Origin of the sequence: Mesobacillus zeae (genome assembly GCF_003570705.1) — a bacterium.
Taxonomy (GTDB): domain Bacteria; phylum Bacillota; class Bacilli; order Bacillales; family Cytobacillaceae; genus Mesobacillus_C; species Mesobacillus_C zeae.
This window is the reverse complement of record NZ_QWVT01000008.1, coordinates 1-229,825: the sequence shown is the minus strand read 5'-3', so window position 1 is coordinate 229,825 and position 229,825 is coordinate 1. Positions and strand designations below refer to the sequence as shown.

Annotated in this window: 244 protein-coding genes and 5 pseudogenes (1 of these 249 cut by a window edge); 53 read left to right on the top strand and 196 right to left on the bottom strand. The window is 43.6% G+C overall.

What is annotated here, in order from left to right:
- From D1970_RS03600 to D1970_RS03405, 40 genes are all read right to left on the bottom strand, one after another.
- On the bottom strand, window positions 1-841 hold the 5' portion of the coding sequence (locus D1970_RS03600) for an aspartate carbamoyltransferase catalytic subunit (RefSeq protein WP_119111503.1). The gene continues 104 nt to the left of window position 1, outside the view; 841 of the gene's 945 nt are visible here — the first part of the coding sequence; it begins with the start codon at window positions 839-841; the stop codon falls past the left edge of the window.
- 192 nt (window positions 842-1,033) lie between these two features.
- The gene (locus D1970_RS03595; protein ID WP_119111502.1) at window positions 1,034-2,344 is read right to left on the bottom strand and encodes a solute carrier family 23 protein; all 1,311 of its coding nucleotides are present in this window, start codon (window positions 2,342-2,344) and stop codon (window positions 1,034-1,036) included.
- A gap of 136 nt (window positions 2,345-2,480) precedes the next feature.
- Window positions 2,481-3,026: a bifunctional pyr operon transcriptional regulator/uracil phosphoribosyltransferase PyrR gene (gene pyrR, locus D1970_RS03590; protein WP_119111501.1), complete on the bottom strand. Its 546-nt coding sequence runs from the start codon at window positions 3,024-3,026 to the stop codon at window positions 2,481-2,483.
- A gap of 176 nt (window positions 3,027-3,202) precedes the next feature.
- Window positions 3,203-4,114, bottom strand: coding sequence for an RluA family pseudouridine synthase (locus D1970_RS03585; protein WP_119111500.1), 912 nt, complete (start codon window positions 4,112-4,114; stop codon window positions 3,203-3,205).
- Complete coding sequence (lspA, locus tag D1970_RS03580) at window positions 4,089-4,574, bottom strand: signal peptidase II (RefSeq protein WP_119111499.1); 486 nt, start codon at window positions 4,572-4,574, stop codon at window positions 4,089-4,091. The genes D1970_RS03585 and lspA overlap by 26 nt, the downstream gene beginning before the upstream one ends.
- 85 nt (window positions 4,575-4,659) lie before the next feature.
- On the bottom strand, window positions 4,660-4,941 hold the full coding sequence (locus D1970_RS03575; protein ID WP_119111498.1) for a hypothetical protein: 282 nt from the start codon (window positions 4,939-4,941) through the stop codon (window positions 4,660-4,662).
- A gap of 377 nt (window positions 4,942-5,318) precedes the next feature.
- Window positions 5,319-8,084, bottom strand: a complete 2,766-nt coding sequence (gene ileS / locus D1970_RS03570; RefSeq protein WP_119111497.1) for an isoleucine--tRNA ligase — start codon at window positions 8,082-8,084, stop codon at window positions 5,319-5,321.
- A 375-nt stretch (window positions 8,085-8,459) separates the two neighbouring features.
- Window positions 8,460-8,981 carry a DivIVA domain-containing protein gene (locus D1970_RS03565; RefSeq protein WP_119111496.1) on the bottom strand — a complete coding sequence of 174 codons (522 nt, stop codon included), beginning with the start codon at window positions 8,979-8,981 and terminating at the stop codon, window positions 8,460-8,462.
- Window positions 8,982-9,068: 87 nt separating this feature from the next.
- Entirely contained in the window at window positions 9,069-9,842 is a 774-nt protein-coding gene (locus D1970_RS03560; RefSeq protein ID WP_119111495.1) for a YlmH family RNA-binding protein, read from the bottom strand.
- A 95-nt stretch (window positions 9,843-9,937) separates the two neighbouring features.
- On the bottom strand, window positions 9,938-10,198 hold the full coding sequence (locus D1970_RS03555; protein WP_119111494.1) for a YggT family protein: 261 nt from the start codon (window positions 10,196-10,198) through the stop codon (window positions 9,938-9,940).
- A 6-nt stretch (window positions 10,199-10,204) separates the two neighbouring features.
- Complete coding sequence (locus tag D1970_RS03550) at window positions 10,205-10,645, bottom strand: cell division protein SepF (protein ID WP_119111493.1); 441 nt, start codon at window positions 10,643-10,645, stop codon at window positions 10,205-10,207.
- Window positions 10,623-11,333, bottom strand: a complete 711-nt coding sequence (locus D1970_RS03545) for a YggS family pyridoxal phosphate-dependent enzyme (protein ID WP_119111492.1) — start codon at window positions 11,331-11,333, stop codon at window positions 10,623-10,625. The genes D1970_RS03550 and D1970_RS03545 overlap by 23 nt, the downstream gene beginning before the upstream one ends.
- On the bottom strand, window positions 11,334-12,161 hold the full coding sequence (pgeF, locus tag D1970_RS03540; protein WP_119111491.1) for a peptidoglycan editing factor PgeF: 828 nt from the start codon (window positions 12,159-12,161) through the stop codon (window positions 11,334-11,336).
- Window positions 12,162-12,225: 64 nt separating this feature from the next.
- On the bottom strand, window positions 12,226-12,498 hold the full coding sequence (locus tag D1970_RS03535) for a YlmC/YmxH family sporulation protein (protein ID WP_119111490.1): 273 nt from the start codon (window positions 12,496-12,498) through the stop codon (window positions 12,226-12,228).
- A 136-nt stretch (window positions 12,499-12,634) separates the two neighbouring features.
- A complete protein-coding gene (sigG, locus tag D1970_RS03530; protein ID WP_119111489.1) occupies window positions 12,635-13,414 on the bottom strand; it encodes an RNA polymerase sporulation sigma factor SigG in 780 nt (259 codons plus the stop codon).
- A gap of 156 nt (window positions 13,415-13,570) precedes the next feature.
- Window positions 13,571-14,290: an RNA polymerase sporulation sigma factor SigE gene (gene sigE / locus D1970_RS03525; protein WP_119111488.1), complete on the bottom strand. Its 720-nt coding sequence runs from the start codon at window positions 14,288-14,290 to the stop codon at window positions 13,571-13,573.
- Between the two features lie 61 nt (window positions 14,291-14,351).
- A complete protein-coding gene (gene spoIIGA, locus D1970_RS03520; RefSeq protein ID WP_119111711.1) occupies window positions 14,352-15,281 on the bottom strand; it encodes a sigma-E processing peptidase SpoIIGA in 930 nt (309 codons plus the stop codon).
- A 322-nt stretch (window positions 15,282-15,603) separates the two neighbouring features.
- Complete coding sequence (ftsZ, locus tag D1970_RS03515; protein ID WP_119111487.1) at window positions 15,604-16,758, bottom strand: cell division protein FtsZ; 1,155 nt, start codon at window positions 16,756-16,758, stop codon at window positions 15,604-15,606.
- Between the two features lie 41 nt (window positions 16,759-16,799).
- Window positions 16,800-18,083 (bottom strand): cell division protein FtsA, encoded by a 1,284-nt coding sequence (gene ftsA, locus D1970_RS03510; RefSeq protein ID WP_119111486.1) that lies wholly within the window; start codon window positions 18,081-18,083, stop codon window positions 16,800-16,802.
- 131 nt (window positions 18,084-18,214) lie between these two features.
- Window positions 18,215-18,565, bottom strand: coding sequence for a small basic family protein (locus D1970_RS03505; protein WP_119111485.1), 351 nt, complete (start codon window positions 18,563-18,565; stop codon window positions 18,215-18,217).
- Complete coding sequence (locus tag D1970_RS03500; protein WP_119111484.1) at window positions 18,565-19,293, bottom strand: DUF881 domain-containing protein; 729 nt, start codon at window positions 19,291-19,293, stop codon at window positions 18,565-18,567. The genes D1970_RS03505 and D1970_RS03500 overlap by 1 nt, the downstream gene beginning before the upstream one ends.
- 32 nt (window positions 19,294-19,325) lie before the next feature.
- Complete coding sequence (locus D1970_RS03495) at window positions 19,326-20,033, bottom strand: DUF881 domain-containing protein (RefSeq protein WP_119111483.1); 708 nt, start codon at window positions 20,031-20,033, stop codon at window positions 19,326-19,328.
- On the bottom strand, window positions 20,008-20,799 hold the full coding sequence (locus D1970_RS03490) for a cell division protein FtsQ/DivIB (RefSeq protein WP_119111482.1): 792 nt from the start codon (window positions 20,797-20,799) through the stop codon (window positions 20,008-20,010). Before D1970_RS03490 ends, D1970_RS03495 begins: the two co-directional genes overlap by 26 nt.
- 208 nt (window positions 20,800-21,007) lie before the next feature.
- Window positions 21,008-21,913 (bottom strand): UDP-N-acetylmuramate dehydrogenase, encoded by a 906-nt coding sequence (murB, locus tag D1970_RS03485; protein WP_119111481.1) that lies wholly within the window; start codon window positions 21,911-21,913, stop codon window positions 21,008-21,010.
- Window positions 21,914-21,973: 60 nt separating this feature from the next.
- A complete protein-coding gene (gene murG, locus D1970_RS03480; RefSeq protein WP_119111480.1) occupies window positions 21,974-23,065 on the bottom strand; it encodes an undecaprenyldiphospho-muramoylpentapeptide beta-N-acetylglucosaminyltransferase in 1,092 nt (363 codons plus the stop codon).
- A 219-nt stretch (window positions 23,066-23,284) separates the two neighbouring features.
- Window positions 23,285-24,385 carry a stage V sporulation protein E gene (gene spoVE / locus D1970_RS03475; protein WP_119111710.1) on the bottom strand — a complete coding sequence of 367 codons (1,101 nt, stop codon included), beginning with the start codon at window positions 24,383-24,385 and terminating at the stop codon, window positions 23,285-23,287.
- Window positions 24,386-24,480: 95 nt separating this feature from the next.
- The gene (gene murD / locus D1970_RS03470) at window positions 24,481-25,833 is read right to left on the bottom strand and encodes a UDP-N-acetylmuramoyl-L-alanine--D-glutamate ligase (protein ID WP_119111479.1); all 1,353 of its coding nucleotides are present in this window, start codon (window positions 25,831-25,833) and stop codon (window positions 24,481-24,483) included.
- Window positions 25,834-26,808 carry a phospho-N-acetylmuramoyl-pentapeptide-transferase gene (mraY, locus tag D1970_RS03465; protein ID WP_119111478.1) on the bottom strand — a complete coding sequence of 325 codons (975 nt, stop codon included), beginning with the start codon at window positions 26,806-26,808 and terminating at the stop codon, window positions 25,834-25,836.
- A 1-nt stretch (window position 26,809) separates the two neighbouring features.
- On the bottom strand, window positions 26,810-28,282 hold the full coding sequence (locus D1970_RS03460) for a UDP-N-acetylmuramoyl-L-alanyl-D-glutamate--2,6-diaminopimelate ligase (protein WP_119111477.1): 1,473 nt from the start codon (window positions 28,280-28,282) through the stop codon (window positions 26,810-26,812).
- Between the two features lie 284 nt (window positions 28,283-28,566).
- Window positions 28,567-30,486: a stage V sporulation protein D gene (locus D1970_RS03455; protein WP_119111476.1), complete on the bottom strand. Its 1,920-nt coding sequence runs from the start codon at window positions 30,484-30,486 to the stop codon at window positions 28,567-28,569.
- A 146-nt stretch (window positions 30,487-30,632) separates the two neighbouring features.
- Window positions 30,633-32,879 carry a penicillin-binding protein gene (locus D1970_RS03450; RefSeq protein ID WP_119111475.1) on the bottom strand — a complete coding sequence of 749 codons (2,247 nt, stop codon included), beginning with the start codon at window positions 32,877-32,879 and terminating at the stop codon, window positions 30,633-30,635.
- A complete protein-coding gene (gene ftsL, locus D1970_RS03445; protein ID WP_119111474.1) occupies window positions 32,879-33,232 on the bottom strand; it encodes a cell division protein FtsL in 354 nt (117 codons plus the stop codon). The genes D1970_RS03450 and ftsL overlap by 1 nt, the downstream gene beginning before the upstream one ends.
- Window positions 33,233-33,261: 29 nt before the next feature.
- Complete coding sequence (gene rsmH, locus D1970_RS03440; protein WP_119111473.1) at window positions 33,262-34,197, bottom strand: 16S rRNA (cytosine(1402)-N(4))-methyltransferase RsmH; 936 nt, start codon at window positions 34,195-34,197, stop codon at window positions 33,262-33,264.
- Window positions 34,198-34,253: 56 nt separating this feature from the next.
- Window positions 34,254-34,685 carry a division/cell wall cluster transcriptional repressor MraZ gene (gene mraZ, locus D1970_RS03435; protein WP_119111709.1) on the bottom strand — a complete coding sequence of 144 codons (432 nt, stop codon included), beginning with the start codon at window positions 34,683-34,685 and terminating at the stop codon, window positions 34,254-34,256.
- A gap of 166 nt (window positions 34,686-34,851) precedes the next feature.
- Window positions 34,852-36,486, bottom strand: coding sequence for a bacillithiol biosynthesis cysteine-adding enzyme BshC (gene bshC, locus D1970_RS03430; protein WP_119111472.1), 1,635 nt, complete (start codon window positions 36,484-36,486; stop codon window positions 34,852-34,854).
- An 87-nt stretch (window positions 36,487-36,573) separates the two neighbouring features.
- Complete coding sequence (locus D1970_RS03425) at window positions 36,574-36,963, bottom strand: DUF3397 domain-containing protein (RefSeq protein ID WP_119111471.1); 390 nt, start codon at window positions 36,961-36,963, stop codon at window positions 36,574-36,576.
- Window positions 36,960-37,862, bottom strand: coding sequence for a 2-dehydropantoate 2-reductase (locus D1970_RS03420; RefSeq protein ID WP_119111470.1), 903 nt, complete (start codon window positions 37,860-37,862; stop codon window positions 36,960-36,962). The genes D1970_RS03425 and D1970_RS03420 overlap by 4 nt, the downstream gene beginning before the upstream one ends.
- 111 nt (window positions 37,863-37,973) lie before the next feature.
- Window positions 37,974-39,515, bottom strand: a complete 1,542-nt coding sequence (locus D1970_RS03415) for an acyl-CoA carboxylase subunit beta (RefSeq protein WP_119111469.1) — start codon at window positions 39,513-39,515, stop codon at window positions 37,974-37,976.
- A gap of 16 nt (window positions 39,516-39,531) precedes the next feature.
- On the bottom strand, window positions 39,532-39,744 hold the full coding sequence (locus D1970_RS03410; RefSeq protein WP_119111468.1) for a biotin/lipoyl-containing protein: 213 nt from the start codon (window positions 39,742-39,744) through the stop codon (window positions 39,532-39,534).
- A 13-nt stretch (window positions 39,745-39,757) separates the two neighbouring features.
- Window positions 39,758-41,101 carry an acetyl-CoA carboxylase biotin carboxylase subunit gene (locus D1970_RS03405; RefSeq protein WP_119111467.1) on the bottom strand — a complete coding sequence of 448 codons (1,344 nt, stop codon included), beginning with the start codon at window positions 41,099-41,101 and terminating at the stop codon, window positions 39,758-39,760.
- A gap of 202 nt (window positions 41,102-41,303) precedes the next feature.
- Here D1970_RS03405 and D1970_RS03400 point away from each other — a divergent pair, with 202 nt between their 5' ends.
- Entirely contained in the window at window positions 41,304-41,777 is a 474-nt protein-coding gene (locus D1970_RS03400) for an N-acetyltransferase (RefSeq protein WP_119111466.1), read from the top strand.
- A gap of 60 nt (window positions 41,778-41,837) precedes the next feature.
- On the opposite strand, the gene D1970_RS03395 is transcribed toward D1970_RS03400, so the two are convergent.
- From D1970_RS03395 to D1970_RS03380, 4 genes are all read right to left on the bottom strand, one after another.
- Entirely contained in the window at window positions 41,838-42,443 is a 606-nt protein-coding gene (locus tag D1970_RS03395; RefSeq protein WP_119111465.1) for an RsfA family transcriptional regulator, read from the bottom strand.
- Between the two features lie 85 nt (window positions 42,444-42,528).
- Entirely contained in the window at window positions 42,529-43,284 is a 756-nt protein-coding gene (locus D1970_RS03390; protein WP_119111464.1) for an enoyl-CoA hydratase/isomerase family protein, read from the bottom strand.
- A 202-nt stretch (window positions 43,285-43,486) separates the two neighbouring features.
- Window positions 43,487-43,660 (bottom strand): 50S ribosomal protein L32, encoded by a 174-nt coding sequence (rpmF, locus tag D1970_RS03385; protein WP_046522242.1) that lies wholly within the window; start codon window positions 43,658-43,660, stop codon window positions 43,487-43,489.
- A gap of 86 nt (window positions 43,661-43,746) precedes the next feature.
- Complete coding sequence (locus D1970_RS03380) at window positions 43,747-44,268, bottom strand: YceD family protein (RefSeq protein ID WP_119111463.1); 522 nt, start codon at window positions 44,266-44,268, stop codon at window positions 43,747-43,749.
- 163 nt (window positions 44,269-44,431) lie between these two features.
- Between D1970_RS03380 and D1970_RS03375 the strand changes: the two genes are divergently transcribed.
- Window positions 44,432-45,649, top strand: a complete 1,218-nt coding sequence (locus D1970_RS03375) for a nucleotidyltransferase (RefSeq protein ID WP_119111462.1) — start codon at window positions 44,432-44,434, stop codon at window positions 45,647-45,649.
- A 42-nt stretch (window positions 45,650-45,691) separates the two neighbouring features.
- Here D1970_RS03375 and D1970_RS03370 read toward each other — a convergent pair whose 3' ends face one another.
- Together D1970_RS03370 and D1970_RS03365 are read right to left on the bottom strand one after the other, a co-directional pair.
- Entirely contained in the window at window positions 45,692-46,717 is a 1,026-nt protein-coding gene (locus tag D1970_RS03370) for a SepM family pheromone-processing serine protease (protein WP_119111461.1), read from the bottom strand.
- Window positions 46,714-47,505 (bottom strand): patatin-like phospholipase family protein, encoded by a 792-nt coding sequence (locus D1970_RS03365; RefSeq protein ID WP_119111460.1) that lies wholly within the window; start codon window positions 47,503-47,505, stop codon window positions 46,714-46,716. The genes D1970_RS03370 and D1970_RS03365 overlap by 4 nt, the downstream gene beginning before the upstream one ends.
- A 230-nt stretch (window positions 47,506-47,735) precedes the next feature.
- On the opposite strand from D1970_RS03365, the gene spoVV reads away from it, so the two are divergent.
- Window positions 47,736-48,956: a dipicolinic acid transporter SpoVV gene (spoVV, locus tag D1970_RS03360; protein WP_119111459.1), complete on the top strand. Its 1,221-nt coding sequence runs from the start codon at window positions 47,736-47,738 to the stop codon at window positions 48,954-48,956.
- 69 nt (window positions 48,957-49,025) lie between these two features.
- Here spoVV and D1970_RS22750 read toward each other — a convergent pair whose 3' ends face one another.
- The 5 genes from D1970_RS22750 to D1970_RS03335 form a co-directional block, all read right to left on the bottom strand.
- The gene (locus D1970_RS22750) at window positions 49,026-49,265 is read right to left on the bottom strand and encodes an IS3 family transposase (RefSeq protein ID WP_119111458.1); all 240 of its coding nucleotides are present in this window, start codon (window positions 49,263-49,265) and stop codon (window positions 49,026-49,028) included.
- Window positions 49,266-49,343: 78 nt separating this feature from the next.
- The gene (gene coaD, locus D1970_RS03350) at window positions 49,344-49,823 is read right to left on the bottom strand and encodes a pantetheine-phosphate adenylyltransferase (RefSeq protein ID WP_119111457.1); all 480 of its coding nucleotides are present in this window, start codon (window positions 49,821-49,823) and stop codon (window positions 49,344-49,346) included.
- Window position 49,824: 1 nt separating this feature from the next.
- Window positions 49,825-50,397, bottom strand: coding sequence for a 16S rRNA (guanine(966)-N(2))-methyltransferase RsmD (gene rsmD, locus D1970_RS03345; RefSeq protein ID WP_119111456.1), 573 nt, complete (start codon window positions 50,395-50,397; stop codon window positions 49,825-49,827).
- 282 nt (window positions 50,398-50,679) lie between these two features.
- Entirely contained in the window at window positions 50,680-52,137 is a 1,458-nt protein-coding gene (locus D1970_RS03340; RefSeq protein WP_119111455.1) for a hypothetical protein, read from the bottom strand.
- Between the two features lie 49 nt (window positions 52,138-52,186).
- Window positions 52,187-52,462, bottom strand: a complete 276-nt coding sequence (locus tag D1970_RS03335) for a YlbG family protein (protein ID WP_119111454.1) — start codon at window positions 52,460-52,462, stop codon at window positions 52,187-52,189.
- 150 nt (window positions 52,463-52,612) lie between these two features.
- On the opposite strand from D1970_RS03335, the gene D1970_RS03330 reads away from it, so the two are divergent.
- On the top strand, window positions 52,613-52,951 hold the full coding sequence (locus D1970_RS03330; protein ID WP_119111453.1) for a hypothetical protein: 339 nt from the start codon (window positions 52,613-52,615) through the stop codon (window positions 52,949-52,951).
- 49 nt (window positions 52,952-53,000) lie between these two features.
- On the opposite strand, the gene D1970_RS03325 is transcribed toward D1970_RS03330, so the two are convergent.
- From D1970_RS03325 to D1970_RS03315, 3 genes are all read right to left on the bottom strand, one after another.
- Entirely contained in the window at window positions 53,001-53,447 is a 447-nt protein-coding gene (locus D1970_RS03325; RefSeq protein ID WP_119111452.1) for a YlbF/YmcA family competence regulator, read from the bottom strand.
- Between the two features lie 98 nt (window positions 53,448-53,545).
- Entirely contained in the window at window positions 53,546-53,797 is a 252-nt protein-coding gene (locus D1970_RS03320; protein ID WP_119111451.1) for a YlbE-like family protein, read from the bottom strand.
- Window positions 53,798-53,805: 8 nt separating this feature from the next.
- Complete coding sequence (locus D1970_RS03315; RefSeq protein ID WP_119111450.1) at window positions 53,806-54,207, bottom strand: YlbD family protein; 402 nt, start codon at window positions 54,205-54,207, stop codon at window positions 53,806-53,808.
- Between the two features lie 150 nt (window positions 54,208-54,357).
- On the opposite strand from D1970_RS03315, the gene D1970_RS03310 reads away from it, so the two are divergent.
- Entirely contained in the window at window positions 54,358-54,846 is a 489-nt protein-coding gene (locus tag D1970_RS03310; protein ID WP_119111449.1) for a PaaI family thioesterase, read from the top strand.
- Between the two features lie 406 nt (window positions 54,847-55,252).
- Here D1970_RS03310 and D1970_RS03300 read toward each other — a convergent pair whose 3' ends face one another.
- On the bottom strand, window positions 55,253-56,338 hold the full coding sequence (locus D1970_RS03300) for a CAP domain-containing protein (protein WP_259339546.1): 1,086 nt from the start codon (window positions 56,336-56,338) through the stop codon (window positions 55,253-55,255).
- A 124-nt stretch (window positions 56,339-56,462) separates the two neighbouring features.
- Window positions 56,463-56,915 carry a CBS domain-containing protein gene (locus D1970_RS03295; RefSeq protein WP_119111447.1) on the bottom strand — a complete coding sequence of 151 codons (453 nt, stop codon included), beginning with the start codon at window positions 56,913-56,915 and terminating at the stop codon, window positions 56,463-56,465.
- Window positions 56,916-57,153: 238 nt separating this feature from the next.
- On the opposite strand from D1970_RS03295, the gene D1970_RS03290 reads away from it, so the two are divergent.
- Entirely contained in the window at window positions 57,154-57,513 is a 360-nt protein-coding gene (locus D1970_RS03290) for a YugN family protein (RefSeq protein WP_119111446.1), read from the top strand.
- A gap of 114 nt (window positions 57,514-57,627) precedes the next feature.
- Window positions 57,628-58,686 (top strand): sporulation integral membrane protein YtvI, encoded by a 1,059-nt coding sequence (ytvI, locus tag D1970_RS03285; protein WP_119111445.1) that lies wholly within the window; start codon window positions 57,628-57,630, stop codon window positions 58,684-58,686.
- Window positions 58,687-58,805: 119 nt separating this feature from the next.
- On the opposite strand, the gene D1970_RS03280 is transcribed toward ytvI, so the two are convergent.
- The 7 genes from D1970_RS03280 to cyoE all read right to left on the bottom strand — a co-directional run bounded on the left by D1970_RS03280 (window position 58,806) and on the right by cyoE (window position 65,488).
- Entirely contained in the window at window positions 58,806-59,270 is a 465-nt protein-coding gene (locus tag D1970_RS03280; protein ID WP_119111444.1) for a DUF420 domain-containing protein, read from the bottom strand.
- Window positions 59,271-59,418: 148 nt separating this feature from the next.
- Window positions 59,419-60,315, bottom strand: coding sequence for a cytochrome c oxidase assembly factor CtaG (gene ctaG / locus D1970_RS03275; RefSeq protein ID WP_119111443.1), 897 nt, complete (start codon window positions 60,313-60,315; stop codon window positions 59,419-59,421).
- Between the two features lie 184 nt (window positions 60,316-60,499).
- Complete coding sequence (gene ctaF / locus D1970_RS03270; protein WP_119111442.1) at window positions 60,500-60,835, bottom strand: cytochrome c oxidase subunit IVB; 336 nt, start codon at window positions 60,833-60,835, stop codon at window positions 60,500-60,502.
- Between the two features lie 4 nt (window positions 60,836-60,839).
- On the bottom strand, window positions 60,840-61,469 hold the full coding sequence (locus D1970_RS03265; protein ID WP_119111441.1) for a cytochrome (ubi)quinol oxidase subunit III: 630 nt from the start codon (window positions 61,467-61,469) through the stop codon (window positions 60,840-60,842).
- Window positions 61,469-63,337 (bottom strand): cytochrome c oxidase subunit I, encoded by a 1,869-nt coding sequence (gene ctaD, locus D1970_RS03260; RefSeq protein WP_119111440.1) that lies wholly within the window; start codon window positions 63,335-63,337, stop codon window positions 61,469-61,471. Before ctaD ends, D1970_RS03265 begins: the two co-directional genes overlap by 1 nt.
- 30 nt (window positions 63,338-63,367) lie before the next feature.
- On the bottom strand, window positions 63,368-64,435 hold the full coding sequence (gene coxB, locus D1970_RS03255) for a cytochrome c oxidase subunit II (RefSeq protein ID WP_119111707.1): 1,068 nt from the start codon (window positions 64,433-64,435) through the stop codon (window positions 63,368-63,370).
- A gap of 114 nt (window positions 64,436-64,549) precedes the next feature.
- Window positions 64,550-65,488 carry a heme o synthase gene (cyoE, locus tag D1970_RS03250; RefSeq protein WP_119111439.1) on the bottom strand — a complete coding sequence of 313 codons (939 nt, stop codon included), beginning with the start codon at window positions 65,486-65,488 and terminating at the stop codon, window positions 64,550-64,552.
- A gap of 641 nt (window positions 65,489-66,129) precedes the next feature.
- On the opposite strand from cyoE, the gene D1970_RS03245 reads away from it, so the two are divergent.
- On the top strand, window positions 66,130-67,077 hold the full coding sequence (locus tag D1970_RS03245) for a COX15/CtaA family protein (protein ID WP_119111438.1): 948 nt from the start codon (window positions 66,130-66,132) through the stop codon (window positions 67,075-67,077).
- 60 nt (window positions 67,078-67,137) lie between these two features.
- Here the strand turns inward: D1970_RS03245 and D1970_RS03240 are convergent, their stop codons facing one another.
- Window positions 67,138-68,343 carry an FtsW/RodA/SpoVE family cell cycle protein gene (locus D1970_RS03240; RefSeq protein WP_119111437.1) on the bottom strand — a complete coding sequence of 402 codons (1,206 nt, stop codon included), beginning with the start codon at window positions 68,341-68,343 and terminating at the stop codon, window positions 67,138-67,140.
- A 141-nt stretch (window positions 68,344-68,484) separates the two neighbouring features.
- Complete coding sequence (locus D1970_RS03235) at window positions 68,485-68,766, bottom strand: Fpa/YlaN family protein (protein ID WP_119111436.1); 282 nt, start codon at window positions 68,764-68,766, stop codon at window positions 68,485-68,487.
- Window positions 68,767-68,956: 190 nt separating this feature from the next.
- On the opposite strand from D1970_RS03235, the gene D1970_RS03230 reads away from it, so the two are divergent.
- Entirely contained in the window at window positions 68,957-69,454 is a 498-nt protein-coding gene (locus D1970_RS03230; RefSeq protein ID WP_119111435.1) for a peptidyl-prolyl cis-trans isomerase, read from the top strand.
- 54 nt (window positions 69,455-69,508) lie between these two features.
- Here D1970_RS03230 and D1970_RS03225 read toward each other — a convergent pair whose 3' ends face one another.
- Window positions 69,509-70,849: a PhoH family protein gene (locus D1970_RS03225; protein ID WP_119111434.1), complete on the bottom strand. Its 1,341-nt coding sequence runs from the start codon at window positions 70,847-70,849 to the stop codon at window positions 69,509-69,511.
- Window positions 70,850-71,016: 167 nt separating this feature from the next.
- Here D1970_RS03225 and D1970_RS03220 point away from each other — a divergent pair, with 167 nt between their 5' ends.
- Window positions 71,017-71,598, top strand: a complete 582-nt coding sequence (locus tag D1970_RS03220) for a YhcN/YlaJ family sporulation lipoprotein (RefSeq protein ID WP_246370096.1) — start codon at window positions 71,017-71,019, stop codon at window positions 71,596-71,598.
- Between the two features lie 698 nt (window positions 71,599-72,296).
- Here the strand turns inward: D1970_RS03220 and D1970_RS03215 are convergent.
- Window positions 72,297-72,752, bottom strand: coding sequence for a pyridoxamine 5'-phosphate oxidase family protein (locus tag D1970_RS03215; protein WP_119111433.1), 456 nt, complete (start codon window positions 72,750-72,752; stop codon window positions 72,297-72,299).
- Between the two features lie 170 nt (window positions 72,753-72,922).
- Between D1970_RS03215 and D1970_RS03210 the strand changes: the two genes are divergently transcribed.
- A complete protein-coding gene (locus D1970_RS03210; protein ID WP_119111432.1) occupies window positions 72,923-73,123 on the top strand; it encodes a YlaI family protein in 201 nt (66 codons plus the stop codon).
- A 74-nt stretch (window positions 73,124-73,197) separates the two neighbouring features.
- On the opposite strand, the gene D1970_RS03205 is transcribed toward D1970_RS03210, so the two are convergent.
- From D1970_RS03205 to typA, 3 genes are read right to left on the bottom strand one after another with little or no spacing between them, the layout of a single operon-like run.
- Window positions 73,198-73,488 carry a hypothetical protein gene (locus tag D1970_RS03205; protein ID WP_119111431.1) on the bottom strand — a complete coding sequence of 97 codons (291 nt, stop codon included), beginning with the start codon at window positions 73,486-73,488 and terminating at the stop codon, window positions 73,198-73,200.
- 12 nt (window positions 73,489-73,500) lie between these two features.
- On the bottom strand, window positions 73,501-73,815 hold the full coding sequence (locus D1970_RS03200) for a YlaH-like family protein (protein ID WP_119111430.1): 315 nt from the start codon (window positions 73,813-73,815) through the stop codon (window positions 73,501-73,503).
- Window positions 73,816-73,835: 20 nt separating this feature from the next.
- Entirely contained in the window at window positions 73,836-75,671 is a 1,836-nt protein-coding gene (gene typA / locus D1970_RS03195; protein WP_119111429.1) for a translational GTPase TypA, read from the bottom strand.
- Between the two features lie 154 nt (window positions 75,672-75,825).
- On the opposite strand from typA, the gene D1970_RS03190 reads away from it, so the two are divergent.
- Complete coding sequence (locus D1970_RS03190; protein ID WP_119111428.1) at window positions 75,826-76,011, top strand: YlaF family protein; 186 nt, start codon at window positions 75,826-75,828, stop codon at window positions 76,009-76,011.
- Window positions 76,012-76,079: 68 nt separating this feature from the next.
- On the opposite strand, the gene D1970_RS03185 is transcribed toward D1970_RS03190, so the two are convergent.
- Both D1970_RS03185 and D1970_RS03180 read right to left on the bottom strand, forming a co-directional pair.
- Entirely contained in the window at window positions 76,080-76,883 is an 804-nt protein-coding gene (locus D1970_RS03185; RefSeq protein ID WP_119111427.1) for an inositol monophosphatase family protein, read from the bottom strand.
- 227 nt (window positions 76,884-77,110) lie between these two features.
- A complete protein-coding gene (locus tag D1970_RS03180) occupies window positions 77,111-77,305 on the bottom strand; it encodes a YkzI domain-containing protein (RefSeq protein WP_119111426.1) in 195 nt (64 codons plus the stop codon).
- A 162-nt stretch (window positions 77,306-77,467) separates the two neighbouring features.
- Between D1970_RS03180 and D1970_RS03175 the strand changes: the two genes are divergently transcribed.
- Complete coding sequence (locus tag D1970_RS03175) at window positions 77,468-78,088, top strand: DUF1054 domain-containing protein (protein ID WP_119111425.1); 621 nt, start codon at window positions 77,468-77,470, stop codon at window positions 78,086-78,088.
- Between the two features lie 375 nt (window positions 78,089-78,463).
- On the opposite strand, the gene D1970_RS03170 is transcribed toward D1970_RS03175, so the two are convergent.
- Complete coding sequence (locus D1970_RS03170) at window positions 78,464-78,736, bottom strand: UPF0223 family protein (RefSeq protein WP_119111705.1); 273 nt, start codon at window positions 78,734-78,736, stop codon at window positions 78,464-78,466.
- Window positions 78,737-78,809: 73 nt separating this feature from the next.
- On the bottom strand, window positions 78,810-79,769 hold the full coding sequence (locus D1970_RS03165; protein WP_119111424.1) for an NAD(P)H-dependent flavin oxidoreductase: 960 nt from the start codon (window positions 79,767-79,769) through the stop codon (window positions 78,810-78,812).
- Window positions 79,770-79,995: 226 nt separating this feature from the next.
- Between D1970_RS03165 and D1970_RS03160 the strand changes: the two genes are divergently transcribed.
- Window positions 79,996-81,465 (top strand): aminotransferase class I/II-fold pyridoxal phosphate-dependent enzyme, encoded by a 1,470-nt coding sequence (locus D1970_RS03160; RefSeq protein WP_119111423.1) that lies wholly within the window; start codon window positions 79,996-79,998, stop codon window positions 81,463-81,465.
- A gap of 88 nt (window positions 81,466-81,553) precedes the next feature.
- Here the strand turns inward: D1970_RS03160 and D1970_RS03155 are convergent, their stop codons facing one another.
- Both D1970_RS03155 and D1970_RS03150 read right to left on the bottom strand, forming a co-directional pair.
- The gene (locus tag D1970_RS03155; RefSeq protein ID WP_119111422.1) at window positions 81,554-81,679 is read right to left on the bottom strand and encodes a GapA-binding peptide SR1P; all 126 of its coding nucleotides are present in this window, start codon (window positions 81,677-81,679) and stop codon (window positions 81,554-81,556) included.
- A gap of 206 nt (window positions 81,680-81,885) precedes the next feature.
- Window positions 81,886-82,185, bottom strand: a complete 300-nt coding sequence (locus D1970_RS03150) for a DUF3055 domain-containing protein (protein WP_119111421.1) — start codon at window positions 82,183-82,185, stop codon at window positions 81,886-81,888.
- A 157-nt stretch (window positions 82,186-82,342) separates the two neighbouring features.
- On the opposite strand from D1970_RS03150, the gene D1970_RS03145 reads away from it, so the two are divergent.
- Window positions 82,343-82,777: a DUF1885 family protein gene (locus D1970_RS03145; RefSeq protein ID WP_119111420.1), complete on the top strand. Its 435-nt coding sequence runs from the start codon at window positions 82,343-82,345 to the stop codon at window positions 82,775-82,777.
- A gap of 56 nt (window positions 82,778-82,833) precedes the next feature.
- Here the strand turns inward: D1970_RS03145 and D1970_RS03140 are convergent, their stop codons facing one another.
- Complete coding sequence (locus D1970_RS03140) at window positions 82,834-83,079, bottom strand: hypothetical protein (protein WP_119111419.1); 246 nt, start codon at window positions 83,077-83,079, stop codon at window positions 82,834-82,836.
- Window positions 83,080-83,284: 205 nt separating this feature from the next.
- Between D1970_RS03140 and D1970_RS03135 the strand changes: the two genes are divergently transcribed.
- Window positions 83,285-83,680, top strand: coding sequence for a small peptidoglycan-associated lipoprotein (locus D1970_RS03135; protein WP_219915641.1), 396 nt, complete (start codon window positions 83,285-83,287; stop codon window positions 83,678-83,680).
- Window positions 83,681-83,742: 62 nt separating this feature from the next.
- Here the strand turns inward: D1970_RS03135 and lpdA (D1970_RS03130) are convergent, their stop codons facing one another.
- From lpdA (D1970_RS03130) to D1970_RS03110, 5 genes are all read right to left on the bottom strand, one after another.
- A complete protein-coding gene (gene lpdA / locus D1970_RS03130) occupies window positions 83,743-85,152 on the bottom strand; it encodes a dihydrolipoyl dehydrogenase (protein ID WP_119111418.1) in 1,410 nt (469 codons plus the stop codon).
- Between the two features lie 4 nt (window positions 85,153-85,156).
- Complete coding sequence (locus D1970_RS03125; RefSeq protein ID WP_119111417.1) at window positions 85,157-86,527, bottom strand: dihydrolipoamide acetyltransferase family protein; 1,371 nt, start codon at window positions 86,525-86,527, stop codon at window positions 85,157-85,159.
- A 57-nt stretch (window positions 86,528-86,584) separates the two neighbouring features.
- Window positions 86,585-87,562 (bottom strand): alpha-ketoacid dehydrogenase subunit beta, encoded by a 978-nt coding sequence (locus D1970_RS03120; protein WP_119111416.1) that lies wholly within the window; start codon window positions 87,560-87,562, stop codon window positions 86,585-86,587.
- A 3-nt stretch (window positions 87,563-87,565) separates the two neighbouring features.
- On the bottom strand, window positions 87,566-88,681 hold the full coding sequence (gene pdhA / locus D1970_RS03115; RefSeq protein WP_119111415.1) for a pyruvate dehydrogenase (acetyl-transferring) E1 component subunit alpha: 1,116 nt from the start codon (window positions 88,679-88,681) through the stop codon (window positions 87,566-87,568).
- A gap of 441 nt (window positions 88,682-89,122) precedes the next feature.
- Window positions 89,123-89,791: a YkyA family protein gene (locus D1970_RS03110; RefSeq protein WP_119111414.1), complete on the bottom strand. Its 669-nt coding sequence runs from the start codon at window positions 89,789-89,791 to the stop codon at window positions 89,123-89,125.
- Window positions 89,792-90,024: 233 nt separating this feature from the next.
- Between D1970_RS03110 and D1970_RS03105 the strand changes: the two genes are divergently transcribed.
- Window positions 90,025-90,156, top strand: a complete 132-nt coding sequence (locus D1970_RS03105) for a YjcZ family sporulation protein (protein ID WP_119111413.1) — start codon at window positions 90,025-90,027, stop codon at window positions 90,154-90,156.
- A gap of 137 nt (window positions 90,157-90,293) precedes the next feature.
- Entirely contained in the window at window positions 90,294-90,848 is a 555-nt protein-coding gene (gene def, locus D1970_RS03100) for a peptide deformylase (protein ID WP_119111412.1), read from the top strand.
- 410 nt (window positions 90,849-91,258) lie between these two features.
- On the opposite strand, the gene D1970_RS03095 is transcribed toward def, so the two are convergent.
- Window positions 91,259-92,029, bottom strand: coding sequence for a Cof-type HAD-IIB family hydrolase (locus D1970_RS03095; RefSeq protein ID WP_119111411.1), 771 nt, complete (start codon window positions 92,027-92,029; stop codon window positions 91,259-91,261).
- Between the two features lie 472 nt (window positions 92,030-92,501).
- Here D1970_RS03095 and D1970_RS03090 point away from each other — a divergent pair, with 472 nt between their 5' ends.
- The gene (locus tag D1970_RS03090; protein ID WP_119111410.1) at window positions 92,502-92,714 is read left to right on the top strand and encodes a DNA-dependent RNA polymerase subunit epsilon; all 213 of its coding nucleotides are present in this window, start codon (window positions 92,502-92,504) and stop codon (window positions 92,712-92,714) included.
- Window positions 92,715-92,717: 3 nt separating this feature from the next.
- Window positions 92,718-94,385, top strand: a complete 1,668-nt coding sequence (rnjA, locus tag D1970_RS03085; protein WP_119111409.1) for a ribonuclease J1 — start codon at window positions 92,718-92,720, stop codon at window positions 94,383-94,385.
- Window positions 94,386-94,437: 52 nt separating this feature from the next.
- On the opposite strand, the gene D1970_RS03080 is transcribed toward rnjA, so the two are convergent.
- From D1970_RS03080 to D1970_RS03030, 11 genes are all read right to left on the bottom strand, one after another.
- The gene (locus D1970_RS03080; RefSeq protein ID WP_119111408.1) at window positions 94,438-95,094 is read right to left on the bottom strand and encodes a potassium channel family protein; all 657 of its coding nucleotides are present in this window, start codon (window positions 95,092-95,094) and stop codon (window positions 94,438-94,440) included.
- Between the two features lie 64 nt (window positions 95,095-95,158).
- Window positions 95,159-96,172: a cytochrome d ubiquinol oxidase subunit II gene (locus D1970_RS03075; RefSeq protein ID WP_119111407.1), complete on the bottom strand. Its 1,014-nt coding sequence runs from the start codon at window positions 96,170-96,172 to the stop codon at window positions 95,159-95,161.
- A gap of 50 nt (window positions 96,173-96,222) precedes the next feature.
- A complete protein-coding gene (locus D1970_RS03070; protein ID WP_119111406.1) occupies window positions 96,223-97,560 on the bottom strand; it encodes a cytochrome ubiquinol oxidase subunit I in 1,338 nt (445 codons plus the stop codon).
- A gap of 229 nt (window positions 97,561-97,789) precedes the next feature.
- Window positions 97,790-98,245 (bottom strand): TlpA family protein disulfide reductase, encoded by a 456-nt coding sequence (locus D1970_RS03065; RefSeq protein WP_119111405.1) that lies wholly within the window; start codon window positions 98,243-98,245, stop codon window positions 97,790-97,792.
- A gap of 75 nt (window positions 98,246-98,320) precedes the next feature.
- A complete protein-coding gene (locus D1970_RS03060; protein ID WP_119111404.1) occupies window positions 98,321-98,863 on the bottom strand; it encodes a peroxiredoxin in 543 nt (180 codons plus the stop codon).
- A 312-nt stretch (window positions 98,864-99,175) separates the two neighbouring features.
- Entirely contained in the window at window positions 99,176-100,300 is a 1,125-nt protein-coding gene (locus tag D1970_RS03055; protein ID WP_119111403.1) for an N-acetyldiaminopimelate deacetylase, read from the bottom strand.
- Between the two features lie 84 nt (window positions 100,301-100,384).
- Window positions 100,385-101,095 (bottom strand): 2,3,4,5-tetrahydropyridine-2,6-dicarboxylate N-acetyltransferase, encoded by a 711-nt coding sequence (dapD, locus tag D1970_RS03050; RefSeq protein ID WP_119111402.1) that lies wholly within the window; start codon window positions 101,093-101,095, stop codon window positions 100,385-100,387.
- Window positions 101,096-101,173: 78 nt separating this feature from the next.
- Window positions 101,174-102,061 carry a transcriptional regulator CcpC gene (ccpC, locus tag D1970_RS03045; protein ID WP_119111401.1) on the bottom strand — a complete coding sequence of 296 codons (888 nt, stop codon included), beginning with the start codon at window positions 102,059-102,061 and terminating at the stop codon, window positions 101,174-101,176.
- Window positions 102,062-102,110: 49 nt separating this feature from the next.
- Window positions 102,111-103,547 (bottom strand): MDR family MFS transporter, encoded by a 1,437-nt coding sequence (locus D1970_RS03040; RefSeq protein ID WP_119111703.1) that lies wholly within the window; start codon window positions 103,545-103,547, stop codon window positions 102,111-102,113.
- A 147-nt stretch (window positions 103,548-103,694) separates the two neighbouring features.
- Window positions 103,695-104,138 carry a cyclic-di-AMP-binding protein CbpB gene (gene cbpB / locus D1970_RS03035; RefSeq protein ID WP_119111702.1) on the bottom strand — a complete coding sequence of 148 codons (444 nt, stop codon included), beginning with the start codon at window positions 104,136-104,138 and terminating at the stop codon, window positions 103,695-103,697.
- A 131-nt stretch (window positions 104,139-104,269) separates the two neighbouring features.
- Window positions 104,270-104,506: a YkuJ family protein gene (locus tag D1970_RS03030; protein WP_119111400.1), complete on the bottom strand. Its 237-nt coding sequence runs from the start codon at window positions 104,504-104,506 to the stop codon at window positions 104,270-104,272.
- A 279-nt stretch (window positions 104,507-104,785) separates the two neighbouring features.
- Between D1970_RS03030 and D1970_RS03025 the strand changes: the two genes are divergently transcribed.
- Window positions 104,786-105,028: a glutaredoxin family protein gene (locus tag D1970_RS03025; RefSeq protein ID WP_119111399.1), complete on the top strand. Its 243-nt coding sequence runs from the start codon at window positions 104,786-104,788 to the stop codon at window positions 105,026-105,028.
- 44 nt (window positions 105,029-105,072) lie between these two features.
- Here D1970_RS03025 and D1970_RS03020 read toward each other — a convergent pair whose 3' ends face one another.
- The 3 genes from D1970_RS03020 to D1970_RS03010 all read right to left on the bottom strand — a co-directional run bounded on the left by D1970_RS03020 (window position 105,073) and on the right by D1970_RS03010 (window position 107,473).
- The gene (locus D1970_RS03020; RefSeq protein ID WP_119111398.1) at window positions 105,073-105,756 is read right to left on the bottom strand and encodes a DUF3993 domain-containing protein; all 684 of its coding nucleotides are present in this window, start codon (window positions 105,754-105,756) and stop codon (window positions 105,073-105,075) included.
- Between the two features lie 150 nt (window positions 105,757-105,906).
- Window positions 105,907-106,143, bottom strand: coding sequence for a hypothetical protein (locus D1970_RS03015; RefSeq protein WP_119111397.1), 237 nt, complete (start codon window positions 106,141-106,143; stop codon window positions 105,907-105,909).
- Between the two features lie 103 nt (window positions 106,144-106,246).
- Window positions 106,247-107,473: an EAL domain-containing protein gene (locus D1970_RS03010; protein WP_310648609.1), complete on the bottom strand. Its 1,227-nt coding sequence runs from the start codon at window positions 107,471-107,473 to the stop codon at window positions 106,247-106,249.
- Between the two features lie 168 nt (window positions 107,474-107,641).
- Here D1970_RS03010 and D1970_RS03005 point away from each other — a divergent pair, with 168 nt between their 5' ends.
- Window positions 107,642-108,391: a C39 family peptidase gene (locus D1970_RS03005; protein WP_246370098.1), complete on the top strand. Its 750-nt coding sequence runs from the start codon at window positions 107,642-107,644 to the stop codon at window positions 108,389-108,391.
- 31 nt (window positions 108,392-108,422) lie between these two features.
- Here D1970_RS03005 and D1970_RS03000 read toward each other — a convergent pair whose 3' ends face one another.
- Window positions 108,423-108,635 carry a hypothetical protein gene (locus D1970_RS03000; RefSeq protein ID WP_119111396.1) on the bottom strand — a complete coding sequence of 71 codons (213 nt, stop codon included), beginning with the start codon at window positions 108,633-108,635 and terminating at the stop codon, window positions 108,423-108,425.
- A 168-nt stretch (window positions 108,636-108,803) separates the two neighbouring features.
- Between D1970_RS03000 and D1970_RS02995 the strand changes: the two genes are divergently transcribed.
- On the top strand, window positions 108,804-109,694 hold the full coding sequence (locus D1970_RS02995) for a metallophosphoesterase (protein WP_119111395.1): 891 nt from the start codon (window positions 108,804-108,806) through the stop codon (window positions 109,692-109,694).
- Between the two features lie 266 nt (window positions 109,695-109,960).
- Here the strand turns inward: D1970_RS02995 and D1970_RS02990 are convergent, their stop codons facing one another.
- Entirely contained in the window at window positions 109,961-112,063 is a 2,103-nt protein-coding gene (locus tag D1970_RS02990; protein ID WP_181213281.1) for a putative bifunctional diguanylate cyclase/phosphodiesterase, read from the bottom strand.
- A gap of 239 nt (window positions 112,064-112,302) precedes the next feature.
- Between D1970_RS02990 and D1970_RS02985 the strand changes: the two genes are divergently transcribed.
- On the top strand, window positions 112,303-112,788 hold the full coding sequence (locus D1970_RS02985) for a L,D-transpeptidase family protein (protein ID WP_119111394.1): 486 nt from the start codon (window positions 112,303-112,305) through the stop codon (window positions 112,786-112,788).
- A gap of 106 nt (window positions 112,789-112,894) precedes the next feature.
- Complete coding sequence (locus D1970_RS02980) at window positions 112,895-113,359, top strand: YkyB family protein (RefSeq protein ID WP_119111393.1); 465 nt, start codon at window positions 112,895-112,897, stop codon at window positions 113,357-113,359.
- Window positions 113,360-113,431: 72 nt separating this feature from the next.
- Here D1970_RS02980 and D1970_RS02975 read toward each other — a convergent pair whose 3' ends face one another.
- The 4 genes from D1970_RS02975 to D1970_RS22745 form a co-directional block, all read right to left on the bottom strand.
- Entirely contained in the window at window positions 113,432-114,337 is a 906-nt protein-coding gene (locus D1970_RS02975) for a chemotaxis protein (RefSeq protein ID WP_119111392.1), read from the bottom strand.
- Between the two features lie 306 nt (window positions 114,338-114,643).
- Window positions 114,644-115,156 (bottom strand): RDD family protein, encoded by a 513-nt coding sequence (locus D1970_RS02970; protein ID WP_119111391.1) that lies wholly within the window; start codon window positions 115,154-115,156, stop codon window positions 114,644-114,646.
- 114 nt (window positions 115,157-115,270) lie between these two features.
- Complete coding sequence (locus D1970_RS02965; RefSeq protein WP_119111390.1) at window positions 115,271-115,600, bottom strand: RDD family protein; 330 nt, start codon at window positions 115,598-115,600, stop codon at window positions 115,271-115,273.
- 71 nt (window positions 115,601-115,671) lie between these two features.
- Window positions 115,672-115,794 (bottom strand): RDD family protein, encoded by a 123-nt coding sequence (locus D1970_RS22745; RefSeq protein WP_259339545.1) that lies wholly within the window; start codon window positions 115,792-115,794, stop codon window positions 115,672-115,674.
- Between the two features lie 229 nt (window positions 115,795-116,023).
- On the opposite strand from D1970_RS22745, the gene D1970_RS02960 reads away from it, so the two are divergent.
- A complete protein-coding gene (locus D1970_RS02960) occupies window positions 116,024-117,172 on the top strand; it encodes an aminotransferase A (protein WP_119111389.1) in 1,149 nt (382 codons plus the stop codon).
- A gap of 103 nt (window positions 117,173-117,275) precedes the next feature.
- Here D1970_RS02960 and D1970_RS02955 read toward each other — a convergent pair whose 3' ends face one another.
- The 5 genes from D1970_RS02955 to ykzS all read right to left on the bottom strand — a co-directional run bounded on the left by D1970_RS02955 (window position 117,276) and on the right by ykzS (window position 120,880).
- On the bottom strand, window positions 117,276-118,154 hold the full coding sequence (locus D1970_RS02955) for an NAD(P)-dependent oxidoreductase (RefSeq protein ID WP_119111388.1): 879 nt from the start codon (window positions 118,152-118,154) through the stop codon (window positions 117,276-117,278).
- Window positions 118,155-118,401: 247 nt separating this feature from the next.
- A complete protein-coding gene (gene ptsP, locus D1970_RS02950) occupies window positions 118,402-120,117 on the bottom strand; it encodes a phosphoenolpyruvate--protein phosphotransferase (RefSeq protein ID WP_119111387.1) in 1,716 nt (571 codons plus the stop codon).
- On the bottom strand, window positions 120,117-120,383 hold the full coding sequence (locus D1970_RS02945) for a phosphocarrier protein HPr (RefSeq protein WP_119111386.1): 267 nt from the start codon (window positions 120,381-120,383) through the stop codon (window positions 120,117-120,119). The genes ptsP and D1970_RS02945 overlap by 1 nt, the downstream gene beginning before the upstream one ends.
- A gap of 116 nt (window positions 120,384-120,499) precedes the next feature.
- The gene (locus D1970_RS22190) at window positions 120,500-120,655 is read right to left on the bottom strand and encodes a hypothetical protein (RefSeq protein WP_181213282.1); all 156 of its coding nucleotides are present in this window, start codon (window positions 120,653-120,655) and stop codon (window positions 120,500-120,502) included.
- A 30-nt stretch (window positions 120,656-120,685) separates the two neighbouring features.
- A complete protein-coding gene (gene ykzS, locus D1970_RS02940; protein ID WP_119111698.1) occupies window positions 120,686-120,880 on the bottom strand; it encodes a protein YkzS in 195 nt (64 codons plus the stop codon).
- Between the two features lie 316 nt (window positions 120,881-121,196).
- Here ykzS and D1970_RS02935 point away from each other — a divergent pair, with 316 nt between their 5' ends.
- Complete coding sequence (locus D1970_RS02935; protein WP_119111385.1) at window positions 121,197-121,388, top strand: YkvS family protein; 192 nt, start codon at window positions 121,197-121,199, stop codon at window positions 121,386-121,388.
- Window positions 121,389-121,626: 238 nt separating this feature from the next.
- Window positions 121,627-122,238 (top strand): CPBP family intramembrane glutamic endopeptidase, encoded by a 612-nt coding sequence (locus D1970_RS02930; protein ID WP_119111384.1) that lies wholly within the window; start codon window positions 121,627-121,629, stop codon window positions 122,236-122,238.
- Between the two features lie 57 nt (window positions 122,239-122,295).
- Here the strand turns inward: D1970_RS02930 and D1970_RS02925 are convergent, their stop codons facing one another.
- Window positions 122,296-123,351 (bottom strand): YkvI family membrane protein, encoded by a 1,056-nt coding sequence (locus D1970_RS02925; RefSeq protein WP_119111383.1) that lies wholly within the window; start codon window positions 123,349-123,351, stop codon window positions 122,296-122,298.
- A gap of 156 nt (window positions 123,352-123,507) precedes the next feature.
- On the opposite strand from D1970_RS02925, the pseudogene D1970_RS02920 reads away from it, so the two are divergent.
- Window positions 123,508-123,777 (top strand): annotated as a pseudogene (locus D1970_RS02920) (efflux RND transporter permease subunit); the annotation flags it as partial.
- 54 nt (window positions 123,778-123,831) lie between these two features.
- On the opposite strand, the gene D1970_RS02915 reads toward D1970_RS02920, so the two are convergent.
- Window positions 123,832-125,526, bottom strand: coding sequence for a M3 family oligoendopeptidase (locus D1970_RS02915; protein WP_119111381.1), 1,695 nt, complete (start codon window positions 125,524-125,526; stop codon window positions 123,832-123,834).
- A 116-nt stretch (window positions 125,527-125,642) separates the two neighbouring features.
- Window positions 125,643-126,083, bottom strand: a complete 441-nt coding sequence (locus tag D1970_RS02910; RefSeq protein WP_119111380.1) for a MarR family winged helix-turn-helix transcriptional regulator — start codon at window positions 126,081-126,083, stop codon at window positions 125,643-125,645.
- Window positions 126,084-126,358: 275 nt separating this feature from the next.
- Between D1970_RS02910 and D1970_RS02905 the strand changes: the two are divergent.
- From D1970_RS02905 to D1970_RS02895, 4 genes and pseudogenes are all read left to right on the top strand, one after another.
- Window positions 126,359-126,874, top strand: a pseudogene (locus D1970_RS02905) (LemA family protein).
- On the top strand, window positions 126,874-127,059 hold the full coding sequence (locus D1970_RS22740; RefSeq protein ID WP_246370100.1) for a TPM domain-containing protein: 186 nt from the start codon (window positions 126,874-126,876) through the stop codon (window positions 127,057-127,059). The pseudogene D1970_RS02905 and the gene D1970_RS22740 overlap by 1 nt, the downstream one beginning before the upstream one ends.
- A gap of 5 nt (window positions 127,060-127,064) precedes the next feature.
- Window positions 127,065-127,325, top strand: a complete 261-nt coding sequence (locus D1970_RS22735; RefSeq protein ID WP_246370101.1) for a hypothetical protein — start codon at window positions 127,065-127,067, stop codon at window positions 127,323-127,325.
- 91 nt (window positions 127,326-127,416) lie between these two features.
- Window positions 127,417-128,652, top strand: coding sequence for an MFS transporter (locus D1970_RS02895; protein WP_119111379.1), 1,236 nt, complete (start codon window positions 127,417-127,419; stop codon window positions 128,650-128,652).
- A 46-nt stretch (window positions 128,653-128,698) separates the two neighbouring features.
- On the opposite strand, the gene D1970_RS02890 is transcribed toward D1970_RS02895, so the two are convergent.
- A complete protein-coding gene (locus tag D1970_RS02890) occupies window positions 128,699-129,223 on the bottom strand; it encodes a hemerythrin domain-containing protein (protein ID WP_119111378.1) in 525 nt (174 codons plus the stop codon).
- 191 nt (window positions 129,224-129,414) lie between these two features.
- On the opposite strand from D1970_RS02890, the gene D1970_RS02885 reads away from it, so the two are divergent.
- From D1970_RS02885 to D1970_RS22730, 3 genes are all read left to right on the top strand, one after another.
- A complete protein-coding gene (locus tag D1970_RS02885) occupies window positions 129,415-129,744 on the top strand; it encodes a hypothetical protein (protein WP_119111377.1) in 330 nt (109 codons plus the stop codon).
- A gap of 140 nt (window positions 129,745-129,884) precedes the next feature.
- Window positions 129,885-130,223, top strand: a complete 339-nt coding sequence (locus tag D1970_RS02880; RefSeq protein ID WP_259339544.1) for a TspO/MBR family protein — start codon at window positions 129,885-129,887, stop codon at window positions 130,221-130,223.
- A 31-nt stretch (window positions 130,224-130,254) separates the two neighbouring features.
- Window positions 130,255-130,401 carry a tryptophan-rich sensory protein gene (locus D1970_RS22730; RefSeq protein WP_259339543.1) on the top strand — a complete coding sequence of 49 codons (147 nt, stop codon included), beginning with the start codon at window positions 130,255-130,257 and terminating at the stop codon, window positions 130,399-130,401.
- A gap of 52 nt (window positions 130,402-130,453) precedes the next feature.
- On the opposite strand, the gene D1970_RS02875 is transcribed toward D1970_RS22730, so the two are convergent.
- The 9 genes from D1970_RS02875 to D1970_RS02835 form a co-directional block, all read right to left on the bottom strand.
- Window positions 130,454-130,738 carry a ferredoxin family protein gene (locus tag D1970_RS02875; RefSeq protein WP_119111376.1) on the bottom strand — a complete coding sequence of 95 codons (285 nt, stop codon included), beginning with the start codon at window positions 130,736-130,738 and terminating at the stop codon, window positions 130,454-130,456.
- Window positions 130,738-132,033 carry an FAD-dependent oxidoreductase gene (locus D1970_RS02870; protein ID WP_119111375.1) on the bottom strand — a complete coding sequence of 432 codons (1,296 nt, stop codon included), beginning with the start codon at window positions 132,031-132,033 and terminating at the stop codon, window positions 130,738-130,740. Before D1970_RS02870 ends, D1970_RS02875 begins: the two co-directional genes overlap by 1 nt.
- Entirely contained in the window at window positions 132,026-133,051 is a 1,026-nt protein-coding gene (locus D1970_RS02865) for an electron transfer flavoprotein subunit alpha/FixB family protein (RefSeq protein WP_119111374.1), read from the bottom strand. The genes D1970_RS02870 and D1970_RS02865 overlap by 8 nt, the downstream gene beginning before the upstream one ends.
- Before the next feature lie 15 nt (window positions 133,052-133,066).
- A complete protein-coding gene (locus D1970_RS02860; RefSeq protein ID WP_119111373.1) occupies window positions 133,067-133,885 on the bottom strand; it encodes an electron transfer flavoprotein subunit beta/FixA family protein in 819 nt (272 codons plus the stop codon).
- Between the two features lie 201 nt (window positions 133,886-134,086).
- Window positions 134,087-134,335 (bottom strand): Spo0E family sporulation regulatory protein-aspartic acid phosphatase, encoded by a 249-nt coding sequence (locus D1970_RS23255; protein WP_374978532.1) that lies wholly within the window; start codon window positions 134,333-134,335, stop codon window positions 134,087-134,089.
- A 259-nt stretch (window positions 134,336-134,594) separates the two neighbouring features.
- Window positions 134,595-135,266 (bottom strand): methylthioribulose 1-phosphate dehydratase, encoded by a 672-nt coding sequence (locus tag D1970_RS02850; RefSeq protein ID WP_119111372.1) that lies wholly within the window; start codon window positions 135,264-135,266, stop codon window positions 134,595-134,597.
- On the bottom strand, window positions 135,263-135,925 hold the full coding sequence (locus D1970_RS02845) for a 2-hydroxy-3-keto-5-methylthiopentenyl-1-phosphate phosphatase (protein ID WP_119111371.1): 663 nt from the start codon (window positions 135,923-135,925) through the stop codon (window positions 135,263-135,265). The genes D1970_RS02850 and D1970_RS02845 overlap by 4 nt, the downstream gene beginning before the upstream one ends.
- A complete protein-coding gene (locus D1970_RS02840) occupies window positions 135,918-136,547 on the bottom strand; it encodes a hypothetical protein (RefSeq protein ID WP_142920990.1) in 630 nt (209 codons plus the stop codon). Before D1970_RS02840 ends, D1970_RS02845 begins: the two co-directional genes overlap by 8 nt.
- 27 nt (window positions 136,548-136,574) lie before the next feature.
- Window positions 136,575-137,756: a pyridoxal phosphate-dependent aminotransferase gene (locus D1970_RS02835; protein WP_119111369.1), complete on the bottom strand. Its 1,182-nt coding sequence runs from the start codon at window positions 137,754-137,756 to the stop codon at window positions 136,575-136,577.
- Window positions 137,757-137,875: 119 nt separating this feature from the next.
- On the opposite strand from D1970_RS02835, the gene D1970_RS02830 reads away from it, so the two are divergent.
- The gene (locus tag D1970_RS02830) at window positions 137,876-138,661 is read left to right on the top strand and encodes a carbon-nitrogen family hydrolase (RefSeq protein ID WP_119111368.1); all 786 of its coding nucleotides are present in this window, start codon (window positions 137,876-137,878) and stop codon (window positions 138,659-138,661) included.
- 48 nt (window positions 138,662-138,709) lie between these two features.
- Here D1970_RS02830 and D1970_RS02825 read toward each other — a convergent pair whose 3' ends face one another.
- The 4 genes from D1970_RS02825 to D1970_RS02810 form a co-directional block, all read right to left on the bottom strand.
- Window positions 138,710-139,285, bottom strand: a complete 576-nt coding sequence (locus D1970_RS02825) for a DUF2087 domain-containing protein (protein WP_119111367.1) — start codon at window positions 139,283-139,285, stop codon at window positions 138,710-138,712.
- Between the two features lie 121 nt (window positions 139,286-139,406).
- A complete protein-coding gene (locus tag D1970_RS02820; RefSeq protein ID WP_281373506.1) occupies window positions 139,407-139,907 on the bottom strand; it encodes a methylated-DNA--[protein]-cysteine S-methyltransferase in 501 nt (166 codons plus the stop codon).
- A gap of 359 nt (window positions 139,908-140,266) precedes the next feature.
- A complete protein-coding gene (locus tag D1970_RS02815) occupies window positions 140,267-142,561 on the bottom strand; it encodes a thiamine pyrophosphate-dependent enzyme (RefSeq protein WP_119111366.1) in 2,295 nt (764 codons plus the stop codon).
- Window positions 142,561-143,574: a 2-oxoacid:acceptor oxidoreductase family protein gene (locus D1970_RS02810; protein ID WP_119111365.1), complete on the bottom strand. Its 1,014-nt coding sequence runs from the start codon at window positions 143,572-143,574 to the stop codon at window positions 142,561-142,563. Before D1970_RS02810 ends, D1970_RS02815 begins: the two co-directional genes overlap by 1 nt.
- A 316-nt stretch (window positions 143,575-143,890) precedes the next feature.
- Between D1970_RS02810 and D1970_RS02805 the strand changes: the two genes are divergently transcribed.
- Window positions 143,891-144,934, top strand: coding sequence for an acyltransferase family protein (locus D1970_RS02805; RefSeq protein ID WP_119111364.1), 1,044 nt, complete (start codon window positions 143,891-143,893; stop codon window positions 144,932-144,934).
- Window positions 144,935-145,032: 98 nt separating this feature from the next.
- On the top strand, window positions 145,033-146,781 hold the full coding sequence (locus tag D1970_RS02800) for a B12-binding domain-containing radical SAM protein (RefSeq protein ID WP_119111363.1): 1,749 nt from the start codon (window positions 145,033-145,035) through the stop codon (window positions 146,779-146,781).
- Here D1970_RS02800 and D1970_RS22185 read toward each other — a convergent pair.
- The 3 genes from D1970_RS22185 to ykzP all read right to left on the bottom strand — a co-directional run bounded on the left by D1970_RS22185 (window position 146,747) and on the right by ykzP (window position 147,763).
- Window positions 146,747-146,884, bottom strand: coding sequence for a hypothetical protein (locus D1970_RS22185; RefSeq protein ID WP_181213284.1), 138 nt, complete (start codon window positions 146,882-146,884; stop codon window positions 146,747-146,749). The two genes, D1970_RS02800 and D1970_RS22185, sit on opposite strands and share 35 nt — an antisense overlap.
- 563 nt (window positions 146,885-147,447) lie before the next feature.
- Window positions 147,448-147,600 (bottom strand): protein YkzE, encoded by a 153-nt coding sequence (gene ykzE / locus D1970_RS22180; protein WP_181213285.1) that lies wholly within the window; start codon window positions 147,598-147,600, stop codon window positions 147,448-147,450.
- Between the two features lies 1 nt (window position 147,601).
- Window positions 147,602-147,763: a protein YkzP gene (gene ykzP / locus D1970_RS22175; protein ID WP_181213286.1), complete on the bottom strand. Its 162-nt coding sequence runs from the start codon at window positions 147,761-147,763 to the stop codon at window positions 147,602-147,604.
- A gap of 156 nt (window positions 147,764-147,919) precedes the next feature.
- Here ykzP and D1970_RS02795 point away from each other — a divergent pair, with 156 nt between their 5' ends.
- Complete coding sequence (locus D1970_RS02795) at window positions 147,920-148,273, top strand: DUF3905 domain-containing protein (RefSeq protein WP_119111362.1); 354 nt, start codon at window positions 147,920-147,922, stop codon at window positions 148,271-148,273.
- Here the strand turns inward: D1970_RS02795 and D1970_RS02790 are convergent, their stop codons facing one another.
- On the bottom strand, window positions 148,274-149,629 hold the full coding sequence (locus D1970_RS02790; protein WP_119111361.1) for a TrkH family potassium uptake protein: 1,356 nt from the start codon (window positions 149,627-149,629) through the stop codon (window positions 148,274-148,276).
- Between the two features lie 201 nt (window positions 149,630-149,830).
- Here D1970_RS02790 and D1970_RS02785 point away from each other — a divergent pair, with 201 nt between their 5' ends.
- Complete coding sequence (locus D1970_RS02785; RefSeq protein WP_119111360.1) at window positions 149,831-150,031, top strand: alpha/beta-type small acid-soluble spore protein; 201 nt, start codon at window positions 149,831-149,833, stop codon at window positions 150,029-150,031.
- 50 nt (window positions 150,032-150,081) lie between these two features.
- Here the strand turns inward: D1970_RS02785 and D1970_RS02780 are convergent, their stop codons facing one another.
- From D1970_RS02780 to D1970_RS02720, 12 genes and pseudogenes are all read right to left on the bottom strand, one after another.
- Window positions 150,082-151,338: an anti-sigma-I factor RsgI family protein gene (locus D1970_RS02780; RefSeq protein WP_119111359.1), complete on the bottom strand. Its 1,257-nt coding sequence runs from the start codon at window positions 151,336-151,338 to the stop codon at window positions 150,082-150,084.
- Window positions 151,316-152,080 (bottom strand): RNA polymerase sigma factor SigI, encoded by a 765-nt coding sequence (sigI, locus tag D1970_RS02775; RefSeq protein ID WP_119111358.1) that lies wholly within the window; start codon window positions 152,078-152,080, stop codon window positions 151,316-151,318. The genes D1970_RS02780 and sigI overlap by 23 nt, the downstream gene beginning before the upstream one ends.
- A gap of 121 nt (window positions 152,081-152,201) precedes the next feature.
- Window positions 152,202-153,266: a DUF5667 domain-containing protein gene (locus tag D1970_RS02770; RefSeq protein WP_119111357.1), complete on the bottom strand. Its 1,065-nt coding sequence runs from the start codon at window positions 153,264-153,266 to the stop codon at window positions 152,202-152,204.
- A gap of 104 nt (window positions 153,267-153,370) precedes the next feature.
- On the bottom strand, window positions 153,371-154,036 hold the full coding sequence (locus D1970_RS02765; RefSeq protein WP_310648608.1) for a hypothetical protein: 666 nt from the start codon (window positions 154,034-154,036) through the stop codon (window positions 153,371-153,373).
- Window positions 154,033-155,580, bottom strand: a complete 1,548-nt coding sequence (locus D1970_RS02760) for an aldehyde dehydrogenase family protein (RefSeq protein ID WP_119111356.1) — start codon at window positions 155,578-155,580, stop codon at window positions 154,033-154,035. The genes D1970_RS02765 and D1970_RS02760 overlap by 4 nt, the downstream gene beginning before the upstream one ends.
- A 16-nt stretch (window positions 155,581-155,596) precedes the next feature.
- The gene (locus tag D1970_RS02755; protein WP_119111355.1) at window positions 155,597-156,688 is read right to left on the bottom strand and encodes an SDR family oxidoreductase; all 1,092 of its coding nucleotides are present in this window, start codon (window positions 156,686-156,688) and stop codon (window positions 155,597-155,599) included.
- Window positions 156,689-157,039: 351 nt separating this feature from the next.
- Complete coding sequence (locus D1970_RS02750; RefSeq protein WP_119111354.1) at window positions 157,040-160,318, bottom strand: efflux RND transporter permease subunit; 3,279 nt, start codon at window positions 160,316-160,318, stop codon at window positions 157,040-157,042.
- 261 nt (window positions 160,319-160,579) lie between these two features.
- Window positions 160,580-161,965, bottom strand: coding sequence for a Na+/H+ antiporter NhaC (gene nhaC, locus D1970_RS02745; RefSeq protein ID WP_119111353.1), 1,386 nt, complete (start codon window positions 161,963-161,965; stop codon window positions 160,580-160,582).
- Between the two features lie 233 nt (window positions 161,966-162,198).
- Window positions 162,199-163,776: a peptide chain release factor 3 gene (locus D1970_RS02740; RefSeq protein WP_119111352.1), complete on the bottom strand. Its 1,578-nt coding sequence runs from the start codon at window positions 163,774-163,776 to the stop codon at window positions 162,199-162,201.
- A gap of 313 nt (window positions 163,777-164,089) precedes the next feature.
- Window positions 164,090-164,302 (bottom strand): hypothetical protein, encoded by a 213-nt coding sequence (locus D1970_RS02735; RefSeq protein WP_119111351.1) that lies wholly within the window; start codon window positions 164,300-164,302, stop codon window positions 164,090-164,092.
- Between the two features lie 277 nt (window positions 164,303-164,579).
- Window positions 164,580-165,761, bottom strand: a complete 1,182-nt coding sequence (locus D1970_RS02730) for an alanyl-tRNA editing protein (RefSeq protein WP_119111350.1) — start codon at window positions 165,759-165,761, stop codon at window positions 164,580-164,582.
- 216 nt (window positions 165,762-165,977) lie between these two features.
- Window positions 165,978-166,294, bottom strand: a pseudogene (locus tag D1970_RS02720) (YugN family protein).
- 312 nt (window positions 166,295-166,606) lie between these two features.
- On the opposite strand from D1970_RS02720, the gene D1970_RS02715 reads away from it, so the two are divergent.
- A complete protein-coding gene (locus D1970_RS02715; RefSeq protein ID WP_119111347.1) occupies window positions 166,607-167,038 on the top strand; it encodes a YkvA family protein in 432 nt (143 codons plus the stop codon).
- Between the two features lie 124 nt (window positions 167,039-167,162).
- Here D1970_RS02715 and D1970_RS02710 read toward each other — a convergent pair whose 3' ends face one another.
- The 3 genes from D1970_RS02710 to D1970_RS02700 all read right to left on the bottom strand — a co-directional run bounded on the left by D1970_RS02710 (window position 167,163) and on the right by D1970_RS02700 (window position 168,257).
- Window positions 167,163-167,741, bottom strand: coding sequence for an extracellular solute-binding protein (locus D1970_RS02710; protein ID WP_119111346.1), 579 nt, complete (start codon window positions 167,739-167,741; stop codon window positions 167,163-167,165).
- A 146-nt stretch (window positions 167,742-167,887) separates the two neighbouring features.
- Window positions 167,888-168,022: a sporulation protein YjcZ gene (gene yjcZ, locus D1970_RS02705; protein WP_119111345.1), complete on the bottom strand. Its 135-nt coding sequence runs from the start codon at window positions 168,020-168,022 to the stop codon at window positions 167,888-167,890.
- A 130-nt stretch (window positions 168,023-168,152) separates the two neighbouring features.
- On the bottom strand, window positions 168,153-168,257 hold the full coding sequence (locus D1970_RS02700; RefSeq protein ID WP_119111344.1) for a YjcZ family sporulation protein: 105 nt from the start codon (window positions 168,255-168,257) through the stop codon (window positions 168,153-168,155).
- Window positions 168,258-168,456: 199 nt separating this feature from the next.
- Here D1970_RS02700 and D1970_RS02695 point away from each other — a divergent pair, with 199 nt between their 5' ends.
- Window positions 168,457-169,290 carry a glycerophosphodiester phosphodiesterase gene (locus tag D1970_RS02695; protein ID WP_119111343.1) on the top strand — a complete coding sequence of 278 codons (834 nt, stop codon included), beginning with the start codon at window positions 168,457-168,459 and terminating at the stop codon, window positions 169,288-169,290.
- Here D1970_RS02695 and tgl read toward each other — a convergent pair.
- The 3 genes from tgl to D1970_RS02680 all read right to left on the bottom strand — a co-directional run bounded on the left by tgl (window position 169,283) and on the right by D1970_RS02680 (window position 173,596).
- Window positions 169,283-170,020: a spore coat transglutaminase TGL gene (gene tgl / locus D1970_RS02690; protein ID WP_119111342.1), complete on the bottom strand. Its 738-nt coding sequence runs from the start codon at window positions 170,018-170,020 to the stop codon at window positions 169,283-169,285. The genes D1970_RS02695 and tgl overlap by 8 nt on opposite strands.
- A 142-nt stretch (window positions 170,021-170,162) precedes the next feature.
- Window positions 170,163-172,787: a cyanophycin synthetase gene (cphA, locus tag D1970_RS02685; protein WP_119111341.1), complete on the bottom strand. Its 2,625-nt coding sequence runs from the start codon at window positions 172,785-172,787 to the stop codon at window positions 170,163-170,165.
- Window positions 172,784-173,596: a cyanophycinase gene (locus tag D1970_RS02680; protein ID WP_119111340.1), complete on the bottom strand. Its 813-nt coding sequence runs from the start codon at window positions 173,594-173,596 to the stop codon at window positions 172,784-172,786. Before D1970_RS02680 ends, cphA begins: the two co-directional genes overlap by 4 nt.
- A 386-nt stretch (window positions 173,597-173,982) precedes the next feature.
- Here D1970_RS02680 and D1970_RS02670 point away from each other — a divergent pair, with 386 nt between their 5' ends.
- The 3 genes from D1970_RS02670 (at window position 173,983) to D1970_RS02660 (ending at window position 176,210) form a co-directional block, all read left to right on the top strand.
- Window positions 173,983-174,219: a YczO family protein gene (locus D1970_RS02670; protein WP_119111339.1), complete on the top strand. Its 237-nt coding sequence runs from the start codon at window positions 173,983-173,985 to the stop codon at window positions 174,217-174,219.
- 80 nt (window positions 174,220-174,299) lie between these two features.
- Window positions 174,300-174,728, top strand: a complete 429-nt coding sequence (locus tag D1970_RS02665) for a pyridoxamine 5'-phosphate oxidase family protein (protein ID WP_119111338.1) — start codon at window positions 174,300-174,302, stop codon at window positions 174,726-174,728.
- A gap of 252 nt (window positions 174,729-174,980) precedes the next feature.
- On the top strand, window positions 174,981-176,210 hold the full coding sequence (locus D1970_RS02660) for an NAD(P)/FAD-dependent oxidoreductase (protein WP_119111337.1): 1,230 nt from the start codon (window positions 174,981-174,983) through the stop codon (window positions 176,208-176,210).
- Between the two features lie 238 nt (window positions 176,211-176,448).
- Here D1970_RS02660 and D1970_RS02655 read toward each other — a convergent pair whose 3' ends face one another.
- The 3 genes from D1970_RS02655 to D1970_RS02645 form a co-directional block, all read right to left on the bottom strand.
- Complete coding sequence (locus D1970_RS02655; RefSeq protein ID WP_119111336.1) at window positions 176,449-177,018, bottom strand: M15 family metallopeptidase; 570 nt, start codon at window positions 177,016-177,018, stop codon at window positions 176,449-176,451.
- A gap of 308 nt (window positions 177,019-177,326) precedes the next feature.
- Window positions 177,327-177,803 (bottom strand): GDSL-type esterase/lipase family protein, encoded by a 477-nt coding sequence (locus D1970_RS02650; protein ID WP_181213288.1) that lies wholly within the window; start codon window positions 177,801-177,803, stop codon window positions 177,327-177,329.
- A gap of 177 nt (window positions 177,804-177,980) precedes the next feature.
- Window positions 177,981-179,762, bottom strand: a complete 1,782-nt coding sequence (locus D1970_RS02645) for a TIGR04190 family B12-binding domain/radical SAM domain protein (RefSeq protein ID WP_119111334.1) — start codon at window positions 179,760-179,762, stop codon at window positions 177,981-177,983.
- 242 nt (window positions 179,763-180,004) lie between these two features.
- Here D1970_RS02645 and D1970_RS02640 point away from each other — a divergent pair, with 242 nt between their 5' ends.
- Together D1970_RS02640 and D1970_RS02635 are read left to right on the top strand one after the other, a co-directional pair.
- Window positions 180,005-181,258: an ATP-binding protein gene (locus D1970_RS02640; protein ID WP_119111333.1), complete on the top strand. Its 1,254-nt coding sequence runs from the start codon at window positions 180,005-180,007 to the stop codon at window positions 181,256-181,258.
- A gap of 65 nt (window positions 181,259-181,323) precedes the next feature.
- The gene (locus D1970_RS02635) at window positions 181,324-182,235 is read left to right on the top strand and encodes a DMT family transporter (RefSeq protein ID WP_119111332.1); all 912 of its coding nucleotides are present in this window, start codon (window positions 181,324-181,326) and stop codon (window positions 182,233-182,235) included.
- Window positions 182,236-182,272: 37 nt separating this feature from the next.
- On the opposite strand, the gene D1970_RS02630 is transcribed toward D1970_RS02635, so the two are convergent.
- Window positions 182,273-183,733 (bottom strand): alanine/glycine:cation symporter family protein, encoded by a 1,461-nt coding sequence (locus D1970_RS02630; RefSeq protein WP_119111331.1) that lies wholly within the window; start codon window positions 183,731-183,733, stop codon window positions 182,273-182,275.
- A gap of 183 nt (window positions 183,734-183,916) precedes the next feature.
- A complete protein-coding gene (locus tag D1970_RS02625; RefSeq protein WP_119111330.1) occupies window positions 183,917-184,195 on the bottom strand; it encodes a YsnF/AvaK domain-containing protein in 279 nt (92 codons plus the stop codon).
- Window positions 184,196-184,561: 366 nt separating this feature from the next.
- On the opposite strand from D1970_RS02625, the gene D1970_RS02620 reads away from it, so the two are divergent.
- Window positions 184,562-185,446 (top strand): selenium metabolism-associated LysR family transcriptional regulator, encoded by an 885-nt coding sequence (locus D1970_RS02620; protein ID WP_119111329.1) that lies wholly within the window; start codon window positions 184,562-184,564, stop codon window positions 185,444-185,446.
- Window positions 185,447-185,483: 37 nt separating this feature from the next.
- Here D1970_RS02620 and D1970_RS02615 read toward each other — a convergent pair whose 3' ends face one another.
- The 6 genes from D1970_RS02615 to D1970_RS02590 form a co-directional block, all read right to left on the bottom strand.
- Window positions 185,484-185,816 carry a winged helix-turn-helix transcriptional regulator gene (locus D1970_RS02615; protein ID WP_119111328.1) on the bottom strand — a complete coding sequence of 111 codons (333 nt, stop codon included), beginning with the start codon at window positions 185,814-185,816 and terminating at the stop codon, window positions 185,484-185,486.
- A 307-nt stretch (window positions 185,817-186,123) separates the two neighbouring features.
- Window positions 186,124-186,918: a TIGR00266 family protein gene (locus D1970_RS02610; RefSeq protein WP_119111327.1), complete on the bottom strand. Its 795-nt coding sequence runs from the start codon at window positions 186,916-186,918 to the stop codon at window positions 186,124-186,126.
- Between the two features lie 121 nt (window positions 186,919-187,039).
- Window positions 187,040-188,314 carry a dicarboxylate/amino acid:cation symporter gene (locus D1970_RS02605; RefSeq protein ID WP_119111326.1) on the bottom strand — a complete coding sequence of 425 codons (1,275 nt, stop codon included), beginning with the start codon at window positions 188,312-188,314 and terminating at the stop codon, window positions 187,040-187,042.
- Between the two features lie 331 nt (window positions 188,315-188,645).
- Window positions 188,646-189,308: a hypothetical protein gene (locus tag D1970_RS02600; protein ID WP_119111325.1), complete on the bottom strand. Its 663-nt coding sequence runs from the start codon at window positions 189,306-189,308 to the stop codon at window positions 188,646-188,648.
- Window positions 189,309-189,422: 114 nt separating this feature from the next.
- Window positions 189,423-190,127 (bottom strand): pirin family protein, encoded by a 705-nt coding sequence (locus tag D1970_RS02595; RefSeq protein WP_119111324.1) that lies wholly within the window; start codon window positions 190,125-190,127, stop codon window positions 189,423-189,425.
- Between the two features lie 128 nt (window positions 190,128-190,255).
- Complete coding sequence (locus tag D1970_RS02590) at window positions 190,256-191,110, bottom strand: hydrogenase small subunit (protein WP_119111323.1); 855 nt, start codon at window positions 191,108-191,110, stop codon at window positions 190,256-190,258.
- Window positions 191,111-191,389: 279 nt separating this feature from the next.
- On the opposite strand from D1970_RS02590, the gene D1970_RS02585 reads away from it, so the two are divergent.
- Window positions 191,390-191,980 carry a YdhK family protein gene (locus D1970_RS02585; protein WP_119111322.1) on the top strand — a complete coding sequence of 197 codons (591 nt, stop codon included), beginning with the start codon at window positions 191,390-191,392 and terminating at the stop codon, window positions 191,978-191,980.
- Window positions 191,981-192,107: 127 nt separating this feature from the next.
- Here D1970_RS02585 and D1970_RS02580 read toward each other — a convergent pair.
- Together D1970_RS02580 and hutG are read right to left on the bottom strand one after the other, a co-directional pair.
- Window positions 192,108-192,386, bottom strand: a pseudogene (locus D1970_RS02580) (sodium/glutamate symporter); the annotation flags it as partial.
- A 15-nt stretch (window positions 192,387-192,401) separates the two neighbouring features.
- Window positions 192,402-193,373, bottom strand: coding sequence for a formimidoylglutamase (gene hutG / locus D1970_RS02575; RefSeq protein WP_119111321.1), 972 nt, complete (start codon window positions 193,371-193,373; stop codon window positions 192,402-192,404).
- A gap of 133 nt (window positions 193,374-193,506) precedes the next feature.
- Between hutG and D1970_RS02570 the strand changes: the two genes are divergently transcribed.
- A complete protein-coding gene (locus D1970_RS02570) occupies window positions 193,507-194,412 on the top strand; it encodes a LysR family transcriptional regulator (RefSeq protein WP_119111320.1) in 906 nt (301 codons plus the stop codon).
- 77 nt (window positions 194,413-194,489) lie between these two features.
- Here D1970_RS02570 and D1970_RS02565 read toward each other — a convergent pair whose 3' ends face one another.
- From D1970_RS02565 to D1970_RS02490, 16 genes are all read right to left on the bottom strand, one after another.
- Window positions 194,490-194,996, bottom strand: coding sequence for a methyl-accepting chemotaxis protein (locus tag D1970_RS02565; RefSeq protein WP_119111319.1), 507 nt, complete (start codon window positions 194,994-194,996; stop codon window positions 194,490-194,492).
- A 139-nt stretch (window positions 194,997-195,135) separates the two neighbouring features.
- Window positions 195,136-195,336 (bottom strand): 4-oxalocrotonate tautomerase, encoded by a 201-nt coding sequence (locus D1970_RS02560; protein ID WP_119111318.1) that lies wholly within the window; start codon window positions 195,334-195,336, stop codon window positions 195,136-195,138.
- A 27-nt stretch (window positions 195,337-195,363) separates the two neighbouring features.
- Window positions 195,364-196,641: a TRAP transporter large permease gene (locus D1970_RS02555; RefSeq protein WP_181213317.1), complete on the bottom strand. Its 1,278-nt coding sequence runs from the start codon at window positions 196,639-196,641 to the stop codon at window positions 195,364-195,366.
- Window positions 196,641-197,120 (bottom strand): TRAP transporter small permease, encoded by a 480-nt coding sequence (locus D1970_RS02550; protein WP_119111316.1) that lies wholly within the window; start codon window positions 197,118-197,120, stop codon window positions 196,641-196,643. The genes D1970_RS02555 and D1970_RS02550 overlap by 1 nt, the downstream gene beginning before the upstream one ends.
- Before the next feature lie 18 nt (window positions 197,121-197,138).
- Window positions 197,139-198,149 carry a TRAP transporter substrate-binding protein gene (locus tag D1970_RS02545; RefSeq protein WP_119111315.1) on the bottom strand — a complete coding sequence of 337 codons (1,011 nt, stop codon included), beginning with the start codon at window positions 198,147-198,149 and terminating at the stop codon, window positions 197,139-197,141.
- Window positions 198,150-198,239: 90 nt separating this feature from the next.
- Window positions 198,240-199,037 carry a 2-keto-4-pentenoate hydratase gene (locus D1970_RS02540; RefSeq protein WP_119111314.1) on the bottom strand — a complete coding sequence of 266 codons (798 nt, stop codon included), beginning with the start codon at window positions 199,035-199,037 and terminating at the stop codon, window positions 198,240-198,242.
- A 3-nt stretch (window positions 199,038-199,040) separates the two neighbouring features.
- Window positions 199,041-200,069 carry a 4-hydroxy-2-oxovalerate aldolase gene (gene dmpG, locus D1970_RS02535; protein WP_119111694.1) on the bottom strand — a complete coding sequence of 343 codons (1,029 nt, stop codon included), beginning with the start codon at window positions 200,067-200,069 and terminating at the stop codon, window positions 199,041-199,043.
- A gap of 20 nt (window positions 200,070-200,089) precedes the next feature.
- A complete protein-coding gene (locus D1970_RS02530; protein WP_119111313.1) occupies window positions 200,090-200,977 on the bottom strand; it encodes an acetaldehyde dehydrogenase (acetylating) in 888 nt (295 codons plus the stop codon).
- Between the two features lie 11 nt (window positions 200,978-200,988).
- Window positions 200,989-201,768 carry a 2-keto-4-pentenoate hydratase gene (locus tag D1970_RS02525; protein WP_119111312.1) on the bottom strand — a complete coding sequence of 260 codons (780 nt, stop codon included), beginning with the start codon at window positions 201,766-201,768 and terminating at the stop codon, window positions 200,989-200,991.
- 22 nt (window positions 201,769-201,790) lie between these two features.
- On the bottom strand, window positions 201,791-203,254 hold the full coding sequence (locus D1970_RS02520; protein WP_119111311.1) for an aldehyde dehydrogenase: 1,464 nt from the start codon (window positions 203,252-203,254) through the stop codon (window positions 201,791-201,793).
- Between the two features lie 8 nt (window positions 203,255-203,262).
- On the bottom strand, window positions 203,263-203,724 hold the full coding sequence (locus D1970_RS02515; protein WP_119111310.1) for a RidA family protein: 462 nt from the start codon (window positions 203,722-203,724) through the stop codon (window positions 203,263-203,265).
- Between the two features lie 4 nt (window positions 203,725-203,728).
- On the bottom strand, window positions 203,729-204,739 hold the full coding sequence (locus D1970_RS02510; RefSeq protein ID WP_181213289.1) for an amidohydrolase family protein: 1,011 nt from the start codon (window positions 204,737-204,739) through the stop codon (window positions 203,729-203,731).
- The gene (locus D1970_RS02505) at window positions 204,724-205,263 is read right to left on the bottom strand and encodes a 3-hydroxyanthranilate 3,4-dioxygenase (protein WP_119111309.1); all 540 of its coding nucleotides are present in this window, start codon (window positions 205,261-205,263) and stop codon (window positions 204,724-204,726) included. Before D1970_RS02505 ends, D1970_RS02510 begins: the two co-directional genes overlap by 16 nt.
- A 25-nt stretch (window positions 205,264-205,288) precedes the next feature.
- Entirely contained in the window at window positions 205,289-205,852 is a 564-nt protein-coding gene (locus D1970_RS02500) for an NADPH-dependent FMN reductase (RefSeq protein WP_119111692.1), read from the bottom strand.
- A gap of 41 nt (window positions 205,853-205,893) precedes the next feature.
- Window positions 205,894-206,415 carry an FAD synthetase family protein gene (locus tag D1970_RS02495; protein WP_119111308.1) on the bottom strand — a complete coding sequence of 174 codons (522 nt, stop codon included), beginning with the start codon at window positions 206,413-206,415 and terminating at the stop codon, window positions 205,894-205,896.
- Between the two features lie 26 nt (window positions 206,416-206,441).
- Entirely contained in the window at window positions 206,442-207,920 is a 1,479-nt protein-coding gene (locus D1970_RS02490; RefSeq protein WP_119111307.1) for a 4-hydroxyphenylacetate 3-hydroxylase family protein, read from the bottom strand.
- Between the two features lie 290 nt (window positions 207,921-208,210).
- Here D1970_RS02490 and D1970_RS02485 point away from each other — a divergent pair, with 290 nt between their 5' ends.
- Window positions 208,211-208,837: a Crp/Fnr family transcriptional regulator gene (locus D1970_RS02485; RefSeq protein ID WP_246370102.1), complete on the top strand. Its 627-nt coding sequence runs from the start codon at window positions 208,211-208,213 to the stop codon at window positions 208,835-208,837.
- Between the two features lie 78 nt (window positions 208,838-208,915).
- Here the strand turns inward: D1970_RS02485 and D1970_RS02480 are convergent, their stop codons facing one another.
- The 16 genes and pseudogenes from D1970_RS02480 to D1970_RS02405 form a co-directional block, all read right to left on the bottom strand.
- A complete protein-coding gene (locus tag D1970_RS02480; RefSeq protein ID WP_119111306.1) occupies window positions 208,916-209,539 on the bottom strand; it encodes a Crp/Fnr family transcriptional regulator in 624 nt (207 codons plus the stop codon).
- Window positions 209,540-209,684: 145 nt separating this feature from the next.
- Window positions 209,685-210,836 (bottom strand): homogentisate 1,2-dioxygenase, encoded by a 1,152-nt coding sequence (locus D1970_RS02475; protein WP_119111305.1) that lies wholly within the window; start codon window positions 210,834-210,836, stop codon window positions 209,685-209,687.
- On the bottom strand, window positions 210,837-211,772 hold the full coding sequence (locus D1970_RS02470; RefSeq protein WP_119111304.1) for a fumarylacetoacetate hydrolase family protein: 936 nt from the start codon (window positions 211,770-211,772) through the stop codon (window positions 210,837-210,839). It lies immediately after the preceding gene.
- A gap of 9 nt (window positions 211,773-211,781) precedes the next feature.
- Window positions 211,782-212,392: pseudogene (locus tag D1970_RS02465) on the bottom strand (flavin reductase family protein).
- A gap of 3 nt (window positions 212,393-212,395) precedes the next feature.
- On the bottom strand, window positions 212,396-213,487 hold the full coding sequence (gene hisC / locus D1970_RS02460) for a histidinol-phosphate transaminase (protein ID WP_119111303.1): 1,092 nt from the start codon (window positions 213,485-213,487) through the stop codon (window positions 212,396-212,398).
- Between the two features lie 60 nt (window positions 213,488-213,547).
- Complete coding sequence (gene hppD, locus D1970_RS02455; RefSeq protein WP_119111302.1) at window positions 213,548-214,663, bottom strand: 4-hydroxyphenylpyruvate dioxygenase; 1,116 nt, start codon at window positions 214,661-214,663, stop codon at window positions 213,548-213,550.
- 140 nt (window positions 214,664-214,803) lie between these two features.
- Window positions 214,804-216,237, bottom strand: a complete 1,434-nt coding sequence (lpdA, locus tag D1970_RS02450) for a dihydrolipoyl dehydrogenase (protein ID WP_119111301.1) — start codon at window positions 216,235-216,237, stop codon at window positions 214,804-214,806.
- The gene (locus D1970_RS02445; protein WP_119111300.1) at window positions 216,238-217,461 is read right to left on the bottom strand and encodes a dihydrolipoamide acetyltransferase family protein; all 1,224 of its coding nucleotides are present in this window, start codon (window positions 217,459-217,461) and stop codon (window positions 216,238-216,240) included.
- A gap of 10 nt (window positions 217,462-217,471) precedes the next feature.
- Complete coding sequence (locus tag D1970_RS02440; RefSeq protein WP_119111299.1) at window positions 217,472-218,467, bottom strand: alpha-ketoacid dehydrogenase subunit beta; 996 nt, start codon at window positions 218,465-218,467, stop codon at window positions 217,472-217,474.
- Entirely contained in the window at window positions 218,464-219,534 is a 1,071-nt protein-coding gene (gene pdhA, locus D1970_RS02435) for a pyruvate dehydrogenase (acetyl-transferring) E1 component subunit alpha (protein WP_119111298.1), read from the bottom strand. The genes D1970_RS02440 and pdhA (D1970_RS02435) overlap by 4 nt, the downstream gene beginning before the upstream one ends.
- 53 nt (window positions 219,535-219,587) lie before the next feature.
- Window positions 219,588-220,694 (bottom strand): Leu/Phe/Val dehydrogenase, encoded by a 1,107-nt coding sequence (locus D1970_RS02430; RefSeq protein ID WP_119111297.1) that lies wholly within the window; start codon window positions 220,692-220,694, stop codon window positions 219,588-219,590.
- Window positions 220,695-220,755: 61 nt separating this feature from the next.
- A complete protein-coding gene (locus tag D1970_RS02425; RefSeq protein WP_374978531.1) occupies window positions 220,756-221,148 on the bottom strand; it encodes a thioesterase family protein in 393 nt (130 codons plus the stop codon).
- Window positions 221,149-221,705: 557 nt separating this feature from the next.
- Window positions 221,706-222,500 carry an ABC transporter ATP-binding protein gene (locus tag D1970_RS02420; protein ID WP_119111296.1) on the bottom strand — a complete coding sequence of 265 codons (795 nt, stop codon included), beginning with the start codon at window positions 222,498-222,500 and terminating at the stop codon, window positions 221,706-221,708.
- Window positions 222,475-223,506 (bottom strand): ABC transporter permease, encoded by a 1,032-nt coding sequence (locus D1970_RS02415; protein WP_119111295.1) that lies wholly within the window; start codon window positions 223,504-223,506, stop codon window positions 222,475-222,477. The genes D1970_RS02420 and D1970_RS02415 overlap by 26 nt, the downstream gene beginning before the upstream one ends.
- Before the next feature lie 18 nt (window positions 223,507-223,524).
- The gene (locus D1970_RS02410) at window positions 223,525-224,523 is read right to left on the bottom strand and encodes an ABC transporter substrate-binding protein (protein ID WP_119111294.1); all 999 of its coding nucleotides are present in this window, start codon (window positions 224,521-224,523) and stop codon (window positions 223,525-223,527) included.
- Between the two features lie 280 nt (window positions 224,524-224,803).
- Complete coding sequence (locus D1970_RS02405) at window positions 224,804-225,751, bottom strand: NAD(P)H-dependent flavin oxidoreductase (protein ID WP_119111293.1); 948 nt, start codon at window positions 225,749-225,751, stop codon at window positions 224,804-224,806.
- Between the two features lie 74 nt (window positions 225,752-225,825).
- Between D1970_RS02405 and D1970_RS02400 the strand changes: the two genes are divergently transcribed.
- On the top strand, window positions 225,826-226,344 hold the full coding sequence (locus D1970_RS02400; protein ID WP_119111292.1) for a gamma carbonic anhydrase family protein: 519 nt from the start codon (window positions 225,826-225,828) through the stop codon (window positions 226,342-226,344).
- Between the two features lie 47 nt (window positions 226,345-226,391).
- Here D1970_RS02400 and D1970_RS02395 read toward each other — a convergent pair whose 3' ends face one another.
- The 4 genes from D1970_RS02395 to paaX form a co-directional block, all read right to left on the bottom strand.
- The gene (locus D1970_RS02395; protein WP_119111291.1) at window positions 226,392-226,961 is read right to left on the bottom strand and encodes an LVIVD repeat-containing protein; all 570 of its coding nucleotides are present in this window, start codon (window positions 226,959-226,961) and stop codon (window positions 226,392-226,394) included.
- 225 nt (window positions 226,962-227,186) lie between these two features.
- Window positions 227,187-227,483: an LVIVD repeat-containing protein gene (locus tag D1970_RS02385; protein ID WP_119111289.1), complete on the bottom strand. Its 297-nt coding sequence runs from the start codon at window positions 227,481-227,483 to the stop codon at window positions 227,187-227,189.
- Window positions 227,484-228,005: 522 nt separating this feature from the next.
- Window positions 228,006-228,680 (bottom strand): NAD(P)H-dependent oxidoreductase, encoded by a 675-nt coding sequence (locus D1970_RS02375; RefSeq protein WP_119111287.1) that lies wholly within the window; start codon window positions 228,678-228,680, stop codon window positions 228,006-228,008.
- A 113-nt stretch (window positions 228,681-228,793) separates the two neighbouring features.
- Window positions 228,794-229,669, bottom strand: coding sequence for a phenylacetic acid degradation operon negative regulatory protein PaaX (paaX, locus tag D1970_RS02370; protein ID WP_119111286.1), 876 nt, complete (start codon window positions 229,667-229,669; stop codon window positions 228,794-228,796).
- Between the last annotated feature and the right edge of the window lie 156 nt (window positions 229,670-229,825).

Below are 229,825 nucleotides of genomic sequence, written 5' to 3'. Positions count from 1 at the left end.
TTTGCATTTGTTTAAAAATCCTCGAACGTTCTGATTCTACTAGGCAATCCGCAATTTCAACACCACGGTTGATCGGTGCTGGGTGCATGATGATGCTGCCATGCTTCATTCTTGCTTCACGTTCAACTGTAAGTCCGTATTTCAGGTGATAATCTTTCACATTAATCTTTTCTCCGTCTGAATGCCTTTCGTGCTGAATACGCAGCAGCATGACAACGTCAGCTTCGGCAATGGCTTGATCTACAGGGACAAAGCGGCAGCCTTCAGGCATTCTTTCTACATCAAACCACTCTTTAGGTCCCGAGAAGACTACGTTGGCCCCAAGCCTTGAGAGAACATCAGCGTTGGACCTTGCAACCCGGCTATGCAGCGTGTCTCCTATAATCGCGATATTCAGACCTTCGAAGCTTCCAAACTCCTGGCGGATAGTCAGAAGGTCAAGCAATGACTGTGTCGGATGATGTCCGCATCCATCGCCACCATTGAGTACCGGGATTGAAATTCCTTCTGCAAGTTCGTCAAAGTAGTTATCTGCAGTGTGGCGGATGACTACTGCGTTGACACCGATCACTTCCAGCGTCTTGACTGTATCGTATAAAGTTTCACCTTTCAGTACGCTTGAGGTTCCTACTTCAAATGGTATGATATCAAGTCCAAGCCTTCTCTCAGCTGCTTCAAAGCTCGATTTCGTTCTTGTACTTGGTTCAAAGAAAAGGTTCGCAACAAATTTTTGTGTTTCAGGTTTCCATACCATGCCTTCCGCAAACTGCTGGGCCGTTTCGAGAATATTATGTATTTCTTGAAGTGTAAGGTGAGTAGTTGTTAACAAGTCTTTTTTCATGGATAAGCGCCTCCTGAAATGGTTTAAATTTAATTTTAAGTTGTCTTCTATAAATAAAAGCACCCTGGAGAGTTTCCAGGGTGCTTTAGAACAGGGTATGCTTTCGGAGCCGGGATTTAAATCCCGCTCCGCTCGGCCACCCCGGCCAAACCACCCTTTCAGGCCTCTCCGGACCTGGGTTAAAAGGTGAACTTATGCGACATCTTCAGTTTTCTTTTTATGCTCGGGTTCAAACAGGCTGCTATCCTCTTCCTTCCGCCCCGGTAGGATAAGGTTAAGCACTACTCCGCAGATTGCTGCTAGGGCCATCCCTTGGATCTGAAATTCTTCAGATACTTTGATGAAGGCTCCGCCGATCCCCACTACCAGGATGACAGAGGAGATGACCAGGTTTCGTTTATCTCCAAAGTCGATTTTGCTGTCCACCAGCATTCTCAGCCCGGAGGAGGCGATGATTCCGAAAAGCAGGATGGAAACCCCGCCCATAACCGGAGTCGGTATTGAACTGATCAGGCTTGTTATCTTGCCGACGAAGCCGAACAGGATTGCTAACACTGCTGCACCAAAGAGAACGAAGACACTGTATACCCTGGTTATTGCTAGCACGCCGATGTTTTCCCCATAAGTTGTCTTAGGTGGGCCGCCGATCAAGGCTGAAATCATGGTCGCCATCCCGTCTCCTAAGATTGAACGGTGCAGGCCAGGTTCTTTGATGTAATCCTTACCAACCACCTTGCCCAGAACAAGCTGATGGCCGATGTGCTCTGACAGGGTGACAACTGCTACAGGCACCATGAGAAGCATTAGTTTAAGCGAGAATTCAACATCGTAGTCGACAAAGGGCAGGATAAAATCAGGCTTTTCAAACCAGTCAGCCTTCTTCACCGCAGTGAAGTCAACTACACCTACCGCAAGGGCGTAAAGATATCCTATTACAATGCCCGCGAGGATCGGAATAAGGCTTAGCGTTCCTTTTGCATAAATCGAGAAAATGATCGTTGCCGCAAGGGTTACCAACGCGACCGAAAAGTGGAGAAGACTGTATTTGCCGTCAGGGTTGTTCATCGCCATATTGACGGCCGTCCCCGAGAGAGCCAAGCCGATGACGATGATAACTGGGCCTACAACGATTGGAGGCAGAAGTCTCATGATCCATCGGTATCCTGACTTCTTAATGGCAAGTGCGACAATTCCGTATACCATGCCTGCCATAAATGTACCAACCATGGCTGCCCCTGGACCTCCTGCCGCTTTTGCGGCAATGATCGGAGCAATGAAGGCAAAGGACGAGCCGAGATAGGCAGGCACTTGAAACTTGGTGATGATGAGGAATGCAATGGTCCCAAGCCCGCTCGATATCAGGGCGATTGCCGGGCTTAGCCCGACAAGGTACGGCACAAGGATTGTTGCGCCAAACATCGCAAACAGGTGCTGCAGGCTCAGTGTAAGCCATTGTAATGGCTGCGGGACGTCTTTGACATCCAAAACAGGTTTTGAGTTCATGTGTTTATTCCTCCTTAGGGTTATAAAAAAACCTCTTTGCTTTTCACAAAGAGGTCAGGAGAAATTGCCAGCCCGGTTTGGGCTAAAGCAGATTCCCCTTTCCAGCCTCTCTGGACTGTATTTAAAAGGGCCTATTCTATTTTTCGTAGATGGACACGCGATCTTTGCCGTCCACCTCGGCCAATTCCACAACAATTCTTTCTGCACTTGAAGTCGGTATGTTTTTCCCGACAAAGTCTGCACGGATCGGAAGCTCCCTGTGCCCCCTGTCTACAAGCACTGCCAGCTGGATTGCCGCTGGCCTTCCAATATCAATCAGCGCATCCATCGCTGCCCGGACAGTTCTTCCGGTATAGAGGACATCATCGACGAGGATAACTTTTTTATCCGTAATGCTGTACGGTATATCGGAGCCTTTCACTTCTGGTTCATGGTCTTCCGTCTTTATGCTAAGATCATCCCGGTAAAGGGTAATGTCTATTTCGCCAACTTCGATGGATGCTCCCTCAATCTGCTCGATTCTTTCGGCCAGCCGATTGGCGATGTAAATGCCGCGCGTACGGATTCCAACGAGCACACAGTTGTCGATTCCTTTGTTGCGCTCAATAATTTCGTGGGCAACCCTTGTCAATGCCCGGCGAATCGCCTGTTCATCCAGGACTACAGCTTTTTCATGATCCATTCCAGGATTCCCCTCCTTTTAGACCAGATAAAAAACCCTCTCACAATGTCCATAGTGAGAGGGTTCCTGATTATGCTTCGGCCTGACCGCAGCTATCCGTTTCCTTCCCAGTCTCACAGGACTACATTAAAGGACATATTCAACTAAATTCATAATACGACAATTGAAGCAGGTTGTCAATCCTCTTTTCTCAAGCTTTCGAGAAAACGTTCAAAGTCCGCTGGAAGCGGAGCCTCAAACTCAAGGTATTGTTCGGTCCGCGGGTGCGAAAATCCAAGGACGCCTGCATGGAGCGCCTGGCCTCCGAGATCAGGAGTCTTTTTGGGTCCATACTTTGGATCTCCTGCAAGCGGGTAGCCGATGTATTTCATGTGAACACGAATTTGATGCGTCCGCCCCGTTTCGAGTACACATTCAACAAAAGTAAAATCGTTAAACCGCTCAATCACATTGAAGTGTGTGACAGCGTGTTTGCCGTTATCAACCACCGCCATGCTCTGCCTGTCTTTTGTGTCCCGCCCAAGCGGCGCTTCGATAGTGCCATGGTCATGAGGGATGACACCGTGGACAATTGCCTTGTACCGGCGCGTAACGGTCTTGTTGACAAGCTGGTTCACAAGGCTTTCATGAGCCATGTCATTTTTAGCAACCATCAGCAGTCCTGATGTATCCTTATCTATCCGATGAACGATTCCTGGGCGCAGAACTCCATTTATTCCGGACAAGTCGGTGCAGTGCGCCATCAGGCCATTGACAAGCGTTCCGGCTGTATGGCCTGGAGCAGGATGGACAACCATGCCTTTCGGTTTGTTCACTACAAGAACATCACTGTCCTCATAGTAATACTGAAGGTCCATATCTTCAGGAAGAATATTTAATTCTTCCGGTTCAGGCTCCTTAATTTCGATAACATCATTCTTGCTGCATTTATAATTCGACTTAACTGGCTTTCCATTCACTAAAATATGGCCGTCTTTGATCCAATGCTGTACCTGGCTCCTCGACCATTCTTCATTTCGGGAAGAAACTACCTTGTCAATTCTGTCCCCTGTCTGTCCTTCTTCAATGATAATTTCCATTTTCTCCATGTGCGTTTTTTTTCGCCTCTCTCTCTTCCCTGTACATTTCGATTATCAGTACGGCCACGCCAATTACCAGCGCGGAGTCTGCAATATTGAAAATAGGGAAATCATAACTGAAAATGTATGTGTTAATAAAATCAACGACTTCTTTGCGAAATACCCTGTCAATGAAATTCCCAATTGCCCCGCCAAGCATTAAACCAAGCGATATACCGAGAAGCGGTTTTCCTTTTGCTGCCATTTGGATATAGTAAATAAGGGCAACAATCACAATCACAGTAATAATGTAGAAAAACCACATTTGCCCCTCTAAAATTCCCCATGCAGCTCCGCGATTGCGGTGGGAGGTAATATATAGGAAGTCCTTTATTATAGTGATGCTTTCTCCCGCTTCCATGTTTTTGACAATCATCCATTTCGTCAGCTGATCAAGCAAAATAACAATTATCGCGATTATGTAATACACAAAAGTAACCTCCAAGTCCGCTGCAATTGATTACTTTTGCATTTTAGCATAAAAGGGCAGAAAACGGTAGAGATTCTGCGTTATGTCAATACAGCGATTTCCGCAAATATTCTCCCATCCTGTTTAGATCAGATGTGTTTCTTGCGGTCGGAACCATTCCAAGGAGGCCTTCGGGAAGTAATTCCCCGGATAATTCACATTTCCCGAAGTTGCCTGCCTCAAGCTTTTTGATTGCAAGTTCAACGTCATCGTACTCCGCACGGATAAAGGGCAGCACCGGACTTTCTTCCGCACCTTCATGCAGATATGCTGCCAATTCATCCCTTGTCCGACGAAGCTCTTCCTGGATAAAGTAATATCGCTTCATATCGCAGCCTCCGTTCCTGTTTAAAGCTATTATTGCCCAGCGTCAACATCTCACGCTTAAAAACATTTAGCAGGCATCACAAGAATTGACGGAGAAGGTAAATATTGCAGAAAGAAAAGCGGAAGCGCCCCGTTTAGCCCCGTATGGACTGGAGCCACCCCAATCTAGCTGCGGCTCCTTTCCCTCGAGGTCATAAGCTGCACTGCTTTGTGGCAAATTGCGCAACGCCTTACTCGTACATCCTCTGCTTCGTCGAAGAGAGGTGGCGAAGTCCACTAGGGGCTGGGGCGCTGTAGCTTGACAAAGAAAAGTGGAAGCACCAGTCTTTCACGAAAAAAACCCCGAAACGGGGTTTTTTAACAGCACTGGTTTGTTCATTACATTGAATAGTTTTCTTTAACAACCTGTGAACACCTTTTGCAAAGTGTTGGATGCTCTTCTACTTGGCCAACTTCCGGCGTAACAGTCCAGCATCTTTCGCACGTCTCGCCATTTGCCTTTGTTACAACAACAGCGGCATGTTCAAGGCGAATTGCATTTTCAGGAGCTTCATCCATATTTCCCGCCACTTCAAAGCCCGAGACAATAAAGAGTTGCGCAGGGTTTTCGGTAATACTGTTCAGCAGGTCCCGGGTTTTCCCGTTGACGTAAAGTGTTACCTTTGCTGCAAGGGATTTTCCGATGACTTTTTCGTTACGCGCTTCTTCAAGTGCTTTCAGTACATCGTCACGGAGGCTGAGAAACTGGTTCCATTTTTCTTCAAGTGCCTGTGCATTTTCAATTTCCGTGAATTCTGGCATGTCTGTCAGCTGTACGCTGTCTTCATCCATCGAAGGGATGAATGCCCACACCTCATCAGCTGTATGCGGCAGAATCGGCGCAACAAGCTTAACAAGAGTAATGAGGCTTTCATGAAGAACAGTTTGGATAGCACGGCGTTCACTGTTATCCTTTGACTCAATATAAAGAATATCCTTGGCAAAATCCAGATAAAATGCGCTAAGGTCCAGTGTACAGAAGTTATTGACTGCATGGTAAACACTTGCGAATTCGTAATTCTCATAAGCATCACGCACTTGTTTGATCAGTTTATTAAGCTTGACAAGCATAAACTGGTCAACTTCCCTTAAGTCTTTTAACGGCACACTGTTCTCTGCTGGATTAAAGTCGGAAAGGTTTCCTAGCAGGAACCTGAACGTATTTCTGATTTTCCGGTAAACTTCAGCAACCTGTTTTAGGATTGCATCGGATACCCGGACATCTGCTTGATAATCAACAGATGCAACCCACAGGCGCAGAATATCGCCGCCGAGCTGGTTCATTACTTTAGCTGGAATTACAACATTCCCGATGGACTTGCTCATTTTCCGACCTTCTCCATCGAGGACAAATCCATGGCTCAGCACACCTTTATAAGGTGCTTTTCCGGTTACTGCAACAGATGTTGACAGCGATGAGTTAAACCAGCCGCGGTATTGGTCGGAACCTTCAAGGTAAAGGTCTGCAGGACGCTGCAGCTCTTCCCGCTCTACAAGGACAGCCTGGTGGGATGACCCTGAATCGAACCATACATCCATAATATCGGTCTCTTTTGTAAATTCTCCGTTCGGACTGCCTGGATGCTTGAATCCTTCAGGAAGAAGGTCGGCTACATCGCGTTCAAACCAAATATTCGAACCATGTTCCCTAAACAGTTCAGAAATGTGGCTGATTGTCTCGTCCGTAATAATGCTTTCGCCGTTCTCAGCATAAAAGACCGGAATCGGCACGCCCCAGACACGCTGCCTTGAGATACACCAGTCGCCGCGGTCACGCACCATGTTGTACAACCGTGTTTCGCCCCATGCCGGTACCCACTTTGTTTCCTCGACGGCTTTCATTAGGTCCTCCCGGAAATCTTTGATGGAAGCAAACCACTGGGCAGTTGCACGGAAAATCACTGGCTTTTTCGTTCTCCAGTCATGCGGATAAGAATGGGTAATGAATGAAAGCTTAAGAAGCGAGCCATTTTGTTCTAGCTTTTGAGAGATTGGCTTGTTTGCTTCATCGTAAAAAACCCCTTCAAACCCCGGTGCTTCGGAAGTCATGACCCCTTTGTCATCCACCGGGCATAACACTTCAAGACCGTATTTCTGGCCGACGAAAAAGTCGTCTTCACCGTGTCCCGGAGCTGTATGGACACAGCCTGTCCCGGCATCTGTAGTGACATGGGCGCCAAGCATGACAAGGGAATCCCGGCCATACAATGGATGTTCAGCCACCATGTTTTCAAGGTCTTTGCCTTTAACAGTCTGAAGAACTTGATAGCTTTCCCAGCCAATCTCCTGTTTTACAGTTTCAAGAAGATCTTCAGCAACAAGGAATTTTCTTCCGCATGTTTCCACAACTACATAAGACAGGTCAGGATGAACGGAAATGCCAAGGTTTGCCGGAATGGTCCATGGAGTAGTTGTCCAGATGACAATCTCTGTGTCTTCAGGCAATACTCCTTTTCCGTTTTTCACCTTAAAGGCAACATAAATCGATGGAGAACGTTTATCCTTATATTCAATCTCAGCTTCAGCAAGGGCAGACTCGCTTGAAGGAGACCAATAGACAGGCTTAAGACCTTTGTAGATATAGCCTTTTTTCGCCATTTCTCCAAAAACTTTGATTTGCTGCGCTTCATATTCCGGTTTCAGGGTAATATAAGGGTTTTCCCAATCCCCTCGGACACCAAGACGTTTGAACTGTGCGCGCTGGTTCTCGATTTGCTCGTATGCATACTGTTCACAAAGCTTTCTGAACTCAGCAACAGTCATTTCTTTTCTCTTAACACCCTTATTCGTAAGTGCCTGCTCAATCGGAAGGCCATGTGTATCCCAGCCTGGGACATATGGTGCATCGTACCCTGTCATTGATTTATAACGGACAATGAAATCCTTGAGGATTTTATTCAGAGCATGCCCCATATGAATATCGCCATTTGCGTATGGAGGGCCGTCGTGCAGAATGAATAGGGGACGCCCTTTTGTCCTTTGCCGAACCATCTCATAAATATTTGTTTCTTCCCAATTCGCCTGAATATCCGGCTCCCTCTTCGGCAGGTTCCCCCGCATTGGAAACTCAGTGTTTGGCATAAGTAATGTGTCTTTAAAATCCATCTTGCTTCCTCCCTCTAAAAGTCTCTAACATGATTTATGACGATACTGCTGGGCAGCATGGATAAAAACAAAAAAACCTTCCCATCCCAAAAAGGGACGAGAAGGTTTACTCCCGCGGTACCACCCTAAGTAGGCAGGCCTTTGCCGGCTTTGCCCTCTTTAGCATTCTTAACGTGAATGAGCCGCCTGCGCTTAATGGTCCAACCGGACGTTCAGCTTGGAACTAGAGGGTGATATTCCGATTTTCACCTGTACCGGGCTTGCACCATTTCCCGGCTCGCTGCTGCAGGCGATTTAAAATCGTACTGTCCCTGTCATCGTTTCGATCATGTATAGAACTATTTATGAAATTATATTCTAAAATTCCTGCAAGCGTCAAGCCAATGAATCTTCTTCTTCCCTAAGAGCCGATTTAATTTCAGTGGAATCAAGCTGATATTCCAAAAGATGATCCCAGTCATCATTGCTCAGCATATCCAACTGTGCTTCAATCAGCATTTTAAAACGGGTGCGGAAAACCTTAGACTGCTTTTTCAGTTCTTCAATTTCCAGCGCTATCTTCCTTGCCTTGGAAAGAGATTCATTGATAATCCTGTCTGCATTCTTCTCTGCTTCTTTAATGATCAGCTTTGCTTCTTTTTCAGCGTTCCTTCTGACTTCATCGCCAGCTCCCTGCGCTATGACAATGGACTTATTAAGGGTTTCTTCGATAGTGGTAAAGTGGCCAAGCCGCGCATTCATATCGTTGAGCTTTTCCTCGAGTTCCTTTTTGTCTCTTAAAATCAGCTCATAATCCTTGATGACCTGATCCAGAAATTCGTTGACTTCATCCTCATCATATCCTCGGAATCCCTTGTTAAATTCTTTGTTGTGTATATCCAACGGCGTTAAAGGCATGACGCCACCTCCCATTAAGTATCGGCTTTTATGTATAGTCCTTATTCGACAGCAGCATTGAAATTCCTGCTACGTTCTACTATATCCTTATTTTTTCCTTCCGGCAATAACCCGCCATTTATCTTTTTTTGTTTTTCCTTCAACCGTCACAATTTTAGCACGTCCTAGTCCCCTGATGGAAAGCACATCCCCTTCACCACACATAAAGGAGGGATTTTCTACAGCTGCCCAATTTACCTTAGCTTTTCCTTGCTGTATATAAAGCTGCGATTTTTGGCGGGAAATATTGTATAGAGCTGAAACGATTACATCCAGCCTCATAGACGAAATTGTTACTGCAACCTCATGCCAGCGCTCTTCCTGTCCTACTGCTCTGTGTAATGGAATTTCCTTTAAAGAAATCCCTGCACGCCCAATGCTGTCCAGCTGAAGCTTCACATATTCCGCAACCTCAGCTGCAGCTAGAAACTGCACCTGTTCTTCGGCAAGTAGGATGTCGCCGTATTTGCCACGTTTCAGTCCGAGTGACATTAAGCTTCCAAGTACTTGACGATGTTCAATTCTCACAAACTTCTTGGCATACTCAAGTTCAAACAGTGTAATTTGAAATTCATTTTGAGTCGCTTCCATATAGTCCGGATAGATCAATGCACGCTGCCGTTCCGCACCCTCAAATCCTCCGAAAAAATCGCATTTCACTTCAGATTGCATACCAAAAAATGATTTAACAATCTGTTGCTCCCGCGGATCCAGGAAATCGCTAAGCCTTGCAGAATACGAAGTTTCCACATATTCCTTCCAGCCGAAAACCTGGTCGATAAACTCCCTTTCCTCAGGGCGAAAGTGCTGATAGATATTCATCCTGTCATTCTCCTTCGCTCAAATAAAACAAAAAGGACCTTTTTACAGGATCCTTTCTGCAGCTATTCCGTTAAATTATTCCCGCTCGTGGTTTTTTAAAACCAGCTGAACAGTTGGTACAGTCCTTTTGTAGCAAAATTAAGTACCAGGAATGCAACAATTGGAGAAATGTCAATCATCCCCAGAGGCGGTATAATCCTGCGGAACGGGTCAAGATACGGTTCACATATACGGGCCAGAAACTGGCCAATTGCTGTTTCACGCGCATTTGGGAACCAACTCATTAAAATATAGATGATCAGCGTCCACTGATAAATCTCAATCAAATTCACAAGTATTCTTAGCACAAAATCCATGTAACGTTACCACCTCGATTCCTGTATGTCCCTATCCTGCATCAGTTCTGAAATATTGCCTGAAACCTCCACATTGTCAGGAGTGCATAAAAATATATTCATGCCGATTCGCTGGATATCCCCGCTAACTGCATAAACCGTACCGCTGAGGAAATCAACAATCCTCTTAGCCTGATCATGGTCGATCCTTTGCAGGTTAACGACGACAGCCCTGCGGTTTTTCAAATGGTCAGCAATCTCCTGTGCCTCTGCATAAACACGCGGTTCCATCAAAATGACTTTCGAAGCCTTCTGAACACTTTGAAGGCTTACGACATTTTGTTTTTGAGACTGCTGCTGTCTTGCAGGCTTCAGCGGTTCAGCCTCTTCTTCAATCATTTCTTCTTCATTGTAGTCATATTCATCTTCCAGAAAGAAAAATGTCTTAATTTTTGATTTCAGGCTCATTCTCCTGCACCTCCGTTTCATTTCCTACAAGTGCTGTGCCGATCCGGACCATCGTGGCACCTTCTTCAATCGCTATTGTATAGTCGTTTGACATGCCCATGGAAAGTTCAGTGCATGGAGCATGTTCGAGGTTTAAAGAGATGATTTCCTGCTGCAATGACTTCAGACTTCTGAAGCAGCAGCGGAGTATTTCCTCATCATCCGTATTAGGGGCCATTGTCATCAAACCAGCGACTTTAATATTCGGAAGCTGTGCAAGCTGTCGGATAAACCCTTTCACTTCTCCAGGGTCCATTCCATGCTTGGATTCTTCACCGGATACATTTACCTGGACGAAACATGGAATGACTCTTTCCGCCCGCTTGTCGATCTCTTTTGCCAGCGACAGCCTGTCCAAGGAATGGATATATGAAACCTTGTCAACAATGTTCTTTACTTTCCGGCTTTGAAGCGAGCCAATAAAATGCCAAACAGGCTTACTCCCTAGAGTCTCCCACTTTTCAGTTAAACCTTCTGCCCGGTTTTCACCCAAGTGGCAGATACCTGCTTCTATCGCATCGCCCGCCCTCTGGGTGCTTACGTATTTAGTTACAGCGATTATTTTTATATCTTCCGGGTTACGATTTGACCTTTTGCAAGCTTCGTCAATTCCTCCCCGGATTTTATCAAGATTATCAGCTACATTCATTTAAGGTTGATAATCCTCCTTCCAGCCAATAAATGCCATCATTCTGCCCGCAGCGGATTTTTCCTTCCGGTGTGAATAAAAAAGCTCGTTGCTGCAGCTCGTACAGTATTTTGTGACCAGTATATTTTCATCTTTGAGTCCGGCCTTTATGAGGAGCCGCCTGTTCAGTTCCTTTAAATCAAGCGCAAACTGACCTTCACTAATTTGATTATATGTGTTTTTTTCGACACCTTCTAGTATATTTTCTACTAATTTGATAACTCTTTCATCTACAACATAACATTTTTCGCAAATAGAAGGTCCGATAACTGCTAAAACCTCTGCTGGATCCGCTCCTTTGCCTGAAAAAGCAGAGACCATTTCCCCGGCAATATCGCCAACGCTTCCTTTCCATCCAGCATGAGCCACTCCGATAAATCTTTTTTCAGGGCTGACAAAAAACAGCGGGACACAATCAGCAAAACACATTGTCATCAGCACACCGCTTTCATCTGTAAAAAAACCGTCAGTCCCTTTAAAAGATGTAGCATAATTGTCAGCTCCTTTACCGGAGTCGGACCTCGTTACTTTTTTTATTTCAACATCATGTATCTGTTCAGCGCCCACCCATCTGTCAAGTGGAAATCCAAGCACTTCAGAAAGAATTTCCCGGTTCTTTTTAACATTGACATCGTTATCAGCTACATGAAAGCCAAAGTTCAGCCCGGTAACTATGCCGTTGCTGCTCCCACCATCACGCGTTGTGAAGCCTGCTGTAAGATGAGGGAACTTTTCTGTCCATGGTTCAATGGAAAATGCTTCAGGAAAGGTTAACTTAAATGGTTCCATCGCTTACCTCTAATCGTTTTCTACAGTTTAACATAAAGGCATTGCTTATTTACAGGGAAAGCCTTTACTGTTCTTCTTCAGATTCCTTGCTGACACTGATTTCAGTATTGCACCTGACAAGGATGACATCTTCACCAATCTTCAGGATATTCTTCCATGGAATTACCACCTCATCATCACGACCGAAAAAACCGAGAACTTTTCCGTGCCCTCCAATTATGACTGCTTCTATCTTTCCAGTGTTTATACTAATTTCAAAATCCTCTATGTTCCCTAATTTTTTTCCGTCTGAAACATTGACAACGTCCTTTACCTGAAACTCGGAAACCTTTAGCATCGAATGTTCCTCCCGCTGTTTATTATTACAATATATGATGAAGGATGCCTTGTTCATGAGCTTTTTCTTTCAGACTGCAAAAGAAAAGACCGCCTTCATTTAGGCAGTCTTTGTTCCGATTCAGGGAATGGTTATTCTAGGTTTGTATATTTTTGTTCATTTGCTTGATAGCGGCTTTTTCGAGCCTTGATACTTGCGCTTGGGAAATCCCAATCTCATCAGCAACTTCCATCTGGGTTTTCCCCTGAAAGAAACGCTTCCGCAAAATAAGTTTTTCGCGTTCATTCAGGCGGCGCATTCCTTCTTTCAAAGCTATTTCTTCAATCCAGTTGGTATCCTTGTTTCGTTCATCACTTAATTGATCCATCACAAAAATCGGATCGCCTCCGTCATTGTAAATTGGCTCAAAAAGGGAAACAGGATCCTGAATCGCATCAAGCGCAAATACTATTTCTTCATGCGGAACATCAAGCACCCGGGCAATTTCTTCTGCAGTCGGTTCCCTTGATGTCTCACTCATCAGTTTTTCTCTTACCTGCAATGCTTTATAAGCAATATCCCTGAGGGAACGGGATACCCTGATCGGATTGTTGTCCCTCAAATATCTTCGGATTTCCCCAATGATCATCGGTACGGCATACGTCGAGAATCTCACATTCTGGCCGAGGTCAAAATTGTCGATAGATTTCATTAGGCCGATACAGCCAACCTGGAACAGGTCATCTACGAACTCACCTCGGTTGTTAAAGCGTTGGATAACGCTCAGCACCAGCCGGAGATTCCCATTTACAAGCTTTTCCCTTGCTGTAAGTTCACCGTTTTGCATCTGTTTGAAAAGTTCTCTCATCTCTTCATTTTTCAAAACCGGGAGTTTTGAAGTATCAACACCGCAAATTTCTACTTTATTCCGACTCAATCATTTTCCCTCCTTGCAGGAGCTGCTGTACAGAGTTCAGTATCTCCGGAGGAAGGAAAATTATGCACATGGCTGTCCTCAGACAAGACCCCAAAAAGGGAGAATATTACTTTTGATGCGGCTCTAAGGCACTAAAAAATTTTAAAAATTATTCTTTTAGACCATCTTGTTGAATTCTTTTCGAAGCCTTTTTATGATTCTCTTCTCGAGCCGTGAAATGTATGATTGCGAAATTCCGAGCATATCGGCTACATCTTTCTGAGTTTTCTCTTCTCCGCTGCCAAGGCCGAAACGAAGTTCCATTATCTGTTTCTCCCGGTCGGTAAGCTGTTCAAGCGCCTTTAGCAGGAGCTTTTTGTCAACATTTGACTCCAGGTCTTTCGTAATGATATCTTCATCAGTCCCCAGTACATCCGAAAGAAGAAGTTCGTTTCCATCCCAGTCAATATTTAGCGGCTCATCAAAAGAAACTTCTGAGCGAATTTTATTGCTGCGCCTTAAGTACATAAGGATTTCATTTTCAATACACCGCGATGCATATGTAGCAAGCTTGATTTTCTTTTCGGGATTAAAAGTATTGACTGCTTTAATCAAGCCAATTGTTCCAATGGAGATCAAATCCTCAATATTGATCCCTGTATTCTCAAACTTTCTAGCAATATATACGACAAGCCTGAGATTTCGCTCAATAAGTATGCTTCTGGCAGCTTTGTCCCCCTGCGGCAGCTTCTGCAGCAGGATTTCTTCTTCTTCCTTGTTCAGGGGAGGAGGCAGTGCTTCACTCCCTCCAATATAGAATACTTCATCGGTTTTCATTCCAAGCTTTATTAAAGCTTTATACCAGTAATAAGATAAACGAAGCCGCAAATTTTTCATGTTTTGTCCTCCTTCTAAATTATGTTTTTCTGAGTATAGTAATATTAGCAACTCTGGGGCTTCAGCCGGTACTAGCCTTAACTTCAGGTATTCCTGTAAGCATTTTCGGGTGGATAATGCACTGAAAGCGATCATCGGGAGAAAGTTGCTGGAGCGTCAAGGATACCAGCGCCTTTTCCACAAAATAGGTTTCAGGGCCTTTTTTAATTTCAATAAAGTCTGGTTTAATAGCCATTCGCAATTGATGCTCGTGTCCAATGACCTTGTAAGGGATGAGTTTAACATTTCCTTCAAGTTCGGGCGGGATTTCTCCTCCGGTCAAAAGCAAATCCGGTTCTTCAGCAAGTGTTCTGGCAGCCTCGGGAAGTTCGTCCATTATTTCCTTTACGGAGAGGAACATGACTGGAAATCTTGAGAGAGGATCATATACCTGATTCCCACTGTCCACAATCCCCTTCAATACAATCGAGCTTCCGAGAATTCCTATTTTGACTGTCACAAGCTGGCCAAACTGAATGGTGGCCATTTCAATATTTTCGACATTTCGCTTTGAAAAATGCCAGGCGAACGGGAAACCAAGCAGTATAAACAGCCAGCTTACCGGGTCGCCAAATCCTTTTATTTCCGCCAATGCTGCCGAGGATGCCCAATCAGCGTCAAATTGGATAGCATAGTGAATCCCTGTCAGAGCGCCGCCAATCATAAAAGTAGAAAGGTAGAAGACCATCAGACATCGAACGAAGTCACCGAGCCGTTTAAACCCGAAAGCTACCAAAACCATTATGATTGAAAACCCCAGCTTCACTAACGGGTATCCCGCTAATTCCTGAAGAGGAGTAAGAGGCAGCAGAATCAGGATGGATCCAATCAGGCCGCCGCAGCAAACCCGCCAAGCGCGGACACTACGTTTAAGAAGAATTGCTGTCAGGTAGAGAAGCAAAGAGTCAAACATAAGATTAAGTGCCCAGATAATATCCAGGTAGACCGTCAACTTCCTGCCTCCTTTCCCGCTTCCTTCTGTTACGAAAAAGTATATCGTACATCCATCTGGGAAGTGTGTCACTTTATGGACACAAAAGATCGGAATTTTTAATACTTCCATACGGATTTTGTCACATTTTCTTTTGTCATCTTCCCTAAATCCATCCCTCAAGCATTTGCAGCTGAAAAAGAGTGATTGATGATAAACATACGAGAGAAAATGCTCCTATTTTTAGGAACAAAAAAACACAGCCCAGAGGCTGTGGTCAGTTCATAATGGATCAATAAAAAATAAAAAGCACGGCTAAAAAGCCGTGCTTTTCTGGACTATGCTATCTCCTTCGGTTCCTGTTCCTAAGGAAAGTCGGGATATCAAGCGTATCCTCAACATGCTGCGCAGGCTGATTATTACGCTGAGGTTCCTGATGTGTCTGCATTTCTTCACGCTTTTGCTCGCGTTTTGGCTGTGCTGGGGCTTGAGCCTGTTTTGGCTGGCTTCCAAAAACCGGGCGCGATGGTTTTTGCTCTAGATTTTCTTCATTAAATCCTGTCGCAATGACCGTTACAATAATCTCATCCTTCAGGCTTTCATTAATAACGGAACCGAAAATCATGTTCACTTCCTGGTCGGAAGCTGAGGCAACAATATCTGCAGCCTCCTGTACTTCATAAAGGCTCAGGTTCGTGCCCCCTGTGATGTTCATCAGAACTCCTTGTGCACCATCAATCGACGTTTCAAGCAATGGAGAGGAAACAGCTTTTTTAGCCGCTTCTGCTGCCCTGTTTTCCCCTGCTGCAACGCCAATTCCCATCAAGGCAGAGCCTTTGTTTGACATAATGGTCTTAACATCGGCAAAGTCAAGGTTGATCAGGCCCGGAGTTGCAATAAGGTCTGAGATCCCCTGTACACCCTGGCGAAGAACATTATCAGCTTCCCGGAACGCCTCAAGCATCGGTGTACTCTTATCAACGATTTCAAGCAAACGGTCATTCGGTATCACGATAAGGGTATCGACCGCTTCTTTCATAGCACTGATACCGCCAGCAGCCTGGTTGGCCCGCTTGCGTCCCTCAAATGTGAAAGGACGGGTCACAACACCAACCGTCAATGCGCCAAGGTCCCGTGCAATATGTGCAATGACAGGGGCAGCACCTGTTCCGGTTCCTCCGCCCATCCCGGCAGTGACAAATACCATATCTGCACCTTTTAATACTTCTTCAAGCTGCTCTTTACTTTCCTCAGCAGCCTTTTTTCCAACCTCAGGATTGGCTCCTGCTCCCAGACCCCGAGTCAGCTTTGAACCGATTTGCATTTTAACTTCTGCTTTTGACAAGTTTAGTGCCTGAGCATCTGTATTTACTGCAATGAACTCGACTCCCTGTACGCCGTGTTCGATCATTCGGTTAACTGCATTATTTCCGCCGCCGCCGACACCAATTACTTTTATAGTTGCAAGTGATTCTAAATTCGTATCAAACTCCAACATGACATGTCCTCCTAATCCGTCGAAATTCCCGAGCGCACTGTTTATTCAAAAAAGTAGCCAAGAAACTTCTTCATTCTTGATGGTCCTTTATCTTCGTGCTGTTTTTCCGGCTTTGTTTTTGGATGCGGCTGTTTTTGAACGCGTTTTTCCTTATATTCCGGTTCACCAAACGTCGTTTCCATTGTCTTTCCCTGCAGCTTGGCATTTTTATAAGCAAACTTTATCAGCCCGACAGCAGTCGTAAACTGCGTCTCACGGACACCAATATAATCGGGGACCGCTACACGCACCCTGCTTTGGAAAACATCCTGTGCAAGTTCAGGAACCCCTTGCATGTTTGCAACACCGCCCGTGAGGACAAACCCCCCCGGAATGTCGCGAACACCCATGGCTTTTAATTCATCCTGGACAAAATTGAATATTTCTTCAACACGGGCCTCAATCATATCTGCAATTTCCAATTGACTGAATTGCTGCTGCTGGTCAGTGCCGATGATCGGCACGCTGAAAATTTCCTCTTCAGAAGCATGGTCATAAAAAGCATGTCCATGCTTAATTTTGACTTTTTCAGCATCTTCCGTTGTTATACGTAGCCCAATCGATAGATCCTTTGTTATATGTTCTCCGCCAACCGGGATGACAGAAGTATCGGCCAGATGACCGTTCTCGAATACCCCGACAGTGGTCGATCCTCCCCCCATATCAATGAGGACAACACCCATGCTCTTCTCATCTTTTGAAAGCGCGAAAGCTCCTGCTGCAAGCGGCTGGAGAACAATATCCAGTATCTCAAGTCCAGCTCTCTCCACACAGCGGAGCGTGTTATGTAAGATGGTCTTTGAACCTGTAATGATTGTGCCTTCCATTTCCAGCCTGACACCAATCATTCCGCGCGGGTCATTGATTTCATCCAAACCGTCCACAATAAACTGCTTTGGAATCACATCAATGATTTCCCTTTCAGGCGGGATTGAGACGACCTGGGCAGCATCAATTACCCTTGACACATCTTCATTTGTAATTTCACGGTTTTCACTTGCTACAGCTACTACCCCATGGCAAGGCTTAAGCGAGACGTGGTTTCCGCTGATTCCGACAATCACCTGGCGGATCTGCATCCCTATCATTCTCTCAGCCTGTTCCATCGCCTGTTTGATAGAATGAACTGTTTCATCTATATCAACAATGGATCCCTTCCTTAGTCCTTCGGATCTCACATTGCCAACACCAATTATATTTAGGGAGTCATTGACCATTTCCCCAATGATTACTTTTACACTGGATGTACCGATGTCAAGACTGACAAATATATCATTGCTGTTCATTCCCTGGCACCTCCTTTAACAATTCCGATTTCTGCGAACAACAATTCTTACGCCTATTATGCTCGTGTCCAATTACAATATCATTATTCGTCACAATTAAATGATTCCCTTTTTTAAAAAGCAATTTTTTTCTATTTGTCACCATTTGTTGACCATTTTGTTAATAAAATTCTTCTGATAACAGCTATGTTCTGGAACAGCCTTACGCCAAATGCAAAAACTGCGGCTAAATACAAGTCTACACCAAGATGAACCCCCAGAAAAGCTAAACTTGCCGCCAGCAAAATATTAAAAAAGAACCCTGATACAAACACCTTTTCATCGTAAATATTTTGAAGCTGTGCCCGGATTCCCCCGAATAGTGTATCAAGTGCGGCAAGAATGGCAATCGATAAATAATTCGAGTATTCCTCAGGTATTCTTATATCGGTCAACAGTCCGATGATGACCCCGATAATTAGTCCCATCACTGGAAGCCACATTATCCGCCCTCTCCTTTACCCTGCTTGACTGCTTCCATAGATCTGACCCTTATTGAATCAACGTATGCTGGTACTAGTATGTTTTCAGCAGGTCTATGAATGGTAACCCTCAAGTTGTCTATAAAAAAATCCTCCACAGACTTTGAAACCTTCATGCGGTTGTAAAGCTTTTCAGCTGTTTCACCGCTGTCCGCAATAACATTGATTTCGAGCGGGAACTGGTTCAGGCTGCGTCCATTTATTTTTGTTTCCCTGTTGATATCCCTTATAACGGTTGTGTTGATGACTCTTTCTCCGCCAACCGAGATATGTGTTGCCCCGTACATATTCAGTTCATTGATCAGCTTTCTAAGTAAATCCGGTGATAGGTAGGGTTCTGTCGTCGGTCCAATGCCATCGAACGCTGGCGCAAGCACCAGCTTGATTCCAGGACCGGAAATATCCGTAAGCCCCGCTTCTGTTTTTAGCTCGTCCAATGTAGCCCTTAAGACATTCTCTTTACTTTGTTGTTTTTCAGTCTTGTATTTTTCCAGTTTTTCTTCATTTGCCCGGATTTCCCTCAAGAGCTCTGACTGAATCTCCTTTTCTTTCATCAAATCTTCCCGAAGTTCCCAAGTATCCCGGGTGTCCCTGACAACAGGCTCACTTACTGTACGGAATTGTATGGCGACCATCAGACCAAGGATGGCAGCGGTAATGGTAAAGCCTATATTCTTTTTGCCTCCCATCATGCCCACCTGCCCTTTTTTTTGACGTCCATCTATTTTTTTTCCGGAATTGGCTCCATCGTAATATCGTCTTGTTTTTCCAGAGAAAAGATAATCCTGTCATTTACGAGCTGGTCTTTTACTCCACCAGTGATATTCAAAGCTGAATCAAGGACTTTGGCATCGCCGATCGCCGTTATCTCAAATGGAGCTGGATGCTGATAGCCATCAACAGTTATGACAGGACCATCGCATATGATATAAGAATTGTGTGCCAACCGCTGGCCATTGATTGCAACTGCAGAAGCCCCAGCTATATATAGTTCATTCACCACTTTGAAAACGTGATGTTCATGCACAAGATAATTATTTATATTTTCTTCTTTAGGGTCATACTCGCCATCTGATAGCTTAACAGCGACACCTTTGCCCTGCACTTTCACCTTGCCTAGATACATACGGTATTTTTCTGTATCCTCTGCAAGATTGAAAAACACCTGAGCTTCTTTTGCCAAATCCTTTTCCTGTCCGCTGATAACATCCTGCTGTTTGTCAAGCTGCTTTTGAAGGCTGCTGTTTTTTTCTTCCTGTTCAATAAGCTCATTCCTTAGGGAAAGGGTTTGCTCCCACTGCCTGTCCGATATCCGGTGGCCCTGAGTCTCATCCTGTGTGAGCCGAAAAGAAAAGGCAATCATGAAACCAAGAACGAGGCCGACAAGAGAAAGCACTACACGGTTATTGTTGATTAGCTTTTTCTTCATCTGGTTTATCCGCTTTCTCTTTTTTATATGATTTAAAATAGGAACCCACTTCGAGATCAATTACCCCTTTTTCAGAATGGTCCAGCTGAGCGACAATTGCGGGATAATGGGCCATTTTTTCTGTGAATGTCCTAAGTGTCGCATGAACCTCAAACCCGTCATTCATAAAAAGAGTCACTCGGTAAACATCTGATTTTGACGGAGTATAATGAATTTCCGAAATTGAGCCGAGTACTTCCGCAGGAAGGCTTGCAAGGTCCCCTATCATTTTATCGAGCGGCTTCCCTTCCCTGAATCCGATCAGTACTGGCGCATTCATCGGTATTTGGCTTACTTCTTTTTTTTCAATAATCTTTCCGTTGCCCAAGACAGGGTAAAATGCTTTTCCCTTCGAGAGATAAGCCAACTTCTCGTATTCTTCAAGGTGAATGTTAACCTTATTAGGAAAACGCGTCCTTATTTCTGCCTTTTTGATTTCCGGAAGCTTCTCAAGACTGCTCTCCGTTTTGCTTTTATTAATTTTCCAGATATTCGTATCAGTTGTAATGCCGCTCATCTGCTTTATTTCAGCAGCCGAGTAGGACACATTCCCTGATACATTCAGCTGTTTAACTTTGCTTAAAGGCGATTGGAAATAGATGACGCACAAAATCAGCATGAAAAATAGTGATAAAAGCAGAATTAGGCGCCTGTTGGCCTTTTTTCTCCTTTGCTGCTTCAATTGGGGAATTCGCTCTTCAATAGAAACAATTTTTGCTTTGTCCATTTCCAGTCACCTCATTAACATTCACAGCAATAGACGGGCTTTTCTAGAAGTTCCGCCAGGCTGCAATAGAGGCAGACAATGAAGGGCGTCATAAAGGGAGAGGACATGGGAATCATGCCTTTCCCCTATGATAACCCCGTATTTCCGCCGTCTAATCTAATGAAATATTATATCACAGATTGTACGGCTTTCAGATAATTTCCTGAGATTACCGCCCTATTATTTCCACTTCTGTTTCCATCCTGACACCATATGAAGCTAACACCGTATCCTTAACATGCTGGATAAGGGCCAGGACGTCCTCGGCTGTTGCAGCGCCCGCATTTACAATAAAGTTTCCGTGCATTTCGGAGATTTTTGCCCCGCCAATAGAATGGCCTTTCAGCCCAGCCTTCTCAACCAAATTTCCTGCGTAGTCGGGAAGAGGATTCCTAAATATACTTCCCGCGCAAGGGTAATTCCACGGTTGTGTTTCTTTGCGGTAATCTTTATTTCTCTGTATTTCGGCAACAATTTTTTCCTTTTCCCCCTCGCGGAGTTTAAAGACTGCCTGGATGACAATGCCTGGCCGCTCCTTTTGAAGGACGGACGTGCGATAGGAAAATTTCATTTCATCTTTTGAAAGCCACTCTATTTTTCCGTCTTCGAAAAGAATCAATGCCTTTTCAAGAATATTGGAAATATCGGATCCGTGGGCTCCTGCGTTCATAAAGACAGCACCACCGACTGAACCTGGAATGCCGCCGGCAAACTCCATTCCCGACAGCCCCTGTCTGCTGATGCTCATAGCAAGACTTACTAAGGATACTCCTCCATCTGCAGTCACTGTGGTACCTTCCGTCGCCACATGATTCAGTCCCGTTCCAAGCTTAATCACTACCCCTTCTATCCCTTTGTCTGAAACAAGAAGATTGGAGCCGCGTCCTATTGCCGTCCATTTAACACCGGATTCCAGGGTTACTTCCATGGTTTTCTTTAAATTTTCAGCTGAAGAAGGTTCGACCAGAATATCGGCCGGACCTCCAATCTTGATTGTTGTATGATTGGCTAGAGGTTCATTTTCTTTTACAGCGCCAATATTCATTGCTATTAATTTATTTGTAAGTTCCTTCATTAAAATCGTCCTTTCCAGCAAATACCCTTTATCACATTGTATGCAGTTAGTTTTTCCGGGCTACTCTGTAAGCTCTCCCATCAGTTTGTACAATCTGGATGCGGCATCAGGTATGCCCAGTTTTTCGGATGCTGTTTTCATTTCATTAAGCTTGTCCCTATCCAATAGCACGGAATCAATCAGCCCCATAAGCCTTGGTCCGGTCAGTTCCTCTTCAAGAAGTAAAAAAGCGGCGCCATGATCGCTTAACGCCCTCGCATTTTTCTCCTGGTGGTTGTCTGTTACATAGGGACTGGGAATAAGAATGCTTGGAATACCAAGCGAAGTAAGCTCAGCAAGCGTAGTCGCACCGGCCCTTGCAACCGTAAGGTCAATACCAGCAAGAACCTCTGGCATATTATGTATGAAAGGCTGTATAATCACATTTTCGGGATTTCCAATCAGTTCCACTTCTTTTTTCACTTCTTCATAATGGACATCGCCTGTTATATAAAGAACCTGATACGGCTTACCCCCAAGCTCAGTAAGTGACTTCAGGACAGCCTCATTGATTGGCCTAGCACCTCTGCTCCCTCCAAATATCAGAACTGCAGGAACACCAGGTTTTAATCCAACAGATTGCCGGCCTTCCAAACCATCCTGGCCTGTGACTTCCGAAGCACGCGGATTTCCTGTAAAGACCACTTTATCATCCGGGAAAAAATTCCGGGCTTCTTCAAAACAAATTGCCACTTTATCTACATAGCGGCTTAGGAATTTGTTTGTAAGTCCAGGTATGCTGTTCTGCTCGTGAATGATTGTAGGGATTCCAAGCTTTGCAGCCGCATAAACAACCGGACCGCACACATAGCCCCCGGTTCCAATGACAATATCTGCTTTAAATTCCTTCAGCATTCGTTTGCTTGCTGCCACACCTGTTAAGAAGCGCATCACTGTCTTAAAATTTTCAAATGAAAACTTTCTTTTAAACCCGGTAATATGTATCGATTTAAAGGGGATTTTCTCCTTTGGGACAATTTGGCTTTCAAGACCCTTTTCTGTCCCGATATATAAAAATTCAGCTTGTTTGTCTGCTTTCTTTATTTCTCTAATCAAAGCAAGTGCCGGGTATATATGACCTCCGGTTCCCCCGCCGCTAACGACAATTCGCATTTTTCCACCTCAAGCCAGGTATTATAAAAATCAGTACGGCTGCCACAAGCGGCACCACACGATTTTACCCTATTCTACTATATTCTAAACACTGCGGTTGTTTTTAAAAAGATTGTCATGCAAATTTAACATTGGTTTAGTTGTTGAAATCTCCGCATTATATAACAGCGGTTTATGAGTGGCGCCAATTAAAAGAAACCCTGATGGACAGGGTTTTGGTCAGTATCTGGAATATCTGCTGATATTTAACAGGACGCCAACCGCCATAAGCATCAGCGTTAGAGAAGATCCCCCATAGCTCAGGAAAGGCAGCGTAATCCCGGTTACCGGAATCAATCCAGTAACAACACCGATGTTGATCATGACCTGGATGGCTATCATCGCGATAATCCCGCATGCTAAAAGGCTGCCATAGAGGTCAGGCGCACCCAATGCTATCCTGATCCCTCTCCATAGAAGGATGGAAAATAAAAGGAGCACGAACGTTCCTCCTATGAATCCAAGCTCTTCCGCCAGGATTGCAAAGATAAAGTCAGTCTGCGGCTCCGGCAAATAAAATGACTTCTGCCGGCTTTGGCCGAGGCCGAGTCCAAAAAGACCGCCCGGCCCAATTGCCAGAAGTGACTGTATCATCTGGAAACCGCTGCCGAGCGGGTCTGCCCACGGATCAAGGAAAGAAGTAATCCTTTTCATCCTGTAGGGAGCAGAGATAATCAATCCAACGAAGCCTGCTGCACCAATCAATCCCAGTCCGGCAAAGTGACTGATTCTTGCACCGGCAATAAAAATCATGACGACACATGTACCGACCATAACTGTTCCGGTTCCTAGGTCAGGCTGAATCATAATCAATGCGAAGGCAGTAAACACAAGTCCAAGTGATGGCATCAGACCTAGTTTGAACGATGTAATCACCTTTTGTTTCTCTGAAAGGAATTTTGCTAGGAAAGCAATCATCGCTAGCTTCATAAATTCCGAAGGCTGGATTGAAAAGGCTCCGACACCAATCCAGCTTCTTGATCCATTCCTTACATTACCGATACCAGGAATGAGAACAAGCAGCAGCAATACAAAGCAAACAATAAGCAAGACCTTTGCCCATGTCCTCCACGTCCAGTAATCGACATTCATGATGAAAAACATGGCTAAGACTCCAACTACAGCAAATAGCATTTGTCTTTTTGCGAAAAAGAAGGAATCGGTAAACTTGTATTCCGCCCAAACAGCACTTGCGCTATAAACCATAATCAACCCTATGGCAAGCAGTACGAATGTAACAATCAGCAGGATCATATCCGGTGTGGTTTTTTTCGTTGGCAAAGCTATGCACCTCGGCTGCAGTAATTTAGGGCCTGTTCTCCGCATTCTCCCCGCAACAAATGCTGGGGATAAGGACTCCCCCCTGCAGACAACCCCTAATTAAGCATATGCACAGCCTGGATAAACATGTCTCCGCGAACCTCGAATGTTTTGTACTGATCCCAGCTAGCGCAGGCAGGGGAAAGAAGAATGACGTCTCCGGGAGCTGAATACCTGAATGCCTCGGGAACGGCTTTTTCAACATTATCGGCACGCAAAATTGTTTTTATTCCTGCCGCTTTCCCAGCCAGCTCGATTTTTTCCGCAGTTTCCCCGAAGGTAACAAGGACCTTAACACCTTTCATGGAAGATACTAGTTCATCAAAACCATTTCCTCTGTCCAGCCCCCCTGCCAGCAGGAGCACAGGCTGGCTGAATGCAGAAAGTGCTTTTTGGGTAGCGAGAATATTCGTAGCCTTTGAATCATTATAAAATTTTCTGCCTTCAACTTCCGCTACATATTGAAGCCTGTGTTTAACACCTGTAAAGGTTGTTAACACAGAGATGATCGCCTCATTAGATACGCCCGATAGCTTGGAAGCCGCGACTGCAGACAGGATATTTTCAAGGTTATGGCTTCCTGGCAAAGCTATTTCTGCAGTGGGGATAATTTGTTCTCCATTGAAACAAACCCAGCCATTCCGCACACAGGCTCCCCTGGACAATTCACTGTTAACCGAGAACGGAACAGTTTCCGCATTTGATACTTTGGCGATTTCCAGTACTTCCTCTTGATCCGCGTTCGCGATCAAATAATCTCCATCGCCCTGATTTTCGGTGATCCTAGCTTTGGCCTGATGGTAGTCAGTCCTTGTGCCATGATAATCGAGATGGGCTTCATACAGATTTGTGATGATCGCTATTTTCGGTTTAAATGTAGAAACACCCATCAGTTGAAATGAAGATAATTCAATCACAATATTATTCTCTGGTACTGCCTCCTGGGCGACCCCGGATGCAACCATGCCGATGTTTCCTGCAATCAGCGGAAGCTTCCCTCCCGCTGTAAACATCTCGAAAACCAATGTCGTTGTCGTTGTTTTTCCATTAGTCCCGGTAATTGCGATAAAAGGGGCTTCCGAAATTTGATAGGCAAGTTCCACTTCGGTCACAACGGGAATGCCAAGTTCTGCAGCCCTTTCGATCATTGGGTTATGGTAAGGGATGCCAGGATTCTTGACAACAAGTTCAAAACCTTCGTCCATCAATTCGATCGGATGGCTGCCGCAGACAACTTTGATCCCTTGCTCAAGCAGCGACCGGGCTTCCGGATTCTCCGACAAAGGCTTGCTGTCATTGACCGTTACAAAAGCGCCTAGCCTGTGAAGCAGTGCGGCTGCGCTTACACCGCTTTTTGCAAGTCCTAGGACAAGTATTTTTTTATGTTCATAAAGTTTAATTGTTTTCAATTACACCCACACCTCGATATAGATTCCAAGTATCGCGAACAAGAGCCCCACAGTCCAAAAGGTCACTACAACCCGCCACTCTGACCAACCGCTAAGTTCGTAATGATGATGGAGCGGACTCATCCTGAAAATTCTTTTCCCGGTCGTTTTGAAAGAAATGACCTGAAGGATGACAGACAATGTCTCAATAACAAAAATTCCGCCGACGATAACAAGGATGATTTCAAGCTTCGCCAAAATAGCTATTGTTGCGATAGCGCCGCCAAGTGCCAATGACCCGGTATCCCCCATGAATACTTTTGCCGGATGGGCATTAAAGACGAGGAACCCAAGAACAGCGCCTACGACCGCCACGGAAAAAATTGAAAGTTCATACTGTGACTGGCTCCAGGCGAGTACGGCAAACGCTCCGAAAGCAATCGCTGCAGTACCCGAAACAAGGCCGTCTAGGCCATCTGTCAGGTTGACTGCATTGGAGAAACCGACAAGCCAGAAGATAACAATGAAAATGTACATCCATCCCGGATCAAATGACCAGTCCGTCAATGGAATGCTGATTTCCGTTGAAAAATCGCTTTGCTTGAAAATAAAATAAAATACTGCGGATATGACAATTTGTCCGAGAAGCTTCTGCTTTGATGTCAGGCCTAGATTGCGCTTCATAACAACCTTGATAAAATCATCGAGAAACCCGAGCAGGCCAAATCCGAGTGTAACAAACAGCAATAGATATGTTTGAACAGTTGGCGCGGAAAATTTATTTGTCATTACAAGTGTTGTTACTGTAATAGACAGCAGGATCATGATTCCACCCATTGTCGGAGTACCCGTTTTTTTCTGATGCGATTTCGGACCTTCTTCTCTGATGCTTTGCCCAAATTTCAGTCTTCTAAGAAAAGGGATGAAGATAGGGGACATAAGGACAGTCATCAGAAAGCCTAGTAAAATGGTGAAAAAAATTACTTGTTCGAGCATTTTACAGTCCCCCTTTCAGGCTGCGGATTGCTTCAATCGCCACTTCTCTGTCATCAAAAGAGAAGGTTTGACCGCCAACTTGCTGGTAAGTCTCATGCCCTTTGCCAGCAATAAGGATAACATCACCTTTTTCCGCCATCTTAACGGCATGGAAGATCGCTTCTCTGCGGTCGCAGATTTTTGTGTAATTCTGACCCTTTACGCCCGTTTCCATATCCTGCAGGATCATCTCTGGATCCTCACTGCGCGGATTGTCGGATGTAAAAATAGGGTCTGATGCAAGGCTGCACGCTATTTTAGCCATAAGCGGCCGCTTTGTCTTGTCCCTGTCACCACCGCAGCCAACAACAACGTATACTTTTTCCTGGGCAAGCTGTCCAATGGTTTCCAGGACATTTTCAAGGCTGTCAGGTGTATGGGCATAGTCAACTATCACGGAAAAATCCTGTCCTTCATCTACGAGTTCGAACCTGCCACGAACTCCTTTTAAACTTTCAATTGACCTGATGGCTCCTGCAAGCGGGACATTTGACACCACCGCTGCCGCTATGCCAGCAAGGACGTTATATACATTGAATCTTCCCGCCATCTGGATGTTCATTTTATGCACACCGAATGGAGACACTAAATCAAAAGATGTCCCTCCGGCAGTCAGTTCTATATTGGCGGCACGGAAATCCGCCTCATTGTCAATCCCATATGTAAGAACATGTGCTGCTGTCATGTCCAGATATTCTTTGCTTGCAGGGTCATCTGCATTCAGCACCGCATATTTAGGCTGGCTGCAGTCGAATGTATTTCCAAGCCTTGAGAAAAGAAGTCCCTTAGCTTTTTTATATTCTTCCATCGTCTTGTGATAATCGAGATGGTCCTGCGTAAGGTTTGTAAAAACAGCTACGTTAAAATCGGTCCCATGGACCCTTCCATTCACAAGAGCATGTGAAGACACCTCCATCACCGCAGTTCCGACTCCTTCGTCCACCATGTCCTTGAATGTTTTTTGAAGGGTCAGACTTTCGGGTGTTGTGTTTCTCGTCTCGAGTGTTGTGTCGCCAATTTTAGTATACATAGTGCCTATCAAGCCTGTTTTCTGGCCGGCATCGGCGAATATTTTTTCGATTAAATGGCTAGTCGTCGTTTTGCCGTTCGTTCCAGTAATGCCAATCATATGAAGGCGCCGGCTTGGCTGGCCGTAGAAGGCATCAGCAAGAACGGCCATCGCCCTTACAGTATCCTTTACTACGATGACAGGAACATTAAGGTCAAGCTGCCTTTCGGCAAGAACTGCACAGGCTCCATTTTGAACAGCTGATTCAGCAAAATCATGACCGTCGACTGTATAGCCGTTTATACAGATGAAGAGACTGCCTTCCTTAGCTTTCCTATTGTCATTTTCAATCGATGTAATTTCCGGGCTTTCTCCTTTATACTCAAAAAAAGGATGCAAGCAGCCCAGAAGCTGGTGTAGTTTCACAATAATCAAATCCTCTCAAAACAAACATGGCGATTTTTATTTTACAGTATAAGGGCAAATTAAGCTATCATAGAAGGGAAAATCACACTCTCTTTTTAAAGAAAAGCGGAAGCGCCCGTTCAGCGGCGTATGGACTGGAGCTCACCGGCTTGGCTTGAAGTTGACTTATAACACTAAGAACGCGCATATTCTGTTGCAATGTCGGCATTGGGACGTCCTGTTCAAATAGTCCATAAAAAGAAGGGTACCGAAACTAAAGAATTTCGCTACCCTTCCCTATTAACCTATTTTCCACCATCCATGTAAATACGAATCATTGAACCTTCTTTTACTTTTGTTCCAGGAGACGGAGCCTGGTCGATTACTTTTCCGCCTTCTCCACTCACATCCAATCGGAAGTTATCTAGCTGCTGCTGTAGTTCTTTTCTTGTAAGCCCGACAAGATCCGGCACCTTGACCATAGGTGTATCCAGCCATGTCCGCTCTTTTTCAATCTGATTCTTTCTCGGTTCCACATTCAAAGCATGCATGCTATCCTCAATGATATTACCGACAATTGGAGCCGCAACTGTACCACCAAATTGAATGGTCCCTTTTGGGTTATCGACTGCGATATAAACCACGAGCTGAGGGTCATCCGCTGGGGCAAATCCAATGAAGGAAACGATATGGTTGTTTTCAAGATACCTACCATCCTTTGCCTTCTGGGCCGTCCCCGTTTTCCCTCCAACACGGTATGACTCAACAAAAGCATTTTTACCTGTCCCTTGGGCAACCACGCTTTCAAGCGCAGCTCTGACCTTGGCGGATGTTTCTTTTGAGATAACCCTTCTTTTGGCAACCGGGGATTTTTTCATCACAACTTCACCATTTCCAGGATCCGTCAGTTCCTTAGCAATATAGGGAGTATAAAGAATTCCACCATTGACAGCAGCCGAGACTGCAGCCACCTGTTGAATCGGAGTAACAGAAACACCCTGTCCGAAAGCAGTCGTCGCCTGTTCAACAGGTCCAACCTGATTTAGGTTGAAGAGAATACCTCTTCCCTCACCCTGCAAATCAATTCCGGTTTTCTGCCCAAAACCAAAGTCCTTTATATATTTAAATAAAGAATCTTTCCCGAGCCGATTACCCAGCTCGACAAAACCTGGGTTGCAGGAATTTTGCACAACCTCGAGAAAGCTTTGGCTGCCGTGTCCGCCTTTTTTCCAGCAGCGCAGCTTTGCTCCGCCAACCTCTACATGTCCTGGGTCATGAAAGTGATCTTCTTCCAGATTTACTTTTCCTTCTTCAAGTGCAGCGGCAAGTGTAATGATTTTAAAAGTTGACCCAGGTTCATAGGAGCTCCAAACCGGCAGATTGCGGTTGAATACTTCCTGGGGGACATTTCGAAAATTGGCTGGGTCAAAGTGCGGCCTGCTTGCCATTGCCATAATTTCTCCATTATTAGGATTCATTGCAATCGCGATGATTCCGTCAGGATTATATTTAGCCTGTGTGTTATCAAGCTCCCGTTCGATAATTGTTTGAACCTTGCTATCAATTGTCAGCTTAAGATTTAGGCCATTTACCGGAGCTTGATAATCATCAGCCATTTCTTCCATTCTTTGCCCTTTGGCATTGGCGAAAAATTTGACAGACCCTTTCTTGCCGCTAAGCTCCTTGTCATAATAGCTTTCAAGTCCCATCAATCCCTGATTGTCAATGCCCGCAAATCCCAGCACGTGAGAAAGATAGCTTCCGAAAGGATAGTGCCGCTTTGAATCTTCTGCAATATAAACCCCTTTCAGTCCCATAGCCCGGATTTCTTTTGCTTTTTCATGGGAAATCTTTCTTCCTTCATTGATTCTGACGATTGATTGATTTTGGGTGATATACTTATACACTTTCTCTTTTGGAATATTAAGCAAAGCAGCCAGCTTCTCCGCTGTTTCATTTGTGTCCCCTATCTGGCGAGGCACCGCATAGACAGTCGGCGCACTGATATTAGTCGCCAAAGCGACTCCATTGCGGTCAGTTATTTCACCACGCTTCGCTTCAAAGGGAATATTCCTACTCCAGGAATCTTTCGCCCTGTCTGTCAGCAAATTTCCCAGGGCGAACTGAACATAGCCAAGCCTGATATCAATGATGAAGAAGATAAGGATTCCCGCGAGCAAAACAATGGCTAGCCTTTTTCTAACTGTTACATTGGAAACACGCATAATTTGAAATAGCCTCCTTTTACAGACAGCCAGTTTATGCCTGAATATTGTTTTTAGGCCGCTGGCTCGTTCAAATATATGCTTGTACCCAATCATTTATCCCTAGCTCTAACGCTTTTCTATTAATGAAAAAAGAGAAGAGGATGTCAGTCACTGACATCCTCTTCTCTCACTTCCCCCCCAGGAGACTGGTTAGCCCCTTCGGCTTCTTTGCTTTCTTTTTTCTTTGCTTCCTCGTACTGTTCTTCAGGGGTATTTAAATCAACAATAATAAAATTACCTTTTTTCACCGGGGCTCCAGGCTGGATACTTTGCTTTGAAACATAACCTGTACCTGACTTATTCAGGTTCATCCCGCTAATTTGCGAAAACTTCATCGCATCCCTGAGTGACCAGCCTGTCATATCAGGAACCGTCATTTTTCCGTCCGTTTTGATTAAGACTTTTTCCCCTTCGAGCAGAACTGAACCTGGTTCAGGCATTTGTCCGGTGACATTTTTCCCTTCTCCAAGGATGACAGGGATAAGTCCTTGCGCTTTCAATGCTTTAGCAGCTGAATCTGCAGATTCCCCTTCGAATGCTGGGATCTTATCGGATGTTGCTTTTTCCGAAGTGGCAGGCTTGATGTTCAAATACTGCAGGCTGCTCTTCATGACTGTATTAAAAATCTCGGAAACCGGCACAGCACCATTAGTCATTTCGTCAAGTTCAGGCTGCTGTACGGCTACATACATCACAAGCTTGGGGTCATCCTTTGGAGCCATGCCTAAAAAGGAAAAGATATAATTTTCCCGCCCAGTCATATATCTCCCATCAGGACCGGGAATTTGCGATGTTCCCGTTTTCCCTGCTACATTATAGCCCTCAATATTATAGATTCTCCCTGTTCCTTTCTCGGCAGTCACCACGGTTTCAAGAATATCCCGTACTTCCTTCGCTGTTTCTGCAGATATTGGATTTCCAGCGACCTTAGGGTCCGTTCCGCCAACCACTTTATCAGTATTCGACTCGGTGATTTTGTCAATAACCCTTGGTTTCATCATTTTCCCATCGTTTGCTACAGCTGTTGCAGCTTGGACTAGCTGTATAGGAGTGACCGTCGTTCCCTGTCCATACGATGTTGTAATTTTTTCAACCGGCCATTGATATAAAATCTTTCCTTTTGTTTCATTAGGCAAATCAATGCCGGTCTTCTTGTCAAAACCAAAACGATCCAAGTATTCTCTGTATTTATCAAAACCTATCTTTTCACTGACCAGTTTAGCAACTGCAACATTAGAGGACCGCTGGATTCCTTCAAGATAAGAGATTGTCCCCCATCCAGTATAATTATGGTCCCGGATTGCCTGGGATTTTGGGGTAACTTTGTAGGACCCAGACTGGTAAAGTTCATTAGGGTTGAACTTCTTTTCTTCAACTGCTGCTGCCAGAGTGAAAATTTTCATGGTGGAACCAGGCTCTATCGATGTTTCGGTTATCTCATTATGCCAGCTTTTTTCAAGCCCTTCCCTTGTCTTTGGATGAAAGGTAGGCCGCTGGGACATAGCTAGTATATCGCCTGTTTTCGGATCGGCCACAACAGCGATGATTTTTTTGGGGCTGTATTCTTTATCCACTTTTTTCATCGCATCTTCGAGAAATGTCTGGATTTTTTTATCAATAGTTAAATAGACATTGTCTCCGTCTTTGGCGGGCTTAATCTCTTTTTTCGCATTGGGAAGCAAATAACCAAAAAGATCGGTGTCAAATTTAACAGACCCATCCTGACCATTCAGCTTCTCATTCAAGCTTGCTTCAATTCCAAGCTTTCCGGACGATTTTATCTTTCCGTCTTTTCCTTTCTCATTTTCTACATATCCAATGAGATGGGAGGAAAAGACTCCATTTGGATAGAAGCGCTTTTTTTCCCTTTGAAAAGTGATGCCCGGAAGATGCAATTCATCTATTTCCCTTTTAGTCTGATGGGAAATATCCCTGCCCGCCTTTCCAAACTCTACCTGGAAAGATCCTTTTTTCGACAGGCGTTTATATATTTCACTTTCTTCCATATCAATATGCTTTGCCAATTCCCTCGCTGTTTTTTCCGGGTCTATGACATGCTTTGGTTTTTTTGGGTTTTCAGTAACAGATTTATCAAGGATTGCAACAAGTGTATAAGCTGTCGTATCTTCTGCCACCACTTCCCCGTTTCGGTCAAAGATTGATCCGCGGGACGCCTCGATTACATTTTCCTTGGCATACTTTTGTTTCGCCTTTGCAACGAGAGACTGGCCATGCGTCTCTCCTGTTACTTGGAGGGAAACAAACCTAAAAATCAAGATAAAAAAGAGCAGGCTAAATATTACAAATAATATCGCTGCTCCTGCATTCATATTTGGTTGTTTTTTTTGCATTAGTCCTGCACAACCTTGACGTTATTTTCGTTCAAAGTGAGGCCAAGTTCCTTTGCCTTTTCCCAAATTCTTTCGTATCTGCTTAGTTCGTCTACTTGGTTACCCAAATCAATGTTCACTTTTTTCTGCTCATCAATTGTACTTTCAGCCAGCTGGATATCTTTATTGACTTCATAGATAGCCGCCTGCTTGGAGACGATGAATGCGGCACCGAAACAAACCATGATACCGAAAACGAGTGCCAGGATTTTTTCCCCAGGCGTCAGCCAGGCTGTTCCTCTTGCGACATCGGCTTTCGGTGATTGAACCGTTTGCTGCTGCTCATGTTGAAGCTTTCTAGCAAGATTGCTCATCCTTTTCCCTCCTGAAATACATTAATTTTTTATGTTATTTTTTCACAAATTCTCAATTTAGCTGACCTTGCCCGATTGTTAAACTCGATTTCTTCATCGGTAGGCAGAATCGGCTTTCTTGTCACAAGACGAATCTTAGGCTTGAATTCATCAGGTATGACTGGAAGGCCTGGCGGTAGAGGTGGCAGTTCACTCGCTTTCTTGAACGTTACTTTGCAGATTCTGTCCTCAAGAGAGTGGAAGGTTATGACACTGATCCGGCCATTTGTACCAAGCATTTCCATTGCCTGTTCCAATGACTTTTCAAATACTCCTAGTTCATCATTGACAGCAATCCGGATAGCCTGAAAAATCCTTTTGGCAGGATGTCCACCTTTTCTGCGGGCAGGTGCAGGAATCGTATCCTTGATCAACTCCACCAATTCCCCTGTTGTTTCAATCGGTTTGACTTCGCGCAACGCCTCAATTTTCCTGGCGATTTGCTTTGAAAACTTTTCCTCTCCATATTGGAAGAAAATTTTCACAAGCTTTTCATATGGCCAGGAATTAATGACATCATAAGCGGTAGTATCGCCATCCTGGTCCATCCTCATATCAAGCGGTGCATCATGATGGTAACTGAAACCCCGTTCAGGATTGTCCAGCTGCGGTGAAGACACGCCAAGGTCATAAAGAATTCCATCTACTTCATGAATTCCACGGCTTTCCAATTCTTCCTGAAGGTAAAGAAAGTTGCTTTTAATAATCGTTAGTTTGTCCCCAAATCTTGCAAGTTTTTCTTTTGCATTCTCAATTGCAATCTCATCCTGATCGAAGGCATAAAGCTTGCCCTGATCAGAGAGTCTTGAAAGAATGAGTTCACTGTGCCCGGCACCACCGAGAGTACAATCAACATATATGCCATCCGGCTTAATATTAAGTCCGTCCACTGCTTCTTCGAGCAGGACCGTTGTGTGCTTGAACATGTCTTTCCCCTTTCCAAATCGAAACATGGATATATTATATCAGGATAATGTTACCCTTATATATCAAATCCAATCATATTTTCCGCAATTTCAGCAAAAGATTCTTCTGATTCCGCGAAATAGTCTTCCCAGATGGCTTTGCTCCAAATTTCGATCCGGTTGGAAACCCCCAAGATCACACACTCTTTCTCAAGCTTTGCGTATTGCAGCAGCGGAGCCGGGATGTTGATTCGCCCCTGTTTGTCAATTTCACTCTCGGTAGCACCTGAAAAGAAAAAGCGGGTAAAAGCGCGGGCATCCTTTTTCGTCAATGGCAAAGCCTTAAGTTTGTCCTCAATGACTTCCCATTCGGCCAGAGGGTACCCAAACAAACATTGGTCAAGACCACGAGTAATAATAAACAATTCCCCAAGATGCTCGCGCAGCTTTGCAGGAACAATCACCCTGCCTTTATTATCAATGTTGTGATGGTATTCACCCATGAACATGATACCGGCCCCACTTTCTAACTCCAATGTACCACATCCCCCCACTTTCTACCACATCTTTTTAAATATTTCCCTTGCATCCTATTCACATTCTGTCCTGTCGCTATTTGCCGCCGGCTTCATCGCTTTCTCGCAACAAAAAAAAAGACCCATCCCAGGATGGAGTCTACATTTTCACCACTTTATGCGTTCCGTCAAATGTTAGGTTTTGCGCAATTAGTTCAGATACGAAATCCATGCCATAACGGTTAAAATACCAAAACGGATTCCATACCCTTTCCTGCGGTATCCCTAACGGCCTTAGTGCATGGTTGATTTTGGAGAATTTCCTTAAGACAGCATCATTTTTCCGGCAGGCGGACTCCTCTGTTTTTTTCTCCATGAAGTCAATCTGGCCCAGCAAAACATCTTCGTTTTTCTCAAGCAGCGAAAGCAGTGCAGGATAGGATGAAGACATTCTAGTTCTAATCATCCTGTAATTCTCTTCAAGCTGTTCTTTTGTCTTTTCGAATAAGACTTCAAGCTCGCGGTCTTTAATGGAGTCGATATATCGCAGTTCGAACTTTTCCGTTCCCGCAGTCAACACTTCACTCAAATCAAGGCCAAGTTCCTCGATGTCTCTTTCAATCGAACGGTCCAGCAGCGTAATATTCAGTCTTGGGACCAGCGGAGGCATTTTCATACCAAAATGTTCAAACACCAGTTTCAGTTCGGACCAATAAGCAATTTCTCCCGGTCCTCCGATAAAGGCTAGCACTGGAAACAGCCATTCCTGCATCAACGGCCTTGTCACCACATTGTTGCTAAGCTTCTCCGGGTGCTCCGAGGCAATTTCCAGAAGCGCTCCTTCCGTAAAACTAACTTCTCCGTTTTTACCTGTTAAGAGTTTTCCTTCAGGATCGGACTGCAGAAGTATACGTTCATTGTTTATTCGATCATAATAGAAGAGATTAATCGCGTTAGGAGAAATATCCATCGCTTTTTGAAAACCTGCCGCTTCCTTTTCCTTCTGTTGATGCAGGACAGATGCTGTAATAGCCTCATGATTTTTAATCTGCCTGGAAAAGTACTCTTTTTCCAGCTTGCGCAGGCCGCTGTTTCCAGAGTCAATAATAAGGAGCCCGTGGTCCTTAAATATCTCCATAATAACCGAGGCGAAAAAGTCCACAATGGTTTCCGACTTTAACAACTGCTGCTCCGTGAAACTTAATAAGTCCTTTGTATGTTCTGTTTCTCCGTATGTTTCAATAATTCCTTCAACCCAGTTGCGGCATACTTCCTGATCAAGATACAACTCTGATGCCATCTTTTTCTCAAGCTGTTTTTGAGGGAAAACCCGCTTTTCAGGTTTGTTTGTATTCATCACGTATACATGGTTGATTTCCTGGAAATCATGGTCTTCCCCAGCAATCCAGAATACCGGAACCACAGGGACTCCAAGCTCGGCTTCCTTTTGTTCGGCAAGCTTAATGATGGAAATTACTTTATGAAGCGAATATAGAGGACCTGTGAAAAGTCCAGCCTGCTGCCCACCAATAACCGCCACGCTGTTCTTCTGCCTAAGCTTGCGAAGATTGTCCCTGACCTGGTCTGAACTAGGGTAGCGGGACATAAACTCATCTATATGGTCAGCCAGTTCATTCCTGAAAAACTGCCTGGTGCCCAATTCTTTCAAACGTTCAGCGTAGTGGTTTTCCTTTTTATAATCATAATGAAAAAAATCCTGAATAAGAGTGTTTCCTTCAAAGTAGCCTGTCGCAAATCGATTTGGAGCAGGCAGTGTGAGATTTAAAATCTCCATTCATATGTACTTCCTTTCCGGTAAGCGTTTTTGACTCTACATGAGTATAGCATTGTTGCATTTGAAAAGAAAAAAAGTTGCATAATACTATGCTGCCAGCCATGCAATCCGCTGAAACAAACCAAAAAGGATAAGAAAAATATACGCAAATAAAAACAGCAAAAAATTGAATCGCCAAAAGCCCTTGAATATTCTTCTGAACTCGACCTCCTGCCGGTACTTCCAATTCATTAGAACAAACAGGAAACCGATGACCAATAGAGTGAGTACAATCATCCATAAATATGACTTCCCCCAAATGGTCATGATTAAAAAGTGGACGGCCAGAATCAATAAAAATGTGCAGGCATCTATCGCGAGTTTGACAGATTTACGATGGTTTCGGGTTATCTGCTTGCATAAGACAAAAACCAGAAGATAGCCCGCCAGCGGAATAGTAACAAGTACTGCTGCAGTTCCCGAAAGAAAATCCTTCATATACTCGCCCCCCGCTGAAACTCCTTTCCCTTGATATGGCGAAAGTAAGTTCTGATAATAGGAGTATCAATATTTTGTCCTTCAGCCTCTTCTAAAATATATCCAAGAATTCCATCTATTTCCGTCTGCCTTCCAGCTTCAATATCCTTCAGCATAGATGAACTATTTGCCGAGGTTTTTCGGCAAACGGAAACAATATTTGCGAAATGTTTTTCTTTATCCTCAAGCCGGAGTGCCATTGCTACTTCAGAAAAAAGATCCTTAAAGATTTCATAAAAAAACGGATTATCCAGCAACTCGCCATTTCTGACTTGAAAAGCAGCTGTCAAGGGATTGATCACTGCATTCACTACAAGCTTACCAATCAAAACTGAGCGGAAATCGTCAGCCATTTCAACAGGGAAATCGACAAGTTCCATCTCGGTAAAGTGTTTAATCGGCCCTGCCTCACCCTTATAGACAGCCACCCTCGTTACTCCGATTCCGTTATGGGAAACCGAATGATCACCAATAGCCATAGCTCCATGCTCAACAGAACCAATATAAATATTTTTCACAGGAAGCTCCGAAAGCCATTTTACGTGTCCCATGCCATTTTGCAGAAACATCAAAGAAGCATCCCCCGGCATTCTTTCAGCGACTGAATTGAGTACAGATTGAAGCTGATATTGTTTAACTGCAAGGATTGTCAGTTCTTCCCTTCCAGTCCATTTTTCTAATGGGGCAGCATTTACTCCCGCCCGAAAGTCACAACCTTTTTTCAATAGATGGATTCCATTAGCCCTGATTGCCTCTGATTGTCCTTCGGTTCTAGTATAGACGGTGACTCGGTTCTTTCGGCCTAAATAATATGAAAACAGCAAGCCAATCGACCCGCCGCCAATAACTGCGATTTCCATCCTATTCCCCCGATTCCTTCTTTAGTCATATTTTATCAGAAAAACAGGATTGTTTGTAAACTGTCTCATAAAAAAACAGCAGCCGTTACAGGCTGCTGTCTTATGTTGTCCTTACACCGGATAAACGGGATGCTTCCGGTTGCCGAACCCCAATTCCTTCGTTGAGTAAAGGGCAAACCTTTCAATAAGCTCTGCCCGGAGTTCGGATGGAAGCACGATATCATCAACGATTAGCTCGGAAGCCAGACGGTAAATATCAATATGCTCCTTATATTCCTGATGTTTTTCCTGGATGAAGGCTATTTTTTCTTTAGGGTCTTCTATTTCATTGATTTTATTGCTGTAAACTGCATTTACTGCAGCTTCAGGACCCATGACTGCAATTTGGGCAGTCGGGAGAGCGATGCAGCAGTCAGGTTCAAATGCAGGGCCTGCCATCGCATAGAGGCCTGCTCCATATGCTTTCCGCACAATAACAGAAATCTTCGGCACCGTAGCTGAACTCATTGCTGCGATCAGCTTTGCGCCATGCCGAATGATGCCGGCACGCTCCACTTTTGTCCCAATCATAAAACCCGGGACATCAGCAAGAAACAAGAGCGGAATATGGAAAGCATCACAAAGCTGAATGAATTTAGCGGCTTTATCCGCTGAATCAACAAACAGGACTCCACCCTTTACTTTTGGCTGATTGGCAATAATTCCGACAGGCTTTCCGTCCATACGGGCAAGTCCTGTAATCAACTCAGGGGCAAACAACTTCTTGATTTCAAAGAAACTGCCCTCATCAATCAAGGTATCAATGCATTCATACATATCGAATGGAGCATTTTGGTTTAAAGGAATAACGTCGTCTAGCGCCCTGCCCGCAGCGGGAGCAGACGCTTCAACAACAGGCGGCTTTTCCTTGTAGTTTCCAGGGAAAAATTGCAGATATTTTTTTGCTGCCTCTATCGCTTCCTCTTCGCTGTATGCCAGCAAATCCCCACAGCCGCTGACGGAACAATGCATTCTAGCTCCACCCATTTCTTCAAGCGTCACTTTCTCCCCTATCACCTTTTCAGCCATTCTTGGCGAGCCAAGGTACATGGAAGCATTTTGGTCCACCATGATGACAATGTCACAAAACGCAGGAATATATGCACCGCCAGCCGCAGAAGGACCAAACAGAAGGCAAACCTGCGGAATCATTCCCGACAGCTTTACCTGGTTATAAAATATCTTGCCTGCACCACGCCTGTTCGGGAACATTTCCAACTGGTCGGTGATTCTGGCACCTGCTGAATCAACAAGATAAAGAAGCGGCACTTTTAGCTTTTCTGCAGTTTCCTGGATTCTGATGATTTTCTCGACAGTCCTTGCACCCCATGATCCAGCCTTAATTGTGGAGTCGTTCGCCATTACGCAAACCGTCTGTCCTCCAACCTTTCCAATCGCGGTTACAACTCCATCTGCCGGGAGATCTCCCGCCATGAAATTTGCAAATTTCCCGTCTTCTTCGTAGACACCTCCGTCAAACAGCAGTTCCAGCCGATCACGGACAAAGAGTTTGTTTTGGGTTTTAAGCTTTTCATGATACTTCGGATGGCCGCCTGCCTCGATTTTTTCTTTTTTCTCCAGCAAAGCATCTGTTAAAGTTTTAGCTGTTGTCATATTTCCCCTCCTGCTCTTATTCAATTACGATGAGGACATCGCCCTCATTTACAAAATCTCCGATGTTCACCTTAACTTCTCCAACTTTCCCGGACATTGCGCCCTCGACAGGGATTTCCATTTTCATTGATTCAATCATCATGACTTCCTGGCCTTCCGCCACTTCATCCCCTGTACTTACCATGATATTAAGTACCGTTCCTGCCATTGCTGCTGTAATTGTTTTCATATTCCTGCTCCTCCTATTTCGCTGCCTTCTTGACTGAATTTAAATACGATGTCGAATATTTACCCGACAGAAAAGCTTCCTCGTGCAATAGTTCCCTAAAAACCGGGGCGTTGGATTTAAGCCCCTCAATTTTCAGACCTTGAAAAAATTGGCGGGCAGACGCAATGGCTTCATTGCGGTCATCGCCTGAAACAATTATTTTGGCGATCATTGGGTCATAAAAAGGCGTGACAGCATTCCCTTCCCTATAACCAGTGTCAATCCTTACGACATCGTCAGCTTCCCATCTGAACTCTGAAAGGGTTCCAGGTGACGGGAAAAATGAAACTGGATCTTCAGCATAGAGCCGGAATTCCACCGCTGCACCTTTTCGTGTTATCTCTTCCTGTGTTAGCGGAAGTTTATCTCCTTGTGCGACAAGTATTTGCCACTCAACCAGGTCAAGACCTGTAATGACTTCTGTCACCGGATGTTCCACCTGCAGTCTTGTATTCATTTCAAGGAAATAGAAATTTTCTTCTGAATCCACAATGAACTCCACGGTCCCGGCATTTACATAATCCACTGCTTTTGCCGCTGAAAGAGCAGTCCTGTACAGGTTCTCTCTTGCCTCAGCCGACAATGACGGTGAAGGTGCCTCTTCTACCACTTTTTGATGCCTTCTTTGAATAGAGCAGTCCCGTTCAAAAAGGTGGACAGCATTGCCTTCAGAATCTCCGAAGATTTGAACTTCAATATGACGAGCATCAGCAATATACTTTTCGATGAACACATCTTCCGAGCCGAAGTATGCTTTGGCCCGGGCTTTGGTAGACTGGTATTGACTGTTGAGCGCCTGCTCATTTTCACAGCGCACCATGCCAATGCCTCCGCCTCCGCCGCTTGCTTTAAGCATAACAGGGTATCCGATTTCCCCGGCCAGCAAAACAGCTTCCTCAAGGGAGGATACCCCGCCGCCGCTTCCCGGAACTACGGGAACTCCTGCTTTTTCCATTGTTTTTCGTGCAATGATCTTGTCCCCCATCGCTTCAATTGTTTTCGGCGAAGGCCCAATGAAAATCAAGCCATTTTCAATTACTTCCCTGGCAAATCCCGCATTCTCGGATAGAAATCCGTATCCTGGATGGATAGCATCCGCTTTTTCCCTTTTGGCTATTTCAATGAGCATGCTGCTGTTCAAATAGGATTTTTGTACAGGCGGTTCTCCAATCCGGAAAGCTGTATCCGCCTCTTTGACGTAAGGCAGGTCCTTATCAGCATCCGAAAACACGGCAATCGTTTCTATTCCCATGGCCCGGCAAGTCCGGATGATGCGAAGCGCAATTTCTCCCCTGTTGGCAATCAAAATTCTTTGCACGCTTTTTCCCCTTTCTAAAAAAACTATGTTCATATATAAAATTCTACAATATTCTGTATATTTCCTGCAAAAAAATGAAAACGTTTACTATATTTATAGGCAGAATTTTTTGATATAATAAACTTTATAGACAAAAAATAATGCTACCTGCCTTTCTTGCACCTGCTTGAAAGACAGGTGACAGCAGCACAGGGGGATGGACATGGAGCATAAAGTGGAAAAACTTAAAATTAATTACAAAACCCTAGAGGAATTTAAGAAGTTCAAGGAATATGGGCACCAGGAATTATCCATGATTGAGGACTTGGAAGCCAATATTATTGAAAATGATAGCAACTCGCCGTTTTATGGGATTTATTTTGGTGATAAACTCGTAGCAAGGATGAGCCTTTACACAATCCAATCTAAATTTGACCGTTATTTCGCTCCGCCTCAGGATTACTTGGAGCTTTGGAAGCTGGAAGTCCTTCCGGACTATCAGAGAAAAGGATATGGCAAAGCCCTTGTCGAATTTGCAAAAAGCTTCGGGCTCCCTATTAAGACGAATTCCAGAATTCGCTCATTTGATTTTTGGACAGCACTTGGCTTTACGCCTGCAACCTATGAGGTTGAACGGGACAAGGGAGAGAACCCGCTTGTATGGTATCCGGCAGGCGTAACTGAACAAGTTCATTGATTTGAAGAATACTTAATTTTAAAATCGCCCGCGGTGCAGTCCGCGGGCGATTTTTGATGATTATTTTTCATTCGGGCTACTGGCTGCCGTCTGCAGCTGTAATTCTCTTTCTTTCGCTTCATCCTTCTGGCCAACCATTTTCATCGCCCGCTCCATAATTTCAACCATTGCTCGGTGGTCTCTTTCAATTGTATTTAATTCATTCTCAAGCTTTTCATTTTCAGCAGACAAGTAATAGATTTGGCGTTCAAGGTCCTTAATTCGGAATTCATACTGCTCAATTGCTTTTTTCTCTCCGCCTATATTTTCTGCCCGCTCATAAAGCCCATCCAAATAGGATTTCACTTCTTGCAGGCTGAGTTCTCTTACGGCTGTTTCCTCCTTGATTGAAGTTTCCTGCCGAGATGTTTCGGATTTTTCCTGTTTCTTGTCTGTTTTCTTTAATTCTTTTCTATGCTTCTTGGCTAATTCAATACCTGATTGGAATTGTTTCCTTACAAAGGAGTTCCAGCGGAAACCGCAAGCTGCAGCTGTCCTGGACAGTCGCTTTCCAACCTCTTCAAAAGCCTTTAGTTGAGTGCCGCCATCCCTTATATGGCGCAGCACCGTTTCTGCAAGCAACAAATCTTCATCCTGAGTCCATGCATCCTGGCGGGTTAAAGTCATCAGTTTATTCCTCCTAGTGTTTTTTATTGAATCCTATGCATCTAGTAGGAAAGATAGAATGAGTTCGTGCCGGCAGCAGCTATTTTTATTTTTTATTAAAAAATTCAGCCACTTTTTGATGATGGGCATCCGACTCCCACAAAATTGCACACTGGTTGACTTCTTCCTCTATTCTTTCCTTCACAGAAGAGGAAACCCATTTTCTAATAAGGATGTTCTTGTAAGCTTTCAAAACATCTGTATCCTTTTTAAGTATATTCTCGAGAAAAGCGTTGCATGCGTTTGCAGGTCCACCGTCAAAAACACGATCAATGAATCCGATATTTTCCAGTTCCTCTGAAGAAAGTATCATTCCATCTGCCAACATTGACAAGGCTTTCGGAGCTGGAAGACGCTCCAGAAGGATTGTACCTCCTCCCCAGCCTGTCGTTATCCCAAGGCCTGCCTGGATAAAACCTGCTTTGGCTCCCCTTTTTGCTATTCTGAAGTCACAGGCTGATGCCAGTTCGCAACCTCCCCCGACTGCTGTGCCATTCAGCACTGCAACTGTGGGCTTTGGAAGCATCATCAGCCTGTAAAGAATTCCAGCCATCTTTGACAGCATCCCCCTTGCTTCTTCGGCTGTTATCAGCCCATGAAAAATGGACAAATCTCCCCCCGAACAAAATGCCTTTCCCGTTCCTGTCACGGCAAGGGCCTTAACTTTATCATCCTCGCAAAGCTTAATGGCTTCCAAAAGACCATCCATTACTTTGTAATCAACAGCATTCCGCTTTTCAGGCCTGTTGATTGTAAATATCAATATTCCATTTGATTCCATGTTGATTGTATATGAATCCATCCTGCTCCCCCTCGTGGTACTGGTATACATTTCCTATCATTTTATCAATATTGCCATAAACTTAAAAGCTTAAAAGAATGCCCGGTAAACATGATTTGTCCATATTCAGAGATACACTCACCCAAAATACTGCATGACCATTGATGGATAAACGCAAAAAAAAGCACAGGATGCATGCATCCTGTGCTTTCTTCAAAGGAAATTAGTCGTTTACAACTTCTTTGCCTTTGTATGTTCCGCATTCCTTACAAACACGGTGAGCAAGTTTCATTTCACCGCAGTTAGGGCATGCAACCATGCCTGGAACCTGTAATTTAAAATGAGTACGGCGTTTTCTTTTCGCAGTTTTGGACGTCCTTCTAAATGGTACAGCCATTCTTCCCACCTCCTTAAAGAGAGTTAAGGTAGTTTATGAAGTCCGGCAAATCAGCCGGTGCTCCGCGTTTCATTTGTTCAGGTGACTCATTCTTCAGATGAATCATTTTGATTAAAGAAATTTGCCAAACCGGCCAGACGGGGATCCACTTTTTCTTTCTTAGTTTCATGGATTACTTCCCAGTCCTTGCCTGACTGGGGCGCACCTTCCTGACTGCTGTCATCTTCACAAAAAACCTGGATTGGAACTTCAAGCAAAAGAATTTCCCTGATGACAGGCATCAGGTCGATCACATCGCCCTTTACTTGGTGCACTTCCTCATCAATGCCATATTCATGATCACTCAAAAGGAAAGTTTCTGTTGTTTCAACATCCACTGGGTAATTTACATCGACCAGTGTCCGAGAACAAGGAAGGATTAAATGACCTTCAAAATGGAGATGAAAAGTCACTCTTGAAGAGCTGATATCAGCCCTGCCGGTTATATGCACCGGAGATACGGCACGGATGGATGGATCGGTTTCCTTGATCTCATCAGCCTTAACCGTTTCGTCAATCAAAAATTCCTTGTTTCGGTATTTTTGCAACTGACTAATTGTCCATTTCATAGAATCACCCCAAGGCAACAAAGGTAATTATAGCTTTCGCCTACCTATTTGTCAATATTTTTTCTTTACACTATAATTTAGTCATAATGGAACTTTGCTAAACATTTTTACAGCCTTTATTCATTATATACCCTCACCAAAAGGTTTGAAAGGGGATAAACTCATGGAAGTAGTAGGCGTAGTCGTAGAATACAATCCATTTCACAACGGCCACCAGTTTCATCTCTCCGCAGCAAGAGCGGATACCGGTGCCGACCTTGTCATTGCCGTCATGAGCGGGAACTTTCTTCAACGCGGCGAGCCAGCACTCTGCGATAAATGGACAAGAGCCAGAATGGCCCTTTTAGGCGGTGCCGACCTGGTTTTCGAGCTCCCATATCAATTCGCTGTCCAACAAGCAGAGACATTCGCAGACGGAGCTGTATCGATACTCTCTGCCGCGGGATGCCGCTCACTTTGTTTTGGAAGCGAAGCAGGCGATACTTCAGCTTTTATACGAACACTTGACTTCCTGGAAGAGAAAGATACAGCATATCAACACAATATTAAGGCACATCTCTCAACAGGAGTAAGCTACCCTAAAGCCGCGTCGCTAAGCTTTAAGGAGCTGCAACCCGGAGAAAACCTTGTAGATTTATCATTGCCTAACAATATTCTCGGGCTGCAGTATATCAGGGCAATTCGAAGCCAGACTAGCCGGATGAAGCCCGTGACGATTACACGGAAAAACGCCGGCTATCACGATGAGCACTTTTCCTCGGAATCGATCGCAAGTGCGACAAGCATACGCAAAGCTATCCAAGAAGGGCAGTCCGTAGAACAGGTAAACAAATACTTTCCGCCCACTACCTCCAGACTCCTTCAGAACTACCTGAACACCTATGGCCAATTTCATACATGGGATCAATACTGGCCTCTGTTAAAATACAGATTGATTCAATGTTCCGCCGAGGAGCTTCGGGAAATTTACGAGATGGAAGAAGGCCTTGAGCACCGGGTCAAGAAAGCTGCTATTACTGCTGTATCATTTTCTCAATTCATGGAGTCCATCAAGACAAAGCGCTATACGTGGACAAGGCTGCAGCGGGCGTGTGTCCACATCCTTACAAATGCAAAAAAAACGGAAATGGAAGAATTCAAAAGAGCCCAATATTTGCGTTTGCTAGGGATGACACAGAAAGGCAGAAGATATTTGCAATCTCATAAAAAGAATCTTGGACTGCCTCTTGTTTCAAAAGCTTCCTCCTGCAGGAAGGGCGAACTTGATCTCGATATTAAGGCCTCAAGAATTTACTCGCTCGGAATTTCCGGCCGTGCACAGGAAGAACTGTTAAAAAAAGAGTTTGCCCAATCTCCGGTTTTTGAAGACTCGATAGGTTAAATTCCCCCGATATAACTTAACAAAAAAACAAGCTGGAAAAAGTCAGCTTGTTTTTTCTTTCAATTTTTCAAGATACTTCAGCGCGTCATCAAATGTATCTACGGGAATAATTTTCATTCCTGTTCCAATGTCCTTTGCCGTTTTCACGGCTGCCCTGAAATTGGATCCTTTTGCACCATTCTCATTAGGGGCAAAGAATAGATCGGCATGTGCCTTGTCAGCAGCAATGATTTTTTGCTCAATACCGCCAATCGGTCCTATCGTTCCATCAGAGGAAATGGTCCCAGTACCGGCAATTTCATAGCCTTTAGTAATATCTTCCTTGTTCAGTTGATTGTATATTTCTAATGTGAACATCAATCCCGCAGATGGACCGCCGATTTCTTCCGAATTGACAGTGACCTTTGGATTCACTTTAATTTTTTTGTCATCAACCGGCACGATACCTATTCCTGCCCTTTCGCTCGTCTTATCAAACTGTTTCAATGGGAGTGTCACATCCCTTGGCTTGCTCTTTCTCTTGATAGAAAGGGTTACATTTTCCCCAGCTTTTTTCGAGCTTACATATTCAATAAAATCAGAGGAGGAAACAAATTTTTTACCATCAAGCTTCAATATATGGTCCCCGGCAACCAATTTACCATCTGCAGGCATTCCGGGCACGACCTGCAGGACGTAGACCCCTTTGTAATCGTAATTTACTGGTAGGCCAGCTTTTTTATAGGCAACTTCGATTGCGTTCGTCTTTGAACTATCCATCATATGAAGCTGTCGGTTGGTATAATCCTCGTCCGTCTCATTTTCCTGCCTGATCGCTTCGACCGGGAAGATTTCCTGATACTTGCTGTATTTGGCAACAAGATAGGAATATATATTAGCCCTTCCCATCCTTACCGTTGTCAGCATGAAACTCCCTTCCTCCTCATAGCCCCCATCAACTTTTATAATTGGGGAGAGTTCCTTTGCCATACCCGGCTTTGTGACATAGTAAGGCAAATAATAGAAAGCACTGGCAAGTATAAGTACGGCCGCCAGCAATGTGATTCGAAAAGATGTTTTTTTGCTCATTCTGTATTGGGCTCCTTCCATTCCTCAATCGCCTGTTTAATCTCCGGGATCCGTTTTCTGGTTTCTTGTTCTCCAATGAGGATGATTTCTTCAATATTCGTAAAAGCCCTTGAACTGAACATTTCCACCCTAGGCTGGATCATAATATCGGATGCAATTTTGCGGTGAGACACTAACTCCATTTGCATGATATCGATACTTTGCATAATAACGTCGAAGATCGACAATATTTCAGCATTGGCTTTTACGTGTGAAACATCAATGGCAACGACAAGATCTGCTCCCATCTCCCTTACAACCGAAACAGGAATCCTGTCTGCGACACCGCCGTCTACAAGTATGCGGCCATTAAGCTTTTCCGGAACAAAGATTCCTGGTATCGCAATGCTTGCCCTGACTGCATCTGCAATTGGTCCTTCCCTAAAAACAACTTTTTCACCGGTTACAAGGTCTGTGGCAACAACCGCAACAGGAATATCCAGTTCCTGAATATTTTTCCCTTGGGTGAATATCCTGATTAGTTCCTTCACTCTTTTCCCCGAAATAAACCCCATTTTAGGAACAGTAAAATCAAGATAATATTTTCTTTTAAACGCGGTAGACAGCTTGTATAGGCGGCCAATATCAAGTCCGGCACCATAAAAGCAGCCAACCATGGCACCCATGCTGCTTCCCGCGATCATGTCGACAGGGATTCCTTCATCCCTCAATACTTTGATTGCGCCTAAATGCGCAAACCCCCTGGCGCCTCCAGAACCAAGTGCCAAACCGATTTTTGGACGCTTCATGCCATTTCCCCCTTTATGGTATCACGGAACCATAAACAAATGGTCTAATTTGTGCGTGCGCGAGTATATTGAGTTATATGAGGACAAGACCGGAGCCGGTACGTACCCAGCTGTCTGTTTAAGCATAAATATTGTGCCAAACCCAGCACGATGTGTCTATATAATATGCTTCATTCTATCACCATTTGCCATTGTTTCACAGCTTTATACCCCTGGAGGGAGGATGTACGGTGCTAAAGTCAAAACTCAAAACCATGTTCCTCGCCATATCCGTTACGATTATGGCTGCCTCATTGATTGCATTTCCCCAGGAGGCATTCGAGGCATCCATAAGGGGGCTGAATATGTGGTGGGAAATTGTTTTTCCTTCCCTGCTTCCTTTTTTCATCGTATCGGAAATGCTGATTGGTTTTGGAGTCGTCAAGTTTATTGGTGTACTTCTGGAACCGCTCATGAGACCTCTTTTCAGGGTGCCCGGTGCTGGCGGCTTTGTTTGGGCGATGGGCATGGCATCCGGCTATCCATCGGGTGCCAAATTAACAGCCAGGCTAAGGCAGGAAGGCCAGCTTTCCCGCCTTGAAGCAGAACGGCTCGTCTGCTTTACAAACTCATCCAATCCCTTGTTTATTTTCGGCGCTGTCTCTGTTGGCTTTTTTTATAATGTTCGTCTTGGTGTCATCCTTGCCCTTGCCCACTACCTTGGCAATATCACCGTGGGGCTGATCATGAGATTTTACGGAACAAAAGAAAACCTGCGTTCACGCTCCAATGAGCGGCGCGTGTCAATCAGGGAAGCTTTCAGTATCCTTCACCAGACAAGGCTGAAAGATAATCGTCCCATTGGCAAGCTGCTCGGAGATGCAGTCATGTCATCCATTCAGACCCTTCTGATGATCGGAGGCTTCATCATTCTTTTCTCGGTGGTCAATAAATTGTTGTTCCACTTAAAAGTTACAGCATTGCTTGCCGGAGTTCTTGAACTGCTTTTCGGCCTGCTGCATATTCCTGCACAGCTCAGCATTCCTTTTATTTCTGGACTGTTCGAAATCACTCTTGGAAGCCAGATGACAAGCCAGGTTGAAGGCGCCACTCTTATGCAGCAGGCTATTATTACAAGCGTAATTCTCGGCTTCAGCGGTTTTAGTGTCCAGGCACAGGTAGCAAGTATCCTGGCACAGACGGATATCCGGTTTAAGCCTTTCTTCATCGCCAGAATACTTCATGGCTGTTTTGCAGGTGTTTATGCAATGCTTTTATGGGACCCAGTATATAACCGTTTCTTCCATAATGATGAGACATCGAATTCCTTACCTGTCATGAGCCAGATCACTGAAGGAGGCTGGAAGATCGCTGAATGGCACAATTATCTGGTATTCGCAGGGCCTGCCATCACGATTGTTTCTCTTTGCGCCTACATCTTCCTGTATTCTCGCCGATCACAGAAAACCTAGCAACTTATTGCAGCCTGGAGGACAGTTCCACTAAAAAAAACGAGCCGGAATTGAAGTGACCCCATAAAGTTAGACACGGTTATTTAAATAGGCAGCGTCTAGGGCATGAACCCGGTACTGTACCGGGCTCATGCCTTTAAATTTTGCCTTAATCCGTTTGTGGTTATAGTATTCTATATATTTTTTGATCCAATTTTGAAGTCCAGACTTATGTATGCCGATAGAAGCTGCGATTGTTTGTTGGCTCTCGTTGCCGTTTAAATAACGTCTAACTGCATTTATTTTTTCTTCAACTGTAAATTTAGCCATAAGAAAAGCACCTCCGATTGTTAGTTGGTGTGTCTAACAATCGGGGTGCAGTTCAAATACGGCTCGCTTTTGCTTTTATTAGCGGTATTTCTCAATGAGGGCTTTCTCCACTTCGGACGGAACCAGTTCACTGATATTCCCGTTGTACTTGGCAACTTCTTTAACGATGCTTGAACTTAAAAAAGAATATTGGTTTTTGGTCATGATAAAAAACGTTTCGATTTCGTCATTCAGGACTCTGTTCATGGAAGTAATCTGCATCTCATATTCAAAATCGGAAACCGCACGGAGTCCCCTTATAATCGCGTTTGCCTTGACTGCTTCTGCGTACTCCACGAGAAGTCCTTGGAAAGAATCCACTTTAACATTCGGCAGGTTTTTGGTGACGGTCTCAATTAGAGCGATTCTTTCATCAACAGAAAATAACGGGTTTTTTGAGGAGTTGTTCAGAATTACCACGTACAGTTCATCAAAAACCTTTGCCCCTCTTGTGATGATGTCCAAATGTCCGTTTGTGACTGGATCAAAGCTACCGGGACAAACTGCAATGCTTGCCATCTTAAACGCCCTCCTCTTGTACCTTGTTATAAATGTATATGGTTATTCCGATGATGCCATATTCTTCATGCCTGCTTTGCTTCATGGAGCCTACCATCTCTGGCAGTGAGATATCTGAAGCATGTTCACAGACAATCACTCCTCCCTCCGCCACCAGACTGGCATTGTCCATCATTTCCATCAGCCTGATCAGCTGCTGCTTCTTATAGGGCGGATCAAGAAATACATAATCGAAAGCTATATCCCTTTTTTTGAGCGCTTTTAATGCCCTTGCTGCATCATTTCTATAGACTTCAGACCTATCTTCAAGACCGCAAAGTTTGATGTTTTCATTGATGGTTGCAATCGCTTTACCGTCAAGGTCAACGAAAATCACTTTTTCAAGCCCCCGGCTAAGCCCTTCAATTCCCAATCCTCCGCTTCCTGCGAAAAGGTCTAATCCAGTCCCCCCTGAAAAATAGGGGCCAATAATGTTAAAAAGGGACTCTTTCACCTTGTCAGTCGTCGGCCTTGTAGAGTTGCCGGGGACTGCTTTAAGGCCGCGCCCTTTCAAGTCTCCTGATACTACCCTCATTTCACGAACTCCTTCTGATATCAATATGGATAAACCTTCATATACGGGGTTCTGCTTTTTATGCCTTTCTTATCCTATCACATTTAAAAAAGGATTATCAAAAAATGTGTATAAATAGAATGATTGTGGAAATAATGAAATTAACAACATCAATGAGGATGTTGTTGCCAACCGCGGAGAAGACTTACGTTTCCCCATAAGTTCTTCCTCCGGTTTCTCCTCTCCCTTTGCCTTCTGTCCTAAAAGAGGATATAGAAGGACCCTGCAGAAATGCAGGGTTTTTTATTTGTCTTCTTTAAAAGTGCCATCAGTATGCGAAAGCCTGATTTCCTCCCCATTTCCAGTGATTGTCACATTAAAAATAGACTGTATTTTTTCCGGCTCCATGAACAATTTGCCGCTGTGGACAGTGAACGGACGATCCAGAAGACCGTATTCTTCCCCGTTATGCAAAAATATGCTGCGATTTTCGAAAAACTGGTAGCTTTCCTTGTCTTTTTGAAGAAGGATAGTACTTCCCGCTTGGGTATGTTTAACCTCAACATCAAAACCAAGGCCGCTGAAAATTTCCTTTGCTGGTAGCAATGGTGCTGACCCATTTTCAAGAATCATGATAATTCCTTCCTTTTTTCCGTCGACAATCATTGTCCTTGTCTCAAAAAAAGTAAGCGGGGTAAATGGTGTATTGGAACTCTTATTAAGAAATAAAAACCTCGTTTCTTTTCCCGTAGCCATGCTGAGCAATTCGTCCAGCCGCTGATGCGACACGGAATCATTTTCCTTTGAAAAAGAAGCGGCAAATGCTTTAAGTTGGTCCTCAGACATTTTCCTCCTTAGTTCAGCCAGAACAGCCTGGGCTCTTGCTGAATTCGGCTTTTGGTTTGTATACAATGACGCCAAAACCTCTATTAACCAACGTTCGTCTGCCGAAAGAGAAGGGATTTTTTGAGTTATCAATGCAGTGGCCACTCTTTCCTCTAGAATCTTGGGGAGGATACCATCTTCACTCACAATCAAGCCGCTGCCTGATTTTTCTCCTGTGCCTCTTCCAAGGACAACTGATATGTACCCATTCTCGGAAAGGCTCCTTATAGCTGAAAAATCGTAAGCAGATTCACGCTTACCTTTTACAGAGTAAACTTCGATTCCTCGCTGGACCTTTTCATTTTTTAATTCATTCTTTTGCCAATAGAGTGCAGGATAGAGATTTTCCCCCTTGAAAGCATGGTAGTCGATTAAATCAAGTTGCTTATCTCCCTTAAATGGGATTCCGGCTGCCCAGCTTCCCCCTGCATGGTGCTTATCTGTGACATTGATAGCAATATCCCATTCTTTTGCATCGGGAATTTGAACGATCCACTGGTCAAACATGGAGGAAGTGAGCTCTTCTTGAACGGCCATTCTATAACTGAATATAATACCTTTCTTTGGTATTTGAAAAGAGCTCGGATAGTTAGCCAGTCTTTCGCACGGTCTTCCGTCTTTTCCGCTGCAAGAGACTTCCTTAGCCATCTTTGGATAGTCGAAACGATACACCTTTCCTGTCTCCAGGCCGCGGACTTCCTGTTTGACAAGGAGACCATCTTTTTCGGTTTCAACTGAAATGGTGATAGATGGCTTCCGTTCCCTTTTCTGCACAGTTTCCCTGCCTTCTTCCTGAAATGCCTCCCACTGACTAATGATTACAGTGCCGAAGACTCCAATTAGAATAAGCAGCATAATGATGGATGCCTTGCGCATTTATTCTTGCCTCATTTCCAAGAAAAAAAGGCGGGGATTGCTCCTCGCCTTAAATTCCCATCTTATAATCATATTCTTTTGCTTTGTCGGGTGCGGAGTTTTCAAACTCCATTTTCAAAAACGGTTTGAATGACGGCTCGACTTTTTTCACAAATGAATATGAGCCAAGCTTTTGGATCAATGAATCAGTGTCCTCCAGATTACAGTAGAGAACCACGTATTTTAACTTCTTCGATACAAAATGGACATTTCCGAACCTTCTTAGCATCTTGGCCTGTTTCAATGAATACAGCCAAACGATGATTCCCTGTCTTTGACCTATCATATTTTTTCCCCTTCAGAAAACGTTTGCTTTCTCCTAGTCTAGCACAGGAAAGAGATATTTTTCAATCACCCATCGTATCGATTGTTTTTCCCGGCAAGATATCATACGATATTTATTAAAACAATTGGCCATAGAACGGCAGGTGACAGCATGGATCTAGAAATAATTTGGGAAAAATTTCTATCAAGTCTGAACCAGGAGCCAAAAATAAATAATGCTTATTACAAAAAGGTTGCAGGCATTCCCTTCTTGTATTTATCGGTGATGGAGGGTACAGATGGTGATTATATCGGTAAAGCAATCCGCTTGCATTCGGCTTCGGCAATGAAAGGCAAACAGCTTCACAGTGAAACATTTTTTGTCAGGAACAACGAAGGGTTGTTCGTCTATCGCCATCGTTTCTTTGTTCCTTTGCGGAAAATGTTTTGCTGCGGAAATCTATGTACTGACTGTATCCGCTTGGAAACACAGAGTATAACTGAACAGTGAAGATAAAAAATAGAGAGCATGGAAAAACCCCTGCTCTCTTCATTAATCCCTAGGCTGAGCAGCTGCAGCCGCCTCCGCTGCCGCAGCCGCCTCCACACGCAGAGCTGCTTGCGAAAAATGGGTTCCCTGTCGGCACTTTTACACTTTTGGAAACAGAACGGCCGATGATGACACTCACCTCATCAAGCAGGCTTTGCAGTTCATTTTCCGCTTTTTTGAATTCAGCTACGGTTTCATCCAAATCCATTTCCCTTTTTAGGATTCTAATTTGACCCATGACTTCTTTATAGTCCGGGTGATATCTGCCGAATCTCTGCACTTCCTCATAGCGAAGCTTCATATCCGCAAATGCCTTAATTTTATCCTGGGACTTTTTATCCTGTTGCAATCTATATAAACACTGCCGATAATTTTCGGCTGGTTCAGAATCCTTGATCAACCCGGCAAGATTTCCGGCTTTTTCTAATAAATCAATTCTTTCCATTGTAGCAAGCATAATTTGCCCACCTCCGTTTCATATTTTACCATGAAATGGGGTGGATTGCGAAGAAGCCTCCACAGGATAGGAATATAATACCAATAATGACTTTTTCTTTAGCCTGGGTTCCCACCCTGAGATTGCATATTGGAAAGCATCCCCATCATCATGGAGGCCATTTGGACTCCAGTTGTAAACTTCTGTACATGATGGGGAATTGTCCGTTCATGATAATGCAGTGCAGCAATTTCCAGAGAGTATAAATCTCGCGGGTCCCTGGACAGCTTGCGGTACCAATACGGATGAATCCGGATATACTCTTGCAGGTCTTTCCTGGCCCTGATATGGTCTAATACTTCTTTCCTCATTATTTTCTTTAATCCTTTCTAAAGGAAAATGGGTGCTGCGGGCTGTTTTTCATCTGACCAGGAGCCCCTCCGGATCCTTTTCCTTGAAATTGTGTTAAGACTGACTGAACAGCTGAAATAGCTTGGCTTAGATTACTAATTTGTCCTTGTACCTGGTCGGGGTCAAGGTTTTTGATGGCGCCCATTACTTGCGACATCCAATCTTTTTTATTTTCCACCACTGGCTGTTCTTTTCTTTCTCCTCTGTATGCATCCCACCTTGTATCCTCTTCCCCAAGGAGATACCATTCTTCAAAAAGATCTTGCCAGGTCGCGTTTCCTGATTTGACTTCTTTCGCTATCTGTGGATTCAAGGCCACAAACTCCTTGAACTTTTGAACAGAAGGATGCAATTTTTTCTTTTTTTCCATGCTGATCACCTCACCCTGTTGCATCTGCCTATATTACGTTATGATTTTCCTCAGGAAAGGTGAGTGTTCTCCTGTTTCGCTTCAAACTCTTCACAATAACCTTCTTCCTAAAAAAATGATAAAATAAAAAAAAACGAAAGAGGTTCATTCATGGACAACGATGGTTTCAAGAAACTTATAGACAATTTCCTTTCAAAAGCAAGTGATGAGGACAAGCTGATACTCGGCAATGTTTTAGGAGGAATGAAAAACAAGGTATCTCTGCAAAACAGCTCCTATATTGGCAGCTTTCTTGGCATGGAAAAAATCCTAACAGAGTATACCTGCCAAATAACCATTCCTTTGACTTCACTGATTAATAATAATCTTGGTATCGTCCATGGCGGCATTATTGCTACACTCGCTGACTCAGCCATGGGGATTTTAGCGAACGAAGCGGCTCCTGAAGGTTCTGCTGCAGTAACAACCCAATTGAATACCCATTATCTTTCTCCTGGAATTGGCAGCAGCTTATCGTGTACGGCTCGTTTCGTCCATAAGGGTTCACAGACTATGGTACTGGAAGCCGATGTTTTCCGTGATGATGGAAAAAAAGCCGCTTATTCTACCGGAAGCTTTTTCATTTTGCGCAAATCCTAATGACAGTGGTGATGGAACGTGGTCACAGCCATTTTAATTCCCGCAATATGCATATACTTCTATTGGGTGACAAAAAAAGAAATGAAACGCCATGATGAACAATGGTCAGCACTCCAAAACATACCGGAAGAGTCATCAGTGTCCGGGAATGTTTTGGATGCCTACTGGTCCCGGGAAAAATATTACCTGCACCGCTATAACCACGTTTTAACACTAAAGGTCAGGTCTGGGTGCCAAATTATACTCGCAAAAAAAATAACCCCTTTAAAGGAGGGTGTTTCTATCACCCCCGTAAATAAAGGAGATAATTTAAGGCTTTTCGGAAAGTGGCAGGAGGATTTTTTTCAGGTGAACAGAATCCTTTATGAAGATAAAAATCGCACGGATTAACGCATCCGTGCGATTTTTATTTTTTGATGAAGTTTTGGGTATAATGCTTTCGATATACGCCCACCCCAATATGAGTAAACTCTTCGTTCAACAATGCTTCCCTATGACCGTCGCTGTTCATCCATCCTTCGGCAACTTCCGGTGAATCCAAATAATTGGCAGCAATATTCTCACCTGCAGACTCATAGGCTATTTCTGCTTCCTTCAGCCTGTCAGCGAGGTCTCCATGCACTTCCGATGTGTGGGAAAAATAATCTTCTTCCTCCATTTCCCGGCTATGCGCAAAGGCTGCAACAGCAGTTTTTTCATCCCATTCCAGCTCCTTCAGGCCGTGCCTTTTCCTGATCATGTTAGTAATATCAAAAATTTGTCTCTGTGCACTTTCCTGGATTTCATCCCAGTCGTCCTCTGTTGGTTCATCCGCCTCGATTAGTTTCCCGCGGTAAACCACTTCATATGGAAGCTGCTTGATAAGTGTTTCTGCGTCAAGGAATCTGATGCTCGAAAGCTTCCCCGTGAATCTGTCGATATACAGTTGGACAAATATGTTGCCAAGCGCCATAAGCGGCCTTGAATTCATGTCATCCTCTGACATCTCAAATTTATAGGAACTACCCTTATATTCAAATTCAACTACTGGATTGATAGGATGTATTGAGAAAATTTTTTCTCCAGGTTCCCCAATTGTGAATGGAGCAGTGTCAATGTTTTCTCCAATGGCGTAAATGGTTACCACCTTTCCATTCCCGACACCTGCTTGTACATACTGGTTTGGCGTACGGTTAAACACCAGCCAGCTATAGCCGTATGCAGAAAGATCCGTCCTGGAAGGCTCCCCTAATGCGGCTCTCAGTGCATTTACGTCTTTTCCGACCAGCTGTGCAAGCCCCTTTGCAGGCAATTCGGATTTTGCTGGCTGCCCATTGCGAGTGCTTTGTTCCAGCGACTCATCCACTTTTGGAGAAACTTCTTTATGGCTGATATATTCCTTGTCATCTGTTTCTTTTTCATAGCCCATATAAAAGGCGATGACCAAAAATATAAATGCAAACAATAAAATCCGGATAACAGTACGCAGAGACTCACCCTCTTTCTCTATCACTTTTTCTTTTTAATTATATGTATGTTTAATGAATATTATATCATTGCCCGCATTCTTTTTGATAGTAGTGCATATCCTCTGAATTTCACGCAAAAAAGAGGCGCCTTTTGACACCCCTTCTTTCCTATTGAATAGTATGGTCATGTTCTGATTGAATAGTATGGTCATGTTCTGAAATTTCCGTCAGGGCCTTTTTAGCCTGGTCGTCCGCTTGTTCATCAATGGCAAAGTCACCAAGTGCCACGATTCCGGAGAGTTGTCCGCCTTCTACAACCGGGAGGCGGCGGATTTGATGTTTAGCCATAAGGTCAGCTGCTTCCTTCACAGAAGCATCGGGTGATATTGTGATCAATTCACCTGTCATAAATTCTTCCACCTTGGATGATGGCGGTTTCTTTTCAGCAACGCCCCTAATGACAATGTCACGGTCCGTCATGATACCAACCAGCTTGTTTCCATCAACAATTGGGATGCTTCCTACATCGTGTTCCTTCATCTTAACAGCTACCTCGAAGACATTGTCGAGAAGTGTACATGTTTCTACGTCTGTTGTCATCATGTCACGTACCTTTTCCATTCAGCACATCACTCCTGAAGCATATTTATTTACAGTGTTAGAATAGCCTTTTTGTACTAATTTATGCGGATAAATGAGTATACCTTGCAAAACGTTTGTTTCCCATTCATGAAAGGGCTAGTATTTTCTGCCGGGATATATGTTTATCCATTGCAACTTCAAAGTTTTTTTACTATTATTGATACTGAGATGCCAACATATTGCATTTTAGCCGTATTGTGTTTTAGGAGGGGTAAGGATGAGATTTGAGAAAACCGGTTTGGAGAACTTAAAAGCCGAATTAAACCGGCTTGATGAAACAATGCTTGACCACGGTTTGGTACGGGAAGGACAATGGGATTATGACCGGGTTACATATGACCGGAAATTTGAATTGAAGGAAGGCACTTTCTACCTTCGCGTTCAGGGGTATGCAACAGAGGGAGAAGTAGACTCACAGCACGCCATCATCCAGTTGATTGATCCGCTTCTTGGGAAGCACTATTATCCTCATGGAGTGGAATATGGAGAAGGAGAAAACTTTCCGAAATCATTGGTAAGCCAATGCGAAAAACTTCTCTCCTCCATTAAGGCGGAAGTGGAAAAATACGCACTGTAAGTTTAAGGCGCATGGTTTCATGCGCCTTTTCCCTTACCCAGCCAGTACTTTATCGCTATTACCGCATCTGATTTCCCCTGTCCCCGGACACACTTTTGAAAGGAGAAGCGTCGCTTGAAAAAAATACTTACAAAAAAAAATTTATACCTTGCAGGCTGGATTATTGCCTCAATTCTATTCATATACATTATCCTTCCGGTATCCGTCCCCCTTACCGTTGCATTAATCAGTGCAATCATTTTGGAACCAGCTGTCGGGTTTCTCCAAAACAGATTCAGCCTAAAACGGAAAAGCTCCGTATTGATTGTTTTCATTTCATTTGTAGTTATATTTGGTGCGGCGGGGTCGTTTCTTACGACAAGGCTTATCGCCGAATCAATCAATATCATTAATAATGCGCCAAGATATATCAATGACATTACAACGGTATGGTTTGATATCCAGGACAGATTCATTAACGCGGCAAAAGAACTTCCAGATGAGGTGGTCTTGGAAATCAGCAGACGGACAGATGAGTTTCTTGCCACAGCCAGTAACGATTTGCTCGCCTATCTTAATATTAATAACATAAAGGTTTTGCTTACGAATATTCCTTCTTACTTAATCAGTTTTCTAGTTTATTTAATTGCCTTATTTTTGTTTCTTCTGGACTTGCCTAGGCTTCGCAAGAGCGTCTACAGGCATCTGCACGAAAGGACGGCTGAGAAGGTTAACTTCATTTCTTCACGCTTATCCTATGTTTTATTCGGTTTTATCAAAGCACAGTTTTTGGTTAGCCTGATTATATTTGCAGTATCGTTTATGAGCCTTTCATTCATTGTTCCAAAAACAGCATTTTTTATTTCTGTAGTTATTTGGGCCATTGACTTCATTCCAGTAATTGGTTCAATCATCATCCTCGGTCCATGGGCCTTGTTCCACCTGCTTGCTGGCAACCTGGCTCTTGGAATCAAGCTTGCCATCCTTGCAGCCGTCCTCCTGATTATCAGAAGAACCGTGAAACCTAAATTGATGGGGACACAAATCGGACTGTCGGCCTTGTCGACGCTTGTCACTATGTACCTTGGAATAAAAGTTCTGGGGTTGTGGGGCTTCCTCATTGGCCCTATGATTCTTATTATTTTCAATACAGCAAAGGAAGCGGGGCTCATTAAAGCCAACTTCAAAATTTAACCGGTCATGCATAGGCATGACCGGCTTTTTTTGTCGGCAGACTCTTCAGCTTTTTCCAAAAAAAATAAAGCTGCACCGCTTGTGCAGCTTTATTTTACTCAATCATAACTTATCAATTATCAACCGCCGAGGATTGCTTTTATGACAGATGTTGTCTCCCCACCTTTATAGAATACATAGAGAAGCAAGTAGACTGCCAGTCCGGTGATTCCTGTGAAAAACCAGATTATACTTGTAAATGGGCCGAGCTTTCGATGTCTTTCAAGGTTGTTTTTAAACCCGCTGAATAGCGACAGAATTCCCATTACTGCACCTACTGTTGCTAGAGTAATGTGGAAGATCAGAAAAACAGTATAATAGATTTTAATATCATCCGGCCCGCCAAATGCTGTATTACCAATAAAAACAGTCCTGGTGGCGTAAATCACAAAGAATATAATCGCGAAGATGGCTGCCGTAATCATTGTTTTTTTATGGGCCTCAATTTTCCTTTGGGCAATTAGGACCCACCCAATAGCAACACAGATTGCACTTAATACGATAAATGTAGTACTGATCGTTGGAAGGATTGGCAAATCGTTCATTTTCAAATACCTCTCTCTCTTTTTTCTCCCCAGATTCATTGTATTAGACCATTACGTTTTTTTCAATCTTTGAGCTGCAGGTAAAAAGGCTTTCCTTTCAAAGAAGGAAAGCCTTTTACGATGCCTCCATGGATGCTTGCAAGTCTTGCTATTCGGCCGGTCTCGGTTCATTGTTAACCGGCATGGCATCAATCTTTTGTTCCGAACGGTACCAGCTGAAGAATGTATGTGCAAGAAAAATCCCATAAACAATTTCCTGGATAATTTTCATAAGAACACCGCCGAGCTGCTGGTCATCCAGAAGTGAAAGCGAGCTGAACATCTCGGGACCGCTTAAGTTCAGCGATGACAAGGTAGCAGCAGGCACACAAAGCTCCAATGCCTGTGCCCAGGCACGAGGGTCGGAAAATGTTGCGTACATTGGACCATCCGCAAAAATAATTAGGGCACATGCTGGTGTAATCAAGATACCATCCGCAAAAATATAGCCTACTTTCTTGATTCCAGTCAGAGTTTTATACTCGTCAAGCTCATTGATAAGCGGCCACCACATGGCAACGGCAAAGACAAAAAGAATCGAAGTATAGCCCGCATGGTACCACATATTCGTCTTGATAACATCAAACACGAGCGGAATATGGTAGAAAGAAAACATTCCATTAAAAACAATCAAAGCGATGAGCGGCTTTGTAAGGAATGTAAATACCGGCTTGATGACCCGAAGATTCAAGACTCTTCTCCATATCCAGTGCGGAATGCCAAAAATGAAAAGCGGCGGAATGACCAGATATAAGAACGCCATTTGAATCATATGTGCATAGAAAGCAATATGGCCCAGCAAATCAAGCGGAGATCCTTTAATGATATAAAGAAGAACCATACCCGCCGTAAAAAAAACAGCTTGCAGAGGTGTCGTCTTTTCACCATTGAACCTCGAAAAATATTTATAGCCGATTAAATAATAGCCAGCTAGAATTGCAGCAAGCACCAGAAAGTAATAGGGGCTCCAAAGAGCGCGAAAACCGAACATTTCCAGCGAAAACATATAAACCATCACCCCATATATAATTGCAAAACTATATCCCCATTATACCTTGGGCATTTTACCGCCGCAATGAAACTGCTTTCGCCTCACCATATCCTATATCTATATAGCAGACTTTCTTTTCAGCATATAAAATATGACCAAAGAAAAAAACCGGCATGGAAAGCCGATTTTTTTCAATGAGTTACCACCATATAACAGTCATGAATGCCAGGACCGTAGCAGCCCCGATGAATGCACCCGAGTATAGGAAAATCTGCGGAGCTTCATGGCCTTTATGGCTCATATGCATGAAATAATACAACTGGAAGATAACCTGAACAACGGCAAGAAGGAGAATGAATGGTACAATGAACCATCCGGAGAATTCTCCATAGCCTACGGCCACAAAGGAAACCAGGGTCAGGAAAATCATCAGTGCAAAAGTGATGACCTGGTACCTCATTTCCTCCGCGCTTTTTTTGCGCCGATATTCGATATCGACTCTTGGGTTTCCTGAAGTTGGTTGTTGATTTGCCATCAGTTTATCCCACCATTCCCATTAAATATACAACCGTAAAGATGAATACCCAAACTACATCAATGAAATGCCAATACAGGCTGGCTAAATAGAATTTAGGAGCATTGTAAAGGCTGAGTCCACGTTTCGCATTCCTTACCATAAGCGTAGTGATCCATAGTAGGCCTAATGCTACGTGTGCCCCATGAAATCCGACAAGTGTATAGAAGGCTGAACCAAACGCACTGCTCGAAAAAGTATGATGGAACTCATGGACGTAATGATTGAATTCATAAATTTCAAACCCAAGGAATGACAAGCCCAGAAGGACTGTGATTCCAAGCCATAACTGCATTTTTTTGAAATCGTAGTTTTTCATGTGATACATCGCATAAACGCTCGTCAATGAACTTGTCAAAAGTAGCATTGTCATAACAAAAACTAGCGGCAGTTCGAACAGGTCCTTTGCAAGAGCTTGTTCAGCATTCGGCACTTTATCTTTCAGCGCCAGGTATGTCGCGAAGAGCGATGCAAACAGGACTGTCTCTCCGCCAAGGAACAGCCAGAAGCCTAAAAACTTGTTTTTGGCTTCGAGGGTAGCTTTTTCAGGCGAAGCAGGCCAAGTTTCATAAGTGAATTTTTCTTCCGCTTGCATTATGCCTTACCCCCCTTATCATCGTCATTCTCTAAATCTTCTTTATGAATATGGAACCCATGGTCATCTTTAACAGAACGCGCAAACATAGCTAGAAGTGTAATCAGCATTCCGCCAATCAATACAGGCAGTCCCCATGCATGCTCAGTGCGGTACATCGCACCAAATGCTGCTATAAACAGGCCAAGTGACATAACGACCGGAAGGATAGAGTTATTCGGCATATGGATATCGCCAAGCGGTTCTGCAGGCGTCATGCCTTTCTTGCCCTCTACCTTTTCAAGCCAGTATGCATCAAGTCCGCGGACAAGCGGAAGCTGCTTAAAGTTGTAGAACGGCGGCGGAGAAGGAATTGACCACTCAAGTGTACGTCCATCTTCCCAAGGATCGTTCCCGACTCTTTCATTTTTAACGCTGGTAATAACAATGTTGATCAAGAGAACAATGACAGCAACAGCCATTAATACTGCGCCGACTGTACTGATCAGGTTGCCTGTTTCCAAGCCCTGGTCAGGAAGGAATGTGAAGATACGTCTTGGCATCCCCATTAATCCCAAGAAATGCTGGATAAAGAATGTTAAATGGAATCCGATTAAAAACAGCCAGAAGGTTATTTTACCCAAAAATTCATTCAGCATCGTTCCAAACATTTTCGGCCAGTAGAAATGCGTACCTGCCAATAGGGCAAAGACCACACCGCCAACAATAACATAATGGAAGTGAGCTACAACAAAATAGCTGTCATGGTACTGGTAATCCGCTGCAGCAGTCGCAAGCATGACACCAGTTACACCGCCTGCAACAAAGGATGGAATAAATGCTACTGCCCAAAGCATAGGAGTAGTGAATTTTATGCTTCCGCCCCACATCGTGAACAGCCAGTTAAAAATCTTGATACCAGTTGGAACGGCAATCGCCATTGTAGCTACCGCAAAGATGGCGTTGGCAATTGGACCCATTCCTGTAGTGAACATATGGTGAGCCCAAACCATGAATCCAAGGAAACCAATCAAAACGGTTGCGAAAACCATTGAAGAATATCCGAACAGCCGCTTCCTTGAGAAAGTTGCAAATATCTCTGAGAAAATACCAAATGCCGGGAGAATCAGGATATAAACTTCCGGATGACCGAAAATCCAGAATAAATGCTCCCAAAGAACAGTATTTCCTCCCATAGCCGGATCAAAGAAATTGGATCCAAACATCCTGTCAAAAATCATGAAGAACAATCCAATTGTCAATGGAGGGAAAGCAAACAGAATCAATGCGGATGCCACGAATGTTGACCATGTGAACAAAGGCATACGCATATAGGTCATTCCAGGTGCACGCATATTGATGATGGTAACGAGGAAGTTAATCCCTCCAATCAGCGTTCCTGCACCAGATATTTGCAGCCCGAGTGCATAAAAGTCAATCCCGTGGCCAGCCGAATCCAGTGAAAGTGATGCATATGAAGTCCAGCCTGCATCAGGTGCTCCGCCAAGGAACCATGAAAGATTCAGGAAAAGGCCTCCGAAGAAAAACAGCCAAAATCCAAGTGAGTTTAAAAATGGAAATGCAACGTCACGTGCCCCGATTTGCAAAGGCATGATTGCATTCATAAATGCAAACAGCAATGGCATCGCGGCAAGGAAAATCATCGTTGTACCGTGCATTGTCAGTATTTCGTTATAAAGTCCAGCACTTACAAAATTATTATCAGGCACTGCCAGCTGGATACGGATGAACATTGCTTCCAATCCGCCAAGGATAAAGAAAATCCCTCCAGCTATCAAATAAAGGATCGCGATTTTTTTATGGTCGACTGTAGTCATGTAATCCCATATAGTCGCGCCAAATCCCTTCTTTTGAGCGTAGGTACTCACAGTTTTACCTCCCTTTCCAACTATTCCCCGTTATTCCTGGACCTTGAGGCCCATTAAGTATTCAGAAACAGCATCGATTTCATCGTCAGTTAAATTGTACTTACCGGTCATTTTATTTCCCGGTTTATAGGATTCAGGATCCTTAATCCATTTCTTCACATTATCCTTGTTATGTTCAAGGATACCGGCCACGCGTTCACGCTCGCCGAAGTTAGAAAGGTTAGGACCTACCCGTGCTTTTTCAGGAGTAGTGTTTGCTGGTGTGACTGCATGGCAGCCGATACAGCTTTTGTTGAAAACTTCCTGTCCCTGCTGTGCAGTTGCTGTTTCTGGTTTAGCTGGTTTCTTAACATTCTGCATGTCTTTGACCCACCGATCGAACTCAGCACGCGGCAAAGTCTTTACCTTAAAGTCCATAAGAGCATGGGAAGGACCGCAAAGCTCGGCACATTTACCATAGAAAACATTTTCTGCTTCTTCTGCCGATTTCGAATCGAATTTAAGCCAGAATTTATTGATGTTATCTGTATTAGTATCCATCTTACCGCCAGCTGCCGGAATCCAGAAGGAGTGCTTTACATCTGATGCCTTCAGCGTGAAGTAAACCTTTTCATCCGTCGGCACGACAAGATCCTGACTTGTAACAATTTTCTCGTCTGGATACTCAAACTCCCACCAGTAAAGATTGGAGCGGACGTTTATGACAAGCGCCTCTGATTTGCCGTTCTTATCTTTTTTGTCCATCGGAGAAACATCAGCAAGCTTAAAGGTTGCTGCCACCGTTGGAACTGCAAGTACTAGTAAAAGCAGGATCGGGATAACCGTCCAAAGGATTTCCAGTGTATGGCTTCCTTCTACCTGTTTTGGCATTTCATCATCGCTCTTCCGGCGGAATCGAAATACCACAATAATAAAGATGACCGTCACAACTGCAATTACTCCCACCATAATCGCCGTGCTTAGCTTCATCAGGTCATACTGGATTTGCGCAACCTCTCCAGCAGGCTTTAGTGCAGACAAATAATTTTCGCCGCAGCCCGTCAATAGAGACATAACCGCAAACATAAATAGCAGACGCCAGTTCGCAAGCCGTTTCATAGCTTTTAAAAACCCCTCTTTCGTAAAGAATTCTTGTAATGTTAAAAAAATATAATGGATAAATTCTTTCATTCTATGAAAGAAAGAATTTCCTAACAGAGGTTAGAACTTACATTAAAATACTGTGACAATTACCATAGCAACAAATAAGATCGTCAAGTATTGTAGAGAATAAACAAACATGCGTGTTGCCCACTTGATATCATCACCGCTCTTGAATCCCCATAAACTCATGGCCAGCCAGCCGACATTCAGGACAGTAGCGAGAATCATAAACGGAACACCAAGTGAAGGCAGCAAGAACGGCAGCGGAAGCAGTCCCGCTACCCACATGACAATCGACCTTTTGGTTGATTTGAATCCTTTAACAACCGGAAGCATTGGGATACCAGCAGCGCGGTACTCCTCGACCCGCCTCATCGCCAAAGCATAAAAATGCGGAGGCTGCCAGACAAACATAATCAGAAACAATGTCCAAGCCATCATGCTGAGATTGCCGTCTACAGCAGCCCAGCCAATTAAAGGCGGCACAGCACCGGATATGCTTCCGACAATTGTGTTTGATACATAGAGGCGTTTAGACCACATGGAATACAGGACAACATAAGTGAAAACCCCGAGAAGACCAATCACCCCGGCCGTAACCGTTGTCATAAAAAGAAGCGCGGTTCCGATGGCAACCAGCATGATTCCAAGCAGCATCACCTTTCCCGGCTCAACCTTACCGGTTACTGTAGGTCGTCCTTTAGTGCGTTCCATTAAATGGTCAATATCCCGGTCAATAAAGTTATTCAGGCTGCAAGAGCCAGCAATAATGAGAGATGAACCGATGAGTGTCAAGAACACAATATCAAGGTTTTCCAGAAAACGGCCGCCGCTAAAATGGATGGCTAGCCAAAGGCCGGTAAAAGTCGTTATGGCATTTGAATTTACAATTCCAATTTTGATGAGTGCCATAAAATCTTTTAGGGCAGTGTTTTGACCAATGCCCGGGTGAATGCCCGGCTGATTCGTCTCAAGTGCGGCTTCCGTAAAAGCCTTAGGATCCGACATCTCTTTTCCTCCTTTATCTTACCCCATCATTCGACCACTCTCTGACATGTCTAAAGGACAAAATAGAGATGGCCAAACTCCGATTGTTTTTCACTATTTTCAACATAAATAAGCTGTTAAATGTTTGCGTAGAAAAATAAACATTCCTGATTTATATTAAATCATACTTTGATTTGCTTTTGTGAATATTTTTTGAACAAATTGTGATGAAATTATGTACAAAGACGTCAGAAGTGCATTAAAACAAGGCTGACAAGCCCAATGGGAGGGATTTCAATTTGGTCCAACCTTTGTAAAAAACCTGTCTTCTTTACCTTTAAGCAAAAAAAATATTGCTATTCCATTTCACTTTTTCCTAGGCTTCAAACATTTTCCAATCATTCCCCACCTATATTTCTAGCAGACACTTAAGCTCGTTTCAACTTTTTTGATTCGATTTATATTCAGATAGTGATATGTTATATATATGGAAAGGTTGAATGAAGGGATGTAATAGTTGGCGGAAGTCAGTTTCCTGTCCTTTTTTTCTAAAATCGGATATGATAGAACGGAATTTAATATTTTCACACGATATCTTTCATTATACATGTCAAGATATCGATTAGACAAATAATCGAACTTTTCGATAAGCAGGTGACATTATGAATCGCTCATTAAAATGGCTGGCAGTCATTACTACGATCGGCATGCTCTTTGTATTGATTGGCGGTGCATTGGTTACAAAAACCGCATCAGGGATGGGATGCGGACGCTCCTGGCCGCTTTGCCACGGTCAGCTGGTTCCTGAAGAAATTACGCCTGAACTTGTAATTGAACTGGCGCACCGCCTCGTATCAGGGTCTGTCGGCCTCCTGGTACTTGCACTTTCCATTATGTCATGGCGGGCTATCGGCCATATCAGGGAAACGAAATTTCTTTCCATCCTTTCGTTTTTCTTTTTAATGCTTCAGGCGCTCATCGGAGCTGCAGCTGTAAAATGGGGGCAATCGGATTTTGTCCTTGCCCTTCATTTCGGAATATCGCTCATCTCTTTTGCAGCAGTGTTTCTGCTTACTCTCCTCATTTTTGAAGTCGACAAGAAGTTTGAAGCTGAAAAAATGATTATAGACCGGAGGATGCGGTTTCATATTGTCGGCCTGACAGTATACACCTATCTTGTTGTGTACACTGGGGCGCTCGTAAGGCATACAAACGCAAGCCTCGTATGCAAAGATTGGCCGCTGTGCACCAATTCGGCACCAGGGCTGCCCGGGAATATGTACGAATGGGTTCAAATGGGGCACCGCGCGGCTGCGGGGATCATTTTCCTATGGATCGCCTACGTTACTTGGATAGCATTAAAACATTATCGACATGAAAAGGTGCTCCTTTGGAATTGGATTGTATCAATGATTCTTGTAACCCTTCAGGTTCTCGCAGGTGCATTAATTATTTACTCAAGGCTTAATCTTTATATTGCCTTAGCCCATGCCTTTTTCATCGCCTGTCTGTTCGGCGTGCTGAGCTATATGGTACTGCTTGTCTCACGGAGCAAAAAAAACGAAGTAAATCTCGCGGATATGTCGCAAGAACATAAACACCAGCTATAAGCAAAAGGCTGCCGTCAATGACGGCAGCCTTTTATTCTCTATTAATGAATTGTATCGGTCCTACAGTCCCCTGCCTGATTGAAAAGACACTTGTTTACTTGGTTTTCTCTGCTGTTGCTGTATTTTGTCTTTATATTTTTCTTCAAAGTTCACAAACATCGATACATTCACAAGGATTCCCATAGCAAGGGATAACTGAAGGAGTGAAGAACCTCCATAACTGACGAATGGAAGTGGAACACCGGTCAGCGGGATAACTCCTGAAGCCCCGCCGAGATTAATGAACGACTGAATTCCAATCATGCTTGAAATCCCAATAGCCAAAAGACTTCCAAAAGGATCCCTGCATTTTAGTCCGATATAGATTCCCTTTAAGACGATATAGGAAAGGGATAATAGGACAAAACCAACCCCAAATATGCCTAGTTCCTCTGAAATGACAGAAATGATAAAGTCAGTGTGAGGTTCGGGAAGATATCCCAATTTTTGGACACTTTGTCCCAATCCCAGCCCCTTAATCCCCCCTGAACCAATGGCATAATAAGAGTTTGCTAGGTGGTAGCCGGAATCTTTTTCATCGGCAAAAGGGTCGCTGTACGAGGTAAAGCGATCTTGCCTTGTTTCGGAATAAATTTCGTCTTTAAAAACGATGGAAACCATTAACAGAACTACAAGAAGTCCACAAAAAAGCAACAGAAGAATCTTTCGATTGACGCCAGACGAAAGGAAAATGGTTCCGCCTATTGCTCCGATAATGATGGCCGTCCCGAAATCCGGCTGGATGGCGACAAGGAGGCAAATTAAGCCAAGGTACACTAGCGGCGGTGTGAGTCCCTTATCGAATTCGTTGATGTGCGCTTGCCTTTTGGCAAATATTGCACTTAAGTAAATAATTACACTCAATTTGGCAAACTCGGAAGGCTGAATGCTCCTTGTCCCTACTTCAATCCAACTGAGAGCGTTACCCGCCACTTTTCCGAACAGGAATAATGCTAACAGCCCCCCAATAATGATAATGACCATGGGTAAGAGAAATTTCGTGCTTTTCATCGCCTTATATGGAAAAATAGCTGCTATACAAAATACAAAACCAGCTACCAGTATATGCAATTTTTGTTTTTGATAGAAAAAATCGCTTGGATAGTCATACCGCTGGACTGCCGTCACCATGCTGGCGCTGTATATCATGATCAGCCCAAACAGGGACAAAAGCACCATCACAATGATCAGCGAATAATCGTACGATCTTAAAATTTTTTTTAGCATAGTCTCTTCCCCATTTTCTAAGTTGTTGTATGTATTCTATTCAAAGCTGTTATTTCCTTCAAACCTTCAGGAAAATTTCACGGACGCAAGTCTGACAAAAAAACCCAAACAGGTTTCAGGCTGTTCAGGTTTTTTTAGCGATTATTTTCTTTGTGAAGCTTCATGAAGGGTGGAGAGCTCTCTTTCGAGCTTGTCAAGAATTTCTTTCCCAGCCCCTTCTTCGATTAAGCCAAGCCTTGCTGCAAAATCTATTTCTCTGGACAGCCCAAACATCTGCGTATCCAAGACCTCTTCATAAAGAGGGCACTGAGGCATAGTGAGATTATCCATTTGCACTTTGATCAGCCTTAATATTTTATCAGCGTCAGCCTTCAATAAGGCGTGGGCTTTTTCCTGATGATTGACAATCATATCGGACGCCAACTGAATCCCCCCGTTTCCGAGCATAACCCGATCCTATCTTTAAATTTTACCGTTTGGGAGAAAAAAATGCAAGAGTATTAAGGACAGCGTTATTTTCGCAATGGATACAAAGCAGCGCTGAATGACTTTTAGTGCTATTAAAGATATACTTGGAAAGGATTAATATAAATACAAGGCCAGGAGGGATTTTATGGACACGATTATTCCTGTCGGAGGCAATGTGAAATACAGGATTACTCTTGACTCGGGAGTTTGGATTTTTGATGATAGAAAAGTCGATCTTGAAACCTATTTTCTTGATGCTTCAGGAAAATATAACGAGCTCGAGGAATATACGAAGAGTATCTCAAAACACTGGGATAGAGAAATCATGGAAGGATCTATCCAGCCTCCCACTCTGAAAAGCGAACGAAAATATGAAAAGCAAAAGATTCTAAACGGGACATTCGGCATACCTTTTGGGCCATTTTTACGCAATGCATCTCCAGCGGAAGATGCTGAAAAGCTTCTCATCGTATACGAAAATGGAGAGACAGCTATCCCGCTCGCAAAAGCAGAAGAACTGATTCTTGGTTTTTCAAAATCCGGTAAGCCTTTGCTGGAAGACGGCCCTGTACACGTGTATTTTGGAGATGGGTCCAATAAGGAAGAACCCATTACAAAGGTAAAAGAGTTTAGAGTGGAATAAAGCTAATATAAGACAAGCCAAGTTAGCAAGGGCCTGCAACAGCAGGCCCTTGCTTTATATCAGGATATCAGCTGCAAGCTGGGCAAGCGCTGACCTTTCACCTTTCACCAGTTTGACATGCCCGGAAATTGTCTCTCCCTTAAACTTTTCAACAACATATGTAAGCCCGTTGTTGTAGGCATCAAGGTAAGGATGGTCAATTTGCTCCGGATCTCCCATGAGCACTATTTTACTTCTTTCCCCAACGCGGGTAAGAATGGTCTTTATTTCGTGCTTTGTCAGGTTTTGGGCCTCATCAATGATGATAAACTGATCCGGAATGCTTCTGCCCCTGATATAGGTCAGTGCCTCTACTTCTATTGAACCCATTCCCGCAAGGATGGCATCTAGTTCCCCTGGCTTCTTCGCATTGAACAAATACTCCAGATTATCAAATATCGGCTGCATCCACGGACGAAGCTTTTCCTCTTTTTCTCCCGGAAGGAAACCTAGATCTTTTCCCACAGGGACAATAGGACGTGCCACAAGCAGCTTCTTATACTGTCCAAGATCCTCTGTCTGGAAAAGCCCCGCCACCAAGGCCAGCAAGGTCTTCCCCGTACCTGCGCGTCCAATCAATGTCACCAGAGGCACGTCAGGCCTTAACAGCAATTCCAATGCCATGATTTGCTGCACATTCCTTGCCTTTACCCCCCAAACAGGCTTTCCATCCTGCTCAAAGACCATTTTTTTTATTTTTTTCATATTCTTATCAACCATGCCTACAGCGGACCCTGAATTCCCGTCCAGACTTTTAATGACTAAAAACTGATTCGGATAAAATGCCTGTCCGCCAAATTTATCTGTATCAATTTCACCTTTTTCATAAAACTGCTTAACAATAGCTGATCCTGTATATACTTCTTCAAAGCCAGTATACAGATGATCCATTTCCACAACCCGGTCGCTTAGGAAATCCTCGGCTGTCAGGCCGATGGCATCCGCTTTCACGCGCACAAGTGCATCCTTGCTTACTAGGATCACTTTCCGGCCATCCTCCTTTGTCTGTTCCTCAAGGGAAAGGTTCTTGGCTACGGCGAGAATGCGGTTATCATTCGTCTTCTCTACGAAAATTTCCTGTAGTTGATGGAATGAACGATGATTCAGCTCAATTCTTAAAGTACCTCCGTGATCCAGAGGGATTGGTTCATGCAGTTTGCCCGTTTCCCGTAGACTGTCAATCAGCCTAGAAACCTGTCTTGCGTTCCGACCTATTTCATCCATATAGCGTTTCTTCGAGTCCACTTCCTCGAGGACAACAGCCGGAATGACTACCTCGTTATCCTGAAATGAAAAGATGGAATGGGGGTCCTGCAACAGGACGTTCGTATCTAGTACATAAATTTTTTCCAACATGACGCCTCCTGCCTAGTGATCTTTTTCAGGCATCGCCTTTTTCGAGCCCGGCTGGGACTTTGGTAAAATATATGTTTTGCTGAATAAAGATAGAAGGTTTTTTGCACAATAGCATGTATGAAGCAATTTCAGAGGAAAAGTGTGTCAATTATTGGAGGTGGAAAAACTTGAAAAGAACTTTCGCCATCCTTTTGATGGCCCTGATTGCGGGATGCAATAGCGGACAGGACTCTGAATCCGGAAAAGACAAGCTTATTCAAGTGAAAAACAGTACATTTGACAATGTCACCCGGGAAGAAGGGAAAACTATATCACGGCATCTTGAAAACCTTGCAGAAAGCGTCCCGGGGGTCAAGGGTGCTACAGCCGTTGTCATCGGGCGCTATGCCATTGTAGGAATTGACCTTGATGCCAATTTGGAGCGCTCTGAAGCCGGGGTACTTAAATATTCTGTAGCGGAAAGCCTCAAAGATGACCCAAATGGAGCAAATGCAATGATTATCGCAGACCCTGATCTAAATGCAAGGCTCAAGGAAGTAGCTGAAGACATTCGTCAGGGGCGCCCTGGACAGGGAATCATGAATGAGTTATCCGATATCACCGGGAGGGTCATGCCGGAGGTTCCAGCAGATATGATCGATCCTCATCCAAAAAGCGGTACAGAAGAACCGAAGAAAAAAATGAATAATAAAGATGACCGCCGCCTGGAACAGGATCAGCAGGAACAATCAAACCATTACAAAGACTAACGATTCTATGTCAAGCAACAAAACCTTTATAAAATATAAAGCATTTTTAAATGCAGTTACACATGGTAATGAATTTCTCGTCCATGCAATGTTTTTCAGAATAAAAAACCATGATGTCCCTCAGTAAGCAGAACATCATGGTTTTTCCTTATGATTGATTTCAGCAACGGCAGCAACATATGTTAGTTCCTAGAAAATAGTTTAACTCAAATGTGAAATAACGTGGATGAAGATAATCAAAAGGACAATCGAAAACAACCCTGTATGATTCAACGCTATTCCCGCCAACTAAAATTAACATTTTCACCTAAACCAGCACCTATATATTGATTGGGATTTAAATATTCAGGCGAAGAGCAATTCACTCGTTTTCGATTCGCCATTTCTCTCTCTAGTTTAGCGGTTACATATGCTTAAAATAGTAAAAACGAATGGACAACCAACCCGGCATAACAGAAACTCTGAAAATAGGTCCATTCAATAATTGCTACTCCTTATTAATAAAGGTCTGTATTATATATTCATAAAAATAATTAAAATAGTTCGAGTGAAATCCCATACATAGACGTAGCCTAATTCCTTAAATCAATAAAAAAAACGCCCAAAAAGGGCGTTTTCCATCTGATATATTCGATGTTGCGAAATTGTCTATAGTATTTAATAAGTGTCCACTACTTTAGTATATGGTCTATCTTACTTTAAGCTTTTTTCATGCTGTCCATTACCTGCTTATCAAGGCGGGCAGCTGCATCTTTATCGTAAGTCTTGTCATATTGGGGCTCTGCAGTAATTTTCGACCCATAAAACATGACATCCCGGACTTCAGTAATTTTAATTTCAATAAGGGCAAGCTTCAGGGGAACATCTTCCAGCCTTTCCTGCTTTATCGCTGCATTTCCTGAAATGGAATAAGTCGACTCATTCGCAATTAGATTGATAACCGCATGGCTGTTCGCTTTAATATTTTCAGCAATCCTTGAACGGTTGTCTACCGCAAAGAAAATAGTTTCCTCATCCTTTGCCAATACCCATGAAATGGCGCTGATATTAGGTCCGCTAGTCTCGTGGTCCACGGTTGCAATTGTTACAAACCGTTCTTTCTGCAATTGATCAAACAAGGGTTTTATGAGTTTAAATTCAACTTGGTTTGCCATTGTCCTACCTCCTAACAATACCATCATCTTACTACTTTACCAGTTCCGGAGCAAATCAAACGTTTTTTCCTTCGGGACGAAAAAGGAGCCAAACAATGGTATAATAAACATCATTGAGGCATTAGGCCAACATGCCGCCGAAGTTAAAACCACTATATTGAGGTGAAATTATGAGGGTAAAATGTGTACTATGCGACACGATTGAATCCATTGATAATGATACGCTTGAAGCCAAGCGGCTCAGGAACCGGCCGATTCATACATACATGTGCCAAATTTGCACTGACAGAATTGCCGACAATACAAAACAAAGATTGGCTACAGGCAACTTCAGGCTCTACCGTTCCCGTGCTGAAGATGACGAATGGTAGCAATACAGTCTTTATCTTTTATATGCATAATAAAACCGCCCATAGCAGGCGGTTTTATTTCTTTTTTGAACGGTTTATTCTTCTGGAAAGTTGACGTATTTTTCCGGTTCGCTGCTGATCTGGTCACGCATTACCTCAATCAGTTCGCGAGGAAACCGATACTTCTTTGTTTCCCCTTTTGTCATGACTGAAATATAGTACATTTCCTCATCAGTGGTTACCTCGGGTTCTTTGACGCCATACTCCTCAACAAGAATACTCTCGAATAGCTCAGCCGTTTCCCTTGCAGCACTGTCTTCCGGCCTTGCCTCACTGACAATCTTGATGGTCAGCCAATTATACAGGGAATCCTGGAGTGATCTCAAAGCCATTCACCTCTACTTTGCATTCAACTCGTGTTTTTTTTGCTGATTGAGTCGCACCTTATAGATAATCAGAATAAGCGCGGCCACAACAAGACCTTCTGCAATTGGAAGGAAGACCCCAAGGAAAGTCAGAACAGTACATCCTAAAATAAGGAAGAGGTAAATAACCAAGGATTTCCCCAACGGCAGCTTTTTCGCGAACCCTAATTTATAAACGATTACACACAAGGCTATCATCGTTAAATAAAGCATCCACATGCCCAAATCTGGCTGTTCATCCACTTTGTATAAAGCTGCAAAAAAGGATAGTCTCTGGCTTATATCCATGTCATTTCCCCCTCGTTAAACTACTGTTCAGCGAATTTCTTTTTCTTTTGTGAGCGTTCACGCTCGTTTTTGTCGAGAACTTTTTTACGGAGCCTGATTGATTCAGGTGTCACTTCACAATATTCATCTTCATTCAAGTACTCAAGCGATTCTTCAAGCATCATTAGGCGCGGCTTCTTGATGACAGATGTTTGGTCCTTGTTGGCAGAGCGAACGTTCGTTGCCTGTTTAACCTTTGTGATATTGACCGTAATATCATTTTCACGTGTATGCTCGCCGACAATCATGCCCTCATAAATTTCTGTACCTGGCTCCACAAAAATGGTTCCGCGGTCCTCAACCTGCATGATACCGTAGGTAGAAGCCTTGCCTGATTCCATGGAAACAAGCACGCCTTGGCGTCTTCCGCCAACTTGTCCTGGCTGCATTGGCTGGTAGCTGTCAAATGTATGATTGATGATTCCATATCCCCTTGTAAGAGTCAGGAATTCAGTTGTATAACCAATTAATCCACGGGCAGGAACATTGAAAATCAACCTGACTTGTCCGCTTCCACTGTTAACCATGTCAAGCATTTCACCTTTACGGGCACCGATAGATTCCATAACAGAACCTGTATGCTCCTCAGGTACATCGATTTGAACTCGCTCAACCGGTTCACATCGGATACCGTCTACAACCTTGACAATGACCTCAGGTTTGGAAACCTGGAGTTCATAGCCTTCGCGGCGCATATTTTCAATCAGGATTGAAAGATGCAATTCTCCGCGGCCTGAAACGACCCACGCATCTGGAGAGTCAGTATTCTCAACCCGAAGGCTGACATCTGTTTGAAGCTGGGCGCGAAGCCTTTCTTCAATCTTCCTCGATGTCAGGTATTTTCCTTCCCTTCCTGCGAAAGGACTGTTATTGACAAGGAATGTCATTTGCAGAGTTGGTTCATCTATTCTCAATACCGGTAGTGCTTCCTGGTGTTCGACCGGGCAGACAGTCTCCCCGACATTGATTGCTTCCATACCGGAGACGGCAATCAGGTCACCTGCACGAGCTTCTTCAATTTCAAGACGCTTCAGTCCAAAGAAACCGAACATCTTTGTAACCCTGAATTGCTTTGCAGTGCCATCGAGCTTCATTAAGGCTACCTGCTGACCAACCTTCATCGTTCCGCGGAATACACGTCCGATTCCTATACGGCCGACATAATCATTATAGTCCAAAAGCGCTACCTGGAATTGAAGCGGATCTTCGCTATTGTCCACAGGTGCTGGAATATGGTCAATGATTGATTCATATAGGGATTGCATATTCTCATCCTGTTTTTCAGGCATGAGGCTTGCCGTTCCGTTTATGGCTGATGCGTAGACTACTGGAAACTCCAGCTGCTCTTCATCCGCTCCAAGCTCAATGAACAAATCCAAGACTTCATCAATGACTTCTGATGGACGGGCAAAATCGCGGTCGATTTTATTTACGACAACGATTGGTGTAATTTGCTGCTCCAAGGCTTTCTTAAGAACAAAACGTGTTTGCGGCATGCAGCCTTCGTATGCATCAACAACAAGCAGAACACCATCAACCATTTTCATGATTCGTTCTACTTCGCCGCCAAAATCGGCGTGGCCCGGTGTATCGAGAATGTTAATCCTTGTATCTTTATATTGAATCGCAGTATTCTTTGCAAGAATAGTTATTCCGCGTTCCCTTTCAAGATCGTTTGAATCCATTGCTCGCTCTTCCACACTCTCGTTTGCGCGGAAAGTTCCCGACTGTTTGAGAAGCTGGTCGACCAGTGTAGTTTTACCGTGGTCAACGTGGGCGATAATGGCAATATTCCTAATATCTTCTCTTCGTTTCAAAAATGTCACTCCTGACTTTATGTTAAAAATAGGATCGTCTTTTTTCACAACCTAACTATTATAGCACAATATATGTAGAAACTTAAAATCATTTTGATGTACAATTACTTATAGCCACTTCTAAACCAGGAAAAAAACAAGGAGGAAAGTACCTATGAAGCAAATTAAATGGATTTTTTTAGCATTTGCCATTCTTTCAGCAGCCTGCATGATGGGGATAGGCATTTCAATAGCTGAAAGCAGTGCAACCGGTGTCTTTCTTTGCATTGTCGGCTTGATAGCAATAATGGGATATGGCTTTAAAACAAAGAAAAAAATGCGGGAAAACGGCGAACTATAATTGCGTTTATGGAAATGAAAAGGAAGCGGGGTTCTCCGGCTTCCCTTTTTATTTTGACTAAATAAATTTTACCATTCTCCGCTTTTCAAATAAGCCTTCATAATTTCAGCATGAAGCCCAGAACTTGCAACAAACACAGAATTCTCTTCAAGCATATTGAGCGGCCCGCCTCTTAAATTCGTGGCCACCCCGCCAAGTTCTTTAACCATTAGGATTCCCGCAGCGATATCCCATGGCGCAAGTCTTGGGGTAATATAAGCATCCAGGCGGCCCGTTGCCACATATACAAGCTCCATTGCAGCGGAGCCGTATGACCTTGTTCCCCTTGCAGCCCTTACAAGCGGGGCAAGCAGTTCGGGCTTTAACCTTCTGTTTTCAGTTATCCATGTAGCATTCAGCGCAATGATGGCCTCTGATACCTTCCTGTTTTTGAGCTTAGGGAGCTTTTCTTCGTTCATATGAACACCCTTGCCTTTTACCGCATGGTACAATTCATCATGGACCACGTCATAAATAAAACCTATTTCTCCAACTCCGTCGACATAAATGCCGATTGAAATAGCAAAATTCCGCTGCTGATGGATAAAGTTTATCGTCCCGTCAATCGGGTCAATGATCCAGACAACGCCTTCAAGCTCGTCCAGCTTGTCACCATAGCCTTCCTCTCCCAGTATTCGATGATCAGGGTATGTTCCTTTTATCTTTTCGATAAAAAACTGTTCCGTTTCTCTATCGATATTCGTTACAAGGTCATTGGCATTTGTTTTCGTCTGGATATCAAGAGTCTTTGGAAAGGAAGCCCTTATCCTTTCTCCCGCTTCCTTGATCCACTGTTTGGCATATGTGTTTATTTCAGTTATATCTGCTTTCATTCTCAATGCCCCCGCTCCATTCAATTTCATCATTTCTATCCGCTCATAATAAATTCAGCTTAAAGGAATTTTATAGCCCGTTCAAGTTTTACAGCTCAGTCTTAAGCAAAATAACAAACGAACTCCATCATACTTTACCGGAGTCCGTTTAAGGTTGATTCCCATTTGTAATTTTCCCTTTTCCCTCTAATTTATCCACAATTCAATGTCTCTTTCCTGCTGGCTTTCTAGAGAGCTTTTAGCCGTAGCAGTTCCTGACGGATACGTTCAAGTTTTTGTTTGCACTCTTTCACTTTTGTTTTGTCGGATAAATTCATTGCATCGAACAATGTCGCAAGTTCATAGTCCATTTCAAGCCTTAGAACTGCTGTCTTCTGCTGGTCAACGTTTTTCTTCCTGGTAGTGTTAATTAGCTGTTTCACATCTATACACTCCTTCTAAAATTCAGATAATTTTTAATATCATATGAACCTATAGAGACCAATGCAACAAATTTGTGCGGACACCCATTCGAGACAGAAAGCTTCATTATCTCCAGCATCTTTGCTACAATATTTGACAAAGCATTCGGGAGGTAGGCAAAAATGCCATTTACAGGTTTTACTGAATCAGATTTCGATGTATTCATAATAGATGGGCTTGAAGATCGGATGGAAGCTTTAAAGAAAACCGTCCGTCCCAAGCTTGAAGAACTTGGCCAATTCTTTTCGCCAACACTTTCATCACTTACAGGTAATGAAATGTTTCCGCATGTCGCGAAACATGCCAGGAGAACAAAAAATCCTCCAAATGATACATGGGTTGCTTTTGCAGCAAATCCCCGCGGCTATAAAATGATGCCGCATTTCCAAATTGGCCTTTGGAAAACACATCTTTTCATTTGGTTTGCCGTCATCTATGAGGCTGACAACAAAAGCGATTACGGCAAGACTCTTAAAGAAAACACTGAAAAGATTCTCCACATGATTCCGGGGGACTTTGTGTGGTCAATGGACCATACAAAACCTGGAGCCGTCAGCCACGATTGTATCGAGAAGGAAGAATTGCAGACCATGTTTACCAAGCTTCAAAGTGTTAAAAAGGCTGAAATTCTTTGCGGCTTTCAAATCCCCCGGGAGAAAGCCGTTAAAATGGATGCTGATCTTTTACTTAAAAAGATTGATTCTGTGTTTAGAATTTTATTACCCCTATATAAAATGGCATAAACCTTGCAAATACCTTGTTAATGGTATTGATAACGCCCAAAATATTCGTTTTCTTCTTCTTGCAAAATCGCCTGATCAATCAAAGTCAGTTTGGCCAGACGCCAAGAAACCAGACAATAAAGCTACTGAATAACTTTAAGTAAAAAACAATCCGGCAGCGCTCCTTTGAAGGGCTGCCGGATTATTTCCCGATAAGTAAAAAAGCGGTATCTTCCGTATTCATCAAAAAGTAGAACACATGGCTTTCAAAAACACGAAAAGGCCGCCATTAACCAAGCTAAGATTAGCTAAGTAGTGGCGGCCTTTTCCTAACACGCGGCCCAATCGGCTAAAAGTACCTTTTTCAGCAGCAAAGGGTGTAATAGGCGTTTGTTATTATTTCATTTTAACCCGTTGATTTTCTTCCGATTCCCTTGCGGCTTTTACAGTCTTGTAAGAGGAGTACCCGCTCACTTCCTCAAATTCATTCAAGAGGTTCTTTTCATCAGCCTTACCAGGGACAATCTCTTTGAAACGCCGATAGGCTGACAGCAGTTCTTCCCTGTTGATTCCTTTTTCATAGGCCTCTTCAATGCACTCAAAGAATCGGACGACATCAATGATTTCGTCTGTGCTCCAAGTGTGGTCAATCGGATATTGGTATTCCATTTGCTCACCCGTTTCTAAAATAAAAATACGTGTTGATTGTAACCATCTTCCTTCAATGTTGCAACCTGTACCATTATTTAGACCACTTTTTCCTGATTTCATCCGCTTCCTTAATCATTGTTTCTATTAATTCTCCAGCGGAAGGTACATCTTTGATCAAGCCCATTACCTGCCCGGCCCATGCAAAACCCTTTTCGTCATCGCCTTCATATATAAACTTTTTATTGGCATCTCCGCCAATGAGTTCCTTTAATGCTTCATACCCACCCTCAGCCTTCTCGATCTGCAATATTCGCTCTGTAAGAGCTCCTGCTATTGCCCTTGCCGGCGAACCTAATGTCTTCTTAATAACAACCGTATCGCTCTCTGTTCCCTTCACAAGTGTGTTCTTGTACTTATCATTTGCGTGGACACATTCCTTCGTCGCGATAAATCTTGTTCCCATTTCAATACCCTCTGCACCAAGGCTGAGTGCAGCCATCAGACCCCGGCCATCTCCAATACCGCCTGAAGCAATCACCGGAATGCTTACAGCATCGGCGACACTCGGAATAAGCACCATTGTTCCTATGTCATGTTTGCCAAGGTGTCCCCCGCCTTCGTGCCCTACAGCCATTACAGCGTCCGCACCAAGCTCTTCCGCTTTTTCCGCCTGCCTTTTGGCTGCAACAAGAACAAGTTTTTTCACGTTGATGCCTTTAAGCTGGTCAAAAATCGGGGAAGGGTTACCGCCTGTCATAGAGATGACAGGAACTTCTTCTTCGATTGCAACGTCCAGAAAGTGAGAGAATGGCCTGCCATGCTGGCCGATTGCAAAATTCACACCAAACGGTTTGTCCGTCATTTTTTTCAGCTTCCTGATCTCTTCCCGCAAGGCTTCCGGTCCTGGAAGTGACATTGCTGTTATTTGTCCAAGCCCCCCTGCGTTGGACACGGCAGATGCAAGTTCCGCATAAGCCAAGTAGGCTAGCCCTCCCTGAATGATGGGGTATTTAATCCCCAGCAGTTTTGCTACCCTTGTTTCCCACTCCATATGTACATCTCCTTTTATAATTATTCAATAATTTGTCTAATTCGCCTTCCTGGCCCGCAACTCCTCCTTTTCCGGTAGCTTAGACGCCCGGGGACTGGAACAGACTGCGAATTTTGTAATGAAATTTCTTTGCAATGGGTATGAATAGTGCTATAATTCACTTGTTTTATTTGCTAGAAAAAACTTGCTTCAAGAAATCACTTTATAGAAAAAGGGTGTGGATCTTTTGTCTCAATCTGAAACACCGTTATTCAGCGGACTGTTAAAACATGCAAAAAGAAATCCGGTCCAATTTCATATACCCGGACATAAAAAAGGAAGCGGCATTGATCCTGAATTCCGTGAATTCATTGGTGACAATGCGCTGTCCATCGATTTAATCAACATAGGCCCGCTTGATGACCTCCATTCGCCAAAGGGGATCATCAAGGAAGCCCAGGATCTGGCAGCAGAAGCATTTGGCGCAGACCATACATTTTTCTCCGTACAAGGAACAAGCGGTGCGATTATTGCGATGATCATGGCCGTATGCGGGCCTGGAGATAAAATTATCGTGCCAAGGAATGTCCATAAATCCGTCATGTCTGCGATTGTTTTTTCAGGTGCGGTTCCAATTTTCATTCATCCGCAAATTGATGAAAAGCTCGGGATATCCCACGGGATTACAACAGATTCTGTCGAAAAAGCTCTTGAACAGCATCCAGATGCCAAAGGTGTTCTCGTCATCAATCCAACTTACTTTGGTTTCAGCGCAGATTTGAAAAAAATCGTGGAAATTGCCCACTCCTACGATGTACCCGTCCTCGTAGATGAAGCACACGGCGTCCATATACACTTCCATGAGGATTTGCCAATGTCAGCAATGCAGGCTGGTGCGGATATGGCTGCAACTAGCGTACACAAGCTGGGCGGTTCCATGACGCAGAGTTCCATCCTGAATGTAAAAGAAGGTCTTGTTTCCCATAAGAGGGTACAATCTATCCTCAGTATGCTAACAACAACCTCCACTTCCTATCTGCTTATGGCATCATTAGATGTAGCGAGAAGAAGGCTTGTTACCGAGGGACGTGAACTTATCGACAGAACCATCAAGCTTTCGCAAAGGCTTCGGAAGGAAATCAATCAAGTCGAACATCTGTATTGTGTCGGTGAAGAAATCCTAGGCACCCAGGCAACATTCGACTACGATCCAACCAAGCTGACAGTTTCCGTTAAAGACCTTGGAATATCTGGATATGCTGTAGAAAAGTGGCTTCGTGAACACCATAATATAGAAGTAGAACTTTCCGACCTTTACAATATACTTTGCATCATTACACCTGGGGATACTGATGCGGATGGAGATGCGCTAGTAGAGGCTTTAAAGGACCTCTCACGCACTTTCCACTCGTCTGCTGAGAAAGTTCATGTCCAAGTGATCCTGCCCGATATACCGCTGCTGGCCTTGACTCCAAGGGATGCATTTTATTCCGAGACAGAAGTCATTCCATTCGCAGAGTCGGAAGGAAGAATCATTGCGGAGTTTGTCATGGTCTATCCGCCAGGTATCCCTATTTTCATTCCTGGTGAAATCATTACTGCTGAAAATCTTCGGTACATTATCATGAATGTCGACGCAGGACTTCCTGTTCAAGGTCCTGAGGATACAGAACTGAAGATGGTACGTGTTATTAAAGAACATAAAGCAATCCAATAAATGTTTAGAAAAGGCCGTGTCCGTAAAGGACACGCCTTTTTTTTGCAGCAAAAAAGCCCGCTGCATTAGCGGGCTTGAAAAGAAAGGATTATTTTTGTTGTTCATGATTTTCTGTATCACAGCAATTGCATTTGTGGGAATAAAGGACAGAAACCTTTTCATCTTCAAAATGATCAATGGTTGAATTACAGGACTGACATACGATTGTACCCATTTGTTCTAACCCCATTTCCTTTTAATAAGTTTTTGAAAGCGCTTAATAACTCATAAATCAATAATAATATAACATTATTATAATTTCAAGTGTTAATTGTATAACATATTATGTTTTTTCATTAACGTTTATTCTTTTAAATTTTATTATCCGACTTACACGGTCAAATAGTATGTCACAATAAAAAACAGGCCGCAGCCTGTTTTTTATTCGTATTGAGTTTCAAACGGCAATGTTGGAAGTGCTTCCTGGAAAAATTCCGCTAAATCAGCAGCTTGTTTCGTTTCTTTTATACTGAAGGCTTTTTGAAGGTATTCGATATTGTTGAGGTCATCGGAGGCGAGGAGTGCGGATCGTCCTGTCTGCATACAAACGATAAGCGGTTTTCCGAAAAACATATTCGTATACACGATACCAAAGTCATAGCGGGTTTCATCTGTTGTAAAACCAACAAACCTTACACTTACCTTTTCGTGTTCATCATAAAGCTTTTCGAATAAATCCATAGCTGACTCCTCCTTTTTTCTGATTATTTATAATATTATTATAAATGATGTCAGGCATTTTTGCAAGCTAACATGCATGTTGATAAGGCCAAGTTGTCGCTGTATTCTGTAAGTGCTAGAATAATAGATAAAAGAGATGGAAAGCAGGGGATGGAAAATGTCAAATTCAGCTTACATAAAACTCGTTCCGTCGTCAGTCAAAGAGGCGATTACCACGGATGAATTGAAAGATCTATTTTCTTATTATAAAGAAATTGCCGGGAAAACAGGCGACCAGGTCGGGTGGAATTATGAAGATTCAGCTTTCCCTTACGAAATTAAAGAAAAAGAGTCTGGAAAAGGATCATGGTTTTACTTATTCTCCAATCTTGACCGCTATCACGCCATCTTAATTGGCATTGATACCGAGACAGTAATTGATAACGAAGGGGCCGAAAGGCAACAAGCCTATATCCAGATTACGCTTCCGGAAGCAGCAACTGCCGGAGACAAAGGAAAAGCAAATGAGTTTTGTAAATTCGCGGCCAAAAAGCTGCAGGGTGAACTTCATCTTTTTAATGGACGAATCATGTATTTTTACCCAAGAAAATAACGCTTCACGGTAAGGCAGCATACAATGCTGCCTTTTCTTACCCAAAAGTCCCCCTCTTACCTGCCAGCGGCGATGGACATAACAAAATAGAAAAGAACATAGAGTAAAAGGCTTGCCAACGTAGCACCTGCCGTTTTCTTCGCTGAATTCATAAGGAAGTTCCCGACAACAAGCGCAAGATAAAAAAACACTAAGAACATCATAATATTATATTCAGGCTTGTCGTGCTGCGACAGCCATTCCAATAAAGTATAACCGCTCCATATCATTATTTGGATAAGGATAACTGTATATATTTTCACGTATGCTTCACTTCCCAGGATTTGTTTCACTGTGTCATATTGGCTGGATTACTAAAGTATATGCCTAAAAACTCTGTTTATTTTTCATTTATGTAACATTCTAATGACAAGGAAGGTATTGGGAAATATCTATGATAAAATGACTGTAATCATGGATGACGGGAAGGAATATATCTCCATAATCCAAAAAAGTGAGGCAAGATAAATGAAAGGCCTGTCTATTGCTGTTGCTGCTTCTTTTCTTTTATTTACATCATCCTGCAGCCTTGCCGAAGAAACTGAGGACCTTGAGATTAACGAAGATGTCAAGCAAGTGGTTTTTTTCTCAGATGAGAGCAATGATGCAAACGAAGCTCCCTATTATGACGCAATTATAGAATTAAAAGAAGATTTCCCGGATACCATGCAAAATATGGTGATTCTAACTCCAGACAAAGCAGATCCATATTACAAAGTCTTTGGAATCGACAAAGGGCCTGCCATCCTTATTCTTTATAATGATCAGGTGTCTGTAAAGGTGTACGGACAAGCAACTAAAGAGCAGATTATTATGCGGATTGCAAAAGAATTAAGCAATGACAGTAAAAGGCCTCCTCATTAAATATGGCTATCGACAGTACAAAAAAACCTTCCCCTGACTCGGGAAAGGTTTTTTTTATACTATTACTTAATGATGTGAATCGGATTACCAAGCGCTACTTCAGCAGCCTCCATGGTGATTTCACCAAGAGTTGGATGCGCATGGATAGTCATCGCAAGGTCTTCAGCAGTCATGCCTGCTTCGATTGCGAGACCCAATTCAGCGATCATATCGGAAGCATTAGATCCGGCAATTTGAGCGCCTATAACAAGACCGTCTCCTTTGCGAGTAACAAGCTTCAGGAATCCGTCTGACTCGTTAAGTGAAAGCGCACGACCGTTTGCAGCAAACGGGAACTTCGCAGCAGCCACTTCAAGACCTTCTTCTTTCGCCTGTTTTTCCGTGTATCCTACAGAAGCAAGCTCTGGGTCTGAGAACACAACAGCCGGAATGCCTAAATAGTCAATCTCGGAAGTATGGCCTGCAATGGCTTCTGCAGCAATTTTCCCTTCATAAGAAGCTTTATGCGCAAGCGGTGGTCCTTCAACTACATCGCCAATCGCGTAAATATTGCTGATATTTGTCCTGCATTGTTTATCAATCTTGATAATTCCGCGCTCTCCGAGTTCGACTCCAGCCTGTTCTAGGCCAAGTTCATCGGTATTTGGCTTGCGGCCAACCATGACAAAGACGTAATCGGCTTCGATTTGCTGCTCTTCCCCTTTTACTTCATACTTAACGGTTACGCTGTCTTCCGTCTCTTCGACACCTTTTGCAAGCGCCTTTGTGATTACTTCCGCACCTTTTTTCTTAAGATTGCGTTTTACCAGCGCGGACATTTGCTTTTCAAAACCGTTCAGGATTTCATCGGCACCTTCAAGGATGGTTACTTTTGTGCCGAAGCTTGCATACGCTCCGCCCAACTCGGTACCAATATAGCCTCCGCCGATGACAACGATGCTCTTAGGAAGCTCTTTAAGAGCCAATGCACCAGTTGAATCAAGCACACGCTTAGAATACTTAAATGCAGGAATTTCAATCGGACGTGAGCCTGTCGCGATAATTGCATTTTTGAAAGTATAAGTTTGTGCAGATGTTTCATCCATTACACGAAGGGTGTTTGCATCAACAAAATATGCTTCACCACTGACGCTGTCAATCTTGTTGCCTTTCAGCAGCCCTTTAACTCCCCCGGTCAGCTTATTAACAACATTGGATTTGAATTCCTGTACTTTCGAAAAATCAAGAGTGACATTTTCCGCTGTAATTCCCATATCAGCAGAATGCAGCGCATTTTCATAACGATGACCTGCTGCAATCAATGCCTTGGAAGGGATGCAGCCAACATTAAGACAAACTCCGCCTACCGTTCCTTTTTCAACAATTGTAACCTTTTGGCCAAGCTGGGCAGCGCGAATCGCTGCCACATAACCGCCAGGGCCTGCACCTATGACTATCGTATCTGTCTCAATTGGAAAATCTCCTACTACCATTTTATTACGCCTCCATTAACAATAGTTCTGGATCGTTCAACAAACGTTTGATGTGGTTCAAAGCATTCTGCGCAGTCGCTCCGTCAATCATTCGGTGGTCGAAGCTCAATGACAAGGCCAGTACCGGCGCAGCTACAATTTCTCCATCTCTGACAATTGGCTTTTCAGCAATACGCCCAATGCCGAGAATGGCAACCTCTGGGTGGTTGATAACTGGTGTAAACCACTGCCCGCCAGCAGAACCGATGTTTGTAATTGTGCATGAAGCACCTTTCATTTCATCAGGAGCAAGTTTGCCATCGCGTGCTTTTCCAGCAAGTTCATTGATTTCAGCAGAAATCGAGAATACAGACTTGCGGTCTGCATCTTTTACAACTGGAACCAGCAGGCCTTTATCCGTGTCGGCAGCGATTCCGATATTGTAGTAATGCTTCTGGACAATTTCTCCTGCTGCATCATCGAGGGAAGTATTCAACACTGGATATTCACGCAGCGCACTTGTTAATGCTTTTACCACATAAGGAAGGAATGTAAGCTTAATTCCTTTCTGTGTAGCAACATCCTTGAATTTCTTGCGGTGTGCCACAAGCTTGGTAACATCAATCTCATCCATAAGTGTAACATGCGGAGCCGTATGCTTGGAATTAACCATCGCTTTTGCAATTGCTTTGCGGATTCCACTCATTTTCTCGCGTGTTTCAGGATATTGTCCCTGTGGTACTAATGCTGCTTTTGGTGCTTCGGATGAAGAAACTGGTGTTCCTTCTTGCTTCTCTTCTGCCTGTGGCGCTGCAGTTGGCTCTGATCCGCCCTTCAGGAATGCATCAACATCATCTTTCATTACACGGCCGTTCTTTCCAGAACCAGCAACTTGACGGATGTTTATGCCGTTTTCACGAGCGTATTTCCTTACAGAAGGCATTGCAATAATGCGGCGGTCTGGATCGGTATCAGCCTGTGCTGCTCCAGCATCCCCTGCACCTGTCGATTTTTCCTGGACTGGCGTGCTGGCCTCTTCTTTCTTGATATCTTGTCCTGCTTCAAGAGTTGATTGTACTTGGGCCTCAGTTTTTTGTGACTTGTCTTCCTTAGCCGGCGCGTCTTCTTCGTCACCTTTGAATTTCAAGTCCTCGTATCCTGGTGCATCAAATGTTATGAGCACCTGTCCTACTGTAGCCACAGTTCCTTCACCTACAAGAACCTCTTCAACTGTTCCCGTCACTGGAGAAGGAATTTCTACAACTGCTTTATCATTTTGGACTTCACAAAGTACATCGTCTTCCTGGATTTTGTCGCCTGGTTTTACGAACCATTTGACGATTTCACCTTCATGAATTCCTTCACCTATATCTGGCAGCTTAAATTGGAATGCCACTGATATTCAGCCTCCTTTATATCTCAGTCTCTATCGAATAATAATTGTTGTAACAGTTTAGAATTCCAGTACTTTTTTAGCAGTCTCAATGACATCTTTGTAGTTAGGAAGCCATACGGATTCTGCCTGAGAGAATGGGAATACTGTGTCAGGTGCAGCCACACGAAGCACTGGTGCTTCAAGACTCAAGATAGCCCGCTCATTAATTTCTGCAATAATATGCGCGGCCATGCCTGCCTGGCGCTGTGCTTCCTGGACAACCATTGCGCGGCCAGTTTTTTCTACTGACGCAATAATTGTATCAATATCTAGCGGCATGATTGTTCGAAGGTCGATTACCTCTACTGACTGGCCTTCTTTTTCCAACTCTTCTGCAGCCTTCAAAGATTCATGGACCATCGCTCCATAAGTAACGATCGTCAAGTCGGAGCCTTCGCGTTTCACTTCAGCTTTGCCTAGAGGGATGGTGTATTCTTCTTCAGGAACTTCCTGGCGGAAAGAACGGTACAGTTTCATATGTTCAAGGAAAATAACTGGATCATTATCTCTTATAGAAGAAATCAGCAAGCCTTTAGCATCATAGGGTGTTGACGGAATGACTACCTTCACGCCTGGCTGCTGTGCCATTAGGCCTTCAAGGCTGTCAGCGTGCATTTCAGGTGTATGGACTCCGCCGCCGAATGGTGAACGGATTGTAATCGGCGAAGTATACCGGCCGCCGGAACGGTAACGCATCCGAGCCATTTGTCCGCTAATTGAATCCATTACTTCGTAAACGAAGCCAAAGAATTGAATTTCCATTGCGGGCCTGTACCCTTGTAGAGCAAGTCCGATTGCGAGGCCGCCAATGCCGGATTCAGCAAGCGGAGTGTCAAATACCCGTTCTTCTCCAAATTCTTTTTGCAGGCCTTCCGTTGCACGGAAAACACCGCCATTGACCCCAACGTCTTCTCCAAAGACCAGGACATTAGGATCATTACGTAGTTCTGTGCGGAGCGCATCAGTTATCGCTTGAATCATTGTCATTTGAGCCATGGCTTACTTCGACTCCTTCTCTTTATATATTTCATATTGCTCTTGAAGATGGTTTGGCATTTCTTCGTACATGATTTCCATCAAGTCAGTTACTTTTTGCTTCGGTGTATCATCAGCTTTCTTGATTGCTTCTTTGATGTCTTCTTTAGCTGTTTCAATCACTTCGTTTTCCATTTCTTCATTCCACAGGCCTTTCTTTTCAAGGAACTTGCGGAAACGCACTAGCGGATCTTTCTTCTCCCACTCATTATCGAGATCGGTAGTACGGTATCTTGTAGGATCGTCACCAGCCATTGTATGCGGACCGTAACGGTAAGTAAGCGTTTCGATAAGAGTCGGGCCTTCACCGTTTACTGCGCGCTCACGGGCATCGCTGACAGCCGCGTATACTGCAAGCGGATCCATTCCGTCTACCTGTACGCCAGGAATTCCTGCTGCAACAGCCTTTTGGGCAATTGTTTTTGCCGCCGATTGCTTTTCAACAGGCGTAGAGATTGCAAAACGATTGTTTTGAACAATGAAAATGGCAGGAGCTTTAAATGCACCAGCGAAGTTAATACCTTCATAGAAATCACCTTGGGAAGCACCGCCGTCTCCAGTGTACGTAATTGCAACAGACTTGGCACCACGCTTCTTCATTCCTAAAGCAACGCCAGCTGCCTGGATGTACTGAGCACCAATAATGATTTGTGGTGAAATGACATTAACGCCTTCTGGAATCTGATTCCCTTTAAAATGACCGCGGGAAAATAGAAAAGCTTGGTGAAGTGGAAGGCCGTGCCATATCAATTGAGGCACATCTCGGTATCCAGGAAGAATAAAATCTTCTTTTTCAAGTGCAAACTGCGAACCTAGCTGAGAAGCTTCTTGTCCCGCTGTTGGAGCATAAAAACCGAGTCGCCCTTGGCGATTCAGTGAAATGGAACGCTGGTCAAGAATCCTTGTATAAACCATTCTTTTCATCAATTCCTGCAGCCGCTCATCTGACAACTCAGGCATTGCTGCTTCGTTGATAACTTCCCCTTCTTCATTGAGGATCTGCAGAGTTTCATATTGGTCCTGAACTTTTTCAAGCTGCTTTACTGCATCAGCAACCGTTTTCTTTGACTTGGATGCCATCAAATGTCACCTATCCTTTCATAACCCCAATATTTTTAATGAATTATACAAATGTAGGTTGCCCAATATTAAAGGCACAGAGACTGTGTCTTTCGGCCATGAAGGTTCCATGCTGAAAATAGACACACTATTTATTTGTCTTCCCATTAAAACAGAGCGGGAAACACTCATATTATGCCGTCTTCGGCCAGCCCAATCTGTACTAACCATTTTTAAAAAAGAATTAATACAATTTCTTTCTTCGTTTCTCAGTTTACAATAATGAAAACCCTTCGTCAAATACTAGGATCTCATTTTCACAATTTATTTATCATGTCTATATTGTTTAAACCAAATACCTCTGTACTATAGAAATAAACGCCCTGTACTATAACGAAATATCTTTTTTAGGGTAAATAAAAAAAACCGGCAGCTTCAATTTGCCGGTCCGGTTCATCTTGTTTATTTTTGCTTCACTTCAAGCCCTGCCTGTTGATAGAAATCCAGTTTTTCTTTGTTGTATTTTTCTGTCGCAGCATTGAATCTTTCATTCGCCTCAAAAACTTCTTTATAAGCGGCATTAATTTTATTTACTTGTTCTTCAAGTTTTGCAATCTGAGGATCCTTCGCTTTTAGCTGGTTATAAAGTTTTCGGTCATGTTTTAATCCCTCAAGATAGCTCCTGTAGAGTTCATCATGGCTTGTATACCTTTCGTTCATCCGCTCAGAAAGTTTTTGGGCCTCTGCTTTTAATTCTTGATTCTCCAGATCGCCAATGGAGTCTTCAAAATCCCCGAATTGCTTTTTAGATTTTTTAATGATTTCGTGCTCCTTGCCAATAAAACCTTCCCTTTTCTCAGCGACTTCTAAAGCATTATCGGTCAGCCTGATGATTTCCTCGTTGTTTTTTGCGCTGGTTGAAATAATTCGCCCGTATATTTTCTTTTCTTCCTTTTCTAGGCGGACAAGCGGGTCCTGTAATTCTTCGAAGCTTTTTTCTATTTCAGCCACCTGTTCAAGCTGGGTAAATACTTTTTCCGCTGGCTCCTGGCCGCCAATACAGCCGCTTAGCAGCAAGGCTGGTACAGCAATCAACATTATGGTCATTAACAATTTCTTATGAATGAACAAGTTCCTGCCTCCTCATCCGTAAATATTTTAACTATAGCGAGTAGGGATACATTTGACAATAGCTCTCATAAAAACCTAAGCAGAAAGTTCGTCCTCTTATTTTTTACATATTATTCCCCAAAAGAACAGAATATGCTAGGCCAGTGCCTACACACAATTGCGTTTTTCTCATAGGCTGTAGTAATCCCCTTGGTAAAACAGGGTGAAATCAAGATACAGGAGGTTTTTCCAATATGTTTGGATACGGATATGGATGCGGATTCGGCGGCGGCGGATTTGGATGCGGACACGGACGCGGCTTTGCATTGATTGTTGTCTTGTTCATTCTTCTGATTATTGTAGGCTGCGCCTGCTGGAACTTCTAATCTCCAGAGCGGGGGAGGTGATTCTTCGCCTCCCTTTTTTTATAGTCCTAATTTTCTCCGCCTGACAATTTAATTAACTTTTGGAATGGATTTTGTTAGACTTGTATACATAGAATAGCAATCCGAGGTGAGCAATTGTGATTACAATGGAAGATATAATTAGAGACGGCGATCCTGTACTCCGTAGAATCGCCGATGAAGTTTCCCTGCCTGCGTCAGAAGAAGATAAGCGGGTTCTTGCAAGCATGCTGGATTATGTAAAATCCAGCCAAGATCCTGAAATTGCAGAGAAATACGGCCTTCGCCCAGGCATCGGCCTTGCAGCACCACAAATCAATGTATCAAAACGCATGATTGCTGTTCATGTTCATGATGAGAAGGGAAGCCTGTTCAGTTACGCTCTTTTCAATCCTAAAATCGTCAGCCATTCTGTGGAACGGTCTTACCTCGCTGCAGGAGAAGGCTGCCTTTCCGTGGATGAACCTTTCCCAGGATATGTACCCAGATATGCGCGGGTTACCGTTAAAGGCACTGACCTTGAAGGAAAAGAAGTAAAACTAAGGTTAAGAGGGCTGCCAGCGGTCGTCTTTCAGCATGAGATTGACCATTTGAACGGCATTATGTTTTACGACCACATCAACAAGCAGGATCCATTCGCAGAAATACAAGACGCAATCTCGATCGACCGATAACAAAGAAAAGCGAAAGCGCCCGTTAAGCACCGTATGGACCGGAGCACACTGACTGAGATAAGGCGAATCTTCAATCAGCGGATGCTTTTGTCGCTGATTGTTAGATGAGCCGATCGGGCTTTTACGGGCAGTTGGGAACCTACTGCCCGTTAATGCGCGATAAAGGAAACACGATGAGCTTTGCGAATCGATGTTGACTTATAACGCTAAGGGCGCGCACGTCCTGTGCGCAACACCTTACTCGCACATCCTGTGCTTCGTCGTAGGAAGGTGGGCGAAGTCCACTAGGCGCTGGGCGCTGTAGCTGGACAAAAAGAAAAGCGGAAGTGCCCGTTAAGCACCGTATGGACTGGAGCACAAAGTTATGAACAAGAAAGAGCCGGGGGATTTCCCCCGGCTCTTTCTCATCATTATATAAGCCCGAGTTTTTTCAGACCATTCCAAATTCCATCCTCCGCTACGTCTGCAGTAACAAGGTCAGCGTGAGATTTAACCTCATCAAGCGCATTTCCCATTGCAACTCCTGTACCGACTGACTGGAGCATTTCGATATCATTAAGCCCGTCTCCAAAAGCATAAACATCCTCAAGCCTGAACCCAAGACGGCCAGCCATCTTTTTGATTCCTTCTGCCTTTGATCCGCCTGAAGGAAGGATATCAGAGGACAATGGATGCCATCTTATAAAATGAAAGCCGGGATACTCTCTGACATATGCATCTTCTTCCCCTGTCTTGCAGAAAATAAGAGTCTGATAAATATCACGGGCCTTGAAGAAATTTTCATCCTTTTCCGGATGGGGAAATTTCAGGCTTCCCATACAAGTCTCGATTGAAGAATGGCTTGCAGCCGTAGCTTTCATCGTGTGTTCATTCATATAAATAAGAGGATGGCCATTTTTTGCGGATTCCCCTGAAATTCTTACAAGTTCCGTTTCATCAAGCGGATTTTTATAAATCGCTTCATTTTCAAAAACAACATATTGGCCATTGAAGCTTACATATGAATCAAGGTCAAGCTCTTCACGGAGCGGTTTAAACATGAATGGGGCCCTTCCTGTGGCAATTGCGACAAAAATCCCTTTTTTCTTCAATTCGGCTATGGCTTCTTTTGCAGATGCAGGCAGAACCTTGTTGTGATCCAGCAATGTTCCGTCAATATCAAAAAAAACTATTTTACTCATAAAATCTCCCTCGAATCTTGATGTAGTACAGACTAACCTTACGGTGACAACCTTGTCAAATGACTGACATATCAGGCAATTCCATCTTTACCCATGAAATATTGCAGGAATTTGTCATATAATATATAAAAAGAAAACCAAAAAATCATGTTTCTTGCTTAAACTTCCCTTGATTGCTTTACTTTGGACAAGGATGGTTTAAAATAAGAAGTAAGGAGATGATCCACTATGTTGAAGAAGCTAAGGCGAAAGCTCTTAAAACAGTGGAAAGACATGCTTCGCAAAAAAACCATTGCTTAAATAGCCGAGCCCTTCAAACTTGCGAAGGGCTCCTTCCTTATTGTACAGTGGATATTATCGATTAAAAACGGACCGCCCTAACTATGCTTTCGGTTGATTTCCGAAAAACAATGAAAAAAATGTTAATTTTTTATATAATAGATAAAGCTATCTAAAACAAGGAGAGAATCAGATGATTTATAAAGTATACTTTCAAGAGTCAATTAAACAGGTCCCTGTAAGGGAAAAAACCAAAACCGTTTACGTGGAGGCGGAATCCGAACGCGATGTCAGGACAAAACTGGCTGATCGGGGATATAACATTGAATACATTGAGGCTGTTAAGGGTAAATACCTTGAATATGAGCAAGAAAAACCAGAATTTGACGTATTGGAGATTAGATAATTTATGAAATTTGTAAAAAATGACCAAACTGCCGTTTTCGCACTAGGAGGACTGGGGGAAATCGGCAAGAACACGTACGGTGTCCAATTCCAGGACGAAATCATTTTAATTGACGCTGGAATTAAGTTCCCCGAGGATGAACTTCTTGGAATTGATTATGTTATTCCGGACTATTCCTACTTAGTTAAAAATGAAGAAAAAATCAAAGGTCTATTCATTACACATGGACACGAAGACCACATCGGCGGGATTCCCTACCTGCTCAAACAGATAAACATTCCAATTTACGGCGGCAAGCTTGCCCTCGGCCTGATTCGGAATAAGCTTGAAGAACACGGCCTTCTCCGGCAGGCAAAATTGATTGACATCCAGGAAGAAGATGTTATCAAATTCCGTAAAACTTCTGTAAGCTTTTTCAGGACAACCCACAGTATACCTGATTCATACGGAGTTGTAGTAAAAACTCCTCCGGGTCAGATTGTCCATACAGGCGACTTTAAATTCGATTTTACACCTGTAGGCGAACCTGCCAATTTAACAAAAATGGCTGAAATCGGCAAAGAGGGCGTTCTTTGTCTCTTATCCGACAGCACCAACAGTGAAGTTCCTAACTTTACCATGTCTGAAAGACGAGTTGGAGAAAGCATCCATGACATCTTCCGAAAGGTTGACGGCCGTGTCATTTTTGCTACCTTCGCATCCAACATTCACAGGCTTCAGCAGGTGACAGAAGCCGCGGTTGCAAATGGCCGGAAAGTCGCTGTATTCGGCCGAAGCATGGAAGCTGCCATCAATATCGGACAAGAACTTGGTTATATCCGCGCACCTAAGGATACATTCATTGAATCACAGCAAATAAACAGGCTCCCGGCAAATAAGGTAACCATCCTTTGTACAGGAAGCCAAGGTGAACCAATGGCGGCACTTTCACGTATCGCTAATGGAACTCACCGTCAGATTCAGATTATTCCTGGAGATACCGTTGTCTTCTCTTCTTCGCCAATCCCAGGCAATACAATTAGTGTCAACCGCACGATCAATATGCTCTCCCGTGCAGGAGCCGAAGTCATTCATGGCAAACTGAGCGATATCCATACGTCGGGACATGGCGGTCAGGAAGAGCAGAAACTGATGCTGAGACTGATTAAGCCAAAATTCTTTATGCCTATCCACGGTGAATTCAGGATGCAAAAAATGCATTCAAAACTTGCTGTTGATTGTGGTGTAAATGAAGAAAATTGCTTTATCATGGATAATGGTGAAGTCCTTGCCTTGAGTAATAGTGAAGCACAGGTTGCCGGCAAAATCCCTTCCGGGTCAGTCTATATTGATGGAAGTGGAATCGGCGACATTGGTAACATTGTGCTCCGTGACCGTAGGATTCTTTCGGAAGAAGGACTTGTCGTTGTCGTTGTCTCCATTAACATGAAAGATTTCAAAATCGCTGCAGGTCCAGACATCATTTCTCGCGGGTTCGTTTACATGCGTGAATCCGGAGACTTGATCAATGATGCCCAAAGCCTTATAACAAAGCATTTAAATAAGGTTATGGAGCGCAGAACTTCACAGTGGTCTGAAATTAAAAATGAAATTACAGACACACTTGCACCATTCCTTTACGAAAAAACAAAAAGGCGTCCAATGATTTTACCAATCATCATGGAAGTCTAAGCATATTAAGAAAAGCCCGTACCTTTATGGTACGGGCTTTTCTAACGACCTTTTAAAGCACTTTCTTTTCGAATCGATTGATGTCAGAATCCGCTCCGATTACAATCAAGACATCACCAATTTTAATCAATTCATCCGCTTGCGGAGAGACAATGATTTCATTTCCTCGCTTGATTGCTACAATATTAATACCATACTTTGCCCTTATATTCATTCCGATGATGGTTTTGCCCCCAAGCTTTTCGTTTACAGCTATTTCAACAATGCTATGTTCATCGGAAAGCTCAAGGTAATCAAGCACGTTCTTAGAAATGATATTATGGGCAATCCTCCTGCCCATATCACGTTCGGGATGAACTACATTATCAGCTCCAATTTTGCGGAGCACTTTTTCATGGTAATCATTTTGCGCCTTTGCCGTAATCTTATTCACACCAAGATCTTTGAGGATCAGAGTGGCCAGGATGCTTGCCTGGATGTCGTCCCCGATTGCCACAATAACGTGGTCAAAATTCCTGATTCCAAGACTTTTTAAGACAAGCTCATCAGTCGCATCGGCAACAACAGCGTGAGAAGCAATTGAAGAAAATTTATTTACCCGTTCTTCATCGCTGTCGATAGCCATAACTTGCATTCCCTGCTGTGACAACTCCTCGCAAATGCTGCCTCCAAAACGGCCTAAGCCAATGACGGCAAATTCTCTTTTCATAATGCTACCCCCAGCCAAAAAACTAAAACCATCCTCATTTTAGCATAAGTTTACAAAAAAAGGACTATTTTTTCCCCTTAACATAATCTGCATCAAATAGGAACAGCCGCATTAGCAGAATAAGAGATGGGACAAGGAGAACAAGACCTGCAATAAAAGCTGTAACGAGCGCCCTTCCCATTGTGTCATTTGTATACGAGGTAGAAACCGAAATATATGGATCGAGAATATATGGCAAATGCGATGCCCCATATCCAAAAAAAGCGAAAAAGAATTGGAACATGACCATAATAAACGCCGTTCCGTAATTCCGACCCTGTATAATGAACAATGCTGCGGCTGCGAAGCAGATGAACGACAAACCAAACATCCACCATAAATCCAGCGCATTCTCAAAATGGTGGGGGTTATGAGATTTTAGTGAAGCAAATACAAGCAAACTTGCAAGAATCGTGGGACCGCTCCAGAACAAAGCAAACTTCCGAAGGACGCCCAATGCATCCAAGTCTCTCGCCCGCCATGCATAATAGGTCAAGAAGACTGCACTGATAAAAAGGACTGAAACAATCGCAAGAACGACAACAGACCAGGAATAAGGGCTAGTAAACAGTTTTCCTGCCAGAAATACAACCCTTCCCCCTTCCTCCTTAAGAAAGCCTCCTTCCGAGATCGTCAGAGCCGTACTTAGCGAAGCTGGGATGAGAAGGCCTGTTGCTCCATATAGAAATAAATATAGATCATTATCCTTAGAGCCGTAATTGCTAAAAGCATAAAATGAGCCTCTAATTGCCAGGAGGATCAGTGATATGCTCCCAGGTATAAGTAGGGCTGTCCCATAATAATAAGCTGTATCGGGAAAGAAACCAACAAGACCTACAAAGAAAAATACAAAGAAAACATTCGTCACTTCCCATACAGGCGAAAGATAACGGCTGATAACATGGTTAATTAGGTGTTCTTTTTTTGTAACCCTTCCGTAATAAGCAAAAAAACCTGCGCCAAAATCAATCGAGGCGACAATCAGATATCCGTATAGAAAAAACCATAATACCGTGATGCCAAGAACTTCAAGACTCATTTTCCTCCCCCTTTCTTAACAGCATGTACCAACAGTCTTGGAACAGCATATTACTTACTGCTCCCTCGGAACCTGTCTTCGAGTTCAGCTTCAGCTGGTTTGTTCCTGAACATTTTGACAAGGACGATGATTGTAAGAACACCAAGCAGAATGTACAGCCCCAGGAACATCAAGAATGTAAGCCCGACATTATCCGCACTCGTTACACCTTCCGCAACTTTTATATAACCCCTTAATATCCACGGCTGCCTTCCCACCTCGGCAAGGATCCAGCCTAGTTCAATGGCCAGAATGGAAAGCGGCCCTCCAGCAAGAATGAGCCAAAGAAGGCCTTTATTGTACGGATTACGATTTTTCATTTTATCAAGAATAATGAAACCAGCAGAAACGATAATGGAGAAAAACCCGATACCAACCATCATGTCGAATAAGTAGTGTATCCAAAGAGGCGGCCTCACCTCTTCAGGAAATTCATCAAGCCCAACGACCTCATGGTCCAAAGAACTTCCGGCAAGAAAGCTGAGCATGCCTGGAATCTTGATAGCCTTGGTTACTTCATTGTTTTCATCTATCGTTCCAAATAGCAGCAAATCAGCACCAGGCTTTGTTTCAAAATGCCACTCAAGTGCCGCAAGCTTTTCAGGCTGGTGTTTGGACAGAAACTTAGCAGAGACATCCCCCGCTACAGCAGTGCCAAGAGCGAAAACCAGACCTGCAGCCATCGTCAACTTAAGAGCCTTGCGCTCATACACTCCATTTCTCCCTTTAAGGACCGTAAAAGCTGCGATACTTCCAAGTATTAAAGCTGCCGTCAAATAAGATGTTGTTAATACGTGAAAGGTTTTTGACGGGGTAGCTGGATTGAACATGGCTGTAAGTGGTTCGATTTCTACAAGCGCCCCTCCATCAAGCTTAAATCCTTGCGGCGTATTCATGAACGCATTCACTGTTGTTATGAAAAATGCAGAAGCGGACGACCCGATTATGACAGGAATTGAGAGAAGCCAGTGATAGATCGGCTTTTTGAAACGATCCCAGGTATATAGATAGATTCCAAGAAAGATAGCCTCAAAGAAAAACGCGAAAGTTTCCATAAACAGAGGAAGGCTGATTACCTGGCCGGCCACCTTCATAAAGCTTGGCCACAATAATGATAGCTGCAAGCCGATACAAGTCCCTGTCACAACCCCAACAGCAACGGTAATGGTAAACCCTCTCGCCCACCGACGCGCCATAAGTAAGTAATATTCATCATTGTTCCTGATCCCAATCCATTCTGCTATTGAAATCATTACAGGCACACCGACGCCTATCGTTGCAAAAATAATATGAAATCCCAAGGTCATTGATGTCAGCATACGGCTGAGATCAACACTGCTTAATTCCATAAACCTGCTCCTTTCCTGACTTTGTATCATTCCTATTTTAATCCGGACTGACTCATTCCCAAAATATTTTGTGATTATTTTCACATATAACTACTTAATGTAGCTGTGTCCTGCTCTTTTTGCCATACCCTTTGATACTAACCGGAAAACCTCTTACCACTGATCGCTCATACCACCTTGACACGCGGCGCCTATTTAAAAAGGCCGGCCTTTTTGGGCCGGCCTTTTGTTATTCGCTTTTCTCAGTTTCATCTAGTACCCTGTTAACACGTTTCTCAAGCATTTTCATTCCGCTTCCCCCTGCCTGGAAATGGCGGAGCTTCCCTTCTCTATCAAACACATAATAAGCTGGAACATACTGATTTTCAAAAGCATTTGTCAACTTATGCTCACTGTCCACAAAGATTGGCTGCTCAATTCCATGCTCACCGGCTACCTTCTTGATTTCTTCAAGATCAAGGTCATTTTCCGACCGTGGCATATGGACAGCCACCACGTTTAACTTTCCTTGAAAACGGTCACGGAATTCGTTAACCTGCGGCATTGCTTCTTTGCAAAGATGGCAGCTTATGGACCAGAAGTGTATCAATGTCGGTTTTTCCCCGATCAATTCTTCCCTTGTTACTTCTCCATTCAACCACTCAACTGCACCGCTCAATTCTGGCATTGGCTCTCGAAGTTTCATATATGATACACACTCCTTGTCTGTTTATCAAAATAAAGACCTAACAATAGGTTAGGTCTTTATTGAATATCTTGCTTAAAGTGTAGCTTGTCCAGGTTTCCAGTTAGCTGGGCAGAGTCCGCCAGTTTGAAGCGCCTGGAGAACACGAAGAGTTTCATCGACATCGCGGCCGATATTGTTGTGGTTAACGACAGAATACATCATTTCGCCTTCAGGATTAATGATGAACAGGCCGCGGAGAGCAATGCCTTCTTCCTCAATCAGGACGCCATACTCACGCGCAACAACATGGTTTGTATCAGCAGCAAGCGGATATTTAAGATCACCAATGCCGTTCTCCTTGCGATCTGTTTTGATCCAAGCAAGGTGAGTATGGATTGTATCTGTGGAAACACCAATTACTTCAGCATCCAAATCTTCAAACTCATCATAACGATCTGACATTGCAGTAATTTCAGTTGGGCAGACAAAAGTGAAATCCATTGGGTAGAAGAATAACACAGTCCACTTATCATTTTTCATGTTTTCCTCAAGACTTACTTTTCCAAATTCCTTATTAGGCATTACTGCGTCCATTGCGAAACGCGGTGCTTGTTTTCCTACCATGCGTTCTGGCATGTTTAAATCCCTCCATTGCTTATATTAATAAGAACGCCGAAGCGTCTTATCGGTTATCTCTTCTTTATTATATCGACCACTTAAAATATAGTCAATATTAAATTATAATTAATTTAATTAAAAAGTAATTATAATCTCATCACAAAAAAACCTCTCTACCTTTATTCCCCTTGCAAGCTTGTTTGTAAACATTCAAAAACATATGGTAAATATTCCATTTTCATTTAAAGTCTATCATGTAATAATCATTTTTCAAAGCAATAAGGCTCTGAAAAGAGCAAGGGCAGCCAGCCGGAAAGAAGAAGCTTCCGGTCAACTGCTCTTATGCTCTATATAGCTTGCTGATAGGGAAATGGCTGTTTCAATCGCTTTCTCGTCGGGATTCAGCTTTGAGTGATGAAGCCCATAATCGGAACCGACACCGAGCCAGAACATGAAACCCGGTATTTCTTTCAGCATATAGCCAAAGTCTTCACCTGTCATAGCCTCTCCGCACTCTACCACCTCAATTTCCTCCTGGAGGCCGGCAAAGTCGATAAACTCTCTTGAAAGCGCAGGGTCGTTATATACCTGATGATACATTGCTCCATAATCGATTATAGCCTCGCAGCTGTACCCTGTTTCAATCCCTGAGACAATGGACTGAAGCCTTTCCTTGACTCTTACCATTGATTCCCCGGAAAGTGTCCTGATAGTACCTTCTATCCTGGCAGTTTCGGCAATGATATTCTGGACAGTGCCCGCTGTCAGTTTTCCTATTGTCAATACCGCACTGTCAAGCGGATCTACATTTCTTGATATGACTGTCTGGAGCTGGGTGATTAGCATACAGGCTGCAATAATCATATCGTTAGCCTCGTGAGGTCTTGCTGCATGGCCGCCTTTCCCTTTCAGGTCGATGAACAGCTCAGATGTATTTGCGAATAAAAGTCCTTCCTTTGTCGCAATTGTCCCTGCAGGATACTCTGGGGCAATATGGAGAGCCATGACCATATCGGGCTTCCATTCTTTCATAATGTCTGACTTTAGCATCGGCTCGGCGCCTCCAGGTCCTTCTTCAGCAGGCTGAAAAATGAACAAGAGGTGATCATTAACTGGATTCGCTGTAAAGTGAGAGATTAAACCAAGGGCAATGCTCATATGAAAATCATGGCCGCAAGCATGCATTTTCCCTTCATGTGTTGAACTGTAAGTAAGGCCTGTCTCTTCCTTTATTGGAAGACCATCCATATCGGCTCGGTAGCCGATTGTTTTAACGGGGTTTATGCCCTTGATTTTGACAAAAATCCCGGTTTTCCACAGCTTGATCTCCAATTTCTCCTGTTCGAGCGACTGCAGGTAATTTAATATAAAGGCTTGGGTCTTATATTCCTGGAAGCCAAGTTCCGGTATTTGATGAAGACTCCTTCTAATTTCTGCAAAAGGGTGCAATTCCATTGATGCTTTCCTCCCCTGTTCATAAATGAATAAAAAGAAAGCGTGGATGATGGTATATCCACGCTTCAGTATTCATGCAGCAGCTTACAGCTGGCGCAGTTCCTGCTTTATTTCAGTTTTCGATTTTGTCTTTTCATCAATTTCCTTAATGACCCTCGCAGGGATTCCGGCAACAACCGTGTTAGGTGGTACATCATCAACGACAACTGCACCCGCTGCTACAACCGCGCCTTTCCCAACCTGGACTCCTTCAAGAATAACTGCATTCGCTCCAATTACAACATCATCTTCAACGAAAACCGGCTTTGCAGAAGGCGGCTCAATAACGCCTGCCAAGACTGCTCCTGCACCGACATGGCAGTTCTTACCCACAGTTGCCCTGCCGCCAAGGATTGCATTCATGTCGATCATTGTGCCCTCACCAATGACCGAGCCAATATTAATAACGGCTCCCATCATTATGACTGCATTATCACCGATTTCTACTTGTTCCCTGATTAAAGCACCTGGCTCAATCCTTGCTTTGATATTTTTCATATCAAGGAGAGGAATGGCAGAGTTTCTACGGTCATTCTCCACGACATAATCTTCGATAAGTTCCTTATTGGAATCAATAGCCTCGCTAAGCTCCTGCCACTCACCGAAAACAACACCGCTGTTTCCATTTATAAAGGTTTTGGAGGAAGAACCAAAATCGATTCCCTCGAGGTTTCCCTTTATATAAACCTTGACCGGAGTCGCTTTCTTGCTGTTTTGAATAAAAGAAATAATTTCATTCGCATCCATCATTTTCATTCGTATTAACCTCCATTTTATGTATTTGGCTAAAATTACTTTATCAGACAAAAGCGCTGAAAACAAGAACAAACTGTCCTAGCTTTTGCCTGTTTCCTCAATATGCTCTTTAACAATCTCAATAAATGCTTGAACCTGCTTCAGCTGAAACGCAGATTCGTATCCCAGCAGCCATGTATCCCGCTTGATAAGTTCCCCATGCTCATCCAGAAGAGGAATTTTAAAGATATCCCCTTCCCCTCCATTCAGGGTGATTTCAGGGAGAATCGCATAACCGATGCCATTGAACGTCATTTGCTTACATGTCTCAATCTGATCCACAATAATGGTTCGTTTTGGTGCAGCCTGGAAATTCCTGAGCCACCAATCCTGGATTTCCTGGTAATAATTCGAATCACTCTTGAATTGGATAAATGGGCGGTCAGTTTCAAGCATTTGTTCGGGACGGGTAATTTCCGTGTCGACAAGGAATAGGCTATCCTTGAACAAATGCATCTTAACCCCTTTCCAATCGGGTGTCCCCCTGATAATGCCAATATGGACTTCATCATCATACAAGGCCCTTGCTATTTCACTGCTCCAGCCAGTGATGAGTGAGATTTTCGCCTGGGGATATTTCCCCACGAATTTCTTCAGCACTTGCGGCAGCCAGTTTTGACCGACAATAGAGGCCACTGCTATCTTCAAGGTACCATGGACTTCATCATTCAGTGCCGAGACCGACTCGCGGACTTTTTCTTCCTTTACGAGCATCTCGTTGGCAAACTGAATGACAAGCTCTCCAGCCGGTGTCAGGGAAAGTCCCTTTTGGGACCTGATGAACAGCTTTTCCCCCCAGGACTTTTCAATATTTTGCAGTCTTTGGGATAATGCCGGCTGCGAGACAAACAGACGTTCAGCAGCTTTGCGCATGTTCATTTCCTGGCCCAGCACCGACAACAGGTGAAACTCTGACAACGAGGACAACAGCTTCCCCCCCCCTGAGTCAATAGATTGGTTTTGTTTCAGTCAACTTTTAATTCTTCTCGTTTTTGGGCAAACAAGCAATAAGCAGCATGCTTGCCAAAGCAAATACTAAGACAACAATATACACTGCATGCAGGGCCCCAGTAAGACCTTCCTGGAGTACTGCTCTAACACTTTCAGCCATGGCGGCCCTTTCCTTTTCATTAAGGAGGAGATTAACAGAGTCAACCGAAACATCGCTCCCGCCCTGGACTGGATTTGCATCAAAATACGCCTTAATTCTGCTGTTCAATATTCCGCCAAGAAGGGCGGCACCAATCGTGTTTCCAAGATTTCTCATAAACATATTCGCTGCAGTAGCTATACCCCTCTGCTGCCAGGACACCGTACTTTGGATTGATACGATAAAAGCTGTGCTCGTCAGCCCCATGCCAATACCGATCAAGAATGAGCCTGCTGCAGCCCAAAGCGGACCTGCTTCCGGAGTCAGAGTGGCAAACATGAGGCTCCCTGCGATTAAGGCTAAACCGCCGGCGATACAGGTCTTGCGATAGCCAATATTAAGGAGCAGCCTTCCTGAAATGGTTGATGCAATCGGCCAGCCTATTGACATGGCGGTGAGTGTAAAACCAGCAACGATAGGGGAACGCTCCATAACACCCTGGACGAAGGCTGGCAGGAAACTTGATATACCTATCAGCATCACTCCTGTTGAAAGAGAAGTCATATTGGCAATGAAAATGGATTTTTCTTTCCAGATACTAAATGGCATCATTGGCTCGACTGCTCTCTGCTCCTGAAGTACAAACAGAAAAAAAGCAGCAAAGCTTACGGCAAGAAGCACGAGAGCTTTTGCTGAAAGCCAAGAAAATTGGACTCCTCCCTCTACAAGGAGGAACATAAAGGTACTGATGGACAATGTCAGCAGTACAGCTCCAACATAATCGATGCTGTGCTTCTTCTTTTCCACATTTTCATGCAGAAACAGCCACACCCCTAAAATCGCCAGCACCCCTAGAGGAATGTTAACCCAAAAAACAAACCGCCAGCTGACAAATTCTACAAGCAACCCGCCGATTGCGGGCCCCATGATGGCAGAAATGCCCCATACGCTGGATAAGTACCCCTGTATCTTTGCCCTTTCTTCCTTGCTGTATATATCTCCGACAATGGTTGTTGCCACTGGCATAACAGCGCCTGCACCAATCCCCTGGATAAGCCTGAAAATAATCAGCATTTGCATTGATTCAGCCATTCCGCATAATATTGAACCAATCAAAAAGATCGTAATGCCGAATGTAAGGATCGGTTTTCTTCCAAACAAATCCGACAGCTTGCCATATATCAGAACAGTGACGGAGTTCATCAGCAGATAGGCTGAAAACACCCAGCTGTAATGGGCAAAGCCCCCAAGATCCCCTACAATTGCCGGCATCGCTGTCGATACAATTGTTGCCTCAATAGCTCCCATGAACATGGCGAGCATGACAGAGGCGAGTACAAGCGGTTTTCTTGTCACTTTTTTACCCTGTCCGGGAAGTTCTTTTCGTAAATAATTTTGCTGCAAACCTGCCACCTCAATCTCTAAGCTCAAAAATTCAGCCCCCTGCAACGGGGGCTTTACTTTACTGTATTAACCCTTAGGCTGGTTAGCGAGTTTCTCCAATTCTTGCAGGAGTGACCGCCTTGTTAAAATTCCGTCAAAATATCCATTGCTGTCTTCCACACACAAAAATGGATGATCAACCAGATGGCTTATAGATGACTGTATCGTTGAGCCGCTATTAATTCTCGGGATATCTGTATTCATTGCTTCCTCTACACGTTTTTCTTCTAGGAGTTCGAATTCAATCCTTTCAAGACCGAGTATGCTGTCCATTATGATCGGCGTACTAATCAGCCCATGAAGGCGGTAATGAGGATCAAGTACGGGAATGGCGGTGTAACCGCTCTTTGTCAATACGAGAAGTGCATGCTCAAGACTGTTTCCAACCTGCACGTGGGCAACACGTTCTGATGGAATCATCAAATCCTTGATGCTAACTTGCAAAAATTCTCCGCTATATAGGCTAAACATCTTTGAAAAACTCCCTAAAATGAATTTCAATCCAACCCATTTTATCATATTTCCAATGAGATTGCCCTGATTCACTCCCTCCTCATCCCATGAAAAAAATAAAGGAGCCGATTTGCGGCTCCTTTATTTTCCTACTGGATGAGATCGAAAATTTCAATCGTAATCATATCGATATTGTCGAACTGGTATTTCTTCGGCTTTTCTTTTTCATTGTATACTTCCAGCTCATATATTTCAGTTTTTGGATGATAAGTGACCTGGCATTTCCTTTCACCATTCACTTCAAAAAAGCGCTGTGCTGGTTCCCCGCTGGCCGCTTGCTCTTGAAGGCTTTTCAGCCTGGTTATAATTCCTTGAAGCTGTGACATAATTCCTCTCCTTTCAAAGCAAAAACAATCAAGTTACCAATAAGGTTTCTCTGTTGACATGTTTCTATCCGCATCAAATGCAATCTGAATATTCTTGCTCTATTTCTTTACATGCCAATACTTACAGAATAAAATAACGAGAGGCAATTGTACAAGCAAAAGCTTGTACAGTGAGTGAAATTTTTTGTTCACTTGACAAATCCGCACAATTGCAGATTGAAATCGGGACCGTAGACTGCGATATGTCAGTAGTTACATAATTAAACGGAGGAGAGTAATTTGACAACTGTTACCGTATTTACACAAGATGATTGTCCGCCCTGTAAAATCGTAAAGTGGTTCCTTCAGGATCATGGCGTGGACTTCACTGAAAAAAACATAACATCCGACCCTTCAGCGAAGAAAGAACTCACGGAACAATACGGAATCTTATCTACCCCCGCTGTGATTATACAAGACCAAATCTTTACAGGCTTTGATCTTCCCCGTCTCATGGACGCCCTTGGAATTCAGGGGAATTAGTAAATAGAACGCAAAAAGAAGGGCTGTACGCCCTTCAAGGTTTTTTATAATATGATTAAGCCTATATTTTTTTCAAATTGCCTGGAAAAGGGTTTCCTTACTTCTTCCAACAGAAACGGCTGCTTTTTTAAAAACATTTCTACTGACTGCTGGCCGCTCACGGCATTCCCCAGTTTTTTCTGCTTTGAAGCTTTCGCTTTAGGTTTGTTTTTTGCTTTCTCGGAGTATGCATTTTTGATGACTTCTTCAGGGACGTTTTCACTGTAATAATCCGATACCTTCCACATTCCGCCCTCTTGAGTAAGACGGATGGCTTCATAATGGTCCTCATAGCTGACCGGACCTTCGCCTCTTGCCTTGAAATACTCCACTACATAAATGTTTCCATCAAAGCGTGTAATTTTTGCAGGATCCGAAATCGCTTTAAAAGGAATGTAATACGGGGCAAAGTCCGATCCATATATCCGGTATTTTCCCCCTGCCTTGACTGCATTCTCCTTTAAGAAAAGCTGCTGATAAGAATCTGTAAAATAATGGCTGAGAGACTGTTTCATCTCATCAAGAGACATATCTTTTTCGCTTAAAGAAATCTGGGTTTCAGAAGCTTTTTCCAGAAATCCGACTACATCTGCTCTGCTATGGAGATCATTGTCTGCAGAAGCAGCCGCCGGAATGAGCAAGAGCAGGCAACAATAAACAAGTGGTAACAATGCCAGACGTTTAATCATTTCATCCCCTCCTTCGCAAATAAAATTAACGGTTTGTTAAAGTTTGTCCACCATTAATATCTTGTTTACCCTTGTTGCTTTTCCAAAAACACATTGAAGTAAATAATCACTTTAAAATGAAAAAGCCCCGGTACCGGAACGGGGCCATCACTAACGAGTGACTAAAGCAGAATAAACAATGAACAAGATCGCGATTAAAAAAAATAGGAAGTAGGATAGAAAAACTGGATTCCTTACATAAGGTCTTTCCTGCACTTTTTCCGGGATGCTTTCATCAAGATTGCCTTTTGCTTTTTTTTGCACAGCGACTACCCTCGATGTATAGAAGAGACCGACAAGTAAAAAGCCGATGGAAATAAACGTGAGAATGGACATATACTCGCTCATTTGGATTCCCTCCATCTCTTTCAGTTCGTTTACTTATAAATTGCACTTCCTCTCTTTTTCTATACACAAAAATATTCCTGGCTATAAACAACAGGTTCTCAGTTTAAAACAGTTCTTCTCTTGCATTAAGGAAAGCCGGGGACAAGTCAATAAATAAATATCTTTCTTGTCCAATTGGATACGAAAAGGTACGAATCGTTTCCCCTGATTCAATATCATTATACCGATCGGATAGAAAACCTCTTTTCTCACTCCGCATTTTGAAGATGTTTTCCAGAAAATACGGCCGCCAGCTCCAGTTTTTCCGATTATGCTCATGATGGAATATCCACGAACCCCTATTTTCAACCAAATTAGGCAGGTCCTGGAATCCATCTTCGTCACATATATACATCCTGAATGCCATTCCATCCAGCTCTTTCCCAATCAAGGGAAGCAGCTGAGTATCGTCCTTCTGTTTTCGGTATTTCATTGTCAATTCCTGTAACTTTCGATTCAAATCTGATGTAAGAATAAATAGCCGCTCAATCTTTTTCTTTTCGGAGATGATAAACGAATGGCACTCTTCTTTCAACTGATTCTTTAACACTTCCCCCGTTACGAAATCGGCAGAGGGTTCCTTTAAATAGTAACCTTGGTAATACCTGCCGCCATTCTTCCATGCAAACTGAAGCTGAAAAACTGTCTCAATGCTCTCAAATAGGAGATTCGCCCCAATCTTTCTTGCAAGAAGGGAAAGGGAGTACAAAATATCCTGATAAGCGGGACCAATCGCGACATTCCCGAGGGCATCTAGGTCGACTTTCAGAATATCCGGTTCAAGCATATTGATTTGATCCAAGTTGCTACTATCCGTTCCCAGCTTATCTATAGCGATTTTGACACCATATGCCCGGTAATAATTAAGGATATGCTCTAGTCCTCCTGCTTCCCCCATTGAGTTTCGTTCTGAAATTTCGAGCACAATCCTGCTTGGGCTGATCCCTTTTTTCTCATAAGAGAGGATTAGCTTAAGCAGTTTTTCTTCCGTATCAGCCATGAGCATCTCTGCATCGCGATTAATAAACAAAAGGATATGATCCTCAAGCTGAAGAGCTTTTTTAAAGGCTATGTTTACTATGGCTAGATCAGCTTCAAGCCGAAATTCCACAGGAACCTGCTCATCCTGAAAGAAAGAACCAAGGCTGACAGACTTATCCTCCAGCTTGAATCTTCCCAGTATTTCATAGCCAATCACACGGTGCTCATCCGCGCTGAAGATAGGCTGGAAGACCGGATAAACTCGGTCAATCCCGGCCATGATGTCCAACGCATCCAACAAAGACAACACCCCCATCTCACTTCTTTCAGTTGCTAAAAATAAATACTGTAAATCAAGATGTATTTATTTTATCACCTTTTTCCACTGTGCGGATGTCATTTTTGCCATTAACAGGCTCTAATGAACGAAAGGATTCTACAGAAACTAACGGTAAAGCCCAATGAAAGGATGTTTAACTTGAAAGCAGTTATGGGTTTAATCATGATGCCCTTTTTAATAGGCTTTTGCCAAGATCCCTCCCATATTGAAAAAGGGTCTGAACCTCTTGCCAAATCACAACATATTTCGTCTGAATTAACGAAACAAAAACCAAAAAGCATGGTGCCCAGCACTGTTTTACTGGATGTGCCTTTGATAAAACAAAACCCTGAACTTAAATACGGCTGTGAAGTGACAAGCCTTGCGATGCTTCTTAGCTATGCTGGGAAGAATGTGGACAAAATGGAACTGTACCAAAAACTACCTAAGGACCCGGAGCCTATTCACAGAACTTCTACAGGTGACATTTCCCGCTGGGGAAACCCTGAGCATGGTTTTGTTGGTGACATGACTGGCAAGGAAGCGGGTTATGCAGTATTTGACAAACCGTTGGCCCATCTTCTCGAACAATACTTGCCAGAGCAATCTGTTAATCTGACTGGAAAAGAATTCAATGAAGTATTAATGCATGTATCCAGGGGGTATCCCGCTGTTGTATGGACTACAGGAGATTATGGACTGCCAGACCGCTGGGAGGCATGGCAGCACGGAGAATCAGCTATTCGAACTCCATTGGATCTCCATGCTGTTGTTCTTGTTGGCCATGATCAAAACTTTGTTTACATTAATGATCCTCTTTCCGGTCAAAAGCAGGCAAAAGTCGGTAAGCAACGCTTTATTGCATCATGGAAAGCACTCCAGTCAAGAGCTGTCAGCTACCATGAGTAATGAAAAACAGCGGGCAAGCAGCCCGCTGTTATCATTCTTTTTTTTGCAAAGAGTAATGGAGCTTGGATATAGCGCGGATAATTGTACGCTTTCTAATATAACCTCTTGCAGCAGTTGTCACTCCATTCAGCTCAGCTGTCACTGTCCCTTCAGTTCCGGCAGCAGCAAAGCCATATACCCTTATTTTAATTTTCCCTGTCTTTATTGGTATCCATCCTATTTCCATACGCTTCGAATCATGCATAGCGAATATCTCCTTTGTAAATCTCGTACTATTTTATAAGGTAACTATTCCCTCGTGAGAATAATGGAAACATCTTCTTCCAAAGTCCTTAAGTCAAACGCCTCTTCTTTTTTCCTTGTCTGTCTGCTAGTATATATAAAGAATTCAGAATGATGGGTTGGTACGTTTATGCCTAAGATGACACGAAGATCCTTCCTGAGAAAAATATCAACAAGCATGCTCGCCATTGTTGGCACAGGCACTGGGGGTTATTATTATGCAAGGAATATTGAACCTCGCTTCCTTGAAACTGTCAGGCATGATGTCAAGAAAAAGAATTTGCCGCAAGGGTTTGACGGAATCCGTATCGCTGTATTCAGTGATACACATCTAGGCTTCCAGTATGACTTGAAACAATTATCCAAGCTGACTGACACTGTGATGAGCTTAAAGCCCGACATGATTTTATTTGCAGGAGACTTGCTTGATAACCCGCAAAGCTTTTCGGAAGAAAAAGCAATTATTTCAGAACTAGGCCGATTAAAAGCTCCTCTTGGAAAATTCGCGGTTTATGGGAACCATGACCATGGAGGGTATGGATCAGGCTTATATAAAAATATTATTGAAGCTTCCGGATTCACCCTTCTATTAAATGAATCAAGGTCGGTTAAGCTCCTCGATGGCAGTTCCATCTGGGTAGCGGGTATTGACGATGCTATGCTTGGAAAACCTGACATTAGAACAGCGGTTGCAAATATTCCTGAACAGGAATTCACCATTCTTATGTCCCACGCACCGGATCTTGCTGACAATGCATTTCAATACGGTATTCAACTGCAGGTAAGTGGCCATAGCCACGGTGGGCAAGTCAAAATTCCATTCTACGGCCCACTCATTACTCCACCATTTGCCACAAAGTATACAGAAGGATTTTATTCTGTTGGACAGGATGCGCCAATGACCCTGTATGTCAGCCGAGGGCTGGGAACCACCAGAATGCCGTTCCGCTTTCTTTCACGTCCGGAGTTGACGTTACTGACATTGCGAAAACCTTCCGGACATAAAGAGAAAAGCAGCTGAAATTCAGCTGCTTTTCTCTTTATGTCCCAGTAAGGCGCTGCGCACTGGACTTGCGCGCTCTTAGAGTTATAAGTCAACATCGAATCGCTTCGCTCTTCGTGTTTCCTTTATCGCGCATTAACGGGCAGTAGGTTCCCAACTGCCCGTAAAAGCCCGATCGGCTCATCTAACAATCAGCGACAAAAGCATCCGCTGATTGAAGATTCGCCTTATCTCGTGCCGGTGTGCTCCAGTCCATACGGCGCTTTACGGGCGCATCCTCTTTTCTATTTATATATCATTTTTTCTGCACTGCTTGCAGGCATGGGCTTGGCAAAATAATAGCCCTGGGCCTTATCGCAATTTCCCCGTTCCAAAAATTCCGCCTGGCTTCTTTCTTCCACTCCTTCGGCAATTACTTCAAGTCCCAGGCTCCTAGCCAGGTGGATAATGGTGGAAGTGATTGCTGCATCTTTTTCGCTCTCCGGAATATCGCGGACAAAGGACTGATCAATTTTTAAAATATCGATAGGAAATTGTTTCAAATAATTAAGGGAAGAATATCCTGTCCCAAAATCATCCACTGAAATAGTAAGACCCAATTTCTTCAGTTTTTTCAAAATCGGTATTGTCTCCTTCGTATCCTGCATTGCCCCTTCAGTTATTTCAATTTCCAGGAGATGAGCAGGTATTCGGAACGCATTGATAGATTTCTCGATGATGGTCACAAGGTCCGGCTGAAGGAATTGTTTAGGCGAAATATTGACCGCCACCCTTACTCCCTTTTCCGTAGCTCTTCTCCACTCGCTTATTTGTCTGCATGCTTCATGAATAACCCAATTTCCTATCGGGATGATAAGCCCGGTATCCTCCGCAACAGGGATAAACTCCGATGGAGGAACGGACCCCAGCTCCTGGTTATTCCAGCGGAGAAGCGCTTCCATGCTGTTCACTTCTTTTGTCTGAAGATTGACCTGCGGCTGGTAATGAAGGTTAAACTCGCCCCGCTCCACAGCTTTGCGGAGCTGCATCTCAAGCGCAACTATATTCACATTCATCATTTTCATATCCGAACGGTAAAACTGAAAATGCGCCTTTCCTTTTTCTTTGACGCGGTATAGCGCTTCGTTAGCATTTTTGATGAGGGTCTCCGCATCTTTGCCGTCATGTGGAAAGACGCTGATACCAATGCTTGGAGAAATATAGTACTCCTGCGAGTCAAAGTAAAAAGAATCAGCAAAACCTGCTAATAGCTTTTGGGCAAAGGCGCCTGCCTCTTTCCTTGAAGATTCTTTCAGCAATACGATAAATTCGTCCCCACCCTGGCGATATACCATGGAATCGGCAGCTTGAATGCAAGAAATCCTCGCGGCAACCTGTTTAAGAATATGGTCTCCCGCCAAATGGCCGAGCGTATCATTCAAATATTTAAAGCGGTCAAGATCAATCGAAAGCAGGGAAAACACCATATCCTGCCGTTTTGTTTTTTCTATCAATGCACCCAAGTCTTCCAGAAGCGCTCGCCTGTTCAGGAGTCCTGTAAGCTGGTCATGAAACGCCATGAACTTGATAATCTCTGCTGTTTTGGCTTGCTCGGAAATATCTCTTGCAATGACATAGATGCCTGTTATTTCGGTATTGATAACAATGGGAACTGTTTTGATTTGGACGGAAAAATAATGGATTTGTCTATTCACAAACCTGCAGTCAAATGATTCCATCGCTATACCGAATTTCGTATGAAACATCATTTTTCGGAATGCCGGATGATCCTCTGGATGTAGAAGGCTCGATATTTCCATCCTCTGAAGATGTTGTGCGGAAAACCCTGTCATCTTATTTGCTGCAGGGTTTACATCAAGTATATTTCCATTCAGGTCGACAGAAAAGACTGCATCAAGACTATGATCTACAATGGATCTATATTTCTGCTCGCTTTCATCCAGGAGTTTCTTTTCTTTATGCGCTTCCGTTACATCCCTCGTAACAGCGACAACATAACGGATATCTCCCTTAACGTCCCTTACTGGAGTAAGAATGGATTCTCCAAAAACCTTCTTGTGATTTTCACCTTGCATCTCGTCAAAGAAGCTGACTGCGTTTCCGCTCTCCGCGGCCCTCCTGTATTGATTGTGCAGTAATTCTGCCTTTTCGGGCGGCAAAACTTCCTCAAGGGTTTTGCCAAGACACTGGGCTGACATACCTGCATGGAGAAGGGCATTTTTATTGGCAAAGACGTACCTGAAACTTTGGCCTTCCCTCTTCTCTATCCTCTCCATAATAAAAACAAGGTCTTTTATATGTTTAAAAATAATATTAAAAATCATCTGTTCCAAAAAGCTAGTTTCACTAGAAACCTTTTCTTCAATAGACTGTCCTGTATGCGCCATTTAAATCCATCCTCATGCCACAAAAGCGATTAGACTTCTAATGGTAGATTAATATTATTGCGTTTACTTTAATCATCGGTTGAGCGGAGACTTTTTTTAACAAATTTCAGAAAGATTACATGGATTCTTCACTCTTGATCATCAATCGGCTATCCCTTAAGGTTTGAGGAAAGAAATTTCAACAAGAACATATAATGGTTATATGCAGTCTTTTGTTTGAAAAAGAAAGGATGGATGGCATGATCCATATCGTAAAACGAGGCGAAACCCTAGCTTCTCTCTCTGCCGATTTCCGCCGGAGCCAAAGTGAAATCATTGCAGCAAACAGAGGGAAACCGATCATTCCCGGCCAGGCTATCGTTATTCCGGGACTTCCTGAACCTTCATCCATTCCCTTCTCGATACTTGTCTCCGTAAGCCGCAAAAAACTGACTATTTTCCGGAATGGAAAAGTATTCAAAACTTACCCTATCGCAACTGGAAAAATGCTTACAAGAACTCCTTTCGGAACCTTTATTATTGTAAACCGTGAGCCTAATCCTGGCGGTCCTTTTGGTGCCATGTGGCTTTCCTTGTCCAAGCGGGGGTACGGAATTCACGGTACAAATAAACCTTCTTCAATAGGACAATCCGTCTCTAAAGGCTGTATAAGAATGTATAACAAAGATGTTCTTGAGCTCGCTAGAATCATACCGAATGGAACCTTGACCATAATTCGGCCTTAAATTACTCAAAAAAACATGTTATTAAAAGCTTCGGTTTTTTTACTTGGGGAAAAAGGGTATAATATCCTTGTACTTCACTTCTGAAAAATCGAAAGGAGCCTGACCATTGAACAGCGACAGGAACCGGCAAACCCCGATTCGCCCGACTATCGAAAACCTCTCCCAGGCCATCTTCATTGTAAACCGGCATGCAAAGACTGCGACGAATCCCAAATACTTATACTCATTGAAGCATGAAGCACTGAAAAAGCTCCTTAAGGAAGGGAAGGCAAAGAAAGTGGGACTGCACTTTTCCCAAAATCCGAAATACAGCCAGCAGCAATCCGATGTACTTGTGATGTGCGGGAATTACACCTTCCATATACCGCCAAGTAAAAAAGATTTCGAGGAACTTCCTCATCTTGGAAAGCTTGACCAGGCAGTAAGAAACCCAAAGGCCAGTGTTTCACTGACACAGGCAAAAAAACTGCTTATTACATATACCGGGCTTAAGGATGAAAGTAATCCCGGCCCGCAAAAAAAGCAGTACCAGAAACCTGTCTTCAAAAAATTGGGCGAGAGTTTTTTTTAATAATGATTAATCGGATTCAAAAAGCGGCCAAGCAGGCCGCTTTTGTGTTGTTATATGAAAATCATGTAAGATCTATAAAACCAGTTCATCAATTTTCTGGACAAGCAGACCAATTTCCGGCTTGCTGATTTGCGCATCCGCCCCTACCATACTGCCTTTGTGCATGAGATCATGTGTAATCAGGGAGGAAAAAATAACGACCGGAAGCTTGGATAAACTTGGATGCTCTTTAATTCTTTTTGTCAGATGATGCCCGTCCATTTGAGGCATTTCTATATCAGTAATGACCAGATTCACCTCATCAGAAGCATCTTTGCCGTCTTCAGCTAGGCCTTCAAGAAAAGCAATGGCGTCTTTTCCATTTTCAAAAAATTCCACATTAGCGTATCCGGCCTCAAGCAGTGTATCATGAAGCAATTTCCTGAGCATTGTCGAGTCTTCGGCTACCACAAGACGTTTTGAAGAACGTTCCCTGTCTCCTAATTTCCTGACTTCTTCAACATTGATGCCTGACTCTGGGTTAATGTCATGCAGAATCTTTTCGAAGTCTAGGAACAGAACCATGTCCTCCTCAAGCTTTATGACACCAATGACCTGACTTTCAAGTCCGCTGTACATGTCTGACGGCTTTTCAATCTGGCTCCAGGAAATCCGATGAATTTGTGTCACTTGATGAACATGAAAAACAGTTTTCTGCTGATTAAACTCAGCTACGATAAATTTATCACTCTCTGGCTGACCTGATGGCGCAAAACCGAGAGCTGCTGCAACATCGATAACGGGGAGAACTTCTCCCCTCAGTTCAATGATTCCTTCTATGAACTTATGAGAATGGGGAAGTGAAACGACTTTTGCAGGATTAATAATTTCCTTCACTTTCATGACATTAATGGCAAATTTATTTTTCCCTACGCCAAACTCGACGATTTCGAGCTCGTTCGTACCGCTTTCAAGGAGAATCCCTTTTGAAGAATCCATATTATGTGTGCCCCCTTTTTTTTCTGATTAAACTATAGCACGAACAACTGGAAAAAGAATACTCTATTAAAAAAAAAAGAAAAGCCCGGACGTTTTACGCCCAAGCTTTTGAGGTTTGATGACTAGAGTACGTGAAATAAAATTCGATAGTTAGGAAAAGCACTGTCATTCCTATCGGTATCATTATCAGATGATAATTAATGATAATTTATGATAGCTGTTATAACGCGTTTCCAAAGACTCCATGTTGCTCTTCCACATTGAATAAAGCTGCCCCTGTCTAGATTTGTTCAATGTATTACCTAACTATTTCTTAACTACAAGCGTGCTCGCAATAAGATCGTGCAGTCCCTGCTTCTTTTCAGTCACTCCAGCCATAATAAAGCCAATCATGAAAATAACAGAAGAGAGATACATAGCAAAATAGCGGCCTAGCCCTCTCCAAAATGATATTCTGTTGCCTTCATAATCTGTCACTTTCAATCCAAGCAGCATCTTCCCTACAGTACCCTGTACCTTCGAAGCATGCATACCTGCAAAATAAAGGATGGAAATGAACATGCAGATAAGCCAAACTATCGCAAAAACACCAAATAGTTCAAAAATAGCTTGTTCTAGCATAAGTTGGCTTGTTGCTAATTCGGGATTCATTAACAGGTCAAGCGACTCACTGGATAGTGTGGAGAATAACAGGAAAAAGACGATGCTCATCGGTATCGACACAATAATATAATCAACCAAATACGCAGCCACCCGGATCCAGAATCCACCGTATTTCCTTTCTTCTAAAGAAACTGACTCGTTTAAATTGAGTTCCATACAAACTCCCCCCTTGTTGTTGAAAACGGAAAACACATCCTATTATACCAATAATTATGAAGTTTTGCGTTGGATTCGTGAAAAATTCTTTACATTAATCTTTCTGATAAACCTTTATCTTTTAATGACCAAGGTCCTTGCAATAAGGTCATGTAAAGACTGTTTTTTTGCTGTAAAACCAGCCATGATGTATCCAAACAACAGTAAGTACGATAAGACTGTCGCGAATTGACGGCCAGACGCTCTCCAGAAGGAGATTTTGCGGCCTTCATAATCCGTCATCTTCAATTCAAGCAGTTTTTTCCCAATCGTGGCCTGCCACTTCGAACAATGGAGAATGGAAAAATATAATGAGCTAACAAAATTACACACTATAAAGACCAGCGACAAGTAAAGAATCCCATAAAATAACCACATTGGCAGAATGCCCAGCAGCATAAACATAAAATCAGGATCCTCTGTATTTATCTTTATTTCCTCTAATGTAAAAAAATAGCGTCCTAGAGGAAGAGCTACTAAATTGATAAGGGTATTCCTAATATAATTAAATCAATCAGGGCAGCAGCAGTGCGAATCCAAAAGCCACCGTATTTTTCTTTCTCATGTATCATTGCTGTTTGCTCTATATTTGTCTGCATTTGCATCCCCCTCTTCTTCCTTAACAGCAATCGTCTTGAACCATTTGTATTTAGCTAGTTTAGACACTTACAGTATGACAATCAGGAAATCGATCCTATTATACCAAAAGTTGTGTCTAAATCGTGTCGTGATTTCGAAATTTTGCTTTCTAAATTTATAGCCATTTGCTTCGGCTGTTCTGTCCATCTCATGGTAAAATGAATTCATCATAACTGGAGGTAGCTTATTGTGGAACATTTGATCAATAGAAGAGTAAAACAAATTGAAATTTCGGGGATCAGAAAATTTTACAATATGGTTGCTGATATGGAAGGAACCATTTCCTTGACCATCGGCCAGCCTGATTTTTTAACACCAGCGCATGTGAGGGAAGCTGGAAAAAGAGCGATTGATGAAAACAAGACTACCTATACGCATAATGCGGGGAATCACGATTTAAGGAAAGCCGCAGCTGATTTTTACAGCAAGAAATATGGGGTATCGTATTCACCAGAGACAGAAACGATTATCACTGTCGGTGCGAGTGAAGCAATTGACATTTCATTTCGGACCATCCTGGACGAAAGCTCCGAAGTAATATTGCCTGGGCCGGTCTATCCTGGCTACGAACCCATCATTACCCTTTGCGGCGCGATTCCGGTTCATGCGGATCTTCGTGAAAATGGTTTTCGAATGACAGCTGATGTGATCAAAAAATATTTGTCAGAAAAAACGCGGTGCATTGTCATACCCTATCCATCTAATCCTACCGGAATCAGCCTGAACGAGCAGGAACTGAAGGAAATTGCTGATCTTGTAAGAGGAAAGGATATCTTTATCCTAGCAGACGAAATTTACAGTGAGCTGTCTTATGGAGAGCCGCATGTATCTATTGCATCATTTTTAAAGGAACAATCGATTGTCATCAATGGACTATCAAAGTCACATTCAATGACCGGGTGGAGAATCGGGATGCTGTTTGCACCAGAAGCCGTGTCAAAGCACCTATTAAAAGTACATCAGTACAATGTCACCTGCGCTTCCTCTATCTCTCAGGCGGCGGCATTAGATGCCCTGACAGCCGGCATCGATGATCCGGAAGAAATGAGGATGGAATATGCAGCAAGAAGAGATTATGTATTCGACAGACTTGAAGATATGGGGCTTGATGTCATCAAGCCTGATGGAGCCTTTTACTTTTTCGTGAAAATTCCTTTTGCAGGAGTAAACTCTTTTGATTTTGCCCTCTCACTTGTTAAAGAGGCAGGTGTAGCAGTCGTGCCTGGCAGCGCATTTTCCCGCTTCGGGGAAGGCTACTTTCGCCTTTCCTTCGCTTATAGTATGGAAACACTGACACAGGGGCTAGACAGGCTTAAATCCTATTTGAAGAGTCAGTGATAAGTGTTAATTTAAAAAACTGAATGACATAAAAATCCTGCAGTTCTTCTTACGAAGTCTGCAGGATTTTATTTATTGGTCCGGCACATAAACAAACCTCAATTTACTCCTTCCAGTACTTGTAAATCGCCTGAGTACCACCGTTTTCTTCACCATCATTAGCAAGTTCACCGTAAAGAGAACGGGCGAGCGCTAACCCAGGCGCTTCCATCCCCATTTTTTCAGCTTCCGCAAGGGCAATGTTCATATCCTTGATAAAATGTTTAATATAAAAGCCTGGTTCAAAATCGCCGTTGATCATTCTTGGGGCAAGATTGGACAATGACCAACTTCCTGCTGCTCCTGATGATATCGTAGCAAGTACTTTTTCAGGATCCAGGCCCGCTTTATTGGCATAAACCATTGACTCTGCTACCCCGATCATTGTCGAGGCAATAACGATTTGATTGCACATCTTTGTATGTTGTCCCGCTCCAGCCTTGCCCTGGTAGATGACATTCGGTCCCAGGATTTGCAATATTGGTTTCACTGCATCGAAGGCTTCCCGTTCACCGCCGGCCATGATGCTCAGCCTTGCTTCTTTCGCCCCAATATCACCGCCGGAAACTGGCGCATCGATCGCATGCATTTGTTTAGCTTTTGCCGCTCCATGCAACTTCTCGGCAAGTGTAGGCGTGGAAGTGGTCATATCAATCAAATATGTATTCTCCCTGCCATTTGTAATGAGCCCTTCATTGCCTAGATACACTTCCTCCACATCGTTTGGATATCCGACAATCGTAATAATCACGTTTGCCTTCTGGGCAACTTCCCTCGGTGAACCAGCCCATTCAGCTCCCTGTTCGATCAATCCTAACGCTTTTTCCTTTGTTCTCGTATACACAACCAGAGGAAAGCCAGCCCTTAATAAATGCCCAGCCATGCTATTTCCCATAACGCCTGTCCCAATAAAACCAATCACCGTATTTTCTTTTGTCAGCATTCTTTTTCCTTCTTTCTAAAAAAATATCCTATAAATCAATTATAAACGAATTTACTGCAACAAAGCATGTCTGGTATCCTGAAAATTCAGTCAGAAAAAAAGACAATAAAAAGGCCGGCTGTTTAAAACAGCCGGCAAAGTCTGGGGGAAAATGAGAATGATTTGCTTACCTTCAGTCTTACCAAAGTGCTTATTTTTTTATACCCGCCAAACACAACTCCAAACAAAAACTTATATTACATTTATGTTACGAAAGTGTAGCTGCATTCACAGCCTCTACAACTTCTTCAGAAGTACCCATTTCAAGCACTTTTTCAGCGAGACTTTCCATATCTGCCTTGTTTAAGTTACGGATAAGCGAACGTGCCTTCAAGACGGAAGAAGCGCTCATTGAGAATTCATCAAGACCAAGGCCTAAAAGTACAGGGATTGCAGTCTCATCTCCTGCCATTTCTCCACACATGCCTGCCCATTTACCCTCTTTGTGGGCTGCATCAATTACCATTTTCACAAGGCGAAGAATCGCTGGATTATATGGCTGATAGAGGTAGCTGACCTGCTGGTTCATTCGATCTGCTGCCATTGTATACTGGATGAGATCATTGGTGCCTATGCTGAAGAAATCCACTTCTTTTGCAAACTGGTCTGCAAGTACTGCTGTAGATGGAATTTCTACCATGATGCCCAGTTCGATGGACTCGGCAACCTTTATCCCTTTAGCGGCAAGTCCTTGCTTTTCTTCTTCTAGAATCGCTTTTGCTTCGCGGAATTCTGCAAGCGTAGCAATCATCGGGAACATAATTTTCAGGTTTCCGTGGATACTTGCGCGCAGGAGTGCACGCAGCTGTGTCCGGAAAATATCCTGTTCATCAAGGCAGAGCCGGATAGCTCGGTAGCCAAGGAACGGGTTCATTTCTTTTGGAAGATTCAAATATGGCAGCTCTTTATCACCACCGATATCAAGCGTTCTTACCACTACAGGCTTCCCTTCCATTCCCTCGAGAACAGCTTTGTACGATTCATACTGTTCTTCCTCGGTCGGAAGCTGGTCTCTGTCCATATAGAGGAACTCAGTACGATAAAGTCCTATTCCTTCGCCGCCGTTTTCCCGCACACCTTTTAAATCCTTCGGGGTTCCGATATTTGCTGCAAGCTCTACATGAATACCATCCGCTGTCACTGTCTTTTCATTGACAAGCTTCGCCCATTCAGCCTTTTGCTTCGCATAGTCTTCCTGGACTTTCCTGTACTGATCAAGCAGCTCGGAAGCTGGATTGATGTGGACCTCACCATTCATTCCATCAACAACAACAATGTCGCCATTGCTGATCTCTTCAGTTGCCGTCTTTGTGCCGACAACAGCTGGAATTTCCATTGAGCGAGCCATAATGGCTGAATGGGATGTCCTCCCGCCGATATTGGTTGTAAAACCCTTCACAAAGTTGCGGTTGAGCTGAGCTGTATCGGAAGGGGTCAGGTCTTCCGCCACGATGATGACTTCCTCTGCCACCATGCTTGGATTAGGGATTTGGACACCTAGGAGGTGTGACAGAATACGCTTTGTCACATCCCGGATATCTGCGGCCCTTTCTTTCATGTACTCATTGTCCATCGATTCAAACATGCTGATAAACATATCTGCTGTTTCTTTTAAAGCAGTTTCTGCATTGATGCTTTCGCTCTTAATCTTTTCTTCAATTGGAGAAACTAGCTCCGGGTCTCTTAAAACAAGAAGATGAGCATCAAAAATCGCAGCCTTGTCTGCACCGAGTTCTTCCATTGCACGGTCACGGATTGTTTCAAGCTCGGATTGGGCTGTTTCCAGTGCTCCCTGAAAGCGCACGCTTTCTTCTTCAGGAGAATCCACTGTCCGTTTTTCAAAAGAAAAATCTGGTTCAACAAGCCTGTAAGCCTTAGCAATGGCAATGCCGTTTGAGGCAGCAATACCTTTTAGAAAGCTCATTATTCTGCTAGACCTTCCCTCTTCAAAGTCTCTTCAATCGTGTTCATTGCGTCAGCCTCATCGCTGCCTTCCGCAGATACAGTAATCTCTGCACCCTGGCCAATCCCAAGAGACATAACACCCATAATAGATTTCAGGTTCACTTTCTTCTCTTTATACTGAAGCTGGATTTCGGAATCAAACTTGCTTGCTGCTTGCACAAGCAAAGTAGCGGGACGTGCATGTATACCTGTTTCAGCAATTACTTTAAATTTCTTTTCAGCCATAATGGATCAAACTCCTTTTATTATTAATAATGTTAGTTATGAAAATGATGCCGGATTCAACCTTTTGTGTGAAAGTGCAAAATAATATTTATTATTTTACCCTTTTGCTTGTTTGCTCACACAATTAATTTTTGGAAATCGCTTCCTTCATTTAAGGTCATCAGATGACTGGCATCATTATCAAAAGAATAGCATGTTGTCCTGGCGCAGACAATGAAAAACGGCTCGGTTTTTGTCGGATTTGCGGAGTTTTTTCCCTTAAGCGCTTTCATTGACCTTTCCTTCAACCACAATTATGATTTCTAGCTCCGTTCGACATCACTGTAACGATAAAGGACATCTCCACCCCGCTGTGCCACTCCCCGAAAATGTTTAAAGTCTTCCCTATTTACAAGAACTTCTCGAAACAATAGAAAAACGTCCCTTGTCACATAGTATTCAGTGAGTTCACCGTTTTTTAAACGGTCTAGGATAGTACGAATTTCCTCTTGATCCATGACTTTCACTCCCATGCTGTTAGATGTCTCCATTCTAATGATATTCAGTCCCTAATTCCAGCAATCAGACATGCTTTAGTCTGTTTTTAACATGGAATCGCATAAAAAATTCAATAAAATTCCTTTTTTTTTTAAAAAAGTTCATTTACCTATTGATTAATGAGGCAATTTTCGTTATTTTATTAATAATTTCCGCTTTGGAAAAAACCGATAACTCTGTGAACAAACGCCAAAACACCCAGATAGTCTTTACCTCCGAATAATTTTAGTGCAAACTTTGAAGTAGTTCCAATTTGAAGGATAGGAGAGAGAACCTTTGAAAAAAGCACAAGTGGGAAACGTGATAGAATTCAAGGAAGGTTTACGGGGCATTGTTGAAAAGGTGAATGAAAACTCTGTAATTGTTGATTTAACCTATATGGATAATTACAGAGATTTAGAATTAGATCAAAGAACGGTTATTAATCATAAAAACTATAAAGTTATTAAAGAAACTGCCTTTAATTAGGTTTAATGTGACTCGTTTTCTCGCAGGAAAACAGCCACCACTCCCGGGTAATAATGATGGTGCCAGCAGACCTCCATCCATTTGGTTGAAAGCGGCACCATTTTTACTCTCTTTTTTCACTTTTTGTTCAAACTTCTCCTTTCAGCTGCAGATTGATCAAGGGAAAGAAAGGATTTCCTTCCTATCTCCCCGTAAAATCTGGTACAATTATTGGTGTTTGTTGAAAGGGGTTAGTGCAATGGGAAATTGGGTGACCGATCGCCGTTTCTATTTAGGGTTTGTGATCGCGCATCTTCTGCTATTTTTTACTTTTGAAGATAAAACAGTATTCTGGTACATTTTTACGGCTTCGATGCTGATTTTGATAAGCTTCTCAATCATCCATGAATCAATCGATGACAACCTTCCAGCCCTCTCTTATTTTACAATCGGCATTTTGTCGGGAACTGCACTTTTTCTTCTCTTTTGGGCAGGAAACTTAGTGGTTGACTGGACAGGATTGCCTCTGGATCGGCAAATCACGAAGCTGTACCGATGGTTTTCACCAGAACTGGCGTGGCACTATATTGTCTTGATTTTAATCATTGCTCCAGGAGAAGAAATTTTTTGGCGTGGTTTTATACAAAAGAGGATTCTTGAAAGCGCAAATGCATCAACTAGCATTTTGGTTTCAGCATTGATGTATGCCTCTGTCCATTTTTACTCCGGACAAACCGCCTTAATGCTTGCAGCGCTCGTTGCTGGCTTGGTATGGGGTTCCTTATATGCTTGGAAGAGGAGCATCCCTCTTGTTGTGATTTCACATATTGTTTTCGATCTATTACTATTTATTCTGTTTCCTTTACGGTAAACAACAGCATTGAAAATAGGGCAGCCGTCAAGGCTGCCCTTCCTGCATTTTCTATTCTTATTTTCTCCTGCCTCCTGCTGCCGGAAGTGGTTTCATCCATAGGAAAATGACAAAAATAATGCTGATATAACCAAATATCGGATATAAATACGAAAGCAGCGTACCGTAATTGACCATGCTGATTACATAGGAAACAATGAAAATCGCTGTAACAGTAAGAAGCCTTGGAACTCTCACATATCCCTGTATCTGTCTGTCCAATCCAAACATATTGCCTATAATCGAAGTAAAAATTTCCCCATAGATGATGACAAGAAATACCCAGTACAAACCCGGAGCCAAATCTTTCATGATGACAGCCATTGGTATTTCGTATGCTTCAATCTCTGGCAGCATAACAAGCGTCAGGTGGCTGGACAAAAGGATCACTGTTAATCCAAGCCCCCCAAGTATGCCCCCCCACTTCAAAGTCCTGTCATTCTTTATCTCGGCTGCAACAGGCACCAGGACAGCCTGGGCCAGCGATAGATTAAACGCCGTGTAGGAAACAGGGGAGAAGATCACTTCCCACCATTTTGCCGACTCACTCATTTTTGCGACATTTGAAAGTACATTTGGCAGCTGCATCGAAAAATACAGCAGGATAAAGCTGAAAATAATCATCATCGGAACTACAAAGACATTGACAGCAAAAAGCCCCTTCATTCCTACGGCCATTACAGCTGCAGTCAACAAGAGCGTAATGAAAACACCTGTATGTTTGGACATCCCCAGCTGTTCTTCAAACACAGCACCAGCTCCTGACAGCATGACCGCCCCTACACCAATCAGCATTAAAAACATCAATAGATTGATTAACCTTCCAAACAACTTTCCGAATAAGTATTCATTAAACTGCTCATAGGAGGACGCTCCAATAAAAGCAGCAACCCTAAGCAGCTGTGACCCTAAAAAAATAAGCAAATAGCCGGCAATCAGTATTCCCCCAAGGCCGTATAAGCCAAAACGGGAGAAGAACTCAACAATTTCTCTGCCTGTTGCAAAGCCGGCACCCACTACCGTCCCAATGTAAACGGCAGCAATTTGAAAGGCTGCCCTCCAGTCAATCTTCACGCAACTCCCTCCCCTGTACCAATATATGTAGACTCGGACAAACCATGACGAGCTTTTTTCAAAAGAAAAAAGGAAATATATAACAAAGCGGAAATATCGAAAGTCAAAGAAGGTCAAATTATAATAATGTTAAATCGTCAAAGTTAGTCAAAGTCAGACAAGACTCAAAAAAGGATGGCGGTTCGCGAAGCGCTGTTAGAAGCCGGTAAAACAAGGCTAAGGCAAATCTTAATGACGGCATTCGCTACAATTGCAGCATTGATTCCTCTCGCGCTGACTGCTTCTACACTCATTTCAAAAGGGCTGGCCATCACCGTCAGTGGCGGCCTGACGTCATCCACCATTTTGACTTTGATACTGATTCCAGTCATCTATGAACTATTTTTCTACAGACAGGTGAAAAAAGAGAGACCTCAACATCGCTAGAAAGAAAAGGCCCTGCATTTTCATGCAGGGCCTTAAGACTGTCGAAAAAATTATTTACATTTTTTTATCATCAATTGAATTCAGCCATTCTTCAATTTCCCCAGCCACCGACTCAACGCAGCCTTCCTCGAATGGCGAAATCAGGTTAGCCTGTTTCACAAGTTCCGTAAATGGCATGCTGCCGCCAAGCTTGCAAAGCTTGAGATAATCAGCCCATGCGCTTTCACTGTTTTCGCGGGATCTCTTCCAAAACTGGAAGGCACAGATTTGAGCCAGCGTATAATCAATATAATAGAATGGAGAATTATAAATATGGCCCTGCCTTTGCCAGAAGCCCCCGGACTCCAGGTAAGTATTCCCGTCATAATCTTTAAGAGGAGTATATTTCTTTTCAATTTCCCGCCATTGCTGCTTGCGCTCTTCTGGAGTTGCTTCCGGGTTTTCATAGACCCAATGCTGGAATTCATCAACGGAAACACCATATGGAAGGAACTGCAGCCCGCTGCCCAAGTGTGCGAACTTATATTTATCCGTGTCTTCCTGAAAGAACAGTTCCATCCATGGCCATGTAAAGAACTCCATGCTCATCGAGTGGATCTCGCAAGCTTCGTACGTTGGCCAGTAGTATTCAGGAATGTCAAAATGACGGCTGGAATACACCTGGAACGCATGGCCGGCTTCATGCGTCAATACATCGATATCCCCTGATGTACCATTAAAATTCGAAAAGATAAATGGTGACTGATAACCTTCAATATATTCGCAATACCCGCCGCCAGCCTTACCTTTCTTTGCCACTAAATCCATCAGATTGTTGTCTTTCATGTATCTGAAAAATTCGCCCGTTTCTGGCGAAAGCTCATCATACATTTTTTGGCCATTGTCGATAATCCAGTCAGGGTTCCCTTTTGGTGCTGCATTTCCTGTTTTGAATTCGAAAGGTTCATCATAATACTTCAGTTCTTCCACGCCTATCCTTGCCCGCTGTCTCTCTTTCAGCCTTGAAGCGATCGGTACTATATATTTTTCGATTTGCCTTCTGTAGCCCGCTACCATTTCTGCATCATAGTCGGTTCTGAACATACGGAAATATGCAAGTTCAACAAAGTTTTTGTATCCAAGCTTATGGGCAATTTCGGTCCTGACTTTCACCAACTCATCATAAATCCGATCAAATTCATCGCTGTGCTGCGCAAAGAATGCGAACTTCGCTTCAGATGCCTGCCTGCGAGTATCCCTGTCTACCGATTCTGTGAAGGCATCAAGCTGAGCAAGCGTTCTTTCTTCACCTTCAAACTGGATTTTAGCTGAAGCGACAAGCTTTGTATATTCAGTGGAAAGCTTATTTTCTTTTTGCAATAGCGGAACAATCTCGGGTGTAAAGGTTTTAAGCTGAGCTTCGGCAAGTGCAAACAGCTGTTTCCCCCATTTTTCCTCCAGCTCTTTCCTGAAAGGTGATTTGACAAGCTCTTCATAATACTTTGTTACAAGGCCTTCGACGTTAGGAGCAAGTTCATCAAGGTAATCCTGCTCAGCCTTATAGAACTCATCATTTGTATTAACCGTGTGGCGGATATTACATAAATTAAACATGGTTGAAACCTTGTTCCTCAGCCCATTGATTTCCTCCATTGCTTCCACCTGGCCTTGTGCAGAATCAGCATTCCTGAATACAGCCAAAGCCTGTCCGAAGTTTTTCGTGAGAGCCTCAAAGTCAGGCCTTGTGTATGTATAATCTTCAAATTTCATTCTTTTCGCCTCCTTGTATCCATAATTTATTCGACATTAGAAAAGTATTTCCTTCTCCGAAGTATCTTCAATTTTCGCGCATGTAAAAAACGGCTTAAAAAGATAAGCCGTTTAGTTTAATATTTTCCCGCTGACAAACCAAGCTTCTTCAGCAGCATAATCGCCGTGTTTTTCTCCTCTTCTGATAAAGCCCCCATCAATTCATGTATATTTTGACTGTGTTCAGGAAAAATGTCTTCAATCAGCTTTTTACCAGTTTCAGTAATTTGAGCGTATGTTACCCTCCGGTCATTGGGACAGGCAATCCTCTTAAGCAATTCTTTTTTCTCAAGCTTATCTACAACATAAGTAATGCTGCCGCTCGCAAGTAGGATCTTGCCCCCAATTTGCTGAAGCGGCTGGTCACCTTTGTGATACAGCAGCTCAAGGACGGCAAATTCGGTCGGATTCAGCCCGTTATTCTGGATTACTTTATTAACATGTTCGTTTATGGCACGATAAGCTCTTGAAAGGACAATAAACAGTTTTAATGATGTATTTACTGATTCATCTATCATGGTATTCATTCCTTTAATAGCAGGTTAATTCGAGTATATATCATAGTACCTCTTTTTTACAGCAGTGGAGCCTACCATGTAGTTTATCGTATCTCCTCCGCCGATGCAATAAGGTGCGGGCTCAAGAGCCCATCTATCGCAGGGGTTTAAATGTCCCACCCTTATGGGAAGATACCTTCATACACTATATAAAGAATTAGGAGCTGCAATTATGAAAAAAAGGCTTTTCGAAAACTTGGTTGATCCTCGCAGCGGTGGCGGTCTTGCTAGCCATCATGCTTTTTTCGAGCTATAACAGCTTCGTCAATGAGGAAGAAAGCGTGAACAGTGCCTCCGCCCAAATCGAAAACCAGCTTCAAAGAAGGCTGGATTTAATTCCGAACCTCATAAATACGGTAAAAAGGCTATGCTTCACATGAAAAAGACGTAATCAAGGAAATTTCGGATGCTAGAGCAAAACTTGCAGGTGCCCGCTCACCTGAAGACGAAGCCACAACGAATGCCGAGCTTTCCTCTGCGCTCAGCCGCCTGCTAGTCGTAGTGGAAAACTATCCAAACCTTAAAGCAGATAAGCAGTTTACGCAGCTGATGGATGAACTCGCCGGAACCAAAATAGGCTGTCAGTAGCCCGAAAAGATTATAACGACCAGGTTTCCAGCTACAACAAAAAAGTAAAAAGGTTTCCGGGTGCACTAGTTGCTAGCATAACCGGTTTTGATGAAAAAGAATACTTCAAGGCAGACCCGCGTGCCGCCAATGAACCTTCTGTTGATTTTTGGGGCAACGGGTAATGAACCCAGCAAAGGCATTGCGCCTTTCCATAGTTTTATTTTTTCACATTTTTCCTATAATGAAAGAACGCAAAATCAGGATTGAAGTCGGGTACGGCCTGGAAGGGATCATCCCGGACGGCAAAGCTGGCCGCCTGTTGATGAACAGGCTCTTCCCTACCTTCAATCGGATCAGCCCAATCTAGCCGTCATGAACACCTACCAGGCTCTGGGACAGGAGGTTTCCGGAACAGGTGAATTCAGCGGCAGGGATAAGGAAGATGAATCCCCCATCCCCTCATGGCTCATTATCCTGTGCGTTGTCGGGCTTGTTTTCCTCGACATTACTTTCTTTGGCGGAACCTTGTCGTATCTACTCCTGTCCGTCCTTACCCGTGGGGGAGGAAAAGGAGGACCAAGAGGGGGAGGCGGAGGTTCTTCGGGAGGCGGAGGTGCGAGCCGTGGATGGTAGAGCTCGTATAAAGACAAAAACCATTTCAATGAGGAGAAACTTGCTGTAAGATTACTTGTATATATGATTACAGGTAAAGAAGGCGATTTCTATGGTCCAACGTGCCGAAGCTGTCCGGCCGCAGCAAATGAGTAAAGGAAAGACAGCGTATAAAATACTATTTATCATAGGGATGTGCCATTTGCTGAATGATTCCATTCAGGCAGTCATTCCGGCAATGTTCCCAATCCTCGAAAAATCGATGGGGCTGTCGTTCACACAGCTTGGGATCATTGCGTTTGCTTTAAACATTGTTTCTTCCATCCTGCAGCCTGTGATTGGGATGGTCACGGATAAAAGGCCAATGCCCTATGCCCTTCCGCTGGCGCTTGCGTTCACCTTTGTTGGTGTATTAATGCTCGCAGCTGCACCGAATTTTGAAATGATTATCCTTTCGGTTATCCTGATAGGACTTGGTTCAGCGGGCTTTCACCCGCAGGGCTCACGGGTTGCTTATATGGGTGCTGGGCAGAGGAGAGGCCTTGCCCAGTCCATCTACCAAGTAGGCGGCAATTCCGGACAGGCCCTTGCCCCGCTAATTACTGCACTTATACTTGTTCCATTCGGACAAAAAGGAGCATTCTTTTTCTCGATTGTTGCAGCTGCTGCTGTAGGGCTTCTTGTGTATATTGCCAGATGGTATAGCCTGAAGCTTGGTGAGGAACAGCGGCAGGCGAAAGGAAAAAGGACTGTACAAAAGAGATCGAGAAAAGTGGTTAAATCTGTGAGGATTTCACTAATTTTGATTTTGTTCCTTATTTTTGCCCGATCCTGGTATATAGCAGGAATGACCAATTTCTATTCCTTTTTCGCTATTGATAAATACGGATTGACAATAAGCGAGGCCCAAATGTTCCTGTTCGCGTTTCTTGTGGCTGGTGCTGTCGGAACCTTTTTCGGCGGACCACTCGCAGATCGTTTTGGAAAGAAAAATATTATCCTGCTGTCCATGCTTGGCACATTGCCGGTTACTGTGGTCCTTCCTTTCGTTTCAGCAGCTGCGGCATTCTTTCTCCTTATCCTAAGCGGATTTATCCTAATGCTGAGCTTCTCGGTAACGGTTGTCTATGCCCAGGAGCTTGTACCAGGAAAAATCGGTACAATGGCTGGCCTTACAGTTGGTCTTGCCTTCGGAATGGGAGCAGTCGGATCGGTTGGCCTAGGCTATCTGGCAGATATTATCGGCCTGCCAAATACCATTATCTTGACAGGTTTTTTACCCTTTCTTGGCATTCTGACCATGTTCCTTCCATCCGATGATACACTTGAGTCATGGAATAGACAGTAATAATGAAAATGGGCGGGCCTTCTTCATCGAAGGTCCACCCATTTTTTTATATTTTTTGGATCCTTTCAAGCAACTCTGCCTTTTCTTCGCCATTCAGCAATCTTTCTGCCATTGGGAACAAAATGCTTTCTTCTTTCGCAAAATGGTCGATCAACGTATCGCATGCCTCTCTGATTAAAGCGCAGTCACTTAGCATTTCTTCTTCCGGATAGCCCTCGATTCCTGATTTAGTATTTTCAACGAAGGTACCAATCAAGGATTTAGCCCGGTCATGTTCATACTCCATAACGGCAATTGGCCCCATTTCCCTGCCTATATAGGCTGCCATCATGTCAAACAGAACAGTTTCCTCCCTAGTCGAGTGCGGTTCAAGCTCCGAGAGAAACTCTAATACAGCCGACCTTAGCTCTTTGAATAATTCAGCATTACAATTTCTTACTATCGTCAATGTCCTATCCATCAGACCATCTATCAAGCTTAACAACGGCGGATGTTCATTTTTCAACTGCTCAAGACCCTTTGATAATTGACCAGCATATTGTCCTGAAATCGTTCCGAAACAACCTTCCATTTCTATTCAACCCCCTATTATGGTATATGCCCTTAGTATAAGAAGAAAAAGAAAGCTTTGTAGTGACCCTTATCACAATAAACGAAAGCATTCGGAAAATTGTTCACTATAATTTAACATATTTTCTGCCAATATTTCATTTTCGTGCATATACTTACAGTACAAGACGCACACAACCAAGGAGGGAAAGAATGCAAAATCCTTTTTATAATGACTTTTATGGCAAGGCTCTCATTCCTGCCGGGCTAGGGGACATTAGCTTTCTCGGCGAATTGGGAACAGAAGCGACGCATTGGTTTGTTGCTATTGAAGGCCGGGAGCTTACCAAGAGGAAATACCACGAATGGAGAGTCCACATTTTTGCTGCTGACCGTTATGGCCACTTTAATGCGAATGCCCCTATTTTCTCAACCCCCTACTTAAATGCTTTTGAAGAAGCAATGGAGGAAGCTCGCAGCTTTGAGGAAGAAGCAAGGAATGACAAAATATCGTCACTGTGCCTCGAAGAAAAAATCAGCTGATTATCATACATCCCCTTTTGGCTTAGGCCTTCTTTTTGAACCCCTTTGTGAAAAACACTACATAAAAGAAATCCTCTGGATCACTCTATATTTATTTCATGTTTACAGGTATCCTTGATGGAAAAAGATAAGTATAGAAGTTGAAAGAAGGTGACAATCTTGAATCCATTAAAAGTGAATGGCAAGTTCAGCCTCGGAAAACTGGTAGTAAATGTACTGATCCGGTTGCTGGTGGCTCTATTGTCGGTTATTTCGCCATCCGTAATTCCCAGGAAGTATACAGAATGCTTGAGAAGCCGGACTTCTCTCCTCCCACATGGGTCTTCCCATCTGTATGGACAAGCCTGTATGCTTTAATGAGAGTGGCAAGCTACAGAATTTCCATGAAAGCTGAAATTGACAAAACAGCGAAAGACAGCTTGATTCCTTATGGGGTTCAGCTTGGACTGAATTTTCTCTGGTCATTTTTATTTTTTTAGTGGGGGTCTTCGCGATACCGCACTGGTAGATATGTCTATACTTCTTGCCATGATTACCCTGACTGCCTATCAATTTGATAAAGTGGATAAGCCGGCTGGCGCTGCAATGGTGCCGTATATCCTCTGGTTAGGCCTCGCCCTTGGTCTGAATGCAGCGATTTGGGAGCTCAATAGATAATCCTGGTATGTTAAAGGAAAAAGCACTGGAGCTGATCATCCAGTGCCTTCTTCTATGCAAGCCTAAAAACTATGCCATGCCCGCCTTTGGGATATTCCCATTTGATGTTTTGGTACGGGCAGCCAATCCGGCAGCTTCCGCATTCGTGACATCCTTCGTAACCCACCTGCATGCGTTTTCCTTCCCATTTGTAAACCTCTGCTGGGCAGAAAACAGTACAGAACTTCTCAGGGCATTGCGTCATGCAAACATCATGGTCAAGGACAGTCAGATGTGATTTTGTATCGCATTTAAAACGGAGAAGATATTGTTTTTCTTCGATGTTCTTTGTCGACATTATTTCACCGCCTTCCATGCCCGGTAAATATCCTTGAGAACCTTGAAGGTACCCCTTTCATCAGTCACACTCTTAAGCACTTCTTTCTGCTTTTCGCGCTTTGATGTTCCGTCTACTGTAAAAAACTTGCTCGCAGCACGATTCATCATCGGGACGTAGTCCCTTAAATATTGAGGATGCTTTTCAAATATATGCGCTGCGTCCTTGTACTTTTCCAAATCCTTCATAATAAAACTGCCGTAGAGCGCGTCCTTGTATCGGTTCAGGCTAGCCTCACTGTAATTATCATCTTTCTTTGCTTCAATGATTGCTTCGGCCGCCATTTTTCCTGAAGACATTGCCATATTGGAACCTTCGCGATGAATCGCATTGACAAGCTGGGCAGCATCCCCCACGACCACTACCCCGTTTCCGGCTACCTTTGGCACGGATCTATAGCCTCCTTCCGGAATCAAATGTGCAAGATATTCTGCAGATTCTCCCCCTTCAAGGTATGGCTTGACCATTGGGTGTGTCTTTAGATAATCAAGAAGATCATATGGCTTCAGCTTTGCCTTGATCATGCTGGAAAGCGTGGTTCCCACACCGATATTCAGACTGTCTTTGTTTGTATACAGAAAAGCGGTGCCAAGATTCCCTTTTGTCGAATCCCCAAAAATTTCAACCGTACACCCCTGGTTTTCTTCAAGATTAAAGCGATCGTTAATCTTTTCCTTTGGCAGGTTGACCACTTCCATAACAGTCAATGCTACTTCGTCTGGACGGAACTCTTTATGGAAACCAAGCTGCTTTCCAAGAAGCGAATTCACTCCATCCGCGAGTACTACTACATCCGCATACACTTCACCGTCAGGGCGGTCGGTTCTTACTCCAATGACTTTTCCATTCTCAACAATACACTCGGTGACGACGGTCTCATTAATAAGGAGGGCCCCGGTTTCCACTGCCTTACGGGCAAACCACTGGTCGAATTGGGCCCGTAGCACGGTGAAGTTATTATAAGGCTCCTGTCCCCACTCAAGCCCTTTATACCCGAATTGGACGACAGATTCCTTGTCCATCATCCAGAACCTTTGCTCGATGACAGGCCTTTCAAGCGGAGCTTCTTTCCAGAACTCCGGGATGAGTTCCTCCATTTGCTTACGATACAGCACGCCGCCCATTACATTTTTGCTTCCGGGGTACTCCCCTCGCTCAATGAGAAGGACGTTTAGGCCATTTTTTGCACAAACAAAAGCGCAGGATGTTCCGGCAGGTCCCGCACCAACCACAATGACATCAAATTTTTCAGACATAGCTGATTTCCCCGCCCTTCTCCTTGATCAGTTCCTTAAATTTCTCGATCAGTTGGGGTACTATTTCAAAAGCATCCCCGACAAGTCCATATGTCGCCACATCAAAAATAGGTGCATCCGGATCTTTGTTAATGGCAATGATGAGTTCGGAATTTTTCATGCCAACAACATGCTGGATCGCACCGGAAATTCCGATGGCAAAATAAATTTTCGGGGTAACTGTCTCTCCTGTCTGGCCAATCTGCTGATCATGCGGGAGCCAGCCTGCCTCGACAACATCCCTCGTTCCGCCGACAGTGGCCCCGATTGTTTTAGCCAATTCATGAATCAGCATGAACCCGTTTTTATCTCCCATCCCTTTGCCGCCAGCGACAATCACATGGGCTTCGGCAAGATTTGCAGTCTTTGTTGTTTCTTTCACAATTTGAAGCACTTTTGTCCGCATCTCGCTTTCCTCAAGGTGAATTTCTTCTTCGATGACTTCCCCTTTTCTCGACGCATCAGGTTCTAGCGCTTTCATAACCTTTGGGCGAACTGTCGCCATTTGCGGCCTGTGTTTTTTACAAAGAATAGTGGCCATTATGTTTCCTCCGAAAGCTGGGCGGCTTGCCTCCAGCAGCCTTTTTTCCGGGTCGACATCAAGCATGGTTGTATCCGCGGTAAGCCCTGTGCTCAAATCGGTCGCCACAGCACTCGCCAGGTCTTTCCCGTTCGGTGTGGCGCCATACAGAAAGATTTCAGGCTTATATTTTTCTGCCATAGCGACAACCGCTTTCATAAAAGCTTCTGTACGATAAAGCTCCAGCACAGCATGGTCAGCCATGTAAACGATATCTGCACCGTATTCGATTACCTTTGCTGAAATCTTTCTTACGTCATGCCCCAACAATACACCGGCAAGCGGTACCTCCAATTTATCTGCAAGTTTCCTCCCTGCACCAAGCAGTTCAAGCGATACGCCTTCAACTTTTCCGTCAGTCACCTCAATGAATACCCAGATCCCCCGGTTCTCTTCCATTACTTCTCCCCCTTTTTAAGCCTTAAAACAGAATAGGTCGATTTTCTCCTCTAAAAGCTTCATGAGTTCCTTTATCTGCTCCGTCGGCTCCCCTTCAATTTTTTTGCCTCCCTCCGGCCGAGGCGGACTGAACATCTTTCCGACAATCGTCGGGGATCCTTTCAGGCCAAGCTGGGCTCTGTCTACTTCCCCCAAATCCGCAACAGACCAAATAACCGGTTCATAGCGCGCTGCTTTAATCATGTTCGGCATGGGGGAATAACCTATATCGTTGATTTCTTTTTCTACAGTCAAAAGGCAGGGAATCTGCGACTCTATCAGTTCATATCCATTGAGTTGCTTTCTTTTCACCACAATCTTTTTCTCATCACTATTGATTTTCGAAACCTCAATCACATTTGTGATGGGTGGAATATCAATCCTTCTGGCAATTCCCGGGCCCACCTGGCCAGTATCTCCGTCAATCGCATGCTTTCCGCAAATGACAAGATCAACTGGACTCTCCTGCTCTATTTTTTCCAATGCCTTTGAAAGGGCATAGCTTGTGGCAAGGGTGTCTGCTCCTGCAAACGCCCTATCCGAGATAAGATAGCCGCGGTCTGCCCCAATTTCAACACTCTTTTTTATCACAGCAACAGCCTGGGGCGGCCCCATTGAAAGGACTGTGACAGTCCCGCCTGTCCTGCTTTTGATTCTTGCAGCTTCCTGGACAGCATGGGCATCATACGGATTGAGAATGGCTGGAGCACTTCTCCTGTCAAGCGTATTCGTCTTGGGATTGATCTTTATGATCTTTGTGTCAGGTACCTGTTTCACACATACAACAATATGCATCCTTCTTTTGCCTCCCCCACATGCAAACCGTTTTTAAACGGAAAGATATATATAAATGCATTTACTACGGTATATGAAAGATTTTCAGTCTATAGTACAACTGAATGCGGACAATATGGGTCCATAAAAAATAAGACCACTGCCTGTACTGGCAGTGGCCTTATTAGAAAGATTCATCATGTTGCTGTATATTCTTGTAGATTAAATAATACGCGCCGGGTTTTTAAACTTGTTCATCAGCAGTATCATCTGGCGGACAAAAATAAGCCCGCTCTGTTTGCGTTGCTGCCGTCTCTTATGGGAGTCCTGACACAGGAAAATAAGCCTGTCCAGCTCCTGGCTGCAGCATATCGTCTCTTCACTGTTTAAACCAGTCGCGCGCGCACAGGCAATCATTTCATCTCTCTTCAGTTGGATTTTTTCCATAAGAGCACTGTTTGTATCGCGCACCTGCAATTCCTCCTATTAATATCCCATCTTTATTCTCGTATAAGTTTTGAAAGGCTACTAAAGAAGTATTACAGATATTTGAAGTAATGTAAATAGAATCGCAAAACTAGACATTTTTTTCAAACATTCATCTAACAATTCGACAAAAACCTGATGGGGCCTACATCTATTTTTCCATCATTCATGCTGAATACCAATTTTTCTATTTTAGAAGCAAAAGAGGAAACAGATATGCGAAAGAAGCTTAGCGAATGAAATATTATTTCAGTAGAGCAAGTTTCCCTTGTCGCCGGTTACACTTATCCATACAAACTAGGGGGTTTTGATATTGTAGAAGCCTAAGCTGGTATTGAAATAAAAATTCAGACGCCTCCAATACTTTCTTCGCCTGGAATGCCGTTCGAGCCCAGACGGTAATACCGTGGTTTCGTATGAGCACTGCCCCAGTATCTTCATGAATATGCTGGGAAAATGCTTTGGCTAACGCGGGAATATGGGAATGGTTTTGGATGATGGGAATCCTTAATACAGCATCTTCTTCCCATTTTTCAAATGCCTTGATCAATTCCTGTCCTTGAAACACTACTTCTCCGCTGTCTCCGTATATTTCCGAAATCACATTATTTTCGATTGTATGGACATGGAGACTGCATCCGGCAGCAGTGCGATGGTATATCTCGAGATGAAGGAGTGTTTCTGCCGAGGGTCTTAGAGAAGTAAATTCAACGGCCCGGCCTAGTCCATCCACCAGGAGAAACTCTTCGCTACCTTTTTTCCGTTTATCAATGCCGCTTGGAGTCACATAAATTTGCAATGGACGGTCACTTACTCTAATGGCAAGATTTCCGCTTGTGCCCATGAACCAATCGCGTTCTGCAAGTTCTTGTTTCACTTCAGCAAGCTCTTTCCATTTCTGCTCCCTTAAGTTCATCGAATCACTCCTGCTCCAGACCTCAGTGTTTCCAAACAGTCATAAAACGTATGAAATGGTGAGTGCCGGATTCCCAGCTCTTCGCATTTTCCCTGAAGAAAATCTCTTGCCAATACAAAATCAGCCTCGCTCGCAGCAGCAAAATCCGTAACAGAATCGCCAATGACAATCTTGTATTGATCCCGACCTGCCAGTTTCCGCATAATGGAAGGCTTGCATAAACCGCAGCCGGCGAGGCAAAGCTCATCGCATTCATGAGGCCAGCTGACCTTAATCGTTTTACCTGAAAAATCGGAGGTGTTGCAATAGACTCCTGAGAAAGGCCCATATTTTTCAAGTGTGGGATACACAAAGAAATCAATTCCGCCGCTGACAATATAAAGAGGAATCTTTTCCTCACGGGTGAAGGCCACGAATTCACTGAAGCCCGGCCTTACGATGGCATGTTTTATTGCATATTCGGAAATCTCAGCCTTCCTGGCTGTCGGTAGGAGGGAGAACATTGCGCCAACGCCTTCTTTAATCGTCATTCTCCCGGTCAGCACTTCTTCTTTCAAGTTCTCCCACCCAGGAGGGGCGAATTCGTTCATAATACGAACGATATTATCCTTTTCAGTTACAGTGCCGTCGAAATCGCAAAAAATGACCGTATTATCCATTCCATTTATCCCTCCATATTTGCCCCGCTGCTGCAATGGCTTCATTCTGTCCACCCTTTAACACTATATTCTCTTCCAAGTTCATTTTTCGGGGTTCATAATCAATATGATATTTTTCAGCTAACTTTTTCATTTCACTGTGATAATCATTGATTAACTTTTGATATTCCATCATTTTTTTATTAGATTTTCTGATCATTTCCTCATCATTTTTCTCCAGCGCTTCCTTTTCCATTAAAAGTGCCTCATGGAAAGTTTCGGTTGCTTTGATGATTAATCGTTTGGACTCCTCTAATTCTTCTATGCCTGTTTCTATACTTTTAGCTTCCTTCACAGCTTTTTCATAGGTTGGTATTGTATTAGTGACAAGCTCAGTATGGAGAGTCAAATCATCAGTGAAATTTTTGCCTGAAACAGAAGCCAATGATTCAAAAGCCTCCATTTCGTAATCAGACGCTTGTTGGGCTTCGTCATTTACAAACCTCAAGATCTCTCTTTGCTTTTCTTTTTTTATTCGCTCTTGCTGTTCAGCTTTCCCTATACCGCTTTTTTCTGTGTTTAGTTCCACACTGCACCCTGATAAAAGCACAGCGAAAACGAACGCCATTGCTAAATGCTTCACAATCCTAGTCCTTTCACAAACACTATTTTATTGTTTTTTCTTAAAAATTCCGAGCTTCTCTATCCGTGCTGCCGCTTCTTTGATTCTGTCTTCAGGCACGAGAAGCCCAGCTCTTACATATCCTTCTCCGCATGGGCCAAACCCGCTCCCGGGAGCAACGGCAATGTGCGCGTTTTCGAGGAGATAGTCACTGAACTGCTCTGAGGTGAAGCCATCTGGAACTTTCAACCATGCGAAGAAAGATCCTTTCGGGGCTTCCACATCCCAACCAGCTTTGCGAAAGCCATCGATGAGAACTTTTCTTCTTGATTCATACAATCTGTTCAATTCCACTAGACAATCCTGTGGTCCTGACAAAGCCTCTGCAGCTGCTTTCTGGACAGCACCAAACAGGCTGACATAGAGATGGTCCTGGAAAAGATTGATTGCTTGTATGACACTCTTGTTCCCTGCTGCAAACCCAATACGCCATCCTGCCATACAGTATGTTTTCGACAACGTATAAATTTCTATCCCAATTTCTTTCGCACCAGGGGACTCGAGAAAGCTGACAGGCCTGTGGCTGTCAAAGCCAATTGCTCCATAGGCAAAATCATGAACCACACAAATCTCATTTTTACAGGCAAGCTCTACCGTTTCATCAAAAAATTCCCTGCTTGCCACCGCCCCAGTAGGATTGTTCGGATAATTAAGAAACATCAGCCTCGCGGCGGCTAGTAGATCATCTGACAGCTTACCGTAATCCGGAAGAAAATCATTTTCTTCAAGAAGGGGCATCATTTCCATTTTGGCATTTGCCATGGCCACACCGGACCAGTAGTCAGGGTAACCTGGATCTGGAACGAGAACAGTATCCCCGGGATTCAGTAAACATAAGGGTGCCTCCACCAAACCCGCCTTACCCCCGAAGAGAACTGCAATTTCTGTTTCAGGATCCAGCTCGACGTCATACTCGCGGAAATAGAATCCGGCAGCCGCCTCCCTGAAGGACTGAAGCCCTCTGAATGGAGAATAGCCGTGATTGCCTGGCATTTCAGCAGCTTCCTTTAACTTATGTATAATATGTCCAGGTGTCGGCTGATCAGGGTTGCCTTGCCCAAAGTTAATGACATCATGGCCTTTCGCTGCATGGGAAGCTATTTTTTTGACCAAGGAAACAAAGAACTGGTCCGGAAGACTCTTTAATAAGTCAGATTGAATAAACTCCATTTTTTCACCTGCCATCTTTTTTAATATTAATTTATTGGAAATATCTTAGTAAGTATTATACTTTAATATAAGGATATAAAGATAAAATTTTCAGAATCTTCACAGAGAGGCTGATATTCATGATATTTAAAATTTCCTGTATTCAAATGGATATAAAGTTCGGCGACTCTTCAGAAAACTTCAAGGAAGCGGAAAGGACGATTGCTGCTGCCGCTTCAATACAAGCCGATATAGCCGTCTTGCCAGAGCTTTGGACGACAGGGTATGACCTTCTCAATCTCAATAAAACTGCAGACCATGGAGCACGTGAAAGCCTTGCTTTTCTTTCACGCATGGCAAAACAGCATGGAATGCATATTGTTGGCGGATCTGTCGCTAACAGGACGGACAATGGAGTGGAAAACACAATGCTTGTGGTGGACAAAGGAGGAACACCTGTCCTGATGTACAGTAAAAGCCACTTGTTCAAGCTGATGGATGAGCATCTTTATTTAACTGCAGGCAGCGGGAAAGGGAATTTTGAACTTGACGGTCGCCAGCTAGCCGGACTGATTTGCTATGATATCCGCTTTCCAGAATGGATTCGTGCACATACAGCCATAGGTGCTGAACTGCTGTTTGTCGTTGCCGAATGGCCTTTGAAGCGTGTTGACCATTGGCGGGCTCTCCTAATCGCAAGAGCCATTGAAAATCAATGCTATGTGGTTGCCTGCAACCGGACCGGCTCTGATCCTAACAATGTTTTTGCTGGGCATTCAATGGTGATAGATCCTTGGGGAGATGTAGTGGCGGAAGCCGGAGAAGGAGCAGAAATCCTCACAGCTGAGATCGATTTAGAAAGGGTTGCCGAAGTTCGCAAGCAGATTCCTGTTTTCACTGACCGCAGGCCCGACCTGTATAACTAGGCTGCAAGAAGGAATAAAATAAGGCCGCCCTTTTGTGCGGCCTTATTTTTAATACTCTGCCTTTGCCCACATTTCTTCAGGGTTGAGCTCGTAAATACTGTTTTCGCGGTACATATAGTGATTGATGATGAATTCCCTGCGTATTGTCGCATAGTCTTCATGGAACTGCAGAATATATTCATTCAGCTCTTTCTCAGGATACTTCTTTCCTGCCTGCAAGCCCCTGACCAAATGTTCGTATACGACCAACTTCTTTTTCCTTTGGGCAGGAATGTTCTTCAGCCTGCCTTCTGTCGTGAAAAAGTTTTGAAGGATTTTTTGTTTTTCCGCCAAGTTTTCTCCCCTCTTTTCATCTTTAGAAATCATGCTTCCGAGGACCGCAGCCTGTTGCTTGATTACTGATTCATTGAGATAAAAGTATATGGTGTTCTTTTCCCTCCGCTCATAAATTACATTGATGTCACGCATTTTTTTCATATGGTGCGTGATGGTAGGAGGGGTTAGCCCAAGCTTTCCTGCAATAGCCTGGCCATGGAGTGGACCAGCCGCGAGCAAGAACACAATTCTAAGCCGGGTTGCATCCCCCATTGTTTTGTGGAATGCGACCATTCTATCAAGCTGCATAACAGCACCTCTTATTATTTAATGTTTATCTAATTAGATTTATATCAAATTACACTAACAGAGTCAAGAGGCGTATTCTCTTAAAAAAATTCCAGCCCGCAAAATGGGCTGGAATCGATATTTATTTCCCGGATTTAAAAGTGGCTCCTTCAAGAGTCAGTAGTTTATCTTTAATGTCTGTTCTTGTACCCGCATAGCCTGTCAGCGAACTGTTTTTGCCAATCACTCGATGGCACGGGACGATTACAGGCAGTTTGTTTGCCTTGTTGGCTTGTCCAACAGCACGGACGGCTTTCGGCCTGTCTGCAAGCACGGCAATATCCTGGTAACTTTTTGTCTGTCCGTATGGAATTTGCTGGAGCTGGCTCCATATATCCATTTGAAAGTCGGTACCTTTTTGCTCAAGCGGGAGTTTGAATATTTGTCGTTCTCCCCGAAAATATTCCATCATTTGCTTTTTAGCCTCGGCGAGAAGGGGGTCCGCTCTGTCTTCAGCAATGGCCGCAATATCCTCGTGTTGCAGGAAATCTTCTTCCCCAATATGGACAGCATTAATCCGCTTATTCTCCGATACAATGTACAATATACCTATTTCCGTTTCAAACATGACGTATTTACGCAAAGGTCATTTCACTCCTAAAGTAATAAAATGGCCCCTTCCCTCTCCTCTTTATTTTACTTTATTTTTCAATATTTTCCTATCGAAAAATTAAGAAGACTCGCTTCCCACTTCTCGTTCAATTTCTGGTCATTATGGTTTTTAATCTTGGCTGTGCTCTCAGGCGGGTGTTTCCAATTTTAACTTTTGGTTAATTAATTTTGTTTAACCATCCGGTTTATTGTTAAATTACCGGGTCGTTATCCTTTCATTTTTCTATTCAACCATCATATTTCCCGATTAAATGAATTATTCACCAATGGCAGTGTTCCTTAGACATGAAAAAGGCGCACTCTTTTAAGAGTGCACCATGGCCAAAATTATTATAAATACGGATTTTCATGCTTTGCGTTCAGCCGAAGCCATCTTTTTTCGACTTCAGCTTGGAACTCGGCAAGTAGTTCCCTGTTTTCTTCTTTTAAAAGATGCTTCGTTTTGCCCATATATTTAAGCCAGTCTGATAGAGGAATACTCTTATTTTTCACCTCAGGATTATAGGTGATGTTTGTGAAGCCTTCCTCCACCTCGTAAAGCGGGAAAAAGTTGCTGTTCACTGCCGCCTCGATGATTTTCTGGCCAAATCTATCCTCCGACTTCCAGTTCAGCGGACAGCTGATCAGGATTTTCCCGTACACCATGCCGACATTTTGAGCATACCATTGAGCTTTTGCCGCTTTCTTGACTAGGTCCTGAGGAAAAGCCTCTGTCCCGGTAAAAACATACGGAATATTGGTTGCCGCCATAATCTGTACAGTATCTTTATGATGGAATGCTTTGCCTTTCTGAGCCTTGCCAACATTCGATGTACTCGTCATATGGCCCATTGGAGTGGAATAGCTTAATTGCGAACCGGTATTCATGTATCCTTCATTGTCATATTCCAGGATTATCATTTTATGGTTCCGCAGCGCCGTTCCGATTGCAGACCCCATGCCGATATCCATTCCTCCATCCCCCGTTACCATGACGAAGGTGGCATCGCTGCTCACATCAATCTCGCCGCGCCGCTTCAGCTCATTGAATGCCTCAAGTGTCCCGGACAAAGTGGCTGCCCCGTTTTGGAATAAATTATGGATCATCGTCTGCTTATGGGACGTATAAGGGTATGAAGTGGTTACAACATAGGCACAGCCTGTTTGGAACAGTACAACAATATCACCTTCAATTCCCTTGAAAAACGTCTCGAGCCCACCAAAAATACCACAGCCCGGACACGCTCCGTGCCCTGGAGCAATCCGTTTTGGCTTTGAAGTTAATGCCCTGAGCGGCGGAATTTTCACTTTTAGGCGGCTTGTTTCTTCATCCTTTGCCACATGGATCAGACCGGATGTGAAAGATTCGCCATGCTCGGGAACAATCACAGGCTTCAGCTTGTTTTCCGGATTCCCCGGTACATGACCATAGTAATCAAACGGCTTTTCAGCATAACCTTTTTCCATTGCGTCAATGGCCATGTCAAAAAAGGCTTTTGCATCATCACCATAAAAATCCTTGCCTCCAAGACCGAACACTCTGCTTAGGACAATTGTTCCGTTCCCGCTGTCCTCCTGAAGCGCGGCTTTGACTTCCTGGGTGAGATTTGGCCCATGGGCTCCGTATGAATCAGCACGTTCCCCAACTAGCAGAGCCTTTACGTTTTTCAATGCATCCCGAATCTCCTCTGCTGGGAAAGGCCGAATGATATTTGGGCTGATGACGCCCGCCTTAATCCCGCGGCTCCTTAGCATATCAGCTGTATCCTTTGCTGATTCAGCAGCCGAATTAAGAAGAAACAGGGCAACTTCGGCGTCTTCCATTTTATATAGATCAAGCGCCTGGTAATTCCTTCCAGAAAGTTTGGTGTATTCTGCTGCTGCTTCCAAAAACACATCGGCTGCACGATACATTGCCTCCGACTGCTGGAAATGACTGTTGATCAAATCATCGCCATTCATATGTGCGCCAATGGTTACAGGCTTTTTCGGGTCTCTAGCAGCAGGATAGTCTGCCGGGCATTCTCCTACAAATTGCTGAACCACTTCCCGGCTTTTAAAATAATTCACACGCCGCTTCTGATGGGAAGTAAAAAACCCATCGTAGGCAACAATAACAGGAAGCCTGACATCCATATGCTCGGCAACCTTCAGCGCAATGATGTTTAAATCGTAAACAGCCTGAGGCGTCCTTGCCGCAAGGATGACCCAGCCTGAGTTCAATGCAAAATACAAATCGGAATGGTCGCCGCGAATATCAAGCGGCCCGGAAATTGCTCTCGTTACAAGGTTCATGACCATAGGAAAGCGTGTTCCGGACTGCACCGGAAGCTGCTCCAGCATATACATCAGACCATTGGCACTCGTTGCGTTAAATACACGGGCGCCAGTTGCTGCTGCCCCATAGCAAATACCTGCCGAGCCGTGCTCCCCGTCTGCCGGAATCAGAACGATATCATGCTCGCCTCTTGATTTCATCTGATCCAAGAACTGGGCAATTTCTGTAGAAGGAGTGATCGGAAAATATCCCATTAGGTGATAGTTGATTTGGGCGGCAGCCATTGCAGCCATTTCATTCCCTGACTCAAAGGTTACCACCTGCTCGGCAGCCTTTCTTTCCATTGTTGCGTCTTCCAGCATCGCCATTATTCAATCCTCCCATCGCTATATTGAAAATGATGTTTCACCTTATGTGTTTCCGCATAACCGAGCGTTTCCCTTAGCTCACTCAATGCTGTTGTCGGGCAGGCTTCCACACATTTCAGGCAGCCTTTGCAATATTGATAATCTATACCTTTCAGGAACATTTGGTTGCGTCCCCGTTTATCTGTCCCTTCCTCCCAGACAAAGCAAAAATCCGGACACGCTGTATCGCATGCAGCACAATGGATACAATCCTCAGCAGCATATTTTGGTAGGAAGCCTTGACGTGAACCGCTCAGATCTTTTTGAATACTGTTCGCCTGGGCTGTGAGGACACCTCCGATTTCCTGTGTACGATAGCCAAGCTGCGGGCGTGGGCGGGTGAATTCCCGGCTCTTCGCCTGGTCGTCCAATACATATGTTTGAAAGCGTACTTGATCGTAGCCTTTTTCAAATGTAGCTATATTAGGTGCAACAAAATGCGGGTACTTTTTCTCAAATGTCTTCCTGATTACGTCCTTCATAGCTTCCGGATCGAGAAAAGTGCAAATTCGATAAAGTGCGCCAAGCATGGCTGTATTAACTTTTGTCTTTTCCTCAACTGCAATTCCGAGTGCATCGACAACAGCAAGTGTGCCGTATTTGAACTGCAGGTCTTTTTTTATGCTCTCAAAGCTCCTTGTTGAGTTAACAAGAAGGATTCCCTGAGGTCCAAGGCCGCTTGCGACATCGACTGTTTTATACAAGGCTTCATGAAAGACCCCGACAAGATGCGGCTCCTCAATCGGACTGTGGACCCTTATTTCGGTTTCCGGGCTGCAAAGCCTGATGAAGCTTTTTACAGGGGAACCTTTTTTCTCAGATCCATAGGATGAGAAATTCGAGCCATTAAGTCCAAGACCAAGCACTGCTGCCTCTGCAAGCATTTTGCCTGCAAGATTAGCCCCTAGGCCACCAATCGATTCCAATCTAATTTCATAAAATCCTAACTCATTCGTTAACGGTAAAATCGACATACTTTCCCCCCTCGTTTTATAAGGAAAACCTTAAGTGAACATTCCCTTCTTCAATTGTAATCAAGATGTAAAAAAAACGCTGTGATCTATGTCAAACTTTCAAAAAAAGTTATTGGTACACTTTTCTAAAATAACCATAAAGCTATATTTGTAGCATGTTTGATAGCAGAAAAATCCCTAAACAGATATTCTAGATGAAATATAACAGCTTCTTTACAACCCCCTGACTCCGCAGGGGTTGGGCTTTTTTCCTAGTTTGTTTTTTTCAAGTGGAGGGTAAGAAGGAAAAGAAAAAACGGGGTTATTAGGGGGAACTATGAAAAAACGAGATTACTACTTTGACAATGCTAAATTCATCTTGATTTTCTTTGTGGTTTTCGGCCACCTTCTCCGATCCTTTATCGATGATAACGGAGTGATATACAATATCTACAAAGTAATTTACACCTTTCATATGCCTGCTTTTATCCTTGTATCAGGTTTTTTTGCACGAGGATTCAGTGAAAAAGGTTATATCATAAAAATTGCCAGGAAGCTGATTTTGCCCTATCTGATTTTCCAGATTATTTACTCAGTGTTCTACTATTTTCTTTACAACGAATCCAAGCTTGTCTTAAGTCCGCTTGACCCGCATTGGTCACTATGGTTCTTGATAAGTCTTTTCTTCTGGAATGTGCTTCTGATTGGCGTTTCCAAGCTTACACCAGCAGCAGGACTTGGCACCGCTCTCGTATTCGGTCTACTTTCGGGATATTTTGAAGGTCTCTCGAATTGGCTGAGCCTTTCGCGGACATTTGTGTTCTTCCCGATGTTTCTGCTTGGATACTACATGAACAAAGAACAGGTGATGATGCTGACAAGGCCACCATTTAAAATCACGGCAGCCCTGTCATTTGCTGCAGTCTTTGCCGGCTTTACATTATACCCAAATATTGATTATGAGTGGCTGCTCGGGTCAAAGCCGTATGCCTCGATGGAAACAGGTGCAGTTGCAGGAATGCTCATTCGTCTAGGGATTTATTTATTAAGCACTTGGATGGTGCTCAGCTTTCTGTCCATTGTCCCAAAGAAACAGTATTTCTTTACATCGCTCGGAAAAAACACTTTATACGTCTATTTGCTTCATGGCTTTTTTATCAGGGTTTTCCGGGAGAGCGGCGTCAAAAACTTTTTTACAGAGCCTGAGACCTTCCTGCTCCTTGCATTGATTGCCCTTCTTTTGACCCTTTTGCTGTCAAGCAATCCGGCGACAGCCCTTACGCAGCCAATTATCGAATTGAAACTATCAAGATTTTCTGCCTACAAGCTGAAAATCTCAATCTTTTTTAAAGCTTACCGAAAAAAAATACTGAGCAATTAACGAAGTAGAGGCTTGCCGATTTTGGCAGCCTCTTTCTTTTTTCTCTGTAATCGCCTATAATTAACTGTTAATCTTGGAATTCATAAGGAGACTTCGTGATGAAGATCATTTGTGCGACACTGAATGCAAAATACATTCACACCAATCTGGCAATCCGATATTTAAAAGCATATGCCCAGCCAGAATACGATATCGTTCTTGCTGAATATACGATTAAGGACCCCATCATCAATATCGTTTCGGACCTCATTCAAAAGAAACCTGATGTGATTGGATTCAGCTGCTACATCTGGAATATTGAAGAAACCATAAAAGTGATTCGGATGATAAAGAAAATTAACCCTTCAATTATGGTCATAGCCGGCGGTCCTGAAGTTACATATGATATTGCTGATTGGATGGAGGAAGTAACCGAGCTTGATTTCATCATTATTGGCGAAGGCGAACAGACATTCAAACAGCTTCTTGGAGAAATCGAGGGACAGAAAGAGTATATAAATGTTTCAGGGCTATGCTACCGCTCGGATGGTGAAATCAAGGTAAACCCGCAGCGGAACAAGCTTGATTTAAAGGAACTTCCTTCCCCGTACCGATTCCCTGAAGATAAAAAAGATCTATCCAAACGGATTACTTATGTGGAAACAAGCAGGGGCTGCCCGTTCAGCTGCCAATTTTGCCTTTCTTCCATTGAGGTTGGGGTAAGATACTTTGACAGGGAAAAAGTCAAAGACGATATCCGCTACCTTATGGAGAATGGTGCGCGGATCATCAAATTTGTTGACCGCACCTTTAATATCAGCAGGAGCTATGCAATGGAAATGTTCCGTTTCCTGATTGACGAGCATGTCCTTGGTACTGTCTTTCAATTTGAGATCACGGCAGACATTATGCGCCCGGAAGTCATTGAGTTTTTGAACAATGAGGCACCGCCTGGTTTATTCAGATTTGAGATTGGGGTTCAATCGACAAACGATCTTACAAATGAACTTGTTATGAGAAAACAGAATTTCGAAAAGCTGAAACGGACAGTAACAATGGTGAAGGAAGGCAGGAAGATCGACCAGCACCTTGACTTAATTGCAGGGCTACCTGAGGAAAATTATGAGTCCTTCAGGAATACCTTTAATGATGTATTTGCATTAAGGCCTGAGGAACTTCAGCTCGGATTTTTAAAAATGCTTCGGGGAACCGGTTTACGGCTTAGAGCGGAGGATCATCAGTATATATATATGGAACATTCGCCATATGAGATACTGGGGAATAACGTACTGCCGTTTGATGACATCATCAGGATCAAACAGGTCGAAGATGTGCTCGAAAAGTACTGGAATGACCACAGGATGAATGAAACCATTGAGTACTTGGTTACAAGGGTATTTGAGACTCCGTTCGATTTCTTCCAGGAATTCGGATCATTTTGGGAAGATCAGGGCTGGTCCCGAATCGGCCATCAGCTGGAGGATTTGTTCAAAAGACTGTATCAGTTCCTAAAGAGCAGGAATACTGAGAATTTGGATATTATCGAAGGCTTGATGAAGTATGATTACCTTTCAGGCAAAAAACAGCGTCCGCGCAAGCCATGGTGGGAAGTTGAAACAAACAAGCAGACCAGGTCCGATCTTTATAAGCAGCTCATTGGCACTGGTATGTTTCCGCAGCTTGAAATGCTTGGAGAAAAAGACTTGCATAAGCATACTGTAGTCGAAGAACTTTCTTTTGACATTGGGGAGTATCTTGCCAGTCGAACTGTCGAAAATAAACAATCTGTCTTGCTTGTTTATTTCGACCATAAAAAAGATACAACAGAATCCTTTACATGTACAAAAGAACAATTAAAGCCGGCTTAATAGCCGGCTTTAGCTTGTTGACATGAATGAATTCCATGACAAGGAAGCAATACGAAGCCTGCCTGGCCTGCCCGACATTTTCAATCACCAACCCATCCTCCATGTTTTACCCTGCAAAGCCAAAGCAACGCTTTTTCCTAAAGAAATGATGGGAAGAATCTGGCTGCTCTCCCTGAGAAGAGCCGGATTCTTCATTAACTAAAGTCGCCATATTTTCATTTAATATAGTTATTGGAATTTAAATACAGTTACTTGGAGTATAGTGGAAGTAATCAGGAATATACTGCACTTAATTAGGAATATATTATTCTTAACTGGGAATATATTATTTTTAACTGGGAATATATTGCTCTTAACCGGGAATATATTATTCTTAACCCGGAATATATTGCTCTTAATCGGGAATATTCCGTTTCACAGAGTCTCCGACAATGTATAAGACAGTTCCGTAACCGGTTAGATATTCCAAAAGATAAGGGATTCTATCCCTTGTGACGATAAAATGAATCAAATTGTAGACAAACCCCTTTATCGAAAAGTTTTCTGAAGAAAAAGGGGCTTTTTTAATTGCATATTTTGGGTCTATCTTGTGCACGATTTCAATATATTGATCCGGTAGTAATTATAAAAAATGGCTGTCGACTTTGTCGACAGCCTGAAGCCGGCTTAATAGCCGGCTTTTGTCTTGTTATTTTTTTTCGGGTGCTTTTTTTCCGGAAAAGGTTGTTCATACATTTTCGAGGCGTTAATATCGCCAAATTCCATGCCGAATTCAACATTCGTATTAGCCTGCTGCTTTCGCTCCTGATTTTTCTTCATATCAAGATCGCCCTTTCCTGCCCTGTTTAGAATTCCTGTTTGCAAATTTGCCCGTTTCTTCCCCGTGTGAAAACTCCGGGGTGAAATCTGATTCCTCGTTGTTTTGATGCGGTGTCTTGGAATACTTTTCAACAGCATTACGCTCTGCTTTCCGCTTCGCCATAGATCTCCCGCCTTTTGTGTGAAGTATGTTACAGCTATAGCGTTATCCAATCTAGAAGGAATATGAGCGGAAATGGCTTCCTAAGACTACATCCCTTTTTCTCGTCATAAATAATCTCTCTTTCGCAAAAGATAGTGAAAAAAGGATGGGATTGAAATGACAAACAAAAATCAACAATCAAATCATGACGGGCAAGGAATCGATGAAACGCTCCCGCACCAAATCAATGCCCCTAGCTTTAAAGGAACAGGAATAAGCATGCAGCCGCCTTTTACCAACAGCCATGGCGTTGTCATCGGGGACAGCAGTTACTCCTCCGAAAATTCACCACTTGAAAACTGGTCTGAAGAAACAGACCCCGAAACGATGGCCGGAGATGAATGGATTCACCCAACAAACGACATCGGCTGGAATACAGCCGAAAACAGGGATTTACTCGAAAAAATGAAAAAACCAAATGCTTATCCATTCATGCATCCTCAAATCGATGTCAGCAAGGGGCAGGACTGACTAGCCGATGATGACCTTCTCCTTCGGAAAATGGTATTGAGAACTTTTTTGGCTTCCCGCCATGGAAACAAGGAAAGAAACAATGCCAACTCTTCCGATAAACATCAGAACCATGATCACAGTTTTACCAATCGGGCTTAAATCCGGTGTAATCCCCATGGAGAGACCGCTAGTTCCGAAAGCTGAAGCCACTTCAAAGATGATTGAAATCAGTGCGTGGTTTTCAGTAATGGTCAAAATCATCGTTGAAACAAAGCAGAGAATCAGCGCCATGATGGTAACAACAAGAGACTTCACAATATCTTCTTCCATCAGTTCGCGCCTAAAGATTTTAATGGAACGGTTTCCTTTTCCATAATGGTACAGAAACAACAGGTTTAAGGCAAAAGTGGTTGTCCTAATACCACCGCCGACAGAACTTGGAGACGCACCAATAAAAATTAAACCGCTGACGACCATGAGAGTGGGGATGGACAATTCATTCATTTCTATTGTCGCAAGGCCGGCACTCCTTGTACTTACAGATTGGAAGAGCGAATAGAAAAATGCTTCATGCCAAGGCATGCCTGAAAAAAAGTGGTTGGCCTCAAGCAATAGAATGGCCAGCGTTCCGAAAACAAGTAGTCCCATAAATGTAACTGTCGTTATTTTCGTAAAGAGGCTAAGCCTAATTCTGTTCTGCCTGTTCCGATACTTGAAAAATTCCTTCAGCTCAATCAGCACAGGAAATCCAATGGCACCCGAAATAATAAGGATGATGGTAACTGACTGAATGAAATAGTCTTTGGCAAAAGGAATCATTGACTCCCCTGTAATATCGAACCCTGCGTTCGTAGTAGCACTAATGGATAAAAACAATCCATGAAGATAAGCCTCCTGCCAATCTGGATAGTACCGCAGGAAATATGTACCTAAAGTCACAGCTCCAGCCATTTCAATCAAAAGTATCAATACGAGGATGCTTTTCAGATGTTTGACAAGGCCTGAAAGTCCAATTTGGTTCTGATCCGTCATGATCAGCCTTCTCTCTCTAAGACCGATTTTCTTCTTCAGAATCAGCCAAAAAAAAGTGCCGAGCGTCATAATCCCTATTCCGCCAAATTGGAAAACAAACATGAGCACAAAGTTTCCGGTAATCGTAAATGTCTCTGAAATATTAACCGTCGACAGGCCGGTTACACTAACAGCGCTTACTGACGTGAACAAAGCATCAGCAAAAGAGAGCTTCTCACCTTCCTTTATACAGACGGGAAGACTGAGCATCAGCGTTGATATGAGCACTGCCACAAGATAGTAAAGCATAATCATTTGGGCTGGAGACAAACGTCTCACAGATTGCCTCATTTTTCGGAACATAATGATTAAATCCTTTCTGACAAACCGGATTAGGGGAATTGCCATCATAATGACATCAATTTAAATCATATCTAAACCTGCACTTTTTTTAAAGGACAAAACATTTCATAGATAATCATTACCATACATCATAGAGAAGAAACAGAAGACAATAAGGAGTGCAGAGACATTCTCTGTTAATTAAGCAAGGAGTTGAAAATAATGGCCAGAAGTTCAAATAAACTGCTAGTCCCTGGTGTCGATCAATTCCTCGACCAGGTGAAATATGAAATCGCCCAGGAATTTGGCGTCCAGCTTGGTTCTGACACTGTATCACGCGAAAACGGGTCAGTAGGCGGCGAAATTACGAAACGCCTCGTGCAACAAGCACAGGCAGAAATCGCGGGAAGAAACCAACAATAAAATATTATCATGGAAAAAAGTCCGGAATTTAGATTCCGGACTTTTAACTGTTAATATTCAAAGCGCCAATCCCACCGATTGTTCTTATTCTTGTGGCTGTTTCTTTTCTTATCTTTTTTTCCTGAAGCATTTTTTTCCTTATCCTTGCCATTTCCATTTCCGTTCTTGGCTTTGTCACGGCCATAACCATTGCCCGGCTTGTCTGCGTTCACTACCTTTTCCGGCTGTTCAGGTCGGGGGACGTCGGATTCGACTTTGTTTCCTCCCGGCCCTTTATCGGGCTTTTTTTTATCACTTTCCCTCGGAGTCTGTTCCTGTCCGTTTGGTTGAATCAGACGATTTTGCCCTTGATTCCCGTTGGAAGGTGGACGGTTGCTGTTTTTATTTTGATCCTTATTCCCCTTAACCGGCGGAAGGTTGGTTGCCGGCTTGGAGGTTTCTGGCCGCCTCGCTCCATTTTCATTTTGCTTCGGCTTATTGTTTTCACCATTTGTAGCCGGGGCTGTGACATTTTCAGAACTGCCGCTATATCCAAGAGATTCTTTGCTCGCAGGCTTTCCATTAGCATGCGGCTTTTCTTCCTTCACAGGATGTTTGGCTTTTCCATGATTAGCCTTTACCGGCTTTTGCTTATGCTTATCAAGCTGTTTCTCTTTATACAGCCCTGGGGTTAGACCTTGCTGTTTAGCCATCTTGCGTTCTTTCTCCGTTGCAGAAAGAACGGTAACCTCTATGTTTTCATCTTCAGTGGCAGCCTTAATTTCTTTGAGTGCCGTCTGAAGTTTTTTTCCCGGTTTCCCGTCTTCTGTGGGAACTGCAGCAATCAGAACATCTTTGTTCTTTTTCATGTATCCTTGTTCCTTTATTTCTGTAAGCACTAAGTTTGCTACCGTTGAAGCGTCTTGTTTTTTCCAGCCTTTTAAACCAGAAAGGATCGCTTCTCCATCCTTGTTATAAGCTTTTATGTTAATAACTTCTAATTTTTCATTCAAACCCATTTCTACGCTGGGATTCACATCAATCGACATATATGCATATACATGCCCGCTTTGATACAGCGGGACTGAAAAAGCCAATAACAGAATAACAGCAGCAATTAAAGCACCTGCTTTTCCATTGCTCAGCATTTTCAAAAAAGACATAGCCTTTTCACGTTTGCTGTTTTTTCCGAGCTCCATCGGAAAAAACTGAATTTCTCCGCCAAGCGGATAATCCTGCCGAAGCTTGCGAGTCCTCATAAATTCGCCCTCAGGGGTCAACAATGTCACATAAAGATCATTGACTTCAAGGATGATTCCCTTTCTCATGTTCGAGCACCCCTTTTATGTAGTCCCTTAAATAAGTATAATCCCCAATTAAAATAAGTGCGACGGCAATAATGTATTTTCTGTTACGCTCTACGGTTTTCCTGCTGACATCCACCATCGATTCAAGCTGTTTGATAGGAAGGCGTTTCTTTTCGAGCAGCAGATTTCTCAGCTTCTCTTTCTTATAAAGGATCCATGCGACCTCCATGGCATTTTTACGGGCATCTGCGTGCTTCGGCGATTGCTCGACCAAATCGCTGAAGGAAAGATCAAACTCTTTCAGTACCTGCTGAAACTGGATAATCTCGTCCCTTCGACGTTCCTCATCTGACTTTTTCCGATAGTTCTCTATCGATAGTTCATCCTCAATCGTTGTCCTTGGCGTATCATCATCATACATCTCATTTGCCAAAGTTAAGCTCAACGCCTGATTTTTTGTCTGTTTCCTTATATAATCAATGACCCTCCGCTTGACAAGTACCTCCGCGAAACTCAAAAGGGAGTTGCCTTTCTCGGGTGTATACTTTTGGATGGCCTCATTAAAAGCGATCAGTCCAATGCTAAATTCATCGTCGGAATCACTTATGTACCTCTTACAGACTGATGAAACTGTCTTGGCAATGAAAGGTTTATAGGATTTGATTAAGTCATCTCGCAGTTTTAGGTCGCCCTGCTGGATCTTGGCGACCTTTTCCTCTAGCGTCAGTTTGGGCTTTTTGGCCAAGAACAATAAACTCAGCATCGGTCTCACCTCTTTCCTCCCCACATTATACCATACGTTGTCAATTTAACATGTGGGGCGCGGGAACGGAAAAGATAGCCTAAATAGACTGGCTATCTTCCAAGTTTACTGTTCGAGCAGTTTAGTTCTTGCCTTTACCATTGTTGCTTTTGGCCGTTCCTTGCTTTGCCTGCTGGCGCGCTGCTTTAACCTCTTGTTTAGCCTGCTGGTGCTGGACTTTTACTTGCTGTTTAGCCTCCTTACGCTGGACTTTGATCTCCTGACGAGCCTCTTTTCGCTGCATTTGCTGCTCTTGCTTCGGCTGGGTTACTTGAGGCTGGACTGGCGCTTCTGGTTTTTTTGCTTCAGGCTGCTCTACATTGACAGCATCATCTTGAACTGGATCTGGCAGGGCCGGTATCGTTTGATCTTTATCCTCTGTCGTTTTGCCAATTTTCTTTGTTGCTTTTTTCTCAGCCTTTTCTTTCTGCTTTTCTTCTTTCTTTACTGCTTTTGCAAATGTTTTCTCGATGTTTTTTTGCAGAGCTTCTTTAGCTTTTGGATTCTTCACATGCCCAAGTGCCGCAGTAAGGGCAATGATATTATTCCTTACTTCTTTTTGTACTTCTTCTACGCCTTCTTGATCGTCTGCTTTAGACTCGTCTGAACCTGTATCTGTTTCGTCAGCAGGTGCCAGGTCAGAATCTGCTTGATCTTCTTTATTATCGGCATCTGTTTCGGTTTTTTCATCAATATACTCTTGAGTTGATTCGATATATTGGATTGCCTCTTCTATGACATCAAGCGCCTCTTCTTCCTTTCCTTCTGCAAACAATGCACCGGCTTCAGCAAGTCTTTCAGAAGCATATTCAGCCAAAAGCTTCGCTTCTTTAGTTTCATCGAAGGTAAAAGCAAGCCTGATTTTCTCCATGGAAATTTTCGCAAAGTAGAAGAAGTCCCCAGGAATTAAGGTTGGTTTTTCAGCATTGTCATCCTTTATTTCCTGATCATCTGCGGCTTCTAGATCTGCCGGTAGACTATCATTTACGTTCAGTCCTTCCACATTTTGAAGATCGACCGTCTCTGTGTCTTTCTCATTCTCGTCTGCCAAAGCCATCGCTGGTGCAAAAGTAAAAGTTCCAGCAAGGACAAGTGCAAGGGTACTTTTTGTGATTTTCTTCATTTCGCTGCTGTTGAATCTTTTCATTCGTTTCACCCCTAGTATTGTTAAGCGGCCGCTTTTCACTAAAACGTTACGAGTGGTGTTGTAAAGCTATGGGGGTTATCAAAATAAAAAAATTTCTCTCCTGGTCAACTGATTTTTCGAAATCGTTCCTGGTAGCGAATAAGCAATTCCCTGATCATCCACCCCGATAGAAGGCCGGGAATTAAAAAAAGCATAGGTAAAAAGACAGGGCCCAGTGAAATCCCAAAAATCGTAATTTTGGATGATATCATTAACCCTACTGTTACAAAATATGCAATGAAGACGAAAGGGAGAAAGTCATAACGTGAACTCTCTTTTGAGGCCGACTTGTATGCATCCCACATCGCAAACATATAAATACAAGGGTAAAACAGGAGCCATTGATAATCGATCACCTGAAAAGCCTCCTCTATTTCCCAGAGAAAGCTATGCATGATCGCCTCATTGAAATTGCTGTTAACGTTTATAAGAAACTCCAGGAATACTAAAAGAGCACCTTTTAGGAATTTCCCTCCGAGCAATTGGGCGAAGCCGGGTAAAGCGACACTCCAAAGAGTAGCTTCAAGTCTTGTCAATCGGTCCATAATAGTTTCCACTTCCAATTTCCATTCTATAATATGTACAGAAAAGCTCGATTTTTTAGGGCGCGATTTCTTCTTAGGGTGCTCATGAAACGATGGTTTTATTTCTGTTTCCGAAAAAGAGATGAGTACAAATACTTTGTCGTTCCAAATAAAAAGCCGTCCATTTGGACGGCTTTCTACATTCATTTTGACCTCTTTAAAAGGGCTAGATAGCTCTTGACAAATTTAGGCCAGTCTCGTTTCTCCTTGAAATAGCTTTGGAACAGCTGCAAGAACAATGGATATTTTCCTCTGTAAGGATACCACTGAATTTCAGCAGCATTCTTCCCCGTATCCTCAACAATTGCTTTTTCATGGCAAAACATGCGTAAACCGCCACTTCCGTGATACCGGCCTATACCACTTTCTTTCGCGCCGCCAAACGGCAAGCCATGGTTAGCAACAGAAATAATAACATCATTGATTACTACCGCGCCCGATACAAGCTGGGAAGCTACCCTGCGCGCTTTTTCCATATCCCTTGACCATACGCTTGCATTCAGCCCGAATACAGTGCCATTTGCCATTGAAACAGCTTCATCTTCACTGTCAAACGGAACAACTGGAAGCAGCGGCCCAAAAGTTTCTTCCTGAATGATTTTCATGTCTTGCGTAACATTCGTGACAATTGTCAGGGGAAGAAACATATCATCACCCCACTCCGCTGGGGACGTTCCGGTTTCAAGAACCGCTCCATTTTGGATAGCTTCTTCCAACTGCCCCCTGACAATTTCTCTTTGTGCAGGAAAAGTCATAGAACCAATGTCAGCTTCTTCTCCTGTACCCTGTCGTAAAATCCCTACTTCCTCTTTCAAACGCTGCAGAAATTCCGGGTAAACAGAACGTTCCACATACAGTCTTTCAGCACTCATGCAAACCTGTCCGCTGTTTGTAAAAGCACCCCAGACCGCTCCCTTCGCAGCTCTTTCAAGATTGGCATCTGCAAACACAATCATAGGATCTTTTCCGCCTAGTTCAAGCGTTGTGGGGATAAGGTCCCTCGCCGCCTGTTCCTGGATGATTTTTCCAGTTCTAACAGAACCAGTGAAAAAGATGTAGTCCGGCTTCCCTTTCGTAAAAGCTGCACCCACTTCTTTTCCGCCGTGAGCGACTTGAACCGTATTTTGCGGAAATTCTGCTTGTGCAAATAATTCTTCAATGCATTTTCCGACAAGCGGAGTGACTTCGGAGGGTTTCAAGATCACGGAATTTCCTGCTGCGAGTGCGCTGATTATCGGGACCATCGCGAGCTGGAAAGGATAATTCCAGGGAGAAATCACTAGGACAACGCCTCTTGGCATGTATTCTATAAATGATTTTTTCCCGAAAAGAAGTACCGGTGTGCTGATTTTTTGCCTCCTAAGATCCTTTTCTGAATGTTTAATAATATGGTCTATAGAATCAAGGGTCGGCATTATATCTGCAACTATTGCTTCGGTCAGTGGTTTGCCTGTATCGTCGGATATCGTCCTTGCAATGCTGTCCATCTCGTCAACCATGACCGATTTCAGCTTTTTGAGATATGTCAGGCGGGCTGTAATGCTGATGTCACTCCACTTAGATGAAGCCCTCCGGGCCCTGCTGTAGGATTCCGAAACCTGATGAAGCGGTGTTTCTTTAATATCAGCCAGCTTTTTGCCGGTGGCTGGTGATATTGCGGGCAACAAACCTGGCTGTTTCACTGAATGCATATTAATTCACCTTTTTCTAAACAATTTTAATCCTGTATGTTGGTTCATTTTTCTTCTTCATATAAAAATCAGCCATTGATGAAATACCTTCCTTAAAATCGGGGCACTGAATGCCGGAGCCTTTCAAGTCATCCTGTGCCTGGGTACAATCAAATTCCCCTAACCATGTAAAATAATCAAGCGCTTCTTTCTCGACACCAAGATATTTCCTTACTGTGCTTAACTGAAGTCCAGCTTTTGCCAGCCCAATCGGAAGCGTTCCCTTAGGTTTCTTGTTCAGCAATTCAAACAGCATCATTTCGTAAATTTCTGATACACTGTATGGCTTTGGGTCTGTAAGATGGTATGTTCTGCCCGCACTCTTTTCCAAAAGAGTTAAAAAAGCTGCGGCTTCAATAATATAGTCGACAGGAACCAGATTGACAACTGCTTTGCTTGTTCCCATCCTTGGCAGCCAGGGCATAAAGCGAAGCCGGTCAATGAAATTCATAATGAAATACGGGCCGTCAAATTTGATAGTTTCACCAGTCCTCGAGTTTCCTTTGACAATCCCGGGCCTGATGATAGTAACCGGGACAGCAGCTTTCATTTTTTCAACAAGACCCTCGGCCTCAAACTTTGTCTCTTCATAGTAGTTTTTAAAACCAGGAGGGCGGACCAATTCGTCCTCGTACAGTATACCTTCCCTTTTTCCAGCAACGTAAGCGGTGCTAAAGTATGTGTATCTTTGAATATTTTTCATTCCTTTGACCCATTCATTCACATTCCTAGTCCCTTCAACATTCACGCGAAAAGCGGCATCTTTCGGAACGGCAAGATCATAAATTGCTGCCAAATGGAAAACATGTGTAACCTTCTCCTTCAATTCTCCCATATCCACTGTTGATATGGCTAGCCCCGGAACAGTAATATCTCCCTCAATCAATCGGAACTGCCCATCTTCAAGGGAAAATTCCTGCATGATAGCATGTCGTTCTGATTTCGCCCGTTCTGCCATCGCAGGCAAAACTAGCACATATACATTCCCATAGCATTTGGACAGCATTTCCCTAATCAGCTGATTACAAATAAACCCTGGAAACCCTGTGAAAAAATATCCCTGTTCCATCGAAGCACTCCTTCAACCTTTATTACCTATTATTGTAATGCCGGGAAGATGTGCAGGCAAATATCTTTGCTGAAAATTCAGATTTTTTATTTAACTTGCTGCTGAATCTTAATGTTTGGCGGCTGTTTGGTTGATGTATCGGTGAAGTTGATCGGTTTATCATGCCGGTTGGTTGATATCCGCGCTCGCTTGATCGATATCTCTCGCCGATTGGTCAATACCTATACCCACACTTTATCGATATTTCACCCCAGTTGGTTGATACCTCTAAAAAACTGCCTGCAAAAGATTCGCTCCAGGAAAGTTAAAAAGCTCCCACTGCAAAAAATGCAGCGGAAGCTTTTTATTTTTTCATTTATTGTTCCTATCATTATCTTCCTTAAGGATTTTTGATAGTTCCTCAAGCATGCCAGCCATTTCTTCCCGGGTGTAATTTCCGAAACGGTCAGAATGGATATTCTGGTCTTCTTCCGCTTCACTTCTCTCTTCCCGAAGTTCCTGCGGAAGGTAGCGTTTTTTTCCTTTTAAAATATAGCCTGGAACAAGATGTCCGTCAGGCGTTGCATACATTTTGTTCATCCTTCTCGTCTCTTTGTCGAACAAGCTGTAGACAACCGGTATGATGAACAATGTCAGGAAGGTACTGCTGATCAGCCCGCCAATGACGGCTATCCCCATCGGCTGGTTGATTTCTGTTCCTTCTCCCAGACCAAGTGCAAGCGGAATTAACCCAAGGATTGTTGTCAATGCTGTCATCAGGATCGGCCTCACTCTATCCTTAACTGATGCAATGATAGCCTCATAGGTATGCATACCAGACGCTTTCCTCTGATTAATGTAATCGACAATCACAATCCCGTTGTTTACGACAATGCCGGCCAGAACAATCAATCCGATAATTGCGGTAAGGCTGACTGGTGTCTTTGTCATGACGAGACCGGCAGCCACTCCAATCACCATCAGTGGCATCGTGAACATGATAACAAAAGGATACTTCAGCGACTCGAACTGGGCAGCCATCACAAGATATACGAATACAACCGCGAGTCCAAGGGCTAACATCATGTCATCGATCGAGGACTCAAGCAATTCCCTGTCGCCGCTAAAAATAACTTCAGTTCCTTCATTAAGGCCGAGTCCCGCTATCTTTTTGTCCACTTTCTGGGAAATGTCTCCGAGATTGGTGGACGCTTTGTACTTCAGCGTAAATTGTACTGCGTCCTGCTGGTTGATTCGCTGGATGCTGACAGGACCGCTGCCTTTAGTGATATCGGCAACCGACTCTAAAGGAATGAAGCTTCCATCCGCCTTTTTGATTAAAAGCCCTTTCAGCCTGTCCATGTTTTGGGTAATATTTTTGTCGTATTCTACAAATACCCCGTATACCCCGCCATTTTCGTCTATCATTTGCGTTGCCTGGTTGCCGCGGGTAACATCATTGACCACCTTGGCTACCTGGGCAGGAAGCATGCCTTGGGCAAGCGCTTTTTCACGATTGACGGCAATCTGAATTTCGTCGACTTTTTCCATTTGGTCTGTGGAAAGTTCGTTGACACCCTTTAATTTTCGAAGCGAAGCATAAATTTTGTCAACTGATTGATCAAGTCTTGTTTTATTAGTGTCCCTCACACTGAAGGTTAGTGTATTTGGACTTGAGCCTGAAGTCGATTGCATGTTAAATGAAACTTCTGCCGAATCGTTCACTTCTCTTGCCGTCTTCTCCATATCTTTTTTTACATCGTCCGCAAACTCAAACGTTGTACGGTTTCTCTTATCAAGATCCTTCATCTTTACATACAACTCGGCAATATTGGACTGGGTCGTTCCCCTGAAGGACGATTCCTGGGTTGTCCCAATCAACGAGACATATACATCCGCATCCTTCTCATCCTCTAATCTATTCTCCAGCGCTTTTAGCACTTTTTCAGTTTCAGATAGTGCCGAACCGTTTTCAAGCTCTACTTTGACACTGAAAAATCCTTCATCGGACGGCGGCAGAAATTGTGTTCCCACAGTGGTAAGTCCGAACACACCGGCAGCAAGCAAAAGCAGGGTTACTAGCAAAAGGGAGGCCCGATGCCTTAATGACCATCTTATCGAGCGATCAAGTAATTTTATAGACTTTGAGCGCTGCCTCCTTGCCTCCACGTTCTTTTTAGGCATTTTCAGCAGCCTGCTCGCAAGCATTGGAATGACAGTCAAAGCAACAACCAATGAGGCAATTAGACTAAACGAAATTGTCATTGCAAACTCAGTGAATAGTTCACCAATAATACCTGAAATAAACACGACTGGCAAAAAGACTGCAACAGTTGTCAATGTAGAAGCAGTGATCGCTCCGCCAACTTCCCTCGTACCGTCAAAAGCAGCCTGTTTTGGATTTTTCCCCATTGAAAGGTGTCTATAAATGTTTTCAATGACAACGATTGCGTTGTCAACAAGCATTCCGATTCCAAGGGCAAGACCGCCCAATGTCATGATATTCAAGGTGAAATCGGAAAAATACATCAAAACAAAAGTGAAAATAACCGAATATGGAATGGCTACTCCGATAATCAGCGGGCTTTTCACGTTCCTAAGGAAAAGGAAAAGAACAGCCATGGCAAGGGCTCCGCCGAGATAAAGGGAATTTGAAATATTCCCGATTGCCATCCTGATGTAATCGCCCTGGTCAAATAGCACATCAGATTTGATTCCATTATACTTATCCATTTTCAGAAGCTTGTCCAGCTCTTTGATAAAGTCCTTTGAGACTGATGCCGTGTTGGCATCTGACTGCTGAAGGACGCTCAGGAGTACAGCCGGTGACTGGTTCGACCTCGTGATTGTGCGGTCATCTTTCTTTTCAAGCGACACCGCAGCTATATCGGCAAGGATTGTTTTTTTTTCAGTCTTCGGGTCTGTTGCGACAGCCAGATTCTTCAAAGTATCAACGGAATCAACCGAGCTGATAATTCTCGTTGTCAGTTCTTTCCCGTCTGTTAATACTGGCTCGCCAGGCATGGACACATTATTCGCCCTGATCAACTCGACAATATCCGATTGGCTTAAACGATACGCCTTAAGCTTTTCCTGGTCCAATTCAACCTTTACTTCTTTTACTGAAGTACCTGAGAGGTTGACGCTCGCCACGCCATCGACCTTTGTCAGTTCGAGTTCAAGTTCCTCCGCAAGGTCCCTAAGAGCATCGTTGTCCTTGTCGGAGCTCAATGAAAGCTGGATGATTGGGAATTGAGAAGGGTCGAATTTAAGGAATCTTGGCTTCTCTGCGTCATCGGGAAGCTGTGCAGAATCGAGCCTTTGCAAAACTTCATCCTGGATTTCTTCTATATCAGTAGTCCAAGAGAATTCCATGAGGACGAGGTTTGAACCTTCCTGGGAGGTCGATGTCATCGTCTTGATACCGGGAAGGGTTGCAAGATTGGCTTCAAGCGGCTTCGTCACTTTCTCAACGACTTCCTGCGGACTTGCACCGGAGTAATTGGTTACAACAACCCCCACAGGCGGACTGATTTCCGGTATTAGTTTTAAAGGAATATTGAGCAGGGAAACTGCTCCAAGAATAAGAACAAGAAACATGGTCACGAGTGTAAAAACCGGTCTCTTGATCGAAAAATCGCTAATTTTCATTACCAGGCTCCTTTCAGATCGCTGCTTTATCTATTGTAATCGATAAATCCTATTGCTTCCATGCAAAATATTTGAGTCTCCGTGATTCACTAAACATCAAAAAAATTACCAGGACACTGGTTTTCTTTTTAACATTAAATTTATGCATGTTCCCCTAATTTTTTTCATAACATGAGAAATTCCGAGTAAGTTGAACACTATTGATCCGAATGAACATGAAAAGGCTGCCGAGTTTTTCGACAGCCAGAAAGATTTATATCTTTAATTTTCCAATTTTGATACCGTAATGCCGCTTATACCTGCAAGAATAGTCAGTACAGGCGAAAGCAGACAGAAAAATGAAAATGGAAGATAGTCAATTGTTGGAACACTAAGCACTCCTGTCAGGAAGACACCGCAGACTCCCCAGGGAACAAGCGGGTTAACAACTGTTCCAGCATCCTCCAGCACTCTGGATAGATTTCTCGGGTGAAGGCCAGCTTTCCGAAAACGCTCTTCGAAAGCGTTGGCTGTCAAAATGATCGACAAGTACTGTTCTCCAAGGAGAAAGTTGATGCCAATGGAGGTGGCTGCTGCCGAGCTGAAAAGAATGGAAGTTCGTTCAAGGCTTTGGCTCATTCCCGAGAGAAGAGCAGGAAGTATCCCCAGCCTGAACAGCAGGCCGCCCATGGACAGGGCCAGAAGGACAAGTGAAATGGAAAACATCATGCTTTCCAGCCCTCCCCTTGATAAAAGGGCGGATACTTCTTCAACCTTCGTGTCTGCTTTGTATCCCGAATACAATGAAGTCAAAAGGCTACCCCATTCGCTGCGGCTTGTAATGACAAAACTGATCAAGAGCGCGGAAACGGTTCCGCTCGCAAGCGTCATTATAGCAGGAACTTTTTTTATTGCCATGACAGCAAGGATGAAAAAAGGAATGAGAGAATACCAGTGTATGAGATTCATATCAAGCAGTTCCTGGCGGAATAGAGCTACTTTTTCAAAGCCTGCTCCCGGGTTCTCCGGAGACAGGATGATAAACAGCACGAATGACAAAACAAATGCTGGAATGGTGGTCCACGCCATGTTTTTGATATGGTCAAACAAATCCACCTTTAAAGTGGATGAGGCCAAGGTGGTTGTATCGGACAGCGGTGACATTTTATCCCCGAAAAATGCGCCTGACACAATTGCCCCTGCAGTGATAGCCGGCGACAGCCCCATTGCTCCTGCGACTGCAACAAAAGCGGACCCAACCGTTGCTGCCGTTGTCAAGGAGCTTCCGATGCTGATTCCGACAGCAGATGTGATAAAGAAAACAACAGCATAGAACCATTTCCCTGAAACAAATTCAAAGGAAAGGTACATAAAGGTCGGAATCGTTCCGCTCGCCATCCAGCTGGATATGAGCATCCCGATAAAAAAGAAAATCATGATGGCACCGAGTCCTGATTTCGCGCCCTCTGCCAGTCCAGCCTCGAGGGAATGCACAGGGACTTTCTTGAGCAGACCATAAAGCATCAGCCCCATAATGGCAAATACTACAGGAATATGTGGGACAAGTTCTAATTTAATAATACAAAAAGATATTCCAGCCAAAAGGATAAGCGTTACAATTGCTGCCTCAGCTGGTTTTATAGTTAATTCTGTTAGTCGTGGCTGCATAATTCTTCCTCCGTAAGGTTACTTTTGCGCTTGAACGCTTTTTAGCACAAAAGCGTTTCGTTCTCTTACTATATTGCGATAACGCTCAAAAGTCAACCTATTAACCAAAGCTAGCCTTTTCAGAAAAGAAAAAAGGTATGGAGACCATTTCGGTTTCCATACCTTACGCTGTGCTTTAACAAATCACCGCGCCGGGGGTCAGGCACGCTGGGGTGGTGCAGTGCTTTAACGTTTTATTGCTGCATGTCCATTGGGTTGTAGAGTTTGACTTCAGGGTTTTTGTCTTGAAACCATCTTAATGCAAATTCGTTCTCAAAGAGGAAGGCTTTTTTGTCAAAGCGGTCCTTAACAAGCAGGCTTCTGGAGCTGGACAGATTATCATTGATTTCATCGTTTTCGATCCAACGGGCAATTTTGCTGCCTACTCTTTCCATGATTACTTCAACGTTGTACTCATTTTTCATCCTGTGCTCGAACACTTCAAATTGCAGCTGGCCTACCGCACCAAGAAGGTATTCATCTGTCTTGACTGTTTTGAACAGCTGGATGGCCCCTTCCTGTACAAGCTGCTGAATTCCTTTATGAAAGTGTTTTTGTTTCATCACATTTTTGGCTGTTACTCTCACAAACAGTTCAGGTGTAAATTGCGGAAGCTTCTCATAATGGAAGAGTTCCTTTTCTGAAACGATCGTATCGCCAATCTGATATACACCTGGATCATAAAGCCCGATGATATCTCCGGCAACTGCTTCGTCAACTGTACTCCTGTCATCAGCCATAAACTGTGTGGACTGTGCAAGCTTGATTGGTTTACCTGTCCTTGAAAGAGTGACAGACATACCCCTTTCAAAGCTTCCAGAGCAGATTCTGAGGAAAGCGATCCGGTCACGATGGGCCGGATTCATATTTGCCTGGATTTTAAAAACAAAGCCTGAAAAATCCTCCGACAGCGGGTCCACAGGGCCAGAGGTGCTATTTCTTGGCTGCGGCTCCGGTGCAAACTTCAAATAAGCCTCAAGGAATGTCTGCACACCGAAATTCGTCAGTGCACTGCCAAAAAACACTGGTGTAAGTTCACCATTGTTGATGCGCTCCTCGGAGAATTCATTTCCTGCCTCATTCAGCAGCATGATTTCTTCAAGCATTTGATCATATAGAGAGTTTTCTTTAAGCTTATGGTCGCCAGCAATTTCTCCGTCCTCAGTCAGGCTGATAAACCGCTCATCCTCTTCGACGCGGAACTGCTCAACGCGATTGTGGAATCTGTCATAAATGCCAAGAAACTCCTTACCCATTCCAATTGGCCAGTTCATCGGATATGATTCGATCCCCATTACTTCTTCAAGTTCAGCAAGGAGTTCCAGCGGGGATTTCCCCTGTCTGTCAAGCTTGTTGATAAAAGTAAAAATCGGAATACCTCTCATCCGGCAGACTTTGAAAAGCTTCAATGTTTGCTCCTCAATCCCTTTAGCCGAGTCGATAATCATGACGGCGCTGTCTACAGCTGTCAATGTGCGGTATGTGTCTTCACTGAAATCCTGGTGACCGGGAGTATCAAGGATATTAACGCGGAAACCATCATAATCGAATTGCATGACAGAGGAAGTGACCGAAATTCCACGCTGCTTTTCAATTTCCATCCAGTCACTAGTAGCAAACTTTCCAGTCTTCTTTGCTTTTACTGTACCAGCATCACGGATTGCTCCCCCAAACAGCAGGAGTTTTTCCGTCAGTGTTGTTTTTCCAGCGTCCGGGTGGGAAATAATAGCAAAAGTCCGCCGGGACAATACTTCTTCATTTAATTTTTTCATTTTGTTCTAGTCCTTTCTTTATAAAGGGACATCCAATATACAGCCTTGAAAAATTGCCACAGTCTTTGCGACCTATCCCTTATATATATGAACTCTGCTTCAGCAGAAAAAACCTCATAACTTCAATCTTATCCTCCCAGAAGAAAGTTTGCAATCAGCTTTTGCCTCCATTTATTTTAATAATTGCTCAAAAAGCTGAAAAAATCACAGCAGGGCACCGATTTGAGTCTGAAAACAAAAACTGCCATTCCCTTTATGTTTCAGCCAAATAAAAGCGGCAGCCTGATTCCCAATATCAGGCTGCCGTTTTTATTTATATTTGCTTCTCTATGTCTTCAATCAATTCATCTATTGTCTCAGAAACCTCATTTGTACGACGGGCGATAGAAATACTAAACTCAAGGAGCTCTTTAAAGGTCTTGACAGAAATCATGGAATTGGATTTTTCATAGTCATTGATTTGCAAGCCAATATCCTGGAGGATCATCAACACTTCATCCATAGAGCCTTTTTCCATTGCAAACATTCTCTAATTCCCCCTTTTCCTTTTTCTCATTATGAGGGAGAATCAGAGAATTTTATATGGTAATAAATTCAATATTAGCGTTATCTAACCAGCACTCTTAGGGAAATCACCATAAAGCAAATGAAAACTGCCGAATGATCATGAATTATGCTTAAAAGCATACCAAAAGCACCAGATAAATCAGCGCGGAAGTTATATTTTTGTTCAATAGTTGTTCGTATTTCCGAATATTCAATTTACAACAAGCAACACCTGTATGAACTACCGCGTACGCTTTTTATTGGACGCCTGCATGCATATGCCCCAGCAATGCCTGTCCAGACATGACAGCCCTGCCTCCACCCTGTGCAAAAGTCTCGCTTCCCCCGCCTTTTCCTTCAATCAGCGGCAGAACTCCCATTAGGATATTTTTCATATTACCGTTACTCTTTGGACCTTTTCCGCACACAATTTGTAGTTGGTCTCCATTTTCACTGACAAACAATACTACTGCCTCTTCTTTCTCCCCTATTACATATCTGGCAAGCTTCTGCAGTTCCTTGATTGTCCTGTCTTGAAAAACTCGAGAAATTACGTGCCCATTGTTTTCGGCAACAAGGTCTGCTGCCTCATATGTAAGCAGTATGCCCCGCAATTCTTCCAGCACTTTCTCCTGGGTTTTCCCTCCAAGTACAAGCTTTCGTGCGGCATCGGACAATTGAAGTTCCGGTGCGTTCAAAATACCAGTCAAATCACGGATGATTTTTTGCTTTTGATGAAGCTGGGCAAGAACGCGCTGGCCGCATACAAACTCAAGGCGGATTTTTTTCCTTTGCCTTTCCCAGCCCAATATTTTGATAGGCCCAGTTTCTCCGGTGCTCTTAGGATGTGTTCCTCCGCAGCCCCCGTAATCAAAATCCGGGATGATGACCAACCTGATGTCCTCCGCAACAGAAAGCTCTTTTCTGAGAGGATATTGTGCCGCTTCCTCCGGGCTGACCCGTTTAGCAATAATCGGCCTATTCTCAGCCACAATCCTGTTTGACAGCTTCTCGGCCTCCTCCGCTTCTTCCTCTGTCAGCTCTTCCCGGTCAAGGTCAATGGTAACTGTTTCACTGCCAAGATGGAACCCGACAGTCTGGCTGTCAAACAAGTCTTCAAATGCGGCGGAAAGAATGTGCTGGCCAGAATGCTGCTGCATGTGGTCGAACCTTCTCGCCCAGTCTATTTCCCCTTCAACTTCCCTTTCTGCCATCGGCGCAGTTAAGTAGTGGCGGATTTCCCCGTCCACTTCTTCCACATCCGTGACTGTTACACCATTAAGTGTTCCTGTATCAAACGGCTGCCCACCGCCTGTTGGATAAAAGGCGGTTTCCTTCAATACAGCGTAGCTTCTCCCGGATTCATCTTTGCCAGTGGAGACTGCTTCCGATTTAAATCGAGTCATATACGGATTCTTATAAAAGAGCTTGTGTTCCATTCTCCTGTTCACACTCCGTTTTTTAAATATTCAACTATGTATTTTCTTCCCCAGTATACCACTCCGCATCACCAAGAAAAAGGCAGCCCTGGCTAACCAGACTGCCTTTCGGATCTAGACCACATCTTTTCCAGCTAAAGCTTTCTCCATTTCAGCAACTAGATCTCTCACCATTCCCATATACCTCTTTGGAAATGGTGCATCCTCATCTTCAGGTCATTTGAATTGATTCAAGGATGCCGAAACGTTTCCGATATTCCCTTCCTCATCAACTTCTGTCTTAAATTGATGATCTAACAAAAATGGCGTTCCAATCAGCACGCGTAAGCTGTCCTTCTCCAAATCCCCGTCAAGTGCTTTAACCGGGATCGTAAATACTGCTGATCTCCGTGCTCATCATCAATTTTAAAATCGAAATATGCATGATCATATTCCCAGTTACCGCCTACAGTGAAGCCCATCGGCTCAAGTACTTCCTTCAGTCCGCCAAGTGTAAACTGTTTGCCCTCAATGCTCGATTCAATCCGGATCATCATACCTACCTCATTTCGCTTGATATCCGTCCTGTACTTATTTATATGCAGGCTGCCGGAACTGTTTATATATCAGCCTTTTTCCACCATGTTCCTTGTTTCAAACAATGCCTGGCCGCTTCATTCGCCATAGTCCAGCACTCGATCCCATCTGTGACCCAATCGTTTATAATAACGATGCTATTTTCGTTAGCAATGGGGAAAAATAAAGAAACTCCTTTTGCCAAGATTCCATGTGTGTTTTATGGACTGGGACAAAAGGGTACAAACAATCATGGAACGTTCCTGAGCATATAAATAGGAGGGGTAAGAATGTTGGGAAGGAAAAAGTATGAAATAGGCTATAAAAAATATGAGAATCACGCGAACGACTACCTAAAAAACCCAGAACGGGCAGATCGGCTCTTAAAAGCTGCCCAACAAAAAGCTTTTCGAAGAAAAAGTTCGCTTTCAGAAATCTGGTCAAATCTCATTCTTCTATTTGACCTTATCCGGTCCTGGAGAAAAGGAGAATATAAAAAAATATCAGCAAAGACGCTTGTGACTGTGATTGCTGCTATTATTTATTTTGTTTCTCCTATTGACATAGTCCCGGATTTCCTTGTAGGAATTGGGATTATTGATGATGTTGCCGTACTAAGCTTTGTATTAAAACAACTGTCTGCTGAACTTCTGGATTACAGTCACTGGAAAGAAGAAACCAACAAGATTATTGACAGCCCGGATGGTCCTGTAACAAAGTAATCATCCGGGGCATGTATTTTCAATCTTTTTTTGGAAGAAACATTAAAACCTTCTATATGTTAAAAAGTAATACGTAAAGCAAAGAGAGAAGGATTCCCTTCCCTCTTCAAAGAGTTATGGCTATTCATTTCTGCTTTATATCATCAAGCTTTTTAGCAAAGTGCTCTAGTTCTGTCCATGTTTCCGGCGGCTTATTGGGATCCAGCCCTGCTTCCCTGAACGCTGTTTTATTGTAAAATAACAGGCGTGTATCGGTATTGAACGGTACTGCATAAGGCTTACTATCATGAAGTACCGTTTCCCAGAGGTTTGGATAAAACCTTTCCTGGAAAGTATTATCAAGATATTTGCTTAAATCTTCAACTTGTTTATTTTCTGCTCTTAGAGCAACCGAATTGATATCATTGATAATCACATCACCAGGATTGCCTGCTTTAACCGAAGCTAAGTTCTTAGTCCATATGTCTCCCCATGGGAGGAAAGTGTGCTTCACAAAGACTTGGTCCTGGGAATCATTAAAATCTTTTATGATCTTTTCAATAACAGGACCTCTTGTCTCAGATCCCCAAAAAGACCAGAATTCTACGATTGTCCTCCCGTCTTTTGTTTTTTCTTTTTCAGCCTGTTTACCATCTTCGCCGCAGCCTGTCAGCACACCGAGGAAGATGATGGTACCAGCCAAAATTAATTGTCCCTTTTTCATAAAATCCTCTCCAGCATATGTATTAAAGTCGATTTAGACACAAATAAACCACTACCCTCTTACCGAAGAGGTGAAACCTGGTTGGATTCCTGAGTAAAACACCTACACGAAAAAACGGCAGGAATAAATCCTGCCGCCATCTATTTTTAGTTGAAGCAGGCACAGCCTACAATGATCAGGAGAATGAACAGGACTACAATCAGCACAAAGCAGTTCCCTATTCCACAACCTCCGAAGCCGCCGCCACCGAAGCCATAGCCTCCGCCGTATCCATATCCCATATTGTTTCCTCCTTCTTTCAGGATAAAGACTAATTCCATTTTTTTAAAAATATACAGCCCTCATGCAGGAAACCCGAAAAACTGAATTTCCTGCTAAAAGGCAATTACTTGCTGTTTTTCAGGAGTCTAATCAGCAGAAACCGCCGCAACCCCAAGAAGCACCGATAATAATAAGCAGAATGAACAACACAACCAGAAGGGCGAAACCTCCGCCATGTCCGCAACCGTCAGCCATTTATAATTACCTCCTTTTCGAATTTCAATATATCCTATTCAGAAGGGGCTATTTGTGCAATAAAAAGCTTAAAAAAAATTCGCCTATTCTTGGGAAGGTTCATAAATGAACGATGCATGCGGCCGAATCGAATACTTATTGACCAACCAGGAAGGATAGACCATAATACAAAGAAGTTAAACTGAGGAGGTGAAAATCATTGAAAAAGTTACACTGGATTACTTCAATTCTGGGCTCTATATGTAACGCTCGAATTCCTGGACAAATCACAGACACCCGAATAATGAGAAAATACGGTCCTCCAACACTGATTGGTCATAGAGGTGCCGCCGGACTCTGCCCGGAAAACACAATCATCTCTTTTGACAAGGCCTTGGAGAAAGGCGCCCACTATTTGGAATTCGATGTCCAGGAAACAAGCGATGGAAAGCTTGTCGTTATCCATGACGTGACAGTAGATCGGACAACGAATGGAAAAGGAAAGGTCGGCAGCCTCTCTTTTGAGGAAATTCGAAAGCTTGATGCAGGTAGCTGGTTTCATCCCCGGTTTAAAGGCGAAAAAATCCCTTCTTTTTCTGAAGTGCTCGAAAGGTACAGCTGCAAGGCAGGATTCCTGATTGAATTAAAAAAACCCTCCCTGTATCCAGGAATAGAGGAAAAGGTTGCAGCAGAACTGATAAAACTAAGGCTCCATCAACTCGGCAAGGATAGAATCATCATCCAGTCGTTTGACAAAGCCTCTCTAATGAAAATAAAAAAACTCCTTCCCTCAATTCCTGTCGGTGTTTTAGTCCGGCACAGGCCTTATGGAATTCTGGAAAGAGAGTGCAAGGCCATATCTCAATTTGCCCAATATCTTAATCCAAAGGTTACAATGGTCAACGCATCACTCGTCAAAAAAGCCCAAAAACACAGCTTAAAAGTAATTGGATGGACAGCACAGGACAGACAAACCGCTGAAGAGCTAGCAAATACTGGATTGGACGGCGTGGTGACAGATTTCGTTGACGTTCATGACAGCAGCCTTAAATAGTGGAACCATAGTTAGAAAAACGGTATAGGTACCGTGTATTTAACCTGCTGTGCTGGTCCAGCATGTAGGCACTTATTACAGCGCCTTCCCTTCTTAATGAATTTAAGCCGGCTATTATTTCGCTTGCCGAGGCAATCCCGACTCCATGCCCATAAAATTGCCCATTTTCAAGTAGGACGGCATTTTCTCCCCTCCAGATGGACTCTTTAAATTCAGGATTATTAAAATAAATCACATCACCAGGAATGAACTCGGTTCCTGGCATTGTTATGATAGCAAGATCAGGGTCGTGGTGCCAATTCCAAACAAGCAATCCGCCGAACAAATAATTGAAGTCCGACTCCCTGATCGATTCCAATACAGCTTTGTAGAATATCAGCACCATTGCAGTCGAACACTCAAAGCCATAAGACTTTCCGTTGATGTATACATCCCTGACAGCGTCTGACGGCAACACATCAGGCCTTAAGAGATATCCGCTGTCAGTACGCGACCAGAACGCAGGATTGAAGGAAGAGTATTGGAAAGAAGTAAATGCCGCTCCGCTGGCCAGCATGTTCCTGGATGACTCAATGATATTTTTTCTTAACACAATATCGAACATCAACTCTCCAGCTGATTGGTATATAAACACATGACGGGCAGTTTCAAGGGAACGATAAATAATGAGTTCACTCCCTCTTAGTTTGCCAGAATCGATTCCTTGCTGGTTTCCATCGAATGTGATCATTGCTCCTTAAGATCCCTCCCATTTGGATGGTCCTTTTTAGAAAGTATGAACATGGATCGGCTATTAGAAGTTTTCCGATTTACTTTTTGAGTCCAAAGAAAAACCCGGCGGAAAGGTCAGCCGGGCAATAAAAAGGTGATTTTTAACGGTCAATGCTTGTTTTACTGTCTGTTGCTGCAATGAATTCCTTAACCTTTGTAAACTCCTCATATAGAAGCAATAGTGTATCTCCCGGCACCGATAATTCCCAGGCCTTACGGAAAGCTTCAAGCTCTTCCGGGACGATATGTATTTTTTCACGCTGAATATAGTGAAGCGCGGCTTTCTCGAGAAGAAAAGCGGCCTCAAGCGGTTTTCGTCCCCTTAAATCACTATCCTCCTTGATCACGAACAAATCAGTTTGACTAGCTGATATTTTTCCCATTTCCATAATATCGCTGTCTAGCCTGTCACCCGGCGCGGAAAGGACCGTAAGCAGCCTGTTTTTTTTCAGTGCTGCCACTGTACCGAAAACAGCTTGGAGTCCGGCGATGTTATGGGCATAATCAACAATTACATTTCTGCCCTTTATTTCAAGTATATTAAAGCGTCCTTTTGAATAACGAAAGTCCGGAATAAAAGTCAGCGACTTTTCTTTAAGAATTTCAAGTTCCGCTCCCTGAGATTTTGCCGCTGCAAGTGCCTGAAGGAGATTAGCAATATTGTGGCGTGCACTTCCTTCAATTGTAACAGGAATTTCAGCCGCAGGCAGAAACCGAACCAGTTCCCCTCCAATTTCAGCGTGAATTATCCATCCGTCATCATTTAAAAACCAGGCCGGATTTCCATTGGTAATGGACTGTTGAATATGTTCATTTTTTTCGTTCAATGAAGTGAAAATAACCTGACCTTTCGTATATTCCGCCATTTTGGCCACTTCCGGATCATCGGCATTCAAGATACTGTGCCCTTCGTCAATTACCACCTCAGTGATTAAGCGCTTTAACTTAACAAGCTGTCCAAATGTATCAATTCCATCCAAACCGAGGTGATCCTCGTCCACATTGGTAACAACTGCAGCATCACAGTGCCGGAAAGCAAGCCCTTCACGCAGCATCCCGCCCCGGGCTGTCTCAAGAACAGCAAGATCAACAGCGGGGTTTGCAAGAACTTTCCGCGCACTGATTGGCCCGCTGCAATCACCTTCATCGATGCAGCGGTTCCCGATATAGACTCCGTCCGAATTCGTCATTCCAATTGTTTTTCCAGGGCCTTCGAGTAAGTGCTTGATTAGCCTTGTAGTTGTTGTCTTTCCATTAGTCCCGGTCACCGCGATGACTGGTATTGCCGCTTCTCCTCTGCTGTTAAACAAATGTTCGACAATTGCTTTTCCAGCGTTACGACTTTTCCCTTTGCTAGGATAATGGTGCATTCTGATGCCAGGTGCCGCGTTAACTTCAATAATCACAGAATTGGCTGGATCGAAAGGCTTGGAAATATCCTTGCTGATAAAATCAATCCCAGCTACATCAAGACCTACCGCCATGGCTGCATTCACAGCAATTTCAGCCACTTCAGGATGGACTTCTTCCGTAACATCGATTGCCTGGCCACCTGTCGAGAGATTGGCGTTGCCTACCACTTGGACGACCTGTCCTTTCTCTGGGATTGAATCTAGCGAAAGATCGAACTTCTCGAGAAAACACGAAACAGTGTAATTCAGTGGGATTTTTGTCATAGGCTTTTCATGCCCTTCCCCCCGCAGCGGATTTGTATTCTCAATGGCAATCAGTTTCCGGATGCTGTCTTGTCCATTTCCGATGATAAACGGGGGTATTCTCATGCTCGCCGCCGCCAGTTTTTTTCCTACAACCAAAAGGCGGTAATCATTGCCTTCATAATACTTTTCAACAATGTAATCTTTCACATGTTTGTCCAGGCAATTAACGACATTAAACAGTTCATCCCTGTTCATGATGTTCGTAATCACGCCCTGTCCCTGCCTGCCGCTCAACGGTTTAACAACAAGAGGATAGCCAATGCTTTTGGATGCCTTGAATATTCCACTCAACTCAGTCACTGCTTCGCCTTTTGGAACAGGGAGACCGCAGCTTTGAAGGATGTCCTTGGTTGCTTGTTTGTCACATGAATTTTCCACTGCCAAAAAGGGGGTCTCACTTGTGATGGTTGCTTGGACCCACTTCTGTTTTGAGCCGGTGCCAAGTCTTAGAAGGCTGTCTTTTCTAACCCTTTCAGCAGGGATTTTCATGGCCAATGCAGCCTCGTAAATTGCCTCAGTGCTTGGCCCGAGCTTATTTTCATAATACGCAGTGCCCAGAGTTGCGACACTGCCTGATATATCCGGGGCAGCTTTTCCACTTTTTAATATTTTGCCAGCAATGTCCATTGCTAACTCAAATGCCAAAAAGCCGGATTTTTGTTCCTTATATTCATACGTAACGTAATATATGCCTTTTTCGCCGCCAGTAATGGTTTTGCCATGCTTTACATCTATCCCTGCCATTATCTGCAGCTCGATCGCCATATGCTCCAGAATATGCCCCATCCAAGTACCTTCCCGAAGGCGCTCCGCAAAACCTCCTTCATACCCTCTTGAACAAGTATGCTTCGCCAATCCAGGAAGAATTTCCAACAGTTTATCGGCAAACCCGGGTATTTTACTTGAAGGCTGAAACTCAAGTTCTTCGAGATCAAGTTCAATCCAAATCATCGGCCTGTAATTGAAGTAGTTCGGTCCTCTCAAATATCTGACACGATTGATTTTCATTTAAGCTCCTCTTTCCCCGACAGTATTTTCCTAGAAGTCAGATCAAAGCTGTAGCCGCTGGTTAGTGTATGCAGCTTAAAATCGGTAATGGTCATCTCTTCTCCGCCTCTTTCCGTCTTTACAGAATCGACAAGAGTGCCGCTGTTTCCATCAATGACAAATACCTGATGTTCTCCTATTACTTTAAATTTATTTTCGCTTACCAAAATGGCAGTATTTTCATCTATTCCAATACCCATCAGTTCTTTATTTTCAGCAACAGCCCCAATCAAACGGCCAAATCGCCCACGCTGGGAAAAATGCTGGTCGATCAAAAGGCTGTCGACGAACCCAAAGCCTTTGCCCATTTCTATGAAAAGGTGGTCATCATTACTCTTCATCTCGGAATAAATAATCATTGTCTTCCCCATGATTGATGCTCCCGCACTTGTTCCTCCTATCAGCATTCCCGATCTCCACCTTTCTGTTAGAAGACGATGCAAGGAAGTCCCTCTGATAAAATCGGACAGCCTTTTTTGGTCTCCGCCGGTAATAAAAAGTGCTGATAATTCTGAAACAGCATCGAGAGTTGATTGTGTCTCGGCCTTTGCCTTAGATGATGCATCTATAACAATAAGATCCTCCGCACCAAGCGAACTGAAGACCTTTTTATAATCGCTGCTCACTTGTTCCGGAATCTTTGAAGCGGCTGGCAGAATACCTACAGGGCCAGGCATTTTTTTAGAAAGCTTAATGAATGCTGCGAGGATGTCTCCCTTTTTGCATTTTTCTTCATTGCCGCCAATGATCAGCAGATCCCCTGTTTTCATTTTTATAACGACACCTTTCCTGCTCCTTCTGATTTCATCTAATCGCGATACAGTCTACCGCAAACCAGTAACTGCCAATTTTATCAATACTACATTATGTTTTGCCACTTGCAGTCTGTCTTTATACCTAAAAGATGGTTCGATTATGAGCTAGTTTTCATTCGGGGTATAGCGGGTACGGTAAGGATAAGCATATAAAAAGAGGAGGTATAGATATGGGTGCCAAAAAAGGAAAAAATAACGACTCGTTGGAACAAGCCAAAAAGAAAGCAGCAACAAGGATATAGAACCTGAACGTGAACCAGAAAAGCCGCAGGAGGAAAACAGAACAAACAGCTAATACGTTCGTGTATTTCTATAAAATTAGGATTACGGGGTGATTTCCGATGAAGGAAAAAGAAAAATACACAGACAGAAAGGCCCAGAATGGAATGGACAACTCTGAGCAGTTTACAACGGACAACAAAACCCTTCACGAGATGTTTGAAGAAGAACAAACAGTAGACCCTATCCCGCTGGAGGATTTGAAGGAAGAGCAGCGTGAAGAAAAGAAAGGGCGGCATTCAAAAGATACGTCCTCTTCTGAAAAAAAATACAATATGGATTTCGACAATAACTTGTAATTGTCATGCCCTTGGTCAAGGGCATGTTTTTTTACAAAACAAGGAATAATGGAACATATCACTTGCAAGGAGGAATTCGCATGAATGATTCATTAAAACAGAAAGTTCTATCAGTACTTGAAGGAAATAGAGTAGGCTCGCTCGCCACTATTAAAAACAATAAACCTCATTCCCGCTACATGACCTTTCTCAATGAAGGGCTGACTCTTTACACACCAACAACAAAAGACACTTACAAAACTGAAGAGATCGAAACAAATCCAAATGTCCATATCCTTCTTGGCTATTTCGGAGAAGGAATGGGGGATGCCTTTGTAGAAATACAGGGGACAGCAGAAATAAAGGAAGACCAGGATTTAAAATCGAGAATCTGGAATGAGCACATGGAAAAATGGATCAAGAGTCCTGATGATCCTGACTATATCGTTTTGAAAATACAGGCGGAAACAATCCGGCTAATGAACGATCAGGATGCGCCAAAAACCTTAAATTTAAAAGAGATGGAATGAGTGATGAAAAAGGAAGCGCTTCCGTTTGGCGCTCCCTTTTTAAAAATATTAAAATTTCTCGCGAGTAACCGTTTCCGCCCCAGTTTTGTAATAAAATTGGTGCCGAAAATCCTTGCGCAGATATATTATTTGTCGTAAGCTAATGATAGAAAACAATGTAACGAAAGTTTGAGCTGAGGCTCTCTATTTTTTAGAGTCTCATGTGAAGCTTTTCACATTCTAATCATTATATACATGAAAGAGGGATTTACCATGGGGAAACCAAAGATAGTCATTCTCGGCGGAGGATATGGCGGGTTGATCGCGAGCAGGAAACTTGAAAAAATGTTAAAGAACGGCGAGGCTGAAGTTACCCTCGTCAACAAGCACGAATACCATTATATTGCCACACAACTGCATAAAACTGGAGCCGGCACCGCCGCGGACGATAAAATCACCATGAACATCCCGGATTTGCTGAAAACAAATAAGGTTACTTTCAAGAAAGCAACAGTAGAATCTGTTGATTGTGAAAAGCGCCAAGTAGGTCTTCAAAACGGCGAGAAGCTTTCATACGATTATCTGCTGATCGCCCTTGGATTCGATGTCAACACGTTCGGTATCCCGGGAATTGAGGAACATGCTTTTAAAATCAAAAGCTTTAAGACAACAAAAGCGATTTACCACCATATCATCAAACAGTTTGATGCCTACAAAGAAGACAAGGATCCTTCCCGCCTTACCTTTGCAGTCGCTGGTGCAGGATTCACTGGCGTTGAACTAGTCGGTGAACTCATTGAAGCCATTCCTGCTCTTTGCAAAAAATTTGATGTCCCTGTTGAAAAGACAAGGATCGTAAATATTGAGGCCTCCCCAAGCGTATTGCCTGGATTTGATAAAGAAGCAATCGATTTTACAACGAAATTTGTGAAGAAGAATGGTGTTGAACTAATGACTTCCACAAAAATCCTTGAGTATAATGCCATTTCAATCAAGCTTGATAATGGATCAGAGGTTCCTTCGAGAACCCTAATCTGGTCTGGCGGCGTAAGAGGCAATGTCATTCTTGAATCACTTGGCCTTCCCCTCAACAGGGGCCGGATTGAAGTTGACCAATATTTAAGGGTTGCAGGAACGGAAAATATATATTGCATCGGTGACGCTGCCTATTTCAAGAAGAATGAAACTTCTTCTCTTCCTCCAACAGCCCAGGTTGCAATCCAACAGGCAGAAACTTGCGCACCTAACCTGGTTGCAGCTATTCGTGGAGAGGCGCAAAAAGCGTTTGAATACCATCATAAAGGCACAGTAGCCTCCATTGGAACAATGGCTGCTGTAGGAAAAGTATTCGGCTTTAAAATATCCGGCCTGTTTGCTGCTTTTATGAAACAAGTTATTGAAGCACGCTATTTGTTTGTCCTTGGCGGACCTTCTCTTGTATTAAAGCAGTTTGCCAAAACAAGCAAACCGTACCACCAGGTAGCCGTACAAGAAAATAAATAAAATAAAACAGGCCCCAAATGGGGCCTTAGGCTGTCGAGAAAGTCTCGGCAGCTTTTTAAAATAAATACACTACAATATATTGTGGTTTATTAGGTTAATATCTATATATTGGTCCGAGAGATAATAAAACTTCAAAAACTCCCATTTTCAAAATCAGTAATAATAAATAGGGGGTTACTCTACAATCTGAGGCCCCAAATGGGGCCTGTTTATTTGTATATAGATGAAGTTATTCCGGTTATCCGTTTCCAGCTGTTGCGGTTTGACCAGGTGGCCTTTCCCCATTCTGGAGATCACGAATGCTTAACCCAAAATTCATTTGGAGGTGAGGATAATCTTTAAATCGAATCCAATCTCCTCCCCATTCAAATCCAAGTGACTTCGCTATGCTGACCACCTCCATCCAGTCCGACTGGCTGTTCCCATTCCCGTCATAATCCATATCCCAGAGAGTTTGCCCGTTACCTGATTGCAATGCAAAATCTATTGCAAGCCCGAAGTTATGGAAAGACTCTCCACCCTTTGCATGGGTAACTACCTTTCCATCCGCCGTTCTTCCTTTCTCATAAAGCTGTTCCTGCTCCTCGAAGCTTCTGAAATCATCCGTAATAACGATAACAATTCCTTTATCCGCAGCTTTTTGAACAAGCTCCTCTGCTTTTTCGGCAACCTCTGGATGAAGGCCATCCGGCAGCGGAGCATCCTTGGTTACCGGTGAAGGGGTGGAATATAAAAACTCTATATACAGGAAGATTACTGCCCCTATTAATAAAAACGTAAGCAGCTTTGAAGATTGTTTCCATTTCATATTGAATATCCCTTTCATTCGGCCTTTTCTTAAACTATACTACGTAAACTGCCCATGGAGGGTTTCACAAAAGTGCCCGGCAGCAAAAAACTGCCAGGCATTAACCTTCACTGAAACGGGTTGTAGAAACTGTTTTAATCAAAATGAATTTCTTCCATTATTCTCTGTGCAATTTTATCGTATCCCCTATCGTTTAGATGAAGGGAGTCACTGAAGTAAGTTTTTTTGTCTTTCCCCTTAAATAAATCGTTAGTCTGGATATAATGAATCCGGGAATCGCCTTTCACAAGGGAGAGAGTAGCCTCATTTCATTGATCAAAAATACGCTCATATTTCTGTTCGTCTGGATAGGGATTATACAATCTCAGAAGCAGGATGGGAGCATAGCTATTCTCTGCTTTAACTAATTCAAGAATGGTGTCCAGATTTTCATTGAACACTTTTTTTCCTGCAGCAATCCTTTCACTCCTCAACGGATTCACATCCCCTCCATTGCTGTTGATCAGGTCATTTGTACCGATAAAGACAAGCACATAATCCGCCTCATCCAGCCGCTCGCTAATTCTCACATCTGAAAGCTGCTTCAGTATGCCCGATGACTCAAGCCCGTATATACCTTCATTTTTATACCGGAATACTTCGTCTTTATGCTTTTGATTCAGTTTTGTCTGAAGGGCGTCAATATATCCGGAACCTTTCTCATCTCCGTAACCGTATGTCAGAGAATCACCGAATACCATGATCAGCCGTTCGTTATCACTTTTTGCAGCCTTTTTTTCATACACGGTGCGTGCCGCCAGCACTCCCAACAATAAAAATACGAATATAATCATCAATTTATGTTTTTTTTCATGGCAAACCCTTTCTGTTTCATTTAATCCTTTTTTCCCCTTTAAGGGACGGTGTTGAAACACCGGCTCCTTCTAATGGAATAAAGGACAGGAAGGATTGCTGTAAAAACATTACAGTGTGACTTTATGCCGGTCGACTGTTCCAATCTGACACTTTACACCTCTTGCTATTTCCTCAAGCAGCAGTTCCAGCCCAATCATTGTCAAAGACCCTAAATTCGCATACCGTTTTTTCACTTCCCACTTCAATTCATTCTTGCCGCAAATACTATGCCTGTTGAAATCAGCTACTTCCTCCCGGATCATTTTAAGAGCAGCACTACGCTCACCTTCAGGCAATAGGATAATTTGATCTATTCTTTCGATAAATTCCAGTGATTTTTCAATTTTATGTTTGATTTCACGATAGTCTTTTTCTTCAATCAATCCGTATTTCGACTTGAATTCATTCAATTTAGCTGCTGAATGGTAGGTAGCTTTTACAATTCCATCCCTTGTCATTTGTTCCGTTTCATAGCTTAGCATATACTTCCATGATGGCTGCAGCATCGCTTGGCGGAAGTCTTCAAGCTTATGATAAATTTTCTTATATCCAAACTTGTTCGGATTCTCAAATGCCGGGCTCCCTGGATCGAGGAATGGTGAAAGAGGCGCTACAAAATAAGAAATCTTTGAACTTTCATCGCATTTTTTGTGAATCTCTTCACAAAAATCAATATTGTTCAAGGCACTTTCATAAGTTTGGCCCGGAATACCAACCATAAAAAATAAATCGATTTTTGCGCAACCATTTTTTAATGCACTTTTTAATGTCTCAATTACCTTCTTGTTCGTACATGGAAGTTTTCCATTCATACGCCGTAGCTCTTCATCTGAAGACTCCAATGTGAGTTCAATGCTGTACTTCGGAATCGCCTTATGCAGACGCTCAAAAAATGCATCATCTGCTGACTGGAAGAGCTCAAAGACGATTTCATCCTTTACTTCCATTTTTTCAAGACCTGATAAAAACTCCTCCACATAGGCAGGGCCTCCCTGGCGAATATCATTCAGCAAAAAAATCGGCGCCCTGCTGAAGCGCTGAATGAACGCAATGTCTTCGACCAGTTTTTGCGGGGACTTCATGACGATTTTTTTCCTATTGCAGTTCAGGTCATAAGCATCCCTACCCCCTCCGCAAATCAGGCAGTTATACGTGCAGCCCTTTGAGGTCAAAAGAGCTGTATTCGGATATTGGAGCCAGCCTTTATAAGGAAGAGGATCCAGAAGGTTCATGTATTTAAACACAGACCTGATTATATATTTGTAGCCAGGGAAATCGAATTCATCCAGATTGTCCGGAACATATGTAAGCGGGTTGTAACACGCCTTTCCTTCGTTCTTCCATGTCAGGTTTGGGATCTCCTCAAACTCATTTCTGTTCTGTTCAAGGCGATTAAGAAGCATGAGCAAAGGTTTTTCAGTTGTATCCCCTCGCATGACAAAATCGACCGACGGGTATTCTATCAGTTCCTTATGAAAATAAGTTGAGGACAGCCCCCCAAATATAACTGGTGTATCGGGATGAAGCTTTTTCACAATTTTAGAGAGTTCAATGCTCCCATGCGCATGAGGCAGCCAATGCAAATCAATGCCGAATGCTTTCGTGCGTATCTTTCCTAGTTTTTTCTCCACATCAAAGTCAGGGTCAAGAAGCATCCGGTTGGCAATATTGATGATTTTTACCTTTAAGCCAAATCTTTCGAGATAATCCCCTAGGCTTGTCAAGCCAATCGGATACATTTCAAAGACTGGAGAAGATGGGACAACATCGCTAATCGGCCCTGTAAAAACCATTTCCTTTCGAAAATCATAAACCGTTGGTGGATGCAAAAGTACTAGGTCGTATATCATTCAATCACCCTCTCAAAATGATAGGAAATAAATTCCCTAAATTTACTATACTACGATTAAGGAGGGCTTTTGTGAACACTCTTGGAATAATAACTGCCTATGTGTCAGCGAAATGGCAAATTTCGCAATCCATTAACATCTTTGTCATTTTTATTTTCATTTGAAAGAATATTAAAAAGATATTGTCGAATTGCCGATAAACATGTAAAATTTTTCTAAGAAAACACTTTGGCGGTGAATATGTGGAAATAACACGGCATTTATTATTTAATCTCTCATTATTGATGATTTATGTGTATTTTTCACACATGTGGACCGAAAGACAAAATACCATCAGCCTCTCCAGAAGGGGAATTGCACTTTTTTACATCGCAGGAACCGTCATTAGTTTGGCATTCCCCTTTAAACTTTCATGTTCCCTCCACTTGGACATGGGACTTATCCCGGTCATTCTTGGCGGACTCTACGCAGGTCTTGGCCCACAGCTCGCACTCTTTACAATGGTTGCAAGAGGAGTATATGGCCTTGATACTAGCTTTGTTCTGCAATGCCTCCAATATTTTATCATTGGTCTCGCTTTGTGGAAGTTATATCCTTGGTTCTCAAAACAAAAACTTAAATTCCGGATACAGTTCGCGGTGGGTTTTTGCGCGGCTACATCTCTATTGACAATGATCTCTTTGGAAATCTCTACGCCTGTTTCCCATAGTTTGGAGGTCTGGCTTGCCTATTTGATTATCCTTCCGATTGGAACATGTTTAATTGCTTATTCAATCGAGTTTGTCAGAAAAAATCTTTTGCTTCGAAAACATTTAATCAAAACAAAAAAACTGGAAGTTGTGGAGCAGATGGGCGCCGCCATTTCCCATGAAATTCGCAATCCGCTGACAGCTGCCAATGGCTTCGTACAGCTGCTGCTGGAGGATAACGTGAACACTTCCAAAACGAAGGAATATCTCTCATTAGTAAAAGGAGAACTGGAGTCGGCAGAAAGAGTCATCCAGGATTATTTGACCTTTTCCAAGCCGGCAATGACTGAAGTCGAGGAATTAAATGTAAAGCATGAATTATCCCATGTCCTTGCCATCATTCAGCCTATGGCCAACAAAAACTCTGTGGAAATATCAGTCAACTTTGCTGCCGTGGGTTTTATCGCGGGAGACAGGCAAAAATTCCGACAATGCTTTTTAAATGTATTTAAAAACGCAATTGAAGCCATGCCTTCTGGAGGACGACTGACCATCGAAACACAGTTCACTCCATCCCGTGTCATAGTCCTTGTTGCCGATACGGGCATTGGAATGACAAAAGATCAGCTTGAACGGCTGGGTGAGCCTTATTATTCAACAAAGGAGGGCAAAGGAACAGGGCTCGGGATGATGGTTGTCTACAGCATCGTAAGGGCTATGAAGGGAACGCTTAAAGTGGAAAGCAGGAACGGTGGTGGCACCACCTTCCACTTCTCTTTTCCTTCAAGAAAAGATAATCGTTTATAAGCTTTATAGAATCATATATGATTCTATAAAAAACATTTCAAAAATAAATGGCATGAGGGGAAACTATGGATGCAAAAAGTAACGTTTTATCAGATCAAAGAGCGAAGGGAATCATCCTCGTCATCATTGGCGCAGCACTTTGGGGAATATCAGGGACTGTTGTTCAATACTTGTTCGAAGACTATGGAATCAGCACTGCCTGGCTTGTTGATGTAAGGCTGTTGGCGTCAGGGGCGTTGCTTCTCTTTTATTCCCGTTTCTCAGAAAACAGGGATATATGGAAGATTTGGAAAGACCGCAAGCATCTCCCTGGGTTACTTGTATTTGGCCTAGTCGGAATGCTTGGCGTCCAGTATACATTTTTTTCTGCTATTGAGTACGGTAATGCCGCATCAGCAGCAGTACTGCAATATTTGGCACCCGTTATTATCGCTTGTTATCTTGCTGCCCGCTCAAAAGCCTGGCCTTCAGGACTTGAAATTCTTTCGGTCATCCTCGCTATAATGGGCACTTTCCTTCTTGTGACCGGTGGAAATATTGGCCGGATGGCCATTTCAGTCCCTGCTCTCGCATGGGGTATTGCTTCAGCATTCTCGCTTGCTTTTTATACACTGCAGCCAGGAAAACTTCTGTCTAAATGGGGATCGGTATATACAGTCGGATGGGGAATGATGATTGGAGGTATTGGTTTCAGTTTTATCAATCCTCCATGGGAATATTCTGGTGGCTGGTCTTTAAATTCTATCATCGCCATCATTTTTGTTGTCCTGTTCGGCACCCTCATAGCCTTTTACTGCTACATGGAAAGCTTAAAATTTATCTCCGCTTCTGAAACAAGCCTTCTTGCAAGCGTTGAACCACTTTCTGCAGCATTCTTAGCCGTCATCTGGCTTGACGTTTCTTTTGGTCCAGCTGAATGGATCGGTACGCTGTTCATCCTCAGTACAATCATCATATTATCGAAAAAGAAGGCATAGAAAAAAGGCGGTGTTTTACCCGCCTTTTTCTATGCTATCAGGAAACTTCTTTCTTACTCTCCACCGAATATTCCTGCTCCCAGTATTCCGCATTCTTGATTCCAAGCTTAGTGGAATTGAAGACAGGATCAAGTCCCTGCTTTTTTTGCTGTTCATAATCCTTCAGTGCAATTAACGCAGGCTTTGCCAGAAGAAGAATTGCAATTAGGTTTATCCACACCATCAGACCCAGACCAACGTCTCCAAGAGCCCATGCGAGATTTGCTGTTTTGACAGCACCATAGAAAGTAGCACCAAGGATTACTATTTTCAGCAGGAACATTGGCAGCCTGCTATCTCTGCCTTTTGTAAGATAAGCGATATTCGTTTCAGCGATATAATAATAGGCCATGATGGTTGTAAATGCAAAGAAGAACAAGGACACTGCTACAAATCCTGCTCCAAATCCAGGTAATGCTGTCTCAATCGCTGCCTGTGTATAGGCCGGTCCTTCAGCAACACCAGGAAGGTTCTCTACAATGAATGTTTTTCCATCGGGCCCGACTGTATTGAATGAGCCGGTGAACAGGATCATGAAGGCGGTTGCAGAACAGACAAACAATGTATCGATGTAAACTGAAAATGCCTGTACAAGCCCTTGTTTTACAGGGTGGGATACTTCAGCAGCAGCGGCAGCATGTGCACCTGTTCCCTGTCCCGCTTCATTGGAATAGATTCCCCGCTTTACTCCCCAGGCAATCGCGCTTCCGACAATTCCGCCAAACATTGAATCGGCCGCAAAGGCGCTTTTGAAAATTAACGCAAATACTGCCGGAAGTTCCCCTACATTCATCCCGACAATAATCAATGAAACGAGAATATATCCAAGTGCCATAAATGGAACAACGTATTGGGCGACTGTCGCAATCCTTCTGATTCCTCCAAAAATAATACCACCAAGAAGCAAGACAAGGAAAACTCCAGTTACAGCCTTGCTGACTCCGAATGCATTATCCATGCCTACTGCAATGGAATTGGACTGGATGCCTGGCATTAAAACGCTCATAGCCAGCAGCGCCGATGTGGCGAAAAGAACAGCGAACCATTTTTTCCCGATGCCTTTTTCAATATAATAAGCTGGTCCGCCCCGGTAAATCCCACCCTGCTTCACTTTATAAATTTGTGCCAGCGTGGATTCAATGAAGGCACTTGAGGCACCGATAAATGCAATAGCCCACATCCAAAAGACAGCGCCCGGTCCGCCCATCGCAATCGCTGTGGCTGTTCCTGCAATATTTCCTGTCCCGACACGGCCGGAAAGAGCAATGGATAAGGCCTGGAAGGATGAAACCCCAGCATCGGAACTTTTCCCATGAAACATTAGCTTGATCATGTCTTTAAAGTGCCTGACTTGCAGGAATCTGGTCAGTATGGAAAAAAGCAGTCCAACGCCAAGGCAAGTATAAATGACTGGTGTGCTCCATAAAACATCGTTTAGAGCTTTGACAAAGTTCTCCAAGAAAATCCCCCTAATATTTAAAGTTTTTTGTCTATTTTGAATTATAAGTTATAAAACGAAATTACACAACAAAAAACCTATCTCTGTTATAAAACAGTTTACCACATTTACAAAACCACTACAACAGAAACCAGCAGGAATAACCGCCGGGTTTTGTCATTCTAATTTAATTACAGCTTAATATCACTTATTTCGATCCGTTTCCTTTACGATCCCGCTGCCATCAGTTTCAATATCAGCTTCTTCACGTTTCATATTTTTCTTCACTTGCTCTGTTTCCTGCACTTCACGTTTACCAATTACATGCTCTTCCTTTACCACAGGACGCTTAGTGACTTCCACTTTTTCTTCCATTATTGGTACCCAGATTGTTTCATCTCCATCAAGGATAGCTCCGGTCCCAGTGTCATCTTCATTAACCGTACGTCTTTCTACATAGACTTCTTCGCGTGACAGGGACATTAACCGTTTTTTGTTCTTCTACAATATCCTTGCACTTGAACTTCGCCAGCCTTAACGCGGTCTTTGGTGACATCAATCCCTTAGCCTTAGAGATTGCTCCGAATCAGTTTCGGCATCCCTTTGGGCGTTCAAGAATTAAATTCATTATCAGTTCTTCGCATCCTGTCGGCCCCGCATCATATACATATGCAGGATTATAGTGAACCGCCAATGGGATCACCTCCACATCTTCCAAGTAATAGTGCTAGGATACCAAGTTTAGTTCCATTGATTACATTATCAGAAAATGGTATCCTGTTATAAATTCAAATTATCTATTTTATCAATGGTTTTGAATCGTTTTTATTGATTGAGGTGATTTCAAAAATGGATTTGCACCAGCTTTATGTTTTTTCAAAAGTGGTTGAGCATAAAAGTTTCTCTAAAGCCGCCGAGGATATTTTCCTAAGCCAATCTACTGTTAGCTCACATGTCCAGGCACTTGAAAAATCGCTGGACATTAAGCTGTTTGACAGGTTTGGAAGGGAAACTATCCTCACGCCACATGGCGAAAGGCTGTACCAATGGGCGCAAAAACTCCTGCTTCTTAAAGAGCAGGCACTTCTTGATGTTAAACAGGGGCTAATGGAATATAAAGGGGCAGTCAAGATTGCTGCAAGCTCCGTCCCTGGACAATTCCTGCTGCCGGCCATGATCAGGAAATTCCGTGCCGATTATCCGCTTGTGACCTTCCATATTCGTGTATCGCCATCAAGGACCGTTGCGGAAAAAGTACGAAATGGTTCGGTGGATTTTGGTATTCTCGGGGAAAAGTATGAGGATGATAAACTTCAGTACACACCTTTGCTGAAGGAAAAACTTGTATTGATTACTCCAATGGATATCCACATTGACGGCCCGGCATCTATACAAAAAATATTAGAATTCCCTTTTGTCATGCGGGATTCGGGTTCCGGGACGAACTCTATGCTTGAAAAACACTTGAAAAGGAAAGGTATTTCCAAGGACCATTTAAACATTTCAGCCTTCACCGATTCGGGACAAAGCCTTATTCAATTGGTGAAAGAGGGAATCGGTATTTCCATTGTTTCAGAAATTGCAGCAAGGCCTTACCAGGAGAACAAAATGATTCATATGTACAATATTGAAGACTTTACGGAGGAAAGGTACTTCTACCTTGCCTGCCATAAAGCAAGGACACTGTCAATGGCTTCCAAACTATTCATAGACAAAGCAGCGAGCCTTATTTAGGAAAAGGAAAAGGCAGCTACGGCGGCTGCCTTTTCTTTTATTTTTCTCCCCATTCCTGAGCCCATTTCGTGACGGCATCAATTACAGGCTCCATGGCATGGCCTTTGTCAGTCAGAATATATTCAATCCTGACAGGGGTTTCGTCATGTACCACTCTTGTTACGAGGTGCAGTTCTTCCAATTCTTTCAATCGTGCGGACAGCAGCCTTCCGCTAATGGGAATAGATGATGATATTTCCGTAAAGCGCTTCTTTCCCGCCAAAAGCTGAGTAATAATCAATCCGGCCCACCTTTTGCTCAACAGCTCCATGGCAGCCTCGAATTTAGGACATAAATCTGAATTTGAATGGTTTTCTTTCGATTTTTTCATATTTTTCACCCTCGTTTATCACTGTGAGAACGTTTAGTTATTTTTAATAACCTTGTTCCCTCATTATATATGAATAAACGAAGATGGACAAACGGTGCCTTTTTACCTGAAATTCTATGAATTTGAGCTAAAAAAGCCAAAACACCCGTTTAACGGAGTCCGCTGAGCAATGACCCACTGAAACCGACACATCTTATGGCAACGGACTCACTGGAATTTCCAGTCCATTGGAACCTGGACCATATTAGGCGAATTTTCTCATCCTTATAGAAAAAAGCCGCCGAAGCAGCCTTTTTTGAGTAAAATATCAATCTCCATCAAGCATGCGGAACACTCCACCGAGCATGCTTCCTTCATCCTTGTTGTGGGAACCGCCTTGAGGTGCCGCCGCAAAGACACGGCTTGCAAGCCTGCTGAACGGCAATGATTGAATCCAGACTGTGCCAGGCCCTCTCAATGTGGCAAAAAACAGACCTTCTCCGCCAAACAAGGCGGTCTTGACTCCCTTGACCATTTCGATGTTATAGTCCACTTCACTTGTCATCGCAACAAGACAGCCAGTGTCGACTCTCAATACTTCGCCGGGTGCGAGTACTTTTTTATGAATGGTCCCGCCTGCATGCACGAACGCCATTCCGTCCCCTTCAAGCTTTTGCATAATGAAGCCTTCCCCGCCAAAAAATCCAGCCCCAAGCTTGCGCTGAAACTCTATTCCTACCTCCACACCTTTTGCTGCCGCAAGGAATGCATCTTTTTGGCAAATGATTTTTCCACCAAGCTCGCTTAAATCCATCGGGACAATTTTGCCAGGATACGGCGAAGCGAACGAGGCGTGTTTCTTGCATTGACCTTCGTTTGTAAAAGCCGTCATAAACAAACTTTCCCCCGTCAGGAGCCGCTTTCCTGCTCCGAACAACTTGCCCATCAGGCCGCTTCCGCCAGAGCCGGAGCCATCACCAAAGATGGTTTCCATCCGGATTTCGTCTTCCATCATCATCAAGCTTCCCGCTTCCGCTATTACAGTTTCACCGGGATCCAGTTCCACTTCGACAAACTGCATGTCATCACCATGAAGTACATAGTCAATTTCATGATTATTCATATGTATTCCTCCATTTCACTTATTCAAAAAATGGTTTTCTCCCTCATTATACTCCTCAAATAAAGAAGCTGACAAAAAAACATTCGGTGACATATTAGCATTGAATGTATCAATCTTGAGTCTATGAAGCGATATTTTTATTTAATTTCAAGCTTTCAGCAAGCCAGTTCTTGCCTTCGACCAATCGGGTGACAAGCATCGCACAAACCGTATTGCCAGTTGAATTGAGCAAAGTAGCCGGCGCATCAATGATTGTACTGATAACCGCAATGATTGGAAGCGTTTCAGGAGGAAACCCGAACACACTCAATATCAGCATTTCACCAATCATCCCGCCTCCAGGGATCGCTCCCATAACAGCACCTACCAAAAAGGAAACAGCCAAAATACTTAAAATGCTGGACAGGCTTGACATATCTTTTCCAAACAGGCTGAAAAGAAAAACAATCTTCAAAACCCCGCCAAACACAGAACCATCTTTATGTGTATTCGCTCCTAGCGGGATGATTGTTTCAGCAATATCTTTAGGTACGCCCATTTTGCCGACTGCCTGCAGGTTAACCGGAATACACGCTGCACTGGAGCAGGTTGCGATAGCAGTCACAGATGGAGTAGCGGCATTTTTCCAAAACACCTTGATTCCGTCGCGGCCGCCTGCAATAAATGCATAGAGGGTGAAAAATCCAAAGAAGTAGATTACAGTAAGAATCATATATAGTATGAATGCTCTTGCATATCCCTCAAGAATTTGCGGTCCAAGCTCCCCAACCACCGAGGCAAAATAACAGCCCAATCCAATTGGGGCATAATACATGATAATCTGGACGATTTTCATCATGACAGCTGTTCCTGATGATAAGAACTCAGCGACAGGCTTGCCTTTTTCACCTACAAGTGAAGTCGACAGACCGAACAGCACTGAAAATACTATTAACTGAAGCATATTGCTTTTCGAGAAGAGATCGGCAAAATCCGGCACCGTAAAAGTCGCTACAAGCTGTGCCAGGAAAGAAACTTCTTCTGTTTTCTCATCCGGAGTGCCAGATTGATCCATCAGTTCCTTGATGGAGGATACATCTGCATTTCCTAAAGGGTCCATAATTGACGTTCCTGCAAAGCCAACAACTGCCGCAACAGCTGCTGTGGCAACAAATACGAGAAAAATGCTCCCCATAATCTTTCCAAGCCGCTTCATTCCATTCATGTTGGCAATTGCAGATGCAATGCTGAAAAACACCAATGGAACAATAATCATAAACATCAGGTTTAAAAATAAGTCACCAAAAGGTTTTACAATGACAGCTTTCGGGCCGAAATAAATCCCAGCCGCTCCGCCGGCCACGAGTGCCACCAATAAAAGAATGGTTGTCTGGTAACCTTTAAAAAAAGCTTTCAACTTGTTTCACTGCCTTTCATCTATAAAAGTAGGCTAAACTTATCGCTGATCCGGCAATAACAGCCCTTCGCCATTAAGGATCCGCCTATGTAAAAATGCCTATAATCCAGCATTGTTCAGCCACTAATTATAAGCTTAGGAGCATTGTATTGCAATAGACTTTCAAGCTTTCACAGAGGTTTGAATAGGGTAATGTCACAGAAAATTCTCAAAATATTCTTCGTATTTACAGCATGCCTACCTACCTTAAGTTGTAAAAACGATTGCGTTAATGAAATGAACAGTATGATTGCAAAAAAAAAGGGTACCAGCTCCCTGGCACCCCATTGCCCTATTCGAATTCACTGTATTCCGTCAAAGAATCCATATGGCTGGCAATCATTGCAATGATCGTTCCGGCCTCTTCTTTAGAAAAAATGAAATTGGACTCGTCTTTAATTAGCTCTTCATCTTCCGTCCATATCCGGTTGACCCTTCTCAGGACGCCGTCTCCGGTCTCCGTCAGGATACCGAACTGGTATGACACCTCGACTTCATCTTCATACATGACAGCCGTGACCTCAGGGGTTTCCCACTCTACCTCGACCTCTTCCATTAACGCATCCGAATCCCCAGCGAATTCTGCCATTTCATCGTCTTCATCAGCCTCGTCAAACTCGTAAAGGTCTGTATCGTCACTTTCCATATCCAGGTAGTCATGAAAGCCTTCATGGACAGAATCAATGATATCTTCAATATCAGGGAGCATGGTCCTGGAAGGCTGTTCAAAATCGAAATCATATGTTTCCATATAAAACTCTTCATTGTTAGGGTCAAAAAACAGTGTAAAGAAATACTCTCTTTCATTATCATCCGTCTCCACGAAGAACTCGATCCTTGGGTGTTTCGCACTTCGCTCTACTTGCATATGTCCTGCCTGATCATATTTATCACAAATGGATTGCAAACTATCTTGGAGTTCAGCAATTACCCTGTCAAACCATTCCATAGCCATTGGCATCCCTTCCTTTCGAGGATATCAATAATAGTGTCTCCCTCATTTAAAGATCTGCAACATGGCATTTACAACCAGATTTTTTCTACTTACTCCTTTGTTACAGGAACCTAACTACGGCAGGTCAATCAGCATAAACCGTGCACCATTAACGCTGGATAGCCCAATTTTAGGTAAATCTGACACCCTTGCAGAGTCACGGCGGTCCAATTTGTACGTTTCATTTATGGATAATTCTCCTTCAATGACGAACAAAAAAGCTTTACGGCCTTCTTTTGCAAGATAAGAAAGGTTTGTATCAGCTTCGAGATCAGCTATATATATGGTCAAATCCTGATGGATGTAGGAAATCTCATCAGAAGCATACTGTTTCGAAACAATCGGCAGTAATTGATTGTTCATTTTTTCAACATTGAACCGGGTCTTCTCATATGAAGGGACAAGGCCCTTTTCTTCCGGCAGAAACCAAAGCTGAAGAAAATTGACTTTTTCCTCAGGGTTGGGATTCACTTCAGAATGAACTACACCTGTACCCGCCGACATCCTCTGGACTTCTCCGAATGTCGTTGTAGCTGTGCCGCCGGAGCTGTCCGTATGTTGTAAATAGCCGTCAAGCACAATCGAAACAATTTCCATTTCCTTATGCGGGTGGGAACCAAAACCTCTCATTGGTGCCACAAAATCATCATTCAAAACACGAAGAGGACCAAAATTCATATTCGAGGGATCATAATATTCCGCAAACGAAAAACTGTGAGATGTTTTGAGCCAGCCATGGTCGGAGCTATACCGGGAAGCTGCAGGATATATTTTTATCATATAATAACGTCCTTTCTTGAAAATATCTCGAATTCGAGATATTTGAGTTAAAATTAGAGGAACTATTTTAATTCCTCTAATTTAGAATAACTATAATATACAGCCGTATTTTTGTCAAATTAATGGATTCATGTTCTTTTTTTCTTCTTCCCAGTAAAGCCGCCTTTGTCCCAGAATCCTTTTTCCGAGCATGCCATGCATGGAATTCCTGCTTGAATACAGCGGTCGATTCCTAGCGATTCACAGGCATTGAATGCTGTTGGGCCTTTGCAGCCAAGTTTGAAAAGACAATACCCTTTCTTAGCCCCTTCATCATCAAATGACTCGGCAAACAGCTTTTGATCAAAAAATGGTTTCCGATGACACGCCATATGTACTGTCGTATTGTAAAACATTTTGGGCCGAAGTTTCTTGTCCAGTTCTGGTAGTTCTCCATGAAAATGGATGTACAATAGCGTTCCGGTAATGGCCTCGGGCACTGGAGGGCAGCCAGGGACTAATGCGAGAGGCACGACTTCCGGAATTAAAGCACTAATGTCTTCCGAATCGGTAGGATTTGGACTTGCGGCCGGCAGACCTCCCCATGCCGAACAGCTCCCCACGGCAATCACGGCTTTGGCATGCATGGCAGCTTCTTGTATTTCATCTCTTACAGACTTGCCTGCAATCATTAAGAATTCGCTGTTCCCGGGAACGCTCCCTTCAATTACAAGGACGTACTTTCCTTTGTACTTTTCGAAAATCGTTTGTTTATGGCTTTCAATCCTGTCACCGCTGGCCACAGAAAATAGCTCGCTGTATTCAAGCGAAATAAAATCCAAAAGCAACTCGGAAGCCGTCGGCTCGGCAGATCGAATCAGCGCTTCCTTGCACCCCGTGCATTCAAGGGCGCTAACCCAAATCACCGGAAGCCTTTCATTGCAATCTCCCTTCAATCTGTCCGCTGTTATATCTATTGCTTCAAGCCAGTTATAGCCTGACATGAATTCTCCCCCTTGTAATACGACACCTAAATACATACATATCTTTACTATAATAGAAACACCGGGATCCAATACATCTACATTCTGACGATTTCTTGAAAATTGTTGAGACTTTCACGTCTAAAAATTCAAGTCCTACACCTTGCAGTGTGACGGACGATATCCTTGAATGACTAAGCACACGAAGTACATTTTGCTGTAATATGTATTCGCTCCATAATTTCTGCACATTTTATTGTTATAACAGTGGAAATGATAAAAGAAAGGAATGATAAACATATGAAGATAAGAAAGTCATGGCTATTGCTGCTGACGCTGGCGCTTGCATTCACTCTGACAGCATGTTCGGGAAGCGCGGACAAAAGCTCTGAAAACGACACTGAGGAACCGGCCGCAAAAAGTACAGAAGAAGCCATGAACCACTCGGAAATGAATCATTCCGGCTCGAGTGAAGTACCCAAGGGGTTAGTGGAAGCAAAGCATCCAAAGTATAAGGTAGGAGAACAGGCGATCATTACGACAGGGCATATGGAAGGCATGAAAGGCGCTAAAGCAACGATTTCTGGTGCGTACGAAACAACAGCCTATGTGGTCTCCTACAACCCGACAACTGGCGGAAAAAGAGTGGAGAACCACAAATGGGTCATCCACGAAGAGCTTAAAGACCATGAAAGCAAAGCAGTGGAGCCAGGAACAAAAGTGACCATCATGACTGACCATATGGAAGGCATGCACGGCGCTGAAGGGGTCATTGAGATAGCAGAGCAAACAACTGTTTACATGGTTGATTTCACTCCAACAAACGGTGAAAAGAAAGTCACCAACCACAAATGGGTAACAGAGAGTGAGCTGTCGCCTGTTAATCAGTAAAAAGACCAGTAATCAAATAGGGAGCTGCCTCAGCAGCTCCCTTCTTCATTATTTTAACAAGTTAATGTTTGTGATAATGATTGGCATTGCAAATACGTCGATGAGAAATGCCCCTACAATTGGGACGAACAATCAAAAGCTTGCCTCCAAGCTTAACAAGTTGAAGACTTGCACCGAGTCCTACCGTTGTAAAAAATGTTAACATGAATAGACTTTGCAAAGTGGTATCCAGTGATATTGTAATAAGTCCTGTCTGTTTTAGAATCGTTACCTAACCGGTGAATAACAACCCGCCCACTACTGGAGCAGGTATGCAAAACCGTTTTAGCATTTCGACTTTGTTAATTAAGAATCCTCCTAGAATCAGTAACGCAACCGCCAAAAAGACAGTAGTTTCGCTGTTTAGTTACATGCTCATATTTTATCCCCCTCTGGAATATTCAAAGTTCATAAGTGCCGTATTGATTAAATGTGCTGCCAGTGTAACCGTTTTCTTATTTTCGTCTAAATCAGGGTTAACTTCACAAACATCAAAAGAGAGAGTCTTATCTTTTGAAGCAATATGCTGGATCAACAATCGCACAACTTTTGGGTCGAGTCCAAAAGGCGCAGGAGCACTGACCCCCGGGGCATATGCAGAGCCAATGACATCGGTACATAGTGTCAATATAGTCGCGTCATATTGACTGGCAAAACTATCGACCTCATTGAATGCTTTGGCAATATCTGAAGAAGCCAGATTTTCTTCCATCACATACTTCACATTATAATTTTCAGCTGTCTCAAAGAGGGCTGCTGTATTGCCGAGCTTTTGAATGCCTAAGCACAGATAACCGCAATTCTGATCCTGATCCAGTATTTGCTTAAACATCGTGCCTGAAGAGCTCTCCTGATCATATGGCCTCATATCAAAGTGAGCATCTATATTAATGATTCCCAAACGGGCTGCAGGGCCCATGAACTCACGTGCCCCAAGGTAATGACCGTAAAAAGTCTCGTGTCCTCCGCCGATAATAATCGGACAGATTTTATTATTTAATAGAGAAGAGACGGCTTTTCCTAATTCAGCCTGCGCTTCTTCCATTCGATCGCCAAGGCACTCTATATCTCCAATGTCGAGAACTTGCGCATTACCTGGCAAGTGCCATGGCAATTTGCCGATTGCCTGCCTGACCGCATCCGGTGCTTTTGCTGCGCCTCTCCTCCCCTGGTTACGCCTAACGCCTTCATCACATTGAAATCCAATGAGGCCAAAGGTTTTCTTCACATCAAATGAATGAGTGACAGAAGGGAGATCAACTAGCTGAACCTGCTGATGAAAACGGAAACTAAGGATGTCTGTCTCGCTGTCAATTCTTCCAAACCAATTATTTTTTGACGGCTGATTATACATAAATCCTCCTTCATTTGTTAAATTCAGAATTTTTACTTGTTTAAAGTATATTTTAAGTTAATATATAAATACTAATACTATATTTATATATATTTATAGTTATTAACTATATATCTAATCAGGAGGAATTTTTATGGATATTCGCCAGCTTCGTTATTTTATTGCAGTCGTGGAAGAAAAGCATTTTTCCAAAGCTGCTAATCTTCTCCATATTTCCCAGCCATCCTTGAGCACCGCCATAATGAAGCTGGAAAAAGATATAGGAATTCAGCTTTTAGAGAGGAATACACGGGGATTTAAACTAACCGAATCCGGGGAAATTTTCTATACACGGTCATTGGAGCTTATTAACAAATACGAACATATGCTTAAAGAGCTAGATGATCTCAGGCAAAAAGGAAACGGAATTATTTCCATCGGGCTCATTGAATCGGCAAAATACTGGCTGCCAAAAATTATTATAAATTTCAAAAATAGTTTTCCTGATATACATTTCCAGTTTAAAGAAATTCTTGGCGAAAAAAAGGTCTTTCAAACATTAGCCAACTATGATGTCCATTGCACAATAACGAACCAGCCTATTCAGTCTGAAGAAATAGAGATTGTTCCTATCTACACGGAGGATCTTGTTCTTGTCATCCATAAAGCTGACGAACTGAACAAAAAATCTTCTATTTCATTGGAAGACCTTTCTGAGAGGGATTTCATTATTTGCAAGGAAGGCTTTCAAACAAGGGAGGATGTATTAAGAGCATTCCAGCATGAAAACGTCACGCCTGACATCAAGTTCGAGATAGAACGGTTAGAGACTGCATGCAGCCTGATCGAACACGGATTGGGCATTACCATCTTGCCGGAAAGCTATATTAAATACAATTCAAACCCAAACATAGTGACCCATACTCTCCCATCACAGTTTCTGAAGAGAACGGTATACTTTGCCTATTGGAAAGATCGAAATTTATCTCCTGCTGTTTTTGAATTACTTGCATCCATTAAAGATTTCTTTATAGCAGGAAACTCGCTTAAATCTCAGTGATGCTGTCAACCAGTTTTATCAATAAGAAAAACCAGGCAAAAAGCACGCCATGTTCGTAATATGTTGAAACTTTCTGGTTACACTTTAAATTTGCCAATCATCGTTTTCAGGTTCTCCGTCAAGTTCGCCAGTGTCGATGCCGAGGCATTAACCTCCTGCATGGCTGCCAGCTGCTCTTCAGAAACGGCGGCTACCGCTGTAGTGCTTTCAGCCGATGATTCTGCAATATGCGCGACTTCTTTAACAGAAGCATTGACTTGTTCGACACTGGCTGATATTTCCTGGGTAACATTTGAAACTTCATAAATTTCGGCATTTTCATTTTCAATCGATGAGAGAATTTTGTCGAAAGCCTTGCCTGTTTTCCCGACCAGATTTACGACTTCCTTTACTTCCTGCGATGCTTTATCAACAGACTTTACCGCACGCATATTGTTACTTTTCATATCCCCAATGATAGAAGCAATTTGGCTAGCGGATTCCTTTGACTGTTCTGCCAGCTTTCTTACTTCTTCCGCTACCACAGAAAAGCCTCGGCCATCCTCACCCGCCCTGGACGATTCAATTGCTGCATTCAGTGCCAAAAGATTGTTTGGTCGGCAATTCCTTTGATGACTTCAATAATTTTATCGATTCTCACCCGAGTTTTTGCTCACTTCCTGAATGGAATGGCCTGTTGAACCATTCCGAATTTTCTTGCATTTCCCAAGAATAATCAAAACGCTATACCCTATCTCTTTCCGCTTCCTCTTTCGTTCCCCCTCCAACACCCCAATACTGCTTCGGTACGGGCTGCACGATTATGCGAACCTGTTCAGGCTGAACATCCAGAGCTTTAACTGTTGCCTCTGTAATTTCCGAAATTAACTCTCTGATTGCCTTGCTGCTCCTGCCCTCAAGAATTTGAATTTGAATGATTGGCATAATAATCCTCCCTTAAAGAGCTGCCGGCTAAAACCCAAGCAATCTAGGAATCAGCAATGTTGTCTGTTCCCAGTAGGTTATGATGAATAGCATAACAATACCTAACAGCAGCATCGGCATGACAGACTTGACGAGTCTTTCAAATTTCACTTCGGCAATCGACGACACAATGAAAAGTCCAGTTCCCACTGGTGGTGTCAGCAGTCCAATTGTCAGGTTAATACAGATGATCACACCAAAATGGATCGGGTCAATCTGAAAGCTTGTAACAAGCGGCATCAGGACAGGAACTAAAATGATGAGTGCCGCAATTCCATCCAAGATTGTACCAATCAATAGTAAGAAGATGTTTACCAGTAATAGAAACACAAATGGATTATCTGAAATTGACAGCATCCAGTTCGCAATACTTTGCGGAATTTGTTCGAATGCAATCATCCAGCCGAATAGGTTTGCCATAGCAATCAAGAATGTGACTGTTGCTGTTCCAATCACAGTATTGATCAATATCGCCGGGATAGTTTTCCATTCTAATTCCTTATAAAAAAACATCCCTACGATAAAAGCAATCACACTTGCAACTGCGGCTGACTCTGTCGCAGTGAATGCCCCACTTAAAATACCAACAGTAATGATTACCGGTACAAGAAGCGCAGGCAATACTTTTATAAACGATTTCCAAATTTGATCCAAGCTTGCTTTCTCACTGCGAGGAAAATTATGCTTGTATCCTAAATATGCAATTAGGGCAACGAACCCTGCACCGTACATAATGCCTGGGATAATACCTGCCATAAACAATGCACCTATCGATGTTCCTGATAAAGTCCCGTAGATAATAAAAATCATGCTTGGGGGAATGATTGGTGCAACAATGGATGAAGCGAGAGTCAATGCCGCTGAAAATTCCCGGCTATATCCTTCCTTTTCCATTTCGGGGACCATGACTTTACTCATCATCGCAGCCTGGGCGTTTGCTGAACCCAATATTGAAGCCAGGAACATATTTGCGAGAACCGTTACATAGGCTAGTCCTCCCTGCACGTGCCCCACCAGCTTTTTCACAAAATGAACTAATCGACTTGTAATTCCGCCGCTATTCATTAATTCTCCTGTCAGCATAAAAAGCGGGATAGCCAGAAGGCCGAAATTCTCCATTGCTGAATATAGCCGCTGCGGTGCAGACTCCAGTAGCATCGTATTCCCTGTCACTAAAAAATACATAATCGTTGTCATCCCAAGCACGAGTGAAATGGGTATACCCATTATTAAAAATAAGAAAAAAGCTAAAACCACTAAAAACATCACTGAGCTTCACTCTCCTTTATCATGTCCAGGAGATGATTCAGCAAGTGGATCGCCGCAAATGAAAGACCGATTGGAAGAATCGAATAAGGAATCCACATTGGAAAAAGGGTGGCACTTGATTTTTGGAATGCAACTGTCGGCGAAGTAATCCACTTAAAACAATAGAAAAGAAGTATTCCCAAAAATACCAGCATGAAGATATGGCCCAGAATGGAAATAATTTTTTTCATCCTCTTAGGCAGATAATCTGTAACGATGGATACCGACGCCTGCTTTTTATACTTAAGTCCAAGACTGCCGCCAATGAATGTTGTATAAATTAATAGAAAAATTGATATTTCACCGGCCCAGAAAAGTGGTTCATTGAATACATACCTGAATATTACTGCCACAGCCACGGTTACAGCCATTGTAAACATGAGGATAATAGCCAGTTTCTTTTCGAAACTGGCTACCATATTACTAAGTTTTTTCACGCATTTCCCTCCAATAGGTTACTTGCGGAATGTCTCAATAAATTCCTTGATGACTGGGTCAGTCTGTTCATACTTCTCATCGAATTTCTTAATATATGGATCGAATAGCTTTTCGTCGATTTCGTAAATTTTCATTCCCTTATCACTAAGAGTCTTTTTAAATTCATCCTCTTGTGCAGAACGGGTCTTTACCGCAAAATCTGCTGCAGCTTTGATGGAGTCATCAATGATTTTCTTATCTCCATCAGACATTTTTTCATAGGTTACCTTGTTGATCATCGCAACGGATGGCCATACCATATGGTTCGTAACAGCGCCATATTTAGCAACTTCATGATATTTATTCGTGATGGTCGCATCCAAATCCATGTCCATTCCATCAATTACACCCGTCTGAATTGCCGCATATACCTCCGGAAGAGGCAGTGATTCAGGCGATGCCCCTAATGATTTATAATAATCCTGCAGCGGAGGGCTCTGCGTTACACGAAATGATAACCCTTTCATGTCTTCAGGTTTCTTTACTTCTTTATCTTTGAACAACATGACACGGCTGCCGGCAAAGAGATAATCCAGCCCTTTAATTCCTTGTTCATCCAAAGACCCTAGAATCTTCTTTGCGACTTCCGTATCTCTGGCAGCGTTCGCTTCTTCCAGGTCTTTGAACAAGTACGGAGCAAACCATGCGGTGAACGATTCAGCTCGAGAACTCATATAAGCTGCGGTAATAAATCCAAAATCAACTGACCCTGAAGAAATTTGCTGCACCATATCCGCCTCAGTCCCAAGCTGGCTTGCGGGGTATATTTCCAGTTGCATCCTTCCATCAGAACGCTGATCTAGCTCTTTTTTAAACTTTTCTGCAGCCTTGTGCCACATATGATCGGTTGGAGTAATGTGTGCAAGCTTAAAGTTATACGTTTCACCGGTTTTCGCAGCGGGTTTTGCTACTGAATTGCTGCACGCAGCAATCATTAGCATTAGCGTAAAGACAAATAAGGAAAGTCCCACATTTCTTAACCTTCTCATTTCTCGCACCTCTTTTTTTTATAATAAGCTGTCCTTATGTCCATTTAATCAAAATATTCTGAAACCAGAGAATGCACTTAGTCATGACAACTAAGTGCTGGATTTACAAGAAAAAGAAACACCGCCTAATTCAGCAAACTGAACAAGGATAGTATCATTTTGCTCAAATGAAATCGCTTCAGAAACCGCACCGCTTAGGATAACATCCCCTTTGTTGATTCCCTTTCCTCTCTCTCCCAACTTATTTACCGCCCAGGCGACGGAAACAGCAGGGTGACCCAATACCGCGGCACTTGACCCGGTTTGGACAACCTGTCCGTTTTTCGTCATCACCATTCCAAGCTGTCCCAATTCCAAACCAGCTGGGGACATCCATTTGCTTCCGATAATCAATTTTGAAGAAGAACAGTTATCAGCGATCACATCAGCCAGCGTAAACTTAAAGTTCAAATATCTGCTGTCAATGATTTCGATAGCTGGTGCTACAAATTTCGTAACACGCAGTACATCCTCAGCAGTAACATTCGTTCCCTGTAGCTCTTCATTGATAAAAAAAGCGATCTCAGGTTCTGCCTTCGGATGGATGAAATCGGTAAAATCAACCGGTTCCCACTCAAGTGCCAGCATATCATCAGTCAAATAACCGTAAATGGCTTCATGGACACCCATCATTTCCTGCTTCGCTTTGCTGGTTAACCCAAGCTTCAAGCCAATTTTGCGGACACCATCCATCTCCCGTCTTTGGATTAATTTTTCCTGAATGGAATAGGCTTCATCAAAAGTTAATTCCGGATATCGATCCGTCACTTTCATAACTTCACGACACTCTTTCTCGGCAGAAAATAAATATTCTACTATTTCAAGATCAACACCCTTCATAATCGTCAATCATTACACCTCCAATTTACGGGCTTTTGCGAGTTGTGCGGCAACATCGAGGATCATATCCTCCTGGCCGCCAACGACCTTCATTTTTCCCAGCTCCAGTAAAATATCTCTTGAATCTAAGCCGAACCTTTGTCCAGCCCGTTCTGCATGAAGCAGGAAGCTTGAATATACTCCTGCATATCCCAAAATGAGGCTGCCTTTATTTATTTCCTGAGGCCTGGGAATCAGCGGCCCTACCGTATGCTCAGCTATATCCATCATCTTATAAATATCAATTCCTAAATTGATGCCCATCCGGTCCAACACGGATAAAAGCACCTCTGTCTGTGCATTTCCTGCCCCTGCACCAAGGCAGCGGACACTTCCGTCAATTCTCGTCGCTCCCTCTTCTAGCGCTGCAATCGTATTAGCAACAGCAAGCGAAAGGTTATTGTGTGCATGAAAGCCGATTTCAATGGACAATGATTCTTTCAACGCAGAAATTTTTTCATGGACCTCATGCGGTAAAATCGCACCGGCTGAATCTGTTACATAAACAGCCTGGGCACCATAGCTTTCCATCAGCTTTGCCTGTTCAACCAATTTTTCCGTTGACGCCATGTGGGCCATCATCAGAAATCCAATCGCTTCCATTCCTAGCTCACAAGCCATGCTAATATGCTGTGCGGAAACGTCAGCTTCGGTTACATGCGTTGCTACTCGGACCAAACCTGCACCTAATGTGTGTGCCTGCTTCAGTTCATGAACTGTTCCAATTCCGGGAAGGAGCAGAACGGCAACCGTTGCCTGCTTACATTCATCAACAGCCGCTTCAATCAGCTTCATTTCATCAACGAATGACTTTCCATATTGAAGCGTGGAACCGCCCAATCCGTCTCCATGGCTCACTTCGATATAATGCATTCCTGCATCGTCCAGTTCACGTGCCACACGCCGTACCTGGTCTTCCGTAAATTGATGCTGCATAACATGACTGCCATCGCGCAGACATACTTCCGTTATTTTAATTGGCCTTTCACTTTTGCGATTCATAATTTCACCCTGCCTTTCCATCAAACGCTTTTTGCATTTTGCTTTTCTAGCATATGCCAGGCAAATTCCTCGGCATATCGTGTCGCCGCTGCCGTCATGATATCAAGATTTCCAGCGTAGACAGGGAAGTAATCGCCGGCACCTTCCACTTCAATAAAAACGGTTACCCGGTTTCCTTCAAACAGCGGGTCCTGTTTCAAACGGTAGCCCGGGACGTACTGTTTCACCTTTTCTGCCATCTGATCGATTGATCTCGCAATTTCATCCTCATCCATATTTTTCACTTCACAATAAATCGTATCGCGCATGAGGATAGGCGGTTCAGCCGGGTTAAGAATAATAATCGCCTTACCCTGGTCGGCTCTGCCAACTTCTTCAATCCCGCGCCTTGTTGTAATCGTGAATTCATCGATGTTCTCCCGTGTTCCCTGCCCAGCGCTTTTGCTCGAAATTGTTGCCACGATCTCTGCGTAGCTCACATCAGCTACAGAATTAATTGCATGCACAATCGGAATCGTAGCTTGCCCTCCGCAAGTAATCAAATTAACATTCGGAACGTCCAAATAGGAATTTCCATTTACAGCAGGAATGACGAAAGGCCCTCTTGCTGCAGGAGTTAAATCAATCGCAAGCTTTCCCATCTCCTCAAGAACCTCCGCATGTCTCAAATGGGTTTTCGCAGAAGTTGCATCAAACACAATGTCAGCCAAATCCGGATGGTCCCTTAAAGCCTGGATACCATTATAAAATACCTGGTAGCCTCGTTCTTTTGCCCGGTTCAGACCATCCGATTCCTTATCAATGCCAATCATTGCTGTCAGTTCAATGACCTCGCTTCGCTCAAGCTTATACATAAGATCGGTCCCGATATTTCCAGAACCTATGATACACGCATTCAATTTCACCAACCCTGCACCCCCTATTCGAAATTGACAAAAACTGAACCTAGCGGGCCAAACTGAGCAGTAACCGTATCGCCTTCCTCAACAGCAATCGCTGCTGAAAGCGCACCAGGCAAAATCAGTTCTCCAGCTTTAAGGCTGATCCCGAACTCAGACAGTTTATTGGCGAGCCAGGCAATTGCATGAGCTGGATGTCCAAGAGCCGCTGCTCCTGAGCCAGTCGCTATCATTTCTCCATTTTTGTATAAAGTCATCCCCACACTGCGCAAATCAATTCCATCAATTGCGGTTAATTGTTCTCCCAATACCACTTTTGCAGATGAGCCATTGTCTGCTACTGTATCGGCTAGCTGAATCTTCCAGTCTGCTATTCTACTGTCAATGATTTCAAGTGTCGGCATCACATGTTTTGTCGCCATCAGGACATCCAAAAAAGTAATGTTTGGCCCTTCTAGGTCTTCTCCAAGGATAAATCCGATTTCTGCTTCAATTTTTGGATGAAGCAGCTCATTGATTTTTACTTTTTCTCCGCATGATAACTCCATACCATCAAGTAAGTGGCCATAATCAGGTTCCTCGACTCCAAGCATCTGCTGCATTGCCACACTTGTTAAACCAACCTTTTTGCCAATGACAGTCCGACCTCCTGCCAGCTTCCGCTTTATGACCTCCAGTTGAATATTGTAAGCATCTGTAACTTCCAAATCGGCATACTGCTGAGTAAGCGAGGGGACTGCCTGCTTGTTTGCCTCCGCTTCTATAAGAGCAGCCGCGATTCGATTAACTGCATCGTGCATGAACTTCCCTCCCTTACACCCTCTATAATTTCATCGTGACTGTTTTCGCTTCTGTGTAGAATTCAAAGCTATGCTTGCCGCCTTCACGGCCGATGCCGCTTGCCTTCGATCCTCCAAATGGAGTCCGCAAATCCCTGTAGTACCAACAATTGATCCATAATAACCCTGAATGAACCATTGCTGCCACACGATGCGCCCGACGAAGGTCATTCGTCCAGACAACACCGGCAAGGCCATATATTGAATCATTGGCAATCCTAATGGCATCCTCTTCCGTCTTAAAAGGAACCACAACCAATACTGGCCCGAAAATCTCTTCCTGTGCAACACGCATCTTGTTGTCGGCATCATATAAAACAGTCGGCTCGTAATAGTTCCCCGGTCCAAGATTTGTAATCCTCTTTCCACCGGCCGCTAGCTTTGCGCCTTCAGAAAGGCCAATTTGCACATATTGATCAACCGTCTCCAAATGTCCCTTCGAAACGAGAGCGCCCATGTCTGTATCCTCATCAAGCGGATTGCCGACATTGATTTTTTCGACCGCAGCCAAGAACTTCTCAAGAAACAAATCATAAATGCTCTCCTGAACAAGCAAGCGTGAACCAGCCAAACAGATTTCCCCCTGGTTCTTGAAAATCGCCTCGATTGACCCGGCAATCGCTTCATCCATATCCGCATCTTCAAACACGATGTTCGCCGACTTTCCACCCAGTTCCAGCGAAACAGGTATCAACTGCGAAGCCGCATTCTTCATGACAGTCCTTCCTGTCGTACTGTCACCTACAAAAGAAATCCTTCTGACAGATGGGTGCCTTGTCATCTCTGCCCCCACCGTGTCTCCAGGTCCTGTGATAATATTCATAACACCAGGCGGCAATCCTGCTTCATTGGCAATTTCACCAAGCATGACGGCGCTTAATGGCGTATAGGAGGCTGGCTTGACAACTACCGTATTGCCGGCCGCTAATGCTGCCGATGCCTTCCATGTCATCTGCATGAAGGGCAGGTTCCATGGGATGATCAGGCTTGTCACGCCTGCCGGAGAATACTTTGAGTAAGACATATATTTAGATTGGTCATAATGCTCATGATTGACATAGTTGGCCATTTCCGCAAAGAATCTCAGATTGGCTGCTGCCCTCGGAATATCAAACCCAAGGCTCTCTTTAATTGGCTTTCCGACATCAAGTGTCTCGACAAGCGCCAGTTCATCGACCCTTTCCAACACTAAATCTGACATCCTGCACAATATTTTCGTTCGTTCGGCAACAGGCATTCCGCTCCATACACCGCTCCTGAACGTTTGCTGTGCAACATCAATTGCTACCCTGGCGTCCTCTTCACTAGCCCTTGCGACCGATGCAAGCTTTTGATTAGTGGAAGGGTCAAATGTATCAAAACTCTCACCAGAAATTGAATCGCGATACTCCCCGTTAATAAAGAGCTTTGCATCTTTTATGACTTGTGGTTGAATCATTCTCATCATGTGCCCTCCTACTCCTCCACTTCCAACACCATTTCTACCTCAACAGCATTATTAAAAGGAAGCTGGGCCATCCCTACCGCTGAGCGGCCATGTTTTCCCTTCTCCCCAAAAACTTGTACAAGCAAATCAGAGGCCCCGTCCATAACCTTCGGCTGGGCGGTAAAATCTGCCGAGCTATTCACAAACCCAAGTACTTTGACAATCCGCTTCACTTTCCTTAATTCTCCTATCTCTTCTTTCACAACAGTCAGGAGATTGAGCATGCACTGCCTCGCCGCAGCGTAGCCAGTCTCAATTGAAACATCTTCCCCAAGGCGGCCCCGGTATTCATCCGTTCCCTGGCCTGATGTAAAAATCAAGGTTCCTGATCTGACACAGCTGACATAATTTCCCGCAGCATGTCTTGGAACAGGCAAAATCAACCCCAGCTCCGTTATTCTTTCTTCCGGTGTCATTACCGCTTTTTCCATAACATCAGCTCCCAACCTTCACAGGAACATTTAGGAACCTAAGTGCGTTTTTCCCGAGAATGCATTCAATCTGTTCCTTTGTAAGTTCAGAAGTTTCATCAACCACCTTGCCTGGCGGGACTTCCCTTAACAGGAATGGATAATCCGAGCCCATAATAATCTTTTCATGTCCAAAATTCTGCAGTAAATAATGAAGGTTGACTGGCTCATTCACAAGTGAATCATAATAAAATTGCTTTGCGTAATGGCTCGGAGGCTTATCGAGCAAACGTAAATGCGGCCAAACTTTAAAGCCTTGGTCAAGGCGAGGAAGCAAATATGGCAGCGCGCCACCACCGTGCGCCAGACATATTTTCAACTTCGGAAACTTCTCCATCACACCGCCTAAAATCAGGCTCGCTCCTGCCAAAGCAGTTTCACTCGGCATACCGACCGTATACATCAAGTTATGGCGCGGCATCCTTTCTTTCCCTAACGTTTCCCATGGATGGATAAACAGTGGTACATCCCATTGCTCAGCACATTGGAAAAATTCAATAAAGGAAGGATCATCAAGATTGACTCCATTTACATTTGTTCCTATCTCAATTCCGCTCAGGCGCAATTCGTGTTTACATCGATCCATTTCCCGGATCGCAACCTCTACATTCTGTAAAGGAACTGCTCCAAGTCCAATGAACTTTGTTGGAAACATGTTTACGGTTTCAGCAATAAAATCATTTTGGACTCTTGCTAAAACTTCCGCTTCCCCGGCAGGAGCCCAATAAGAAAATGTCACTGGAATTGGGGATAAAACCTGGATGTCAACCGATTCCTGCTCCATATCCTTAATCCGCTTCTCGGGACACCACACCTGATCGGTCACTTCACGAAACACTTTGCCAGCAACCATGATATTTGCGCCGCATGCACAGGTGCGTTCAAGGGTCGGCCACTTTTCTCCGTTAAAGCGCTTTGTCAGCTCGGTAAAGTTTTCCGGAATGATATGAGTATGAAAATCTACACGCATTTCCATTCACTCGCTTCAGGAGGCATCATATGTCCGCAATTTTTACACTTTCTCAGTTCTTCATTGACATTGAAACTGGCGATTGCTTCCTTTACCTGTATTTCAATATTCGTAAGTTGGATTGTTGCCCGATGCATTTCAGAATCGCATTCATCACAGAACCAAACAAAATCTTCAAGCTCACCTTCTGCCCGATTACGCTCAATCACTAATCCAATCGTATCTGCAACACGGTGCGGAGAATGTGGGACGTCCGCTGGAAGCAAAAACATCTCTCCTTCCTTCACTTCAACAACCTCTCGCTTTCCTTGGCCATTAATGACTTCCACATAACAGCTCCCCTTGATTTGATAGAAAATTTCCTCTGAGGGGTCGACATGGAAATCGCGCCTTCTGTTCGGACCGCCTAACAGCATGACCATCAGTTCCGCGTCCTTCCAAATAACCTTATTATTTACCGGCGGTTTAAGCTGATCCTTGTTTTCCTCAATGAATTTCAGAAGATTAATAGGAACAAACTGGCTTTTCATATTTCTTTGTCTCCCTTCGTTTGTGTTAAGATTCGTCCATCACTTTGACAGGGCTGCCATTCAAGGACCTATGCATATGGACCACTTCTTCCGCTAATAGCGCAATCCTCTGAAGAAGGTCAGCATCCACAATTTCATTTTCCTTGTTAAAGTGGTCGTAATTCGCGTAAACATAGCTTGGTGCAACAAACGCCCGGAAGTATCCGGCAATTGGTTTCAACTGATTCTCAATGACAAGGAAATGCTGATATGTTCCTCCGTTTGCCACAAACCCCATCACTTTATTTCGGAAAGCATCCGGGTGGATTAAATCGAATAAGTTCTTCAGTACACCTGGAAAGGACCCTTGAAAAATGGGTGTCCCAATAATATAGAAATCAGCGTTAGAAACCTTTTCTATTACTGTCTTCGTATCTTCCGAATAGGTAGACGGGTCACGTCCATCACAAAATTGAACATCATACTCCATCATGTCCAAAAGCTCGACCTCAATGTCCGGATGCTTCTTCTTCACTTCATCGAGCACCTTCCGGACGACAATCCCTGTTTTGGCACCGATAATCGTTCCTGAAATACCCAAGAGCTTCACCTTTTCATCTCCCATTCTCTTAAAAGTCTATTTCCTCTCAGCTAGCCCAGGAACGCATTCGAAAGAGTGGTCTCTCCTTCAGAAATCAACTGGCGAATTCTCGTTGAGGAAATAGGATTTCCGTTAGAGCAGCAAACAGGCATGGTTACTTGAATTCTGAAATATTTTTCAAGCAGAGCGATATCCCCCAACCGGTCTTTTCCAAACCTGAAGTCTTCTCCCACGATGATTTCAGCTGGGTTTAATTTCCTTAAAGTGTCAATGAACCTATAGGCGTTTCTTTTCGCAAACAAATGGTCAAACCGGGCAACGACAACATGGTCAACTCCGAGTTTTTCAATCTTTTCCAGTTTTTCCTCAATTGAAGTCAACATGCGCGCTCCTTGGAAAAATACGAGGGGTGGAGGATCGAAAGTATAAACCACACTTGGCACTTTCCGTTTCTTACTCCTCTGAACAGCCTGTTTAATCACCTCCTGATGCCCTTTATGGACACCATCAAAAGCACCAATCGCAATGATCGAACATGGCATTTCCACAGATGTATAAACATGTGCCTTCATCGCCCGTCTCCTCCTGTAACCAGCCCTTAATTCATGAGCATTTCCTTATCAAGCTCAACTGCTTTCAATGCTTCAGTGACCATATCCAATGAAGCTTGGCGCTTGTACATGTTGAAGAAAATTGCTCTTTTTCTAATCGGATCACCTGTATAGTAGCGCTCATATTGCAGTAAACGCTGTCCAAATGCCTCACCGCACAGATCCCATGCTAGCTTGAAGATGCTGACTCTTTCCAAAGAAGAAATGCCTTCTCTCCCAACATAATAGTTATCAATCGACTCTCTTAGTTCTCCGTTATTAAAGTCCGCCCCGGTTGGTGACATCAGCAAGCCGCCAGCGCCAACAATCTGCATAACTTCGATTGCTCGCGGGTACATCTTCGGCAGCAAGCCGCGGATTGTTTCGAGAGCAACATAATCCGGCATCGCTTCTCCATGCTCAGTGATGGTATGCTCATATTCAGCCACTTTCAACAATGCCCTGATTGACTCGAGAGATTGAATCAATTCACCAAGATCGTTTTGGACATTCAAATATCCGTCAACTCCAATTGTGTCCGCAACTTTCATCGCCACTTCTGTCGCAAATTGCAATTTCACGAGTCCCCTGACGCCTGACTGGTGTGCGGGCTGCTGTCCGGCACCTGTCATCGGATATAGCTTATTCGCAGCCTCAATATTGTTATATAAAAATACGCGATCCCATGGAACGACAACATCATCGAAGACAAGCAATGCATCCATTTCCTCGAATCTGGATGCTAGCGGGTGGTCAAAGAATGACCGGGTTCCATCCTGCATCGGTTCCCGGCAAATGATACGCAAGCCAGGAGTTCCAATCGGCAACGCGAATGCAAGCGCATACTTTTCATCTCCAGGCGCAAATCCCGGGAATGAATAGATAATGACTTCATCCGTAATCGGCGCAAGGGTCGCCAGCATTTTCGCTCCCCTTACGACAAGCCCATCAGGAGTTTCCTTTACAGCTCCTAAATGTGTATACATGTCCTTTTGCTCGTGCGAATTCTTGCTTCGATCATTCTGCGGGTTAATGATTGCGTGAGTTAAAAACAAATCATGATCACGAAGATATTTATAATAATTGCGGACATTCTCAGCCCATTTAGTGTTGTATTTTTCAAAAAACCATGAATTGTGATACATAGACGTGACAACGACATTCAGAAAATCCGGCGTTCTGCCCATCAAGCCGAATGTAGCCTTCGCAAAGGCTTCAAATACTGCTCTTCTTTTTATCAAATCCTCATAGCTTTTAGGAACAAGGAAAGCATTGTTCACTCTTTCTCCCGTTTCTTCACACACATGGGTAATCTTATCTTTATACTCAGAATCATGCTGCATATCATATAATCTTGCGATTTCCAGAATCGGCTGTTTAAAAACCGGTTCTTCAAAAACATTCGCAACTTTCTTCCCGGATAGCCACACTTCAGGTTTACGTGCTTTGAGTTCTTCGATATATTGAGCCCCTGTCCTAATTCCCATATACACCCTCCTCGTATAAAACTAGAGATTACAAAATGAATTGTAATCCTAATTTTTAAATGTAACTGTAGCCTATTTAACATTTTCAGAGAACAATTTTCTAAAAAATCAAAATATTATAGAAATTAATCCCTGTTTCTCCTATGATAGAAATAGCAAAGAAAAGCGGAAGCGCCCTGTTTAGCGAAGTCCACTAGGCGCTGCCCTCTATAAACGCCACTTCCTGTTCATCGAAGCTAAACATTTATCGAAGTCACTTTCCTGTCATTTTAAAAAAGGAGGTTTTGGTATTGGCTACGGTTTATAACCATGTTTTCGATTGGGAAGCTTATTTAAAATTCGGAATGAGGCGGTTCTTCAGAAAGAATGAATCTATCTACTCACAAGGTACTTGCGGGGAAGGATTTTATTATCTGAACAAAGGGCTAGTCAGGATTGTCACCAAAACAGCCAGCGGAAAAGAAAGAATGCTAAACATCGTAATCCCCCACCAACTCATGGGTGTGCAGTCACTGGATCAAAAAACTCATTTTACAACCGCCATAGTTGTTAAGGATTCCGTCGTCTATCATTTTCCAGCCAATGAATTCAGGAAGCTCATGGTTGCCCATCCAGAACTCTTCAAACTATTTTCTAAAAGCGTCATTCATAAAATGAAAATCCTCTTAGATCGAATTAATTTGAATGCGCTTACATCGGAACAAAAACTCGCGCTTCTTCTTCACAACATTTGTGACGAATTCCAAAATTATGAAATTCCCCTTTGTCAGCATGATCTTGCAAGCTGCACAGGGCTCACCAGAATCACTGTCTATAAAGTACTGAAACAATGGCAGGAAGCCGGTATCCTTGAAGTCCAAAAGCGAAAATACTACATAAAAAAACCAGATTTTCTGAGAAACCTGGTTGGTAGATAAATTGCTTTCCAAAGGATTTCTGTATGAAAGCAGGACTTCAAAATAAAACATAGTTTTCAAACAGCTTAATGAAAGTCTTTATCCCTTTTGTGTGTTATTAGCAATTGCCTTGATCCTTTCAATATCTATAGTCATAATTTCACGGTTTTTAAGCGTTATGTATCCTTGCTGCTTCCACTTTCGTATAATCTTATTCACCGTAATTCGGGAAGTGCCGATGTATTTTGCAAAAGAAGTCTGGTTCATCGAGGCATTCCCATTCTCCTGGACAAGCTTCAGCAAGTAGAAAGCCATTTGCTGTTCAACAGGACTTTCAATATGTGAAATGATCTCCGCTAGAGTCCTGAACTTATAAATGAGTGAATCCATATATATTTCGGCAGCATGCGGATGCTCCTGACAAATAACTTCAAGCACGTCATCAGAGAAAAATAAAATCGCCGAAGGGGCTGCTGTCGTTGCACTTGTCAAATAAGGTTCCCCATGTACACCATGCTCTCCAAACAACATCCCAGGCGGCACCACATTGATAATCCGCTCATCTCCATTACTGGAAAGCAAGGTAATCTTAATCTCACCCTTTCTCAAATAATAAATGCCTCGGCCGCTCTCCCCCTGGCGGTATACAACCTTATTCTTCTCATACTCAAACACCTGCCCATAATTCAAAAAAGGTTCCCACTCATAGCGAAGGTTTTGCATTTCATCACCTTTTCAATTAGTTGATCCTATTTTCCAAATGACAACTTCTGAATTTTCTAATAATTATAGCATTTCACACGCTTTTTAACAGTAGTGCTTTCTTATCTTGTAAAAAAAGCGCACTCTTGGTTGAGTGCGCTTTCTGTTAGGTCCATGTATACATATACTGGGCATCTTCGATTTCGTTCGCTTTTTCCACCGTTTTCAAAGGCTTGAATGTGTCAATCATGACGGCAAGCTCAAGTGTTTCCTTTTTGCCGATGCTTGCCTCTGTTTTGCCAGGGTGAGGCCCATGTGGTATTCCGCTTGGATGGAGAGTGATCGAACCTTCCTTGATTCCCTTGCGACTCATAAAATTACCTTCAACATAATACAACAGCTCGTCGCTGTTGACGTTGCTATGGTAATACGGAGCAGGGATAGCTTCAGGATGGTAATCGTATAGTCTTGGAACAAAGGAGCATACGACAAAATTATTGCCTTCGAAGGTTTGGTGCACTGGGGGCGGCTGATGGATTCTGCCTGTTATCGGCTCGAAATCCCCGATGTTGAATGCCCAAGGGTAAAGATAGCCGTCCCAGCCGACGACATCGAGCGGATGATGGTTCAGCACATGGCGGTGAAGATAGCCGCGGGACTTTGTGATGACCTCATATTCACCTTTATCCGCAAACGTTTGAAGTGTTTCCGGCCCTCTGATATCACGTTCGCAAAACGGACTGTGCTCAAGCAGCTGTCCATATTCGTTTCGGTATCGCCTTGGGGTCGTAATCTGGCTGAAGGATTCCACAAATAGCGCCTTTGTTGCCTCTTTCGTATCAGGAATCACTCTGTAAATCGTCCCGATTGGGATCACGATATAATCCCCAGGGTGGTACATAAGCGTTCCGAACATTGTCTCCACCACTCCTGTACCATGGTGAATAAACAACATTTCATCACCATCGCCATTGCGGCAGTACGCCTTCATTGGCTGACTGATAGTCACAAAGCCAATCAACAGGTCGTCATTTCCAAGGATATACTCTCTTCCATCGAGAGCATCCCCGCTTTTCGTGATTCTATCAGTTAAAAAATGTCTGTGGTTTAGAGCACCCTGCTCCTCATATTGAGGCAAATAGCTGCCAAGTGATTCACTTTTGGCAACCTCCGTGGGCATATGGTGGTGATAAAGAATCGACTGTGTTCCTGAAAAACCTTTTGTTCCCATGACCTGTTCCCTAAAAAGAGTTCCATCATCTTTCCTAAATACGGTATGTCGCTTTTTCGGTATCTTTCCAAGCTGGCGGTAATACATTTAAACACCTTCTTTCTTGTCATCAATGATTTTATTTTTCAAAACACCGAGACCAGCAATCTCCAATTCTACCTCATCACCAGGCTCAAGCCAGCGGTGCACATCAGTGCCAAGCTCAAGTATACAGCCTGTTCCGACAGTTCCCGACCCGATGACCTCACCAGGATAAAGAGTCGTTCCTTCAGAAGCGTGTTGGATCATTTCACCAAAAGAATAATAGAGATCTTTCATATTACCCCGTGAAAGTTCCGTGCCATTCACCCGTGCAGCCATCTCAAGGTCATAGCCTTTTCCGGCTTTCCGAGGCCCTAGTTCGTCCTTCGTAACGAGATAAGGCCCAAATGAGGTCGCAAAGTCCTTGCCTTTTGCAGGACCGAGACCAACCTTCATTTCTTTGCGCTGCAAATCGCGTGCGCTCCAGTCATTCATGATAAAATAGCCGAAAATATGGTCATCTGCTTCCTCAGCTATGATATTCCGCCCTTGCTTTCCGATCACACAGGCGATTTCCAGTTCATAATCAAGCCAATGACAACTTTTTGGCCTTCTGATTTCCTCCTCGGGCCCTTTGATGGCAAGATGGTTGGTAAAGTAAAACACCGGAATCTCATACCATTCTGGAATCATTTCCAGCCCGCGGTTTTCACGCGCCGTTTTCACATGCTGCTCAAATGCGTAAAAATCTCGGACACTTTTCGGGTTTGGCAGCGGAGCTTTTAAGTTCATTACTTCTAAAGGATATGAAGCACTTGTCTCCAATAAGCTTTTATTTTCGATGATATATTCCATGTACCGCTCATGCTTTTCGATAAAAGAAAGCATATTGTCAGGAAGTTCCCCGTTTGAGGCTTCATGCATATCCACGGCTCTATTTTCAGAATTCAGCCATCCGGCACTGTATGAACCATCTTTTTTCGCAAAAGTAATGAATTTCATGATCTTCACCTATTTCCTTTGCAGCTCGAAAGTTTTTGCCATCGGCAGTGTATAAGTAGCACCGGCAAGTCGGCCTACAGGTTTCAATTTTTCAGAATTAATGCGGCCATTTTCATAAAGCTCATCACTGACATGGACATGCAGGACCTTGCCGATCACGAGGCTTCCTCCTCCTGTTTTTTCACCAAAATGAAGGACCTGTTCCAATTTGCACTCAAGATGGACATGAGACTCCTTCACTCTTGCCGGCTTTACTAGGACGCTCTTTTCCTTAGTCAGGCCAGAAGCTTCAAATTCATCAATATCGGCCGGGAATTCAGACGCGCAGTCATTCATCTGCTGGACGATTTCCTCACCAACGATATTTATGACAAATTGTTTCGTAGCTTCGATGTTTTTCAGCGTATCTTTTTTTCCTCCATCAGTTCCCCTTCGCATCGGTGAAAAGCAGACCATCATAGGGTCAGCGCAAATTGCAGTAAAGAAACTGAAAGGCGCGAGATTGTCATTTCCGTCTTCGTCCCTGCTTGATACGAAAGAGCAATCGGGCGTGGAAGAATCGAGCCGACTAACAATTTATAGGACTCTCTCCATTGTAAGGATTCCGGATTTATCTCCATATTTCATACCGCCCTTTCATGAAAAAGCTCGCCAAGAACTTGTAAAATGAATTCATGGTCTTTCCTAGTCCCCAAAGTAATCCGGAATGCTTCCTTATAGCCTGCCAACTGCATTTGGCGGACAAGGATGCCATTTTCGGTCAAACTTTGGACAACCTGGCGATTTGTAAACGCGAATAAAAAGTTCGTTTCCGAAGGGAAGCTGTCTATCTCATATTCCTTCAGCTTTTGCCTCAGGTACTCTCTTTCAGCACCATTTTTGGCGGCACAATCATGGATAAAGTCCTGATCGTCCAGCGCTGCAGTTGCAGCCGTTTGCGCAAGCTGATTTACATTAAAAACATCCCTTACTTTATGAAGTTCTTTCACGATTGCTTCGTTCGTGATACCGTAGCCAACACGAAGGCTTGCAAGGCCATAGATTTTTGAAAATGTCCTTAAAATGATTAGATTCCGGTATTTTTCTAAGAGAGGAAGAGTATTTAAATAGTCATCGGAACGGGCATATTCAAAATAAGCTTCATCCATGATGATCAAGACATTGGAAGGAATGCTGTCAATGAATGCTAGCAGCTCTTGTTTCCCGACAACCGTTCCCGTAGGATTATTGGGATTACAGACAAAGACCATTTTTGTACGGCTATTGACAGCCTCGAGCATTTTTTCGAGGTCATGTTTCCCGTCCTTCATCGGCACTGTGACTGCTTTTCCGCCTTCAATCAGCACATTCGATTGATAGCGAGGAAAGGTCACCTCTGCCATAACAGCTTCATCACCCTTGATAATGTACGCTCGCGTCAGCAGCCGCAGTATTTCTTCAGAGCCGTTCGATACAAATAAATGCTTCTGATCGATTTTATAATGGGAGGCCAGCTTTTCAACGAGACGGGAAGCCATGCCGTCAGGGTATAAATTCAAATACACCGCTTCCTTCAATAGCGCTTCCTTGACCATCGGGGAGGTCCCATATACATTTTCATTGTCGGACATTTTTCTTACTGTTTGTAATCCATACTGTTCCTTGATTTCCTCGATTGAGTGTCCTAGGGCATATGGCGTGATTCCGTCGAGCTCTTCTTTGGATTTTACCTTCATGCTAATCCCCCAATTCCTAATGACGAAAAGGGAGCGATTTGCCCCCTCCCGATACGGCTGCTACAGATTACCGCGTTTTTCCTGTTCCCGTTCAATTGATTCAAACAATGCCTTGAAGTTTCCTTCACCAAAGCCCCTTGCTCCCTTGCGCTGGATGACTTCGATGAATAATGTCGGGCGGTCAACGATTGGCTTTGTGAAGATTTGGAGCAAGTAGCCTTCGTCATCGCGGTCAACTAGAATGCTGAGCTCACGAAGCTTATCGATTTCTTCATCAATTTTCCCAACACGCTCTGACAGCATTTCATAGTAAGAGTCAGGAGTGTTCAGGAATTCAACACCGTTTTTACGGAGAGCGGCTACCGTGCTGACGATATCCTCAGTTAAAATGGCGAGGTGCTGGACGCCAGGTCCATTGTAAAACTCAAGGTATTCCTGGATTTGAGACTTACGTTTGCCCTCGGCAGGTTCGTTGATTGGAAACTTGATCCGGCCGCCATTGTGCATTACTTTTGACATCAGAGCGGAGTATTCAGTCGTAATATCTTTATCCGAGAAGTGCTTCATTTCTTTAAAGCCCATTACATTAGCGTAATAACTTACCCATTCTTCCATTCTCTCAACATTGCCGACAACATGGTCAATGCCAATCAAGCCAACATCCTCGAATGGCACTGATGTTTCATATGCCACAAATCCAGGCAGAAATACACCACGGTAATTTTTCCGTTCAACGAGCGTATGGATTGTGTCTCCGTATGTACCAATGACAGCCTTTTTCACGGTGCCATTTTCATCGGAAAGTTCAAAAGGCGGCTGGATTGCTATCCCCCCGCGGCTGACGGCTGCTTCGTAAGCCTTTTCGACATCTTCCACTCTCAAAGCAATATCCTTCACTCCGTCCCCGTGCGCCTGGACAAATGCAGCTACCCGGCTTGATTCCGTATATGATCCTGTAACGACAAGCCGGATTTTCCCCTGCTGAAGAACATAGGACGCTGTCTCCCTGTTGCCTGTCTCCAGTCCTGAATATGCAACAACCTCGAAACCAAATGCGGTCTGGAAAAAGTGGGCCGTCTGTTTCGCATTTCCTGCATAAAGCTCTAAATAATCAACTTCCTTTACCGGAAAAAAATCTTCAGCTGTTTGTCCTGCAGCCAATCCTTTTTCTTGCATGCAAAAACCTCCCATGGTAATAATTTTAATATTCAAAATTATTTTACATCAATTCTTTTCCAGCTCTCAAGAGTATGATGTAAAGCTATAATGCTGTTATGTGGTGAAGGAATTTCTTGTTTTTTGTAAAGTTGAGAAACTTATATCTTGACCGTCACTTTCTTTGGAATGCTGTGAATGGCTTCTCCTTTAAAGGCTTCTGCTGCCTCAAGCAATGCTTCATTGATGCTCGGATGAGGATATGCCGGGAAAATAATATCCTCGTCACGGGCTGCCATTTCGAGCGCAGTTATTCCATTTGAAATCAGCTCAACCGCTCCTTGCCCAATCAAGTGAACGCCAAGCATCAAATCGCTCTCCTTATCGAAAACGACTTTTACAAGCCCGTCTTTTTTTCCAAGAATTGTAGCATAGCCGTTGCCTGCCAGCGAAAATTCACCAACTGTAACATCATACCCCTGATGTTTAGCCTCCTGCTCGGTCAAACCGGCACAGGCAATTGGAGGGCGGGTACGGGCTATGACTGGAAGAAAAGTCAAGTCATTTTCGCTCTTCCGGCCGCAAATTGTCTCAGCAGCAGTCTTCCCCTGTTTGATTGCTTTAACCGCGAGCTGTGGCCCCTCAGTAACATCCCCGATTGCAAAAATGTTCCTGATTGACGTCCGGCCGGATGAATCTGTAACAACTAAGCCTTCCTCTGACAGTTCCATACCAAGCCGGTCGATTCCCAGGTTATCGAGCAAAGGTTTTGTTCCAAGAGAATAGAATAAATGGCTGCCCTCTATCTTCCTTGCCCCTTTTTTGCCATTAAGCAAAATGGATACTCCATCGCTCTTTAGTCCAACTTCCTCGAACGAGTATCCCTTTGCCACGGTTATACCTGATTTTTTCAAGATACGGTTCAGCTCACGGTTTATCGAAGCATCGAAAGAAAATTCCTCTCTTTCCCCACATAAAACCAGCGTCACCTTTGATCCAAAAGCTTTAAATGTCATGGCTGTTTCCAGTGCGATATAATCATCCCCAAGTATAACGAGATGCTCTGGAACTTCGGCCAGGTTTGCTATTGACCAGCTGTCAATCACCCGGGCATTAACCTCAGGCGGACCAGCCAATTTTACCGGAGTGCCACCGGTCGCTATGATTGCTTCTTTAAAGCGGTACACTTCATAGCTGTCTTCGTTTTCGACGCCAATTCTGTCAGTAGAAAGGAAAAAGGCGCTTCCCCTAATGACTTCGATTTTATTCGCCCTGCACAAAGCCTCTACTCCATCGCGAAGCTGCTTGACGACTTGGTTTTTATAGCTTGCAAGCTTTGCTAGTTCAAAAGAGATTCCCGATGACACAATGCCAAGCATTTCATCCTGCTTTGCCGCAGCCAGCCTTTCCGCTCCATGCGCAAACACTTTGGAAGGAATGCAGCCTTTGTTCAGGCAGACTCCGCCAAGGCTTTCTTTTTCAACCATTGTGACCGTCTTGCCGAGCTGCGCCGCCCTGATGGCGGCATGGTACCCCCCAGGCCCGCCGCCGATAATAACTAGATCCTTTTCATGCGCTAATTCTCCAACGACCATTTATATCAACTCCAGCAGCATCATTTTCGGATTTTCGATACATTGGGCGAAGCGGTTCGTAAATGAAACAGCAGTCGCACCATCGGCAACGCGATGATCAAAAGCCATCGAAATATTCATCATTGAACGGATGGCGATTTCATCCTGGTCGGTCACAACAGGGCGTTTCTTTGTTTTATGAAAAGAAACGAGGGCTGTCTGAGGGTGCTGGATGATCGGCGTTGCACCAATGCTTCCTCCAAGAGGGCCGACATTGCTGATCGTAAATGTCCCTCCGGAAATATCCTTCGCTGTCAGTTTATCGTCGAAAGCAAGCTTCGTCAGCCTCTTCATTTCGCTATGGATTTGCTTCACATTCTTCTGCTCCACATTCCGGATTACCGGTACGATCAGCCCCTCCGGAGTATCGACAGCCAATCCAATGTGATGCTCCCTTAACAGCTGGATTGTTTCATGTTCTTCATCAAGCTTTGCGTTGAATACAGGAAATTCCTTTAAACAAAGCGACAATCCTTTGATGAAAAAAGCTGTCGCCGAGACAGATTGATTCATTGCTTTTAACTCTTGCCTAAAGCTGATCAGGTCACTTACATCGATTTCCTCAAAATGTGTGCAATGCGGAATCGTATAAAGGGACTGGACCATTTTTTTCGCAATTTGCTTACGGCGGCCGCGGAATGGGAGTGTATCAGTCTCGATCTGATTTGAAGCTTTCGGAGAATGATTGCGAATCGTTCCCGTGCCTCCGGAAGCTGGCTCCGAAAGCTCCGGAACGCTGAATTCAGAACCTGCTTCCGAAACATTCACAATGTCCGAATCTCTTCGTTTCATATACCCAAGCACATCATGATCCATTATGCGCCCAGCGGGCCCTGTCCCCGATACTTCCATAATATTAACGTGATTTTCCCGGGCAATTTTCCTTGTGTAAGGTGAAGCAAGAATCCGTTTCGGCCTTCCCTGGCCGCTCTCGGGCAGCCTTGCAGAATCCAGTTCTTCCATAATCAGCAGCGTTGCTCCTACCTTTGCGGTTTCACCTGGATTCAAAAGAATCTGTTTGATCACGCCAGACTGCGGCGCGGGAATTTCCGCGGTCATTTTATCTGTCTGAACTTCCACCAATGGGTCATCAGCTTTGACGATGTCCCCGGCTTTAACTAAATAGCAGTTAATGCCGGCTTCCGTCATCCCTTCTCCAATATCATGAAGCTTAACTTCAACCATGGCTCGCCTCCTAAAACTTCATCACTTTCTCAATTGCGGCTGCAACTCTTTTTGGCGTCGGCAAATAATATTCCTCAAAGCCGAAATATGGAACTGGCGCATCAAAGCCTGTCACCCTTTCAGCCGGCGCTTTCTGGTAAAGAAATGCCTCATCATTAATCAGAGAAATCAAATCGCTGCCAGTCCCGCCAGTCTCATGCGCCTCATGGACAATAACAGTCCTGCCCGTTTTTTGGACTGATTGGATGATAAGGTCTTTATCAATCGGATAAAGAGTCCTTAAATCGAGCACATCGCATTCCACGCCTTTTTGCTTCATTTCTTCAGCCGCCTTCATTGCAACCGGAATCATCGCTCCCCAGGCAATCACTGTTACATCATCGCCATGTGTAAGCTTATTGCCTTTGCCTATTTCAACCGTATATTTCCCTTCAGGAACTTCTTCCCTAGAAGAACGGTAGCTTCTCATTGGTTCTAGAAACAAGACTGGATCCGGATCCTCAATGGCAGCAATCATCAGCCCTTTTGCGTCATACGCATTTGATGGACAGACAACCTTGATTCCCGGCATATGCGTGAAAATCGATTCGGTGCTGTCACAATGGATTTCCGGCGCCCTTACACCTGCACCGTACGGGGCACGGATGACCATAGGCACGGTAAAATGCCCCATTGTCCGCATCCGCAGTCTCGATGCATGTGTCATGATTTGTTCGTATGCAGGGTAAATGAATCCAAGGAACTGAATCTCCACAACGGGACGGAATCCGTTCGCAGCCATCCCAATCGCTGCCCCGACAAACCCTGCTTCACTCAACGGCGTATCAATTACACGATGCTCGCCATACTTCTTCTGAAGTCCTTCAGTTACCCTGAAGACGCCGCCATTGGTGCCGATATCTTCACCTAGCAGGATGACATCCTCTCTATCTTCCAGCATAATATCAAGTCCATCTGTTATTGCCTGCACGAGGGTCAATGTCTTTGTTTGGAGTGCCATTTTCATCGGCCGTCACTTCCGATCAGCTTAAGGTATTCTCTCTTTTGCTTTTCAATCGTCCAAGTTGACTTAGCAAAAACATAGTCAAAAATCACAGCCGGGTCTGCAGGCGGATAGCTTTCCATTTCCCGGACTGCTGCGTCAATTTCCATAGCTGCCTTCTCCTCGATTTCCTTCACCCAGGCTTCATCAAATAAACCTTCGTTTTTCAGCCAGCGTTCAAGACGAAGCAGAGGATCGGTTTCCGCCCTCTTCATTGCGCTTTCGTCCTGGTTCCGATATTTTGCAGGATCGTCAGCCGTGGTATGCGCGCCGTATCTCCAGGTCATAGCTTCAATTAATGAAGGTCCTTCCCCATTTCTGGCGCGTTCCAAAGCACGGCTCGTTTCAAGGTATACTGCGAATACATCATTCCCATCGATTCTTACTCCTGGCATATCGTAGGCAATTGCTTTCTGGGCGATTGTAGCGGAGTTCATCTGCCTGCTGACCGGAACAGAAATTGCGTATTGATTGTTTTGATTGAAAAAAACAACCGGAGATTTGAAAACACTGGCAAAATTGAGCCCTTCGTGAAAATCCCCTTCGGATGTTGCCCCATCGCCAAAATAACAGATGGCCGCATTCTTCGTTCCTTTTTGCTTCTCGGCAAAAGCAGCCCCGGCGGCATGAGGAATTTGTGTAGCAATTGGTATCGCAGGCGGGAAGATTTTTTTTCCATCCGGGGGAATGCACCCTTCGTTCCTCCCATTCCAAAAAAGGAAAATGTTCCTCAGCGAATGGCCAAACACCATCGCCGCCCCATGATCGCGGTAAGTTGGGAACATCCAGTCGTCACCTTCAAGCGCAAGCGCACTTCCAACCTGAGATGCTTCCTGGCCTTCAAACGGAGCGTATGTCCCAATCCTCCCCTGGCGCTGCAGACTGATTGCCTTTCGGTCAAACATTCGGATTCTGGCCATTTCACTATAAAATGATTTGACCCGTTCTTCTGTTACCAACTCTTTATGCTCATCAGAAACGACATTTCCGCCTTGGTCTATCACTCTTATAATCGGAAATAGTTTTTCCATCGGCTCACCCTTTTTATAAATACTGTATTAAATGTGCTGTTATTCTCGAATACTTACATTCTCACTGCCCATTTCGGCCGCTTCATATGGGAGAAAAAGCTATTGCGCCTCGTTCTGGCCTCAATCCTGTTTTCACAGAACAGATTCGCAGCTTGTACAGTTGGCATCCTTTCTTGCTCTGCCTGGCTGTACACATTCATCAGCGAAGTATAAATAGCTTTTGTCTTCCTTAAGACGCGTTCCTTATTAGGCGAATAAAGCTCATCAGCTACCTGTATCAATCCGCCAGCATTGACGATATAATCAGGTGCATAAAGTATGCCTTTTTGTTGGAGCGACTCGCCATGCCTTTCTTCTTTCAGCTGGTTATTTGCCGAGCCGACAACTCCCTTTGTCTTCAGCTGTGGAATAGTATCATCGTTGATGATACCTCCCATTGCACACGGGATGAAAATATCTGCAGGCTGTGAATAAATTTCTTCGCTCTTTACAACCTTGATTCCCGCTCCCATTGAACTTGCCTTTTGGACAATCTGGTCAATCGCCCTCTCATTGATATCCGTCACATATAAATCCGCTCCATTTTCAAGAAGCACCTCAGCTACTTTGAAGCCCACTTTGCCCAGCCCCTGAATCGCATACGATTTCCCTGAAAGATCATCGCTTCCCCAAATAGCATTGTTCGTCGCCTGCAAACCATAAATAACACCTTGTGCAGTCGGGACGGAAGAATCGCCACTTCCACCATATACTTCATCCACACCTACAATGCAGTTTGTTTCTTTCAGCGCATGGATGAAATCCTCTGGGGATGTTCCCATATCGGTCCCTGTATAGAAGCGGCCATTGATGGATTCAACAATTTGGCCAAACGCCCTGAAAAGCTCCGGACTTTTATCCTTTTCGGGATTACCGATGATAACCGCTTTCCCTCCGCCAAAGTCCACATCCGCCGCAGCACATTTATACGTCATTCCTTTTGAAAGCCGAAGCACATCCAGAAGAGCATCATCAACGGACTTGTAAGGATACATGCGGCAACCGCCAAGGGCGGGGCCAAGTCTCGTACTGTGGATGGCGATAATTGCCTTCAATCCTGTTGATTCATCATTACAAAATACCACTTGCTCGTGTTCCCTGATTTGCTCAAACATATCCATTCTTCTTTCCCCCTTTATTCCGTTAAACCATGTTAGCGCTTTCATTTTTTCAGAAAAATTTTTATCCGCTTCCTGCTACCAGGCTTGCTATTTTTGATTTAGGAAGAATGACTTGCGTAACCTCCCCGACACCAACAAGCCGGCCTTCGCTTTCCGCCCTCACAGTTGTGATGACCACGTTATCCTTTCGATCACTGACAGTTGCCGTAAAACTGATAACTGTCCCTTCAGGGCATGGGGCATTGTGCTTAACCGTCACAGCTCCGCCCATCCCTTCCTCATGTTCTTCCAAAAAGGGAAGGATTGTCTGTCTTGATACCCATTCCATGTGATATACCATTGAAACAGTGGAGTACACCGGATGAACGAGCTGCCCTTCAAACCTTGCGAACATATCTGGCGTTACCGTCACATCTATAACTGCCGTCTGCCCAATTGCAAAACCCTCAAGCACTATATCCCACCTTTTCACTATGAGAATATGTATAACGTTTATTTAACGTTATCATAACATTCCGTTAAATAAACGGTCAATGAATTGTAAGAAATTTTAATATTTTCCGAAAATGATTGTGGTATAATATTATATTTATATTTCAGTTGAATTATGAGCCCCATTTATTCTTTAAATACGTTCTATACTGGAGTAAGATGCAGATTCCATAAATTGTCTAATTGTCCGAATCAGCCAGTTTTCTGTCCAAATCGCTTAAATTTTTGTCCGAATTCATCACTTTGTTGTCCGAATCAAGCAGAGTGATGTCCCAATCAGGTTATTTCCCGAGAGAATGATATTATTTCCCCTGAAAACACATCCACTTTTCAGGAAAAAAGTGGACTGTCTTGCGGTAAATATTAGAACTCTGCCGCACTTTTGCAAGCTTCCAGTTAAAAATATGAAGATATCAATGAAGTTTGAGAACTTATCGATCAAAGTTATCAATATACCAAGTAGAATTCAATTAGCAGCATAAAAATAAGGCCGCAATCCCTAAGGAATACGGCCTTAATCTAACTTAGCAACGCCCTGTCACTTGCCATTTTCGTTCCGCGAATTCGCTGGAATTCATTCAGCAAGTCTTCGATTGATAGCTTCGCCTTTTCTTCTTCATTCACTTCAAAAATAATCTGTCCCTTATCCATCATGATCAGCCTGTTGCCAAGATCAAGGGCCTGCTGCATATTGTGAGTGACCATCAGTGTCGTCAGATGATATTGGTCAACAATTTCCTTCGTCAATTTCGTAATCAGTTCGGCACGGGACGGGTCAAGCGCGGCTGTGTGCTCATCCAGCAGAAGGATTGACGGTTCCGTAAAGGTTGCCATCAGGAGTGACAGTGCCTGCCGTTCTCCGCCTGACAACAGTCCGACCTTTGCATTCAGCCGGTTCTCTAATCCTAAATGAAGTGACTCCAGAACCTCCCTGAACAGCTCCCGCCGTTTTTTTGTTACCCCGAGCCTTAAGGTGCGGCGCTTGTTCCTTGAATAGGCAATCGCAAGGTTTTCCTCGATTGTCATGCTCGGAGCCGTGCCAGCCATTGGATCCTGAAACACACGGCCAATCATCTTCGAGCGATTGTACTCCGTCATGAACGTCACATCTTTACTGTCGAGAGAAACCTGCCCATGATCCGGCTGCATCACACCTGAGATCATGTTCATAAGAGTTGATTTTCCGGCGCCGTTACTGCCGATGACTGTTACAAAGTCTCCCTTGTTCATTGTTAGGTTGATATTGTTCAAGGCAATTTTTTCATCAGGCGTGCCTTCATTGAAAATTTTATGAATCTGACTTAAGCGCAGCACCAGCCTCACCCTTTCTTTCTAGAGGTATATTCAATGCTGCCAACCCTTCAAGCTGCCGCCTGGCCTTCCTCTTTTTCTCCTTGTAGGTACCAATCATCTTTGGCGCTGTCAGCGCAAGAATGACGATAAAAGCTGTAATCAGCTTCATGTCGCCCGGCTCAAGAAACTCAACCCTTAAGGCCAGCGTAACGACGATTCGGTAAATGATCGAACCACCAATGACTGCAAGAGTAGTCCTAGCGATTGATTTTGTGCCAAATATCGCTTCCCCGATAATGACGGAGGCAAGACCGATAATAATCATCCCAATTCCCATGCCGACATCGGCAAAGCCACCCTGTTGGGCAATCAATGCTCCCGAAAAAGCCACCATTGCATTGGAAAGGCCAAGTCCAAGAATGATCATCAAATTTGTATTCGAAGAAAAACTCCGGATCATCCTTTCATTATCACCTGTCGCTCTGACAGCCAGCCCGATTTCAGTTTTGAGGAAAGCATCCGTGATAAACTTGATGGAAAATGTGACAACAATCATGAACAGCAATATTCCCCATGTCCTTGGCAGGCTATCTCCTAACCCAACAGCTGTTAACATCCCATTAAAGAATCCATCGATACCTGTTGTTTCTGAAAAATCCTTGACCGCAGTCATGGCCGTATCACTGTTCAGCAATGGGACATTTGATCTGCCCATGATTCTTAAATTAATCGAATACAAAGCAATCATCATCAAAATTCCCGACAGAAGAGCATTGACCTTCCCAACTGTATGAATAACTCCTGTCAGGCAGCCTGCAAAAAAGCCGACGACTAACGCCGTCATCGTTGCAGCAAATGGATTGACCCCATTCACAATCATAATCGCAGCAACGGCAGCTCCTGTTACAAAGCTTCCATCAACCGTTAAATCCGGAAAATCTAGTATTCGAAAGGATAGGTATACGCCAAGAGCCATGATCGCATAAATGATACCGGACTCAAACGCTCCAAAAATTGCAGTGAACAAGCTGAATCATCCTTTCTGTTATTCTTCCAGGAACTCCGCGTCTTTTCCCCATTCCTCTTTCACTTCCACGCCTTGTTCTTTGGCTGCTTTTTTATTGATGGTAAGAGTGAGTGATGCAGGAAGCTCAACAGGAATTTCTGAAGCTTTCTTTTCGCCTGACAAAATTTTAGCTGCCATCAATCCTGATTGGTAACCGATGTCGAAATAGTTAAACCCGCTAGCTGCGACGGCACCTTTCTTCATCGAGTCAAGCTCCCCAACAAACAATGGAATCTTTTTGCTGTTCGCCACCGAAATGACGGATTCAAGGGCCGATACAACCGTATTGTCGGTAGGGACATAGATCGCATCAACACGGCCAACGAGCGATTCCGCTGCCTGCTTTACTTCTGAAGAGGTTGAAATCGATGCTTCCGTCACTTTCGCTCCACTGGATTCAGCGAGCTTTTTCACTTCTTTAAGCTGAACTTCAGAGTTTTGCTCGCCGGCATTGTAAATGACACCAATTTTCTTTGCCCCAATTTCCTTTGTCATGAAATCAATCGTCTTTTTCGTTGCATCCGGATGGTTGTCCGTCGTACCGGTGATATTGTCACCAGGCTTGTCTAGAGCCTCTACCAGTCCCGCTCCCACCGGATCCGTTACAGATGTGAAAATGATCGGAATCTCTTTCGTGGCATTGAGTGCTGCAACCGCGCTTGGGGTCGCATTGGCAAAAATCAAATCCACTTTGTCACCAATAAAATTATTGGCAATGGAAGCAGTGTTATTTTGATCACCCTGTGCATTCTGAAAGTTATATTTTACATTCTCGCCTTCTTTAAAGCCTTTTTCTTCAAGTGCTTTTTTGAAACCTTTTGTGGCGGCATCCAGCGATAGATGTTCCGCATACTGGGTTAAACCAATCTGATATTGTTTTTTCTCGGTATTGCCGCTCGTCTTTTCTTTCCCTCCGCAACCAGCCAATAAAAGGGCACTGGCAAGGACGACAGAAATTGCCTTTACTGATTTTTTCAATTGAGATCCCCCTATACTTTTTATAAAACCGGCGAAGCATCTATTTTGAGGCCGCCGGAAACCACCATTGTGAAAACGATTACAAACGCATGATATCAACTATTAACACCGTAAATACAACGTTATATTAACACCCACCAAAATAAGTGTCAATAATATTCAAAACATTTAGTATCTTATGATTTTTAATTACTAATTAAACCACCTCTTACATGAACAAGCAAGCTATTTTAATATTAAGTAAAAAAACATGCCCCTATACAGGAGCATGGACAATTTCTTAAATGCAGTTTCCAGCAATTTTCAGCTGATTTTTTGCTTCGTTCACCATTCGCTCTAACAGCTCCCTGACGGCAGGAATGTCCGAAATCAGTCCTGACACCTGGCCGCCGTTCATAAAGCCCTCTTCCTCATTTCCTTCCAGAGCCCCTTTTTTATGGATCTCTTCAGATGTCAGTTCAGCAAATTCCTCGATTGTGATTCCCTCTGCTTCAGCCTGCAGCAGCTGCTGTGAGTATGGAGTGTTCAGGAGCCTTCTGATTCTTCCGACAGAACGGCCGACAATAACGGTTTCATGATCATTTGCCTGGAGCAATTTTTTCTTATAAGTTTCATGGAATGGTGCTTCCTGCGTCGCGATGAATCTCGTCCCCATTTGAACTCCGCTTGCGCCGAGTGCAAGCATGGCCGCCAGCCCTTTTCCGTCGCCAATTCCGCCTGCCGCCACAACAGGTATGCTGACATTTGCCAGAATTTGAGGGATCAGTGCCAGCGTTGTTGTCTCGAGGGCTGAGTTGATCCCTGCGGCTTCATAGCCTTCAGCAACCAATATATCAGCCCCTGCGTTTTCGGCTTTTTTCGCTTGCTTAACCGTTGCAATAACTGCAATAACCTTTATTCCTGCATCATGCAGTTTTGGGATGAAAGGAGCTGGATTGCCTGCTGAGAGAGTAACGACTGCCACTTTATGCTTCACAGCAAGCTTTAGTACCTCAACGACATTCGGAGAAACACCCAAGGCCACATTCAGTGAAAACGGCTTCGAAGTCCTCCCTTTTGTTTCCACAATGATTCCTTCAACCTCATCAGGGTACATCGTGCCAGCGCCAATGGTGCCAAGGCCGCCTGATTCCGAAACTGCCGCAGTCAAAACCGCATTGCTGATGTTCCCCATCCCGCCCTGGATAATTGGATATTTAATGCCAAGGACAGATGTTATTCCATTCACATAAATTCCCCCTTCGTTAAAATAATGTTATACTAATTTTAAGATTATGACAATTGCGAAAAGGAGTGGTTTTTTTGATTCTTTCTTATTTAAATAAACAGCCTGCCGTTGATGGCACGGTATTCCAGGCTCCAGGCAGCTACATTATTGGAGATGTAAGGATTGGCAGGAACTCCACTGTCTGGTTTAACGCTGTGCTTCGGGGTGATGAAGATACGATTACAATTGGTGAAAGCTGCAGCATCCAGGACAATGTGACCTGCCACTTGTACGAAGGCTCCCCACTTGTGATCGAGGATGAGGTCACCGTTGGCCATAATGCAATTTTGCATGGCTGTACGATTAGAAAAAGATGCATCATCGGCATGGGTTCAACCATTCTTGACGGCGCTGTAATCGGTGAGGAAAGCATTATCGGGGCAAATACACTGATTCCTGCCGGTAAAATCATACCGCCGCGCTCCCTCGTAGTCGGCTCCCCAGGAAAAGTCATCAGGGAAATCGGTGAGAAAGACTTGGAACTGATCCAGCTCTCAATCGATACATATGTACAAAAAGGCAAGGAGTACAGGGAGCATTTGAAGCAGCAATGAAAAAAGGCCTTGGAACGCTTTAGGTTCCAAGGCTTTTCTGTTACTAGTTATCTCAATCCAGTGCCAACCTTCTGCAGCACTTTCAATCCCTGCCCCATATCTGAAGCGAGCACATAATTCCGGTCTACGAACACTCCCCAAACATTGGCCTTGTCTGAAACATAGGAGCCAACTTCAACTGGGTTCACAGGATCCGTAATGTCGACCGTCCGAATTCCATCCGAGTAGTGGGAAAGGTACAGCGTGTTTCCTCTGACTTTTGGATCGTGAACTGTATATGTCCCTGGCTGGCGTTCTCCCGCTTTAATCTGTAAGACGGAGTTTAGAGTCCTAAATGTGCTGAGTAACTTGGGATTACTCTTATCTTTAATATCATAAATACGAACGTAGTCCCAGCCTCTTTTAAATTCAGGATCGTGAGGATCAGGATTGAATATTTCCCTTGTTTCAATCAAGATATTTCCTCCATGGGCAAGCGCAGCTGAATGGGCAGCTCCCTGTACATCCCGTTCAAATTGCGTTCTTCCCACCAACTTTGGATGCTCAGGATCTTCGATGTTCAGGATAATTGTTCCGAGAATCCCAGTAGAAAAGGTAAGCATACTTTCCAGTTTCATCAGCTATGACGCTATGAAGGTATGCAGTCCTTGATGCCCCGTTTTCATCGTTATATGTGTAGTTCCCATCAAAAGCACCGCCAACCTCTGTTGGTCCCAGTTTGAAATCTCCTTTGGCTTGGCTGGATTCGTAATATCAACAATAGAAAAATCATGGACCTTGACGCCTTTATCCTTGTATCTTTTAGCCTGATAGTTTGTTGCAAGCAATAATAACCGATTATTTTATTCTGTCAGCCAAAACTCATGCGTTCCGGTCGGCAGCTCCGCAGGCGTTTTCCAAAAGCCCAGCTTTCTTGGTTCTTCCGGATTTGTGACATCATATAATACAACACCGCCATTTGGAGCTATTTCTCCTTCATACCCATACCGTTCTTTGTCTACCTTTTGAACACTAATCGCGGCAATGTCGCCTTTAAAGGATGGTGTGCTTACTGATTGGACGATGACCTTTTCCTGCCATGTTCCAGGGATATCATTCCCGATGACTGCCACTTCCTTAGGATTCGAAGGGTCTTTCATATCAAATATCCTAACACCTTCGTTCGTCATTTTGTCTCTATGAGTTCCCGTGTAGGCAAATCCCTTGTGAGCAAAAACGTCTGCCGTTGTAACGGACGAACCTTTCATTTCCTTTATAGGAATAGCGGCAACTTCTTTTAAATGCTGGAAATTTTTTGAGCCCTGAACAAGTGAAATTCCTCCAAGGTGGATTGCCCGCCCTCGATATAATTCTTCTGTCCATCCTCACAAGCGAGTGCCAGGCCGCTGCCTGCCAGAGTAACGGCAAATGTACACGCAAGATTTTCGCAGGAAATTTAAACATAAAATATTCTCCTTTTCCTATTGTATTACTAAGAATAAAAAAAGACTTTTCGGAAAAGTTTACAAATGACTAAAAGTGATTCTTTGTTTTTTAGGTGAAATTCCTTATTTCACATGATTTGATAGGTCTTATGATCGAGGGAAATTCAGTTTCAATGAAAAAGGAAGCGGATCGCAATCCCCTTCCTTTCTATTAAAGCATTCAATTTTATTCCCGGATTAAACCCACTTTACAATATCTTCATATGAGCGTCGGGTTTTCGAATTCGGATCTTTCACTCTATAGCCAAAGGCGGCCATGACCGAGATTTGAAAATGCCCTTCCTCCAGCAACCCTTCTTCAGTAAGAAGTTCATTCATTTTTTCAAAATTAAAGCCTTCAATCGGACAGGAATCAATTCCGATTTGAGCTGCTGCAGTCATCATGTTCGCAAGTGCGATATACGTTTGCTTAGAGGCCCAGTCATACAAAGGGCGTTCCCCGTCCAGTAAGTCAAAATCCTTCTGTTGGAATTCTTCTATTCTCTCGAGGTATTTTGCCATGAATTCTTCTGGCAGCTGTTTAACATTTTTAAAATGGTCTTTCAAATAGTCAGAATCATACTTTGTATCAGCTTTTGTCCGCGCAAGAATCACGATGAAATGGCTGGCATTAGGAAGTTTACCAGCAGCCCCCCACGCAGTGTTTTTTATTTTTTCGCGAAGTTCCGGACTTTGGACCACCAGGAAGCGCCAAGGCTCGAATCCAAAGGAACTTGGAGACAGCCGCCCTGTTTCCAAAATGAAACGGAAGTCATCTTCATGGATTTTCTTTGAAGGATCAAATTCCTTTGTCGCATGCCTGAATTGAAAAGCTTCTAGAATCTCTTCTTTCAATGCTTCTTTATCGAGCATATACATCTCTCCTTATAATTCCTTTTTCTAACAGTAACACAAAATCCGGATTGTTTCATGGAACAGGATTGCTTGTCAGCAGAAAAGCCACCCGGTTTAAGGGCGGCCTTGCTCTACTCCAAAATGTAAGGATGATCCATGACGTCATAGTCCTGTGCTTTATTTTTCATTTCATTTCCTTCCCTGAACACCGATTCAAAAAAACGGGATGCAGGCTCTGCGAGCTCCTTGTAATACTCACCAAATAACGAGGCCGCATGGCTTCCAAGCCATTTTTCAGGCAGCAGTTCTTCCGGCAGCCCTGGGTCGAAAAACAGGAACTTGCGGTATTCGTGCACAAGCTTCGTACGTTCAACGAAACATTCGGCATCCGTCATGCTTCTCCTGGCAATCTTATTTTTATCGATGATATATTTCTGACTGTATTCACTGATGAAATCTTGGTACTTTGCGTTAATATCCTCTAGATCCCAGCTTTTTTCAACAAGACGCTGATTTTCATGGGGTCCCTTGTATTCAGCGACAAAAAAATCGACATACTGTTCGATTTCATATTTTTCAATCAAGTCGTTTACTTGCCTTTCAAGATTGTTCGCGGAAATCCAGAAGCTGTTTGACATCGACCCGAAGCCGCTCCAAATCAGTTCCTTCCTCAGTTCATCCCTCACGTTGCGGATTTCTTCAGGTATAGTGTACATCAGGATTCTCCATTTGCCGTCCCACTTCTCTGGTTTCAGCTTAAAAATCCGTTTGCCCGCTTCATCAATCCTCTTTTGGCCGCGGGGAGTCAATGAATAATAACTCTTATTGCCAACTTTTTCAGCCTGTACCCACCCCTGCTTGTTCATCCGGGAAATGGCCGCCCTGACAGACTGGTCATTATGCCCGAATTCATTAAGCAAACGAATCAGGCTACCAATCCAAATATTACTGCCGTAGTGGGAAATATAATCACCGTATAATGTAAAAATCATCGATCTTGTATTCAAAGCTTATGTCATCCTCATTCGTAATATATTGGACGGATTAAAACCGTTATAAGATATTTTACAATATTATCACTCTTTTGCAAAATAAGAAAAGCGGAAGCGCACGTTTAGCGCCGTATGGGCTGGAGCCACCCGACTGAGATAAAGGAAACACGA

Excerpts from the sequence above, each read along its gene's own strand:
- D1970_RS03415 (WP_119111469.1), bottom strand. The coding sequence starts at position 39,515 with ATGACAACAGCTAAAACTTTAACAGATGCTTTGCTGGAGAAAAAAGAA.
- D1970_RS03380 (WP_119111463.1), bottom strand. The coding sequence starts at position 44,268 with ATGAAATGGACAATTAGTCAGTTGCAAAAATACCGAAACAAGGAATTT.
- D1970_RS03290 (WP_119111446.1), top strand. The coding sequence starts at position 57,154 with ATGAGATTTGAGAAAACCGGTTTGGAGAACTTAAAAGCCGAATTAAAC.
- D1970_RS02620 (WP_119111329.1), top strand. The coding sequence starts at position 184,562 with ATGGATTTGCACCAGCTTTATGTTTTTTCAAAAGTGGTTGAGCATAAA.
- D1970_RS03575 (WP_119111498.1), bottom strand. The coding sequence starts at position 4,941 with ATGAAGCGATATTACTTTATCCAGGAAGAGCTTCGTCGGACAAGGGAT.
- dapD (WP_119111402.1), bottom strand. The coding sequence starts at position 101,095 with ATGAAAATGATGGATGCGAATGAAATTATTTCTTTTATTCAAAACAGC.
- D1970_RS02440 (WP_119111299.1), bottom strand. The coding sequence starts at position 218,467 with ATGAAAATGGCACTCCAAACAAAGACATTGACCCTCGTGCAGGCAATA.
- D1970_RS03500 (WP_119111484.1), bottom strand. The coding sequence starts at position 19,293 with ATGGGAGGCAAAAAGAATATAGGCTTTACCATTACCGCTGCCATCCTT.
- sigI (WP_119111358.1), bottom strand. The coding sequence starts at position 152,080 with ATGCTGAGTTTATTGTTCTTGGCCAAAAAGCCCAAACTGACGCTAGAG.
- D1970_RS02495 (WP_119111308.1), bottom strand. The coding sequence starts at position 206,415 with ATGAAGGCACATGTTTATACATCTGTGGAAATGCCATGTTCGATCATT.
- mraZ (WP_119111709.1), bottom strand. The coding sequence starts at position 34,685 with ATGTTCATGGGTGAATACCATCACAACATTGATAATAAAGGCAGGGTG.
- D1970_RS03420 (WP_119111470.1), bottom strand. The coding sequence starts at position 37,862 with ATGGAAATCGCAGTTATTGGCGGCGGGTCGATTGGCTTGCTGTTTTCA.
- D1970_RS03080 (WP_119111408.1), bottom strand. The coding sequence starts at position 95,094 with ATGAAAAGAGAATTTGCCGTCATTGGCTTAGGCCGTTTTGGAGGCAGC.
- D1970_RS02515 (WP_119111310.1), bottom strand. The coding sequence starts at position 203,724 with ATGGAAAAAGCGGTAATGACACCGGAAGAAAGAATAACGGAGCTGGGG.
- D1970_RS03555 (WP_119111494.1), bottom strand. The coding sequence starts at position 10,198 with ATGGATTTTGTGCTAAGAATACTTGTGAATTTGATTGAGATTTATCAG.
- D1970_RS03225 (WP_119111434.1), bottom strand. The coding sequence starts at position 70,849 with ATGTTGGAAAAAATTTATGTACTAGATACGAACGTCCTGTTGCAGGAC.
- D1970_RS03075 (WP_119111407.1), bottom strand. The coding sequence starts at position 96,172 with ATGAGTCTTGAAGTTCTTGGCATCACGGTATTATGGTTTTTTCTATAC.
- D1970_RS03185 (WP_119111427.1), bottom strand. The coding sequence starts at position 76,883 with ATGAAAGCAGATATAACTGAAATAAACACATATGCCAAACAGTGGATC.
- D1970_RS02545 (WP_119111315.1), bottom strand. The coding sequence starts at position 198,149 with ATGAGAAGGTTAAGAAATGTGGGACTTTCCTTATTTGTCTTTACGCTA.
- D1970_RS03325 (WP_119111452.1), bottom strand. The coding sequence starts at position 53,447 with ATGCTTGCTACAATGGAAAGAATTGATTTATTAGAAAAAGCCGGAAAT.
- D1970_RS22740 (WP_246370100.1), top strand. The coding sequence starts at position 126,874 with ATGAACCCAGCAAAGGCATTGCGCCTTTCCATAGTTTTATTTTTTCAC.
- D1970_RS03550 (WP_119111493.1), bottom strand. The coding sequence starts at position 10,645 with ATGAGCCTGAAATCAAAAATTAAGACATTTTTCTTTCTGGAAGATGAA.
- D1970_RS02700 (WP_119111344.1), bottom strand. The coding sequence starts at position 168,257 with ATGGCTGACGGTTGCGGACATGGCGGAGGTTTCGCCCTTCTGGTTGTG.
- D1970_RS02915 (WP_119111381.1), bottom strand. The coding sequence starts at position 125,526 with ATGAAATTTGAAGATTATACATACACAAGGCCTGACTTTGAGGCTCTC.
- D1970_RS02590 (WP_119111323.1), bottom strand. The coding sequence starts at position 191,110 with ATGTCAGGCTATAACTGGCTTGAAGCAATAGATATAACAGCGGACAGA.
- D1970_RS02810 (WP_119111365.1), bottom strand. The coding sequence starts at position 143,574 with ATGTCGATTTTACCGTTAACGAATGAGTTAGGATTTTATGAAATTAGA.
- rpmF (WP_046522242.1), bottom strand. The coding sequence starts at position 43,660 with ATGGCTGTACCATTTAGAAGGACGTCCAAAACTGCGAAAAGAAAACGC.
- D1970_RS03295 (WP_119111447.1), bottom strand. The coding sequence starts at position 56,915 with ATGGAAAAGGTACGTGACATGATGACAACAGACGTAGAAACATGTACA.
- D1970_RS02865 (WP_119111374.1), bottom strand. The coding sequence starts at position 133,051 with ATGGAAGAGAACCGGGGGATCTGGGTATTCATTGAGGTGACTGACGGA.
- D1970_RS03565 (WP_119111496.1), bottom strand. The coding sequence starts at position 8,981 with ATGCCTTTAACGCCGTTGGATATACACAACAAAGAATTTAACAAGGGA.
- D1970_RS03370 (WP_119111461.1), bottom strand. The coding sequence starts at position 46,717 with ATGAGCAAAAAAACATCTTTTCGAATCACATTGCTGGCGGCCGTACTT.
- D1970_RS02600 (WP_119111325.1), bottom strand. The coding sequence starts at position 189,308 with ATGGCTATGGAATGGTTTGACAGGGTAATTGCTGAACTCCAAGATAGT.
- D1970_RS03245 (WP_119111438.1), top strand. The coding sequence starts at position 66,130 with ATGAATCGCTCATTAAAATGGCTGGCAGTCATTACTACGATCGGCATG.
- D1970_RS02790 (WP_119111361.1), bottom strand. The coding sequence starts at position 149,629 with ATGTTCCGAAAAATGAGGCAATCTGTGAGACGTTTGTCTCCAGCCCAA.
- ykzP (WP_181213286.1), bottom strand. The coding sequence starts at position 147,763 with ATGGCGAAGCGGAAAGCAGAGCGTAATGCTGTTGAAAAGTATTCCAAG.
- D1970_RS02740 (WP_119111352.1), bottom strand. The coding sequence starts at position 163,776 with ATGAAAAAATTAAATGAAGAAGTATTGTCCCGGCGGACTTTTGCTATT.
- bshC (WP_119111472.1), bottom strand. The coding sequence starts at position 36,486 with ATGGAGATTTTAAATCTCACACTGCCTGCTCCAAATCGATTTGCGACA.
- D1970_RS02680 (WP_119111340.1), bottom strand. The coding sequence starts at position 173,596 with ATGAAAACAGGGGATCTGCTGATCATTGGCGGCAATGAAGAAAAATGC.
- D1970_RS03455 (WP_119111476.1), bottom strand. The coding sequence starts at position 30,486 with ATGCGTGTTTCCAATGTAACAGTTAGAAAAAGGCTAGCCATTGTTTTG.
- D1970_RS02760 (WP_119111356.1), bottom strand. The coding sequence starts at position 155,580 with ATGCATTCAGTGAAACAGCCAGGTTTGTTGCCCGCAATATCACCAGCC.
- D1970_RS03020 (WP_119111398.1), bottom strand. The coding sequence starts at position 105,756 with ATGATTAAACGTCTGGCATTGTTACCACTTGTTTATTGTTGCCTGCTC.
- D1970_RS02445 (WP_119111300.1), bottom strand. The coding sequence starts at position 217,461 with ATGGTTGAAGTTAAGCTTCATGATATTGGAGAAGGGATGACGGAAGCC.
- D1970_RS03090 (WP_119111410.1), top strand. The coding sequence starts at position 92,502 with ATGATTTATAAAGTATACTTTCAAGAGTCAATTAAACAGGTCCCTGTA.
- D1970_RS03410 (WP_119111468.1), bottom strand. The coding sequence starts at position 39,744 with ATGAAAACAATTACAGCAGCAATGGCAGGAACGGTACTTAATATCATG.
- rsmD (WP_119111456.1), bottom strand. The coding sequence starts at position 50,397 with ATGAGGGTAGTATCAGGAGACTTGAAAGGGCGCGGCCTTAAAGCAGTC.
- D1970_RS22190 (WP_181213282.1), bottom strand. The coding sequence starts at position 120,655 with ATGAAAGCGCTTAAGGGAAAAAACTCCGCAAATCCGACAAAAACCGAG.
- D1970_RS03030 (WP_119111400.1), bottom strand. The coding sequence starts at position 104,506 with ATGTCACAGCTTCAAGGAATTATAACCAGGCTGAAAAGCCTTCAAGAG.
- D1970_RS03340 (WP_119111455.1), bottom strand. The coding sequence starts at position 52,137 with ATGCGCAAGGCATCCATCATTATGCTGCTTATTCTAATTGGAGTCTTC.
- pdhA (WP_119111298.1), bottom strand. The coding sequence starts at position 219,534 with ATGGAAAAACTATTTCCGATTATAAGAGTGATAGACCAAGGCGGAAAT.
- murG (WP_119111480.1), bottom strand. The coding sequence starts at position 23,065 with ATGCGAATTGTCGTTAGCGGCGGGGGAACCGGAGGTCATATATACCCG.
- pgeF (WP_119111491.1), bottom strand. The coding sequence starts at position 12,161 with ATGGAACCATTTAAGTTAACCTTTCCTGAAGCATTTTCCATTGAACCA.
- D1970_RS02780 (WP_119111359.1), bottom strand. The coding sequence starts at position 151,338 with ATGAGAAAGGGAATCATCCTTGAAGTCAATGATCTTTATGTGACATTG.
- D1970_RS02800 (WP_119111363.1), top strand. The coding sequence starts at position 145,033 with ATGAAGATCATTTGTGCGACACTGAATGCAAAATACATTCACACCAAT.
- D1970_RS02585 (WP_119111322.1), top strand. The coding sequence starts at position 191,390 with ATGAAGATAAGAAAGTCATGGCTATTGCTGCTGACGCTGGCGCTTGCA.
- D1970_RS02770 (WP_119111357.1), bottom strand. The coding sequence starts at position 153,266 with ATGAAAAGATTCAACAGCAGCGAAATGAAGAAAATCACAAAAAGTACC.
- yjcZ (WP_119111345.1), bottom strand. The coding sequence starts at position 168,022 with ATGGGATATGGATACGGCGGAGGCTATGGCTTCGGTGGCGGCGGCTTC.
- pyrR (WP_119111501.1), bottom strand. The coding sequence starts at position 3,026 with ATGGATCATGAAAAAGCTGTAGTCCTGGATGAACAGGCGATTCGCCGG.
- D1970_RS02860 (WP_119111373.1), bottom strand. The coding sequence starts at position 133,885 with ATGCATATTGTTGTATGTGTGAAACAGGTACCTGACACAAAGATCATA.
- D1970_RS02385 (WP_119111289.1), bottom strand. The coding sequence starts at position 227,483 with ATGAAAGACCCTTCGAATCCTAAGGAAGTGGCAGTCATCGGGAATGAT.
- hutG (WP_119111321.1), bottom strand. The coding sequence starts at position 193,373 with ATGTATAATCAGCCGTCAAAAAATAATTGGTTTGGAAGAATTGACAGC.
- D1970_RS03065 (WP_119111405.1), bottom strand. The coding sequence starts at position 98,245 with ATGAAACTTCGAGAGCCAATGCCAGAATTGAGCGGTGCAGTTGAGTGG.
- D1970_RS03165 (WP_119111424.1), bottom strand. The coding sequence starts at position 79,769 with ATGGAGTGGGAAACAAGGGTAGCAAAACTGCTGGGGATTAAATACCCC.
- ileS (WP_119111497.1), bottom strand. The coding sequence starts at position 8,084 with ATGGATTTTAAAGACACATTACTTATGCCAAACACTGAGTTTCCAATG.
- D1970_RS03365 (WP_119111460.1), bottom strand. The coding sequence starts at position 47,505 with ATGAAGCGTCCAAAAATCGGTTTGGCACTTGGTTCTGGAGGCGCCAGG.
- nhaC (WP_119111353.1), bottom strand. The coding sequence starts at position 161,965 with ATGCAGCCACGACTAACAGAATTAACTATAAAACCAGCTGAGGCAGCA.
- hisC (WP_119111303.1), bottom strand. The coding sequence starts at position 213,487 with ATGAAGGTAAAATCCAAAGAAGAGCTCGACGGAATCACGCCATATGCC.
- D1970_RS03490 (WP_119111482.1), bottom strand. The coding sequence starts at position 20,799 with ATGGACAAAGCAAAAATTGTTTCTATTGAAGAGCGAATTCCCCAATTG.
- tgl (WP_119111342.1), bottom strand. The coding sequence starts at position 170,020 with ATGATCACATTCGATGGAAACCAGCAAGGAATCGATTCTGGCAAACTA.
- D1970_RS03395 (WP_119111465.1), bottom strand. The coding sequence starts at position 42,443 with ATGACTTTAACCCGCCAGGATGCATGGACTCAGGATGAAGATTTGTTG.
- ftsZ (WP_119111487.1), bottom strand. The coding sequence starts at position 16,758 with ATGTTGGAGTTTGATACGAATTTAGAATCACTTGCAACTATAAAAGTA.
- D1970_RS03535 (WP_119111490.1), bottom strand. The coding sequence starts at position 12,498 with ATGCTAAAGGTTTCCGAGTTTCAGGTAAAGGACGTTGTCAATGTTTCA.
- D1970_RS03265 (WP_119111441.1), bottom strand. The coding sequence starts at position 61,469 with ATGCAAGCGGAAGAAAAATTCACTTATGAAACTTGGCCTGCTTCGCCT.
- D1970_RS02835 (WP_119111369.1), bottom strand. The coding sequence starts at position 137,756 with ATGGAGTTTATTCAATCTGACTTATTAAAGAGTCTTCCGGACCAGTTC.
- D1970_RS02895 (WP_119111379.1), top strand. The coding sequence starts at position 127,417 with ATGGTCCAACGTGCCGAAGCTGTCCGGCCGCAGCAAATGAGTAAAGGA.
- D1970_RS02555 (WP_181213317.1), bottom strand. The coding sequence starts at position 196,641 with ATGTTTTTAGTGGTTTTAGCTTTTTTCTTATTTTTAATAATGGGTATA.
- D1970_RS02850 (WP_119111372.1), bottom strand. The coding sequence starts at position 135,266 with ATGAACTTAAGGGAGCAGAAATGGAAAGAGCTTGCTGAAGTGAAACAA.
- cyoE (WP_119111439.1), bottom strand. The coding sequence starts at position 65,488 with ATGTCGGATCCTAAGGCTTTTACGGAAGCCGCACTTGAGACGAATCAG.
- D1970_RS03390 (WP_119111464.1), bottom strand. The coding sequence starts at position 43,284 with ATGGATTCATATACAATCAACATGGAATCAAATGGAATATTGATATTT.
- D1970_RS02715 (WP_119111347.1), top strand. The coding sequence starts at position 166,607 with ATGTTGGGAAGGAAAAAGTATGAAATAGGCTATAAAAAATATGAGAAT.
- D1970_RS03315 (WP_119111450.1), bottom strand. The coding sequence starts at position 54,207 with ATGGAAAAAAAGAAAAAATTGCATCCTTCTGTTCAAAAGTTCAAGGAG.
- hppD (WP_119111302.1), bottom strand. The coding sequence starts at position 214,663 with ATGCAAGAAAAAGGATTGGCTGCAGGACAAACAGCTGAAGATTTTTTT.
- D1970_RS03135 (WP_219915641.1), top strand. The coding sequence starts at position 83,285 with ATGAAAGGCCTGTCTATTGCTGTTGCTGCTTCTTTTCTTTTATTTACA.
- D1970_RS02525 (WP_119111312.1), bottom strand. The coding sequence starts at position 201,768 with ATGCACGATGCAGTTAATCGAATCGCGGCTGCTCTTATAGAAGCGGAG.
- mraY (WP_119111478.1), bottom strand. The coding sequence starts at position 26,808 with ATGCTCGAACAAGTAATTTTTTTCACCATTTTACTAGGCTTTCTGATG.
- D1970_RS03400 (WP_119111466.1), top strand. The coding sequence starts at position 41,304 with ATGGAGCATAAAGTGGAAAAACTTAAAATTAATTACAAAACCCTAGAG.
- D1970_RS02945 (WP_119111386.1), bottom strand. The coding sequence starts at position 120,383 with ATGGCTGAAAAGAAATTTAAAGTAATTGCTGAAACAGGTATACATGCA.
- D1970_RS02910 (WP_119111380.1), bottom strand. The coding sequence starts at position 126,083 with ATGATAGATGAATCAGTAAATACATCATTAAAACTGTTTATTGTCCTT.
- D1970_RS02655 (WP_119111336.1), bottom strand. The coding sequence starts at position 177,018 with ATGAAATGGAAACAATCTTCAAAGCTGCTTACGTTTTTATTAATAGGG.
- D1970_RS03240 (WP_119111437.1), bottom strand. The coding sequence starts at position 68,343 with ATGCTAAAAAAAATTTTAAGATCGTACGATTATTCGCTGATCATTGTG.
- D1970_RS02480 (WP_119111306.1), bottom strand. The coding sequence starts at position 209,539 with ATGCAAAACCTTCGCTATGAGTGGGAACCTTTTTTGAATTATGGGCAG.
- D1970_RS03040 (WP_119111703.1), bottom strand. The coding sequence starts at position 103,547 with ATGCTCGCCATGTTCATGGGAGCTATTGAGGCAACAATTGTATCGACA.
- ykzS (WP_119111698.1), bottom strand. The coding sequence starts at position 120,880 with ATGGATCAAGAGGAAATTCGTACTATCCTAGACCGTTTAAAAAACGGT.
- cbpB (WP_119111702.1), bottom strand. The coding sequence starts at position 104,138 with ATGTTTAGCCTATATAGCGGAGAATTTTTGCAAGTTAGCATCAAGGAT.
- ftsL (WP_119111474.1), bottom strand. The coding sequence starts at position 33,232 with ATGAGCAATCTTGCTAGAAAGCTTCAACATGAGCAGCAGCAAACGGTT.
- D1970_RS02785 (WP_119111360.1), top strand. The coding sequence starts at position 149,831 with ATGGCCAGAAGTTCAAATAAACTGCTAGTCCCTGGTGTCGATCAATTC.
- D1970_RS02845 (WP_119111371.1), bottom strand. The coding sequence starts at position 135,925 with ATGGATAATACGGTCATTTTTTGCGATTTCGACGGCACTGTAACTGAA.
- D1970_RS02795 (WP_119111362.1), top strand. The coding sequence starts at position 147,920 with ATGACAAACAAAAATCAACAATCAAATCATGACGGGCAAGGAATCGAT.
- D1970_RS02375 (WP_119111287.1), bottom strand. The coding sequence starts at position 228,680 with ATGCTCGATAAAGAAGCATTGAAAGAAGAGATTCTAGAAGCTTTTCAA.
- D1970_RS03280 (WP_119111444.1), bottom strand. The coding sequence starts at position 59,270 with ATGAACGATTTGCCAATCCTTCCAACGATCAGTACTACATTTATCGTA.
- D1970_RS03170 (WP_119111705.1), bottom strand. The coding sequence starts at position 78,736 with ATGGAATACCAATATCCGATTGACCACACTTGGAGCACAGACGAAATC.
- D1970_RS02570 (WP_119111320.1), top strand. The coding sequence starts at position 193,507 with ATGGATATTCGCCAGCTTCGTTATTTTATTGCAGTCGTGGAAGAAAAG.
- D1970_RS03310 (WP_119111449.1), top strand. The coding sequence starts at position 54,358 with ATGGACAACGATGGTTTCAAGAAACTTATAGACAATTTCCTTTCAAAA.
- ykzE (WP_181213285.1), bottom strand. The coding sequence starts at position 147,600 with ATGAAGAAAAATCAGGAGCGAAAGCAGCAGGCTAATACGAATGTTGAA.
- D1970_RS02870 (WP_119111375.1), bottom strand. The coding sequence starts at position 132,033 with ATGTCTGAAAAATTTGATGTCATTGTGGTTGGTGCGGGACCTGCCGGA.
- D1970_RS03120 (WP_119111416.1), bottom strand. The coding sequence starts at position 87,562 with ATGGCTCAAATGACAATGATTCAAGCGATAACTGATGCGCTCCGCACA.
- D1970_RS02955 (WP_119111388.1), bottom strand. The coding sequence starts at position 118,154 with ATGCTGACAAAAGAAAATACGGTGATTGGTTTTATTGGGACAGGCGTT.
- D1970_RS03505 (WP_119111485.1), bottom strand. The coding sequence starts at position 18,565 with ATGTGGCTTCCAGTGATGGGACTAATTATCGGGGTCATCATCGGACTG.
- D1970_RS02510 (WP_181213289.1), bottom strand. The coding sequence starts at position 204,739 with ATGGAAATGCGTGTAGATTTTCATACTCATATCATTCCGGAAAACTTT.
- D1970_RS02560 (WP_119111318.1), bottom strand. The coding sequence starts at position 195,336 with ATGCCAATCATTCAAATTCAAATTCTTGAGGGCAGGAGCAGCAAGGCA.
- D1970_RS02975 (WP_119111392.1), bottom strand. The coding sequence starts at position 114,337 with ATGGATTCTTCAAAAGGGATTCTCCTTGAAAGCGGTACGAACGAGCTC.
- D1970_RS03585 (WP_119111500.1), bottom strand. The coding sequence starts at position 4,114 with ATGGAGAAAATGGAAATTATCATTGAAGAAGGACAGACAGGGGACAGA.
- D1970_RS03070 (WP_119111406.1), bottom strand. The coding sequence starts at position 97,560 with ATGGAATTAAGCAGTGTTGATCTCAGCCGTATGCTGACATCAATGACC.
- lpdA (WP_119111418.1), bottom strand. The coding sequence starts at position 85,152 with ATGGTAGTAGGAGATTTTCCAATTGAGACAGATACGATAGTCATAGGT.
- D1970_RS02595 (WP_119111324.1), bottom strand. The coding sequence starts at position 190,127 with ATGATAAAAATATATCCTGCAGCTTCCCGGTATAGCTCCGACCATGGC.
- D1970_RS02670 (WP_119111339.1), top strand. The coding sequence starts at position 173,983 with ATGAAGGAAAAAGAAAAATACACAGACAGAAAGGCCCAGAATGGAATG.
- D1970_RS02635 (WP_119111332.1), top strand. The coding sequence starts at position 181,324 with ATGGATGCAAAAAGTAACGTTTTATCAGATCAAAGAGCGAAGGGAATC.
- D1970_RS02875 (WP_119111376.1), bottom strand. The coding sequence starts at position 130,738 with ATGTCGACAAAGAACATCGAAGAAAAACAATATCTTCTCCGTTTTAAA.
- D1970_RS03495 (WP_119111483.1), bottom strand. The coding sequence starts at position 20,033 with ATGAAGAAAAAGCTAATCAACAATAACCGTGTAGTGCTTTCTCTTGTC.
- D1970_RS03560 (WP_119111495.1), bottom strand. The coding sequence starts at position 9,842 with ATGAATATCTATCAGCACTTTCGCCCTGAGGAAAGGGAGTTTATCGAC.
- D1970_RS22750 (WP_119111458.1), bottom strand. The coding sequence starts at position 49,265 with ATGGCTAAATTTACAGTTGAAGAAAAAATAAATGCAGTTAGACGTTAT.
- D1970_RS02710 (WP_119111346.1), bottom strand. The coding sequence starts at position 167,741 with ATGAAAAAGGGACAATTAATTTTGGCTGGTACCATCATCTTCCTCGGT.
- D1970_RS02470 (WP_119111304.1), bottom strand. The coding sequence starts at position 211,772 with ATGAAATTCATTACTTTTGCGAAAAAAGATGGTTCATACAGTGCCGGA.
- D1970_RS03105 (WP_119111413.1), top strand. The coding sequence starts at position 90,025 with ATGTTTGGATACGGATATGGATGCGGATTCGGCGGCGGCGGATTTGGA.
- D1970_RS02520 (WP_119111311.1), bottom strand. The coding sequence starts at position 203,254 with ATGATGAGAATGATTCAACCACAAGTCATAAAAGATGCAAAGCTCTTT.
- D1970_RS02615 (WP_119111328.1), bottom strand. The coding sequence starts at position 185,816 with ATGAAAAAATCGAAAGAAAACCATTCAAATTCAGATTTATGTCCTAAA.
- dmpG (WP_119111694.1), bottom strand. The coding sequence starts at position 200,069 with ATGAATCGCAAAAGTGAAAGGCCAATTAAAATAACGGAAGTATGTCTG.
- D1970_RS02395 (WP_119111291.1), bottom strand. The coding sequence starts at position 226,961 with ATGAAACTGGAAAGTATGCTTACCTTTTCTACTGGGATTCTCGGAACA.
- D1970_RS03335 (WP_119111454.1), bottom strand. The coding sequence starts at position 52,462 with ATGATAGGTCAAAGACAGGGAATCATCGTTTGGCTGTATTCATTGAAA.
- D1970_RS03230 (WP_119111435.1), top strand. The coding sequence starts at position 68,957 with ATGGACACGATTATTCCTGTCGGAGGCAATGTGAAATACAGGATTACT.
- D1970_RS03155 (WP_119111422.1), bottom strand. The coding sequence starts at position 81,679 with ATGGGTACAATCGTATGTCAGTCCTGTAATTCAACCATTGATCATTTT.
- D1970_RS03375 (WP_119111462.1), top strand. The coding sequence starts at position 44,432 with ATGGAAGTAGTAGGCGTAGTCGTAGAATACAATCCATTTCACAACGGC.
- D1970_RS02660 (WP_119111337.1), top strand. The coding sequence starts at position 174,981 with ATGGGGAAACCAAAGATAGTCATTCTCGGCGGAGGATATGGCGGGTTG.
- pdhA (WP_119111415.1), bottom strand. The coding sequence starts at position 88,681 with ATGGCATCCAAGTCAAAGAAAACGGTTGCTGATGCAGTAAAGCAGCTT.
- D1970_RS02765 (WP_310648608.1), bottom strand. The coding sequence starts at position 154,036 with ATGAATGTAGAAAGCCGTCCAAATGGACGGCTTTTTATTTGGAACGAC.
- D1970_RS02805 (WP_119111364.1), top strand. The coding sequence starts at position 143,891 with ATGAAAAAACGAGATTACTACTTTGACAATGCTAAATTCATCTTGATT.
- D1970_RS02490 (WP_119111307.1), bottom strand. The coding sequence starts at position 207,920 with ATGGGAATTAGGACAGGGGCTCAATATATCGAAGAACTCAAAGCACGT.
- ctaF (WP_119111442.1), bottom strand. The coding sequence starts at position 60,835 with ATGGCAAATCAACAACCAACTTCAGGAAACCCAAGAGTCGATATCGAA.
- D1970_RS03545 (WP_119111492.1), bottom strand. The coding sequence starts at position 11,333 with ATGAATGTAGCTGATAATCTTGATAAAATCCGGGGAGGAATTGACGAA.
- D1970_RS02625 (WP_119111330.1), bottom strand. The coding sequence starts at position 184,195 with ATGTCCCTGTCACGCGAAGAAGTCTATGTAGAAAGACGTACGGTTAAT.
- D1970_RS03055 (WP_119111403.1), bottom strand. The coding sequence starts at position 100,300 with ATGGAATTGCACCCTTTTGCAGAAATTAGAAGGAGTCTTCATCAAATA.
- sigE (WP_119111488.1), bottom strand. The coding sequence starts at position 14,290 with ATGAAAAATTTGCGGCTTCGTTTATCTTATTACTGGTATAAAGCTTTA.
- D1970_RS03320 (WP_119111451.1), bottom strand. The coding sequence starts at position 53,797 with ATGAGGAAAGAAGTATTAGACCATATCAGGGCCAGGAAAGACCTGCAA.
- D1970_RS02985 (WP_119111394.1), top strand. The coding sequence starts at position 112,303 with ATGATCCATATCGTAAAACGAGGCGAAACCCTAGCTTCTCTCTCTGCC.
- D1970_RS02645 (WP_119111334.1), bottom strand. The coding sequence starts at position 179,762 with ATGATATACGACCTAGTACTTTTGCATCCACCAACGGTTTATGATTTT.
- D1970_RS03015 (WP_119111397.1), bottom strand. The coding sequence starts at position 106,143 with ATGAGCGAGTATATGTCCATTCTCACGTTTATTTCCATCGGCTTTTTA.
- coxB (WP_119111707.1), bottom strand. The coding sequence starts at position 64,435 with ATGAAACGGCTTGCGAACTGGCGTCTGCTATTTATGTTTGCGGTTATG.
- D1970_RS02965 (WP_119111390.1), bottom strand. The coding sequence starts at position 115,600 with ATGTTTATGCTGCTGGGCATTCTGCCAATGTGGTTATTTTATGGGATT.
- D1970_RS02990 (WP_181213281.1), bottom strand. The coding sequence starts at position 112,063 with ATGGCGCATACAGGACAGTCTATTGAAGAAAAGGTTTCTAGTGAAACT.
- coaD (WP_119111457.1), bottom strand. The coding sequence starts at position 49,823 with ATGGCAAGCATTGCAGTTTGTCCCGGTAGCTTTGATCCAGTCACAAAC.
- D1970_RS03145 (WP_119111420.1), top strand. The coding sequence starts at position 82,343 with ATGTCAAATTCAGCTTACATAAAACTCGTTCCGTCGTCAGTCAAAGAG.
- D1970_RS02665 (WP_119111338.1), top strand. The coding sequence starts at position 174,300 with ATGAATGATTCATTAAAACAGAAAGTTCTATCAGTACTTGAAGGAAAT.
- D1970_RS03095 (WP_119111411.1), bottom strand. The coding sequence starts at position 92,029 with ATGAGTAAAATAGTTTTTTTTGATATTGACGGAACATTGCTGGATCAC.
- D1970_RS02730 (WP_119111350.1), bottom strand. The coding sequence starts at position 165,761 with ATGGAACACAAGCTCTTTTATAAGAATCCGTATATGACTCGATTTAAA.
- D1970_RS22185 (WP_181213284.1), bottom strand. The coding sequence starts at position 146,884 with ATGGAGGATGGGTTGGTGATTGAAAATGTCGGGCAGGCCAGGCAGGCT.
- D1970_RS03215 (WP_119111433.1), bottom strand. The coding sequence starts at position 72,752 with ATGGCAAACCAAGTTGAATTTAAACTCATAAAACCCTTGTTTGATCAA.
- D1970_RS03210 (WP_119111432.1), top strand. The coding sequence starts at position 72,923 with ATGAGGGTAAAATGTGTACTATGCGACACGATTGAATCCATTGATAAT.
- D1970_RS02995 (WP_119111395.1), top strand. The coding sequence starts at position 108,804 with ATGCCTAAGATGACACGAAGATCCTTCCTGAGAAAAATATCAACAAGC.
- D1970_RS03330 (WP_119111453.1), top strand. The coding sequence starts at position 52,613 with ATGGATCTAGAAATAATTTGGGAAAAATTTCTATCAAGTCTGAACCAG.
- D1970_RS02890 (WP_119111378.1), bottom strand. The coding sequence starts at position 129,223 with ATGGAAGGTTGTTTCGGAACGATTTCAGGACAATATGCTGGTCAATTA.
- rsmH (WP_119111473.1), bottom strand. The coding sequence starts at position 34,197 with ATGTTCAAGCACACAACGGTCCTGCTCGAAGAAGCAGTGGACGGACTT.
- rnjA (WP_119111409.1), top strand. The coding sequence starts at position 92,718 with ATGAAATTTGTAAAAAATGACCAAACTGCCGTTTTCGCACTAGGAGGA.
- D1970_RS02885 (WP_119111377.1), top strand. The coding sequence starts at position 129,415 with ATGCAAAATCCTTTTTATAATGACTTTTATGGCAAGGCTCTCATTCCT.
- D1970_RS02830 (WP_119111368.1), top strand. The coding sequence starts at position 137,876 with ATGATATTTAAAATTTCCTGTATTCAAATGGATATAAAGTTCGGCGAC.
- D1970_RS22730 (WP_259339543.1), top strand. The coding sequence starts at position 130,255 with ATGTCTATACTTCTTGCCATGATTACCCTGACTGCCTATCAATTTGAT.
- D1970_RS02815 (WP_119111366.1), bottom strand. The coding sequence starts at position 142,561 with ATGGCGATGCTGGAAGACGCAACAATGGAAAGAAAGGCTGCCGAGCAG.
- D1970_RS02610 (WP_119111327.1), bottom strand. The coding sequence starts at position 186,918 with ATGAATAATCATGAAATTGACTATGTACTTCATGGTGATGACATGCAG.
- D1970_RS03190 (WP_119111428.1), top strand. The coding sequence starts at position 75,826 with ATGAAGCAAATTAAATGGATTTTTTTAGCATTTGCCATTCTTTCAGCA.
- D1970_RS02505 (WP_119111309.1), bottom strand. The coding sequence starts at position 205,263 with ATGAAAAGCCAGTTTGTTCCTATTAATCTTCTGAAATTCATTGAGGAA.
- D1970_RS22735 (WP_246370101.1), top strand. The coding sequence starts at position 127,065 with ATGAACACCTACCAGGCTCTGGGACAGGAGGTTTCCGGAACAGGTGAA.
- D1970_RS03150 (WP_119111421.1), bottom strand. The coding sequence starts at position 82,185 with ATGGATTTATTCGAAAAGCTTTATGATGAACACGAAAAGGTAAGTGTA.
- lpdA (WP_119111301.1), bottom strand. The coding sequence starts at position 216,237 with ATGGTCGTTGGAGAATTAGCGCATGAAAAGGATCTAGTTATTATCGGC.
- D1970_RS02475 (WP_119111305.1), bottom strand. The coding sequence starts at position 210,836 with ATGTATTACCGCCAGCTTGGAAAGATACCGAAAAAGCGACATACCGTA.
- D1970_RS02735 (WP_119111351.1), bottom strand. The coding sequence starts at position 164,302 with ATGTTTGCAATGGAAAAAGGCTCTATGGATGAAGTGTTGATGATCCTC.
- D1970_RS22745 (WP_259339545.1), bottom strand. The coding sequence starts at position 115,794 with ATGCAGACAAATATAGAGCAAACAGCAATGATACATGAGAAAGAAAAA.
- murB (WP_119111481.1), bottom strand. The coding sequence starts at position 21,913 with ATGAAGGAACTTACAAATAAATTAATAGCAATGAATATTGGCGCTGTA.
- D1970_RS02430 (WP_119111297.1), bottom strand. The coding sequence starts at position 220,694 with ATGGATATGTTTGAGCAAATCAGGGAACACGAGCAAGTGGTATTTTGT.
- D1970_RS03595 (WP_119111502.1), bottom strand. The coding sequence starts at position 2,344 with ATGAACTCAAAACCTGTTTTGGATGTCAAAGACGTCCCGCAGCCATTA.
- D1970_RS02970 (WP_119111391.1), bottom strand. The coding sequence starts at position 115,156 with ATGGAACTCAATTTAAACGAGTCAGTTTCTTTAGAAGAAAGGAAATAC.
- D1970_RS02930 (WP_119111384.1), top strand. The coding sequence starts at position 121,627 with ATGGGAAATTGGGTGACCGATCGCCGTTTCTATTTAGGGTTTGTGATC.
- ptsP (WP_119111387.1), bottom strand. The coding sequence starts at position 120,117 with ATGAGCTTTCTAAAAGGTATTGCTGCCTCAAACGGCATTGCCATTGCT.
- D1970_RS03000 (WP_119111396.1), bottom strand. The coding sequence starts at position 108,635 with ATGCATGATTCGAAGCGTATGGAAATAGGATGGATACCAATAAAGACA.
- D1970_RS03450 (WP_119111475.1), bottom strand. The coding sequence starts at position 32,879 with ATGCAAAAAAAACAACCAAATATGAATGCAGGAGCAGCGATATTATTT.
- D1970_RS02755 (WP_119111355.1), bottom strand. The coding sequence starts at position 156,688 with ATGGAACAGGGATATTTTTTCACAGGGTTTCCAGGGTTTATTTGTAAT.
- D1970_RS03175 (WP_119111425.1), top strand. The coding sequence starts at position 77,468 with ATGCCATTTACAGGTTTTACTGAATCAGATTTCGATGTATTCATAATA.
- ctaG (WP_119111443.1), bottom strand. The coding sequence starts at position 60,315 with ATGTTTTCGCTGGAAATGTTCGGTTTTCGCGCTCTTTGGAGCCCCTAT.
- D1970_RS03425 (WP_119111471.1), bottom strand. The coding sequence starts at position 36,963 with ATGAAGGATTTTCTTTCGGGAACTGCAGCAGTACTTGTTACTATTCCG.
- D1970_RS03060 (WP_119111404.1), bottom strand. The coding sequence starts at position 98,863 with ATGCCAGAACGCATGGTAGGAAAACAAGCACCGCGTTTCGCAATGGAC.
- D1970_RS03200 (WP_119111430.1), bottom strand. The coding sequence starts at position 73,815 with ATGGATATAAGCCAGAGACTATCCTTTTTTGCAGCTTTATACAAAGTG.
- D1970_RS02825 (WP_119111367.1), bottom strand. The coding sequence starts at position 139,285 with ATGCAGCTTGATAGAATGGTCGCATTCCACAAAACAATGGGGGATGCA.
- D1970_RS02750 (WP_119111354.1), bottom strand. The coding sequence starts at position 160,318 with ATGAAAATTAGCGATTTTTCGATCAAGAGACCGGTTTTTACACTCGTG.
- ftsA (WP_119111486.1), bottom strand. The coding sequence starts at position 18,083 with ATGAACAGCAATGATATATTTGTCAGTCTTGACATCGGTACATCCAGT.
- cphA (WP_119111341.1), bottom strand. The coding sequence starts at position 172,787 with ATGAAAATCAATCGTGTCAGATATTTGAGAGGACCGAACTACTTCAAT.